The sequence below is a fragment of the Ignavibacteriota bacterium genome, assembly GCA_016708125.1.
Classification (GTDB): domain Bacteria; phylum Bacteroidota; class Ignavibacteria; order Ignavibacteriales; family Melioribacteraceae.
Window position 1 is genome coordinate 580,001 of record JADJGF010000001.1, and the last position, 230,686, is coordinate 810,686.

General features: G+C 29.4%; 207 protein-coding genes, 2 pseudogenes and 1 riboswitch (2 of these 210 cut by a window edge). Of the genes and pseudogenes, 91 read left to right on the forward strand and 118 right to left on the reverse strand.

Annotated elements, in window-relative coordinates; translation table 11 throughout:
* The 5 genes and pseudogenes from IPH62_02800 to dprA form a co-directional block, all read left to right on the forward strand.
* A pseudogene (locus IPH62_02800) lies at positions 1–304 on the forward strand (integrase) (it extends 837 nt beyond the left edge of the window).
* 334 nt (positions 305–638) lie between these two features.
* Positions 639–866 carry a hypothetical protein gene (locus tag IPH62_02805; GenBank protein MBK7104191.1) on the forward strand — a complete coding sequence of 76 codons (228 nt, stop codon included), beginning with the start codon at positions 639–641 and terminating at the stop codon, positions 864–866.
* Between the two features lie 131 nt (positions 867–997).
* Positions 998–1,267, forward strand: a complete 270-nt coding sequence (locus IPH62_02810; GenBank protein ID MBK7104192.1) for a hypothetical protein — start codon at positions 998–1,000, stop codon at positions 1,265–1,267.
* On the forward strand, positions 1,248–1,529 hold the full coding sequence (locus tag IPH62_02815; protein MBK7104193.1) for a EutN/CcmL family microcompartment protein: 282 nt from the start codon (positions 1,248–1,250) through the stop codon (positions 1,527–1,529). The genes IPH62_02810 and IPH62_02815 overlap by 20 nt, the downstream gene beginning before the upstream one ends.
* A gap of 5 nt (positions 1,530–1,534) precedes the next feature.
* The gene (gene dprA, locus IPH62_02820) at positions 1,535–2,653 is read left to right on the forward strand and encodes a DNA-protecting protein DprA (protein MBK7104194.1); all 1,119 of its coding nucleotides are present in this window, start codon (positions 1,535–1,537) and stop codon (positions 2,651–2,653) included.
* Here dprA and IPH62_02825 read toward each other — a convergent pair whose 3' ends face one another.
* The 6 genes from IPH62_02825 to IPH62_02850 all read right to left on the reverse strand — a co-directional run bounded on the left by IPH62_02825 (position 2,654) and on the right by IPH62_02850 (position 9,810).
* A complete protein-coding gene (locus tag IPH62_02825; GenBank protein ID MBK7104195.1) occupies positions 2,654–3,934 on the reverse strand; it encodes a replication-associated recombination protein A in 1,281 nt (426 codons plus the stop codon).
* A 19-nt stretch (positions 3,935–3,953) separates the two neighbouring features.
* Positions 3,954–4,265: a septum formation initiator family protein gene (locus tag IPH62_02830; protein ID MBK7104196.1), complete on the reverse strand. Its 312-nt coding sequence runs from the start codon at positions 4,263–4,265 to the stop codon at positions 3,954–3,956.
* Positions 4,262–5,260 (reverse strand): D-alanine--D-alanine ligase, encoded by a 999-nt coding sequence (locus IPH62_02835; protein ID MBK7104197.1) that lies wholly within the window; start codon positions 5,258–5,260, stop codon positions 4,262–4,264. Before IPH62_02835 ends, IPH62_02830 begins: the two co-directional genes overlap by 4 nt.
* A gap of 103 nt (positions 5,261–5,363) precedes the next feature.
* On the reverse strand, positions 5,364–6,380 hold the full coding sequence (locus tag IPH62_02840) for a Gfo/Idh/MocA family oxidoreductase (protein MBK7104198.1): 1,017 nt from the start codon (positions 6,378–6,380) through the stop codon (positions 5,364–5,366).
* 4 nt (positions 6,381–6,384) lie between these two features.
* Entirely contained in the window at positions 6,385–7,338 is a 954-nt protein-coding gene (locus IPH62_02845) for a methylenetetrahydrofolate reductase (protein ID MBK7104199.1), read from the reverse strand.
* 48 nt (positions 7,339–7,386) lie between these two features.
* On the reverse strand, positions 7,387–9,810 hold the full coding sequence (locus IPH62_02850; protein MBK7104200.1) for a penicillin acylase family protein: 2,424 nt from the start codon (positions 9,808–9,810) through the stop codon (positions 7,387–7,389).
* A gap of 85 nt (positions 9,811–9,895) precedes the next feature.
* Here IPH62_02850 and rmuC point away from each other — a divergent pair, with 85 nt between their 5' ends.
* The 5 genes from rmuC (at position 9,896) to IPH62_02875 (ending at position 14,724) form a co-directional block, all read left to right on the forward strand.
* A complete protein-coding gene (gene rmuC, locus IPH62_02855; protein MBK7104201.1) occupies positions 9,896–11,209 on the forward strand; it encodes a DNA recombination protein RmuC in 1,314 nt (437 codons plus the stop codon).
* 164 nt (positions 11,210–11,373) lie between these two features.
* Positions 11,374–12,093, forward strand: coding sequence for a hypothetical protein (locus IPH62_02860; GenBank protein MBK7104202.1), 720 nt, complete (start codon positions 11,374–11,376; stop codon positions 12,091–12,093).
* Between the two features lie 27 nt (positions 12,094–12,120).
* A complete protein-coding gene (locus IPH62_02865; protein MBK7104203.1) occupies positions 12,121–12,816 on the forward strand; it encodes a hypothetical protein in 696 nt (231 codons plus the stop codon).
* A 16-nt stretch (positions 12,817–12,832) separates the two neighbouring features.
* On the forward strand, positions 12,833–13,879 hold the full coding sequence (locus IPH62_02870; GenBank protein ID MBK7104204.1) for a histidine kinase: 1,047 nt from the start codon (positions 12,833–12,835) through the stop codon (positions 13,877–13,879).
* A 92-nt stretch (positions 13,880–13,971) separates the two neighbouring features.
* Positions 13,972–14,724 (forward strand): LytTR family transcriptional regulator DNA-binding domain-containing protein, encoded by a 753-nt coding sequence (locus IPH62_02875; protein MBK7104205.1) that lies wholly within the window; start codon positions 13,972–13,974, stop codon positions 14,722–14,724.
* A 1-nt stretch (position 14,725) separates the two neighbouring features.
* Here IPH62_02875 and IPH62_02880 read toward each other — a convergent pair whose 3' ends face one another.
* Genes IPH62_02880 through IPH62_02890 form a run of 3 tightly spaced genes read right to left on the reverse strand, consistent with a single transcriptional unit; the run spans position 14,726 to position 18,027 of the window.
* Positions 14,726–15,691 (reverse strand): PEGA domain-containing protein, encoded by a 966-nt coding sequence (locus IPH62_02880; GenBank protein ID MBK7104206.1) that lies wholly within the window; start codon positions 15,689–15,691, stop codon positions 14,726–14,728.
* Between the two features lie 26 nt (positions 15,692–15,717).
* The gene (locus tag IPH62_02885; protein ID MBK7104207.1) at positions 15,718–16,839 is read right to left on the reverse strand and encodes a hypothetical protein; all 1,122 of its coding nucleotides are present in this window, start codon (positions 16,837–16,839) and stop codon (positions 15,718–15,720) included.
* Positions 16,840–16,854: 15 nt separating this feature from the next.
* Positions 16,855–18,027, reverse strand: coding sequence for a hypothetical protein (locus IPH62_02890; protein ID MBK7104208.1), 1,173 nt, complete (start codon positions 18,025–18,027; stop codon positions 16,855–16,857).
* Between the two features lie 142 nt (positions 18,028–18,169).
* On the opposite strand from IPH62_02890, the gene IPH62_02895 reads away from it, so the two are divergent.
* The gene (locus IPH62_02895) at positions 18,170–19,762 is read left to right on the forward strand and encodes an aldehyde dehydrogenase family protein (protein MBK7104209.1); all 1,593 of its coding nucleotides are present in this window, start codon (positions 18,170–18,172) and stop codon (positions 19,760–19,762) included.
* Between the two features lie 32 nt (positions 19,763–19,794).
* On the opposite strand, the gene IPH62_02900 is transcribed toward IPH62_02895, so the two are convergent.
* From IPH62_02900 to IPH62_02970, 15 genes are all read right to left on the reverse strand, one after another.
* Entirely contained in the window at positions 19,795–20,613 is an 819-nt protein-coding gene (locus IPH62_02900; protein MBK7104210.1) for a T9SS type A sorting domain-containing protein, read from the reverse strand.
* 300 nt (positions 20,614–20,913) lie between these two features.
* A complete protein-coding gene (gene lptB / locus IPH62_02905) occupies positions 20,914–21,657 on the reverse strand; it encodes an LPS export ABC transporter ATP-binding protein (protein ID MBK7104211.1) in 744 nt (247 codons plus the stop codon).
* A 2-nt stretch (positions 21,658–21,659) separates the two neighbouring features.
* Complete coding sequence (gene lptC / locus IPH62_02910) at positions 21,660–23,027, reverse strand: LPS export ABC transporter periplasmic protein LptC (GenBank protein ID MBK7104212.1); 1,368 nt, start codon at positions 23,025–23,027, stop codon at positions 21,660–21,662.
* Positions 23,024–23,560: an LPS export ABC transporter periplasmic protein LptC gene (gene lptC, locus IPH62_02915; protein MBK7104213.1), complete on the reverse strand. Its 537-nt coding sequence runs from the start codon at positions 23,558–23,560 to the stop codon at positions 23,024–23,026. Before lptC (IPH62_02915) ends, lptC (IPH62_02910) begins: the two co-directional genes overlap by 4 nt.
* Positions 23,557–24,534 carry a KpsF/GutQ family sugar-phosphate isomerase gene (locus tag IPH62_02920; GenBank protein MBK7104214.1) on the reverse strand — a complete coding sequence of 326 codons (978 nt, stop codon included), beginning with the start codon at positions 24,532–24,534 and terminating at the stop codon, positions 23,557–23,559. Before IPH62_02920 ends, lptC (IPH62_02915) begins: the two co-directional genes overlap by 4 nt.
* On the reverse strand, positions 24,534–25,349 hold the full coding sequence (gene kdsA / locus IPH62_02925) for a 3-deoxy-8-phosphooctulonate synthase (GenBank protein MBK7104215.1): 816 nt from the start codon (positions 25,347–25,349) through the stop codon (positions 24,534–24,536). Before kdsA ends, IPH62_02920 begins: the two co-directional genes overlap by 1 nt.
* Complete coding sequence (ruvB, locus tag IPH62_02930; protein ID MBK7104216.1) at positions 25,346–26,380, reverse strand: Holliday junction branch migration DNA helicase RuvB; 1,035 nt, start codon at positions 26,378–26,380, stop codon at positions 25,346–25,348. Before ruvB ends, kdsA begins: the two co-directional genes overlap by 4 nt.
* Before the next feature lie 3 nt (positions 26,381–26,383).
* Positions 26,384–27,496 (reverse strand): DUF1624 domain-containing protein, encoded by a 1,113-nt coding sequence (locus IPH62_02935; protein MBK7104217.1) that lies wholly within the window; start codon positions 27,494–27,496, stop codon positions 26,384–26,386.
* 102 nt (positions 27,497–27,598) lie between these two features.
* The gene (locus tag IPH62_02940) at positions 27,599–28,012 is read right to left on the reverse strand and encodes a cobalamin B12-binding domain-containing protein (GenBank protein MBK7104218.1); all 414 of its coding nucleotides are present in this window, start codon (positions 28,010–28,012) and stop codon (positions 27,599–27,601) included.
* 17 nt (positions 28,013–28,029) lie between these two features.
* Entirely contained in the window at positions 28,030–28,983 is a 954-nt protein-coding gene (locus IPH62_02945; GenBank protein MBK7104219.1) for a pyridoxal-phosphate dependent enzyme, read from the reverse strand.
* Entirely contained in the window at positions 28,984–29,742 is a 759-nt protein-coding gene (kdsB, locus tag IPH62_02950; protein ID MBK7104220.1) for a 3-deoxy-manno-octulosonate cytidylyltransferase, read from the reverse strand.
* Between the two features lie 8 nt (positions 29,743–29,750).
* Complete coding sequence (gene gatC / locus IPH62_02955) at positions 29,751–30,047, reverse strand: Asp-tRNA(Asn)/Glu-tRNA(Gln) amidotransferase subunit GatC (GenBank protein ID MBK7104221.1); 297 nt, start codon at positions 30,045–30,047, stop codon at positions 29,751–29,753.
* A gap of 9 nt (positions 30,048–30,056) precedes the next feature.
* Complete coding sequence (locus IPH62_02960) at positions 30,057–31,148, reverse strand: M48 family metallopeptidase (GenBank protein MBK7104222.1); 1,092 nt, start codon at positions 31,146–31,148, stop codon at positions 30,057–30,059.
* Between the two features lie 190 nt (positions 31,149–31,338).
* A complete protein-coding gene (locus IPH62_02965) occupies positions 31,339–33,435 on the reverse strand; it encodes a sodium:solute symporter family protein (GenBank protein ID MBK7104223.1) in 2,097 nt (698 codons plus the stop codon).
* 35 nt (positions 33,436–33,470) lie between these two features.
* Positions 33,471–33,683 (reverse strand): hypothetical protein, encoded by a 213-nt coding sequence (locus IPH62_02970; protein MBK7104224.1) that lies wholly within the window; start codon positions 33,681–33,683, stop codon positions 33,471–33,473.
* A 223-nt stretch (positions 33,684–33,906) separates the two neighbouring features.
* Here IPH62_02970 and IPH62_02975 point away from each other — a divergent pair, with 223 nt between their 5' ends.
* Complete coding sequence (locus IPH62_02975) at positions 33,907–35,994, forward strand: peptidylprolyl isomerase (protein MBK7104225.1); 2,088 nt, start codon at positions 33,907–33,909, stop codon at positions 35,992–35,994.
* A gap of 145 nt (positions 35,995–36,139) precedes the next feature.
* Here the strand turns inward: IPH62_02975 and IPH62_02980 are convergent, their stop codons facing one another.
* Positions 36,140–37,129 carry an inorganic phosphate transporter gene (locus IPH62_02980; GenBank protein MBK7104226.1) on the reverse strand — a complete coding sequence of 330 codons (990 nt, stop codon included), beginning with the start codon at positions 37,127–37,129 and terminating at the stop codon, positions 36,140–36,142.
* Between the two features lie 8 nt (positions 37,130–37,137).
* Complete coding sequence (locus tag IPH62_02985; protein ID MBK7104227.1) at positions 37,138–37,746, reverse strand: DUF47 family protein; 609 nt, start codon at positions 37,744–37,746, stop codon at positions 37,138–37,140.
* A 255-nt stretch (positions 37,747–38,001) separates the two neighbouring features.
* On the opposite strand from IPH62_02985, the gene IPH62_02990 reads away from it, so the two are divergent.
* From IPH62_02990 to IPH62_03005, 4 genes are all read left to right on the forward strand, one after another.
* A complete protein-coding gene (locus tag IPH62_02990; protein ID MBK7104228.1) occupies positions 38,002–38,667 on the forward strand; it encodes an outer membrane beta-barrel protein in 666 nt (221 codons plus the stop codon).
* Positions 38,668–38,733: 66 nt separating this feature from the next.
* Positions 38,734–39,288 (forward strand): shikimate kinase, encoded by a 555-nt coding sequence (locus IPH62_02995; GenBank protein MBK7104229.1) that lies wholly within the window; start codon positions 38,734–38,736, stop codon positions 39,286–39,288.
* Complete coding sequence (gene aroB / locus IPH62_03000; protein ID MBK7104230.1) at positions 39,269–40,357, forward strand: 3-dehydroquinate synthase; 1,089 nt, start codon at positions 39,269–39,271, stop codon at positions 40,355–40,357. The genes IPH62_02995 and aroB overlap by 20 nt, the downstream gene beginning before the upstream one ends.
* Before the next feature lie 12 nt (positions 40,358–40,369).
* Positions 40,370–42,049 carry a family 10 glycosylhydrolase gene (locus IPH62_03005; protein MBK7104231.1) on the forward strand — a complete coding sequence of 560 codons (1,680 nt, stop codon included), beginning with the start codon at positions 40,370–40,372 and terminating at the stop codon, positions 42,047–42,049.
* Between the two features lie 37 nt (positions 42,050–42,086).
* Here IPH62_03005 and uvrA read toward each other — a convergent pair whose 3' ends face one another.
* The 22 genes from uvrA to IPH62_03115 form a co-directional block, all read right to left on the reverse strand.
* Positions 42,087–44,867, reverse strand: coding sequence for an excinuclease ABC subunit UvrA (uvrA, locus tag IPH62_03010; protein MBK7104232.1), 2,781 nt, complete (start codon positions 44,865–44,867; stop codon positions 42,087–42,089).
* Between the two features lie 124 nt (positions 44,868–44,991).
* Positions 44,992–46,032 carry an MCE family protein gene (locus IPH62_03015; GenBank protein MBK7104233.1) on the reverse strand — a complete coding sequence of 347 codons (1,041 nt, stop codon included), beginning with the start codon at positions 46,030–46,032 and terminating at the stop codon, positions 44,992–44,994.
* Positions 46,033–46,044: 12 nt separating this feature from the next.
* Positions 46,045–46,794, reverse strand: a complete 750-nt coding sequence (locus IPH62_03020; GenBank protein ID MBK7104234.1) for an ATP-binding cassette domain-containing protein — start codon at positions 46,792–46,794, stop codon at positions 46,045–46,047.
* Positions 46,782–47,585 carry an ABC transporter permease gene (locus tag IPH62_03025; GenBank protein MBK7104235.1) on the reverse strand — a complete coding sequence of 268 codons (804 nt, stop codon included), beginning with the start codon at positions 47,583–47,585 and terminating at the stop codon, positions 46,782–46,784. Before IPH62_03025 ends, IPH62_03020 begins: the two co-directional genes overlap by 13 nt.
* 58 nt (positions 47,586–47,643) lie before the next feature.
* The gene (locus IPH62_03030; protein ID MBK7104236.1) at positions 47,644–48,003 is read right to left on the reverse strand and encodes a YraN family protein; all 360 of its coding nucleotides are present in this window, start codon (positions 48,001–48,003) and stop codon (positions 47,644–47,646) included.
* Position 48,004: 1 nt separating this feature from the next.
* Positions 48,005–48,634 carry a ribonuclease HII gene (locus tag IPH62_03035; GenBank protein MBK7104237.1) on the reverse strand — a complete coding sequence of 210 codons (630 nt, stop codon included), beginning with the start codon at positions 48,632–48,634 and terminating at the stop codon, positions 48,005–48,007.
* Positions 48,631–49,464: a geranylgeranylglycerol-phosphate geranylgeranyltransferase gene (locus IPH62_03040; protein MBK7104238.1), complete on the reverse strand. Its 834-nt coding sequence runs from the start codon at positions 49,462–49,464 to the stop codon at positions 48,631–48,633. Before IPH62_03040 ends, IPH62_03035 begins: the two co-directional genes overlap by 4 nt.
* A gap of 47 nt (positions 49,465–49,511) precedes the next feature.
* Positions 49,512–51,062 carry a BamA/TamA family outer membrane protein gene (locus IPH62_03045; GenBank protein ID MBK7104239.1) on the reverse strand — a complete coding sequence of 517 codons (1,551 nt, stop codon included), beginning with the start codon at positions 51,060–51,062 and terminating at the stop codon, positions 49,512–49,514.
* The gene (locus IPH62_03050; GenBank protein ID MBK7104240.1) at positions 51,043–52,005 is read right to left on the reverse strand and encodes a 1-phosphofructokinase; all 963 of its coding nucleotides are present in this window, start codon (positions 52,003–52,005) and stop codon (positions 51,043–51,045) included. The genes IPH62_03045 and IPH62_03050 overlap by 20 nt, the downstream gene beginning before the upstream one ends.
* A 2-nt stretch (positions 52,006–52,007) precedes the next feature.
* Entirely contained in the window at positions 52,008–53,279 is a 1,272-nt protein-coding gene (locus IPH62_03055) for a GWxTD domain-containing protein (GenBank protein ID MBK7104241.1), read from the reverse strand.
* A gap of 15 nt (positions 53,280–53,294) precedes the next feature.
* The gene (rimO, locus tag IPH62_03060) at positions 53,295–54,590 is read right to left on the reverse strand and encodes a 30S ribosomal protein S12 methylthiotransferase RimO (protein MBK7104242.1); all 1,296 of its coding nucleotides are present in this window, start codon (positions 54,588–54,590) and stop codon (positions 53,295–53,297) included.
* A gap of 63 nt (positions 54,591–54,653) precedes the next feature.
* Positions 54,654–55,964, reverse strand: coding sequence for a T9SS type A sorting domain-containing protein (locus IPH62_03065; GenBank protein ID MBK7104243.1), 1,311 nt, complete (start codon positions 55,962–55,964; stop codon positions 54,654–54,656).
* A 3-nt stretch (positions 55,965–55,967) separates the two neighbouring features.
* Positions 55,968–56,768, reverse strand: coding sequence for a M48 family metallopeptidase (locus IPH62_03070; protein ID MBK7104244.1), 801 nt, complete (start codon positions 56,766–56,768; stop codon positions 55,968–55,970).
* A 34-nt stretch (positions 56,769–56,802) separates the two neighbouring features.
* Complete coding sequence (locus IPH62_03075) at positions 56,803–57,117, reverse strand: hypothetical protein (GenBank protein ID MBK7104245.1); 315 nt, start codon at positions 57,115–57,117, stop codon at positions 56,803–56,805.
* A 1-nt stretch (position 57,118) separates the two neighbouring features.
* Complete coding sequence (locus tag IPH62_03080; GenBank protein MBK7104246.1) at positions 57,119–57,565, reverse strand: hypothetical protein; 447 nt, start codon at positions 57,563–57,565, stop codon at positions 57,119–57,121.
* Positions 57,566–57,594: 29 nt separating this feature from the next.
* Positions 57,595–58,422, reverse strand: coding sequence for a phosphatidate cytidylyltransferase (locus IPH62_03085; GenBank protein MBK7104247.1), 828 nt, complete (start codon positions 58,420–58,422; stop codon positions 57,595–57,597).
* A gap of 3 nt (positions 58,423–58,425) precedes the next feature.
* A complete protein-coding gene (locus tag IPH62_03090) occupies positions 58,426–58,752 on the reverse strand; it encodes a DUF2007 domain-containing protein (GenBank protein MBK7104248.1) in 327 nt (108 codons plus the stop codon).
* Positions 58,733–59,707, reverse strand: coding sequence for a CPBP family intramembrane metalloprotease (locus tag IPH62_03095; GenBank protein ID MBK7104249.1), 975 nt, complete (start codon positions 59,705–59,707; stop codon positions 58,733–58,735). Before IPH62_03095 ends, IPH62_03090 begins: the two co-directional genes overlap by 20 nt.
* A 139-nt stretch (positions 59,708–59,846) precedes the next feature.
* Positions 59,847–61,541: a T9SS type A sorting domain-containing protein gene (locus IPH62_03100; GenBank protein ID MBK7104250.1), complete on the reverse strand. Its 1,695-nt coding sequence runs from the start codon at positions 61,539–61,541 to the stop codon at positions 59,847–59,849.
* A gap of 23 nt (positions 61,542–61,564) precedes the next feature.
* Positions 61,565–63,346 carry a T9SS type A sorting domain-containing protein gene (locus IPH62_03105; protein ID MBK7104251.1) on the reverse strand — a complete coding sequence of 594 codons (1,782 nt, stop codon included), beginning with the start codon at positions 63,344–63,346 and terminating at the stop codon, positions 61,565–61,567.
* Between the two features lie 281 nt (positions 63,347–63,627).
* Positions 63,628–64,407, reverse strand: coding sequence for a DUF3108 domain-containing protein (locus IPH62_03110; GenBank protein MBK7104252.1), 780 nt, complete (start codon positions 64,405–64,407; stop codon positions 63,628–63,630).
* Positions 64,408–64,528: 121 nt separating this feature from the next.
* A complete protein-coding gene (locus tag IPH62_03115; protein ID MBK7104253.1) occupies positions 64,529–65,134 on the reverse strand; it encodes a DNA-3-methyladenine glycosylase in 606 nt (201 codons plus the stop codon).
* 31 nt (positions 65,135–65,165) lie between these two features.
* Between IPH62_03115 and IPH62_03120 the strand changes: the two genes are divergently transcribed.
* Positions 65,166–67,295, forward strand: a complete 2,130-nt coding sequence (locus IPH62_03120; GenBank protein ID MBK7104254.1) for a S46 family peptidase — start codon at positions 65,166–65,168, stop codon at positions 67,293–67,295.
* 56 nt (positions 67,296–67,351) lie between these two features.
* Here the strand turns inward: IPH62_03120 and IPH62_03125 are convergent, their stop codons facing one another.
* From IPH62_03125 to IPH62_03155, 7 genes are read right to left on the reverse strand one after another with little or no spacing between them, the layout of a single operon-like run.
* On the reverse strand, positions 67,352–68,011 hold the full coding sequence (locus tag IPH62_03125; protein MBK7104255.1) for a heme exporter protein CcmB: 660 nt from the start codon (positions 68,009–68,011) through the stop codon (positions 67,352–67,354).
* 37 nt (positions 68,012–68,048) lie between these two features.
* Positions 68,049–68,678 carry an ABC transporter ATP-binding protein gene (locus IPH62_03130; GenBank protein ID MBK7104256.1) on the reverse strand — a complete coding sequence of 210 codons (630 nt, stop codon included), beginning with the start codon at positions 68,676–68,678 and terminating at the stop codon, positions 68,049–68,051.
* A 45-nt stretch (positions 68,679–68,723) separates the two neighbouring features.
* On the reverse strand, positions 68,724–70,382 hold the full coding sequence (locus IPH62_03135) for a hypothetical protein (GenBank protein ID MBK7104257.1): 1,659 nt from the start codon (positions 70,380–70,382) through the stop codon (positions 68,724–68,726).
* Positions 70,382–72,466 carry a hypothetical protein gene (locus IPH62_03140; GenBank protein MBK7104258.1) on the reverse strand — a complete coding sequence of 695 codons (2,085 nt, stop codon included), beginning with the start codon at positions 72,464–72,466 and terminating at the stop codon, positions 70,382–70,384. Before IPH62_03140 ends, IPH62_03135 begins: the two co-directional genes overlap by 1 nt.
* A complete protein-coding gene (locus tag IPH62_03145; GenBank protein ID MBK7104259.1) occupies positions 72,408–72,884 on the reverse strand; it encodes an acyl-CoA thioesterase in 477 nt (158 codons plus the stop codon). Before IPH62_03145 ends, IPH62_03140 begins: the two co-directional genes overlap by 59 nt.
* Complete coding sequence (bamD, locus tag IPH62_03150) at positions 72,885–73,628, reverse strand: outer membrane protein assembly factor BamD (GenBank protein ID MBK7104260.1); 744 nt, start codon at positions 73,626–73,628, stop codon at positions 72,885–72,887. It lies immediately after the preceding gene.
* A gap of 48 nt (positions 73,629–73,676) precedes the next feature.
* Positions 73,677–74,279, reverse strand: a complete 603-nt coding sequence (locus tag IPH62_03155; GenBank protein ID MBK7104261.1) for a hypothetical protein — start codon at positions 74,277–74,279, stop codon at positions 73,677–73,679.
* A 220-nt stretch (positions 74,280–74,499) separates the two neighbouring features.
* On the opposite strand from IPH62_03155, the gene porQ reads away from it, so the two are divergent.
* The 4 genes from porQ to IPH62_03175 all read left to right on the forward strand — a co-directional run bounded on the left by porQ (position 74,500) and on the right by IPH62_03175 (position 78,497).
* A complete protein-coding gene (gene porQ, locus IPH62_03160; GenBank protein MBK7104262.1) occupies positions 74,500–75,429 on the forward strand; it encodes a type IX secretion system protein PorQ in 930 nt (309 codons plus the stop codon).
* Between the two features lie 208 nt (positions 75,430–75,637).
* Positions 75,638–76,060: a MerR family transcriptional regulator gene (locus IPH62_03165; protein MBK7104263.1), complete on the forward strand. Its 423-nt coding sequence runs from the start codon at positions 75,638–75,640 to the stop codon at positions 76,058–76,060.
* Between the two features lie 23 nt (positions 76,061–76,083).
* On the forward strand, positions 76,084–77,187 hold the full coding sequence (locus IPH62_03170) for a hypothetical protein (GenBank protein MBK7104264.1): 1,104 nt from the start codon (positions 76,084–76,086) through the stop codon (positions 77,185–77,187).
* A gap of 53 nt (positions 77,188–77,240) precedes the next feature.
* Positions 77,241–78,497, forward strand: coding sequence for an outer membrane protein transport protein (locus IPH62_03175; protein ID MBK7104265.1), 1,257 nt, complete (start codon positions 77,241–77,243; stop codon positions 78,495–78,497).
* A gap of 50 nt (positions 78,498–78,547) precedes the next feature.
* On the opposite strand, the gene IPH62_03180 is transcribed toward IPH62_03175, so the two are convergent.
* A complete protein-coding gene (locus tag IPH62_03180; protein MBK7104266.1) occupies positions 78,548–79,696 on the reverse strand; it encodes a hypothetical protein in 1,149 nt (382 codons plus the stop codon).
* An 82-nt stretch (positions 79,697–79,778) separates the two neighbouring features.
* On the opposite strand from IPH62_03180, the gene IPH62_03185 reads away from it, so the two are divergent.
* Positions 79,779–80,114 (forward strand): ArsC family transcriptional regulator, encoded by a 336-nt coding sequence (locus IPH62_03185; GenBank protein MBK7104267.1) that lies wholly within the window; start codon positions 79,779–79,781, stop codon positions 80,112–80,114.
* Between the two features lie 120 nt (positions 80,115–80,234).
* Here the strand turns inward: IPH62_03185 and IPH62_03190 are convergent.
* From IPH62_03190 to IPH62_03225, 8 genes and pseudogenes are all read right to left on the reverse strand, one after another.
* Positions 80,235–80,851, reverse strand: a pseudogene (locus IPH62_03190) (HAD-IA family hydrolase).
* 139 nt (positions 80,852–80,990) lie between these two features.
* Positions 80,991–83,063 (reverse strand): insulinase family protein, encoded by a 2,073-nt coding sequence (locus IPH62_03195; GenBank protein MBK7104268.1) that lies wholly within the window; start codon positions 83,061–83,063, stop codon positions 80,991–80,993.
* Between the two features lie 29 nt (positions 83,064–83,092).
* Positions 83,093–84,412, reverse strand: a complete 1,320-nt coding sequence (locus IPH62_03200) for an insulinase family protein (GenBank protein ID MBK7104269.1) — start codon at positions 84,410–84,412, stop codon at positions 83,093–83,095.
* A gap of 157 nt (positions 84,413–84,569) precedes the next feature.
* Positions 84,570–86,018: a glycine--tRNA ligase gene (locus IPH62_03205; GenBank protein MBK7104270.1), complete on the reverse strand. Its 1,449-nt coding sequence runs from the start codon at positions 86,016–86,018 to the stop codon at positions 84,570–84,572.
* Positions 86,019–86,141: 123 nt separating this feature from the next.
* Positions 86,142–86,957, reverse strand: coding sequence for an AmmeMemoRadiSam system protein B (gene amrB, locus IPH62_03210; GenBank protein ID MBK7104271.1), 816 nt, complete (start codon positions 86,955–86,957; stop codon positions 86,142–86,144).
* Positions 86,957–87,514: an AmmeMemoRadiSam system protein A gene (amrA, locus tag IPH62_03215; protein ID MBK7104272.1), complete on the reverse strand. Its 558-nt coding sequence runs from the start codon at positions 87,512–87,514 to the stop codon at positions 86,957–86,959. The genes amrB and amrA overlap by 1 nt, the downstream gene beginning before the upstream one ends.
* Positions 87,515–87,531: 17 nt before the next feature.
* Positions 87,532–88,344, reverse strand: coding sequence for a DUF4905 domain-containing protein (locus IPH62_03220; GenBank protein ID MBK7104273.1), 813 nt, complete (start codon positions 88,342–88,344; stop codon positions 87,532–87,534).
* Positions 88,345–88,434: 90 nt separating this feature from the next.
* Positions 88,435–89,805 carry a tryptophanase gene (locus IPH62_03225; protein ID MBK7104274.1) on the reverse strand — a complete coding sequence of 457 codons (1,371 nt, stop codon included), beginning with the start codon at positions 89,803–89,805 and terminating at the stop codon, positions 88,435–88,437.
* A 169-nt stretch (positions 89,806–89,974) separates the two neighbouring features.
* On the opposite strand from IPH62_03225, the gene IPH62_03230 reads away from it, so the two are divergent.
* Positions 89,975–90,793 carry a YIP1 family protein gene (locus IPH62_03230; protein ID MBK7104275.1) on the forward strand — a complete coding sequence of 273 codons (819 nt, stop codon included), beginning with the start codon at positions 89,975–89,977 and terminating at the stop codon, positions 90,791–90,793.
* A gap of 141 nt (positions 90,794–90,934) precedes the next feature.
* On the opposite strand, the gene IPH62_03235 is transcribed toward IPH62_03230, so the two are convergent.
* The 3 genes from IPH62_03235 to IPH62_03245 are packed head-to-tail and all read right to left on the reverse strand — an operon-like array spanning position 90,935 to position 94,584.
* Complete coding sequence (locus tag IPH62_03235; protein ID MBK7104276.1) at positions 90,935–91,078, reverse strand: hypothetical protein; 144 nt, start codon at positions 91,076–91,078, stop codon at positions 90,935–90,937.
* Entirely contained in the window at positions 91,075–93,540 is a 2,466-nt protein-coding gene (priA, locus tag IPH62_03240; protein MBK7104277.1) for a primosomal protein N', read from the reverse strand. Before priA ends, IPH62_03235 begins: the two co-directional genes overlap by 4 nt.
* Positions 93,541–93,543: 3 nt before the next feature.
* Positions 93,544–94,584, reverse strand: a complete 1,041-nt coding sequence (locus IPH62_03245) for an LD-carboxypeptidase (GenBank protein MBK7104278.1) — start codon at positions 94,582–94,584, stop codon at positions 93,544–93,546.
* Between the two features lie 73 nt (positions 94,585–94,657).
* On the opposite strand from IPH62_03245, the gene IPH62_03250 reads away from it, so the two are divergent.
* The 4 genes from IPH62_03250 (at position 94,658) to IPH62_03265 (ending at position 99,241) form a co-directional block, all read left to right on the forward strand.
* Positions 94,658–95,119, forward strand: a complete 462-nt coding sequence (locus tag IPH62_03250; GenBank protein MBK7104279.1) for a DUF4920 domain-containing protein — start codon at positions 94,658–94,660, stop codon at positions 95,117–95,119.
* Between the two features lie 272 nt (positions 95,120–95,391).
* The gene (locus tag IPH62_03255; GenBank protein MBK7104280.1) at positions 95,392–95,655 is read left to right on the forward strand and encodes a tetratricopeptide repeat protein; all 264 of its coding nucleotides are present in this window, start codon (positions 95,392–95,394) and stop codon (positions 95,653–95,655) included.
* Between the two features lie 141 nt (positions 95,656–95,796).
* Positions 95,797–96,351 (forward strand): PepSY-associated TM helix domain-containing protein, encoded by a 555-nt coding sequence (locus IPH62_03260; GenBank protein MBK7104281.1) that lies wholly within the window; start codon positions 95,797–95,799, stop codon positions 96,349–96,351.
* A gap of 112 nt (positions 96,352–96,463) precedes the next feature.
* A complete protein-coding gene (locus IPH62_03265; GenBank protein ID MBK7104282.1) occupies positions 96,464–99,241 on the forward strand; it encodes an insulinase family protein in 2,778 nt (925 codons plus the stop codon).
* A gap of 78 nt (positions 99,242–99,319) precedes the next feature.
* On the opposite strand, the gene IPH62_03270 is transcribed toward IPH62_03265, so the two are convergent.
* The 13 genes from IPH62_03270 to IPH62_03330 form a co-directional block, all read right to left on the reverse strand.
* On the reverse strand, positions 99,320–100,024 hold the full coding sequence (locus IPH62_03270) for a hypothetical protein (GenBank protein ID MBK7104283.1): 705 nt from the start codon (positions 100,022–100,024) through the stop codon (positions 99,320–99,322).
* A gap of 47 nt (positions 100,025–100,071) precedes the next feature.
* Positions 100,072–100,875: an alpha/beta hydrolase gene (locus IPH62_03275; GenBank protein ID MBK7104284.1), complete on the reverse strand. Its 804-nt coding sequence runs from the start codon at positions 100,873–100,875 to the stop codon at positions 100,072–100,074.
* Between the two features lie 77 nt (positions 100,876–100,952).
* Positions 100,953–102,098 carry a saccharopine dehydrogenase NADP-binding domain-containing protein gene (locus IPH62_03280; protein MBK7104285.1) on the reverse strand — a complete coding sequence of 382 codons (1,146 nt, stop codon included), beginning with the start codon at positions 102,096–102,098 and terminating at the stop codon, positions 100,953–100,955.
* Positions 102,099–102,224: 126 nt separating this feature from the next.
* On the reverse strand, positions 102,225–103,757 hold the full coding sequence (locus IPH62_03285; protein MBK7104286.1) for a DUF2817 domain-containing protein: 1,533 nt from the start codon (positions 103,755–103,757) through the stop codon (positions 102,225–102,227).
* A complete protein-coding gene (locus IPH62_03290) occupies positions 103,754–105,796 on the reverse strand; it encodes a Type 1 glutamine amidotransferase-like domain-containing protein (protein MBK7104287.1) in 2,043 nt (680 codons plus the stop codon). Before IPH62_03290 ends, IPH62_03285 begins: the two co-directional genes overlap by 4 nt.
* Positions 105,797–105,798: 2 nt before the next feature.
* Complete coding sequence (locus IPH62_03295; GenBank protein MBK7104288.1) at positions 105,799–106,794, reverse strand: PorV/PorQ family protein; 996 nt, start codon at positions 106,792–106,794, stop codon at positions 105,799–105,801.
* A 17-nt stretch (positions 106,795–106,811) separates the two neighbouring features.
* On the reverse strand, positions 106,812–109,538 hold the full coding sequence (locus IPH62_03300; protein MBK7104289.1) for a hypothetical protein: 2,727 nt from the start codon (positions 109,536–109,538) through the stop codon (positions 106,812–106,814).
* Between the two features lie 23 nt (positions 109,539–109,561).
* Positions 109,562–112,021, reverse strand: a complete 2,460-nt coding sequence (locus tag IPH62_03305) for a TonB-dependent receptor (protein ID MBK7104290.1) — start codon at positions 112,019–112,021, stop codon at positions 109,562–109,564.
* Positions 112,018–112,887 carry a MurR/RpiR family transcriptional regulator gene (locus IPH62_03310; GenBank protein MBK7104291.1) on the reverse strand — a complete coding sequence of 290 codons (870 nt, stop codon included), beginning with the start codon at positions 112,885–112,887 and terminating at the stop codon, positions 112,018–112,020. The genes IPH62_03305 and IPH62_03310 overlap by 4 nt, the downstream gene beginning before the upstream one ends.
* A gap of 19 nt (positions 112,888–112,906) precedes the next feature.
* A complete protein-coding gene (locus IPH62_03315; protein MBK7104292.1) occupies positions 112,907–114,031 on the reverse strand; it encodes a T9SS type A sorting domain-containing protein in 1,125 nt (374 codons plus the stop codon).
* Between the two features lie 42 nt (positions 114,032–114,073).
* On the reverse strand, positions 114,074–115,483 hold the full coding sequence (gene yfcC / locus IPH62_03320; GenBank protein MBK7104293.1) for a putative basic amino acid antiporter YfcC: 1,410 nt from the start codon (positions 115,481–115,483) through the stop codon (positions 114,074–114,076).
* A complete protein-coding gene (locus tag IPH62_03325; protein MBK7104294.1) occupies positions 115,480–116,334 on the reverse strand; it encodes a cyanophycinase in 855 nt (284 codons plus the stop codon). Before IPH62_03325 ends, yfcC begins: the two co-directional genes overlap by 4 nt.
* A gap of 5 nt (positions 116,335–116,339) precedes the next feature.
* Positions 116,340–117,431, reverse strand: coding sequence for a M20/M25/M40 family metallo-hydrolase (locus tag IPH62_03330; protein MBK7104295.1), 1,092 nt, complete (start codon positions 117,429–117,431; stop codon positions 116,340–116,342).
* Positions 117,432–117,616: 185 nt separating this feature from the next.
* On the opposite strand from IPH62_03330, the gene menC reads away from it, so the two are divergent.
* The gene (menC, locus tag IPH62_03335) at positions 117,617–118,726 is read left to right on the forward strand and encodes an o-succinylbenzoate synthase (GenBank protein MBK7104296.1); all 1,110 of its coding nucleotides are present in this window, start codon (positions 117,617–117,619) and stop codon (positions 118,724–118,726) included.
* Positions 118,727–118,786: 60 nt separating this feature from the next.
* Positions 118,787–119,479, forward strand: coding sequence for a TIGR00730 family Rossman fold protein (locus IPH62_03340; GenBank protein MBK7104297.1), 693 nt, complete (start codon positions 118,787–118,789; stop codon positions 119,477–119,479).
* 314 nt (positions 119,480–119,793) lie between these two features.
* On the opposite strand, the gene IPH62_03345 is transcribed toward IPH62_03340, so the two are convergent.
* The 3 genes from IPH62_03345 to IPH62_03355 form a co-directional block, all read right to left on the reverse strand.
* Positions 119,794–120,255 carry a DUF1905 domain-containing protein gene (locus IPH62_03345; protein ID MBK7104298.1) on the reverse strand — a complete coding sequence of 154 codons (462 nt, stop codon included), beginning with the start codon at positions 120,253–120,255 and terminating at the stop codon, positions 119,794–119,796.
* An 8-nt stretch (positions 120,256–120,263) separates the two neighbouring features.
* Positions 120,264–121,202 (reverse strand): aspartate/glutamate racemase family protein, encoded by a 939-nt coding sequence (locus tag IPH62_03350; protein MBK7104299.1) that lies wholly within the window; start codon positions 121,200–121,202, stop codon positions 120,264–120,266.
* A 128-nt stretch (positions 121,203–121,330) separates the two neighbouring features.
* Positions 121,331–123,031, reverse strand: a complete 1,701-nt coding sequence (locus IPH62_03355) for a short-chain dehydrogenase (GenBank protein MBK7104300.1) — start codon at positions 123,029–123,031, stop codon at positions 121,331–121,333.
* A 173-nt stretch (positions 123,032–123,204) separates the two neighbouring features.
* Here IPH62_03355 and IPH62_03360 point away from each other — a divergent pair, with 173 nt between their 5' ends.
* The 4 genes from IPH62_03360 to IPH62_03375 all read left to right on the forward strand — a co-directional run bounded on the left by IPH62_03360 (position 123,205) and on the right by IPH62_03375 (position 126,196).
* Positions 123,205–123,669 (forward strand): PTS sugar transporter subunit IIA, encoded by a 465-nt coding sequence (locus tag IPH62_03360; protein ID MBK7104301.1) that lies wholly within the window; start codon positions 123,205–123,207, stop codon positions 123,667–123,669.
* A 20-nt stretch (positions 123,670–123,689) separates the two neighbouring features.
* Positions 123,690–124,949, forward strand: coding sequence for a histidine--tRNA ligase (locus tag IPH62_03365; protein ID MBK7104302.1), 1,260 nt, complete (start codon positions 123,690–123,692; stop codon positions 124,947–124,949).
* Positions 124,950–125,077: 128 nt separating this feature from the next.
* Positions 125,078–125,806 carry a 23S rRNA (guanosine(2251)-2'-O)-methyltransferase RlmB gene (rlmB, locus tag IPH62_03370; GenBank protein MBK7104303.1) on the forward strand — a complete coding sequence of 243 codons (729 nt, stop codon included), beginning with the start codon at positions 125,078–125,080 and terminating at the stop codon, positions 125,804–125,806.
* Positions 125,807–125,830: 24 nt separating this feature from the next.
* Complete coding sequence (locus IPH62_03375) at positions 125,831–126,196, forward strand: hypothetical protein (GenBank protein ID MBK7104304.1); 366 nt, start codon at positions 125,831–125,833, stop codon at positions 126,194–126,196.
* Between the two features lie 21 nt (positions 126,197–126,217).
* On the opposite strand, the gene IPH62_03380 is transcribed toward IPH62_03375, so the two are convergent.
* Entirely contained in the window at positions 126,218–127,228 is a 1,011-nt protein-coding gene (locus tag IPH62_03380) for a cytochrome-c peroxidase (protein MBK7104305.1), read from the reverse strand.
* A gap of 207 nt (positions 127,229–127,435) precedes the next feature.
* On the opposite strand from IPH62_03380, the gene sufB reads away from it, so the two are divergent.
* From sufB to IPH62_03415, 7 genes are all read left to right on the forward strand, one after another.
* The gene (gene sufB / locus IPH62_03385) at positions 127,436–128,893 is read left to right on the forward strand and encodes a Fe-S cluster assembly protein SufB (protein ID MBK7104306.1); all 1,458 of its coding nucleotides are present in this window, start codon (positions 127,436–127,438) and stop codon (positions 128,891–128,893) included.
* A gap of 182 nt (positions 128,894–129,075) precedes the next feature.
* Positions 129,076–129,834, forward strand: a complete 759-nt coding sequence (sufC, locus tag IPH62_03390) for a Fe-S cluster assembly ATPase SufC (protein ID MBK7104307.1) — start codon at positions 129,076–129,078, stop codon at positions 129,832–129,834.
* A gap of 9 nt (positions 129,835–129,843) precedes the next feature.
* Positions 129,844–131,157 carry a Fe-S cluster assembly protein SufD gene (gene sufD / locus IPH62_03395; protein ID MBK7104308.1) on the forward strand — a complete coding sequence of 438 codons (1,314 nt, stop codon included), beginning with the start codon at positions 129,844–129,846 and terminating at the stop codon, positions 131,155–131,157.
* A complete protein-coding gene (locus tag IPH62_03400) occupies positions 131,157–132,431 on the forward strand; it encodes a cysteine desulfurase (GenBank protein MBK7104309.1) in 1,275 nt (424 codons plus the stop codon). The genes sufD and IPH62_03400 overlap by 1 nt, the downstream gene beginning before the upstream one ends.
* Positions 132,432–132,442: 11 nt before the next feature.
* Positions 132,443–132,754, forward strand: coding sequence for an SUF system Fe-S cluster assembly protein (locus IPH62_03405; GenBank protein ID MBK7104310.1), 312 nt, complete (start codon positions 132,443–132,445; stop codon positions 132,752–132,754).
* A gap of 21 nt (positions 132,755–132,775) precedes the next feature.
* Positions 132,776–133,312, forward strand: a complete 537-nt coding sequence (locus tag IPH62_03410; protein ID MBK7104311.1) for a BrxA/BrxB family bacilliredoxin — start codon at positions 132,776–132,778, stop codon at positions 133,310–133,312.
* A 14-nt stretch (positions 133,313–133,326) separates the two neighbouring features.
* Positions 133,327–133,797: an Rrf2 family transcriptional regulator gene (locus IPH62_03415; protein MBK7104312.1), complete on the forward strand. Its 471-nt coding sequence runs from the start codon at positions 133,327–133,329 to the stop codon at positions 133,795–133,797.
* 4 nt (positions 133,798–133,801) lie between these two features.
* On the opposite strand, the gene IPH62_03420 is transcribed toward IPH62_03415, so the two are convergent.
* Both IPH62_03420 and IPH62_03425 read right to left on the reverse strand, forming a co-directional pair.
* The gene (locus tag IPH62_03420; GenBank protein MBK7104313.1) at positions 133,802–136,645 is read right to left on the reverse strand and encodes an FAD-binding oxidoreductase; all 2,844 of its coding nucleotides are present in this window, start codon (positions 136,643–136,645) and stop codon (positions 133,802–133,804) included.
* 81 nt (positions 136,646–136,726) lie between these two features.
* On the reverse strand, positions 136,727–138,115 hold the full coding sequence (locus tag IPH62_03425; protein MBK7104314.1) for an aminopeptidase P family protein: 1,389 nt from the start codon (positions 138,113–138,115) through the stop codon (positions 136,727–136,729).
* Positions 138,116–138,398: 283 nt separating this feature from the next.
* Between IPH62_03425 and IPH62_03430 the strand changes: the two genes are divergently transcribed.
* On the forward strand, positions 138,399–141,107 hold the full coding sequence (locus IPH62_03430; protein ID MBK7104315.1) for a T9SS type A sorting domain-containing protein: 2,709 nt from the start codon (positions 138,399–138,401) through the stop codon (positions 141,105–141,107).
* Between the two features lie 48 nt (positions 141,108–141,155).
* Here IPH62_03430 and IPH62_03435 read toward each other — a convergent pair whose 3' ends face one another.
* Positions 141,156–142,184 (reverse strand): deoxyhypusine synthase, encoded by a 1,029-nt coding sequence (locus tag IPH62_03435; protein ID MBK7104316.1) that lies wholly within the window; start codon positions 142,182–142,184, stop codon positions 141,156–141,158.
* Between the two features lie 157 nt (positions 142,185–142,341).
* On the opposite strand from IPH62_03435, the gene IPH62_03440 reads away from it, so the two are divergent.
* From IPH62_03440 to frr, 8 genes are all read left to right on the forward strand, one after another.
* On the forward strand, positions 142,342–143,034 hold the full coding sequence (locus IPH62_03440) for a DUF4412 domain-containing protein (protein ID MBK7104317.1): 693 nt from the start codon (positions 142,342–142,344) through the stop codon (positions 143,032–143,034).
* A gap of 106 nt (positions 143,035–143,140) precedes the next feature.
* The gene (locus IPH62_03445; GenBank protein MBK7104318.1) at positions 143,141–144,193 is read left to right on the forward strand and encodes a hypothetical protein; all 1,053 of its coding nucleotides are present in this window, start codon (positions 143,141–143,143) and stop codon (positions 144,191–144,193) included.
* Between the two features lie 96 nt (positions 144,194–144,289).
* Positions 144,290–144,730 carry a 50S ribosomal protein L13 gene (gene rplM / locus IPH62_03450; GenBank protein MBK7104319.1) on the forward strand — a complete coding sequence of 147 codons (441 nt, stop codon included), beginning with the start codon at positions 144,290–144,292 and terminating at the stop codon, positions 144,728–144,730.
* Positions 144,731–144,746: 16 nt separating this feature from the next.
* Positions 144,747–145,133: a 30S ribosomal protein S9 gene (gene rpsI / locus IPH62_03455; GenBank protein ID MBK7104320.1), complete on the forward strand. Its 387-nt coding sequence runs from the start codon at positions 144,747–144,749 to the stop codon at positions 145,131–145,133.
* Between the two features lie 134 nt (positions 145,134–145,267).
* Entirely contained in the window at positions 145,268–146,479 is a 1,212-nt protein-coding gene (rpsB, locus tag IPH62_03460; GenBank protein MBK7104321.1) for a 30S ribosomal protein S2, read from the forward strand.
* 36 nt (positions 146,480–146,515) lie between these two features.
* The gene (locus tag IPH62_03465) at positions 146,516–147,385 is read left to right on the forward strand and encodes an elongation factor Ts (protein ID MBK7104322.1); all 870 of its coding nucleotides are present in this window, start codon (positions 146,516–146,518) and stop codon (positions 147,383–147,385) included.
* 54 nt (positions 147,386–147,439) lie between these two features.
* Complete coding sequence (locus tag IPH62_03470) at positions 147,440–148,156, forward strand: UMP kinase (GenBank protein MBK7104323.1); 717 nt, start codon at positions 147,440–147,442, stop codon at positions 148,154–148,156.
* 26 nt (positions 148,157–148,182) lie between these two features.
* Positions 148,183–148,740 (forward strand): ribosome recycling factor, encoded by a 558-nt coding sequence (gene frr / locus IPH62_03475; GenBank protein MBK7104324.1) that lies wholly within the window; start codon positions 148,183–148,185, stop codon positions 148,738–148,740.
* Between the two features lie 13 nt (positions 148,741–148,753).
* Here the strand turns inward: frr and IPH62_03480 are convergent, their stop codons facing one another.
* Complete coding sequence (locus tag IPH62_03480; GenBank protein ID MBK7104325.1) at positions 148,754–149,536, reverse strand: hypothetical protein; 783 nt, start codon at positions 149,534–149,536, stop codon at positions 148,754–148,756.
* A 1-nt stretch (position 149,537) separates the two neighbouring features.
* The gene (locus tag IPH62_03485; GenBank protein ID MBK7104326.1) at positions 149,538–151,754 is read right to left on the reverse strand and encodes a TonB-dependent receptor; all 2,217 of its coding nucleotides are present in this window, start codon (positions 151,752–151,754) and stop codon (positions 149,538–149,540) included.
* A gap of 346 nt (positions 151,755–152,100) precedes the next feature.
* On the opposite strand from IPH62_03485, the gene IPH62_03490 reads away from it, so the two are divergent.
* From IPH62_03490 to IPH62_03530, 9 genes are all read left to right on the forward strand, one after another.
* Positions 152,101–152,727: a L,D-transpeptidase gene (locus tag IPH62_03490; protein ID MBK7104327.1), complete on the forward strand. Its 627-nt coding sequence runs from the start codon at positions 152,101–152,103 to the stop codon at positions 152,725–152,727.
* 4 nt (positions 152,728–152,731) lie between these two features.
* Positions 152,732–154,867, forward strand: a complete 2,136-nt coding sequence (locus tag IPH62_03495; protein MBK7104328.1) for a BamA/TamA family outer membrane protein — start codon at positions 152,732–152,734, stop codon at positions 154,865–154,867.
* A 78-nt stretch (positions 154,868–154,945) separates the two neighbouring features.
* On the forward strand, positions 154,946–155,821 hold the full coding sequence (locus tag IPH62_03500; GenBank protein MBK7104329.1) for a YicC family protein: 876 nt from the start codon (positions 154,946–154,948) through the stop codon (positions 155,819–155,821).
* A gap of 3 nt (positions 155,822–155,824) precedes the next feature.
* A complete protein-coding gene (gene gmk, locus IPH62_03505; protein MBK7104330.1) occupies positions 155,825–156,394 on the forward strand; it encodes a guanylate kinase in 570 nt (189 codons plus the stop codon).
* 10 nt (positions 156,395–156,404) lie between these two features.
* A complete protein-coding gene (locus IPH62_03510; GenBank protein MBK7104331.1) occupies positions 156,405–156,701 on the forward strand; it encodes a DNA-directed RNA polymerase subunit omega in 297 nt (98 codons plus the stop codon).
* A 112-nt stretch (positions 156,702–156,813) separates the two neighbouring features.
* Complete coding sequence (locus IPH62_03515) at positions 156,814–157,545, forward strand: uracil-DNA glycosylase (protein ID MBK7104332.1); 732 nt, start codon at positions 156,814–156,816, stop codon at positions 157,543–157,545.
* Between the two features lie 9 nt (positions 157,546–157,554).
* Entirely contained in the window at positions 157,555–158,970 is a 1,416-nt protein-coding gene (gene dnaB / locus IPH62_03520) for a replicative DNA helicase (GenBank protein ID MBK7104333.1), read from the forward strand.
* Positions 158,967–159,821 (forward strand): DUF1460 domain-containing protein, encoded by an 855-nt coding sequence (locus tag IPH62_03525; protein MBK7104334.1) that lies wholly within the window; start codon positions 158,967–158,969, stop codon positions 159,819–159,821. Before dnaB ends, IPH62_03525 begins: the two co-directional genes overlap by 4 nt.
* A 131-nt stretch (positions 159,822–159,952) precedes the next feature.
* Positions 159,953–161,140 carry an anhydro-N-acetylmuramic acid kinase gene (locus IPH62_03530; GenBank protein ID MBK7104335.1) on the forward strand — a complete coding sequence of 396 codons (1,188 nt, stop codon included), beginning with the start codon at positions 159,953–159,955 and terminating at the stop codon, positions 161,138–161,140.
* 3 nt (positions 161,141–161,143) lie between these two features.
* On the opposite strand, the gene gatB is transcribed toward IPH62_03530, so the two are convergent.
* A complete protein-coding gene (gatB, locus tag IPH62_03535) occupies positions 161,144–162,580 on the reverse strand; it encodes an Asp-tRNA(Asn)/Glu-tRNA(Gln) amidotransferase subunit GatB (protein ID MBK7104336.1) in 1,437 nt (478 codons plus the stop codon).
* Between the two features lie 109 nt (positions 162,581–162,689).
* On the opposite strand from gatB, the gene bshB1 reads away from it, so the two are divergent.
* Together bshB1 and IPH62_03545 are read left to right on the forward strand one after the other, a co-directional pair.
* Positions 162,690–163,409, forward strand: a complete 720-nt coding sequence (gene bshB1 / locus IPH62_03540; GenBank protein MBK7104337.1) for a bacillithiol biosynthesis deacetylase BshB1 — start codon at positions 162,690–162,692, stop codon at positions 163,407–163,409.
* A 2-nt stretch (positions 163,410–163,411) separates the two neighbouring features.
* Complete coding sequence (locus IPH62_03545; GenBank protein ID MBK7104338.1) at positions 163,412–164,272, forward strand: NAD(P)-dependent oxidoreductase; 861 nt, start codon at positions 163,412–163,414, stop codon at positions 164,270–164,272.
* Positions 164,273–164,343: 71 nt separating this feature from the next.
* Here the strand turns inward: IPH62_03545 and metX are convergent, their stop codons facing one another.
* From metX to thrA, 6 genes are all read right to left on the reverse strand, one after another.
* Entirely contained in the window at positions 164,344–165,462 is a 1,119-nt protein-coding gene (metX, locus tag IPH62_03550) for a homoserine O-acetyltransferase (protein MBK7104339.1), read from the reverse strand.
* Between the two features lie 55 nt (positions 165,463–165,517).
* The gene (locus IPH62_03555; protein MBK7104340.1) at positions 165,518–166,816 is read right to left on the reverse strand and encodes an O-acetylhomoserine aminocarboxypropyltransferase/cysteine synthase; all 1,299 of its coding nucleotides are present in this window, start codon (positions 166,814–166,816) and stop codon (positions 165,518–165,520) included.
* A gap of 186 nt (positions 166,817–167,002) precedes the next feature.
* A riboswitch (SAM riboswitch) is annotated at positions 167,003–167,106 on the reverse strand.
* A 72-nt stretch (positions 167,107–167,178) separates the two neighbouring features.
* The gene (gene thrC, locus IPH62_03560) at positions 167,179–168,477 is read right to left on the reverse strand and encodes a threonine synthase (protein ID MBK7104341.1); all 1,299 of its coding nucleotides are present in this window, start codon (positions 168,475–168,477) and stop codon (positions 167,179–167,181) included.
* A gap of 133 nt (positions 168,478–168,610) precedes the next feature.
* Positions 168,611–169,543 (reverse strand): homoserine kinase, encoded by a 933-nt coding sequence (locus tag IPH62_03565; GenBank protein ID MBK7104342.1) that lies wholly within the window; start codon positions 169,541–169,543, stop codon positions 168,611–168,613.
* Positions 169,536–170,582: an aspartate-semialdehyde dehydrogenase gene (gene asd / locus IPH62_03570; GenBank protein MBK7104343.1), complete on the reverse strand. Its 1,047-nt coding sequence runs from the start codon at positions 170,580–170,582 to the stop codon at positions 169,536–169,538. Before asd ends, IPH62_03565 begins: the two co-directional genes overlap by 8 nt.
* 3 nt (positions 170,583–170,585) lie before the next feature.
* On the reverse strand, positions 170,586–173,042 hold the full coding sequence (thrA, locus tag IPH62_03575) for a bifunctional aspartate kinase/homoserine dehydrogenase I (protein ID MBK7104344.1): 2,457 nt from the start codon (positions 173,040–173,042) through the stop codon (positions 170,586–170,588).
* 298 nt (positions 173,043–173,340) lie between these two features.
* Between thrA and IPH62_03580 the strand changes: the two genes are divergently transcribed.
* From IPH62_03580 to IPH62_03615, 8 genes are read left to right on the forward strand one after another with little or no spacing between them, the layout of a single operon-like run.
* Positions 173,341–174,324: a MoxR family ATPase gene (locus IPH62_03580; protein MBK7104345.1), complete on the forward strand. Its 984-nt coding sequence runs from the start codon at positions 173,341–173,343 to the stop codon at positions 174,322–174,324.
* 6 nt (positions 174,325–174,330) lie between these two features.
* Complete coding sequence (locus IPH62_03585; GenBank protein ID MBK7104346.1) at positions 174,331–175,206, forward strand: DUF58 domain-containing protein; 876 nt, start codon at positions 174,331–174,333, stop codon at positions 175,204–175,206.
* A complete protein-coding gene (locus IPH62_03590) occupies positions 175,200–176,141 on the forward strand; it encodes a hypothetical protein (protein MBK7104347.1) in 942 nt (313 codons plus the stop codon). The genes IPH62_03585 and IPH62_03590 overlap by 7 nt, the downstream gene beginning before the upstream one ends.
* Positions 176,131–177,126, forward strand: a complete 996-nt coding sequence (locus tag IPH62_03595) for a VWA domain-containing protein (protein MBK7104348.1) — start codon at positions 176,131–176,133, stop codon at positions 177,124–177,126. Before IPH62_03590 ends, IPH62_03595 begins: the two co-directional genes overlap by 11 nt.
* A gap of 4 nt (positions 177,127–177,130) precedes the next feature.
* Complete coding sequence (locus tag IPH62_03600) at positions 177,131–178,177, forward strand: VWA domain-containing protein (GenBank protein MBK7104349.1); 1,047 nt, start codon at positions 177,131–177,133, stop codon at positions 178,175–178,177.
* Positions 178,174–178,896, forward strand: coding sequence for a tetratricopeptide repeat protein (locus tag IPH62_03605; protein ID MBK7104350.1), 723 nt, complete (start codon positions 178,174–178,176; stop codon positions 178,894–178,896). The genes IPH62_03600 and IPH62_03605 overlap by 4 nt, the downstream gene beginning before the upstream one ends.
* Positions 178,897–178,905: 9 nt before the next feature.
* Positions 178,906–180,723, forward strand: coding sequence for a protein BatD (locus IPH62_03610; protein ID MBK7104351.1), 1,818 nt, complete (start codon positions 178,906–178,908; stop codon positions 180,721–180,723).
* Between the two features lie 8 nt (positions 180,724–180,731).
* On the forward strand, positions 180,732–181,487 hold the full coding sequence (locus IPH62_03615; GenBank protein ID MBK7104352.1) for a tetratricopeptide repeat protein: 756 nt from the start codon (positions 180,732–180,734) through the stop codon (positions 181,485–181,487).
* Between the two features lie 77 nt (positions 181,488–181,564).
* Here IPH62_03615 and IPH62_03620 read toward each other — a convergent pair whose 3' ends face one another.
* A complete protein-coding gene (locus IPH62_03620) occupies positions 181,565–181,819 on the reverse strand; it encodes a hypothetical protein (protein MBK7104353.1) in 255 nt (84 codons plus the stop codon).
* Between the two features lie 243 nt (positions 181,820–182,062).
* Between IPH62_03620 and IPH62_03625 the strand changes: the two genes are divergently transcribed.
* The 3 genes from IPH62_03625 (at position 182,063) to IPH62_03635 (ending at position 187,646) form a co-directional block, all read left to right on the forward strand.
* Positions 182,063–184,243 carry a carbohydrate binding family 9 domain-containing protein gene (locus tag IPH62_03625; GenBank protein MBK7104354.1) on the forward strand — a complete coding sequence of 727 codons (2,181 nt, stop codon included), beginning with the start codon at positions 182,063–182,065 and terminating at the stop codon, positions 184,241–184,243.
* 184 nt (positions 184,244–184,427) lie between these two features.
* Positions 184,428–186,845: a TonB-dependent receptor gene (locus tag IPH62_03630; GenBank protein MBK7104355.1), complete on the forward strand. Its 2,418-nt coding sequence runs from the start codon at positions 184,428–184,430 to the stop codon at positions 186,843–186,845.
* A 246-nt stretch (positions 186,846–187,091) separates the two neighbouring features.
* Positions 187,092–187,646 carry a hypothetical protein gene (locus IPH62_03635; GenBank protein ID MBK7104356.1) on the forward strand — a complete coding sequence of 185 codons (555 nt, stop codon included), beginning with the start codon at positions 187,092–187,094 and terminating at the stop codon, positions 187,644–187,646.
* Between the two features lie 23 nt (positions 187,647–187,669).
* On the opposite strand, the gene IPH62_03640 is transcribed toward IPH62_03635, so the two are convergent.
* Together IPH62_03640 and IPH62_03645 are read right to left on the reverse strand one after the other, a co-directional pair.
* Positions 187,670–188,527 carry a hypothetical protein gene (locus IPH62_03640; GenBank protein ID MBK7104357.1) on the reverse strand — a complete coding sequence of 286 codons (858 nt, stop codon included), beginning with the start codon at positions 188,525–188,527 and terminating at the stop codon, positions 187,670–187,672.
* 80 nt (positions 188,528–188,607) lie between these two features.
* On the reverse strand, positions 188,608–189,783 hold the full coding sequence (locus IPH62_03645; GenBank protein MBK7104358.1) for a thiolase family protein: 1,176 nt from the start codon (positions 189,781–189,783) through the stop codon (positions 188,608–188,610).
* A 205-nt stretch (positions 189,784–189,988) separates the two neighbouring features.
* Here IPH62_03645 and IPH62_03650 point away from each other — a divergent pair, with 205 nt between their 5' ends.
* Both IPH62_03650 and IPH62_03655 read left to right on the forward strand, forming a co-directional pair.
* A complete protein-coding gene (locus tag IPH62_03650; GenBank protein MBK7104359.1) occupies positions 189,989–192,361 on the forward strand; it encodes a T9SS type A sorting domain-containing protein in 2,373 nt (790 codons plus the stop codon).
* Positions 192,358–193,317 carry a PQQ-like beta-propeller repeat protein gene (locus tag IPH62_03655; protein MBK7104360.1) on the forward strand — a complete coding sequence of 320 codons (960 nt, stop codon included), beginning with the start codon at positions 192,358–192,360 and terminating at the stop codon, positions 193,315–193,317. Before IPH62_03650 ends, IPH62_03655 begins: the two co-directional genes overlap by 4 nt.
* Here the strand turns inward: IPH62_03655 and IPH62_03660 are convergent.
* Together IPH62_03660 and IPH62_03665 are read right to left on the reverse strand one after the other, a co-directional pair.
* Positions 193,310–194,617, reverse strand: coding sequence for a toxin-antitoxin system YwqK family antitoxin (locus tag IPH62_03660; protein ID MBK7104361.1), 1,308 nt, complete (start codon positions 194,615–194,617; stop codon positions 193,310–193,312). The two genes, IPH62_03655 and IPH62_03660, sit on opposite strands and share 8 nt — an antisense overlap.
* Positions 194,618–194,675: 58 nt before the next feature.
* Positions 194,676–195,077, reverse strand: a complete 402-nt coding sequence (locus IPH62_03665; GenBank protein ID MBK7104362.1) for a thioredoxin family protein — start codon at positions 195,075–195,077, stop codon at positions 194,676–194,678.
* A 93-nt stretch (positions 195,078–195,170) separates the two neighbouring features.
* Here IPH62_03665 and IPH62_03670 point away from each other — a divergent pair, with 93 nt between their 5' ends.
* Entirely contained in the window at positions 195,171–195,569 is a 399-nt protein-coding gene (locus IPH62_03670; GenBank protein ID MBK7104363.1) for an acyl-CoA thioesterase, read from the forward strand.
* Here the strand turns inward: IPH62_03670 and IPH62_03675 are convergent.
* The 6 genes from IPH62_03675 to IPH62_03700 all read right to left on the reverse strand — a co-directional run bounded on the left by IPH62_03675 (position 195,566) and on the right by IPH62_03700 (position 202,785).
* Positions 195,566–197,014 (reverse strand): acyl--CoA ligase, encoded by a 1,449-nt coding sequence (locus IPH62_03675; protein MBK7104364.1) that lies wholly within the window; start codon positions 197,012–197,014, stop codon positions 195,566–195,568. The two genes, IPH62_03670 and IPH62_03675, sit on opposite strands and share 4 nt — an antisense overlap.
* Before the next feature lie 75 nt (positions 197,015–197,089).
* Positions 197,090–197,986 (reverse strand): 1,4-dihydroxy-2-naphthoate polyprenyltransferase, encoded by an 897-nt coding sequence (locus IPH62_03680; protein MBK7104365.1) that lies wholly within the window; start codon positions 197,984–197,986, stop codon positions 197,090–197,092.
* A 3-nt stretch (positions 197,987–197,989) separates the two neighbouring features.
* The gene (gene menB, locus IPH62_03685; protein ID MBK7104366.1) at positions 197,990–198,823 is read right to left on the reverse strand and encodes a 1,4-dihydroxy-2-naphthoyl-CoA synthase; all 834 of its coding nucleotides are present in this window, start codon (positions 198,821–198,823) and stop codon (positions 197,990–197,992) included.
* The gene (menH, locus tag IPH62_03690; GenBank protein ID MBK7104367.1) at positions 198,824–199,651 is read right to left on the reverse strand and encodes a 2-succinyl-6-hydroxy-2,4-cyclohexadiene-1-carboxylate synthase; all 828 of its coding nucleotides are present in this window, start codon (positions 199,649–199,651) and stop codon (positions 198,824–198,826) included.
* A gap of 1 nt (position 199,652) precedes the next feature.
* Positions 199,653–201,386 carry a 2-succinyl-5-enolpyruvyl-6-hydroxy-3-cyclohexene-1-carboxylic-acid synthase gene (gene menD, locus IPH62_03695; GenBank protein MBK7104368.1) on the reverse strand — a complete coding sequence of 578 codons (1,734 nt, stop codon included), beginning with the start codon at positions 201,384–201,386 and terminating at the stop codon, positions 199,653–199,655.
* Entirely contained in the window at positions 201,364–202,785 is a 1,422-nt protein-coding gene (locus IPH62_03700) for an isochorismate synthase (GenBank protein ID MBK7104369.1), read from the reverse strand. Before IPH62_03700 ends, menD begins: the two co-directional genes overlap by 23 nt.
* Before the next feature lie 83 nt (positions 202,786–202,868).
* Here IPH62_03700 and IPH62_03705 point away from each other — a divergent pair, with 83 nt between their 5' ends.
* Together IPH62_03705 and IPH62_03710 are read left to right on the forward strand one after the other, a co-directional pair.
* Positions 202,869–203,543, forward strand: coding sequence for a M48 family metallopeptidase (locus IPH62_03705; protein MBK7104370.1), 675 nt, complete (start codon positions 202,869–202,871; stop codon positions 203,541–203,543).
* 17 nt (positions 203,544–203,560) lie between these two features.
* On the forward strand, positions 203,561–203,989 hold the full coding sequence (locus tag IPH62_03710) for a MarR family transcriptional regulator (protein MBK7104371.1): 429 nt from the start codon (positions 203,561–203,563) through the stop codon (positions 203,987–203,989).
* On the opposite strand, the gene prmA is transcribed toward IPH62_03710, so the two are convergent.
* The 4 genes from prmA to IPH62_03730 are packed head-to-tail and all read right to left on the reverse strand — an operon-like array spanning position 203,986 to position 208,639.
* The gene (gene prmA / locus IPH62_03715; GenBank protein MBK7104372.1) at positions 203,986–204,828 is read right to left on the reverse strand and encodes a 50S ribosomal protein L11 methyltransferase; all 843 of its coding nucleotides are present in this window, start codon (positions 204,826–204,828) and stop codon (positions 203,986–203,988) included. The genes IPH62_03710 and prmA overlap by 4 nt on opposite strands.
* A gap of 2 nt (positions 204,829–204,830) precedes the next feature.
* Positions 204,831–206,258, reverse strand: coding sequence for a D-alanyl-D-alanine carboxypeptidase/D-alanyl-D-alanine-endopeptidase (gene dacB / locus IPH62_03720; protein ID MBK7104373.1), 1,428 nt, complete (start codon positions 206,256–206,258; stop codon positions 204,831–204,833).
* Positions 206,258–207,616 (reverse strand): YchF/TatD family DNA exonuclease, encoded by a 1,359-nt coding sequence (locus IPH62_03725; protein MBK7104374.1) that lies wholly within the window; start codon positions 207,614–207,616, stop codon positions 206,258–206,260. Before IPH62_03725 ends, dacB begins: the two co-directional genes overlap by 1 nt.
* A 27-nt stretch (positions 207,617–207,643) precedes the next feature.
* Positions 207,644–208,639, reverse strand: a complete 996-nt coding sequence (locus tag IPH62_03730; protein MBK7104375.1) for a phosphoribosylformylglycinamidine cyclo-ligase — start codon at positions 208,637–208,639, stop codon at positions 207,644–207,646.
* 182 nt (positions 208,640–208,821) lie between these two features.
* Here IPH62_03730 and hrcA point away from each other — a divergent pair, with 182 nt between their 5' ends.
* Genes hrcA through coaD form a run of 8 tightly spaced genes read left to right on the forward strand, consistent with a single transcriptional unit; the run spans position 208,822 to position 214,784 of the window.
* Entirely contained in the window at positions 208,822–209,865 is a 1,044-nt protein-coding gene (gene hrcA, locus IPH62_03735) for a heat-inducible transcription repressor HrcA (GenBank protein MBK7104376.1), read from the forward strand.
* 23 nt (positions 209,866–209,888) lie between these two features.
* On the forward strand, positions 209,889–210,485 hold the full coding sequence (locus IPH62_03740) for a nucleotide exchange factor GrpE (protein MBK7104377.1): 597 nt from the start codon (positions 209,889–209,891) through the stop codon (positions 210,483–210,485).
* A 38-nt stretch (positions 210,486–210,523) separates the two neighbouring features.
* Positions 210,524–211,645 (forward strand): molecular chaperone DnaJ, encoded by a 1,122-nt coding sequence (dnaJ, locus tag IPH62_03745; protein ID MBK7104378.1) that lies wholly within the window; start codon positions 210,524–210,526, stop codon positions 211,643–211,645.
* Entirely contained in the window at positions 211,642–212,187 is a 546-nt protein-coding gene (locus IPH62_03750) for a helix-hairpin-helix domain-containing protein (protein ID MBK7104379.1), read from the forward strand. Before dnaJ ends, IPH62_03750 begins: the two co-directional genes overlap by 4 nt.
* Before the next feature lie 24 nt (positions 212,188–212,211).
* Positions 212,212–212,769, forward strand: coding sequence for a hypothetical protein (locus IPH62_03755; protein MBK7104380.1), 558 nt, complete (start codon positions 212,212–212,214; stop codon positions 212,767–212,769).
* Positions 212,770–212,776: 7 nt separating this feature from the next.
* Positions 212,777–213,691, forward strand: a complete 915-nt coding sequence (gene pilM / locus IPH62_03760) for a pilus assembly protein PilM (GenBank protein MBK7104381.1) — start codon at positions 212,777–212,779, stop codon at positions 213,689–213,691.
* Positions 213,688–214,233, forward strand: coding sequence for a 16S rRNA (guanine(966)-N(2))-methyltransferase RsmD (gene rsmD, locus IPH62_03765; protein ID MBK7104382.1), 546 nt, complete (start codon positions 213,688–213,690; stop codon positions 214,231–214,233). Before pilM ends, rsmD begins: the two co-directional genes overlap by 4 nt.
* Positions 214,234–214,271: 38 nt before the next feature.
* A complete protein-coding gene (coaD, locus tag IPH62_03770; GenBank protein ID MBK7104383.1) occupies positions 214,272–214,784 on the forward strand; it encodes a pantetheine-phosphate adenylyltransferase in 513 nt (170 codons plus the stop codon).
* A gap of 8 nt (positions 214,785–214,792) precedes the next feature.
* Here coaD and IPH62_03775 read toward each other — a convergent pair whose 3' ends face one another.
* From IPH62_03775 to IPH62_03785, 3 genes are all read right to left on the reverse strand, one after another.
* The gene (locus IPH62_03775; GenBank protein MBK7104384.1) at positions 214,793–216,889 is read right to left on the reverse strand and encodes a methyl-accepting chemotaxis protein; all 2,097 of its coding nucleotides are present in this window, start codon (positions 216,887–216,889) and stop codon (positions 214,793–214,795) included.
* Positions 216,890–216,902: 13 nt separating this feature from the next.
* The gene (locus IPH62_03780) at positions 216,903–217,292 is read right to left on the reverse strand and encodes an energy transducer TonB (GenBank protein ID MBK7104385.1); all 390 of its coding nucleotides are present in this window, start codon (positions 217,290–217,292) and stop codon (positions 216,903–216,905) included.
* A gap of 138 nt (positions 217,293–217,430) precedes the next feature.
* Entirely contained in the window at positions 217,431–218,192 is a 762-nt protein-coding gene (locus tag IPH62_03785) for an HAD hydrolase-like protein (GenBank protein MBK7104386.1), read from the reverse strand.
* Positions 218,193–218,348: 156 nt separating this feature from the next.
* Between IPH62_03785 and IPH62_03790 the strand changes: the two genes are divergently transcribed.
* Positions 218,349–218,570, forward strand: a complete 222-nt coding sequence (locus IPH62_03790) for a ferrous iron transport protein A (protein ID MBK7104387.1) — start codon at positions 218,349–218,351, stop codon at positions 218,568–218,570.
* Entirely contained in the window at positions 218,567–220,585 is a 2,019-nt protein-coding gene (feoB, locus tag IPH62_03795) for a ferrous iron transport protein B (protein MBK7104388.1), read from the forward strand. Before IPH62_03790 ends, feoB begins: the two co-directional genes overlap by 4 nt.
* 1 nt (position 220,586) lies before the next feature.
* Here feoB and IPH62_03800 read toward each other — a convergent pair whose 3' ends face one another.
* The gene (locus tag IPH62_03800; GenBank protein MBK7104389.1) at positions 220,587–222,746 is read right to left on the reverse strand and encodes a S46 family peptidase; all 2,160 of its coding nucleotides are present in this window, start codon (positions 222,744–222,746) and stop codon (positions 220,587–220,589) included.
* A 92-nt stretch (positions 222,747–222,838) separates the two neighbouring features.
* Here IPH62_03800 and IPH62_03805 point away from each other — a divergent pair, with 92 nt between their 5' ends.
* Positions 222,839–224,236 carry an aldehyde dehydrogenase family protein gene (locus IPH62_03805; GenBank protein ID MBK7104390.1) on the forward strand — a complete coding sequence of 466 codons (1,398 nt, stop codon included), beginning with the start codon at positions 222,839–222,841 and terminating at the stop codon, positions 224,234–224,236.
* Between the two features lie 44 nt (positions 224,237–224,280).
* Here the strand turns inward: IPH62_03805 and IPH62_03810 are convergent, their stop codons facing one another.
* Positions 224,281–226,410, reverse strand: a complete 2,130-nt coding sequence (locus IPH62_03810) for a S46 family peptidase (GenBank protein MBK7104391.1) — start codon at positions 226,408–226,410, stop codon at positions 224,281–224,283.
* A gap of 630 nt (positions 226,411–227,040) precedes the next feature.
* Here IPH62_03810 and IPH62_03815 point away from each other — a divergent pair.
* From IPH62_03815 to IPH62_03830, 4 genes are all read left to right on the forward strand, one after another.
* Positions 227,041–228,387: a phosphomannomutase gene (locus IPH62_03815; protein ID MBK7104392.1), complete on the forward strand. Its 1,347-nt coding sequence runs from the start codon at positions 227,041–227,043 to the stop codon at positions 228,385–228,387.
* Between the two features lie 33 nt (positions 228,388–228,420).
* Positions 228,421–228,720 (forward strand): nucleotidyltransferase domain-containing protein, encoded by a 300-nt coding sequence (locus tag IPH62_03820; protein ID MBK7104393.1) that lies wholly within the window; start codon positions 228,421–228,423, stop codon positions 228,718–228,720.
* On the forward strand, positions 228,704–229,090 hold the full coding sequence (locus IPH62_03825) for a HEPN domain-containing protein (GenBank protein MBK7104394.1): 387 nt from the start codon (positions 228,704–228,706) through the stop codon (positions 229,088–229,090). The genes IPH62_03820 and IPH62_03825 overlap by 17 nt, the downstream gene beginning before the upstream one ends.
* A gap of 93 nt (positions 229,091–229,183) precedes the next feature.
* Positions 229,184–229,399 (forward strand): hypothetical protein, encoded by a 216-nt coding sequence (locus IPH62_03830; protein ID MBK7104395.1) that lies wholly within the window; start codon positions 229,184–229,186, stop codon positions 229,397–229,399.
* 67 nt (positions 229,400–229,466) lie between these two features.
* Here IPH62_03830 and IPH62_03835 read toward each other — a convergent pair whose 3' ends face one another.
* Together IPH62_03835 and IPH62_03840 are read right to left on the reverse strand one after the other, a co-directional pair.
* On the reverse strand, positions 229,467–230,075 hold the full coding sequence (locus IPH62_03835; protein ID MBK7104396.1) for a hypothetical protein: 609 nt from the start codon (positions 230,073–230,075) through the stop codon (positions 229,467–229,469).
* 108 nt (positions 230,076–230,183) lie between these two features.
* Positions 230,184–230,686 carry the end of an aminotransferase class V-fold PLP-dependent enzyme gene (locus IPH62_03840; protein MBK7104397.1) on the reverse strand. Its footprint extends 640 nt past the window's final position, so the window shows 503 of its 1,143 coding nt (coding positions 641–1,143); its start codon lies off the right edge, out of view; the stop codon is at positions 230,184–230,186.

The window sequence follows — 230,686 nt, forward strand, 5'->3', positions numbered from 1 at the left end:
TGGTTATCATCGCTTCGATAATATTAAAATTGTTGAGCTGATGAATGATATTTTTACTAATGAATGGTCTTTGTTTTTTAACTTCTTTATTCCTTCTTCTAAAATTATTTCCAAAGTTCGCGATGGCTCTCAAGTTATCAAAAAACACGATCAGCCTAAAACCCCTTTTCAAAGAATTTTAGACTCTACGGTTGTCTCTAAGAAAACTAAAATCCTCTTGACAAATAAACACACAAAATTAAATCCCTTTTTGCTACAAAACTCAATCTCTCGTAAAATAAATGAAATCTTGAAGTTGATTTGACGTTATCAACATATTAACAAAGAAAGAAAAAAAGTAGCAAAAAAAGAAAGAAACAATTATTATTACTTTTTATTATCTATTTGGAATTTTTATGAACTCTTTTTTCAACATTTTTTCTTTACCATAGTTACCTTTTATTTTGAGGCAACTGGATTATGACCAATTTGAAATAAATTTCTAATTTTTAGTTACATATGATAGATTTATAGGTCATTATTTTTTTCATTGATTTTATTTTAGCAAATTATTTACTTGTACTTCAATTTTTTAGGAGTTGTATTAGAAAAACGGCTACTACTTTATTCAATACATTTGCGAGGTTGCCGTGTCAAATATTTCTAATAATCCACTTGCCGAATTTATAAGTGACGAAACCTTCTTTTTACTTTCAAGCAAAGGCCTTATTAATGAAAAAAGTCTGAGAGATTATCTAATTAGAAAAAGATTTAAAACTTTACGAAATTCAAATATTACGGCAAGTAATGCCATTGATATTATTAGAGAAGAACATCCATACTTACAATTTGATACCGTTAGAAAAATAGTCTATGATATTAAATAAATTATTTCTTGATTAAAACTTTAGGTTAATATATATTAGAACTCTTACTTGTAGGATCTTAGATCAGCAAGTTTGAATTCAGCCCAGTGTTTCCCCCAACACTGGGTTAATTAAATTTTATAAGGAAGAAGATGGCTAATCTAAAAAGCAAAAACAAAACTGAAAGTAAAAAATTTACATCACCTTTCAAAAATTATTGGAGTAAATCAAATTTTATAATCTTTAATATTGGAATGTTTGTTTTACTAATTGGTTTTTATTTAATGTCAATTGGTCCTTGGGATAATCCTTTATCTTTAACAATTTCACCGATAATTTTGTTGGTTGCTTATATTATAATTTTCCCACTATCGATTTTATCAAGTAAAAAGAAAACAGCCAATGTTTCTAGCAAAAATTAACGGTAATGTAGTTTCTACTCAAAAAAATGAATATCTAAAAGGACATAAACTTTTACTTGTTAGAAAAATTGATTTGGATGGAAATTATATTGGCAATAAAGATGAAATTGCCATAGATCTTGTTGATTCAGGAATTGGTGATACCGTCTTGGTAGTAAAAGAAGGTGCCGCTATTCAACAAATTTTAGGTCACTCAAAAGCTCCAATTAATACAATGGTGGTTGCCGTTGTTGATAACATCAGTATTGAAAATAATATTTGAACTAATTGAAAGAAGACTTAGAAACCTTTACTAAACTAAGAATTTTACTTGATGTTGACGGAATAGGTCCCGGAAAACTTTTTAATCTTCTCTCCAAATTTAATTCATTAGATAATCTGATTAACGCAAATTATAATCAACTATTATCTGTAGATGGAATTTCCCAAACCTTAGCAAATAAAATTTTAATAAAAATAGATGAATATTTTAGCTTTCAAAAAACAATTGAAATTGAGCTTAATCAATTAGAAAAAATTAATGCAGAATGGGTAACATTCTGGTCCGATAACTATCCTTCTAATTTAAAAAATATTTTCGCACCTCCAATTATTCTTTATTATAAAGGTACTTTACTAAAACAAGATGAAAATAGTGTGGCAATAGTTGGAACAAGAATGCCAACAAACTATGGAAAAAAATATGCATATGATTTTGCAAAAGAACTTTCAACACAAGGGATTACAATTGTAAGCGGCTTAGCAAGAGGTGTTGATTCTTCCGCTCATTGGGGATCAGCAGAAAATAATGGAAGAACAATCGCAATTATTGGTTCTGGACTTGACATTATTTATCCTTATGAAAATAAAAAACTATTCCATAAAATAATTGAAAACGGTGCTGTAATTTCTGAATATTCTTTGGGAACAAAACCCGATGCACCAAATTTTCCTAAAAGAAATAGAATAATAAGTGGAATTAGCTTAGGTACTTTAGTTATTGAAACAAAATCCACTGGCGGTGCACTTCAGACTGCTGCTTATGCATTAGAACAAAATAAAGAAGTTTTTGCAATTCCGGGAAACTTGGGGAATTTTCAAAGTGAAGGTACAAATACTTTAATACAAAAAGGTGAAGCGAAATTAGTAAGAAATATAAATGATATTCTAATCGAATTGAATTTAAAAATTGCTCCAAAAATTGGCGAGAACATTCCAAAACCCAATATTGATTTGAATATTTTTGAGCAGAAAATTTATGATTTACTTTCCGATAAACCAAAACACATTGATATTATTTCGTCAGAATCTAAAATAAATTCTTCTGAATGTTTAGTTAATTTATTATCCTTAGAATTTAGGGATATTGTAAAACAGCTTCCAGGTAAGGTTTTTGTAAAAGTATAGTTAATACTTTTTAAGTTTTTTCCACAAAAATTTTAATCTTTCTTTAATCTTAATTTCTTGTCCGTTTTCACTCGGAAAATAAAATTGCCTTCCTTTTAGAATGTCTGGAAAATAATTTTCTTCAATAAAATTATTATCAAAATCGTGTGCATATTTGTAATCTTTTCCATAATCTAAACTCTTCATAAGTTTTGTAGGAGCATTTCGTAAATGTAATGGAACAGATTCTTGATTTCCTTTTCTAACTTCTTCAAACGCCTTTTCAATTGCCTTATATGATGAATTACTTTTTGGCTGCGAAGCCAAATAAGTTGCACATTGGGCTAAAATTATTCTAGCTTCCGGCATTCCGATTTTATCAACAGCACCAAATGTTGCTTCGGCAATTACCAAAGAATTAGGCGAAGCATTTCCAATATCTTCCGACGCTAAAACCATCATTCTTCGTGCTATAAATTTTGGATCTTCACCGGCATCAAGCATTCGCGCCATCCAATATAAAGCGGCATCGGGATCACTTCCTCTTAAACTTTTAATAAAAGCAGAAATTATATTGTAATGTTCTTCACCATTTTTATCATACAAAATATTTTTTTGATGAAGTACGTTATCAATTAACTTTTTATTTATTCTTACAGATTCAGAATTTATTTCCTGAAGAAGTGCTGATTCCAAAATATTTAATAAAATTCTCGCATCACCGCCGCTAACATAGATTAAATAATTTTTATCAATTTCCTCTACATTAAAACTTTTAAGAAATTCATCTGCGGAAAATGAATAATCAATAATTTCCGTTAAATCTTCTTTTGTCAATTCATCAAGAACATAAACTCTTGCTCTTGATCTTAAAGCCGGAATTACTTCAAAAGAAGGATTTTCAGTTGTTGCTCCAATTAAAGTTAACAACCCAGATTCAACTGCAGAAAGTAAAGCATCTTGCTGTGATTTGTTAAATCTATGAATTTCATCTATAAATAAAATTGTACGTTTGTTAAAACTTTCTCTGTTAATTTTTGCAAGTGCAATTATTTCTCTAACTTCTTTAACTCCCGCAGATACAGCATTCAATTGATGAAATTCTGATTGCGTAGTTTCGGAAATTATTCTTGCAAGAGTTGTTTTTCCGGTTCCGGGAGGTCCCCATAAAATGAAAGAACTTAAAGCATCATTTTCAATCATTCTACTTATAGCTTTACCGGGACCAACTAACTTTTTTTGTCCTCTAAATTCATCAAGTGTTTTGGGTCTAATTCTTTCGGCAAGAGGAGTTTGTGGAATGTTCCTTTTCAAATTTAATTTACCTTAATGAATCTTTTTTATCTTCAAACTTAAAAACCTTTTCATTTTCTTTCTTCATCATAAATTTTTCACGAGCAACTTTTTCTAATTCTTTATCATTATTTTTTAATGAGTTTATATTTGAATCAAGATCTTTAATTTGGCTTTTCGATTTCTCAACTTGTTGTTCAATGGAATTTATTTCATTTTTTAATTCAAAATATTTCAACAACCCATATTTGTTGAAAAATAAAAAAAGTACTAAAAAAATTAGTATTACAAAATAAATCCATGTTAAAATTCTATCTTTTTTATTGCTTAAATTTTTCATAACGCCGAAGTAATTATAATATCAATTAATTCCTCAAATTCAATTCCATTTGCCTTTGCAATTTTGGGAACCAAACTATGTGATGTCATTCCCGGAAGCGTATTTATTTCTAAGCAATAAGGAATTCCATTTTCCGGCAACCGAAAATCAACTCTTGAATAAAGTTCGCACCCTAAAGAGTTAAACGCCAATAACGCTTGTCTTTGTAATTCAATTTCAATTTCTTTATCAATTTTAGCTGGAATAATATATTCGCTCATTCCGTCAGTGTATTTGCATTCGTAATCATAAAGTTCGTGTTTGGGAATAATTTCAAGAATCGGCAGCTTAAAATCTTTAACTATTGCAACAGCTAATTCTCTGCCCGGAATAAACTTTTCTAACAGTACTTTTTTTGAAAATTGTGAAGCTAAATTTACGGCAGATTCTAACCCTTCAAAATTATTACATTTTGTTAAACCAATTGTAGAGCCTTGATCATTTGGCTTTACAATGCATGGATATTTAATTGTGTTTTCTATTTTTTTATTTAGTTCAATAAAATCCGTAAATTTATTTGCTTCAATCCACTCCGGAGTTGAAACTCCAAAATGATTAAAAATAATTTTTGATTTAGCTTTATCCATAGAAAGTGAGCTTGCTAAAACTCCGGATCCTGCATATTTAATTCCTCTAAGTTCCAAAAGCGATTGAATTGCACCATCTTCTCCCCATTTTCCGTGAAGTGCAATTATTGCTAAATCAACATCATCAAAGAAAGGAGAATTTATTGCAGCAATCATATTTTCATTTGATATTTTTGCAAACTCACAATCGCAAAAATAATCTTCAATATTTTGCGGTTGATTTAATCCGTAAGCCGGATCGATAATTTTTGTATTATAACCCAAGGATTTTACTGCTTGGTAAACTGATTTTCCGGATTCTTTTGAAACTGCACGTTCCGGTGAAGTGCCGCCTAATAATACAGCAATAGTTAAATTTTGTTTATTCATAAATTTTTACATTTGGTGAAAGGGATATTTTTCAATTGTTTTATTGATTTGATTTTTTAGAATTTTTTTAATGTCATTTTCATTTGGAAATTCATTAAAATTTTTATTCTCTGCATTTACTTTCTAACATTTCCATAATCTGCATATTTACTAATCCATCAAAACCGGTAACTTCAGGTTGTGTTTCATTCAAGATTGATTTTTGCACTGATCTAAGTAAAATGAGAAGTTTATTTGCTCTTTTTCTAAAAGCTTTTTTTCCTTCACCGACAAGATCAATCGTAATTTTACCTGGTTGTTTTTTTCTTCCGATAATATTTTCAATACTTATTGATCCGTTAGAACCAACAATATCAATTTTATTAAATGCTTGTTTAGAATTATAAGAAACATTTAAAAATCCGTATCCACCTTTTTTATATTTTACTATTGCAGCAGCAAAATCATCAACTTGACTTTTATAAACAACGTTATCAATAAATCCTGTAATATCAATTATTTCTCCACCGAAAAATCTTAAAAGATCAATCATATGCGTTCCCAAATCTCTAAAAGCGCCGCCGCCGCTCTGCACAATATCAAATCTAAAATTATCATCCGGCTCATAATTTATATTAAATGAAGTTGAAACTGAGACTATTGTTCCAATCATTCCCTTTTCAATAATTTCCTTAGCTTTAATAGGTAGCGGATGAAATCTGTGGGGATAATTTACGGAGAGAAAAACTCCATTTTCTTTACAAACATCAACCATTTCTTGCGCTTGCTGAGAATTTAAAGCTAAAGGTTTTTCGCACAAAATATGTTTTCCGGCTTTTGCCGCTTCAATAACTTGCCAATAATGATCTTTATTTGCACTGCCGATATAAAGAATTTCAAAATCTTGTTGTAAGAATTCCGAATAATCATTAAAATAATTTTTAGCAAAATATTTATTTGCAATTTCTTTTGACCTATTAAGTTCTGAACTATAAACTGCAACTAAAGAACTTTTTTTTAATTGTAACAATGTTGGGATAAAAGAGGTTTCTGCAAATTTTCCGCATCCGGCAACTCCCCACTTTAATTTTCGCATTAAGTTTATTGGGGATTTTAATCTTCTATCAACATTTAAAATCATTTTATTACAAACCTAATTTCTTCATTAACTTTGTTATCGGCTGAGTATTTTGCATTACGTAAAAATGAATTGCCGGAACTTTAGCATTTATTAATCCTTCAACTTGTTTAAACGCCCATTCAACGCCTATATCTTGTACATGTTCGGATTTTGCTTTTGAAATTTCTTCTGCCAATTCATTTGGAATATCTACATGAAAATTTGCCGGTAAACTATTTAACTGATTTTTTGATGTTATAATTTTTAAACCCGGAATAATTGGAACATTTATTCCGCTTTTTTTACACATATCATTATAGGTAAAGAAATTTTCATTTTCATAAAACATTTGAGAAACTATATAATCTGCACCGGCTTCAATTTTTTCTTTTGTGTAATTTATATCGATTTGTAAATTTGGAGCTTCAAAATGTTTTTCGGGATATCCACCAATTCCAATTCCAAATTTCATCGGCTCTGCATCCAAAAGAGAATCTTCCAAATATTTTCCCTTATTCATATCCGAAATTTGTTTAACCAAATCAACTGCGTGAATATTTGCTGATCTTCCATATTTTATTGGCTTATTAAATCCGCTTTCATCACCACGAATGGCAAGAACGTTATCAATTCCTAAATAGTGAAGTTCAATTAAAAAATCTTCTGTTTCTTCTTTTGTAAAACCTTGACAAATTACATGGGGAACCGCATCAATATTATATTTATTTTGAATTAGTGCGCAAATTCCTAAAGTACCGGGGCGTTTTCTTTTTATCTTCATTCTAAAATCACCAGAAGGAGTTTCTTCATACATAACTTCTGCTGCGTGACTTGTAATATCAATAAACGGAGGTTTGTATTTTACTAATTCTTCCAAAGCAGAAAGTAAATTTGTAATATTTCCGCCTCTTTTGGGAGGTATAATTTCAAAACTGATTAATGTTTGTGTTGCTTTTTCTAAATGTTCAATAACTTTCATTATTTGCCTAAATTGTTTTGCAAAGTTATAAAATTTTCAATAATTATTTTAGTTGTTCATTGGAACCAATTGAAGTAAATCATATTCTGAATTTTTTACAATATTTTCTTCCGTATTTATTTTTATTGTTTCGCCGTTTAGCCACATTTTTGTCATATCATCATAATGATCACTAAAGAAATTTCCGGATTGTCCGGTTGGCAAAATTATTTGAAAATTATTTGGTTCAGCAAAATCATAAATATATCTCATAGATGGACCTAATTTATTTGTGTATGGCTCATTAAAAGAATATTCCGTATTAAAAACTGTTGTTCCGTCTCCGTCAATTTTATATGGACCAACATCTAAAATAAAATCCAACATTTTTGATTTACCATGAAAAAAATGTTTAAATGTTACAGTGTGCAATTTATTCCATTGCCATTCATCAATATCGCCAAATTCTTCACTCAAATATTTGATTGCATCCCACAAACTTTTCCTAACAATTTCATCTTTCCTTTCAATTCTTGTAGTTGATATATCATCGAACCAACTTGATGAATTATCTTCCAACATTTTTCTAACAACTCTATATGGAATATTTGCAATAAAAATATATTCGTTAAAAATGCTTTCGCCCATTTCATCAAGAAAAATATTCTTCATCAAATTTTGATAAAATACTGCATATATTGCTGGAACTTGACTTTCCGAAATAAAATTGAAATCCCATTTTCTAAGAAGACCTATAACTTCTTTAAGTTTATCATTTTCATATGCATGATTTTTAAACGCATTTAGAATTTGCGGAACAATTTCTTTTGCATAATCTGAATAAAAATCCATTTGATATTTTTTAAAATCATCCACATTATGTTTTTGTTTACTTTCCAATAATTCCGTAATTCTATTAATTCTTGAATTCGGTTCCCAAATATTTGAAATATGATATGGATAATTTTTAATTGTTTTATTATTTGCCGAAGCTATAAATCCGTTTGCGGGATTAAACAATTTCGGATTTTCAGAAAAAGGAACAAAACCGAGCCAATCATTTTCATCTGTTGTTCCATCATTAATAAAAGTCGGGGAATTATTTTTTCTTTGCGGAAGTTTAACTCCGGCTGTATAACCAATATTTCCTTTATCATCAGCAAAAACAAAATTTTGTCCCGGAGCTTCAAAATCTTTTAAACCTTCTGTAAATTCTTCCCAATTTTTTGAGGAATTAATTTTTGAATAAGCTTTCATTTCATTGCTTGATTCCAAAGCCGTCCATCGCATTGTTATATCAACATTATTTTGCTGATTATTCGGATACATTTTTTTATATGGATGAATATCCGAAATTATTGGTCCGCGATGATTTTTTTTGATCTGAAAAATTACATCCGATGAATCTTTAACTTTTATTGTGTCTTCAGAAATTGTAAGATTTTTCCATTCGTTATTGAAGAAATATTTAGTTTTTGAACTATCTAATTTTTCTATATAAAAATCAGCATCATCAGCCATAACATTTGTAAGAACCCAAGAAATATTTTGATTTTTACCAATTACAATTCCGGGAATTCCTGGAAGTGTAACGCCTTCTACATTTAAATCCGGCGAACGCAAAACTGCAACGTACCATTTGCCTGGAGCTGAAAAACTTAAATGCGGATCGTTTGCAATAATTGGTTTTCCGGATTCTGATCTTTCTCCGTTTACAACCCAATTATTTGAGCCGATGTGTGTTCCGACAAATCCAATAAATTTTCTGAAATTTCTATCAACTTGTACTAAATCTAAAGGAACATTTGAAATATTTTGTAAATTTTCCGGAATTATTGTCGGACCGTTTTCATCAAAAGTTGGCAAAATTTCTTTAGCTTTTTCAACACCTAATTTTTGAATAATGTGCGAAAGTGCAATATCGCTCCACCAAGAAATGTTTAATTCCCAAGCCATTAATTTTGCAATTAAAACAGAATGTTCGGGTTTCCATAAATTTGGTTTGTAACCTATAACATCAAACTCTATTGAGAGTTTTTCCGGTTCATTTTTAATAAATTCATTAACACCGTTTGAATAGGAAATTAATTTGGATTTTGTATCTGCATCAAAATTTTCAAAATGCAGTTTTGAGATTTTCGCCAATTCAAAAGTTCTAAACATTTTATCATAAGAAATTGCTTCGCTTCCTAAAATTTCACTTAATTTTCCTTCGCCGGCTCTTCGACTAATATCCATTTGGAATAATCTTTCTTGAGCGTGTAAATATCCGAGCGCAAAATATAAATCGTTTTTGGATTTTGCATAAACATACGGTATCGCAAAATTATCTCTATAAATTGAAACTTCATTATTAAGATTTTGCACAGACTTTTTCCCGGAATATTCCGGTAAAGTTTTATTTAACATGTAAATTGAACCAACAATAAAAACTATTAATAAAATAATTATTGTCGCAATTGCTCCAATTATAACTTTTATCCAATTATTCATTTTGTTTTATAAATATTATTTATTTTATGTGAATGATAAATTAAGAAGTTTTTTATAAAAAATTAGAATTATTAAAAGGTTTATAATGATTTGGTTAGAAATAATAATTGCTGTTTTATTGATAATAATTGTGGTTTTTCAAATTTTGAATTACATAAAAATGCGTAAACAAAATTTGGAAGAAACCGAATTAAAAATTTCGCAGAAAGTAGAATCGTTAAATAATGAATTGGATAACAATATAGAAAATGAATTTAAACGAAACCGCGAAGAAACTCTGCAAAATTCAAAATTGGTTAGAGAAGAAGTTGGAAATTCTGTTAGAAGTTTAGGCGATCAACTTTCAAATAGAATTAGAGATATTTCCGATAGGCAAAAAGATCAGCTTGAAATAGTTGAAAACAGATTGAAAAGTTTAACTCAAACCAACGAAGAAAAGTTTGATAAACTAAATGATCAAGTTTCAAAACAGCTTTCTGAAATTCAAGAAAAGAATGAAAAAAAATTAGAAGAAATGCGCGTAACGGTTGATGAGAAACTTCATTCAACTTTAGAAAAAAGATTAGGCGAATCTTTTAAACTTGTAAGCGATAGATTAGAATTGGTTCATAAAGGTTTGGGAGAAATGCAAACTTTAGCAATCGGCGTTGGCGATTTGAAAAAAGTTCTCACAAATGTAAAAGATCGTGGAACTTGGGGAGAAATTCAGCTTGGAACTTTGCTTGAACAAATTTTAACAAAAGAGCAATATGAGAAAAATGTTAAAACAAAAGAAGGAAGCAATGCTTTAGTAGAATATGCAATTAAATTGCCCGGAAAAAATCAAATTAAAAATGATATTGTCTGGCTGCCGATTGATGCAAAATTTCCGCTTGAAGATTATCAAAGACTTACATCTGCAAGAGAAAAAGCTGATTTGGTTTTGATTGATGAAAGTCTAAAAAAATTGGAACGAAGTATTAAAGAAGCCGCAAAAGATATTTCCACAAAATATTTAGATCCGCCGAATACAACGGATTTTGCATTTATGTTTTTACCGCTTGAAAGTTTATTTGCAGAAGTTTTAAGTATGCCCGGACTTTTTGATACAATTCAAAGAGAATATAAAGTTACAATTGCCGGTCCGGCAAATTTTATTGCAGTTTTAAACAGTTTACAAATGGGTTTTAGAACTTTAGTAATTGAAAAAAGATCAAGTGAAGTTTGGAAATTATTGAGTGTTGTAAAATCAGAGTTTTCTAAATTTGGTGATCTTTTAGACAGTACACAAAAAAAATTAGATTTAGCAAGTCAATCAATCGGTGATGCTTCGCGCAAATCTAGAACAATTGAAAGAAAATTGAGGGATGTGCATGAATTGCCATCCAGCGAAAATCAAATAGATTTATTGAATGATTGATTCGCAAAAAAATATTTTTTCACTATTCATTTGGAATAAGAAAATTTTTATATTCAAATTAATTACACTTACCGAAAAAAAACTTTCGTTCACCGATTAACATTTACCAAATTTATATTTTATAAATAAATTACTTTCAGCAATTTGAAAATGTGGAGTAAAACATGAATTCACAAGACAACAATACAAAAGCAAGAATAATTGCCGGATTACTTCTTGTTGCGCTTGGCACATTATTTTTATTAGATAATTACGGAATTATTTATTTCAGTCTTCCGGCTTTTCTTTTTCATTGGGAATATATTTTAATCGGAATCGGCGTATATATTTTATCAACAACTAAAAATAAAACTGCAGGAATAATTCTTGCGGCAATCGGATTTTTCAATTTGGTTCCGGATTTCTGGCCATTAATTCTTGTTGGTTTGGGAGTTTATATTATACTTAGAAGAAATCCTGTTAAACAAAATTTAAAAGTTGAAGTTGAATTAAATTCGGAAGGAAAAGAAATTCCATCAGACCAAAATTTTAATTCCGATATAAATAACAGTATTGATGATGTTTCAATTTTTGGCGGCGGAACAAAAAGAGTAAATTCAAATAATTTTACCGGCGGAAAACTTACAGCAATTTTTGGAGGTTCCGATATTCATTTAGAAAATTGTTTCTTGGCAAAAGGGAAAAATGATTTAGATATTTTTTCAATGTTCGGCGGATACACAATTTATGTTCCTCAAGATTGGAGTGTTGTTATTGATGTTGTTGCAATTTTTGGCGGATTTTCCGATAAACGAATAAAAGACCCAAACAGAGTTTATGAAGAAGATAAAGTACTTGTAATTAAAGGATTGGTTTTATTCGGCGGCGGCGAAGTAAAATTTTAATTTTCAATTAATTTTCTTGAGGTTTAGATGATAAAAAAAACAAATAATTCAAAAGGAAGAGTCGCAATTGGTGCTTTGCTTATTCTTTTTGGAATATTATTCTTTTTGAGAAACTTTCATTTCGAATTTTTTGACATAGATTTATTTTCTTGGCCGGTAATATTTTTTATAATCGGAATAATTATTATTCTAAATAACAAAAGTTCTTTTTTCGGATTAATTTTAGTGATAATTGGCGGTTCCGGAATTGCATCAAATTATTTCGGAATTTCCTTTGAATCTTTCTTCTACGAATATTGGCCGTTCATTTTAATTATTTTGGGAATTTATTTCATCTTTAAGAAATCAATCATCGCCGAAAATTCCGATAAAAGTTTTATTGAAGAAAATGAATACTTAGCTGATATTTTTACAATTTTTGGCGAGACAAAAAAAATTATTAAAACAAATAAATTTTTGGGTGGAAAAATAAGTTCAATAATGGGAGAATCCCAAATTGATTTAAGAAACTCTAATCTTGCAGATGGAAAAGTTGAATTAGATACTTTAACACTTATGGGCTCAACAGAAATTAATATTCCAATAGATTGGAAAGTAATTATTAAAACCACAACAATTTTTGGTGCTTTTGAAGATTTAAGAGGGAATGCAAATACGACAGAAAATACAAATGTTTTAGTAGTAAAAGGACTTGTTCTTTTTGGCGGTGGTGAAATTAGATAAATAATGAAAATTTGATATGATAAATCCCTTTGTAAAAAATGTAAAAAGTTTTTCTGTATATCTGATTATTTGGATATTTATTTTTCTTCTGCACACTAGCATTTTATACTTTGTTGTAAATCAGTCATTGCAAATTTGTTTAGCGGATAGTTTGATTTTTAATTTTCTATTTCTCGCATTAGGTTTATCACTTTGGTATCCAACAAAATTTATTTCTTTCGAAAGTTTTTCCGTTCTAAAAATAATTACAAATCATATTACAGCAGCTTTTTTCACAGCAGGCATTTGGATTTTTATTGGTTACTGGATTTTAAAACAACTTTTTACTAATAATTTAGAATATCAAAATTTTCTTACCAGTACTTTAGTTTGGCGGTTTTTCATCGGAATGTTTTACTATTTTATAATCGTTGCGTTAATTTACATTATTATTTACTACAATAATTTTCAAGAAAAAGTTTTAAAAGAAGCGGAACTGAAATCGCTTGTTAAAGAAGCGGAATTGAAAAGTTTGAAATATCAAATTAATCCTCATTTTATTTTTAACTCACTAAATTCAATAAGTGCTTTAACGATTTCAGAACCAGAACTTGCCCGTGAAATGACAATTAATCTTTCAACATTTCTGCGTAAAACATTGAGCAATAATGAAAATCAGAAAAGTAAATTAATTGATGAACTAAAAAATGCAAAGCTATATTTGGATATTGAAAAAATCAGATTCGGCGATAAATTTACATACACAGAAAATATTGGAAACGGATGTTTGGAAATGGAAGTTCCGAATATGATTCTTCAGCCGATATTCGAAAATGCAATTAAACATGGAGTTTATGAAAGTATCGAGCCTGTAAACATTCATTTTACTTGTGAAGAACAATTAGAATATATAAAGTTAACTATTACAAACAACTACGATCTTGAAGCAGTTTCTCATAAAGGTGAAGGAATTGGTATGAGTAATATTCAAAGTCGTTTGCGAATGATTTATAACCAAGAAAATTTATTAAAATTTTCCAAAAATGATGGAATTTTTACCGTAACTATTTTTATTCCATTGTAAATTTTAATTCTTGTCATTCCGGTATGCTTCTAACCGGAATCTAAAAAGTGTAATCATGAATTATAGCAAATTACTTTTAGGGATTATAAAATATGAATAACGAAATTTCTGTTTTAATAATTGACGATGAAAAACTTGCGCGAGATATTGTTAAAAAATATCTTCAGCAAAATGAAAAAGTAAAATTGCTCGGTGAATGTTCAAACGGATTTGAAGGAATAAAAAGTATAAATGAGCTAAAACCCGATTTGATTTTTCTTGATATTCAAATGCCGAAAATTACGGGATTTGAAATGCTGGAGTTGCTTGATGAAAAACCTCAAATAATTTTTACAACAGCTTTTGATCAATATGCAATTAAAGCGTTTGAAGTAAACGCAACCGATTATTTGCTAAAACCATTTTCTTTGGAAAGATTTAACGAAGCACTTAATAAAGCAATCGATAAAATTTATAGAAACGATAAAGAAAAAATTGATTACGAAAATTTAATTTCAAAAGTAAATGATTTTCCGAATGTGATAAATAGAATTGTTGTAAAAACAAATCAGAAAATAGTAATAATTCCAGTTGATAAAATTTATTATTTAGAAGCACAAGATGATTATGTTATGATTCACTCCGAATTAGGAAATCACCTAAAGCAACAGCGAATGAAATATTATGAAGAACATTTAAATATTGATGAATTTATCCGCGTTCATCGTTCATACATAGTAAATATAAATGAAGTAAAACAAGTCGATCTTTTTGAAAAAGAATCATACAAAGTTACATTAAAAAATGGAGAGAAAATTCCGGTAAGTAAAAGTGGTTATTCGCGATTAAAAGAATTGATGAAATAAATTATTTAGAAATTCCAACTTGCAAAACTTCTTTTGTTAATTCGTTTTGAATAAAAGAAATTACATATAAATTTTCTTTATTCCATCTTGGATCAACCAAAGTTAATTCAGCAAACTTAGCTCTTCCCTTTTCAGATATTGAAGAAAGTGAAATTCCTTTATAATCCGGAGAAAATTTTCTAAGTAAGAACTGAATTTTTTTATCAGAATTTTCTGAAGATAAATCGCTAAAAATAATTTCGTTTTCAATAACTGCGTTTCGCAAAATTAAATTGTTGAAATCAATTTCGTCTAAATCATAAACATCAACAAAAATATCTATTAACATTCCATTACCGTCAACAAGGCTATCCATAACTGTAATTGCAATTTTGGGCTTTTTATTTGTTTCGCTTTCAATAATTTCGGAAATTTCATTTGTTACAATTCCATTTATTACAAACAGCGGATTTTGGGAAATATTATAATAACTTTTTCTATTTGTAACACTTTCAAAAAAAGCAAAATAAAAAACATCATTTTTAAAAGGATAATCTGAAGGATAATTTATAACAAAAATTTTGTTAGTGTTTTCCAATTGAAATTTGGAAAATAATTTTTCAACATCGCAAGTATCGCAAAATGAATTTGTGAAAGCTTCAAGAATCATAAATTTGGTTAGATTATTTTTATTAAGAATAAAATCTTCATTTATTAATTTATTTTTTAGAATCGATATTTCTTTTTCTTCGGAAAAATAATTTTGCTTTCTAACTTTTATTAAATGTTTTACGGCTAAAAGTTCTAAAGTATCGGGAGTAAATTTTCCGCTGAAACTACCATCTAAAAAAATTTCACCATTTTGTACATTTGATTGTATAAAAACTTTTCCATTTCCAGTTTCAGTAATGGTTGGAGATTCAGAACTGCAAGATGAGATTACACAAGTTATAATTAAAACAAATATTATAATTTTTTGTGAACTCACAATTATTATTCAATTAGTTAAAATTATTATTGGGAAATTATAATTTCTTCTTTATCAGGAATTATTGAAATTTTTAATTGATTTGTTTCAGATACAATTTTTTCAAACTCCTGAGAATTCTTATGTAAGTTTAAAGGCTGATCAACCCAATTATTTGGCAGATCAACTAAAACAGTAAGTGGAACGTTATAAATTAAATCATTCAAATTATCTTCAATTTTTATTTTAATATTTTCTAACTCACCGGATTTAGAATAAATATTTGTAACATTTATTTTTGCAGAATTTCTTTCATAAGTATATAGCGTAATATCATCCATTGAAGCAACCCAAAAATCTCTTTTTTTAATTTCTTCCAAGTCATTTTTAAAATCTTCTAAATAATAATATCCGTATAAATCTTCCCTTCCAATTGGGTGATAAGTAATTATAAGCCACGCGTTAAGTTTAATTGTATTATCTAAAAAAGGAATCAACTCATCTGTATTATTAATGCAAATCGAACAATATTCATAATTATAAGCTTGCATAACTAAAGTAGGAAGTTGAAACCAATTTGAGGGCTGAGTTTCATTATTTGGCATTATATATGGGAAATCAAAATCTAATTTTTCAAACTTCCTTCCGCTTAAAAATCCCGATTTTTTTAATGCTTCTTGCGTACTAATATGATATCCAAAACCTCCGGGATAGGCATAAGAAACCGGCTTAAGTCCAAATTCTATCATCGTATGATAACACATTTTAAAGGAACGATACGCTTCGTCAAATGATAATAAATCATGATTTAAATGTTCATGACCATGACCAAAATATCCAAATCCCTTAGAGAGAAATTCATTCAAAAAATATTGAAGTCCCGCTGAATCAATAGAGTAAGCTGCTGAAACGAACTCATAAGAAATATTTAGACCAGCATCTTCTACAGCTTTTTGAACAACTTTTTCATTTTCCCATGCAACACTACCAGCATCGTTTGTTATTGATAAAGCTGCGGCATGATTGTCATACCATTTTGCAATGTTAACATTTACTTTAGCACTATCATTTGGATTCAATTTTGATTCAGCTTGCTCCAAGTCAGTTAATTCGCAAGAATTAATTAGAATGCTGATGGAAATAAATATTTTAATTAATTGACTTTTCATTTCATAATTAACTGTTTATCTCTTAATCAAATTTTTAATTTCATTACTATCACTTTTAATTCTTTCTTCAATCAAATTATTGTTATCAATAATTCTTTCTTGAATTGCTGGTAAAATTTCCGTGCTAACTAAAATTGCAACTTCTTTATGGATGATACTTTTTGAATCAAAACCTGTTAAATAACGTAAGCCTAAAACCCACCAAGGTAAATCTTTCAAAATGGGAATTCCTTCACGAATAATTAAATCCTCATCAACTAACAAACTTCCGATAATCATTTCTTCTTTATTTTTTAATAAAACTTCTGTATCAGTATAGGTCTTTTTAATTTCTGTGCTTAATTCATTTGGGAAAGGTAAACTTCTTTCAACATGAATTTTGAGCTTAACAAACTTTAGCGAATCTTGAATTAGAATTTTTGGTTCAACATTAATAATTGTTCCAGTTGGAAAGAATGCATCAGTAACATTTCCGGCAAAATCCAATTGCTTTATTGAAATATCAGAACCAACCTGCATTCTGCTTTTTTCCATATCATTTACTACAACACTCATTTTTGAAACTATATTGCCTAAATGTTCGGATTCCAAAAATCTAAATATTGCCGTAGTATAACCGGAAAACTTATATATATCTGAAGCAGTACGAAATTGAAAATTATAATCATTTTCAGAAATAGAATTATATTTCCCAATTCCTTCCATTCCGTTTTTTGAAAGAATAAAATCCCAATTAACACCTCTTTCTTTCATTTCATCCAAATTGGCTTCAAATAAAATAGCCGAAATTTTTATCTGTTTATTTTCATCTAAGTTTATAATTTCATTATGCAACTTAACTTTTTCATTTTTATTCGAAATATTAATTTCCGAATCTGTCTTGTAAAGAGATAAATTATTATGATCACAAATCTCTTGAATTGCATTTTTGTAGAAAACATTATTTATATCAACCCCAATGGGAAACTGACAATTTATGTTTACCGTCAATTTTATATTATCATATTTTTGATATAAAAATTCCACATAATCCACAATATCACAAAAAGATGTGTTTGAAGAATAAGTTAAAAATTTTCCCGAATTGGAGTTAAAAATGTAATTTTGGTTTTGTTGCGCAAATAAGTTTGTACTTTGAATAACAAAAACCAGTGTTAAAAGAAAATTAGAACTATTTAAATTTTTCATATAAATCAAATTTTATTAATGTGTGAAATTATTAAAAATAAATTGCAGTTCAAATACCTTAAATTCCAAATAATTTATGAATTTACTTCGTTGAAGTTGATTAGTTCTATTCTTATATTTCATAAAAAGTAAAATAGAAACTATGGAACTCGATAAAGATATTCGTTCAACTCAAGAAGTAAGAAATTTAGTAGCGAAAGCTAAAGCTGCGCAATTGGAATTTAAACATTTCAATCAAACTCAAGTTGATAAAATTGTAAAAGCAATGGCAGATGCCGGATTTGATGCAAGCGAACGACTTGCAAAAATGGCTCATCAAGAAACCGGATTTGGCAAATGGGAAGATAAAATTGTTAAAAATCAATTTGGATCAAGAGATGTTTATAATTCGATAAAGGATTTGAAAACTGTTGGAATAATTGACATCAGAGAAAACGGAAAAATTGTTAAAATTGCAGAACCAATGGGAGTTGTTGCCGCATTAATTCCATCGACAAATCCAACATCTACTGCATTTTTTAAAGCTTTAATTTCGCTCAAAACAAGAAATGCAATTGTTGCAAGTCCGCACCCAAAAGCTGTAATGTGTACTTCAGAAGCATTAAAAGTTATGAGCGATGCCGCAATTTCTGCCGGGGCGCCAAAAGATTTAATTCAATGCATGTCAATTCCAACATTGGAAGGTACAGATGCATTGATGAAACATAGAGATGTTGCTGTAATTTTAGCAACCGGAAGCACGCCAATGGTTAGAGCGGCATACAGTGCCGGAACTCCGGCTTATGGAGTTGGCTCAGGAAACGTTCCAGCATTTATTGAACGAAGCGCAAATTATGAAAAAGCTGTTTTAGATATTATTTACGGAACCACTTTTGATAACGGAACTTTATGTTCATCCGAACAAGCTATGATTGTTGATCGACCAATTGCAGAAAAAGTTAGAAAATTTGCAGAAGCAAACGGCGGATATTTTGTTAATAGTGATGAAAAATTAAAACTTGAAAAAGCAGTTTTAAAAGATGGAAGAATAAATCCGGATATTGTTGGAAAATCTGCTCAATTTATTTCTAAGTATGCTGGATTTTCAGTTTCAGATTCTGTAAAAGTTTTATTTGCAGATTGCTTAAAAGTAGGGAAAGAAGAACCGCTTTCCGTAGAAAAACTTTCTCCAATTTTAGCTTTTTATGTTGTGGATGGCTGGTTGGATGGATGTCATAAATGTATTGATTTATTGAACTTTGGCGGAATTGGTCATACGATGGCGATTCATTCAAATGATCAAGAAATTATTATGAAATTTGCAATGGAAAAACCGGCATTTAGAATTATTGTAAATTCTCCATCTTCACTTGGTGCGGTTGGTTATACTACTGCTTTAGATCCATCAATGACTTTAGGTGTTGGAACTTGGGGCGGATCAATAATTTCTGAAAATGTTACGGCAAAACATTTAATGAATATAAAAACTTTAGCTTTCGAAACAAATCCGATAAACAAAGGAAATTCTATAAATTCATTTGGAAGTTCTAAAATTAACAACACATTTTCACCAACCGGAAATTTTATAAATGAAATTGAAGAAAGATTACGGGCACGAGCTGGAAATCCGGTTGTAAATTTTCAAACTTCCCAAAATAAATTTTCAACTCAAAAAAATATTCCTGATAAAAAAAATTACGGAAGCGGAATAAGTGAAGAAGAAATAAATAAAATTATTAGAGAATTTAATTCGTAATCTTTTTTAAAGTTTAAAATTCTCTGCAAAAATTATTTCAAAAGAATCATTTTTTTTACTTGTGTAAAATTTCCCGCATCCAATTTATAAAAATATGCTCCACTCGCTAAATTCCTTGCATTAAAAATAATTTCATAATTTCCGGATTTTTGTTTTTCATTAATCAAAGTTTTAACTTCACGTCCTAAAATATCAAATACTACTAATTTTACATTCGTGGTAGAATTTTTCAAATTTGATTGAATTGTATATTTTATTTTAGTCGTAGGGTTAAATGGATTGGGATAATTTTGCTCCAAAGAATATTTTTCCGGAAGTACTTTCGAATCTTTAACATTTGTAATTGTGTTATCAAAATTAATATGATTTGTCGGTTCAGTAATATTTAAGAAATTAATGTCTGTCAAAATTGTATTTACTGCGCCCGTAAAATTCCATTTCAAATTTAAGGACTCCTCGGTAAATTCTTTTGTGGAACTAATTCTAAATTTTCCTATTAATTTTTCTTTTCCGGATATTATATCATTACCAATTCCAGAAATAAATATTAATTTGTTTTGCTGATCCGAAGTATCAAAACCAATAATGTAAACCGGAATATTTGCTAATTCCGAAGAATTTACAGAATATTCTAAAGAAATTGAATCACTATTATTAAAAGTTAAATCAAAAGTAAACGCGCATTGATAGGATGATAATATAAAATCCGGACCCGTGCTATTAATTGTAACATCAAATTCTAAGTTTTTATTATCAATCTGAATAGGATTTATGAGTTTGATTATATAATCGGATTGAGCAAAAAGTGAAATATTTAAAACTGTAAAAATTAAAAAAAAAGTCTTGAACATCGTACCCCCTAAAAAGTGTATATTTTATCTATTCATATTTTGTACTCCTTTCAAAATTTTGTTTGAATAAAATCAGTAATTATAAGATGTTTCTTTTTGGTACAATATGAATGTGATTTATGTCACAAATTTATACATATTGGTTTTGACAGTCAACCAATTCAGTTTGATAAAATTTATGACTATTATTTGTGGGGATATTTTATTATTGGGATATTATGTCTAATTATTGAATTATTTATTCAATAAATATTGAATTTAAGAAGTTTTAAAATTTTTCTCTATTAACAAAACTTAAATTTATTCATATCTTTCTAGCTTAAACTTTTCGCCAAGATAAAGCTTTTTAACTTCTTCATCTTCAGCTAAATTTTGAGCTTTCCCGTCTTTAAATATTTTTCCTTCAATGAGAATGTAAGCTCTATCAACAATACTTAATGTTTCATGAACATTGTGATCTGTAATTAATATTCCAATTCCTTTGTTTTTAAGATTTGCAACAATGCTCATAATATCTTCAACTGCAATTGGGTCAACTCCGGCAAAAGGTTCATCCAACAAAATAAAATCGGGATCAGTTGCCAAAGCTCGCGCAATTTCCGTTCTTCTTCTTTCGCCGCCGCTAAGCTGAAATCCTTTACTTTTTCTAATGTGCGCAATACTTAATTCTTCAAGCAATTTTTCTTGTTTTTCTTTTCTTTCAGTTTTCGATAATTTTGTCATTTCCAAAACAGCCATAATATTATCTTCCACACTTAATCTTCTAAAAACTGAAGCTTCTTGCGGGAGATATCCAATTCCCATTTTCGCTCTTTTATACATTGGCAATTCTGTAATATTTTCTTGATTCAAAAAAACTTTTCCTTCGTTCGGTTTAATCATTCCGACAATCATATAAAAAGTTGTGGTTTTTCCGGCACCGTTTGGACCAAGCAGACCAACGACTTCTCCTTGTGTAACATTTACGGAAACTTTATTTACAACCGTTCGTTTTTTGTAAACCTTAATTAAATTTTCACTTCGTAATGTTGAGTTTTCAGTCATAATTAATTTTTATTTAATTCAATAAACATTTTTTCAAATTTATTTTTATCCGGTTTATTTTCATATAAAATAAATGCCGGAAGCGTAAACGCTTTTTCATTTCCTTCAACTAAATTTTCCGGATGATATTCGCTTACCGGACTTCCATATAATTTTACATCGGTTACTTTATTTTCATCAATATATATTTTAAACTTTTCCGCACTTGATTTCAGCAATCCGTTCGGTTCGTCTTCCTCAAATAAATAATAGATGCTTAATACATTTCCGTAAACATTTGTTTGAACCAATTCCCCATTATTAAAATTGAGATAAATTGAATCTCCGGACATTTGATTAAATCTGAATTGATAAACGGAATCTTGAGAAATCATAATTGAATTATTCAATATTTCCACATTTTTAATTTTACTGCTATCCATTAAAATATAAATCGAGTCTCCGGTAACTTGATTTTTTTCATACCACAAAATCGGAACCGGTTTTTCATTTTGTTTAATTATTGTAATTTTGCCGGAAGCTTGATCATAAATTGTTGAATCATTAATCGATAAAAAATTTCCTTTTACAATTCTTACGGAATCAATCGCAATCAGAATTGAATTGCTGTCTCTTTTGGCTTCCATGTATTTTGATTGAATATACAAAGTATCGTAAGTACTATCACTAAGCTCTTCAATTTGAATCAGAAACGGATTGCCGAATATTTTTGAAATATTATTTGGTTTATCATCAAGAAGCTGATTGCCAACAATCGTAACATTATTTTCTTTGCTAAAAATTTTTACACTTCCGAATCCTTCAGTAAGTTTTGTAATTCTAAAATGAATTAAACTATCCGCCTTTATTTCTGAAAGTGAATCAGAAACCACAACTTTTTTTGTCGCAATAATTTTTTCTATATCTTTTTCATAAATTAATTTTTGAGAACGCAATGTTGAAACGGAATCGTAAAATAAAACATCACCTTTGAACTCTGCAATTTTTGTATTCAAATCATACTTACCGGAATTCGCAAATAAATTTGTCGATTTATTTTTTAACTGAACTAACGTATCTGAAGTTGTAATTTTTTCATTCCCAAAATAATTACCTTTCTCAGTTTTTATTACAACGCTGTCTTGAGTTAGTATAACGTTTCCAATTAGTATTGCAGAATTTTTATTAATATTTTGAATTGCTTTTCCGCAAGTTATTGTAACATCATCTTGAGTTATAACAACATTGCCAATTACTTCACGAATGTTTTCGCCTTCGATAAGTTTGCCTTTTAAACTATCGCCAATTATTATAATTTGGCTTTCTTTCTGTTGAGCATAAACTTGGTAAAATGAAAATACAATAATTATTATCAAAAATTTTTTTATCATTTTTTTTCAACATTTGTTACGTAAGTAATATCAAAAATTGTGTAATTTCTTAAACCTTGATCCGACTCAAATCCGTAACCTTCAATAATTTCTTTGTCACTTACAATTTTCACAAATTTATCCGTAACAATTTTTTTTGATTTATTTTTCCAAACTAATTCTTCTGTAGTTAAAGTTACACCGCTATCACTTTTTGCAATAACATTTTCAATAGCATACATATCTTGAGTAATATCATCAACTCTTCCTTTTTTGGAAGTTAGGCGAGACGTTTTCTGTTCTTTATCATTATAAAAATCAACAATTACGCCTTCAAGATATTTTTCATTTTTATTGCCAAGAACTTTTATTACATCTGAATAAAGTATGGCTTTCAATTTACCGCTTTCGGTAAATGTTATTTTTGCTTTTTTACTTTCTTGATCGGGAATTTCTTCGCTGTTAATTGAGTTATCTGTTTGTGGTTTTAATTTAGATTCTCCGCAAGAAAAATTTATAATTACGATGAAAATTACTAGAAGAAATTTTTTCATCTTCTCTGCAAACCTAATTTTACTAAATCATGTAAGTGAACAAGTCCGATAGGTTTTCCTAAATCGCTCACGGCAACCAAAGATGTGATATTATAATTTTCCATTTGCTGCAATGCAAAAGAAGCGAGTAAATTTGAATTTATAATTTTAGGATTTTTCGTCATAATATTTTTTGCTTTCAAATTTTTAAGATCAAGATTTTTTTCGAGTTGTCTTCTTAAATCTCCATCGGTAACTATTCCAACTAAATCTCCATCATTATTGATTACACAAGTTGCACCAAGTCTTTTTTTCGTCATTTCCAAAATTGTATCTTTTATAGATGTTTCCTCATTTACAGTTGGAAAATCAGAATCTTTATACATTATCTCAGAAATTTTTAATGATAATCTTTTTCCCAAACTTCCGGCGGGATGAAGCATTGCAAAATCTTCTTGGGTAAAACCTCTTAATTCCAAAACAGCAATTGCAATTGCATCGCCAATAACCAAAGCAGTTGTGGTTGATGAAGTTGGAGCCAAATCGTAAGGACACGCTTCTTCTTTTACACTTGCATCAATTACAACATCGCAATCTTTTGCAATTATTGAATTTGGCAAGCCCAAAATTCCTATAATTTTTACTTCCAATCTTTTAAACATTAAAATTAAATTTCTAAGTTCCTCTGTTGCGCCGCTTTTAGAAATTATAATTGCAACATCACCATTTCTTACCATTCCTAAATCGCCGTGAAGTGCGTCGGTCGGATGCAAATAAAAAGCGGCTGTTCCCGTTGAATTAAAAGTTGCAACAATTTTTCTTGCAATCAATCCGGATTTTCCCATTCCGGCAAAAATTATTCTTCCGCTTGAATTGTAGATTAGTTTTACTGCTTCAACAAATGAATTATTTAATCTTGAATTTAATTCCAAAATTGAATTAAGCTCAATTTCAATAACCTTTTTCCCTTTATCTAAAATATTTTGATCAGTCATTAATAACCTTTTACAACTTTATCAATTGCCAAAACTTTTTGCAATACCGATTCTAATTTATCAAGCTGTAATTGACTTCCGGCATCACTTAAAGCATTTTTCGGATCGGGATGAACTTCTAAAAATAATGCATCAATTCCAACTGCTGTAGCGGCTTTACTTAACGGTTCAATAAATTTCGGCTCTCCGCCCGTTACATTTGAATTGCTTGGCATTTGAACCGAGTGCGTTGCATCCATAACAATTGGGTATCCAAATTCTTTCATAATTATTAATGATCTCATATCAACAACTAAATTATGATATCCGAAAGTTGTTCCGCGTTCGGTCAATAAAATATTTTTGTTCCCCGTACTTTCTATTTTTTCGATTACATGCTTCATATCTTCCGGAGCAAGAAATTGCCCTTTTTTTACATTAACAATTTTTCCGCTTTTTCCCGCCGCAATTAATAAATCAGTTTGTCTGCACAGAAATGCCGGAATTTGTAAAACATCAACAATTTCAGAAACATTTGCAATATCATTTTCTGAATGAACATCCGTCAATATTGGAATGTTGAAATTCTTCTTAACTTCTTCTAAAATTTTAATTGATTCGTCAAAACCCAATCCGGTAAAGGAGTTCAAGCTTGTTCTGTTTGCTTTCTTAAAACTTGATTTAAAGATGAATGGAATATTTAATTTGTCAGAAATTTCTTTAATTTTTTCTGCAGTTAAAAAAGTAATTTCTTTATTTTCAATTACGCAAGGTCCGGCAATTAAAACTAAAGGTAAATTTTCACCAATTTTTATTTCACCAATTTCAATTGTCATTTTTCTTCTTCAAAAAAATTATTCTGCTGAATATTCTTTTTTGTCTTATTAAATCTAATATAAGCCAAATCTGTTGCTTCTCTTCCGCGCGGTGTGCGTTGAATAAAACCTTGCTGAATTAAAAAAGGTTCGTAAACTTCTTCAAGTGTTCCGGGATCTTCATTTACAGAAACGGCTAAAGTATTTAATCCAACCGGACCGCCTTTGAACTTTTCAATAATTGTAAGAATTATTGCTTTATCCATTTCATCAAGCCCGTAATTATCAACTTCCAAAGCCTTCAAAGCTTTTTTGGCAATTGATAAATCAATTTTATTTAAGTTTTCAAAATCGGCAAAATCTCGAGTTCTTCTAAGCAAACGATTTGCAATTCTCGGAGTTCCGCGTGACCTTCTTGAAATTTCATCCGCAGCATTTTCATCAATTGCAACATTTAATATTTTTGAGGAACGTTTTATAATTTCGGAAAGCAATTCACTTTCGTAATAATCCAATCTTGATTTAATTCCGAATCTATCACGCAAAGGAGCTGTAAGCAAGCCGGCTCTTGTTGTTGCGCCGACTAATGTATATTTAGGTAATTTAATTTGAACGGTTCGCGCACTTGGTCCGCTGTCAATCATAATATCAATTTTATAATCTTCCATAGCAGAATACAAATATTCTTCCACAACTGAGCTTAACCGATGAATTTCATCAATAAATAAAACAGAATTTTCTTCCAAATTTGTTAAAAGACCGGCAAGGTCCCCGGGTTTTTCAAGAACCGGTCCGGAAGTTGTTTTTAATTTTACACCTAATTCATTTGCAATAATATTTGCCAATGTTGTTTTCCCCAATCCGGGCGGACCAGTTAGCAAAACGTGATCTAAACTTTCACCTCGTTTTAATGCAGCGCCAATAAATACTTTCAGATTATCTGTAATTTTCTTTTGACCCGTAAAATCCGAAAATACTTTTGGTCTAATTGTTTTTTCAAAATTTATTTCATCTTCCGAAAGTATAGGATTTGTATTTTCTGATTCTCTCATTTTTTATATCGACTTTACTTTTCTAATTGTGAATTTATTTTTCCAATAATTACTAATTCTATCCGAATACAAAACTAACAAAAGCATTAGCGCTAACATAATAATTACAACAAAAATTGTTTGATAACTTGTAAGAGTTTTTCCCCAGAATTTATTAAATCCCGGAAACAAAGCACAGCCGTATAAAATAATAACATGAGCAACATAAAGCATTAAAGTTTTTTTTCCGGTATCAGAAATAATTTTGGGAATATGATTGAAATTTCTTGCTATAAACGCCATTAAACTATTTGCAATAATTACGTATCCTAATCTGACAATAATTAATGAGTTTGCATATAACCAATCTGAAATATTTTCCGGAAGCAAATGACTAAATGCATAAATAGCTAAATAAAGTCCCACAAGCGAACTACCAATTGTAAAAAGGAAAATTGAGAATCTTTTTTTGAAATAAATTCCTTCATTTTTACTAAGATAATTTCCCAACATTGCACCAGCTAAAACATAAATTACCCAAGGAAAGATTGGAAACAATGAACCGTTTTTTTCAAAAAAATAACCGGATAAAATTTGCGGCAAATAATTGTCCCAATTAATTTTTGCAACATATGGACTAACAATTAACGATATGAGAATTGTAAAACCTAATGTAATATTAAAATTTAGCTTAAGATTTTTAGAAATAAAAAGTACTGTAACAATTGATAGCAATCCAACGCCAATTAAATGTAATGCATCAACTGTTAAAAAAATATCCCATTGAGTTTTGCTTACCGATTCCAAATCAAATATTCTATGTGTCGGAAATCTTAATAAATAACCGATTCCAATAAGTGCAAATCCTCGTTTTATTCCTTTTGCAATTCTTGGATTCTGAAAAAAATCGAAATGATCAGCTTTTAGTAAATATGTAAATATTAATCCGGATGAAAACATAAAAATCGGCGCAGTAAATCCGCGCATCGTTAACCAAAAATTATATGCAACAGATTCGGTATTTCTATATTCATTGGAAAGAAACGTATCTGTAGTATGACCTTGAATCATCATAATTACAGCGAATGCGCGCATTAAATCAATAAATACAATTCTTCTTTTTTGATCGGATTTCATAAAAATAATTTATCAAAGATTAGTAAAAATAATCAAAATGAGAAGATTAAAAAAACCACTGTTCTTTCTTATAGATATGATAAAAAATGTTCATTTAAATTTTTAATAAATTTTTCTGGGATTTTCTTTTACCCATTTTTTGAGGAATGAAACAACTTCAATTGTTGAAGCACCGGGTGTAAATAATTCACCCACTCCCATTTTTTTTAAGGTTTGTAAATCTTCATCCGGAATAATTCCACCGCCAAAAAGTAAAACATCCTCTATTTCATTTTTTTTCATTTCATCCAAAATTCTTGGAAAGATTGTCATATGAGCCCCGGATAAAATACTAATTCCAATTGCGTCAACATCTTCTTGAATTGCAGCGCTTACAATCATTTCGGGAGTTTGGCGCAAACCCAAATATATAACTTCCATTCCCGCATCGCGCAAAGCAGCGGCAATTACTTTTGCACCTCTATCATGACCGTCTAATCCGGCTTTTGCAATTAAAACCCTAATTTTCTTTTCCATTAATTACCCAATAAATTTTAAGCTAAATAATTTTTAATTTTTGGAAAAACTCCAAATATTCCGCCGGTATGAAGAAATATAACTTTATTATTTTTTACATTTATGAAATTATCATTATATGCGTAAAATGCTTTTCCGGTATATGTTGGATCAAGAAGTATTCCCGTCTGCATAAAAAATTCTTTGAACAAATTAATTTTATTCTGTGAAATATTTTTGTAACCTTCTTCGGAATAATTATCCAAAATTTCCAAATTGTTAAAATTTGGTTTTAATTTCAAATCAAATACCTTAATATTTTCTTCAGTTAATTTTATTATATCTTCTTTCACAATTTCTTTTTTATCAATTACACTGATTCCGAAAATTTTAAAATTTAACCCAAGCAAAGCTTGACCAACCAATATTCCCGCAGCTGTTCCGCTGCTTCCGGTTGCCAATAAAATTCCAGTAAATTTTTTAAGATTTGTTTGTTCCGCAAGTTCGTTAACAAAATTTATATATCCCCAAATGCCCAAAGGAGAAGAACCACCGGAGGGAATTATATAAGTGTTTAATTTCTTTTTAGAAAGTTCCTTTTGATTTTCCAACATTACATCATCAACAAATTTATATTCACTTTTAGATAAAAATTTTATTTCCGCTCCAACGAATTTATCAAGGAATAAATTTCCATCCGGATTTTGATTTGAATTTCCCCAAAGAAAAAGTTTTGATTTCATTCCCAAAGAAGCCGCCGCAATGCAAGTTGCTCTTGCGTGGTTTGATTGATATCCGCCTCGTGTAAAAACATAATCAGCTTTTTTCATCTTTGCATCGTAAAGTAAATACTCTAATTTTCTAACTTTATTTCCGGTAAGTTCAACTCCGGTTAAGTCGTCTCGTTTTATAAAAAACTTATTTCCATTAAATTCAATTTGAGTAAACGGAGTTGGAATATTTGCGAGTGAAATTTTCTTTGGAATTTTCATTTATAAATTCTCTTGAATTCGTTGATAATGTAATTTTGCTAATTCCAAATCATCTTCAGTATCTACAGAAATACTTTCGTGATCGGTAACCACAACTTTTATTCTCATCTGATTTTCAAGCATTCGCAATTGTTCAAGTTTTTCAAACTTTTCTAAATCAGTTTGTTTTAAAGTTGTAAACTCCAACAATTTATCTTTCCGGTAAACGTAAAGTCCGATGTGTTTGTAAATATCCGCAACACGCAATTTTTGTTTATCAGAAATTTCTTCACGAACATAAGGAATTGGCGAACGAGAAAAATATAGAGCGTAATTATTATAATCGAAAACAACTTTTACAACGTTTGGGGAATTCAATTCATCAACAGTTATTATTCTTTTTGCCAAAGTTGAAACGGAAACAGTTTTATCAAACAGCAAAGGTTCAATAGCTTCATCAATCATTTTTCCCGGAATGAACGGTTCATCTCCTTGAATATTTACAATAATTTCTGCGGTAAATAATTTTTTTGCAACGTATGCAATTCTATCCGAGCCGGTTTCCATATCTTTTGGTGTCATTTCCACTTGGGCACCAAAATTTTTTGCAGCATTATAAACTCTTTCATCATCAACAGCAATTACAACATCAGAAAGCAATTTGGATTTTTTCGCACTTTCGTAAGTATGCTGCAGCATTGGCTTTCCGCCAATTAATTTTAACGGTTTTCCTTGAAGTCGTGTTGATGCAAATCTGGCTGGTATAATTCCTACTATCATTTTTATTTTTATTTATTCTGACTAATCACTTTTGGAACTTTGAAATGTTCATTTGTTTTATCGGGAGCATTTTTTAAAGCATCGTCTCTATTTGTACTTTCCTTCAAAATATCTTCTCTAAAAACATTAGAATTTTCAATTGGATGTGAAAGTGGTTTTACATTTTCTGTATCAAGTTCGTTTAACTTTTCCATATAATTCAGAATTTGATTCATCTCATTTGTATAATTTCCGATTTCTACTTCTGTAAATTCTAATCGAGCAAGCTCGGCAATTTTTTTTACATCTTGAATTGTAACTGACATTTTACACTCTTAAATTTTTATGGTTTCAATAAAAGCAATTCTTTTTTTAATTGATGGATGACTGTAAAAAAACCATTCCACAAAAGGATGAGGTTCTTTATCACCTAAATTTTGTTCTGTTAATTTATCTAAAGTTTTAATAAAAACATCTTTTTTATTTGTACTTCTAATCGCATATTCATCAGCTTCGTGTTCATATTTTCTTGATAATAAATTTGTAAGCGGAGTTTGAATTAACCCGATCAACATTCCCCAAAGTGATAAAATTGGAAGCGCCGCAATTTGAGTAATATTTGTAAATCCAAACCAGCTTAAAGAATTTGAATATAATACTGAAAGCAAATAAAGTGTTACAAAACTTGAAATTGTACCAATTGCAATATTTTTAATAATGTGTTTATGTTTGTAATGACCAAGTTCGTGTGCAATTACGGTTTCAATTTCATCGTTAGAAAATTCATTTGTTAAAGTATCCCCCAAAAGAATTTTTTTTGTTTTTCCTAATCCAGTAAATGCGGCATTGGCTTTTTTTGTGGTTTTACTCATGTTGAATTTAAAAATATTTTCAACCTTTAAATTTACATTTTCCGAAAGTTTGAAAATTCTATTTCGCAAATCTTCATCTTCAATCGGAGAGATTTTATAAAATATTGGAAGAATAATAATTGGAACAATTTTCGCTAAAATTACTGAAACAAAAAACAATAAAATTGCAAACGGCAGCCACCACATTTCTTGATAATAATTAAGAACATAGTAAAAAATTAATAATAACGGAATTCCAATTACTCCACCGACGATTGTACCTTTTGTATTTTCCCAAATCCAAGCAAAAAATGTTTGGTTTGATAATTTGTATTTATGTTCAAGAATAAAATCTGTGTACAAATTTATTGGAAAAAATAAAATTGAAACTGCTGCGCCGCTAATAATTACGTAAAAAATTAAATTAAGATATTTTGAATCGAAAAGTGAATCTCCAAAAATTTCTAATTTTTCACTTAATCCGGTAAGAAGAAAAACTAAAATTAGAATGAAAGTTAGAATTGATTTTGCAATTCCAAAACCGAGTTTAATATTATTGTATTTTTTTGAATCCATGAAAAGTATAATTTTTTATTGCGTTAAAATTACACTTTTTTTTTGATTTGTGCTTTTTGTGAAGTTAAACTTAAAATTATTTGAAGTCAATTGGTAAAAAGAAGATTAAGATTAAGAGTAAGATTAAGAATTTACAAAACAGATTATTCTAAATTCATTTTCATATTTCCTTAATCTTACTCTGTTTTTATCACATTTCCTTTTCGGCAGTTAAAATTTTGCCCTCAACAAACTGTCCTTGATCAATATGTTCTTGAGTAATGTAAACAATTCCATCTTCACTGTGCGGTTTACCCAAAGTACTATGTGCAGATTTTAATCCACCAAGAATTTTTCTTGCATCAGTAACGTAAACTAAATCCCCAGGATTTGCCGACATTTTTTTCATATCATTTTGTGAGAAGCACATCAAGTCATCCGAAGAATTAACCAATTTCCAATTGACTTTTATGGTTTCCCCATCAACATCGTTAACTTTACTTCCTTTAAACATTTCTTTGGCTTTTGCTAAACTCCAAACTGTTAATCCATCAGTGTGTGTTTCTTCAGAATATTTTGAATAATAATTTGCAGATAGAACAACAAAGACTAACATTAATATTGTTAAAAACATTAAAATTGGAAGAGATGCAACATTAAAAATAATCATTACAAAAATTGCTCCGGAAATAAATGTTAATCCGGAAAAAATTCCTTTATGATTTGGATTACTTTTAATTTTTTTAACTAAAGATATTTGCTGATTTCTTGTAAAAGTTGTAATTACTCCAACAAAAACACAAACAAATAAATTATATAAAGCTCCAATATAAGTATAAGGATGAGCCGGATCATAAGCGGTTCCGTGAGAAAATACTTCTATCAAAGGTTGAGGGTAATACATTCCCAAAACCATTAGCGCAACACCAACTACAAAAGTTGCAATTACTGCTGCGTTAGTAAATTTTTTCCAGAACACACCCAAAAATATTGCAACAACTAAAGGTGGTGTTAAAGTAGAATGAAAATATCCGTGTGCTTCATAAACAGTTGGAAATGCACTAAAAGGAATTACAGCTAAAACTCCAAGAACTGTAAACAATGCAGTTGCAATTCTTGCCGCAAATAATTCTTGTTTGTCTTCTTCCTTAACGCTTTTAACTTTTTTTGCTAACCATTTTTTTGCCGGTCTGTGAACATCATTAATATAGATAGCGGCAGTAGCATTTAGTAATGTATCGACTGTTGACATCAAAGCTGCAGTAAGCGCTGCCATAACAAATCCAAAAACTCCGGGTAAAGAAATAACATTTGCTACAACAACAAAAATATTATCGGGATTTGTATCGGGCGGAATTACAGATGGATTTACAATGGAAATAGCTTTTCCAATCCAACCGGCATTTCCCACAACAATTGCAGAAAGCGGAAGCATAAATAGGATATTAAAAGTTGCGGCTTTCCTTCCTTCATCTACGCTTTTGGTTGCCATAAAACGCATTACCAAACCCATGTTCATGAATAAAAATCCAACGGAACCAGCAATTCCGTCTTGCCAGAAAATTCCAACAAAATTAAATCCGGGAGGATTGTTAAAATTTGCTAACGGCAATTTCCAAGTAGTTGGAAGAAGTTCCCAAAATAATCCAAAACCGCCTATGTAATCAATTCCTAAAAAGAAAACCAACATTCCGGCAAAAATTAGTACAAATCCTTGTAAAAGATCAGTAAATATAACTGCAGTTTGTCCGCCGTAAGTTATATAAACTCCAACAATTAGGGCAATTACTACAATTAAACTCATTAAAGTAATTTCAATATGAATTCCAAAAAGTGTAAATTCCGGTGGAAGTAATGGTAAAATTGCCTTTCCCATTGTTAAAAATCCGATTCCAACATAACCAATCATATAAAGTAAGAGTAAAATTGTTGCAAGAAATCTTGTTGATGGCGAAAATCTTTTTTCAAAATATTCCGGAATAGATCTAATTTTTGTGTAAACAATTATTGGAAGCCAGCCGAAAATGAAAAACGGGACAAAAAACCAATCATTCATATAAGTCATAGTTGAAGAAAGCCCGGCTTCAAATCCTTTTGCGGAATATTTAATAAAACTATGACTTCCAACTCCGGTAGCAACAATGCTCATTGCAATTAACCACCAAGCAAACCTTCTTCCGCCAAAAAAGAAATCATTTGTTGTTCTATTATATTTACTGAAATATGACCCAAAAGCCATGATTGCCACAAAGTAAACAACCATCACTATCCAATCGGTCGATGTTCCAAGACTATGATGTACTTCCATAATTTTGATCTGATTTTGTTATGAAATTTTTGAATTTAAAAATAGAGAGCTGCAACTATGAAAAATGCATGAATTGCCATAAAATAAAAGAAACCAAATATTGAAACGTTCCACCAAAAACGGTGACTTTTTTTTGCAAAATTTACAGCTTTTGCTTTTTTAATAATTAGCATTCCGCTTAAGAAAAAAAGTCCGCCAACAACATATAAGTAAATAAACGGCATCCAAGTATCAAAAAATGTAGGCATTTTTATCTCAAATTTTATTTGTTGATTTTAGATTAACTAAACTTAATCAAGCATATTTTTACAAGCAAATTATTTTTGGATTAAATATTATGTGATTTTTTTTTGAAATTGATAGAAAATCTAATTTCGTGATTAAAATTAAAACGTTGCTTTTAAAAGTGAGTGTTTCTAACTTTGTTGGCTAAAAATTTTTATTTTTTTGAAATAAAAGGAGTTGTTAATTATGGGAATGATGGCAAGAATGAGAAGTCTTGCTCCATGGTTTATTATTACAGTTGGAGGACTTTTTGTATTATTTATGGTGCTTTCTGATTCAAGAGTTTCAGATATTATTGCAACAAGAAGTAATGATGTTGGTTCAATAAATGGAAATGCAATTTCTTATCAAGAATATTCAAATCTAATTGAACAATATAGAAAAGATCAAGTTCAAAGAACCGGTAGTGAAATTCCGGAAGCGCAAATGGATGCTTTCAGAGACCAAGTTTGGGAAAATTTGGTATCTCAAAAATTAATTGATGAAAAAATTAAAGAATTAGGAATTACTGTTACCGATCAAGAAATTTTGGATATAATTCAAGGACCAAATCCGCCGCAGATAATTACACAATATTTTGTTGATTCAACCGGTCAGTTTAACAGACAAGCTTATGATCAAGCAATTTATGATCCGCAAAATAAAGAAGCGATGGTTCAAACAGAAAATATTGTAAGACAGCAATTAATTCAGCAAAAATTAGCGAGTTACTTAAATGCTTCAATTGTTGTTAGCGATACAGACGTTAAGGATGCTTTTATTCAGCAAAATATGAAAATTTCTACAGAATATGCTTTTGTTGATATAAATACAATTGCTGATAATGAAATTTCCGTAAATGATTCTGAAATAGAAAAATATTATAATGAAAACACCGAAGAATTTAAAGTTGATGCACAAAGACAATTGAAATATGTACTTTTTAGCAATGCCCCAACAAAAGATGATTCAATTAGTGTTATGACTAATTTATCTGCAATTGTTAAAAAAATTGAAGGCGACACAACAACATTTAAATCCTACGTGGAAATTTATTCCGAAAAACCATACTCAAAAGATACACTCGCTTTAACAATGTTCGGAGGAGAAGCCGGTTTACAAATTTCAAAAGCTGCAAACGGAAGTTTAGTTGGTCCGGTTCTAACAAACGAAGGATATGTTGTTTATAAATTAGAAAATACAGTTCCCAGCAAAGAATCACTCGTAAAAGCTTCACACATTTTAGTAAAACATGGAACAGATGAAAATGCGGCAAAAGCTAAAATTGATGGAATTTATAATCAACTTTTAAAAGGTGCTAATTTTGAAGTTACTGCAAAACAAGCTTCAGAAGACGGAAGTGCAAGAAACGGCGGCGATTTAGGTTGGTTTGGTAAAGGTCAAATGGTTAAAGAATTTGAAAATGCTTCGTTTAATGGAAAAATTGGAGAAATTCAAAAACCGGTTAGAACTCAATTTGGTTTTCATATTATTAAAGTTACCGGAAAAAGCGATAAAAAATATATTGTAGAAAAAATTGTAAATGAAATAAAAGCATCGGCTACAACGGTTGATAAGGCTTACGATAAAGCAAATGATTTTGCATATATAGCTGAGAAAAATGATTTTATTACCGAAGCAGAATTATTAAAAATGGAAGTTAAAGAAACTCCTCAAATTACTGAAGAATCCAAAGTTGTTCCCGGAGTTGGATCAAGCGTAGCTTTAGTAAAATTTGCTTTTGAAAATGGATTAAATGATGTAAGTTCTGTTTTCAAAGTTCAAGCCGGATATGTTGTTGCAATGGTTTCAAAAATTGAAAATGCCGGAAAAAAACCTTTAGAAGAAGTAAAAGAAATTATCAAATCTAAAGTTTTACGAGAGAAAAAATTTGAAAAATCTAAATCAATTTGTACAGATATAAAAACTAAAATTGGCGGAACAAAAGATTTTGCAAAAGCTGCTGAAGTTTATAGTAAAGTTAAAGTTTCCGGAGTTGCAAATTTTGCTCCCAACGGAAATGTTCCAGGCGTTGGTCGTGATTTAGCATTTACTCAAGCTTCATTAGATTCAAAAATAAATGAAATAACAAATCCGGTAAAAGGCGCAAGGGGATATTATCTTTTAAAAGTAACTCAAAGAACACCAATTGATTCTACAATCTTTTCGATTCAGAAAAATTCAATTAGAGAAAATTTATTAGCTCAAAAGAAGAATATGGTTTTTGCAGAATGGATTGAAAGTCTAAAGAAAGAAGCAGATATTGAAGATAATAGATATCAATTTTTTAGATAATAATAATTTAGTTAAAAACTACAAGGCATCTTTGAGATGCCTTTTTTTTTGAATAGTTGAAATGGTTAAAATGAATTTTCAAAATTTAATTTTGAATAAACTTCTCAGCAAAAAATATAATATTGAAATCAAAAATATTTTTTTTCTACTTAAATATTCCAGTGGCAATTAAATAAGTTAACATTGCAAATAATGCTGATAAAGGAATTGTTAAAATCCAAGCCCATAAAATATTTCTTGCAACTCCCCAGCGTACAGCAGAAAAACCTTTTAAAGATCCAACCCCAATAATTGCACCAGTAATTGTATGAGTTGTGCTAACTGGTATTCCAGCTAAAGTTGCTCCAATTATAGTTAAACCAGCGGAAGATTCAGCACTAAAACCGCCGAATGGTGTAAGTTTTGTTACTCTCATTCCCAAAGTTCTGATTACTTTCCAGCCTCCAAACAATGTACCCAATGCAATAACAGAATGGCTTAGAATAATCACCCAAAAAGGAACATAAAATGTTTCGCCAAGTAAATTATTTGTAAATAATACAATTGTTATTATTCCAATTGTTTTTTGTGCATCATTTGAACCGTGACTAAGACTATAAACTGCTGCAGAAACTAATTGTAGCTTTCTGAAATATTTATCTACTTTACTTGGAGATTGATTTTTTACAATCCACAAAGTTATAATTGAAAAAAACGTAGCTCCAATAAATCCAATCAACGGAGCAAGAAAGATAAAAAGTACAACTTTTGTATATCCGGAAATAATTATAGCACCAATTCCGGCTTTTGTAATTGCGGCACCGCCATAACCTCCAATAATTGCATGCGAAACGCTAATTGGTAAACCAAAATGAGTAGCAGTAGCTGTTAAAATTATTGCTCCAACAATTCCGGAAAAAATCACAAAATTATCAACAACATTTACATCTACCAAACCTTTTCCAATTGTAGTTGCAACACTAACTCCAAATGCAAAAGCAGCCACAAAATTGAAAAAAGCTGCCCACGTAACTGCTTGTAATGGTGTTAAAACTCTTGTAGAAACTATTGTTGCAATTGAATTTGCAGCATCATTCATTCCATTATAAAAATCAAATACAAGTGCGAGGAGAATAATCAGTACAACAATATCCATATTTTTTCTTATGTGTTCTTTATAAAAATTGCTAAGATTACATTAGCTGTTGATTGGCATTTATCGCTGGTTCTTTCCAGAAGATCAATAATTTCTTTTTTCTTTATGAGTTCAATTGCATCTTTTTCATTTTCAAATAATTCCTTAATTGCCAGCTGATATACTTTGTCTGCTTCACCTTCAAGATCTTTCACCGCTTTCAATTCGTTTATTCGCTTAACTTTCAAATCTTGAATTGCAACTCCCAATTCTTTTACTTGTGCACGAATTATCAAAGCAAGTTTATCGGCATAATCAATTTTTTTATCAATATGAAATGTATCAACTCTAACTGTAGCTCCTAAAAGCATATCGCTGATGTCATCAAGTCTTTTTATAAGTGCAAAAATATCTTCGCGATCAAACGGAGTGACATAAGTTTTATTTAATCTTTTTGTAATTTTTTGCGCAGTTTCGTCACATCTTAATTCAAGCGGTTTCATTTTCAAAATATTTGCTTTTTGATCATCAAACGAGAATATTTTCTCCGTAATAACCGCCATTTCCTCAATTTGCGAAATCATCGTTTTGAAATCTTCAAAATATTTTTCTTCTTTTGGTAATAATTTTTTAAACATATAACACCAGAAAATTTTAAGAAATTTATGATATTTTATTTTTTGAATTGCTAAAGTTAAGTAAACTTGATTTATTCACCAATAAAAATATACTTTGAAGTATTATTATCTGATTATTTTAGTAATTAATAGAATTTTTCGGTGTATTCAAAAATTTTATATTTTAATATTAATAACTAAATTTTTCACTTTTCCTCAACAATATTTTTAGTTATTATCACTTCACTTATGAAAAATTTTTTAACATATTTTTTCTTGATAAATACAGGCTTTCTATTTGCTCAATATGATGAAAATAATTTCTCAATCGGAATTGGATATAATTATACAACATCATCTAAAATTTTTCTAAACCCAAATGCCGCTGATATTTTTGATCAAAATCAATATTTCGATATTGGTGATTTTCAAAATTATTCTTTTGATTTTAGATACAAACTGAATGATTTAATAATTCTTGGATTATCATCCGAATATTTAACAAATAGCGAAAGCGGAAGAAACTTAACTTCCCCAATTTTTATTGTTGAAGATGGTTTTGAAATTTATCCCATTGAACTTTCTATTTATTATTTTCTTCCTTTTTCTACCGAAAATTTTAAATTCTTTTTTGGCGGTGGTTTGGGAATTTATTTGGGAAATAGAACAAGAAATTTCGGCAATGTAGAATTTGAAAAAATTGATTCGGAAATCGGATACGGAATTCAAGTTAGCACCGGTATGGATTATATGGTTTTAGATAATATTTCTCTTCGCGGTGAAATTCGTTTTAGAGATCCGGATTTTAAAGTAACCAATAAATACAATGATAAAACCGTAATTTATGAAGGAACAACTTATACGGTTTCCGCGACAAACTTAATTTCAAGAATTAATGTTGATGGAATTACTTTCCGAATTGGTGCGGCGCTTCATTTCTAAATTTTAACAAAACTTCGTCTCTTAAAAATCATTTAATTATATTTGCTTTCAAAATTTACAGAATTTATGATTGAAAGAATTTATCTTACCGGATTTATGACAAGCGGAAAAAGTACGTTGGGAAGAATTTTAGCGAATTGTATTGGTTGGAATTTTTTCGATCTTGATGTTGAAATTTGCGTTGACGAAAAAAAAACTGTTACAGAAATTTTTGATACTAACGGTGAAAATTATTTTAGAAATATTGAAAGTTTAAAATTGAGAAATTTATCCGCACATAAAAATGTCGTAATCTCTCTTGGCGGCGGAACTTTGATAAGCGATGAAAATGTTAAATTTATTAAAGAGAACGGACATTTAATTTATTTGCGTGTTTCACCGGAAGTAATTTATACGAGGATAAAGAAAAAAACTGATCGTCCGTTGTTCAAAGAATTGGTAATTGCTGAAAATCCGAAAGAAGTTTTTCTAAATAAAATAAATAATATGTTAAGTGAAAGAGAACCGTATTATCAGCAAGCAAATCTAATTTTTGATGTTGATAATTCTCCAATTGGACAAACAGTTGATAGATTTGTTAAAATTATAAATAGAGTTATACTTGAAAAAAATAAAAATTAATATTCCGAATAATGAATACGAAGTTTTTCTTGGTAAAAATATTTTTCCAAATATTATAAATTTTTTAAAAGATAAAAATCTCTATCAAGATTATTTTTTAGTAATTGATAAAAATGTTAATAAATTTTACTCAAAAGTAATTGATGACGCATTTTCATCTTCAGAAAAAAAAGTAAAAAAAATAATTGTTGAATCAACCGAGAAAAATAAAAATTTTGATTCCGTTCAAAAAATTCATTCAGAACTAATTAAGAATAATTTTGGTAGAGATTCTATAATAATTGCAATTGGCGGCGGAATTATTGGCGATGTTGCCGGATTTGCTGCTTCAACGTATATGCGCGGAATTAATTATGTTCAAATTCCCACAACACTTCTTGCTTCAGTAGATAGTTCGGTCGGTGGAAAAACGGGAATAAATTTTGAGAGCACAAAAAACATTATCGGCACTTTTTATCAGCCAAAATTTGTTTTAATTGATACAAAATTTTTCAGCACATTGCCCAATGATGAAATAATTTGCGGTTTGGGTGAAATTGTAAAATATGCATTTTTGATCGATAAAAATTTCTACAAATTCGTAAAAGAAAATATTAATAAAATTATTTCTAATGATGATGAAATAATTAGTAAAGTAATTTTCACATCCGTAAAATTTAAAGGAAGCGTTGTTACCAACGATGAAAAAGAAAGCGGAATTAGAAAAATTTTAAATTTGGGTCACACTTTTGCACACGCTTTTGAAGTTCAGCAAAATCATAAATTAAAACACGGACAAGCCGTAATTGTTGGGATTACTTGCGCGTTATATCTTTCCAAAAAAATAAATCTAATTGAAGAAAAATATTTTTATGAATATTTAAATTTCCTTTTACAATTTTCCGATAAAATAAAACTTTCCAAAGTTGATAATGAAAAAATTTTTAGTGTGATGCAAAAAGATAAAAAGAATAGAGATAACAAAATAAAATTAGTATTGCTGAATAGTGTTGGAACAATCCTTACCGATATTAGTGTTGAGTCGCAATTAATTAACCAATCAATTTCAGAAGCAATTGTACATTTCTAAATTATGAATAAATTGAAAATTTTTTTAATTCTCCAAGTAATTATTTCAATAAATATATTTGCGCAAATACCAAGAGAAACCCGCGCAGTTTGGCTTACAACAAATCTTAAATTGGATTGGCCTCCAAACACAACAGATGAAGAATATCAGAAAAAAACTCTTCGCGATATGTTTAAAACTATAAAAGAAAAAAATTTCAATACAGTTTATTTCCAAGTGAGAAGTAATGGAACGGTAATGTATAATTCCGAAATCGAACCCTTCTCGCCGTATATAACCGGGACGGTCGGCAAAATTCCTTCATATGATCCGTTGCAATATGCAATAGAACTTGGTAAAGAATTTAATTTGGAAGTTCACGCTTGGGTAAATATGATAAGATGTTTCACCGGAAATGATGAAAAAATTTCTAAACATCCTAAGCATGTAAAAAGTGCACATCCAAATTGGGTTGTAAAATATTCTGAAAACGGATCAACATCTTATTGGCTAAATCCCGGAATTGAAGATGTTCAAAATTATCTTGTCGATATAATGATTGAGCTTACAACTAAATATGATATCGACGGAATTCATTTAGATTTTTTTAGATATCCGGGAAGTGATTTTTCTGATGAAAAATATTTTAAGCGAAACGGTTCTAATATTTCTAAAGATGATTGGCGAAGAAATAATTTAACAACTATTTTAAGAAAGTTTAAAGATGCGGCTAAACCAATAAATCCATATTTAAAAGTTGGAATTGCTCCAATTGGAATTAGAAAAAATTTAGTTGGTGCAACTGGTTGGGAAGGATATTCAAGTGTTTATCAAGATTCTGAAATTTGGCTAAAAGAAAATTTAGTTGATTATTTAGTTCCGCAAATTTATTGGGGATTTAATAAAAATCCCAAATTTGATGTTTTAGCAAAAGATTGGGTTGAGAAATCTTACAATAAAAATATTATTCTTGGATTGGGAGCGTACAAAGAAGATGTAATTCCGCAATTAAATAAAATGATTGAATACGCTAGAAATATTGGAGCAGCCGGAGTTTCATTTTTTAGATATGAACATATTGATAATACAAAAAAATATTATACTGATATTGCTTTTCCGGCTGAAATGCCGTGGAAAGTTTTGGATAATTCCGAGCCGATTGAAAATTTAATTTGTGAAGTTGAAGAAATTTCACCCAAAGAAATAGTTTTAAGCTGGGATAATAATCATGCTTTAAAAACTCCCAACCAAATTAGATTTTATGTTTTATACGATAATACTGATCAAAAAACTATTGCAAGAATTATTTCATTAGATAAGCGGCAAGCAAAATTAAAATTTTCAAATCCTACAAAATTATCATTCAATTATAATATTGGAAAAATTGATAGACTTTGGAACGAAGTTAATTTCTCTAATCCAGTATTGGTTAAAGTGCCGTTTTTAGAAAAGTTAAAAGAAGAATCTGCAATTAGTATTTCTCCAATTTTATTAAAACAAAATGAAGATGAATTTTTATTATCAGTTCACTCATTTGAAAAACAAAAAGCAAAAGTTGGAATTTTAACAAAAGAAAATATTTACAAGGAAATTGAGTTTGAATTTGAACTTGGTGAAAACATTATAAAATTAAGTGAAAATTTAGAAGAAATAGAATCAATTAAGATTATTTTTCTTAGTGATAAAAGGGAAGAAATTTTAAATACAATTTAAAATGAATTTTCTAATGAAATAGTTTTGGCTTGTTTTACTAATTCAAATAATGACGTAAATATTTTCCCGTAATTGATTTTTCATTCATCGCAATTTCTTCCGGAGTTCCAACGGCAACAACTTCTCCGCCTTTATCACCGGCATCCGGACCCAAATCTATAACGTAATCCGCACATTTTATTACGTCTAAATTATGTTCTATTATAATTACCGAATTTTTATTTTCAACAAGAACATTAAAACATTTTAATAATTTATCGATATCATCAAAATGCAAACCGGTTGTTGGTTCATCAAAAATAAAAAGTGTGTGATTATTTTTCTGCTGTGAAATCAAATGCTTTGCAAGTTTTATTCTTTGCGCTTCCCCGCCGGACAAAGTATTTGAAGGCTGTCCAAGATGGATATAACCCAAACCAACATCTTGCAGAGTTTTTAAATAAGTTAAAATCCTATCATTTCCGGAAAAAAATTCTACGGCTTCATCAACCGTAAAGTTTAAAACATCAACAATATTTTTTCCCTTATAAGTAACTTCTCTAAGTTCTTTTTTAAATCTTGTACCTTTGCAATCATCGCATTCAAGATAAAGATCCGCTAAAAACTGCATTTCAATTTTCACAAACCCATCACCTTTACATGTATCGCATCTTCCGCCATCAACATTGAATGAAAAAAATCCGGGTTTATAACCTCTTAATCTTGCTTGCGGAGTTGATGCAAAAATATCTCTAATAATTTCATAACCTTTTACATAACTAATTGGATTTGATCTTGGCGATTTTCCAATCGGCGATTGATCAACAATTTCAATTTCTTCAATTGATAAAATTCCCTCCAATGTTTTGTACTTACCAATTTTATCGGGATTTTTGCCTAACATTTTTGCAATTCCGCCATAAATTATATCATGCACCAAAGTGGATTTTCCCGAGCCGCTGACTCCGGTAATTGTTACAAATTTTTGCAAAGGAATTTCTACATCTAAATTTTTAAGATTATTTTCTGCGGCTCCGGTAATTTTAATTTTTATTGTTTCTTCCGAATTTCTTTTTTCCGGCAAGGGAATTTTTTTATTGCCGGAAAGATAAAGCCCGGTAAGCGATTTTTCATTTTCAATAATTTCTTGATAAGTTCCGTTTGCAATAATTTCACCGCCGTTTTTTCCGGCTTTTGGACCAATATCAAAAATATAATCTGCTTCTCTCATCATTTCTTCATCATGTTCAACAACTAAAACTGTATTACCAATATCACGTAAAGATTTTAAAATACTAATTAATTTTCCGTTATCTCTTGGATGAAGTCCAATGCTCGGTTCATCCAAAACGTATAAAGTTCCAATTAACGCAGAGCCGAGAGATGTTGCTAAATTTATTCTTTGTGTTTCACCACCGGAAAGTGTGCTGCTCAATCTGTCTAATGTTAAATAGCTCAATCCAACATCATTTAAAAATTTTAATCTTTTTTGAATTTCTTTTAATACGCTTCCCGCAATTTCATTTTCGTAATTCGTTAACTCTAATTCTTCAAAAAATTCATAAAGTTTATTTATTGGCATTTTCACAATATCCAGCATTGATTTAAACTTTATTTTTATTTGAAGCGCTTCTTTTCTTAATCTTGAACCTTTGCAAGATGAGCAAGTTGTATAGCCCCTATATTTGCTTAACAAAATTCTAATATGCATTTGATAAGTTTTCTGCTCAAGTTTTTTGAAAAATGGATCAATGCCAATAAATTTATCAAAACCGCTCATAATATTATTTAACTGAACTTCTGATAATTGTCGGAATGGAATACTTATTGGAATTTTATTTTCCTTAGCAACGCGAATTAAATCTCTTAAATATTTGCTGAATTTTGGAGTTCGCCATGGAGCGATTGCTCCTTCAAGAATTGTTAAATCGGGATTTGGAATTACTTTTTCCATATCGATGCCGATTGTCTTTCCAAAACCTTGGCAAACCGGACAAGCGCCATAAGGATTATTAAAAGAAAAAAATCTCGGTTCGGGTTCACTGTATTTTATTCCGCAGCATTCATATTGATTATTAAAATGCTTCAACTCATTTGTATCCGCATTTATAATTGTTAATTTGCCTTCACCTTCTTTTAACGTTATTTCTATTGATGAAGCGAGTAGCTCTCTAACTCTTCCTTGTTTAATTTTAAATCTTTCTATTACTACAAAAATATCGTCTTTCTTTTTGGGTAAAGTTTCAGAAGAATTTAAATCAATTAATTTATTTTTATTAAATATTCTGTAAAATCCTTTTTTAACTAAATGACTTAATTCTTCTGCAACATTTCTACCCTCGTGTTTATGCATTGGGAATGCAAGATAAAATTTTGTTTCTTCATCTTTTTCTTCAAGCCATTGTGTTATTGTTGCAACCGAATCTTTTTTTACAATATTTCCACATTCAAAACAATATGTAATTCCGATACGTGCAAAAAGCAAACGCAGATAATCATAAATTTCTGTTGAAGTTCCAACTGTTGATCTTGGATTTCTTGCGCCGGTTTTTTGTTCAATAGCAACTGCCGGAGAAATTCCATAAATAAAATCCAAATCGGGTTTGTTCATTCTTTCAAGAAACTGTCTTGCGTAAGAAGAAAGACTTTCAACAAATCTTCTTTGACCTTCGGCGTAAATTGTATCAAACACTAACGAAGATTTTCCGCTTCCGCTAACTCCGGTAAAAACAACCAACTGATTCTTTTGAATTTCCAGATTTATATTCTTAAGATTATGTTCTCTTGCACCTTTAAGAATAATTTTATTTATAATATTTGAATTATTTTTTTCTTCCATTTAATAAGGATTGGTTAATTGCAATTGAGTAAGATAGTAATTTTTGAAGTGAATTTTCCAGTTAAAAAATTCAGAAAATTTGTAATTGTTGAATTATAATTGTACTAAATATAATTCCGTTTAACTATAATTTCTTTGATGACAATTCTTCTTCTAATTCTCTTAGTTCTTTTATTTTTATATCTAACTTTTTATTTTGTTCTTCAATACTTTTTAATTGATTATTAATTTTTTCTTCAAATTCCGGGCGACTCCAATAACCTCTTTGTTCAAAATAATTTTTAAATAACCAATTGTGTTTTAGTGCTTCCATATTTTCCGCAAAAGCATCAGCACCAATTTTAGCATTTTGTGTTGTATTTGTTAAATTGGAAACAATTGTTTTTATCGAGTCATAAACACTTTCGTCGGATAATAATGCACCAAGCGCACCTTGACCTTTTTCAATTCTGCCAATTAAATTTCTTAAATCAATTGCAGCACTATCAACATTTCCAACAATATTTTCAACGTTGGTTCCAAGTCCGATTATAAATCCTGACATTTTTTCCAATCTATCAACCATAATGTTCAAAGCAACATCAGCAGATTTTACTATTGTTACTGTTTCGGTATAAAGTTCTTTATCATTAACTAATTTACCAATAGTTCCTTCACCGGCATTTACTTTACCCATTACTTCGGAAAGTTCTTTTGTTAAATCTTTCATAAAGCCCATTATACTTTGAGTTTCCGCAATTATTTGCGACATATTAACCGGAGCTTTTGAAAGTATAACTCCACCATTTTCAATTGTTGCATTTTCTTTTGATCCGGGCGTAATTATTACAATTTTACTTCCAATAATTCCTTCGGTTTCAATTCCGGCTTCACTATCTAATCTTATAAATTCTTTAACATCTTCGCTGATTCTCATAGTAACTTCAACACGGTATTGATTTACTTCCATCAACTTAACATCACTTACACTTCCAACGTTAAGTCCGTTTAATCTAACGGCTGCGCCGGTTCGCAATCCTTCAACATTATCAAAATAAGTTTTTACATAAATACTATCTGTAAATAATGATTCTTTGCTTCCAATAAGGAAAATTGCAATAACCAAAAGAACAGTTCCTAAGAAAATGAATAGTCCAAGTTTTGCACCTTCCAATTGCTTTAACATTTATTCCTCTCTTTACTCAACTATTTGATTACTAAAAAAATTTTTAAGGAATTTATCTTCCGAATGTGATAATTCTTCAATTTTTCCTTGATAAGCAATTTTGCCGTCTTTAAGAAATATATTTCTATCGGAAATAATATTTGCACAGTTTAAATCATGCGTAACTATTATTGATGTCATTTTTAACTGCTTCTGTAATTCCAAAATTAATTCACTTATTTCTTTAGATGAAATTGGATCTAATCCGGTTGTTGGTTCATCGTAAAACATAATTTCCGGATCAGTAATAATTGATCTTGCCAAACCAATTCTTTTTTTCATTCCGCCGGAAAGCTCTGATGGCATTTTATCAATTGCATCTACGAGCGAAACCATTTCTAAAGTTTTTATAATTTTTTTATCTGCATCTTGATTTGAAATTTCAACATTTCTTTGAAGTGAAAATTTTAAATTTTCCCGCACGGTCATTGAATCATAAAGAGCTGCACCTTGAAAAAGAAAACTTGTAAATTTTCTTACCTTATTCAATTCTTTTGAAGAAAGCGATGTGACTTCTTTATCCTTAATAAATATTTTTCCATTATCCGGTTTTAATAATCCAACTATGCATTTTAGTAAAACACTTTTCCCGGTTCCGCTTCTTCCAAATACAACAAGGTTTTCACTTTTTTCTACATTGAGCGAAATATTATCAAGAACAATTTTATCGCCAAATTTTTTGCTCAGATTTTCAATTCGGATAATATAATTTACATCGGCCATATCATTAAAGAAATTTTTACTAAAACAGTATCAAATAATAAAATAATTAATGACGCCAAAACTACTGCTGTTGTTGATGCTTTACCAACTCCTTCGGTTCCGCCATCTGCAATATAACCTTTGTAACATCCAACAATTCCGGTAATATAACCAAACACAAAAGTTTTAGAAATGCTTGGAATTAAATCACCGAATTTTACGCTATCCACAACTGCGTTTTTATAATATTCAAAATTCATTCCTTGCGAAAGTGTTAATGCAAAAAAGCCTCCGCCGATTGCAAGAAAAATAACATACACAGTTAATATTGGAAGAATCATTGTTGTTGCAATAACTCTTGTTACAACTAAATATTTAAATGGATTAATTGCTGAAACTTCCATTGCATCAATTTGTTCGGTTACACGCATTGAACCGAGCTCTGCACCAATTCCGGAGCTTACTCTTCCGGCAAAAATTAATGCCGTAATTACCGGAGCTAATTCCCGAACAATGGAAAGTGCTGAAGCGCCGGGAAGAAAATCGGATGCACCGAATCTGACAAATACCGGTTCACTTTGCATCACAATAACTAAACCGATTACAAATCCCGTAATACTTACAATTGGAAATGTTTTAATTCCCAATTCATTCATGTGTTTTTTTATTTCCGGAATTTCATACGGCGGAACAAATGCTTGCTTTAATATTTCCCAATTAAAAATTGTTAATCCGGTTACAGTAACAAAAAAATTATACAATAATTCGCGGAAATTTAAATCTTTTTTATTTATATGGTTCGGAAGATTCATTTTAAGTAAAGTGTTTTGGAATAATTAAAATAAAGAAATTTACTTACTAATAAATATACTAAAAAGCATTTTCAATATAAGTTATTTTAGGAGGAAGATTTTTATTAAGTAAAATTCCAATTACATCAATTCTGCAATCAGTATCTTTAATATTTTTTTCATACAAATATGCTTCGGCAATTTTTCTAATTTGTCTCTGTTTATTTTTTGTAACAGCTAATTCGGGTTCACCAAATTCCAAATTTTTACGAGTTTTAACTTCAACAAAAACCAAAATATTTTTATCCTTTGCAATAATATCAATTTCACCGTGACCGAAATGATAATTTTTTTCAATAATTTCAAAACCTTTTTCGGCAAGAAAATCAGTTGCTATATTTTCGCCTCTATCACCGGTTTCTTTTTTATTATTTTCCATTTTAAAGTAATGTTTCTTGATTATTTTGAATTATATTTTTTAAAAACGTAATTCTATGCAAAGGAGAATAACTATGTTTTTTAATTGCATCAATGTGCTGTTTTGTTCCATAACCTTTGTTTTTATCCCAATAATATTGCGGGAAACTAATTGCAGCATTTTTCATTATTTCATCTCTTTTAACTTTTGCCAAAATTGAAGCTGCCGCAATTGAGAAAGATTTTGCATCTCCTTTCACAATTGTTTTAGTTGGAATTTTAGAATTGAATGATTTGTTCCCATCAATGATAATTAAATTTGGTTTTGTTTTCAGATTTTCAACTGCAATTTTCATTGCCTTTAAAGTTGCTTGAAGAATATTAATTCTATCAATTTCTTTTTCATCAACAATTCCATACGCAAAACTGATTGCTTTTTCTTTTATTAATTTATCTAAACTTTCTCTCAAATTTTCTGAAAGTTGTTTTGAATCATTTACACCGGGAATAAAAACTTCTTTTTCAAAAATTACTGCTGCTGCAACTACCGGTCCAGCTAATGGTCCGCGACCAGCTTCATCAATTCCGGCAAGGAAATAATTCTTATCTAAAATAAATTGCAGATCAAATATTTTATTTTTTTCCAAAATCATCCAGCTAAAATTGCAATCAATCCAAACAACATGCTGAGTTTTAGTAAATGGCTTATTTGAGATATTTTATTTTCAAAATTATTTTTTAGTATAAGTTTTAATACATACGCCAAAATTAAATTAACAGAAAAAAGTACAATAATAAAATACTCAATTTTGTAAATGGAATTTACAAATGGATAAAATGTAAATAGAATTAAAACAATTATGAGAAATGACAAAAATATTTTAGTTGATTTCATTCCAAATTTTAATGGAAAAGTAATTATATTATTTTCCAAATCACCTTTTTGATCTTCAACATCTTTTACAATTTCTCGAATTAAATTTACTAAGAATGCAAACAATGCCGGAATAATTGCGGCTTGTAAATTATTAACCGCAATTCCGCCATAAATAAATGCCAATGCCGTACAAAAAGCGACTGTTAAATTTCCAAGGAGAATTATTCTTTTTAATAAATATGAATAAAGAAGTAAAATTAGACTTACCAAAATTGCAATAAAGAATAAATCCCATGAAACTGAATAAGATAAAAATAATCCACCAGCGGTAAATATTATATATAAAATAATTGCAAAGTTTATTGAGATTTCATTTGAAGGAAGCGGTCTCTCTGGACGATTAATTAAATCAATATTATAATCAAAGATATCATTAATTATATTTCCAGCTGCCGCAATTAATGATGCTGAAAAAGCCGCAAAAAAAATATTTTGAGAAACATAAAAATCTTCTGAAGAAATTATTGCGGATGAAATTACAACAATAAATGTTATGAGAAAATTTATTGGTCGAGAAATTTTTATTATTGCCAAAAATATTTTCATAAAAATAATTTACTTTGTTTTATCTGAATTTATAAATTTTACAAACTCTAAAAATCATTTACTAAGCCGAAATGAATAAATCCATTAAGCAAAGAAGTTCCTTCGGCAATTGCATAACTAACTTTCATAATTCCCAAACCGGTTTCTAAACTTAATCCAAATCCGTACCCATTTGCAAATCTTTCTTGTCGAATTGCTGAATTTTCTAAATTGTTTGTCTGCAAAAAATAACCGCTATCCCAAAATGCAAAAAGAAAACTTCTTTGCGAAAGTAAAAATCTATATTCAAGATTTGACCAAATTACTCTATTTCCAATAAAAGAGTTTTCTCTGTAACCTCTCAAAGAATTTGTTCCGCCAAATTGGAAATAATCACTTGCATCAAAATAATCACCAATAATTTCTTTTGCATCAATCTCCAGAGAAAGAACTTGCGATTTGAAAAATGAATAATATCCGCCGAACTCAAGCTCATAATTATGATAATTAATATTTCCGTTTAATTCAGAATTAGCCAAAGAATTTATTTTTTTTTGTCGGTATTTATATGTTGATCCAAAAACCAAACCCTTTGTTGGAGAAAAAATATCATCGCGATAATCAATTTTTACTTTCAATCCGCTGTTTAATGAAGAAGAATTCGGAATATTATTTATTGTCGTTTGAGTCAATGTGGGTATAACAAATTCACTTTCTAAAATTAATGCAGCGCTGATATTTTCCGTTGCGAGAAATTCCAAACTTCCGCCAAATAATCTTTTAACGTAAGAGCTGTCTTGCTTTCTCTGAAAAAATTCTAAATTAAGATTAAACGGATAATTAAAAATCCACGGTTCTAAATATTTTAAACTAAGCTCTTGAGTTGTGCTACTTTCTTGCTGCCATTTTATTGCGGTTCCGCGACCGGTTCCAAATAAATTTCTTAAAATAATATTTACAAAACCAGTTAAATAACCTTTCCCGATTTCAGTTTGTGCGGGAACGTAACCAATTATTCCATCAAATGAATTTGTATTTTTTTCTTTGATAGAAATTTTAAGAACTCCATTATTTTCATTATCAACAAAATATTTTGGAGTTTCAACCGATTCAAAAAAATTTAACTTATTAAGAAGAATTGGAATTCTATCAATTTTCTCTTGAGAATATTTTTCATCACTTGCAATTCTTAATTCATTAATAATTACATTATTATTTGTTTTAATATTTCCTTCAATTTCAACTTTGCTGATTTTTTGCAATTCACCTTTTTGAATTGAAATATAAATATCTGCAAATTTATTTTTGTTACTATCAGAACTTATTATAACTGATTGAATTTTAACTTCAGCAAAAGGATATCCATTATTTTCATAAAAATTTAAAACATTATTTATTTCAAACTCCAAATACTCCGGATTAAATTGAGCATCAACAAGTTTTTGAAAATATTTTTCGTAAATGAGTGAGTCTGAATTGTTCTCATTGATAACATTAATTTTTCGAATAATAATTATTTCATTTTCTGAAATTTTATTTAAATCATTTTGAGAATAAATTGTAAGTGAGAATAAAAACGAAATGACGAAAATAATTTTATTAAATGGTTGGCGAATCATCAATTAATTTTATTTTTTTTCCTATTTCTTGAATTGTAACTTGTGAAGTTAACTTTTGTGCATTTTCCAATTTTACTTTACAAACTTCTAAGGTTGAAGCATTCAAAGCGCCAAGCGCCGAGCCCAATTTAACAAAATCATTAAATATTAGTGATTTTTCCAAACCATAAATTATTCCGGCTAAAAATGCATCTCCGCTTCCGGTTGGATTTATTTCTTCAACAATCGGATTTTCTACTTTATAATTAAAATCAGCTTTCGACGTGTAGAAGGAATTTTTTCCGTTTGTGATAAATGATAAATTTATTCCGGATTTATAAAAATCATTTAAAATATTTTGATAATCTTTTTCGGAATCTAATTTTACTTTAAGATGTTTTTTTATTTCATCAGCATTATTGTGAATAACTGTTGGGCTTAATTTTATTAGCTTTTCGAGATTTTCACCGTAAGTATCAAGAACGGAAATTTTATCATATTGATTGCAAAACTCTAAACCTTTTTCAATAATTTGTGAACAATTTTCGCTCGGCACACTTCCGGAAAAAACTACGATTGAAGAATTTATAATTGCTTTTTCCATTTTGGAAATGAATTGAGAAATTTCTTCATTTGAAATTATTTGATTAACTCCAAAATATGTTTGAAGTTTTTTATTTGTTTCATCAAAAATTAAAGAAGCTTCTCGCGTTTCCGATTTTGTATTTATTGAGCTGAAATTAATATTTTCTTTTTCAAGAATTGATCTAATTATTTTGCCTTTGTTTCCGCCAAGAAAAGTTAATGAGTGATTTTGAATTCCTAAAAAATTTAGTTGGCGACTAATGTTAATTCCTTTTCCGCCGGCAGAATAATTTTCTTTGTATGCACGGTAATTTTGCGAAAGATCTTTAAAAAATAAATTTCTTTCTAATAACGGATTTAATGTAATTGATAATACCATTTTTAAGGTCTGTATCTAAACCAATCTCCGTAAGCCGGATTTTCTAATCTGTAATCGCCAAAATTTGTTTGGTCGACAAAAATAAAACTTCTATTCAATATGTAATAATCCCATATTTCATATGGCTTTGAGTCAATTTCATATGGTCGTCTTGTAACTTGATCCGGTGGACCAAGAGTTATATAAACCATTCCCATATCACTTCGCCAACCTTTAAAATATCCGTCAAAATTATCGTTCGCATATTCAACTCTTCTGTAATATTCATTCAATGTTTCATTCTCAATTGTATTTGGCGAAGGATCTAATCTCTTCCAATAATTTAAATATCGTTTTAATTTTTCATCATAATTTTCACCATCTTCAATAAAAGAAACATCATCTGAATTTGCTATGTACTGCATTTGTTTTATTGATTCATCTAAATCTTTAATTGATGTCGGATATCCAAATATTTTAGAGTAGATTTTTTTAGCAATCCCTTTTATAATTTTATGATTTTCATCATTAACTTTTACAACAATTTGGTAATCGCCTAAAGCAAATTTTATGTTTTCAAGAGTTTCATGAATTTCATTTTTGCCAATTTTAAGTTCTCGAACTACATCATTTTTAAAGAGTTGATTTCCTTCTTTATCAACAATATTATATGAAATATTTTGCATTCCATCTTTATTTGTATAAAGTTCGTAGAAGAACGAAAGTGCAGAATCATGCGAAGTTACCATATTTGAAATATTTGGAATTATTTTTGAACCTTCGTTTGTTTCAATAAATTCGGATACAATTATTATATCGCTTAAATCCAAAACTTTTGAAAATTCTCTCACTTTTATATTTTGTTCAAACGGATGATATTTTCGCGATTCCAAATCTTCAATTTTGCATACAAACTTATATTCACCCGGTACAAGTGTTAAAGATTTATAACTTATATTAAAACTTGAGTTAGATTCTGTCTGTTTAAAATTTTGAGTGTTAACTTTTTCATTCCATTGTTTTTCCAATTTCAAATTTTCATCTTCAACATCGTATAAAGAAATTGTAACTGCGTACTTTGCAGAATAGCCCAAGTTGGTTTTAATGAACTGAATATTTGAATATGGAATTTTTATGAAAACATCAATTTTGGATTTACCGGAATCTTGACTTGCATAATTTGCAATATCAATGAAAAATTTTGGTGTTTGTCCCGCAGTTCCGCCTTTTCTGGAATATTCAACTTGAGCAAAAATATTTGCTAAACAGAAAAACAAAATTAAAAGTGTTTTCATTTTAGTTCCCAAATTTTAAACTAATTTTCCATATAAATCATACTCATTACAATCAACAATTTCAATGAAATAAAATTCACCCAGTTTTAACATTTTTTGATCAGACTTAATTAAAACTTCACCGTCAACTTCCGGCGCATCCCATTCGGTTCTGCCTATAAAATATTCACCTTCAATATCATCAATTATAACTTTAATTTGCTTTCCAATTTTTTGTCTGTTTTTTGCATAAGAAATTTCTTTCTGAATTTCCATAATTTCAGATTTTCTTTCTTCTTTTAATTCTTCCGAAATTGGATTTCCTAAAATGAAACTCGGTGTATTTTCTTCAACCGAATAATTAAAAACTCCAACTTTATCAAACTTAAATTCTTGTATAAATTTTTTCAATTCGTCAAATTCAATTTCAGTTTCATTCGGATATCCAACAATAAACGTAGTACGCAACGCTAAATTAGGAATTTTCGATTTTAATTTTTGTAATAAATTTATTGTTGTATTTTTTGTAATTCCTCTTCGCATTGATTTTAAAACTGAATCTGAAATATGCTGAAGCGGAATATCAATATATTTACAAATTTTAGGATTCACTGCAATTTCATCAATTAGATCTTTCGGAAAATGCGATGGATATGCGTATAAAAGTTTTATCCATTCAACTCCATTTATTTCAGAAATTTTGTGTAAGAGTTCCGCAAGATTTCGTTTTCCATAAATATCTTTGCCGTAATCTGTTGTATCTTGTCCAATTATAATTAATTCTTTTACACCTTTTTTAACCAGCGAATTTACTTCATTTAACAAATCTTCAATCGGTTTTGATTTGTGCAAACCCCGCATTAATGGAATTGAACAAAACGAACAAGGATTATCACATCCTTCAGAAATTTTCAAATAAGCAAAATGTTTGGGAGTTGTTAATTCTCTTTCACCTAACAATTCTTTTTTAAGATTTCCGCCAAACTCTTTAACAATTCCTTCATAATCTTCTGTTCCGAAAAAAACATCTACATCCGGAATTTCTGATTTTAATTCATCTTTAAATCGCTCCGATAAACAGCCCGCAACGACAACTTTTTTAATTTTCCCTTGTTTCTTTAGTTCAATCGCCTCAAGAATTGTATTGATAGATTCTTCTTTTGCGGCATCAATAAATCCGCAAGTATTTATAATTATGCTATCCGAATTTTCTGAAGTGTTTGTAATTTCAAAATTATTAGCAATAAGTTGATTTGCCAAACGTTCCGAATCAACAATATTTTTTGAACAGCCTAAAGTAATAATTTCTATTCTATTTTTATTTTCTGACATTAAGAATTTTCTTAGAAGTTGATAAACAAATTTACTATTTAAAAGAATAATTTTGTGAAGTGTTTATTTGAGTAGAACCATTTTTTTTACTTTTCTAAAATTTCCATAAGTAAGTTCATAATAATAAATTCCGCTTGATAGTTTTGATCCGTCAAATTCAATTTCATAATTTCCTGGAGTTTTATGTTCGTTAACTAAAGTTTGCAATTCACTTCCAAGAAAATCATATACTTTTAAAGAAATTTTTATATTGTCATTTCGAGGAGTTTGCGACGAGAAATCTCTGAGATTTCTCACTTCGTTCGAAATGACAGTTTTTGGTTGCAACGCATATTTAATTTTTGTGGTTGGATTAAACGGATTTGGAAAATTTTGTTCAAGCGAAAATGAATTGGATATTTTCAAATCATTTATACGAGTAACTTCAGAAGTTCTTTTGTAATAATATAAACTTGCCGGAAAATTTAAAGTAGTTCCGTTATAATCAATTTTTTCTTCACTCAAAGTGTAATAACCCATATCGGCAAAGGGTTTCCAGCAAATTGCTTCGCATTGAGTTTCATCAAAAGAATTCTCAAATGGAAGGATTTCCGGCTGAGAAGAACTTACAGTTTCTGCAATTGTCTTTGAAGGATATCTATACCAATAAAAAATATTTGTGTAAGATTTTAATAGAATTTCAGTTCCATTGGGAGAAATATCTCCGGCGGTTAGATAGTTAAACGGTTTTTCATTTTCCGGATCAAACTCTAATTTAATTTCTGCGGAAATTTCTGCCTCAATATTTGATGTTGTTGATTGCGGAAATGGAAGTCGATAAAATCTGACTTTAGAATTTCTTTTACTTACAATGTATAAATCATTCGAGAGCGGATCTAGCATCAACGTTTCGGCATCTCGCGGATCATCCTGATAATAAAAAGTAATTTTTTCAACGTTACTAATGTTTGAAATTATCGGATTTTGATTTAACGAAACTGAAGGTTCTTCAAATCTATAAATATATTTTAGAGAAAATTGTGCATCATTATCGCCAATATCACCAATATAAATATATGATTTTGAAGCTTCTGGTCCGGGACCAACAGCAATATCTTCCCAATCTCTATTTTCAACTCCGGAAAGAAAATATTCGCCTAAATTTTTTCCAGTTGTATCAAATGCAAAAATTCTGTTTTCATCTCCCGAATCGTTGTGCGTCCAAATAACACCCGGATTTTTTGTACTTGCCGCAATTCCGGAAGCTTCATCAATTGCATCATTTTCTACTAAACCTAAATTTTCTCTTTCACCAATTGCTGGTGGGAAAGTTTGAGCAAAAATTTCAACAAAACTAAATAAGCAAATTAAAAATAATATTTTTCTCAAAAGCATCAACTAATTCTTGTAATACTGCATTGCTTTAGGAATTAATTTTTTCAGATCGCTAATTCTTGTATCATTTGATGGATGAGTGCTTAAAAATTCTGGAGGAGTACCCCCGCCTTGTGCCGCCATTCTCTGCCAAAAGCTAACTGCTTCATTTGGATTGTAACCAGCCATTGCCATAAAAATTAATCCCAAATGATCTGCTTCGCTTTCGTGCAGTCTGCTGAACGGCAATAAAACTCCAACTTGAGCACCAATTCCAAAAGCTGTCATTGCTAATTGCTGAGTTAATTGAGGTTCATTCTGTAAAGCAACTTGTAAACCCATTCCGCCTAATTCAACTAATAGTGATTGACTCATTCTTTCGCCTCCGTGTTCTGCAATTGCATGAGCAATTTCGTGTCCCATAACCGTTGCAATTCCCGCTTCATCTTGGCAGACTGGTAAAATACCGGTATAGAAAACCACTTTTCCACCGGGCATACACCAAGCATTTACTTGATCACTTTCAACTAAATTAAATTCCCAAGAATATCCATCAAGTTGATCTGCCATTTTTTGTTCTGTAAAATATTGTTCAACCGCTTTTTGAATTTTTGAACCGATTTTTTTTATGAGCGCAATATTTTTTGTATCATTACTTAATTTATTTGTTTTCAAAAAATCATCATATTGCTGAAAACTCATTGACATTAATTGCGATGCCGGAATTATATTTAACTGATTTCTTCCCGTAACCGGAACCGTACTACATGAATTCGTAAATATTGAAAAGGCTAACAAAACAATTAATAAAATTTTACTTTTCATTGTTACCTCAAGTTCTTAAAATTTATATGAAATATTATTTAATTTTTTGAATAAACTCAATTGGTGCGCCATTTTCTTCAATGAATGCAACAATATAATTTTCTGATGGTTTATTGGGTTGAATTAATATTTTTTTACCGTTAATTGCTTTATAAACGTCATCAACTTCAAATGCTACATGAGGAATTGTTTTTACAATTTCCGGTAATTTACATTCAGGTAGAAATCTCATCCATTCAATTTTAAATTCACTTGTTTCATATCCTGAAACATATAAATTATGTTTTTCTAAAAATTCTTCATTAGGTTTAATTTCATTTGTAGGAATTCCTAAATGATGGTATTTCAATTTATTTTTCACTTTTTTGTTCCCAACCAATCATTTCGCCGTTTTTAAAAAAATATGTAATTTCACCATAATACCATTGAGTAAACAATCCCCATTTTTCTTTATTCTTTGTAATTTTATCCGGTTTTCCCCAACTATCTTCGAGCATTTTTTCCTTCATTCCTTTCCAAACTTGACCTTTTGCAATTCTCGATCCATTCTCTTTACCATATTTTTTAATTAATTGTTTTATTCTTGCTGATTCAACGTTTTCGGTCAATTTGGTTATTGATTGTTTTAAACTATCAATCTGTTTTAATAAAGCTGATTTCTCATTTAACAAGTTTGATTTTTCATTTGTTAAACTATCCACTAAAAAATTATATCTTTCTTGTGAAATTTTTATTTCTGATTGACTAAAAATTATTGAATTAACAATCAAAAAAAGTGGAATAAAAATTCTTCGCATATTTAATTCTTAAAGTTTGAAAAAAGTTTTTAGTTCTTGACAAATAAAACCAGATAAACATAAACCGTTGGTGCGGTTAATAAAAGTGAATCGAATCTATCAAAAATTCCTCCGTGACCGGGAATTAAATTTGATGAATCTTTCACTCCGGCATCTCTTTTAAATAAGCTTTCAACCAAATCACCAAGTTGACCAATAAATCCAACAATAATTCCAATAATTATTGAATCTAACAATGTTAAGCTGCCTAAAACCAAAGCTTTTGCGGCAATCATTGCAAAAATGGAAAATACAAAACCCGCAATTGCGCCTTCCCAGCTTTTGTTTGGACTAACTCTTGGAAATAATTTGTGTTTTCCAAAGGCGGAACCAATAAAAAATGCTGCGGAATCACAAATCCAAATTGATGCTAAAATTGAAATTATTAAATATCCGCCTTCATCATATAATAATTCTGAAAAATTATAGAATTCTCTAATTCCTAAAATTGATGCGGAAAACATTCCTAAATATAAAATTCCTAAAAAAGTTGCGCTTATGTTTAAAATTGCAGAAGATTTATTTCTAAAAAGTTCATTGAGCAAAATTAAAATTGCTGAAATTAAAATTATAATTTCAACTTGCATGAAATCGTAATATTTATTTATTACAAAAATTGCAACTGATAAAAATCCTAAAACTAAATTTGGATAAATATTTTTTTTCTTAACTAATTCTGAAAATTCCCAAAATGAAATTAGTCCGATTCCCAAAACAAAAATTAAAAAAGGAATTCTTCCATAAAAACAAGCAGCAAGAATTAATGGAATTGCAACAACCGAAACTAAAATTCTAACAGAAGTATTTCCTAAAGCCAAAATTTATTCTTCCTTGTTAATATCAGAAATAATCTCTTTTGCATCAACCAAATCTTCTTTCTTTACCAAAATTTTTACAATTGATAAATCTCCCGGCGAAGGAAAACTTTTATCTTGCTGAGATAAAATTATTGATTCAATTCCGGCGCCTTCCAGATTGGCTTTTATCATTTCAGCTTCAATTGTATCCGAAGTTGTAAACACAATTTCCCAATCATCATAATTAATTAAATTGAGTTCAAAACTTTCATTTGTAATTAATTCCGTTCCGCATTCAACACAAACTTTAATTCCTTCAACATATTCAATTTCACAATTTGGACAAATCATTTTGCACCTCTTCGTTATTTACAATCTTATTATAATTTTTCTTTAGGAAAAACACAAATGCCGAAAATAAGATTAGCAAGAGAACAAATATTAAAATGTGAGTATTAATTCCTTCCGCATCAACAAAATTTGACTGCATTAATTCTTCTTCGCCAAAAACAAAAAATGCAATTATTGAAATAAAATTATTTAGAAAATGAAGTATGATTGGAACAATAATGGAATTGCTTAAATAAACTGAAAAACCAAAATACATTCCGAGCAAAACCAGCGGAACTAAACCGTATGGATTGAAATGATATATTCCGAAAAAGAAACTTGTTATAAAAATTGATGTTAACGGTTTAAGTTTATATTCAAAACTTTTTTGAACAAAACCCCGAAAGAAAAATTCCTCGCAAATTGCCGGAGTTACGGAAACTGTAATTATTATTAAAATTATTTCAAAAACATTATTTCCGGTTAGCAATTGCAAATATGATTCTTCGACAAGTTTATCAAGTTCATCAAAGAAATTTTTTATTCCTTCAACTAAAGAATTAGATTTTGCAATTTCGTTTATCAAATAATTTTGAACGTGAAGATATTCTTGAAGAAGCGGCATAATTATTACCAATCCCAATACAAAAATTCCCACTTCTTTTGGATTCGGCATTCTGAAACGAACGATGGAAGTTACATCTATAAAAACTAATTTACTGAAAAGTATTGCGGGAAAAAGTATAAATAAAATTTGAGAGCCGATTGTTAACAAACGCATCAAATTCATATCTGCATTTTTAATATCAAACCCAAAAATACCTAATGCTAAAAGTCCGCCGCCAAATTGAAAAATAAAAAAGACAGCTATTAAACCTAAAACTGCCGCTTTAGTGGGAGACATTGTCGGTACATTTTGAAATTGATTTGGATTATTTTCCGGCTGATTTTGAGTATCAATATTGTTATTATTCATACCGCTAAGATAAATAAAAGGTTTAAGTAATTCTACTATTCTTAATTGCTTAAATTTGAACTGAACTTATTTAGCGAAGATAAGTGCCAGTACCCCCTTAACTGGCAAATAAAAAAGATTACGATTACGGCATTTGATGCTATTTTATTAGTATCATTTTTTTCAAATCAGAGAAGTTACTTGTTTGAAGTCTATAAAAATAAACTCCACTTGCCAAATTTCCAGCATTAAATGGCACACTATATAGACCTGCTTCTTTTATATCATCAATCAGAACTGAAACCTCCCGACCTAAGTTATCATATACTTTTAATGATACATAGCTTTTATCTGAAAGTTGAAAACTTATTTTTGTTTCGGGATTAAAAGGATTAGGATAATTCGAAAATAATTTTGTAATTGAAGGAATATTATCATATTCTGCAAAATCAATTGAAAATTTATTCAAACCAATTATTTCTGTTGAAACTTCATTACTAAAATTTGACAAATTACCCGTTAAGTCTTCTGCTTTAATTTTATAAAAGGCATCTTGTCCTACTCCGCCATATAAATTTAATGTTACACTTTGATCGGTATAAGTCGTATTTGTGGTTGTTGCTAATTGTATCCAATTTCCAAATTCAAGTTTTCTGAAAATCACATATCTTTTAAGGTCAGGTTCATTATTTGCTGCCCAATCTAATTTGGGTTTGTTATTATATGTTCCACCGGCAGATATTGTCAAATTTTGTGGGTTTAATGGAACAGCATCACACTGTCTGTATTTTATATAACCTGAATTATCACTATAATATACAACATATAAATCATTTGAAACACTATAAATAGCCGGATAATAACCATCTGTTTCAATTGAACTTTCTGAACTCCAGTAGCTACCATTATAATTACGGTATAAAACACTTTCGTAATCTACGTATACAATGTGTGTTTTGTTATCATAAGAATTAGAAATTGAAACAACTGGGTTTACAGCTGAGAAAGACTTTATTAGTGTACCTGACGACCAAGAAGTCCCTCCCAATGATCTTTCTTTTACATATAAATCAGAATGATATTGGCCCATACCTGCTACGAATTCACAATAAAAATCGAATAATTTTGAGGAACTATTTCCAATTTTTTCAACCATTGAACCCTGACTAAAAACTGTTTGCGGAGTTTGCCAATTTGAATTGTATTTGTCTCTTTCCATTGCTATACCGCTATTACTAGTTGGGTCCTCACTTTGCCCAGTATTAACAGAAACATGTACTCTGTTTTCTGAAACGCTGACTGTCGGGAAACCACCATATTGTAAAGAACTATGATCTGTAACATTTTTGTAATCTACCCATTGGTTACTTGAGTTAATTCTATAATAATGCGTTTCATAATCTGGGTAACTGTCTTGAGTGGCATAAACTAGGTGCAACCCCGTATAATCATAAACAATATCAACAGCGTTACAATAATTAGCACCTATAGCTTTATCTACAATTGGAGTCCAGCTTTGACCCGCATTTGTTGAGTATTTGGCTTTTAAATTGTTACCAAGTTTATAAACAACATAAACTTTATCATTATTACCGGCAACATTTGGGAATTCTGCATTACCAGCTGTTTCAATTGTAGAACTTCTTACAACAGAGCCGGTGCTATTTAATAAATAATATTTAATTGAATTTGAAGAGTTTGAATTTTGAACAATTATATGATTACCGGCTTTATTTGTATATAAATCCATCTTTTGCAAATTGGGTTCATTAATTGTTGTTGTAACTATATTATTCCAGCTTTGAGAATAATTTATTGAACAGAGCAATAAAAAAGATAAAATTATTTTTTTCATACTTTGTTTTCCTTAATTAAATTCTATTTTAATAAAATTGATTTAACTGTTGCGGAATAATTATTAGTAGTAAGTCGAATTAAATAAATTCCGGAAGGGACTAATTTTCCATTATAATCCCTTGCTTCCCAGCTTAAAGAATAGTTACCGGGAGCTGTTACTTTTTCTAGTAAGGTAATTATTTCTTCCCCAATAATATTATATATTTTTACCGAGACTTTTGATGATTCAGTAATGTCAAATTTAATGGTTGTTTGTGGATTGAAGGGATTGGGATAAACCGGATACAGTTTAAAATCAACCGGAATAGTGTTACTTTCTTCTTTTATATCAACTAGAAAATTTGGTTTGTATATTCGGTTGAACCATTTTATTCCCACATTTGATTTAATATCCCACATATTAATAAGCAGTTCTTGTCTTTCATCATCTCTCTCATCATCAACCATATTATAAAGATTAGCACCATAATAACCCATATAGTTATTTTCCCAATTATGCCGTTTATAATAGAAAACTTCATATTTTTGTTGCTCTAAACTTCCTACAAATTTCAGAATTATAACAGTCATATCAAGTCCAAATAAAACTTCTTCTTTACCATCCTTATCAACATCAATAACTTGAATATTTCCTGCATCTGTAGAAAATATCCCTTTAAGATCAATTTTTCCAACGGCATGATAACTATTATTTCCGTTTGCTTCAAAAATTGTTATTCTTGTAATTGCCACACCATCAAAAAAAGCATCGCCGCCAATCCAAATTTCTTTTTTACCATTACCATCAAGATCATTTGTTGATGCGCATAAGTAAGCATTATATGTCTCAACCATTCCCTTATAATTAGGTGCATAACAATCATTTCCGCAATTTTCAATTGAGAGAATTTTACCATGAATACTCCCGCAAAAAAATTCCGTTTTACCGTCTTGGTCAAAATCTCCGATTGAAAAACCGCTATAGAAAAGATCGAGGTGATAATAATCATATTCAAAGATTTTGATAAAATTGTTTTGTTGATGATTATACTCATAAATATTAATTAACAGAGGATTTGAAGGAAGTATAAAAATTTGGTCAGTATCATCGTCCCCATCCCAATGTCCAAATAGATTATCATTCTGTTGATTATTTGAATCTTTTGGTTGAAAACTGAATGACAATTCTGTGGCAAGGGATAAATCTGAACTTTTTTTGTAATATAAAAATTGGTTTACATTCCAGTTTATAATGGTATCATTAAAATTCTTTAATAGAACTAATTCATTATTTGTATCGCCATCCACATCAAATATGGATCTTGCAATAACTGTATTAATATCATATTTATGGGCAAAATTAAAGTTGCCTTGTGCATTCATCTCATATGAAACAATATCAGTGTGTGGTGTAGTATAATCTTTCATTTGTCCATAAAGTTCTGCAAAACCATTGTTGTTAATATCGCCAACAAGCAAAGTTCTAAAATTCCCAATCGGTACTTCCTGCCAAAAACTGTACATATTCGAATAAAGAGAAGTATCAATAGCGTTCAAATCAATAACTGTGCTATCAAAGTTTGGTGAATATGTTGTTTTGTGTAATGCTTTATATTCTTTCTTATAATCACCAATATTTTTGTAGAGTAATTTTCCATTTGGGTATTGCAGTTTCAGTATATCTTTTTCAATTTCCGTTGCTTTTACATCCACTTTTGATTGTAATTTTTCTACTATAATATTTCGGTTTTGTGTTTCTTTTTGTGCAAATAAAAGATTAGTAAAAAACATAAAAATTAAAATTGCCCAAAGTATTTTTGCCATCTTAATATCCTTTTAATTGGGAAGAAATAATATTCATTTTTACTAATTACCAAAGTTAAACAAAACCAACAGGGTAAAAATTATAATCGGATATTATGTCTTGGGGGGGGTATTAAAATTAAATATGTAATTTCTAAGCGACATATTTTAAATTATTTTAATGAACTATGTAATTAAATTTATTATTATTGTCAATACTTATAATAAGAAATATATCATTTATTTAGATTTAAAACATTATGAAGTATATTTTTGATATATAATTTCGGTCGGTCTTAAAATTATTTTGTTGAAGCCAATTTTGGTTTTATTCCTTCGTAGCTTGTAAGTTCTGCATCAATTGAACCAATTAGAATTTTGGATTTAACTTTTACCGGCATTTTTACATCATCATCTGTCAGCCAAACAATAATGCTTCCTTCATTTTTAAATAAACCGCCTTCAACAACTAACGGTTCAATCATTATACAATTAAAAGTTCCGGCATCAACTTTTACTTTTTCTTTGCCACGATAAACAACATCAAGCGGATAAACTTTATCTTTGAAAAAATTTTCCAAATGAAAACTTTCGCCTTCTTTTAAAGATTCAAAATCAAAAGTTCTTGCAAGATAAAAAGCAGAAACTATATCATTTACGTAATCCGGAATTTCATAAGTCCCTTTACTTGTTTTTGCGGAATTTTTTCTTTGATCAAAAAAAGCGGAAAAATCTCTCGAAAAATTTCCTTCACGAATATGCTGTTCAAATCTCCAAGGAAATAATCCTTTTACATCAAAATAAGTTTCATAACGATCGCGGACTTTGAAAAACGAATCAAAACTTTCAACAGAATTTACATTAAATCTTACATGATAAACATCGCGTTTTGCAATTTTTTTTATAGATGGAATTTCCATAACTGCAACGCCGGCGGTGACAAAACCGTATTTTACATCAAATGTTAATCTTTCTCCAACAGAAAATGCATTATTTTCAAGTTCTCTAAATTCTTTTTTTTGAGCAAATAAACTTGATATGCTAAAAATTATGAATAAAATTATTAACGATTTATTTTTCAAAATTTTCTCCAGTTTCGGAAAATGTTAATTATCATACAATAAAAAATGTTCAAGGTTTCACTTACAAATTTTAATTTATAATTCATTTTCGAAAGAATAGAAATTTGATTGAATTGTAAACTCATTTCTTGGAAATATACAGATTATCTTTTATGTAAAATCTCCACATCAAATCTTTCGATTTTTTTATCCCAATTCTTTTTGTTGTTACAATTTGGCTTTCTGAAATTTTTTTGGAATTTAATAAATAAATTTCATCGTTGGTTAAGTCAATTCCATATTGATTTTTTGTAATATTGAAAGCTTTACAAATTTTTCCAGGTCCGTTTAGTAATTTAATTTTTTCAGATTTATTCAAATCAATTTTACCAAATCTATTATTTGCAAAATTTTCAATTCCATCAATTGGTTCCATTGCTCTAAGTAAAATTGCCGTTCCGTGATTTTTTTCTCCGGTTACAATATTTGCACAAAAGTGTTTTCCATAAGTGAAGTAAACATAAAGAAATCCGCCTTCTTCAAACATAATTTTATTGCGTTCCGTTTTTCCAATAAATGTGTGAGCGGCTTCGTCAATGTTTCCGTCATAAGCTTCAACTTCTACAATTTTTGCCAAAAGTTTTTTGCCGATTCTTTTATCATTAAAAACAAAAATTTTTCCTAATAATTCTTTTGCAACAATTAGAACATCTCTTTTGTAAAAAACTTTTTTTAACTTTTGATTCATAATTATGTTTTGAATAAAAAATTGGATTACAATGAAAACTAAAAAATATTCAACTGTCTTACTAATTTCATTTTTGTTTTTATTTTTAACCGGAATGTTCACACCGGTTCCGGAAGAAGGAATGTTTCCGTTAAGTGAAATTCACAAAATTGATTTGGTGAAAGCCGGATTAAAAATTGATCCGCTTGAAGTTTACAATCCAAACGGAATAAGTTTGATAGACGCTTTAGTAAAAGTCGGCGGATGTTCCGGTTCATTTATTTCCGAAGAAGGATTAATTTTAACAAATCACCATTGTGCATTTGGTGCAATAAGCAAAGCAAGTTCACCGGAAAATAATTATTTAGAAAACGGATTTTTAGCTAAAACAAAATTGGAAGAAATTCCAGCAAAAGGCACAACAGTCAGAATTACAGAATCTTACGAAGATGTTTCGGAAGTAATTTTAAACTCCGTAATAGGAATTGAAGATTTAGCAGAGCGAGCAAAAATAATTGAAGACAAAATGAAAGAACTTGCTGATTCTACGGAAGATAAAACTAATTCAATTGTTGGTGAAGTATCTGAAATGTTTAAAGGAAAAACTTATGTTCTTTTCAAATATAGAATTATAAAAGATGTGCGTTTGGTTTATGCTCCGCCGAGATCAATCGGTGAGTTTGGCGGCGAAACAGATAATTGGGTTTGGCCAAGACACACCGGCGATTTTACGTTTATGCGCGCTTATGTTGCTCCGGATGGAAGTGCAGCAGAATTTGCAGAAAAGAATATTCCGTATTCTCCAAAGAAATATTTAAGAATAAATCCAAATGGAGTTGAAGAAAATGATTTTGTTTTTATTCTTGGTTATCCCGGAACTACGTTTCGCCATCTTCCATCGTACTTTTTAGAATATCAACAGAATTATAATTTACCTTACATTTCAGAAACTTACGAATGGATGATAAATGAGTTAGAAGTAATAAGCAAAAATGATGTTGAACTTCAGTTAAAGTTTGCATCTAACATTAAGCGTTTGGGTAACACAATGAAAAATTTTAAAGGAAAATTGAAAGGATTTAAACGACTTGAACTTGTTGAGAAAAAGCAAAATGAAGAAAAAGAATTATTGGAATTTATTAATGAAAACAATGAACTGAAAAATAATTATGGAAATTTATTTTCAGAGTATAAAAGTAATTATGATAAATTATTTTCAATAGCCGATAAATATTTGTGGTTAAATATGTTTAAAAGATTTTCAACCGGATATAAAATTTCAAATAAAATTTTAGAATATTGTACTGAAATGCAAAAACCGGAAAATGAAAGAAAGGATAATTATAAAAGTGATAAAATTGAAAAAAGCAAAGAACAATTTGTAGAACTTTTAAAGGATTATAATTCGCAGTTTGAAAAATCTTTTTTAAACAAAATGTTTACCGATGCTGAAAAATTGCAGAATAAAATTCAATCTCTGGAAAACGTAAATAATCTAAATGAATTTGTTGAAAACACTTTGATGAACTCAAAAATATTTGAACAAAATAATATTGATGAACTACTTTTAAATTGTCCAGATGAGTTTGAAGATTCATTTATAAATTTAGTAAAAAATCTTGAAAGTGAATTTGAACAAATTGATGAACAGTACGAATCAATTAATAACAGAAATACAAAACTTGCCGCAGAACTTTATGAAGTAAAAAAATTGTGGAAAAAATCTAATTTTATTCCGGATGCTAATTCAACTTTGCGTTTAACTTATGGTTATGTAAAAGGTTATTCTCCTTCAGATGCAGTTTATATGTCGCCGCTTACAACTTTAAGTGGAGTAATTGATAAAAGTTATTTGGGAAGTGAATATGCAATTCCGGATAAACTAAAAACATTGTACAATGATAAGGATTTTGGACAATTTTATGATGAAGAACTTGGTGATGTTCCCGTTGCACTTTTATACAATACAGATACTACCGGCGGAAATTCGGGAAGTCCGATTATGAATGCAAAAGGTGAAATGATTGGAATTAATTTTGATCGAGCCTACGAAGCAACAATAAATGATTTTGCTTGGGATGAATCTTACAGCCGATCAATTGGCGTTGATATTAGATACGTTTTATTTATTACACAAAAACTTGGCGGCGCTGATTATTTATTGGATGAAATTGGAATTTAAATTTTAATTTATGTAGAGACGCATCCTTCAGCTATCGGATTTGCGCCTCTACAAAATTAATCTTTCCAAATAAAATCAAACAACATATATCCGGCAGTTATCATTATAACATCGTAAGAAATTAAAACCATCAATTCTGCGTAAGATTGAACAATTGTATCACCATCCATTGCAAATTTTGTTAATTCCATTAGAGTTAAAATCAGCGGTAATAAAATTGGAAATGATAAAACCGGGTAAAGTGTTCCCTTAGTATTTGCTTTTGAAATAATTGCCGCAATAATTGTTGAAGAAATTGCAATTCCAATACTTCCAAAAAATAATGAAATTAAAAAAAGTGAAAAATTTAGAATTACAAATGATTCGAAAAGTAAGTAGTAAAGAATTACAATTGAAATATTCATAATAAAAACTAAAACAAGATTGAAAAATAATTTGCCAAAATAAATTGTTGATGGTGAAGCAATTAATTGAAGTGTAAGTGTTGTTCCTCGTTCTTCTTCAGAAACAAATGCACGAGATAATCCGGACATTGCAGAAAAGAAAATTACAACCCAAAATAATCCGCCGGTTAAGTGAATGCTTACTTTTTCTTGTCCGATGGAAAATAAAATAACACTGATTGTTACAAGAATAAACATCGCTAAAGCATTTATTGCATAACGTGTTCTTAGTTCCGATTCCCAATCTTTTTTAAATACCGAAATTATTTTCATTCTCTTGATACTATATACTTGATTCTTGATACTTCATTTACTTAAAATTCTCTATTTCCAAAATTTCATTACAAAGTTCTAAATCACTTTCTTCATTTGAAGCGATAATTACTAAATTATTTTTACTTTCTTTTTCAATTATTTCATATACTTTTTCTTTGCCGGAACTATCCAAGTTTGAAGTCGGTTCATCAAAAAATAAAACTTTGGGTGAATGTAAAAGTGCAAATATAAATTTCATTCTCTGTTTCATTCCGCTTGAATATCCTTTTAACAAATCTTTTTTTCGCGGAAGCAATTCAAATTCGTTCAATAAATAATCTGCTCTTTCTTTATCAAATTTAATTCCGCGAATTTTTGCAAAATGATAAAGATTTTCTTCGGCATTAAATTCATCATATAAAACTAAATAAGGTGAAACAAAGCCAATGTGATTGTGAAGTTTTTCCGGTATAATTTCTTTTACAGAATCTTTGTGAATAACTTTCCCATTTGTCGGCGAAATCAATCCGGCAGCAATTTTGACCAATGTGGATTTGCCCGAACCGTTTCTTCCGGAAAATCCATAAATTTTTCCGCTAACAAAATCATAATTAATTTCTTTAAATATTAATCTTCGCCCAAAAGTTTTTGTAATATTCTGAAATGAAAGAGAACTATTATTCATAAAATTTTATTGAGTGAAATTGAGTTTGTTAAATTCTTAAAACAATTAATTTAGAATTACAAATTTTCCTTTTTTAATTTTTCCGTTAGTTTTTGTAACATAAATGTAAACACCGCTTGCTAATTTATTCATGTTATTATCCAAACCATTCCAAGTTACAATCATTTTTCCAGAAACTGAAATCGGTAATGAATGATTATAAATCAAATTCATGTCGGAAGAATAAATATATAATTCTGAATTTCCGCTTTCATCCGCAAATGTTGGAAAACAAATATTTGAAAATTCATTATAATTAAACGGCTGCGGATAAACAAAATCAACATGCATTCTTTCCATATAATTTGATGCAAGCTCGTTATTTATAATGTAACTATGACCAATATAACTGCTATTATTTCCATCAATTTTTGCAAAGTAATTTTCACCGACAGGAAACGAACCGTTAAATGTACTCGTTTCGATTGTAAAATCTATATCAATATTATTTCCCGTGGTTAAAGTTCCTTTAACATCAGAGTTACTAAATATTGCAAAAATAGAATCCGGCATTCCTTGTGAATTATCTTTTACCAATAAATAATTTAACGAAGTTGGCTCGCAGCTTATCATTATTGGCATTTGAGAAGGATTTAAATCCATTTCCAAAGTTCGTTTAATTAGCGGATAAAATTCTGCTTCCGAAAAATATTTACTTTCTTTAGATCTATAGTTTGTAAAAAATAACCAAATTCCAAATTCATTAAATAAATCGGTAAAAGAATAACCAAATTCACTTATAGAGTTTTGTAAAGCAATTATTGCTCTTTGATTTTTTTCGCTCATTAATTCCCAGCTTCTTTTAATAATTTCATCACCCGTATTTGGAGTTTGAGAAGCAAATTTTTCCCGTAAAAAAATATTCCAAATTGAAACATCATAGCCGTCATTACTGAAATCAAATCTTGTAAATCTTCTGTTTGGTTTATTGAAATAACTTTTCATGTAATTGTAATAATCATTCACATGATCGTAAACAAATTCTTCCATTGATGTTGAAGTAAGTTCAAAATAAAATCTATCGGAATCCCGATAAATATAATTTCCAACTTGAATTGCATGATGAAATTCGTGTGCGGCTGTTACTCTTGCGGCTTCAATTCCTTTTGTATAAAATGATCCAATAAACGAATTATGAATTTTGATAAAACTTAAATATTTGTTTTCACCAATTTCATCTTCCATATTTGTTGAGCCGTAACCGCCTGCATATATTGTAACATAAACATCATATTTGTCATCGCCGCCGTAAGTTCCGTCTTTGGGCGGAGCCGGATAACCTAAAATTTCAACTTCATAAGTGTAAGCCGAATCAAAAGCAATTGCTAATTCTTGAATATCATAACCGGGAACATTTACGCCGGTTGTATCAAAATGAATTCTAAAAAATCCGGAAGGACTTACAATACTTTTCTGCATTTCCGGTCTTTCTAAAATTTCTTCTATCTTTTGTAATTGGTCAGATGAAAATTCCGATAAATGAGTTTTTACAGATGCGGAAAGTCCAAATCCGCATTTAATATTTTCATCATTTGTAATTTGAAATTGTGAGGAAATATTTGATTGTGAATTTCGTAAAATAAATTCTTGGTAAAGTGAATCTAAATTTTGCGCAAAAGTAAATTCAACAAATATGAATAAAATCAACAATAATTTTCTTAACATCAAATTCTCTGAAATTTAATAAAATTCTCTTTTGATGAATAAACTAAATAAAGTTTACCGCCAAAATTTTCAATAAAATAATCAATAATATTTTCAGTCGAGAAATCCGCAAGATGTTTTATTGTTCGCGTTGTAAAATCCATTTTAAACTTTTGCACTTTATTATTCTTCCTAAAATATAAAATATAATTTTTTCTTTTATCTTGAGAATACCAAAAATTATTTTCATCAACAGTTGAATTTCCGAACAATGAATATTTTGTTTTAATCTGCTTTGTATTTTTACCGTCAAATAAAATAATTTGGTCGCTGTTTTTTTGATGAAAAATTGTAAGAACCGATTCCTTATTATTTTTTCTCAATCTATCAATTATTGTAACTTTCGGTTTTTCATTTTCGGCAAATTTAATATTGAAAAGTTCTCTTTTTTTGCCATTCTTAAAATTCTTGAATGAAAGATAACCATTTAAATTCTGCCAATAAAAAATTTCGTTAATTGAATTTATCATTTGATCAATTACATTTGCTTCAATAAAAACAGAAGATTTTATTTTATATTGATCTTTTTCAAACTCCATTTTTCTTAAATATAATTTATCCAAATCTTTCTGCAGAGTGTAAATATTATCGGATGAATCAATTATAACTTGCTGAATTGGATTTGTCGTATAAATAAAATTTTGCGGCGAATTATTTTTAGATTTTCTTTCAGCTGAACGAATTTCTATAAGTCTTTCATTTTGGGAAAACGCAGTTATTAATTTTGTTTTGGGCGACCAAGAAATTTCTGAAAAATCGTTTACAAATTTTTCCAAATTTTGATTAGAAAATATTCCATTTTTTGTCGATGAAAGATTTGTTACATAACTATTTTCTTTATCCGTAATTAAAAAATTACTCTCAAAACTGTTGCCGGATTTTTTATAATAAATTTTATTTGGCATTCCGCTAATTGAATAATTAAATGACTTTCCCCATTTTCTCTGCGAATCAATTTGTTTGATTAAACCTTTTTTGCTTAAAAGTAAGATTGCGTTTACATATTTATTTTTCAAATATTTTAAATCTGTAATTCCATCAAAACTATAATTTATTATATTGTAATTGATGTCATTCAACTTTACATATGCTTTATTTTCATCGCTATTTACAGCGGCAATATCTTTAAATCCATTTTTATTAAAATCATCTATTTCATAAATAGTTGGAACAAAATCAAAATTAAATTTTAAATTTTGGGAAAACGAATAAACTGAATCTCCCATAAGAATTTTTATTCCGTTTACATCTGTAATTGCGAGATCCGTAAAATCATCATTATTATAATGAACTTTTTTCAGCGATAAAAGTAATTCTGTAAATGGAATTTCTCTCGACTCGGTGAAATTAAAATTAGAATAATTCTCTAAAAATTTTAATGAATTGTTTAAAATATCAATCCCTATCAAATCACTATTTCCATCTTGATTAAAATCCAGCGGAATAATTTCGCGTAAAATATTTTCTTCAAGAGCTGATTGCTGCGTAAGAGTAAAACCTTTTGCAACAAGTATTTCAAATCCGTTAAAATTTGGACCAAAAACTATAGCTTCATTTTTTGAATCATTGTTAATATCAATAATATCAATTGATGAAGGATAAGAATTAAATTCAATTTTACTTAATAACCGCAACGAATTATTTGAATTGAAGGAAACGAGTCCGGCTAATCTTTTATTCCGCGAAACAAATAAATAATAATTTTCACCTTTTTTTGAAGTAGTTAGCCATTTAAAATCATCAATTGGAAAGAAGAAAGATTTCTTTTCCGGCGGAGCAAAAGATGAATCAGGCAAGCCTTTATGAAGTACAAAACTTTTAGATTGACCGCCGTACAAAATTATATCGTCAATTCCGTCATTATTGAAATCAATAAATGAAAATTTTGTAAAACCGGGATAAGTTTTGATAATTTCAGAAATTCCAAAATTATTCAAAATAGTTTGAGCAGAGACATTTGCTGAAATAAACAATAAAAAAATATACTTAACTATTGTTTTTCCTTTCGGTAAGTCTTTGTTTTCTTCTTTGAAGAGCTTCGTCAAATCTCCTCTTTTCATCTTCGGTTTCCGGAATAATCTCAAATGCTTTAGCGGGTTTGCCATTTTTATCTACACCAACAAATGTAAGATATGCAGAGTTTGTGTGCAAATTTTTTCTTGAAATATAATTTTCTGTAATTACTTTTACACCAACTTCCATCGATGTATTAAATGCTCTATTTACCGAAGCAATTAAAGTTACAACATAACCTAATTTTATTGGATGATGGAAATCTATTTTATCAACAGATGCAGTTACACAAACTTTTTCTGCGTGTTTGCTTGCGGCCAATGCGGCACAAATATCAATCCAATGCATTAATTGTCCGCCCAACAAATTTCCCAGCTGATTTGTATGCTGAGGCAAAACCAATTCAGTCATAGTTACAATTGAATCTTTTACAACTTTCCTTTTTGCCATTTAGGAATTCTCTAATTCGGTATTAAGTTCTTTTAGTTCTTCAATATTTTCATCGCCGGGATATTTAGTAATGTATTCCGCAATATTTCTTAAAGCTTCATCTTTTCTATTTTTTAAGACTAATAAATTTATTAGTCTGTAATGAGCCAAAGGCGCAAATTTCGAATCAAAATAAGTGTTCTTAACATTTTCAAAATATTGAATTGCAGCATTGAAATATTCCATTTTCTCGTAAATCAATGCGCTTTCATATTCCTTCTCAGCAAATTTTGAATATAATTCGGCAATCTTTTTTTCGGCTTCTTCAACTTTGGGATGCGTTGGGAAAAATTCTATAAATGCTTGAAATTCCTCAATTGCTTTTTTAGAAAAACTTTGTTCTAACTGGTAACTTGGCGATAATTGAAAATAAGATTCAGCCAACATAAATTGTGAATCTTGAACAAAATCGCTTGCCGGTGTATCTCTAATTAATTTGCTGAACTCATAAGCTGATAATAAATATTGTTCTCTTTTAAAGTATGTGAAAGCCAAAGAATATTGAGCATCATCATTTATTGAACTTCCTGTATATTGAAGTAAAATTGATTGAAATTCTCTTACTGCTTCTTCATAATCTTCATCAAGCATTAACTTTTTTGCATATTCCAAATGCTGCTCGGCTGTTAAAGTTGTTGTATCAACTGATGATGAACAATTCCAAATTAAAATTGCAGTAAGAAATAAAATTGAAAATTTTTTCATTTGATATTTTTCCTAAATCACATTTTAAAAACTATTATATTAAAATTATTATTTGCTTCTTACATTAAAAAATAAATAAACCGCAACCGCTGCGGTTCCAATTGCAATTGTTGGTTCAACTAAACTTGAGAAAAACGGTTCACTCGGTATTTCCGGCGAAGTAAATCCGTAAGCAATATTTTGAACAGAATTTAATTCGCTTAATGCTAAAGTATCCGAAAAAATAAAATCAAAATTTGTAACTTTCCCTAAATTTCCGTTTGAACTAAAATAAAAAGAACCTTCCAATTTGATTTTTCTATTAACTAAGTAATCACCAAAAATTCCGTCTCTAAACATTTCCGGATATTCAACCAAAATATTTTTGATCGAATAATTCAGAATTTCATTATTATTTTCCGAGGAATTCAACTTAATTCGCACATTTTGCAGTTTTTCAATAACTGAATTTGATAAAGCATTATAATCTTGCGGTGAATTAAATTTAAATTCGTAATTAATATTTTTGTTCGGATTTGCAGAATTAATTTTCAAAACCGAAACTCCGAGTAAAGAATCTACAACTTCTAAATTTGTTTTTATTTGCGCAGATAAAAAAGAATTTAGTAAAAAAATTATAATAATTATTGATTTCGAAAATTGCATTAACATAAATTCTAAATTTTGAATTGCAAAATACCCAATTAAAAATCAAAATAAAATGTACATTCTATTGACCGTTTTACTTAAAATTGATTGAAATATTTGTTTGTACACTTTTTTCAGATTTTCAGTTCCTTTTATTTTTAAGATTTAATCAAAGGGCAAAAATATATCATCTTGCCTTTATAATAATTTATCTTTAAAATCCCTTTGTAAATTTTAAGTAATTATGAAAAAAATCCTCATTTTTGTTTTAATAACAATTTTTAATTTTTCTGTTTTCGGACAAGAAACATTTAAATTTTTGATGTTGGATCAAAGTCCGCGCGCTTCCGCATTAGCCGGAAGTTTTGTTTCAAATAATGATGATCCAAACGTAATTTTTTATAATCCTGCCGGAATTAGTTACTTAAAAGAATCTCCGATTTCATTTTCATTTGTAAAACATTTGCTTGATATAAATTCCGCAGCACTTTCATATTCGCAAGAATTTGAAGGAATTGGAAGATTTGGAGCAGCTATTCAATATATTAATTATGGTACTTTTGATGGAAGAACAATTAAAGGAGAAGAAACCGGTGAATTTGGCGCCGGAGAATTTGCTGCGTTAATTGGTTATTCAAATTTACTTGGAAATAATTTTTATTACGGCGCAAATATTAAATTTATCTTTTCGGGAATTGCAGATCGTTCATCAACCGGAATTGCAGCAGATTTGGGTTTACATTATTCAATTCCAGAAGAAAGATGGAATTTTGGATTTTCAATATTAAATCTCGGTTCGCAAATTTCCCAATATTATTCTTATGATGAAAAACTTCCGCTTGATATTCGTTTTGGATTTTCAAAAACTCTACTTCATCTTCCGTTTACTTTTTTTGCTTCATTAAACAAACTAAATGGAAATTATGATTCTTTTGGCGAAAGGTTTCAGCAGTTTACTTTTGGCGGCGAATTTAAATTAAGCAGCGTTATTAAACTTAGATTAGGTTACGATAACGAAAAACGTAAAGAATTTAAAATCGGCGGAACCGCCGGTTTAGCCGGAATTAATTTAGGGGTAGGAATTTTAGTTTCGAAATATAATTTTGATTATTCATTCTCATCATTTGGAGAAGTTGGCGCAATTCACAGAATCGGAATTTCAACAAATCTTTAAATCCAAAAGTTTACTTTCAAATTATTTTATTTCCTCAATTTTCAATAATTTCATTTAAAATTTATACATAGAAATATTTTAAAAATTCAATTCCGTTATTAAGATATTTTTGTATGAATAAATTCTTTTTTTATTTAATTTATCATTAGTTGATGTTAAGAAAGTTGATATTACTCAATCATAACTTTCAATAAAAATGAATGATAATATAAATTCCCCAATCTACACAATAAGTAATGCCGCAAAAATTTTAGAAATTTCTGTTCATACTTTAAGAATGTATGAACGAGAAGGTTTAATAATTCCATTCAGAAAAAGTAGTAATCAGAGATTATTTTCCGATAAAGATCTTGAAAGAATAAGATGTATAAAAAATACAATTAGCGATATAAAAATTAATATTGAAGGAATTAGAAGAATTCTGGCTCTTTTACCTTGCTGGTCAATAATTAATTGCTCGCAAAAAGATAGAAACAATTGTGATTTTTACCAAAATTATGATAAGCCATGCTGGATGATCAACCATAAAAATAATATTTGTAAAGATAGAGATTGCAGAGAATGTGAAGTTTATAAAAGTTTTGGTAATTGTGCATCAATAAAACAAAAGCTTAAGGAATTATTGCCGTAAATTTTTCAAAATTAGAGGAATAAATGAAATCAAAATTACTAACAATTATTTTATTATCTTCAATCTTAACTTATGCTTCAGAACACGGAATTTATTTGTTGACTAACAAATCAGTTAGCGGAAGCATTTCAGAAATTCAAAAAACCATTGTTGATAACGCAGCAAAAAATGGTTTCAAAGTACTAAATTCAATTCCAATACACACTCCGGATTATATTAAAAAGGATTCAAAAGATTTATGTGGTTTTAAAGCACATTTAATAATTTTAACTTCTCAAGAATATTTAAATACGCTTACATCTTACGGCTCAAAATATTTAATTGCAGGATTTTTAAGAGTTGGAATTTATGAAACGCCTCAAGGAACAAACGTAATTATCACAGATCCGGAAACAATTAATAGAATTGTTTTTAATGATTTATATGAAAACGATAAACAGAATTTATATAATGAAGTAATAGCAAAAACAAAAATTCTAAAAGTTAAATTAGTCGGATTTTTACATAATTCAGTTGCGGGCGAAAAAGTTCAAAAAAATATGGAACCAATTAGGGATAATGATGATTTAGCTGAATCATCAAAAGATATGTTTATGATGGTTGGACCTTTAACATTATTTAATGATGAAGATCAATTTCCTAAAATTTACAGCGAAGAGAATAAAAATGGTTTAGAGGGATTAAAAAATTTGAAATCTGAATTTGTAAAAAATTTAGAAACATTTCAGCCAAGTGAAGATGATAAAAATTACAGATATTACAAAAATGAAGATGATCTAAAGTGGAAAATTGTTTCGGAAATTGAATCACCAAAAAAAGATGCAATTTTGTTGGGTATTACAAGACCCCAAACAGAAAGTGTTTCGTTCAATATTTCCGGAAGTGCGAGAGAAAAGAAAGGAGATTTGTGCCCCGGGATTGATCACCTTACCGCTTATCCAATTGAAATTCTTCTGATACAAGAAGGCAATAATTTAAATGTTTATACACAAAAAGAAATGCATAGAATGGATATGTATTTCTGGGATGCTGGAATGTCGGCGTTTATGAATCATATGAGCATGCCCGCAATTTTAGATGAATCAATAAAAAAAGCATTACTCGGTAAAAAATTTATTGAGGAATAAAATACCTAATTATATTATATTTAATATTACATACCAATCATTATGGAGGAAACATGAAAAAAATCTCAAAACTTACTTTGAGTATAATTATTACAATTGCAATAAGTTCAAACATTTTTGCTAATGGATTGAGTTTAAATAGTTTGGGTTCGCGAGCTTTAGGAATGGGCGGTGCATTTGTTGCACTTTCTAATGACGCTACTGCAATTTACTGGAACCCAGCAGGTTTAGCTGATCAAAAATCTTCTGTATTAGCTTACTTTACTGGAGTTATGCCAATTGGTTCTTACCAGTATGAATTTCCACTTGCTGGAATAAATATTGACACCAAAACTGAAAGTAAAATTTACCCTACTGGTGGACTATTAGGAGTTTATAATTTAGGAAAAATTTCTGTTGGGCTTGGTGTTTATGTACCAGCTGGATTAGGTGCAACATGGGATGGGGCAGATTTAGCTGCTTTCTCTGGAACACAAGCTTTTGAATGGGAATCTCAAATAGGTGTTGTCTCAATTTCTCCAGCTGTTGCTTACCAAGTAAATGATCAATTTTCTGTCGGTTTGGCATTAAATTTTAACTATGCGATGTTTGATTTATTAAGACCAGATGCTGCTGATTTGAATAGAGATGGAGTTGCTGAAACTCCAGTACAATATACTGAAGAATCAACTGGTTTAGGTATAAGTGCAACATTAGGTCTAAAATATGAAATTTGTCAACAAATAGCTGTGGGAGCAACTTTTAGAACAGCTTCTTCTGTTGCAATGGATGGAACAGCTGATATTGACTCAAAAACATTAGGCAATATAATTAATACTGATTTTAGCAGAGAAGTTACCTGGCCTATGTGGATTGGTGGTGGAGTTGCTTATAAACCAACAAAATGTTTAACAGTAGCATTAGATGCACAATATAGTAATTGGGGAAAACTTGATAAATTAGTTGCAGAATATGATAAAATGCCAGAGGGTGAGTTTCTATTAGATTGGGCAGATGCTATACAAATTCGTTTGGGCGGTGAATATATGGTTTCTCCAGCTACAGCAATTAGATTAGGTTATTATTATGATCCGGCTCCGGCTCCGGATGAAACTTTAAATATTTTATTCCCATCTTCTACAAATCATGTTTTCACTGGTGGAGTAGGTTACAGCTTTGGAAATTATACTGTTGAAGCAGCTGCAGAATATTTATATGGCGCTGATAGAGATGTTGAAGCCTATCCAAATTTATTACAAGCTGAAAATATGCCTGGTTTACATCATTTAGATGTATTTGCTTTCAGTGTTGGTTTTAGTATGGGGTTATAATTTTTTATAAGATGCGATCTTTTAAAGATCGCATCTTTTTAATTCTATTTTCAAACTTTAATTCTTTTCAACGCCATTTTTGCTTTATCGTGTGACCCATTATAATCTCTCAATTTTAATAATTCCTTATTAATTTTTACTGCACTGTTTTTATCACCTTGCTGCTCATGTATTTTTGCTAAATAAACCAATGCACTAATTAAAAACCCGGAATCTTCATCTTCATTTTTATCTAAAGTGCGCGATATTTCCTCACAAGTTTTAAAATTCTTTTTTGCCAAATCAATTTGGTTTCTTTTCATTTGCTCAACTGCAACATAATAGCTTGCTTCTCTTAAAACTTTATTATTATATCCAACTAATTTTTGCGAATTCTTATCCATTAAACTTTTGAATATTTTACTCGCTTTAGTGTAATCATTTTTCTTAATAAAAATTCTTCCCAAATATTTTTCAAAGATCGGATTGTTGGGAAACATTTTTGTCAATTCTTCGGCATAAATTTGTGCTTTATCAAAATCTTCTTCAAATTGATAAAATGAAGTGAGTAAAAAAAACTTCGATTCTATTGCCGCATATTTTGCTTTTTGCGCTGCAGTTGTTAATTGCTCAATTCCCTTTTTCTTATCCCCTTTCGGAATAAACATCATCGCCGGTTTTATAAAAGGATATTTTTCCGGAATTGCTTCCGCATAATAATTGTAAATTCCGAAACCAAGTTTTACGTCTTCATTTTTCGGATCAATTTCATAAGCTTCGTAAACTAACGGAAGCGCATCTTTCCCATCTAAAGCGGCATCAAACCATTCTTTACGAATTGAATATAATCTTCCTCTAAATCCGAGTGAACCGCCTTTGAAAAATATTGCATCAACATTTTCATCATTTTCATCAAGCAAATCATCACAAAAATCAATTACGTTTTCTAATTTTTCTTCAAATATTTCATCATATTCTTCGTTGTCTTGGTCAATCATTATTTTCCACCAAACAATCATTGCATCAAAAAATTTTCCGGCGGGATGTTTTGGAAAATCTTTCTGAACATGTGAAAAAGTTTTTTCGGCTTCATCAAATTTTATGTTATAAATTTGGTTAATTCCCAAATTCAACAATGAATCAAATTTTGCAGTTTGCGCATTTACAATGTTTGAAATTATAAAAATTGCCGCAAGTTTAGATAAAATTTTTGTGTTCATATAAAATTTGTAATTTGTTTTAAGATTTCTATTTTTAACTAAACATTAATTAAATTGTTCCCATATCAAAATAGTAAATATTATGAACATTCAGATATTCGGCACAAAAAAATGTAACGACACAAAAAAAGCAGAGCGTTTTTTTAAGGAACGGAATATTCAAATTCACTTTAGGGATTTAGCGGAAAAAGGAATTAGCCCAGGCGAATTGGAGAATATTCTTCACAAAATTGATGAAGAGAATTTGATTGATAAAAATTCTAAACAGTTTGAGAAACGCGGTTTGAAGTATATGATTTTTAATTTAAAGGAAGAACTTCTTTCCGATCCGCTGCTAATAAAAACTCCAATTGTTAGAAATGGAAAAAATGTTACTGTTGGATACGAACCGGAAGTTTGGAAGGAATGGATGAAGTAAAATTGAAAGATGATTGACTTCTGTATTTTTTCTTACTCTTATTCTTAATCCTAATCTTACTCTATTATTTAATTAGCAAAAAGATTAAGAGTAAGATTAAGAAAACAAACTGAAAAAATGCTAAAACAAAATTTCTCTCTTGTTAAATTCTTCAACTAAATTTTCGTAACCGATAAATTGAATTCCATCCCAGTTTATTTTTTTGCTGCGTTTACATAATCCAAAATATCATCAATAAAAATGTGGGTTTCACTTGGTTCTTTTGTAAAATTTTCAACGGCTTTATAAATTTTTTCTTCCGGTTTTACAGCCCCAACTTCATGTGAAAGAATTAATTTATCGAAATTTTCTAAAAACTTATTTTGTTCCCATCCAAATTTTTTGTGAATATGATTTGTGTTTGAAAGTAAAACTAATTTATAATTTTTTTTGAGTTTCGGAAGTAATTCAATTACATTCAAATTCATTGTAAATATTTCGGAAAATATTTTACAAAATTCATCTTCGGAAATTTTATTTTCCAGCCATTCCAAATTTATTTTAATAAAATCTTCGTTAGAAATTTTCCCCGATTCATAATCTCTATGAATTGTGTAATTCTCAAGATATTTTTTAAAATATTTATCACCTAATCCGTTTTGAATTAAATTATAATTTTTCACCCATTTTTGATGATCAAATGGTAAAAGCACATTTCCCAAATCGAAAACAATTGTGGAGTATTTTTGTTTATTCATATTATTCTAACTTTCTCATTTGCCAAGTTTGTCATTTTGATTTCGATGTATTTTCTATTAATAAAAATTTCATTTTTACAAAAGATCCGGTCTTTTAAAAAGATCGGATCTTTATTGATTTAATTATTTTTCAATAGTTTTATTTTACTTCAAACATTGAATCACTCAATCCGGAATTGGTCTTTACCGATGTTACTTCCAAATTAATTGATTGCGGTCCTAATGTCTGTGCAAGTTTAAAAGGATGTTTCATTCCATCAACATCTCTATAATCATCCAAATCAATTGTTTGTGTAAAAGTTCCTTGCGGCGAAGTTACACTGTTTACTTCACGAATTTTCAAACTTGTTTCCTTATCATAATATTGTGTGGATTTTTTTCCGGATGGAATTGTTGAAATTATTTTGTAAGCATCTTTTCCGTTTATTGTTTCAATTCCGTCAAGTTCAATTTTAACATTATTTTTTGCATAATCTAAAAACGAATTTAAGATTGCTTGGAATTTCAGTTCGTCAAGCATTTCGCCTTCCAAATTTTGCACTTGTCCCATTCCTTCTACTTTTCCTTTTTCTCCATCAAAAACTGTTGTTTGTTTTCCGACAGAAAAATCCAATTCTTGAAAAAGTTTATTCGGTGCTTTTTGAGCCATTGTCAATTTTATGTTCATTCCTTGAACAACGCCTTTGTATTCAACTATTTTATCCGTAACGGCAGAAATTTTTTCTCTTCCGCCGGTTGCTTCAATAAATTTTTCAATTATATTTTCGGCAGTAATTCCTTCTTCAACTTTCTTAACATTTGGATCATATTCTTTTCCATAAATATCATAATACTGAACTTTTCCGCTTACGCTGAATTTCTTTAAATTTTCTGCAACTTCTTTTGCGTTTCCAACAACAATTATTTGCGCATTACTTGGTTTCAAATATTTTTTTGCCATTTCCTGAACATCATCAGCAGTTACTAAGCTTAAATTTTTAAGATAATTTTTATAATAATCTTTTGGAAGATTATACATTGCAATATTTAATGCAAATCGCGCAATGGTTTGCGGATTTTCAAGTGATCGAGAAAAACTTCCATTTAAATAACTTTTAATTCTTTCAAGTTCTAATTCCGGAACTTTCTCATTTCTCAACCTTTTCAATTCATTAAAAATTTCTGTAATTGCGCTATCCGTTACTGAGTTTCTAACTGTCGCCGAAGCATTAAAATTACCAATAACTTTATCGGAATTTAAAGAACTTCCGGCTCCATAAGTGTAACCGTGTTTTTCTCGCAAATTTTGATTTAATCTTGCAGAAAATGTTCCGCCTAAAACTGCACTCATTACGGATGCTTTTATTAAATCCGGACTATTTTTTTCTAACTCAACGGGATAAGTTACATTCACAACAGATTGAACCGAAGCATCACGATTTGAAATTCCAACTTTTGTAACTAACGGAGCTTTTGGAGTTGGAAAAGTTAGATTTTCAATTTCTCCCTTTTCCCATTTACTTAAAAACTTTTCACTAATTTTTTTTGCTTCTTTTAAATTTATATCACCGACAAATACTAAATATCCAATATTTGGTTTAAAGAATTTCTTATAATAATTTTTGCACATATCTAAAGAAATTGAATTAACTGATTGTTCCGTCATTACTTCTCCGTATGGATGATCGGCACCATAAGTTAAAACACTTCTAAGATTAGAAGCAATTGCATCCGGTTCTTCTTTTGCAGCAGCTAAACCGGAAAGCATTTGCTTTTTAAGTTTATCTAATTCCTCTTGCTTGAAATCGGAATTTAAAAGTACATCGGAAAATATTTCCATCAACTTATCAAAATGTTTTGTAAGCGATGAACCGGAAATACTTATACCGGAAGTATTTAGATTTGCTCCAATAAAATCAATCTCTTCATCAATTTTTTCTTTTGATCGAGTTAATGTTCCTCTTCTTAAAAGTTGTCCGGCTAATTCAATATAACCGGTATTTTCTTTTTCTAAAATAGGATCTCGATCAATAATTAAATTGAAATTTATTTTGGGAAGTTTGTGATTTTCGATTACAAATACTTTTAAACCATTATCTAAAGTGAATGATTCATATTCACCCATATTTATTTCTGGTGCAGGTCCCGGTTTGGGTTGAACTGTTCTATCAACTTGTGCAACCAAGCTTAACACTCCAAAAAGAATAAATAAAATTACAATTTTAAATTTCATCTTAATTTCTCCAATTCATTAAAAACTTTTTATTGTTGAGCTGATTTTGGCAAATAATAAAGTACAACTCTATTTTCTTTTGTTAAATATTTTTGTGCAACATTTTGGATATCATCAATCGTAACCTTCATATATTTATCAATTTCGGAATTTATTAAATCAGTATTTCCATAAAGAACATTATAAGTTGCTAAATTATTTGCAATTCCCGCAACTGTAGAATTTCCGCTAACAAAATCATTTTCAATTTGGTTTCGCAATTTTTGAAATTCACTTTCGCTAATTTTTTCATTTATCGATTTATTTAATTCTTCTTGCATTGCAGTTTCTAAATCATCTGCTGTAATTCCCATATTGCTTATTCCGTATGTTATGAATAGCCCAGAATCTTCTAATGAAAATGGGAAAGCTCCAACATTTACTGCTTTTTGTTTTTGATCAACAACAGCTTTTTGCAGACGTGAACTTTCTCCGGAAGCTAAAAGTGTTGTTAGCATTGTAAGTGAATAAAAATCTTCCGTACCTAACGCTGGAATTCTATATGCTTGAAGCACAAGAGGAAGCTGAATATTATCATAAACCGTATCTCTAACTTCAGCAGTTAATGGTGGTTCGATAACATTTGGTCTGGGAATAATTTTTTTAGATTTTTGGATATCTGCAAAATATTTTTTAATTAATTCTTTTGTTTTTTCAATTTCAATATCACCGGCAATTACTAAAGTTGCATTTTCTGGGACATAAAAAGTTTTGTAAAAATCTCTAAATTCTTGAATTGTTGCTTGGTCAATATATTGAACTGACCCAATCGGCAGCCATGTATATGGATGTACTTTGTAAGCTCTTTTAAAAGTTTCTTCAATTACAGAACCATACGGTTGATTTTCATAGCGTTGTTTTTTTTCTTCCTTTACAACTTTTCTTTGTGTTTCTACTCCAACCGTATCAATCTTAGCATGCAACAATCTTTCAGATTCAATCCACAATCCTAATTCCAATTGGTTTGATGGAAGAATTTCATAATAATAAGTTCTGTCTTGAGAAGTGTTTGCATTATTTGTTCCTCCGGCACTTTCCATAATCTTATCAAACTGACCGCGCGGAATATTTTCGGAACCTTCAAACATTAAGTGTTCAAAAAAATGTGCAAATCCGGTTCTTTCGGGATCTTCATTTTTTGATCCGACATGATACATAATTGAAACAGCTACAATTGGCGTAGTTTTATCTTGATGTAAAATTATATGCAATCCATTATCAAGATCATATTCGGTAAATTCAATTTTTCTTGCTTGAGCAAAAATTAAAGTTACGGAAAGCAAAAACATTAAAATTAATTTTGATTTCATTTTTCTCCTAAAGCAGTTTTAGTTTAAATTATTTTTTTGTTGAAGTAATTTACTTAATCCAAATTACAAAAAAAAAGGAAGAATACTTCTCCCTTCTTTCTTCAAAATGTTTATCAACACAACTTCTTACTCTTACTCTTACTCTTAATCTTTTTCTTTACCTTAACTTTTCAAGAAAATATTTTAACAACTCTTTTTTATCCAATCTAATTTGTTCCATAGAATCTCTATCTCGCACTGTAACAGTTCCATCTTCCAAAGTTTGTGTATCTACAGTAACGCAGAAAGGCGTTCCGGCTTCATCTTGTCTTCTGTATCTTCTTCCAACTGCACCTTTATCATCATAGAAAACTTTCATAAACGGACGTAAATCATTTTCAATTTCGCGAGCAATTTCCGGCATTCCATCTTTATTTACCAGAGGTAAAATTGCAGCTTTAATTGGTGCAAGTTTTGGATGAAATTTTAATACAACTCTGGTTTCTCCGTTTACTTCTTCTTCATTATATGCATCAACCAAAAACGCCATAAATGATCTTGAAGCTCCGGCGGAAGTTTCAATAATAAATGGAATATATTTTTTCTTTAATTCTTCATCAAAATATTTTTGAGATTTTCCGGAAAATTCTTCGTGTCTTCCCAAATCAAAATTTGTTCGGTTATGAATTCCTTCAATTTCTCCCCAACCAAACGGAAACTGATATTCAATATCCGTTGCTTCTTTTGCATAATGAGCAAGCTTGTTTGCCGGATGATCATGATATCTTAATTTTTCCGGAGTCATACCCAATTTTTTAAACCATTCCAATCTAGTTGCTTTCCACGAATCATAATTTTTCTTGTCTTCACTGGGTTTTACAAAATACTGCATTTCCATTTGTTCAAACTCGCGTGTACGGAAAAGGAAATTTTTTGTATTAATTTCATTACGGAAAGCTTTGCCAATTTGCGCAATTCCGAACGGAAGTTTTTGTCGACTTGCACTTTGCACATTTAAGAAGTTTACAAAAATTCCTTGCGCAGTTTCGGGTCGCAAATAAATTGCGTTTTCTAATTTTTCGACTGGTCCAAGAAAAGTTTTAAACATTAAATTAAAATTTCGTGGAGTTGTAAAAGTTCCTTTATTTCCACATTGTGGACAATTTATTTCTTCCAAAAAAGAATCAGCGAAATCTTTATTTGATAACAGCAATTCAAATTTTTCATCTAAAGTTTTATCTGAATTAAGAATTGATTTTAAATTTTCATCATTTACTTTTTCTAAAAATGTTTCAAACAATTTTTCTTTCTTTTTGTCTGCAATCGCTTCTCCCAAAGTATCCAATCTGAATCTTGCTTTACATTGTTTGCAGTCAATCATTGGATCTGTAAAATTTTCAACGTGACCGCTTGCTTCCCAAACTTTTGGGTGCATTAAAATTGATGCATCTAAACCTTCTACATCTTCACGGTAAGTCATGGCTTTCCACCATTCGGATTTTATATTATTCAAAAGTTCAACACCTAACGGACCGTAATCCCAACAGCCGTTTAATCCGCCGTATATTTCACTTGATTGGAAAACAAAACCTCTTCTTTTTGCAAGAGATACAATTTTTTCAATTATATCATTTCTATTATTCTGTGCTATGGTAAACCTCACTTTGTTAAAAAGGATTTGCAAATATAATATTTTTTGAGAATTTGTGGAGTGTAGTAATTTGTGAAAGACGAATAATTCAATAAAATTTTAATTAAATATTATTGCCGATAAATAACCCACAACTTCAGAAGTATCTCCGGTTATATCTCCGGAATCTGTTTGCATCAATACTTTAGAATTTTTATAATTTTTATTTTTGAGTGCTTTCATTACTGCCACAATTGCTCCGCCGCCGCAAGCTTCACAATTTTTTGTTTCTAAATCTGATTGAAGTTTTTCAAATTCAAATTTATTTATGTGTTCAATAATTTTTCCATCTTTAATCTGGGCTTTTTCTCTAATATAAAAGTGCGATAAATCCGAACTTGCAATAAGTAAATTTTCATCATCAATAAAATTTGATAAAACTTCAGCTAATTCATCTACGAACATTTTGCTTTGATCACCAATGACAATAGGTATAAGTTTAAATTCTCCAATAGCAATTTGTAAAAACGGAAGTTGAACTTCCAAAGCATGCTCGTTTCTATGACCTTCTTCGCCGGAAAAAAATAAATTACTCTTATCTAAAATTTGATTTCTTAAATCAGAATTTATTTTAATTTGACCAAGAGGAGTTTTATATGCATCTCCATCATAAACTGAAATTCCCGGAAAATATTCTCTGTGACTTGGCGAAATAACAATTACGTTCTTAAATTTTTTCCCAATAATTGTTTTGTAACCAAACGTAGCAGTTTGTCCGGAATAAACATATCCGGCATGCGGAGAAATTATTCCGCCGACATTTTCATATTTATTTATTAAATCAACTTTATCAAAAAAATTATTTATCATTTTCTCAAGTTCAATTTTGGAGTTTGGATAAAACATTCCCGCAACTTTTGGTTCTCTAATTTTCATTACGATATTTCCTCTTCAGAAAATATAGTTGCAGTAAATGCTTTTAATTTTAGATTTTTCGTTTTCCAATATTCTTCATAAAGTCCCGCTTTTTTGCAAAGTGCCGATAAATATTGATCTTTATCAAGTTTGTGTTCTATTGGAACTTGAGGTAACAACAGCGCTTTCCTTCTATTCTCTTCTAAAATCAATCCGTGTTTACCCAAAATAATTTCGTCATAATTATTTAACGGAAAGGCTTCGGATAAAATTGAAATTTCCAATTTAATTTTAGCAAATTCACTTTCGCTTAATGGCTCAAATCGCGGATCATGAAAAGCCGCTTGAAATGCCGCATCCATAACGGTTTTGCTTAATTCGTCATCCGATTGAATATATCCGATGCATCCACGCAATTTTTTATTAATTGTAATTGTAACAAATGCTCCGGAATTAGTTTTTAGAATTGGAAATTCTTCAGATGTGGGAAGATTTATATGACTTGGACGAAATCCGGATTCTATTGAAAAATGCGCAAAAGAAAGAAGCATTTTTTTTTCTTGTGGAGTAAGTTCCATAAATCCGCCTAAAATAATTAAACAATTTTATACGAAATTAATTCTATTTTATTTTTGAGAACAATCAAATTGTTTTTATAAATGAAAAATGAATCCGGTGAATAAGAATTTATATTTTTATTTAAAACTTCTGTAATAAGTTTTTTCTTTTTATCAATATTGTAAACGGCAAACATATTATCAAGAAAATTATTTTCTTTTTTAAGATGATAATTGAACATTAATAAATCGCCGAATTTTATTAAGTCAATATTGCTTACACCACTTTTATGCTGAGTTTCTTTTTCAACTATTGCAGATAAATCTTTGTCATCATTATAAAAAGTTTCTGGATAAATATAATTTGCAAAATCTTCAGAATTAATATTTCCCAAAACTGATTTTAGTTTCTCATCTTCATTTTCTATTTTTTCAATTATTTCCCCGGAATGAAAATCCAGAACAATAATTTCTCTGCCTTCAAACTTTTTTTTGTAACCGTAAATTTTTGAATCAAGAATAGTTAGAAAAATTAAATCATCATTTTGCCATAAAACTTTTTTTTGTTGAATATCATAAACAATAATTTTTTTATGTTCCGGCATATTTGGTTTTGCATATTGATGAAATATAATTTTTTCATCGTAAATTTTTTCTACCCCAATCCAAAATTTTTCTTCCATTTGAAAATTTTTTAAAATTGATTTTCCACTTGTCAAATCAATATAATGATAGAAAACTTCTTTGTTTTCCAAATCTCTTGTTTCAATTAAAATTTTATCAGATTCAGAAATTAACAAACGCCAAATTTGGTTTTTATCTGTAAAGGAAAATGTTTTTTTAAGTTTCATAAAACCCAATAGAAATTGATGAAAATAATTGTTAAATGGCTAAATTGTTTTATGTTAGCAAAACAAAACAGCAAATAGTGATTTTTTAATTTATATTTTTTCAAACCTCGCTGTAAAATGTCTTAACATTGGAGCTTCATAAGTAAATTTATAACCTTTTAAATTTTCACGATTCTTGAAAACTTCAATTATTACTTCGGCAACATAATCAATATGACTTTGTGTATAAACTCTGCGAGGAATTGCCAAACGCACTAATTCCATTGGCGGAGAAACGGTTTTTCCATTTTCATCATATTTGCCGAACATTACACTTCCGATTTCAACTCCGCGAACGCCGCCTTCAATAAAAATTTCGCAAACTATTGATTGTCCCGGAAATTCTTGCGGGGGAATTTGCGGCAGAAATCTTTTTGCATCAAGATAAATTGCATGTCCGCCCGGTGGCTCTATTATTGGAATTCCGGCGTTCACCAATTTTTCGCCCAAATATTCAATACTTCTAATTCTATATTGAAGATAATTTTCATCAACAATTTCTTCCAATCCGTGCGCAACTGCTTCCAAATCTCGTCCAGCTAAACCGCCGTATGTTGGAAATCCTTCCGTAACAATTAACAAATTTCTGCACTTCATTGCTAAATCTTCATTGTTGATTGAAAGAAATCCACCAATATTTACAAGCGCATCTTTTTTCGCACTCATTGTTGCGCCATCAGAATACGAAAATATTTCTTGCGAAATTTCCAGCACACTTATATTCTCATAACCTTTTTCTCTTTTTTTGATAAAATATGCATTTTCTGCAAATCGACACGCATCAATAAAAAGCGGCAAATTATATTTTACACAAACTGATTTTACATCTTTAATATTCTGCATAGAAACCGGCTGACCGCCGCCGGAATTGTTTGTAATCGTAATCATAACGAGCGGAATATTTTCACTTCCTACTTTTTTAATAAATTCTTCCAATTTTTCGACATCCATATTTCCTTTAAAATCTGCTTTAATTTCCGGATGTTTTCCAATTTCGTTAAGTAAATCAACTGCTTCAGCACCGCTAAACTCAACATTGGCGCGGGTTGTATCAAAATGTGTGTTGTTGGGAATATATTTTCCTTTTCCGCCAATAATAGAAAATAGAATTTTTTCCGCAGCTCTTCCTTGATGTGTCGGAATTATAAAATTATGTCCCGTAATTTTTTTTACGGATTTTTCGAATCTGTAAAAACTTTTTGAACCGGCGTAAGATTCGTCACCTTCCATAATTCCAGCCCATTGTTTTGCGCTCATTGCGGATGTTCCGCTATCCGTAAGCAAATCAATAATTACGTCATCAGCTTTAATTAAAAAAGGATTGTATCCGGCATTTTCTAAAATTTTAATTCGTTCTTCCTTTGATGTAAATTTTATCGGCTCAACTGATTTTATTCTGAATGGCTCAATAATTGTTTTCATAATTCCTCAAAATTTTAATGTATTAACTTACGGCTTTTGGTTTTATTGAAAAAATATAAAAATGAAAAATTATTAATTCTTAAAATAGACTTAATTGTATTTTATTCTTATTTTATAATCAGCAAATAACAAATTTCCTCTTTATATAAATAAAATAAGGAATACATTTATGGATGAACTTAACAAACAAGATGATCAAATTGACGAAATAATTGAAGATGAAGAACTTGGAATTACGGATAAAATGATTGGAGTTTTATCTGAGCCTTCAAATTTATTTCAAAAATTATCAAACTTACCATACAAAACTATGGATTGGTTAATTCCAATTCTTTTGGTGATAATTATAGCGGTGGCTTCAAATTTTATTTTGATGAATAATCCGGAAGTGAAAGCTGATATTGTTGAAAAACAAATGGCACAATTTGAAAAGAATTTTCAAGAAGCAATTGATAAGGGACAAATGACGCAAGAGCAAGCTGATCAACAGCTTGATGCAATTCAAGAACAAATGGAAAAAGGCGGAAGTACACAATTAATATTTTCATCAATTGGAATAACAATAATTACATTTCTTTCATTTTTTATTATTGCGGGTGTATTTTTATTATTAGTTAAATTTGGTTTAAAAGGTGAAGGTGATTATAAATCTTCAATGCTGGCTTATGGTTTGCCTCATTATATAATTGTTTTACAAGTTATTGTTATGATAATTGTTGCAATTGCAATGGGAAAAATGTTTATGGATACGAGTGTGGGAAGCTTTATGAATGTTGAAAAAGATACAATACTTGGCTGGGTTTTACACAAACTTGATATTTTCTCAATTTGGTTTTATGCTGTTTTAAGTATTGCATATGCTAAGATGTTTAAATCTGAATCCACCACAAATTATTTTATTGCAATTTTTGGATTGTGGATTGGCTTTAGTTTATTGATGTATTTCGTAGTTCAAGCTGTTCCATTCTTAAAATTCTTCGGATTATAATATTTCTAAAACATCCTAAGTTTTCTGACTTGGGATGTTTACTATTTAAAATACTGGATAAAACAGTCACAATAAAAAAGTTTGATTACCGAAATTGTCTCCCAAAATTCTGTTTACTTAAGAATTAATCATGCAACTAAGCTATTTATTTTTAGATTCCGGCTTAAAACATGCCGGAATGACAAACTTTAAAATTTCTGGCAAATCACAACTTCTGTAAAAATAATGTCTGCAATTTCGTTCTTGAATTATAACTTTTAATTTTTCATTTTTAATTTTCTTCATATCACGCTTTGTGGATCAATATCAAAATATAATTTTACATCTCTAAATCTTGATCTTTGATTATAATCAACAAAAGCATTCATCAAAGCATTTCGCAAAATTTTTCCATTGGGATCTGATTTACGCAAACTTTTTATCATAATTTGATATCTAAAAATTCCTTTGATTTTTGCAATTACTGCTTCATTCGGCGGAAGTATAATTAATTTATCACTAAACTTCATTAGTCGTTTATTAAAATCATATGCGGCTTGTTTAGCTTTTTGTTCATCCTCATTTTTAATTTCAACAATTGCAATTCTAGAAAACGGCGGATAAAAATTTTGTTGTCGCAACAAAATTTCATTTTCATAAAATGATTTGTAATTGTTTTCCAAAACTTTTTGAAGAACAAAATTTTTGTAATTCTGAGTTTGAATTATTACTTCGCCTTCTTCTTTGCTTCTTCCAGATCTTCCGGCAACTTGTGTAAGTAGTTGGAATGTTCTTTCATCAGCTCTAAAATCCGGAAGCCATAAAGATGTTTCAGCGGAAATTACTCCGACTAAAGTTACATTCGAAAAATCCATTCCTTTAGAAACTATTTGCGTTCCGACTAAAATATCAATTTCACCTTTTCTAAAATTGTTTAAAATAATTCCCAACTTTCCTTTTTGCGCAATTGTATCTGAATCAATTCTCTCAATTTTTGCATTTGGAAAATGATAAGAAATTTCGTCTTCAACTCTTTGAGTTCCGGTTCCAAAATATTTCATATTAATTGAACCGCAAAATCTACAAGCTTTAGGAGATTGTTTTACTGCGCCGCAGTAATGGCATTTCATAACATTTTTATTTATGTGATAAACCATTGAGACCGAACAATTATCGCACATTTCAATTGTTCCGCAATCATCGCAATAAGCTTGAGTTGCAAATCCTCTTCTATTTTGCAGAATAATTATTTGCTCTTTTTTCTTTAATCGTGTATCAACAGCTTCCAAAAGTGTTTTGGAAAAAACTCCAACAACTCTATTTTTTTTCTTTTCGAGAATAATATCAACTAATTTAATTTTAGGAAGTTTTGCATTATCAACTCTTTCCGGCAATTCTAATAATTCATATTTTCCATTTTTTGAATTAAACATACTTTCAATCGATGGAGTTGCCGAGCCCAATAAAACCGGCACATTTACGAACATGCTTCTTATAATTGCCGCATCTCTTCCGTTATATTTTGGAATTAAATCATACTGCTTATAACTTTGATCATGTTCTTCATCGACAATTATCAATCCAATATTTTCTAACGGAGCAAAAACTGCAGAACGCGCACCAATTATAATTTTATATTTTCCTTTAATAATTCCGCGCCACGAATCATATCTTTCTCCAAGTGACATTCGACTGTGCATTACAGTAATTTCATTTCCAAAAGTATTATAAAAGCGAGAAGTAATTTGCGGAGTTAAAGAAATTTCGGGAACAAGAATTAAAATATTTTTTCCAATTTTTCTAGTTTGCTTTGCCAACTCAATATAAACTTGAGTTTTGCCGGAACCGGTTACTCCGTGCAATAAATATGTTTTAAATTTTTGCTGAATAATATCAACAGAAACTTTTTCTATAATATTTTTTTGATTTTCAGTTAATTCAAAATTTGGTTTTTCTTCGGAATAGTTTTCCGAATAAACTCTTTCAATTTCTTTATCGAAAATTTTAATAATTCCTTTTTTCTCAAGTGAATTTATTGACGATTGATTTGAATTTGTTTTCTTTAGCAATTCACTTTGCTGAATTTCATTTTCATTATTATTCAATAATTCGAGAAGAATTACAATTTGTTTTTCAGATTTTTTTTCTAACACTGGAATAATTTCATAAACTTCATCAACACTTTTCTGGAGTTTTATGAATTTCACTTTTTTAATTTTTACTTTAGATCCTTCAATTTCATCTATAATTGTAACTGCTCCGTTTTTCTCCAAAGTTTTGAGCAGTGAATAAATATTTTTTTTCTTCACTAATTTTTGAAGATATCCAATTTTATAAGATTCTTTTTCGGAAAGTAATTTCAACAAAATTGCTTTTGTACTTTTTTGATTTTTTTCTTTTGTAAACAATTCTTCACAAAATTCCCTATCAGAAATAATTGTTTTTTTCGATTCAACTTCTAATCCATACGGAACTGAGTTTTTTAGCGCTTCTCCAAGCGAGCATAAATAATAATCTGCAATCCATTCATAAAATTTTAAAGAATTTTCACTGAAGATTGGTTGATTATCTAAAACATCTTTTATTGGTTTTATTTTTTCTTTAACATCGGAAGTACTTTTAATTTTAATAACAAATCCGGTTAAAGTTCGTTTACCAAAAGACGCAACTATTCTTACTCCAACTTGAATATTTTCTTCAAATTCTTCGGGAATTGAATAAGTGAATGAATTTCTGAATGGCAAAGGAAAAACTACTTCTGCAAACAAATTTTACTCGACTGATTTTTCTAACAATGTTAAACTTTTATCGAAAGTATTTAAACTGGCTTTTACTCCAAAAGGTAAAGTAAATTTATTCTCAATGTGACCAAAAGATAAACCATAAATTACGGGAATTTTCAAATCACCTAAAACATCTTTAAATACTTGTTGAAGTGTTAACGAATTTTCAAATTCGGGATCTTCTTTTTTTACATCACAATTTTTAAAAACACCTAAAGCAATTCCCGCACAATTTTTAAATTTTCCACTTTGTTTCATTTGAGTCAACATTCTATCAATTCTGTAAGGTTCTTCGCCAATTTCTTCCAAAAAAATAATTTTACCTTTTGTGTCAATATCATATTCGGTTCCAATCATTGAAACTACAATTGATAAATTTCCGCCAACTAATTCTCCTTCGCAAATTCCATTATTTATAATTTCGATTTGATTTTCATCGGAATAAGAATTTTTCATTTTATAATTTTCTTTTGGCTCAAGAAAAATATTCTTTAAATGTTCCAATGAATAATCATTAAAAGTAGATGTTCCAACCGGTCCGTGAAAACAAACTAATCCGGTTTTTTTATAAATTGCATAAAGCAGAGAAGTAATATCGCTATATCCAATAATTATTTTGGGATTTTTTTTAATCGCTTCATAATCAATAAATTTCAACATTCTCGCACATCCGTAACCTCCGCGAACGGCAACAATTGCTTTAACTTCATCTTCCAAAATCATTTTATTAAAATCTTCCGCGCGGGCAGAATCACTTCCTGCTAAATATCCATATTTATCTTTTACCGCTGGATTGTATTTTATTTTAAATCCAAGATTTTCCAAATTATAAATTGCTTCGTTCAACTGCTTATCATTTATATAACTTGCGGGAGAAATTAGTCCAATTGTATCACCAAAATTTAATTTATTTGCTTTTAACTTTTGATGAAAAAAGTTTTCGGAATTTGGTGTTTCAAGTGATTTACATCCGCCGAAAAATAAAATTGCAGATAAAAAGATTTGCAGTGAACTTTTAAAAAATTGCATAATAACCTTGAATTTTACTTTTGTCAAAACTAAGTTACATAATAAATTTTTCAAAATTAACGGGAATGTAAAAATGAAGAAAATTATTGTATTGATTACGGTTTTTGTTCTATCAACTTTAACAATTAATGCAGATGATGCAAAAAAATATGGAAAAGAAATTACATTAAAAGATAAAACTCAAATTTCCAAAATTGTTGAAAATCCGGAAAGTTTTATTGGTAAAAAAGTTTTAGTTGAAGGAAATGTTGTTGAAGTTTGTGAGAAAAGAGGCTGCTGGATAAATTTGAGCAGCGATAAAGAATTTGAAACAATTCGTGTAAAAGTTAACGACGGCGAAATTGTTTTTCCGATGGAAGCAAAAGGAAAAAAAGCTTTGGTTGAAGGTGAAGTTTATTCAATAGTTGTTGAAGGTGAAGGTTGCGGCGGAGATTGTGCCGATGAGAAAAAAGAAGATAAAAATCACAAATGTGAGCATGAAAAAACCACAAAAAAAGTTTACCAAATCAAAGGTTTAGGCGCAGAAATAAAATAACATTTCTCATAAATCCCCAAATGATACTCTTTATTTTTTGGGGATTTAATTAAATAGAATGCTGGGTCTTTTTTTATTTTTTTAATTTATAAAACTTTAACAAGATACCATATCATTATTTTTAACTTATTTTAATTTAATAAATTATAGCATTTCTTTAAAATTTCTCTTGATTTGATTGCAATATTTCATTATTATATATCAGATTTGAAATTCTTTCTTTTACTGTTTCTGGTTTTACTCTTTTTATCACTAAACTAAAAGGAGAAAACATGAAAAAGAGATCATCCTTAAACACCTTAAAAATTGATAATTTTGGCTATAATGTAGATGGAGTTTACAAAGCCGATTTAGGAAACTACCAAGAAGCCCTAAACTATTTTAACAAAGCTATTGAAATCGACCCAAAGAATTTTATATCCTATTTTAATCGCGCAAGCATTAAAATGAATTTGGGCGATATTGAAGGAGCAAAAATGGATTTTCATAAATCTGAAAATCTGGCTTCGGATAAAGTAAATTATAATTTGGTATAATTTCTTAAATCAGAAATTTCAAACACAGTTTCTAATTTACAGAAATAAGAAAAAATACTTAGTTATTTCTCAGAAATATTCTTAAGATTATCATATCATTTCTTTATCTTTTCCCCTAAAATTTTACAATTATTTATAATTATGAAAATTCGGAAAGTAATTAGAAGTTTACACAGAGATATTGGTTACGTTGCATTTGGGTTAATAATTATTTATTCAATTTCCGGAATAGCAGTTAATCATGTTAGTGATTGGAATCCGAATTACAGTATTTCAAAAGATACATTGGTAATTTCCTCAAAAATTGATTCGACGATTTCGACTGAAAAACTTACAAAAAATTTAACCGAATATTTTTCGATAAAAGACAGCATAAAAAGTTCATTTCGCTCAAGCCCAAATTCAATTGATATTTTTTATCAGAATAAAACTCTTTCCGCAAATATCAAAACAAAAATTGCAGTTTTAGAAAAAGTGGAAAGCCGAACAATAATTCGCGAGACAAACTTTCTTCATTTGAATCATCCAAAAAAATTATGGACTTGGATCGCAGATATTTTTGCGGTTGCGTTAATTTTTCTTGCGGTAACCGGTTTGTTGATGATTAAAGGGAAATTGGGCTTTTCCGGAAGAGGAAAATGGTTTGCACTTTTAGGAATTGCAATTCCAATTTTATTTTTACTTTTGTACTTTTAGCTCAAATTGTATGAAACTTTAACCAAAATTTTCCGTCCAATTATTGCCTATCAATAAAAAATATTTATTACTAACTTTAAATAATTGCAGTAAATAAAAAAAAAGAGGAACTATGAAGAAACAAAATTTAATTGTTGTTTTCTTACTACTTTTTACGGCTATAATATCTGCCCAAAAAGTTGAAGATATTGATATCAAATATGAAAAATTTGTGCTGGATAATGGTCTCACACTTATTGTTCATGAAGATCATAAAGCTCCAATTGTTGCAGTAAATGTTTGGTATCATGTTGGATCAAAAAATGAAAAAGACGGAAAAACTGGTTTTGCACATTTGTTTGAACATTTGATGTTCAACGGAAGTGAAAATTTTGATGACGATTATTTTCAAGCTCTGGAAAGAGTCGGTGCAACAGATTTAAACGGAACAACAAATGAAGACCGCACAAATTATTTTCAAAATGTTCCAACTTCCGCAGTTGATTTAGCGCTTTGGATGGAATCCGACAGAATGGGACATTTACTTGGAGCCATTACTCAAGCCAAACTTGATGAACAGCGCGGAGTAGTTCAAAATGAAAAACGCCAAGGTGAAAATCAGCCTTACGCAATTGCTTTTGAAATGATCCAACATAATACATTTCCCAAAGGTCATCCATATTCTTGGACAGTAATCGGATCGATGGAAGATTTGGATGCCGCAAGTTTGGAAGATGTTCACGAGTGGTTCAAAACTTATTATGGTGCAGCTAATGCAGTTTTAGTTGTTGCCGGAGATATTTCAGCCGCAGATGCAAAAGCTAAAGTTGAAAAATATTTTGGTGATATTCCTTCCGGACCGCCAATTAAAAAACATGAAGCTTGGGTTGCAAAAATGGAAGGAACAAAAAGACAAACTGCTCAAGATAGAGTTCCGCAATCAAGAATTTATAAAACTTGGAATATTCCCGAATGGAAAAATAAAGAATTGGTTTATTTGGATTTGGTAAGCGATGTTCTTGCCTCCGGAAAAGTTTCAAGATTATTTAAAAGATTAGTTTATGATGAACAAATTGCAACTGAAGTAAACGCAAGTTATAGTCCGGGAGAAATTGCAAGTCAATTTAATATTACTGCAACTGCAAAACCCGGTGTTGAATTATCACTTTTAGAAAAAGCAATTAATGAAGAATTGGCAAAATTTTTAGCTGAAGGTCCAACTCAAAAAGAATTGGAAAGAGTTAAAACTCAGCACATTGCAAATTTTGTTAGAGGAATTGAAAGAATTGGCGGATTCGGTGGAAAGTCTGATATTCTTGCGCAGTCTCAAGTTTTTGGCGGCTCACCGGATTTTTACAAAGAAAAATTAAAATTGGCTTCATCGGCAACAGTTAAAGATTTACAAAATTCTGCTGTAAAATGGCTTTCTGACGGAGTAAATATTTTAGAAGTTCATCCTTTCCCGCAATATGCAGAAGCTCCAATTGGTGCCGATAGATCAAAATTGCCGGAAACCGGAACTCCGCCGGCTGCAAAATTTCCGGAAATTCAGAAAGCAACATTATCAAACGGATTACATATAATGCTAGCACAAAGTGATGCAATTCCGGTTGTAAATTTTAGAATGATTGTTGATGCCGGTTATTCTTCCGATCAATTTGCATTGCCGGGAACAGCTTCTCTCGCACTATCAATGATGCAGGAAGGAACAAAATCAAAATCTTCCTTGCAAATTAGTGAAGAGCTTGCAATGTTGGGAGCAAACTTAAATACATTTTCAAATTTGGATATTTCAACAATTTCGTTGTCATCACTAAAATCAAATTTGGATAAATCATTAAATCTTTTTGCAGATGTTTTATTAAATCCTTCCTTTCCGGAAAATGAATTAGATAGACTGAAAAAAGAAACATTCTCAAGAATTCAGAGAGAAAAAGCAACACCAATACAAATGGCATTGCGAGTTTTCCCGCAATATATTTATGGAAAAGATCATGCTTACGGTTTGCCGTTTACCGGTTCTGGATATGAAGAATCCGTTGCTAAAATATCCAAAGCTGATTTAGAAAAATTTCATCAAACTTGGATAAGACCAAATAATTCTACTTTGGTTGTTGTTGGTGATATAACAATGGATGAAGTTAGAAATAAATTAGAAGATCTTTTTGAAAATTGGGAAAAGGCTGAAGTTCCAAAAAAGAATATTTCTCAAGTTGGATTAAAAGAAAAATCAACTATTTATTTAATGGATAGACCGGGTTCACAACAATCAATTATTTTAGCGGGACATGCGGCTCCTCCAAAATCAGATAAAGATAATATCGCACTTGAAGCAATGAATACAATACTCGGCGGATCTTTCACTTCAAGAATTAATATGAATTTACGCGAAGATAAACATTGGTCATATGGATCACAAAGTATTTTGCTTGGTGCAAAAGGTCAGCGCCCATTTTTAGTTTTTGCAATGGTTCAGTCAGATAAAACCAAAGAATCTGTTGTTGAAGTTAAAAAAGAATTGAGTGGAATTCTTGGCGTAAAACCAGCAACCGAAGATGAACTTAATAAAATAAAACTTAACGAAACTTTAAGTTTGCCGGGAAGCTGGGAAACCGGAAATTCTATTGCCGGATCATTGAGTGAGATGATTCAATATGGATATCCGGAAGATTATTTTTCAACTTATGCCGATAAAATGAATGCTTTGAATTTGAATGACATTAACAAAGCAGCAGAAAAAGTTATAAATCCCGAAAAGATTGATTGGGTAGTTGTGGGTGATAAAGCTCAAGTTGAAGAAAATTTAAAGCAATTAGGTATGGAAATAAAACTTATTGATACTGATGGAAATGTTATTGAACAAGAATTGAAAAAACCAGAAAAAACAGAAACATCAAAAATTAATAATTAAATCCATAATATGTAGAGACGCAAAATTTTGCGTCTCTATTTTTTTTGTTAATTAATTTTCTGAATGAACAGCTTTATTCTACAACACTTTCCAATAAATTATAATTGGCTCAATTTGTAGTCCATTAAAAACCAATTTATAATCTTCGTTTAAATCTTTAGATTCAAAAATTCTTTTATCATTTTCTGAAAAAGGTGAAAAAGTAATTATTGCATTTAAATATCCATCAAGTTGGAAATAATCTTCTACAAATAATCCTTTAACATTTATTACTCTGCTAAAATCTCCATTCATATTTTCAAGAAAAAAATATGAATATCCGTCTTCTAAAAATATTGGTTCAAAAGGATCACTTATATTTTCAAAATATATTTTAAAAGAATATCCTTTTGTAAAGTTAGAATCAGATTCAACAATTTTATTCAATTTTTCGTCGAAAGTAAAATTTGTAAAATCATCCAAATAACTTTTCAATATTTGAAAATATGCCTTTTCTCCAAGCCTCTTTTCAATCATTTCCTTTTTTGCAATTGCTTGAATACTTATCGTATTCAATAACATTGCCTTTATAACTACTTTTTGATTTATCGGTCCAACATTTAAAAGTAGATTTGAAATATTACTAATGGTATAAAAATTTAATACTTTATTGCATTCTTCCAATGTCCAGCTCTCGGCATTTTTAATTAGTATTTTAGAAATACTGTCTTTGTTTACATATTTTAAAGTTGCGCAAGATGATATTATAAGAATTAAGAAAAATGAAATGGGTATTTTTTTCATATTGAAAATCTATTTTTAAGAAATTTAATTATTATTGAATGTTGATATCAAGGTAAATTAATAGTTGTTTTCCCAAATAAAAATTGCAACGGAATGTGTAGTCTTTTCGCCCAATCACTTTCAGTGTGTTTACTTCCTTCATCTAAAAGCATTTTAAAATTTGCTAAATCATTAAAATTATTTTGCATCAATAATTCAGACATTCTTATAAAATCTCCGACTAATTCCTTTTCTTCACTTCCGCAATCAATATATAATTTTGTTTTTTCATTAATATTTGGAGTAATATTTTTCACCATATTAAAAACTTCTCCGTTGTCAATCCAAAATGAATTTGATAAACATGCGGCGTTGCCAAATATTTTTGGGAAATTCCAAAAAAGTTGAAATGAAATTAATCCGCCTAAAGATGAGCCCATTATTGCAGTTTTAGATGCAAGCGGAATTGTACGATAATTTTCATCAATAAATGATTTTAATTCTTTGATTAAAAAACTTGCGTACTTTTTTCCTTTTTCGGTAAAGTAATTATATTCTTCCAATCTATCTTTGTGATTATAAATTCCTACAACAATAATTTCTTCAATAATTTTTTGCGAAATTAATTTTGTTAGAATCTCGTCGACTTTCCAATCGTAACCAATGTAAGAAGTTTTTGGATCAAATAAATTTTGTCCGTCTTGCATATACAAAACGGGATATTTTTTTATACTTGAATGATATGATGGAGGTAGCCAGATTAAAATATCGCGTTCATTTTTTAAATGAACGCTGTAAAATTCATGAAGATATTCAATATCGCCAATGATTTCATCAGAATTTATTATATATGAATTGAGGTTTTCCAACATCACATTTTTACGATTGTTCTATTTCTAGTTGTTTAAAGTTAATAACTCAATTCAAAATAAATAAATTTTGAAAAAAATTATTTTAATTCTTCAATTTGTTGTTTAAAAATTACGCCTCTTTCTTTTAATCCGTTTAACATAAAATCTACACACTTATGGTTTTGACCAATAAATTCGGGTGGACAAACACCTTTTTTATCAAATAATCCTTTTGCAAGCATTCTAATTGCAGTGGTTGCAGTATAACCTGTTGTCCTTGCCATTGAATGAGTATTTGTTTTTTCATCGTATCTATCAAGCAAATCATAAGTATATCTTAGATTTTTATTTTCCTTTTTTCCTTCAATTATTACTTTCATTAATGTAAATTCTAAATCATTATTTTTTAATTCCCACATTGGAAATAAAAGTTTTGAAGTAAAATCAATCGGTCGAATTTTCATCCCTTTAACTTCAATTTCATCATAATTAAAAAATCCGGCTTCACGAAATATTTTCATTTTTTCTATATGTCCCAAATATCTTAAAGTTTTCTCTTTCATATTCGGAACTTTTAGAGTGAATGCTAAAGACCTTAATCCATCGCTGTTAAAAGCTTCAAGTGTTCCGATCTCCGGAAAATGAATTATTTCCGGATCAGAAAGTGCTGGACGAATTACAAGTTTTCCATTTTCAACATATCTTGCTGGGCGAGTATATTCTTCAATAACATCGATTGGAGAAAATGGTGCTTTATATTCAAAAGGATAATCTCGAATTACCGGCAAACCGCCGACATAAATTAGGATTGTTTCTGTTTCATCCAAAATTGAATTTACATAACCAGCCAATAAATTACTCATTCCCGGAGCAACACCGCAATCAACAATTGCAGTTACATTATTTTCTTTTGCTAATTTATCAAGTTCAGAAGTATCTTCCGGTGAAAATGCAATATCCACAACATTTTTACCGGATTTTATAATTTCTTTTAAAGTTTCAAATCCCATAAAACCGGGAACAGCATTTAAAACAATATCAGAATTTTCGAGAAGAATTTTAAGTTTATTTTTATCAGATATGTCAATTTCTTTTTTCTCAATTGCAATTTCACTTGGAATTCTATCAAGATTGTTTTTATTTATATCAGCAATCGTCACTTCAAATTCTTTATCTTTTGAAAGATCAATTGCCATTGGTCTGCCGACTAATCCACTTCCTAATACTAACACTTTCATATTAATTTCTCCGAGAATAATTTTGATTAAATTGTTTAATAAATTTTAAAATATCTCAGAATGGATTAGAGTCCACTGAAGCGATTGAGAAATGCTATTGCAGAAAAATAATTTTTGAATCCAAAAAATATTTTATTCATTGTGATTTAAATTTGTACAATTATTTTTAGTTTTTCTAATTACTCGTAAAATAGGAAAAGTGTTTTTCCTTTTCAACAAATGTTCAAATTTCTTATAAGTAACTAATCCCAGCATTGATTTCGGTTCCAATGCAGTAACTATCAAATTACCAAGCAATTGATTTGTAGGAATAAAATAATAATTTTCCTGTACAATTTTTCTGCTTATAAAACCTCCATCAACAATTGGATTTACAATTATATCTCCTTCAAAGTCAATAGAATCAATATCTTGAATTAAATATTCTTCAATTAAATCATCATTCATTATTTCATAAATTTTATGAGTTATTTTATGCCGATTTAACCAAGCAACTAATTCAACGGAATCTTTATGTATTAAATAACCTTGTGGTTTTTCAATTTCATAAATTGATCTAACTTCGGGCTTAAAATTATTTACATAAAAAGTTGTATCAGTATTTGTCTTAAGCGAAAGCAAATGAAGTTCCAGTTTACTTCCATTATTAAAATGATCTAACTGAATTGCAATTTTTTCATCTTCTTTTGGATTAAGTAATTTCAATCTTTCATTTTTTACTAATTCAATTACTTGCGAATTATTATTATATAAATATTTAAGCAAGCCTAACATGCCTTGCATTTGTCCTTCTGATCTTCTCTGAATATTACTAACCGTATAATCAATTCCGTTTATTCCTTCAAGAATAAATGAAAATGTATTTTGAATTCCAAATGATTGACGACCATCGTTAATATCGAAAGTACTATAACGAATATAATCTTTTTCCGGAGGTCCGCCGGGAGAATAAATGTTAAATGAAAAATTCCTTTCATTTAAATAATTTTTAATAAATGGAATAAAAGAATTATTTGACATATATCTAATTTCTTTAGAAATATTAATATTCGTATTGCTTCCATATTGTTCATCAATATTTCTTCTGTAACCAAAATCATCCCCAGCTTCAACAAACGGATAATATTCGTGAACATCAAGCGTAGCATCAAATAAATATTCATTGAATAAATTGTGTAATGCAAAAGTTTCCGGTTCTGTTAGAATTAAATGATTTCTATTAAGATCAGCATTGTTTCCATTTCGCCTTTTATTTTGTTCAGAACCATCGGGATTTACTTGCGGAATAAGCGCTAAATCAATTCTTTCAAAAAGAAAATTATTTTCCGGTTTTAATAATTCCTTAATTAGTAATAAAGAACCTTCCTTACCGGATTGTTCATTGCCATGTTGTTGAGCAAAGAACATGACTTTAAGTTTTGATTTGTCCACGCCAAATTTGTCTTTGGAAAAAAACAAACAATATAAGTCGCGTTTTTCAACCGATTGACCAATTATTTTTGCTTCAACCAAATCACTTGAATTGTCAACTTCTCTAATAAAATCAACAAGTTCAGAATAACTTGTAAATTTTTCAAACTTTGCTTTTTCCAATGGCGTTAAGATTTCTTGAGAAAATATAATTGTTGAAGCAATTAAAAAAATTATTCCAATATGTAATTTCATTTTAGCAAAACCATTGATTTTGTTATCGAAAAATTATTTGTGTGTAACGTATAAAAATATATACCGCTTGGAAGATTTCTTCCATCAAATTGAATTTTATAATTTCCGGGATTTTGTTTTTGGTTTACTAATTCTGCAACTTCTCTTCCTAAAATATCATAAACTTTTAGTGTTGCATTGCTCAGACTAAAGTCTGAACCTACATTTGGAATTGAATAATTTATTGTTGTGTTTGGATTAAACGGATTAGGATAATTTTGTTCCAAAGTAAAAATATTTTTTTTTAGAATCTCATCATTAACATTTATCGAATTAATTATCCCGAAGTTTCTATTTATCAATGAATATTGAAAATTAGAATTATTTGTTAATGATATTCTCAAATTATTCAATGCAACAATTTGCCGAGTTCCAGAATTAGATGAAGCTTTATATTTTGAAGAATCAATATGTGTCGTTTCAGTCGCATCAATTATAATAAATGGAGTTTTGCAATTCCCTGATAAATTGGAATTCTCAAAATCTAAAGTAACTTTATCGTTTCCATCAACATAAATTCCATACTTTTTTTTATTCCGCATTTGATTGTAAAACACCGCGCTCATATTATTTTCAAAATAATCACTATTAACAAAGATTGAAGGTTGGTAAACAAAATCATTTGTTAAATTTAATCCTTGTTTCAAATTCATTCTTCCATAATACGAAGCATAAATATCATCTATTTCATAATCAACAAATTTTTCTGAAATAATTTTTCCGCAATCGCCAATAAACATAAGGGTTTTGTTTTGTTTCACTGAATTTTGAAATGCTTCAGAAACAATAAATTCCGGATTTCCTAATTTACTTAATAAGTCAAGTGAATCTCCGTAAAAAATAAAAACCTGAGCTTCATTAATTTTGTTAGCAAATACATTTGAATTTAATTCATCTTCTGAAATGTAAATTGTAGTTGATGTAAATCCGCACGAATCTAAAAAATTATTTACTATCTCCGAATTTTCTGAAAATCCGTTATTTGAAATAATTAAAATATTTTTATTTAATAATTCTTGAGATTCAGCTAAAATATTTTTTTTAGCATTTTGATTAATTTCATTTCCGCTAATTAATATTATTTTATTTTTAATAATATCCGAATCACTTTGCATCGATATTTCTTTTGCAGAATTTGGAATAGTTTCGATTCTACGCCGATCAATATTGTACTTCCAGCCATCAATAAGTAAATCAGCACGCAAATTATCGATTGTTAATGTGCTATCGTATTGAAAATATTTTGATTGTTCATCCTTTGTAACAAAGAGAACTGAACCGCTTCCAAAAACTTCTGTTATTCCATCGGGAGAAATACCAAGTGCAGTGCGATCATCAATTCCAATTCCCAACAAATCTTTACCGCTGAAAAAATTATTAAATAGAAATGTGAATAATCTTCCTTGCCTTGCTCTTTCAGTTAAGTGAGAATCGAAAATTACATTTTGGGCAAAATTTAAAAATGATGCTTCAAACTGCATATAATTATTAAAAGGATCCTGCAAAGCTTCATCAGAATAAACTGTTCCATTTTTTGCACTAAAATCAGATTCTCCAAGCACAGCAGCTCCGGCGCTTGTTCCTGCTATTACTCCTCCATTTTGAAAGACATAATTTATTGCAGAATCAACTTTAGTACCTTTCCAAAAACGAACATAATCCCATTGATCCCCGCCCTTAATAAAAATTGCTTTTGCGGAAATAATTTCGTCATAATTCGATTGGAGATTTGCTTTGCTTTTAGAATTTATCATAAGATTGTAAGAAGTATCTGCACCAAAGGAAATAAAGTAATTTGGAATCCAGTTTGTTTCAGAATTTACTGATAGAACTAAAACTTTTCCAAAATTTGATTTTTCAACAATCCACGAATATGGTTTGTCGCTCCAATCATTATAATCTTCCGAGCCTCCGCCAATTGCACAAATATATCCTTGAGAATAAATCGAATTATAAAATATGAAGAATATTAGAATTGTTTTAAAAATGTTGGTAGACAATTTTAAAAACCAAGTCCAATTGAAATTCTATGTACACTTGGAAGAATATCATAAAGTGAATATGCATAATCAAAATTTACAGATGTATTTTCAAAAATTATATTTGCACCGGCACCAAATGTAAAATCTTGATCACTATAATTATACTTATACCCGCCGCGAATAAAAAATCTATCAAAGAATGAAAGTTCAGTTCCAAAATGTGCACGTTCCTTATTATCATTGGGATGTGTTACATCAATTGCGCCAATCATTTTAACGAAATCATATTTTAAAATATCAAAACCAATTCCTATTTGAAAATTTAATGGTAATGGAAATTCATCTGTCGATAGTCTGCTTGGCACTAATCTGCTTAATGGATAATCATCATCTTTTTTATAAGTAAAATCAAGATCGGTTCCGTCAAATTTAGTATCCGGACCGAAATTTGTCATACTCATTGCAATTGTTAAATTTTGAAAATCCAATAAATATTGTGTACCAATATCAAATGCAAATGCATCGGCAGTTTCATTCCAAATTCGTTGAGAAATATATTTTACTGATAAACCAACTGTAAAACGATCTGTTAAATTTCTTGCGTATGATAAAGAAAGTGCAACATCGCCGCCATCAAAAAATCTTCCGGTTCCATTCGGTTCTTCTTCAGTTGTAATTTCCATTTTATCCGTACTGAAAACAATTATCGACGCGCCAAAAGTTCCAACATTTTCTATACTCGAAATTAATGAAGCCGCATTAAAATCAAAAAGATCAAACCAATTCATATATGAAAAATGAGCTTGAACATTATTGATTTTTGCAATTCCGGCGGGATTCCAAAATACAGATGAAGCATCATTTGTAATTCCGATAATCGCTCCCCCCATTGCTTCAGCTCTTGCTCCAACCGGTATTTGCAGAAATTGTGCTCCAGATGTTCCGAGGTTTGGATTTTGCGCAAACACAAAATTTGCAGTAATTAAAGAGCTAATAATCAGAAGCAGTTTTTTCATTTTTTCTCCAACCCCAATTATTTAATTACTGCAAATCTTTCTTTGAACTCAGTTAATTTTGTTTTCACAACGTACATATAAATTCCCGCTGCAATTTCTCTGCCTCCTTCGGATCTTAAATCCCAAACTTCTGTTCCATTTGGTGCATTATGATTTATGGTTTTAACCAAATCTGCATCAACTGTGAAAATATAAATTGTACATTCTTGAGGAAGATTTATAAATTGAATTTGTCGTAATGGTTCTTTTCTAAGTTCACCATATTCAATTTCATAAAGTGATGAAGCGACGTAAGGATTTGGAACAACTCGAATTTTTGAAATATTTTCTTCAATAATTTTTGTGTTAACTTCCGAACCTTTAACTTTAAACGAAAATGAATCTCTAATATTCGGAAGAATTGGCTTTATAATCTCAACAGAAAATTTATTATTATTTGATGGTAGTCCATCAAAAGTTATTGTTCCGGTAATTCCTTCAAAATAAAATTCTTCCTCATTAAAAAGTGTATCCGAAATAATTTTCGTATCACTGACAGAAATCAGAATGAAATTTTCTCCGGATTTTGTACCGCTTCCATCGATTGAGATTACATAAATTTTATCTAAAACAGAATCCGGATATTCAACAGTAAAAGTTATTTCAATGTTATCATCACCGCCAATTCTTGAAATACTTTTAATTGAATTTGGAGGATTCAATTTTAGTGAAACTCCATCGGGAGTTGTTTGTGTTTGATTTAAATTATGAGGACGATTATTTATTAATTTATCAACATTATTTCTTGTAACATTCATTGCATAATTTATTGTAATTACATCGCCATCTTCCGGTAAATATTTAGATTCGGTTGTTGAATTATCTCGCATACTAATTCTTAAACCATCTCCGGAAATATTTAATACTCTTCCGCCAGCCGGGTAATTATAGCCGGTTCTTATATCTTCGTTTAAAGTAACATTTCTTAAATCGAAAGTATTTGAAGAAGTAAATGTGATGGAATATTTATAAGGCTTTGTATCAATAGAATCGGTAATTTCAATTGATACTTCAGTTGTAAGATCACCCTTTTCAATTCGCGGAATGAAATTAAATGTGGTTTTATATTCATTATTTTTCAGTTCATCATTATCAATCACATAAGCACTTAACTCATAATTTGTATTGCCCGTATTAAGATTTGAAATATTATTGATTTCAACCATTTCTCTACCTAACGCTTCAGAACGCGGAGTTACCGAAACCGTATTAATTGCATCAAGTGTGTTACCTATTGGGCTTTCAAGACTTTCTATCACATCATTTCCTTGGTCGTACGCAGTAATAGAATACCAATATTCAAAACCATTTACTATTGTTGAATCAATGTAGCTATATTGCAATCCGGTATTTTTACCAATTGAATTTATTTGATCAAAATCTGCAATCAGTTTCCAATTAATTCCTTTATCGTTACTTCTATATAATTTGTAGCCTTCAAAATCATAACCGGAAAATTCATCAAAGCTCAATTCACTTTCATCATTCCAATATAAAGTTGTTTTAAAATCTCCTTCAGAAGCATAAAGTTTTGGGCGTGTTGGTGGTTTGGGTAAATTAAAATTTACTTCAACGGCATTTTTGGCAACATCCGTATATTTAATTAATTCTTCATAATCATCGCCGGCTACAAAAGCTGTATAAAAAACAAGTGTATCATTTACATCTAAATTATATGGACCGGAAGATAAATATCCCACTAAATCTAATCCAGAAACTGGAATTGTAGATGGATCATCATAATGTAAATTTGAATTGCTGCTAAGATGAAAATATTTGTTTCCCAAAGATGAATTATATAAACTTTCACTTGAAGATAAAATTCCATATTGCACTGTATCAATATCCAAATCATCATCATACAAACTATAATGCATATCTGTTATTCCTAATTCAACTCCATTTACTTCGGGAGTTTTAAGAAGTGTTATACCAAAGAAACCGGTTTTCCCATCAGCCCATTCTGTTGTTGCTCCATCATCATAAAAATAAAGTAGATTTTTATCTTTAATAAAATCAAGTTTATCATCTTTATATTCTGCAATTCCACCGCTTGCATCACCAATATCAATATCATTATAAAGTCCGAAATAAAGATTTTCAAGTTTCTTGTTACTTGTGTTGGTCAATTCATATTTAAAGAATAAAATATTTTTCGCAAACTTGGTTCCAAAAGCATAACCGGTTTGCGCCATTTGAATTCCAATAATTCCAACCGTATTGTTGCTATCGTTAAAAACACAATAACTGTCTTGATCCGAAAGAATAATATTTTCACCATTTGAATTTTTTACGGGCCAACCTAGGTTTTGATTCCACGAATTCGGATCATCGCTAAATGCAACTCTTGCCGTATCACTATTATGATATCCATTAGCAGCTTCCCACTCTTCATCATCGGTATATCTTGCTTGAACAACATTTCCGGGAATTCCTACAAATTGATTTACTCTATAGATATAATGTTTTGCACTATTGATTGGAAATTCTCCGGATGGACCTTGAGTAATACTTCTTGGATAAAGTTTTCCTCTATTCTCAAAAAATAAACCAATGTTGCTTGCATTATGAATACCGGCAGCTCTATCTTCAATCCGAGATGTTTTCTGAATTAACTCAACATTATTTAACTTTTCGTTTTTATCTTGAGAAATAATCATTGTTGTTAAACACAGAAAGTAAAAAATGAATTGCGTTTTTCTCATGTAAATTTTTCCTATTGAAGATTTTAATTAAATCTAAAAGTAAATCCTAATCTCACTGATCTTGGCGGACCAAAATTCGATGGATCTTTCATATACTCAATTGAGTAGTCACCTTGAAGTGTAATTTCGGGATCGCCGGTATCTGAATAAACGTATAGAATATTTCTATGGTCTGTTAAATTTAATATTTCTGCAAAAACTCTTAATGAAATGTCATCATAAATATTAAATTCTTTGCCGAACATTAAATCTAAATTATAAACACCCGGTTGACGTAGAGAATTTTTTTCAACAAACCCAACGTCTCTTCCTCCCGGTGTATATGGAGCTCCGGAGCTAGCTTTGAAGATTAAACTAAAATCCATATTCTCAAAAATATTTGCACCAAATAAATTTAGACCTTCATCCTCCGGAATAATGTAAGTTAGGCTTGCATTGAAAACATGCGGTCTATCGAAATCTAAAAAGTATAGCTGAGTTGATTCTTCCGTTCCCGGATATTGTTCGGTTTCAGAAGATGCACTTCCTTTTGCAACTGAATATGTATAAGTCAATCCTCCGGAGAAATATTTATCCGGACGAATGTCTAATGTTAATTCAAAACCTTTTACGTTTGCATAATCTTCATTAACGTAAAGTGTATATCCGGTATATCTTCCATCAACAAATGGAAAATAATATCTCGTCCCAATCAATCCGGTTATATCTCTGTAATATGAAGTTAAATTTAGCGCAATTCTATCTGTGAATTGATGAGCAATCCCTACTTCGTATGAGATTGTTCTTTGTGCATCTAAATCTGGCTGACCAAAAAGTGGTTCACGTACATTTAAATCATATTGTTTGTTTTCAAATAAATATTGGAAATCCGGATTTTGGAAAAAATGTCCGTATGAAAAATGTAATTTTGTTTTATCGGAAATCGGATGAGCAATTCCAAACCTTGGAGAAAATTGTGAACGTGATTTTACTTTTACTACAGAATTAGGTTTTAATGCATCATCTCTAAACTCTGCATTGGCATTGATATAATCAAATCGTAAACCCAAATTTATAACTAAATATGGAAGTTCAATTTTATCTTGAATATAAGCTGCGCCTTCAAACGGTTTGACATAATAATTATCTATGTAAGGAAAATTTCTTTTGGGATCATAAATTTCATACAATTTTACCCAATGTTTTTTAAATGCTAATCCTAATTTTACTTCATTAACTGAACCTATCTGCCAAACCGCATCAGTTTTAAAATCAGCAGTTGCTGTTCTAGCATCTACCAATTCCAATGGATTTGCCAAACTATAAAATTCAAAACCATCGCCATAATCTTCAAAATATTGGAAATCACTTGTGCCTAAATATTCTGAAGTATCTTTTCCAACACCGGAATAATAACCTTGATTGAAATATGAAAATTTTACATCATAGAAAAAATTATTTGCAATAGTATGAGTTAGAGCCAATGTACTTTGCCAGCTATCCGAATTTGTTACAAGATATTGATCCGGCACATATTTATAAGAATGACTGTAATTTTGATTTTTACCTAAACTTCCTCTATTTGTTAATGAAATTTTAATATTGGAAATTGCAGTTGTAGAAATTTTTGCAAAGAAGGATTTATTATCATCAAAACCGAACGGAAGATAACTTCCTCTTTTATCAATTTCTCCCGTTATGAAAAAATTAAATTCCGGCGAAAATATTGGTCCGCTTAAACTTCCGTTAATTCTATTTTCATGTAAATCAGAATATCTTTCAATTCCGAATTCACTTGTTCTAGCTTCTAATTTACCGGAATATTTATCTGCTCCATCACGTGTAACTATATTCACAACACCGCTTAAAGCATTTCCATATTCCGCATTGAATGTTCCGCTTAATAAACTCATTTCTTGAATTGCATCATTATTAATTTGAGTTGCAAGTCCGCCAAGCAAAGGATCAACAACCAAAGTTCCGTCAATCATATAAGCAACTTCGTTTGATCTTCCGCCTCTTATATGAAGGTTAGAACCGCTTCCAACAACGCCGGCTTGAAGAGAAAGCAATTCAGTAAATGTTTGAACCGGTAAAGATTCAATTTCCTCACGAGTTACAACTGAGATACTGCTTGTAACATCTTTCTGTATCAATGGAGTTTTTGCAGTAACAACAATGTCCTGCACTTGAATTGATTGAGGATTTAATTCAATATTAAGTTGTGTTGTTTGATCTACAACTATTGAAACATCTTTTATTATTGTTGTTTCGTAGCCGATGAAACTTATTTTAACATTATATTTTTTGGGGGGAATATTTAAAATTACGAATTCACCATCAATGTTTGTAGCTGCGCCAATATTCATTCCTTCAATTAAAATATTTGCACCAATTAATGGTTCGCCTGTTTGAGCATCTTTTATTGATCCGGAAATTTTTCCGGTAACACCGCCAAAAAGAATAAATGGTAAAAGCAAAAGCAGAAAAAATAATTTTTTCATTTTGAACTCTTAAAAATTGTTAGATTTTGTGAAACCATTATTGCTTCAGATTCTTTAAGAATTTTCTTTGCGCGCGATTTATCCTTAATAGCACACGCAGTTGCAATAGCATTAATCAAAACTGAAATTGCAGCAAATGAATTTGTGAATAACATATTTTCGCTGTTCACAATCAAACTTGATTTTGAAAAAAATGTAACCGGAGAAGCTGCTTCATTCGTAATTGAAATTACATCAATTTTTTTTTCATGAGCAAATTGTGCAACTTCAATTGTTTCCTTTGAGTATGGTGGAAAAGAAAATACAATAAGCAAATCTTTTGAGTCCATAAACAATATCTGCTCATGAAATAATGTATGAGTGTGTTTTAGAACTGATGAATTAACTCCAATTTGATTAAGCTGATATGCCAGTATCTCCGCCAACAAATATGAAATCCCTAATCCGGCAGTGTTTACAATTTTAGCATTTAAAATTCGTTCAATTGTATAATTAAAATTTTTTCGTTCAATTAAATTTAAAGTATCATTAATATTTTTTATATCCATACTTGCAACTTCAGTAAGTAAATCTTCCTCTATTCGGTGTTTTTCAAATAGAGGAAAGATTTCTTTGTTTTGCAATTCTTTCTGAAGTGATAAAGCTATTTCATCTCTTAATTCACTAAAACCTTTAAACCCAATTCGTTGTGCAAATCTAACAATAGAAGCAACACTTGCATCTGTACTTTTAGATAAATCTTGAACATTTAGAAAAGGAATTTTATCAAAGTTATTAATTACATAATCCGCAATGTTCTTATGATTCTTAGGTAATTCTTTATAACTATGCTGAATTTTTTCTTTTATTTGTTTGTATCGATCCATCTAAAACCACAACAAATATTTATTTTATCAATGACATTTTCTTAGTTAAAAATTGTTTATTTGTCTGCAAACTATAAACGTACATTCCAGATGAAAGCATACTTGCATCAAAATTAACTGAATGATTTCCAGCATCTAAAGTTTGATTCAAAATTTGGGCAACTTCTTCACCAAGCATATTATAAATTTTTAGAGTAACTTCTGATTTCTCCGGCAATCCAAAAGAAATTGTTGTTGATGGATTAAATGGATTAGGATAATTTTGATTTAACGAATATGATGACGGAATATTTTTTATATCAGATTTTACATCGGTCAACATATCATATTTTTCTTGAGCTTGGGCCAAACTTGCCAACATTGCTTCTTCTGTTTCTCCATACGCAATTGCAAGATAAATAACTACCGAATCACCGGAAGAAATAGTTCTTGAATTGTAAGCTGGAATTAAAACCGGAGCATCAACAATCGGATCAGTTGCATTAATTACGAATGGACTATCATAAGAATTATAATTTAACCAATTGTTATAAGATGAATCAACTTGATAATCTTCATACCAAACAAAAGATTTTAAAGATTTAAAATCATTATTCAGCGATTTGAATCCAACCGCTTCTGTTTTCTTTACTGTAAGAATTTTGGAATCGCTATCATACTTAACTGTATCTCCGCCGGCATATGTTCCTTCAACTTCTGTAATAATATCAAGCCCAACTATTGCATCAATTGCATTTGTCTCTCTACTAATGAGTGTGTATTTTGCTATTATATAGTTTTGATCTTGCCAGCAATAAACATTTTGTTTTTGAAATATACTTGGGGGTAATCCGGAGTAATCATTATTGAAACTTCCATAAATTTCAAAATCGCCAAAAGTTGGATTTGTAAGTAATTGTGTATCTTCTTCAATTTCAACATCATTATCATAATCGAAAACCGCATCTTCTCCAGTTCCAACTAAAGTTGTGACTCTATAAATTTGACGAATTGTATCCGGCATTGTATAAATTGCTATTCTGCCATATTCAGTTACATAAACATTTAATTTACCAATGTACAAATCAACTTGAGCATTTGTCTTTGGATTAAAGCTTATGATATTTAAAAGAAAAAAGGTAAATAAAAGTATCGCCTTTTTCATGTGACCCTCTTTTTATTGATTAGAAATAATTAATTAACAAAATTATTGCCACCCAATTAAATTGGGCGGAATTAATAAAAGAAATCCCAATAACATTAAAATTATTTGAAGCGGTAAAACCCACTTTGCCCATTTCTCCCAAGGAACCTTTGCCATTGAGAGAGCGCCCATAGTAACTGCAGAAGTTGGAATAATAATATTTGTATATTCACCAAATTGAAATGCAAGAATTGCAGTTTGTCTTGATACTCCGGCTAAATCAGCAAGCGTAGCCATAATCGGCATGGTTAAAGCTGCTTGTCCGCTTCCGGAATGTACAAAGAAATTTATAATTGCCTGAACAAAAAACATTTTCTGCGATGCAAAAATTGGTGACGATGATTGAATATATGGCGACAATTCAAAAAGTACAGTATCAATAATTTGTCCGTCTCTTGAAATTACCAAAGTAGCTCTCGCCAATGCTACAATTAGAGCTGTGCCAACCAAATCTTTTGCTCCTTCAACAAAACTTTTAATTATTGTATCTCCAGATAATCCTCCGATAATTCCAACAAAAATTCCCATAATAAAAAACATTCCGGCAATTTCTTCAATATACCAGCCAAACTGAATTACTCCAATTACAAGCATTACAAGTGATAAAAGAAATGTTAACAAAACTAATTTATGTTTTTTTGAAAATACAGAATTGCTATTATTTTGATTAAAATTTTCATTTTGCTTTCTTGCTAAATCTTCATTGTACATCGGACTAATCGAAGGATTTTTGGAAAGTCGTTTTACGTAATACAATAAAAAAAGTATTGCAACAGTTGTTGAAATTGCCCAGCTTATAACTCTGTAGCCAATTCCGGAAAACAATGGAACATCTGCAATTCCTTGTGCAATACCAACATTAAACGGATTTAAGAATGCGCTTGCAAAACCAATGTGTGCACCAACAAGCGGAATTGCAACTCCAACTATTGAATCATATCCCAATGCAATTGCAACCGGAACTAAAATTAGTACAAATGGAATTATTTCTTCATTCATTCCAAATGTTGCTCCGCCTAAAGAGAACATTAGCAAAAGTAAAGGAATAAAAAAAGTTCGCAATAATTGCGATTTATTGTGCGCCGCAACTAATTTATTTATAAACGAATTTATAGCATCGGTTTTGGCAAGAACATTAAAAGCTCCGCCAACAATTAGAATAAAACCAATAATTAAAGCAGCCTCAACAAATCCTTTTAATGGAGCAATAAATACAGCAAAAAATCCTTGAGGATTATTATCAATAAATTTAAAAGAATTTTGGACAACTACTTCACGTCCGTCCTTTACAATTCTTTCATATTGTCCGCCGGGAATTATCCAAGTAAGAACTGCAATGAATACAAGAATGAGAAATATAAGAAGATAAGTATTCGGAACTTTAAATTTATATTTCTTTTTTACTACACTCATTTTATAACTTTATTTGTATTAAGGTCAAATTTATCCCCACTTATTAAAACGTGAAGTTTCATATTTGAAATGCCGAGATTTCCTTTTTTATCTTCACGGATATTTTCTGAATTTGTAGGATCATAAACTAAAACTTGGTTTTCTCCAAAAACTTCAAAAGTGCTATCCGGATTAACAATTATTGATGTCGATTCATCAATAGCAACGCCAGTTAAAGTTGGATGTTCAATTAATGATGCAATAGTTCTATTATGTCTTTTTCGTTTTAGAAAATGCTGATCAATTATTACTGTTTTTAGAAATCCAAACCCTCTAATAGTTTCAACGTTTCCTTTTTCAATCGTAAGGAAAATTCCGGTTGTATCATTTCTAATTAATTCATTTCCGGTAATCATAACTTCGCTCATTATTGCAGCACCGGCACTGGTTCCGCCGATAGTCCCGCCATTGTTATGAATTTCAAAAACTTTGTCTAAAAGTTTTGTCCCAAGCATATCTCTTGCTAAATCACTTTGATCACCGCCTAAGAAAAATACAGAATTTGCCCAATCCATTTTTTTTAGATTTGCTTCGTCGTCAGCAGTCTCTTTTGTGAAAAGTAAATATTCAGCAGAAGCTCCAAGATCTTGTAATTCCTTTACTTGAATTTCACTATTTAAAACCGGTTCAGATCCGGCATTGGGAATTACAATAATTTTCGCGTCGCTTCCGCCGGCAAGCTCTACAAACTTTGCTATAATTTCATTAGTCTGCACACCGCCAATTATTACAAGATGACCTTTAGATTTCGAATAAATTTGATTTGTACTGATTAGTACAATACTTAACAAAATGTAAAAAAGTTTTTTCATAGTATTTATTTTTTAATTAATTCAAGTGCAATTTCTGCAGTTTTAACAAAATCTTCTATAAAAATAAACTCATCATTTGAATGTGGATTTTGTGCACCAATGCCCAAGTTAATTGATTCAATTCCTCTTTCATTCAAAGAATTTGCATCGCTGCCGCCAAGAGAAATTTTGGGAACAGCAGATAAATTTACTTTTTCAATTGCACGTTTTGTTTCTTGATAAACATGCGAATTTTCAAAAATTGTAAAAGGTTTAAAATCCCAGAAAGATTCATATTCAATTTTAGCGTTAAATTTTTCAGCTTCATTTCTAAATATTTCTAAAACTTTATCAAATTGTTTTTGAACTTTTTCTATATCGAATGATCTAATTTCACCTTCTAATTCTGTTAATTCCGGAATTACATTAACAGCAGATCCGCTTTTCAGTAAGCCAATATTCATTGTACTGTCTTCATCAATTCTTCCAAGCGGAAGTTTACTAATTGCATTTGCCGCAATAAGTAAAGAGTTTATTCCCATTTCCGGTGCAATTCCGGAATGAGAAGCTTTTCCAAAAATTTTAATTCTGAATCCTAATTCCCCGCAAGATGAATAAATAAAATTTCCCGGGCGATAACCCGAATCAAAAATAAATGCATGATTAATTTTTTCATCAATTCCCAAATATTTTGATCCGAATAAAGTTGTTTCTTCACAAGTTGTAAATCCAACTGTAAAATTTTTTGTAGAAATTTTTTCTTTAGAGATTTTTTCTAAAGTAAATAATAAAACAGCAATTCCAGCTCTGTTATCAACGCCCAAAACAGTATCACCAGAAGATACTATTTTATCTTCCAAAATAATTGGTCTTAAATTTTTTGTTGGTCTTGCAGTATCCATATGAGAAAGCATAATAAAATTGCCGCCATCACCAATTTTGCAAATTAAATTGTTAGTGTTACTTTTTGTAAATTCTGATGCTGAATCTTCTTCAACCGAATAGCCAAGATTGATTAAAAAATTCTTAATATAGTTCGCAACGCCTTTCTCATTGCCTGAAACGCCATCTATACTTGCAAGTTCTAAAAACAGTTCTATTAGTCTGAATGAATTCATAGTGTAATTACTTTTTCATTTAATATTTGTTGTGTAATGGATATTACAGATTACAAAAAAATAATTTGTATGTCAAGAATATTTTTTATCGCCATTTAAATTTTTCGAATAAAAATTTTATTTCGATAGATAAAAATTCAGTTAAGATTTATAGTTTTCCATAATCATTTTTTGGGAGTGGAATTATGTTGATCGAAAACATTGAACTATATCATATCAAAATGGAATTAGTTTCTCCATTTACAACTTCAATGGGAACTGAATATGATGAAGAGCATATAATTGTAAAAGTTAATTCGGAAGGAATTTCCGGATTCGGCGAAAGTGTTGCCGAAGGAACTCCTTTTTATTCTTATGAAACTGTTACTACAGCTTGGCATATTTTAAAAGAATTTTTAATTCCGGAAATATTAAATAAAAATTTGGAAAGTGTTGATCAAGCAATTTTATTTTGGGAAAAAGTGCGCGGACACAGAATGGCCAAAGCCGGACTGGAAGCTGCGTTATGGGATTTATTTGCAAAATCGAAAAATATTTCTTTATCAAAAATGTTAGGCGGAACAAGAGAAAAAATTGATGTCGGTGTTAGCATTGGAATTCAAAAAAGCGAAATTGAATTAATAAAAAAAGTTAAAAGTTATTTGGAAGAAGGTTATCAGCGAATAAAAATTAAAATTGCTCCCGGCGAAGATATACAATATGTAAAAGCCATAAGAAAAGAATTTCCAAATATACTTTTTCAAGTTGATGCAAATTCCGCTTATGGTTTAGAGCATTTAGATTTATTTAAAGAAATGGATCGATACAATTTGCTATTGATTGAACAGCCTTTGGCTTATGATGATATTTATGAACATTCAAAATTGCAAAGTGAATTAAAAACTCCTATTTGTCTTGATGAAAGTATTCATTCGCTTGCAGATACAAAAGCCGCAATTGAATTAAACAGTTGTAAAATAATTAATATAAAACCCGGAAGAGTTGGCGGATTTACAGAATCAAAATTAATTCACGATTATTGTATGGAAAAAAATATTCCCGTTTGGCATGGCGGAATGTTGGAATCCGGAATTGGCAGAGCCGGAAATGTTGCTTTAGCATCATTACCAAATTTTACTTTGCCTGGAGATATTTCAGCAAGTAAAAGATATTACAAACAAGATATTGTTGAACCTGAATTTTTGGTTAATAAAAACGGAACAATGAATGTTCCTACAAAACCTGGAATTGGAGTTGAGGTAAATCAAACAATGTTAGAAAAAGTTTCTGTTAGAAAGGAAGTATTTTCAAAGTAAATTTCGATAATCAATTAACAATACAAAAAAAAATATTCATTCACAAAATTTTGGTTTACTATGGAAAACAATAATCATTCACAGATTGAACAGCAATTGCAAAATTCTCAAGAAGATTTATGGCGAGTTTTCAGAATAATGTCGGAGTTTGTCGAAGGTTTTGAAACAATGGGAAAAATAAAACCAAGTGTAATAATTTTTGGTTCAGCGCGAACAAAACCTGAAGACAAATTTTATAAATTAGCGGAAAATGTTGCAAAGGAAATTGTTAAAAAAGGATTTGGTATAATTACTGGCGGCGGTCCGGGAATTATGGAAGCCGGAAACAAAGGAGCAAAAGAAGCCGGTGGAAGTTCAACCGGAATAAATATTGAATTGCCCTTTGAACAATCGGCAAATCCTTATATTGATCAAGATAAACTTTTAAATTTCCGTTATTTCTTTATTCGCAAAACGATGTTTTTCAAATATGCTCAAGGTTATGTTTTAATGCCCGGCGGATTTGGGACCGTTGATGAAGGATTCGAAGTTTTAACACTTATTCAAACCGGAAAAACAACACGATTCCCAATTGTTTTTATGGGGAAAGAATTTTGGGGTGGGTTAATTGATTGGGTGAAAGAATTTCAGCTAAAAGCCGGTTATATAAATAAAGAAGATTTAAATTTATTTTCAGTTACAGATGATCCCAAAGAAGCAGCTCAAATAATTTATAATTTCCATAAAGGAAAAAAGTTAACAACTAATTTTTAGGAAAAAAAGTAGATTATGATTAAGGGTAAGATTTAAAATTGAAAAGTACTTTTTCATTTTATTTGATTCATACTCATAATCTTAAACTATTACTAATTTTTAAAGTTTGATAAAGATGGGATCTCTTATACTATTTTCCGTACATGAGATCACATCTTTATAAAAAAGATTAAGATTATGTTTAAGAGTAAGATTAAGAAAAGTAATTTGCAAAAAATTTTCCTAGTGTAATTTTATTCCAATTCTTTTTAGTTCTTAAACTTATTCTTAATCTTATTCTTACTCTAAATTAAAATTCTTTAACTAAAATACTATCAAGAAAATTTCTTGCCGGCAGAAATCATTTCTATAGCTTTTGTAATTCGCTTATTTCTTGTTTCTTCTTTTTTAGCTTCTTCAATCCAGCGAACATATTCTTTCCAGTGAGTATAGGCAAATTTTTCAAAAATTTCCTTTGCCAAATTATTTTTATTTAACGCTACTTGAAAATCTTTTGGTACTTCAACAATTCTTGGTTCTAAATCTTGCTCAACCGTAACTTCTATAAAATCTCCAATTTCTTTTTTAATTGTATCTCGAATCTCTTTTCTAATTCCAAACAAATGGAATTCCATTCCCATTGGAGTTAAAGATCCGCGATATTCAAAACCATTGAATTTAACTTTTACTTTAACTTGACCTTTGGTCCCAAATTCTTTTTTAACGTCATAAGGAAAATAAACAAATGCTCCATTTCCCTTTGCCATTATTTCTGCACTAAATTTATACTTTTTCATAAATAAAATTAATTTTGATTTATCGAATTTTCATCAAATGTAAATAAATTCGGAATAAATTCTGCATTTTCCAAAGTTTTTACAAGATAAATTGAATCCAATTTTAAAAGATTTCTAAGATTTTCTATTTGCTCTTCACGAATTTTAACACGTGAGAGAATTCTGTTTTTTATGATATTTTCCGTAATTCCAATATCGGATTTTAATTCGTTAAATATTTCTGCCATTTTTTCATTTGGATTTAAAACTTCAAAATTATTTCCACAAAATTCAGTTAAAACTTTTTCAAAAATTTCTTTACTATATCCATAATGAGTACAACCCAATAATAATAAAGTTTGCAATTTAGGATTTCGTATCTTTTGAACTGCTTTGAATAAATATTCTCTAATTAGCTTTTCCACAATATTGCTATTTGGATTAATTTGAATTTCACTCTCTAAATTTTCACAAGCTTGGCTTACAATTTTATTTTCATCAATTCCAGAATTAACCAACTTTGTTTTATGTTGATTTGAATTTATTGTGGTTTCTGTTCCAACAATTACAATATTATAATCGGATACGGTATTTATTTTGTCTAAAATCATTTCGATTCCATTATCAACAATTCCAATAACTGGAATTTCAATTTCCTTAAACATTTTTGTTTGATTAAACAAAACTGAAAGTGTGTTACAAGCAATTAAAATAATATCGGGATTTAGCTTCATCATTCCCTTTAGAGCAGAATCAAAAATCAAAAGTTTGTCGTTTACGTTTTTTAAGCTATTGTATCCGAAATTTCCACCGGCAAATGAATTGAAATAAATTAACTCAATTTGTTTATCATTAATAATTCTCAACTTTTTGTCAATTAATGCGTGTACAGAAAGTCCGCCCAATCCGGAATCAGTTATAATTATTCTGATATGCTTTTTTTCAAATACATGTTGGATATTCTGCATAATTTTAATTAAGTATTTATTTTCAATAAGTTTATGAATGACGGTAATTTTTAATAATTCTGTCACAGAATGGTCTGTGACAGCAAATATTTGTTTTTTTTGCTCAAATCTTGAATCTCATATCTTTTTTAAGACTTCATTCGCTTACCTTTTTCTTCATGAATGAAAATCCAGCTTACGACTTTTCCAATATTAATTTGTTCAAAATTGTTCCAATATCTCTTATTTCTTACGTGCATTGAACTTGTGTCATCAAACGGAATTGAAGATGCTTCATCCATAATTCCCTTTATTCTATTCTGCCAAACTTCCATATTTTCAATTCTTAAATCAACCCAGCCATCATTAGACCAAAGTTCGATATTTTCATTCGTAATTTTTAGATTATTTTCTCCTCGGAAAGGTGGAATTTTCATCTCATTTCCGCGTAAAAGAGATTTTCCATCCGGTAATAAAATTGGAATTCCAATAGAAATTATTTCACTTCTTAATTTTTCATTTGATTTGATAAGTTCTAAGATTTTTTCCGATAAATAATTTGGAGAAAAATTTAGAATTTCAATCATTTTCCCAGAAACTAATCTTATCAAATTCAACTCGTGTAATAATTTAGATAATCTAGGCGGACCCAATAACTCAAATGCTACACTATTTACATTATGAATTTCCTCAAGTTCTTGCAATTTTTCAACTGCTGCATGCTGCAAATAACCTGCTCTATAAGTTGGTTCTAAAGTTGCATTATCAAGTGCATTAATTATATCGTGTCCGGTATTTCCTCCTTTAATTTCAAAAATTGCATCTTCAGCAATTTCTTCGGGAGTAACATATTCCATTTGTCCTTGAGCAGAAATAGCTTCAAATTCCCCGCGAGAAAAAGTTCCGTTTTCGCCGGTATCTATAAAAACCGATTTTAATTTTTCGCCGGTTAATTTAAATGGTTTATCCAAATTTAATTTCAATTCATTTTCAAGATTAATTACATTTTCCAATGAAGCATCAACTAATTCAATCGATTTTCCTCTTTTTTTAATTTCATCAAAAGCAATTCTTTTCCAAGCAATTGCTCCGGTTGGTTTAATTTCTTTTGTAATTGCTCCACCGGGAGTCCTTCCCATTAAAAATAAAAGCAATGTATGGGCTCCGGCAACTGAAGATTTACTTAATAATACACGAGACGGTTTTTCTTCACTGTGTGTATATGGAATATTAAGTCCCATTCCGCCGGTTCCGCTTGTACCAATTTTAACATAAATTTTTGTCTGAACTTTATTCATCGAATTATATAAAATTTGTATATGTCTAATTAATTGAGGAACATATTGCGTGCACAACAATTTTTCGGTTTCTTCAATTATTGCTTCTGTAGTTGGGTTATTTTGAATTGTTGTACTTATTCTGTGATAAGTTGTATATAAATCTTGATATGCAATTCCCGTTGCGGAATTTATACTATCAATTATTATATCCGGTTTATGAAGCGTAAGAAGTTGATAAATAGAAGATTGGTGCAAAATTTCATCTGTTAATTCTTCCATAATATCTTTCATTAAAACTTTTCTTCTTACCGGATCATTTAAAATTTCAAATCGATCAGTATCTTTAAAATCATTCCTTACAAAAATATTTCCCCACCAAGGAATAAAATAATCTTCCGGTAAATTTGGGAATTCATTTTTTAACTGAACAACGTGAGATTCCGCTTCTTCCTTTCTTAAAGAAGTAACAATAATTTTTGCGGGTTTTTCCGAAACTAATTTTCTTGTAACGGCGTTTCCAACCAATCCCCAGCCGCCTAAAACTAAAACTGTTTTGTTTTCAATATCCATAATTTCCTCAAAAACTTTTAAATTTTCTAATAATAAAACTTAGCTTAATGAAAATACCATTGCAAGCATTTTATCAATGTTGTATAAATTATAAAAATTGTTTCGATTGTAAATACAGAGTTCCTTTGTTAAATTTGTATTCACAATTTTTAAAATAATATAAGTTGAATTAAATGAGAATTTGCGAAGTTTTAGCACCAGAAAATATAATTCCCGAACTAAAGGGAACAACAAAAGAAGAAGTAATTAATGAGCTGATTGATTTATTTAAAAAAGATGAAAGAATTCTTGATATAAAAGAAGTTAAAGAAAGCGTTCACGAAAGAGAAAAAATTATGTCCACCGGTATTGGTCATGGATTTGGAATTCCACATTGCAAAACAAATAAAGTTACAGAAATTTTAGCGGCGTTTGGTAAAACAAAATCTCCAATCGATTTTGAATCGTTAGACGGTTCTCCGGTAAATTTAATTTTTTTATTAATCGGAAAAGATAATTTAGTTGCTCCTCATATTAAACTTTTAAGTAGAATTTCTTTGCTGATGAACAAAAAAGATTTCAGAGAAAAATTACTTTCTGCCAATTCAGTTTCAGAGATTTACAATATCTTTGAAGATGAAGAAAAAAACATTTCATAATAATTTCCTTTTCTTAAATTATGATTAAAGCAATTGCCGGAACTAAAGATATTCTTCCAGATGAAATACAATATTGGAATCACCTTACCAGTATTGTGTTAAATCAGATGAAGCATTTTAATTACAAAGAAATCAGAACTCCAATTTTTGAATTAACCGAACTTTTTGCAAGAGGAATTGGAGACAGCACAGATATTGTTAGTAAAGAAATGTATTCGTTTTTTGATAGAAGTGAAAATAATTTAACACTAAAACCGGAAATGACTGCATCGGTTGTTCGCGCGTTTATTGAACATTCTTTGGGAAAACAAACCGGATTGAATAAATTATTTTATATTTCTCCGATGTTTCGTCAAGAACGACCGCAAGCCGGAAGATTAAGACAATTTCATCAATTTGGAATTGAAGCTTTGGGAAGCCACAATCCCGCATTGGATGCTGAAGTAATTCAAGTTGCATTTAATATTTTAGAAAAATTAGGATTGAAAAATATTGAAGTAAATTTGAATTCTCTTGGCGTTCCGGAAGAAAGAAATAAATTTGCCGAAGCTTTGAAAGAATTTATTGCAAATAAAAAAAATGAATTATCCGAAGACAGTAAAAATAGATTTGATACAAATGTTCTTAGAATTTTAGACAGCAAAAATGATCAAGATCAAAAATTATTAATTGGTTCACCCAAACTTATTGATTTTCTTGGCGAAGAGAGTTTATCACATTTTAATAAAGTAAAAGAATTTTTAACAATTGCTAAAATTCCATTTAAAGAAAATCATAAATTGGTTCGCGGTTTGGATTATTACACTCACACAACTTTTGAAATTCTTAGTTCAAGCGTAGGTTCACAAAGTGCTTTGTGCGGCGGCGGAAGATACAATTTATTGATTGAACAACTTGGCGGTGATTCAACTCCGGCAGTTGGATTTGCAGCTGGAATTGAAAGAATTTTACTCGCATGCAAATCTGAAAATTCATTTCAACCGGATAATGAAAATATTGATATTTACATTCTCAGATTGAATAACGAACTTGAGACGAAAATTTTTGAAATCGCAAGTGAGTTAAGAAAAAATAATTTAAATGTTGAATTTGATTATTTATCAAGAAGTGTAAAAGCACAAATGCGCGAAGCAAATAAATTGAATTCAAAATATGTTTTATTTCTCGGCGGCGATGAATATTCAAAAGGTGAAGTGCAATTAAAAAATATGCAAAGCGGCGAGCAGAGTTTATTAAATTTAACCGAATTAGAAAAGGTTGAAATAATTCTTAGTAAATAAATATTTTATTTTCAGTCATTCCCGAATGTTTCAATCGGGAATCTACAAAGTCGAACCATGGATTCCCACTCCTGCCTGCCGCAGGCAAGTTCGTGGGAATGACAAGACCTAAAAAATTAATAATCATAATGCAAAAAATATTTGGAAGAAAACCGGTTCTTGAAGCTTTAAATTCAAATGCTGAAATTGATCAAATCTATATCCAGTATGGCTTAAACGGCTCTATTGTTGATCAAATTAAAAATCTCGCAAATAAATCCAACGTAAAAGTTACTCAGCTTTCACCGCAAAAATTTGAGCAAATTGCGGAAGATAAAAACACTCAAGGAATTATCGCCATAAAAAGTGATTTCAGTTATTCTGAAATTGATGAAATATTAATCGATGCTGAAAATTCTAAATTTCCGTTATTACTGCTTTTGGATTCAATTCAAGATCCGCATAATTTGGGAGCAATAATTAGAACAGCAGAATGTGCCGGTGTAAACGGAATTATCACCACAATTAAAAATAGCGTTTCGGTAAACAATACTGTTGAAAAAACTTCTGCCGGTGCAACAAATCATATAAAAATTGCGCGGGTAAATAATCTAGTAAACACAATTGAAATTCTTAAACAAAATGGATATTGGATTGTTGGATCAAAACTTGGCAATTCTCAAAATTATACTTCAATAGATTATAAACAGCCAATCGCGTTAATTATTGGAAATGAAGAAAAAGGAATCCGACATTTAATTTCTGAGAAGTGTGATTTTCTTGCTGAAATTCCAATGCAAGGAAAAATTCAAAGTCTTAATGTTTCTGTTGCAACCGGTGTTTTACTTTTCGAAATTTTACGATCGAGAAATAATTAAACCTTTTTCTAAAATTAAAAATCCATGATAATTTTTATAGTTGCAATTTCAGTCTTTTTAATAAATTTACCATTTGGATATTGGCGATCAAAAGTTAAAAAATTTTCACCGCAATGGTTTTTAGCAATTCACCTTCCGGTTCCATTCGTAATTTTACTAAGAATTTATTCTAATATTGGGTTTGAATTTTATACTTATCCAATTTTGATTGGAAGTTTTTTTCTCGGACAATTTTTTGGGAAAAACATTAATTCCAAAATTTTTAAAATTTTCAAATTGAAAAAGAGATTTTTAAAAGATTCGATCTTCCAAAAGATCTTATCTTCGGAGTACGTAATAAAAAACCTCGAAAGTTTTGTAACTTCCGAGGTTTCTGTTTTTTACTCCTAAATTCTAACTTCTTTTTACTAACTACTTTTTATTTGCTTTCGCTAATTCAATATCCGTCAACGCACCAAAAAATGTTACAACTTTTTTAACTTCTTCCGGAGTAAGCGGATTTACTAATTGCATATTTGACATTTGTGTAACTGCATCTTCCAAAGTTGCCGAAGCACCATCATGGAAATATGGAGCGGTTAAAGCAATATTTCTTAAAGTCGGAACTTTAAACATAAATTTTTCTGCTTCATTTTTTGTAATATCAAATCTGCCCATATCTTTTGTATCTGAATAAGGTTTGTACAATCCCATTTTTTGATACATGTTTCCGCCCAAAAGTGGACCGGTATGACAAGTGGTACAACCTTTGTTCATAAAAATTTCCAAACCTTGAGCTTCTTCATCAGTCAATGCATTTGGATTTCCGCCTAAAAAGAAATCGAATCTATCTTTTGTAATTAATGTTCTTTCAAATGCGGCAACAGCTTCACCTAAATTATCCCAAGAAATTTTTGGATTTGATGGAAATGCTTTTGCAAACATTTCGACATATTCCGGCATTGCAGTTAATTTATCTTCAACTTCTTTTGGATTATCCATTCCCATTTCGAGAGGATTTAAAATTGGACCCAATGCTTGTTCTTTTAAATCTTTTGCTCTTCCATCCCAAAATTGTACAAATTGAAAACCCGCATTTAAAACTGTTGGAGAATTTCTTGTACCAATTGTTCCGGTTTTTGCTCCCGGTGAAGTTGGTTTATTATCAACTCCGGCTTTTCCGGGATCAATTGAATGACAAGTATTACAAGATTGAGTATTTGTTTTAGATAACTTTTCTTCAAAATACAATTTTTTTCCTAATGCAATTTTTTCCGGTGTATCGGTTTCAGCTCCCGGCATTGAAGCTGGTAATTTCATAAAAATACCGTTCGCTTTTGCTTGCAATGCAATTTTATCAATTTCCGGTTTAGATTCACCGCAAGAGACAATTATTGCCAACGCAATTGTGCCTAACAAAAAAATACTTATTACTTTTCTCATTTTTACCTCATTTTATTTGGAATTCTATTTATGAATTCTGGAATAATTTATACACTAAAATAAAAAAATAGATAATCATTAAAAATTTTCTTGTTAAGTTTTTTCTGTTTTTTAACATTTGGAAAAAGAAAAAAAGGAATTTTTCTAATCTTGATTTTTTTTGCAAGATTACGTACTTTTACTTCAGAAATAAAAAAGGTTATTTAAATGAGTGAAGATTTGCGTGAAGATATTAAAATAATTGAAGAGCATACCAATACAGAATATAAATGGGGATTTGTAACCGAAATTGAAGAAGATGAATTTCCCAAAGGATTAAATGAAGGTATAATTAGGTTGCTTTCTCAAAAGAAAAATGAACCTGAATGGATGACCGAATGGCGGTTAAAGGCTTACAGGCATTGGCTAACAATGGAAGAACCAAATTGGGCAAAAATTAAAAAAGATAAATTTGATTACCAAAATCTCAAATATTATTCTGCTCCGAAGAAAAAACCGGAGTTGGAAAGTCTGGATCAAGTTGATCCCGAATTATTAGCAACATTTGAAAAATTAGGAATCCCTTTAGAAGAACAAAAGATTTTAAGCGGTGTGGCAGTTGATGCAGTTTTTGATTCGGTTTCCGTAGCTACAACTTTCAAAGAAACACTTGCAGAAAAAGGAATTATTTTTTGTTCGATTTCTGAAGCAATTAGAGAACATTCAGATTTGGTAAAAAAATATTTGGGATCTGTTGTTCCTCAAACAGATAATTATTTTGCGACTTTAAATTCTGCTGTATTTAGTGATGGCTCATTCGTCTATATTCCTAAAGGTGTTAGATGTCCTATGGAACTTTCAACTTATTTTAGAATTAATGCAATGGATACTGGACAGTTTGAACGAACATTAATAATTGCTGATGAAAATAGTTACGTTAGTTATTTAGAAGGTTGCACAGCTCCCTTGAGAGATACAAATCAACTTCACGCTGCAATTGTTGAATTAGTTGCTCTAGAGAATGCAGAAATTAAATATTCAACAGTTCAGAATTGGTTCCCGGGAGATAAAGAAGGTAAAGGTGGAATTTATAATTTTGTTACAAAACGCGGAATTTGTAAAGGTAATAATTCTAAAATTTCGTGGACGCAAGTCGAAACCGGCTCCGCAATTACTTGGAAATATCCAAGCTGTATTTTGCAAGGAGATAATTCAGTTGGAGAATTTTACTCCGTTGCAGTAACAAATAATTATCAGCAAGCTGATACCGGAACAAAAATGATTCACTTGGGAAAAAATACAAGCAGTACAATTGTATCAAAAGGAATTTCTGCCGGAAATAGTAATAATTCATACAGAGGTTTGGTTAAAGTTGGGAAAAATGCAACTAACGCAAGAAATTTTTCACAGTGTGATTCAATGCTAATGGGAAATAATTGCGGTGCACATACTTTTCCATATTTAGAAATAAGTAACAATACTGCTACTGTTGAGCACGAAGCAACAACTTCAAAAGTTGGAGAAGATCAAATATTTTATTTGAACCAGAGAGGAATTTCAACCGAAGATGCAGTGAATATGATTGTCAACGGTTTTTGTAAAGAAGTTTTTAACGAACTTCCGATGGAATTTGCAGTTGAAGCACAAAAACTACTTGCAATCAGTCTAGAAGGAAGTGTAGGGTAAGAAAATTAAAATTCAAAAATGATAAATCAAAATTAGATGGAATTGTCATTCGGAAAATTTCGTAAGAAATTGTCAGAAATCTGAGAATTTGAAGAACTAAAAAATACAATTAAATATAAAAGTTGTCATTCCCGAATGTTTTAGTCGGGAATTCAGAAATTGAAAAAGTAAAGGAAAATTAAATGATCAAGATTAAAAATCTTCATGCAAATGTTGAAGGTACTGAAATATTAAAAGGAATCGATTTAGATGTAAATGCCGGAGAAATACATGCTATTATGGGTCCAAACGGTTCCGGAAAAAGTACTTTGGCAAATGTTTTAGCCGGAAACGAAGCTTACGAAGTTACCGAAGGTGAAATTATTTTTAACGAAAAAAATATTGTTGAAATGGAACCGGATGTTAGAGCCCGCGAAGGATTATTTCTAGCCTTCCAATATCCAATTGAAATTCCGGGTGTTAGTAATTCCGTATTTTTAAAAACTGCAATAAATGAAATTAGAAAGCATAACAATCAAGAAGAAATTTCCGCAAAAGATTTCTTAATTCTTATAAAGGAAAAAGCAAATATCTTAGGAATGGATAGCGCATTAATTAGTCGTTCGGTAAATCAAGGATTTTCCGGCGGTGAGAAAAAACGCAATGAAATTTTACAACTTTTAACTCTAAATCCAAAGCTTGCAGTACTTGATGAAACTGATTCCGGTCTTGATATTGATGCACTCAAAATTGTTGCGCATGGTGTAAATAAATTCAAAAGTAAAGAAAATGCTGTAATTCTTGTAACTCATTATCAAAGACTGCTTGATTATATCGTTCCGGATTTTGTTCATGTTTTATATAAAGGAAAAATTGTAAAATCCGGTGATAAAAATTTAGCATTAGAATTAGAAGCACGCGGTTATGATTGGATCATTAAAGAACAAACTGAACTTGTTTAAGGCAAAATAATGAACAAAGAAAAAAATATAAAAAATTGGTATTTAGAAAATTTTCAAAAGTTTGATAAAGTAAATAATGATAATTTTAAAAAGTTAAGAGCTGATGCAGCAAATGATTTTGAGAAATCAGAATTTCCGACAAAGAAAAATGAGGAATGGAAATACACTAATATTTCTCCAATACTAAATAATGAATTCTTCCCCTCCCCATTGGTTAAGCAAGATTTTGAAAATATTTCAATAGATCAATATAAAATTCAAAATTTGGATACCCATCTTGTTGTTTTCATAAATGGAATATTTAACAAAGAATTATCTGAATTAAACGACATAGAAAATAATGTAATTATTGACAGTTTTTTTTCACAATCAACTTTAAATCATGAATTAATTTCAAAATATTCTTCAAAGTTAGAAAGTGGTTTAAATTCATTCACATTATTAAATCATACTTTTACTTATGATGGTTGTTTTATTTATATTCCAAAAAATAAAATTGTAGAAAAGCCAATACATATTCTTAACATTTCTATTGATAACCCGAATAAACAACTAATTCAACCAAGAAATTTAATAATTGCAGAGGCAAATACTCAGGCAAATATTATTTACGATTTTGTTGGCAAAGACGGATTAGAATATTTTACAAATACAATTACTGATATTTCTGTTGGAGAAAATGCAAATTTGAGTTTTATTAAAATACAAAATGAATCTAACTTGGCTTTCCATATTGATAAAACCGATATTCATCAAAATAATTCAAGCATTCTTAATCACTTTTCGCTTTCATTCGGAAGTAAAATTGCAAGAAACGATATTAACACAAAATTAGATGGAGAAAATATTGAATGCCATCTTTTTGGGTTATACTTAGGAAATGATGAACAGCATATTGATAACCATACTTTTATAAATCATGCAAAACCAAATTGTATGAGCAATGAATTATATAAAGGTATTTTGGATGATAAAGCTAAAGGAGTGTTTTCCGGGAAAATATTAGTTGATCGAATTGCTCAGAAAACAAATGCGTTTCAGTCAAATAAATCAGTACTGCTTTCAAATGAAGCCAGCATTGATGCAAAACCGCAACTGGAAATTTATGCAGATGATGTAAAATGCTCGCACGGAGCAACAGTTGGAAAACTTGATGAACAAGCATATTTTTATATTCGATCAAGAGGTGTTTCTGCAGAAGCTGCAAGATCAATGCTCATAAGAGCATTTATCGATGATGTAGTAAGTGAGATTAAAATAGAACAATTAAAAGATAAAGTAAATCACATAATATTTGAGCATTTACATAGAGAAGCATTCTAATGAATTTTGATGTTGATATTAAGCACAGTACAAAGCAAACAAAAACTTTTAGAAAATTTTTTGTTGATGATGTTAGAAACGATTTTCCAATTCTAAAAAGATTTGTTAATGGAAAGCCATTAGTTTATTTGGATAATGCCGCAACTTCACAAAAACCTCAATCTGTAATTGATGCTATTACAAATTATTACACTTACGAAAATGCCAATATTCATAGGGGTTTGCATTTCTTAAGTGAACTGGCGACTGAATCTTATGAAAGTGCTCGTTTAAAAATAAAAGAGTTTTTAAATGCAATGAGTGTTTCGGAAATAATTTTTGTTCGAGGAGCAACGGAAGGAATAAATTTAGTATCTAATTCACTTTGCAGAGCAAATTATTTTTCCGAAGGTGACGAAATTATAATTTCGTATATGGAACATCATTCTAATATTGTCCCTTGGCAATTACTTTGTGAAAGAAAAAATTTAATTCTAAAAGTGGTTCCAGTTAATGATAGCGGTGAATTTATATTTGAAGAATTTGAAAAATTAATATCACCTAAAACAAAACTTGTTTCGGTTGTTCATATTTCAAATGCATTGGGTACAATAAATCCGGTTAAAGAAATTGTAAAGAAAGCTCACGAATTTAATATCCCAGTTTTGTTAGATGGAGCCCAAGCAGTTTCTCATGTTAAGGTTGATGTTCAAGATTTGGATTGTGATTTTTATGTTTTTTCCGGACATAAAGTTTTTGGTCCTACCGGCATTGGAGTTCTTTATGGTAAGACAGAATTTTTAGATAAAATGCCTCCATTTCAAGGTGGCGGCGATATGATTAGAGAAGTTACGTTTGAAGGGACAACTTATGATGATCTCCCGCAAAAATTTGAAGCTGGAACTCCGAATATTGTTGGAGGAATTGCTCTGGGAACAGCTATTGATTATTTAACCTCATTCAACTCCGAAGATATTGCTCTACATGAAGATAAATTATTAAAGTATGCAACCGATAGACTGCTTCAGATTGAAGGATTGAAAATTATTGGAACTGCAAAAGAAAAAGCTTCAGTTGTGTCATTCGTTATTAAAGGAATTCACCCTTATGATATTGGGACAATAATTGATACGGACGGAATTGCAATAAGAACCGGACACCATTGCACAATGCCACTTATTAAGAGATTTGGTCAACCGGCGACTGCAAGAGCATCATTTTCAATGTACAATAAAATTGAAGAAATTGATCAATTGTATTCTGCACTTTTAAAAGTTAAAAAAATGTTTTCTTAGGTACTTCAATGATTGATAAAGGATATTTAGAGCAAAAAATAATTTCTGTTTTAGAAACTGTTTATGATCCGGAAATTCCCGTAAACATTTACGAACTTGGTATGATTTACAATATTAAAATAGATGATGGTGCTAATGTTGAAATCATGATGACACTAACTTCACCAGCATGCCCGGTTGCTGAAAGTTTACCCGGAGAAGTAAGGCAACGAATTAAAGAAATTGAAAATGTTAATGATGTAAAAATTAATTTAGTCTGGGAACCTCCATGGAATAAGGATATGATGAGTGATGAAGCAAAATTAAATTTAGGATTTTTATAATAGTTTTTAGAAAGGAAAAAAATGTTTGAAATAAATAATCTTTCTCCAACCTATGATCCGCGTGCGGTTCAACCAATGCGAGATGAGTTAATATATATTGGATTTAAAGAATTGACAACATCAGAACAAGTTGATGAAATTTTGTCAAAAAATAATGATGAAACAACTCTTGTGTTTATTAATTCGGTGTGCGGATGTGCCGCCGGAAGTGCAAGACCAGGAGTTTCATTGGCATTACAAAATAATTTAATTCCAGATAATATTGTGACTGTATTTGCAGGGCAAGATAAATTAGCAGTAACAACTGTACGCGAAAAATATTTGGCAAAATTTCCTCCTTCATCTCCTTCAGCTGCATTGATAAAAAATGGAGAAGTAATATTCATGCTGCCTCGTCATCATATTGAAGGAAGATCACCGGAACAAATTGCCGAAGTTCTTCAAAATATTTTTTCTAATTATTGTACAAAACAAGGTCCCTCAATCCCAAAGGTAAAATATGATAAATTGGTTCATGCTAAAATGTGCGGTTCAAGAATTCCTTTGAATGACGAATAAATTTCTGCTAAACAATGAAATTTACAACACAAGAAGAATATGGCTTAAGATGTTTAGTTAGATTAGGAAACTCTTATACAAAAGGAGGGGGCTTAACAATTCCGGATATCAGCAGTAATGAAAGGATTTCAGAAGATAATGTGGCCAAAACATTAAGACTTCTTAGATTGAACGGATATTTAGAAAGCGAAAGAGGAAGAATTGGGGGCTATTCTTTAACAAAGCATCCAAAAGACATATTAATTGGCGATGTGATGGGTATTTTAGGCGGTAAATTTTTTGAATCATCATATTGCCAATTACATAATTCCGAATCAATTACTTGCACTCATTCAACTGATTGTTCAATTAGATCATTCTGGCAGTTGATTCAAAAATCAATTGATCAAGTTATGAATAATCTTACTTTACAAGATTTGCTAAATTCGGAAAAAATATTTTTTGAGGAAACAAATAAAAAAATTGAAGTTCAAGAATCTACTTAAATACTCAATTCTTTGCCTTACTGCATTCATCAACTAAATAAATAATTGATTGATAATTAATTCCACTGTGTTTTGTTAAACCAATTTCGCAAGTTTTGCTTGTTGAGTAACCATTTTTACAATTATGATCGGATACAAATTCACTTAAATTTTTTAGAGCTGATTCATTGAGTTCGGGATGTGTAAATCCTCTATCACCGGCAAAACCGCAGCAATTAATTTCTTCCGGAATGAAAACATTATTACAACATTTTTTTGCAATAGTAATAAGTTTGTTTTTCAAATCCATTTTCTCGGCACTGCACGTTGTATGAATTGTTATAGAATCTTCAATTGTATTAAAAACTAATTCATCTAATAGAAAATCATGAATGAATTCAATTGAATCATATATTTTCAATTGTGGATTGTTCAGTTTTTGTAAATCATCTTTAATAGTTTTAACACATGGACTCGTATCAAAAATAATTTTTATTTGTCCATTGTTGCTTGCTTTAGTTAAACTTGAAATCAGTTGCTTACTTTTTTGTTCGGCTGCATCAAAAAATCCTTTACTCGAAAAAGGCATACCACAGCAAAGCGAATTTAAATTATCTGGATAAATAATATGATAATCAGCTTTCCTTAATAAATTTTCCATAGCTGAATTTAATTCTTCATTATACTTTGATTTTTTTTGATTTCCAAAAGTGCGGCTTATACAGCTTGGAAAATAAATTACAGTTTTTTCTGATTGCTGAATTGTTTGTTTTTGAATATTAAATTTTGCTCCTTTCGTCAAAGCTTCATTCCACATTGGAGTTTTATTTTTAAATATTCTTCTAGTTAAATTTGATGAACTTTTTAAAAATTTATCCCCAAAAATTTGCTGAAGAATTATTACGAAGTTTAATCCAAATTTTATAAAACTTACTATTGCTGAAAAATGTTTTGAAATAAATAACGCAAAAGATTTTTCACTTTTTGTGTGCAATGAACTTCTAATTTGCTTTATTAATTTTCCAGTATCAATATTTACCGGACAACTTAATTCGCATAAACCATCAGTTGCACAAGTCTGTTCTCCATAATATTGGTATGAATTTTCAAGTTTTGTGATTAAATCAATATTCATACTTTCAGATTTCATTTTATTAATTTCTCGCCAAACTGTAATTCTTTGTCGAGGTGTTAATGTTAAATTTTTTGAAGGACAATTATTTTCGCAAAATCCGCAATCAATACATTTATCAATTAATTCATTTACAATTGGTGTTGGTTTTAAATTTTTTATATGAATTGACTCATCATTATTTATTAATACTCCTGGATTTAAAATTCCATTCGGGTCAAATAATTTTTTGATTCTGATCATAATTTCATAAATCTCATTCCCCCATTCATATTTTACAAACGGAGCCATATTTCTTCCGGTTCCGTGTTCTGCCTTAAGCGAGCCATCATATTTATTTATAACTAATTCAACAACTTCATTCATAAATTTTTTATATCGATCGACTTCTTTTTCATCGTTAAAATCTTGCGCAAAAACAAAATGTATATTTCCCGAAAGCGCATGTCCCCAAATAATATTTTCCGAATAATTATATTTTGCAAAAATTGATTTAAGATCTTCAACGGCATTTGCTAAATCTTTTGTATTAAAATTTAGATCCTCAATTATAACGGTTGTTCCTTCTTTTCTTGATTTACTTACCGATGGGAACAATCCCTTTCTTACATTCCATAATTTCAAATATTCATTTTTATCCTTTGTAAATTCAACTGGTCTTACAGTTTTTACTAAACTCAACGCATTTTTTATTCTATTGATATTAAAATCTAAAACAATTTCATCGGGAGCTGAAGTTTCAATTAAAAGTGCAGCAGATTCTTGCGAAAGATTTTTTAAGTAAACGGGCATTCCATTTTTATCTTCAACAGATTTTAAAGCTGCTCTATCCATTAATTCTGCGGCATCAATTGGGAGTTCATTAAGAATTGGAATTGTTGAGCAAGCTTTTTTCACATTTGGAAAAATTATTAGTGAAGTTCCTTTATAGGGAAAAGAATTCACAGTATTTAAAGTAATTTCTGAAATAAATCCTAACGTGCCTTCTGAACCAATCATTAAATGTTTAATTATTTCTATGGGATCTTTAAAATCAATAAGTGAGTTTACGCTATATCCCATAGTGTTTTTAATCTGATATTTCTTTTTAATCTTATTTCTACAAATTTCATTTTGATTTAATTCTATTGAAAGATTTAATAATTCAACAATTAATTTTCTATTTTCTTCTATAAATTTTAATTTCTGATCGGCGTTTGAAGTATCAAGAATTTTTCCGTTTGGAAAAACAATACGCATTTCTGAAACTGTATTGTATGCATTATTTTTTATACCACTCGTCATTCCGCTTGCATTATTTGATGCAATGCCGCAAACCGTTGCAGCATTTATTGAAGCAGGATCTGGTCCAATTTTTTTGTTGAATTTACTAAGTTCAAGATTTGCTCTTCCGCCTAAAACAGCTGGTTCCAAAGTAATTTTAGTTTTGCATTCGGAAATTTTAATTTTATTCCATGACCTATCGGCAACAAGTAAAACAGAATCTGAAATTGATTGACCGGACAAGCTTGTGCCGGATGCACGAAATGTAATTGGGATTTTAAATTTGTTACATGAATTTATTATAAAAATAATTTCTTCTTCTGAAATTACTTTTACAACAATTTTAGGAATCAACCTATAAAAACTTGCATCGGTCCCGTAAGCTAAAGTATTTAGTTCATCTTCGAAAATTCTATTTTGGGGGATTACAATTTTTAATTCGTTAATTAATCTTTGATAATTTTCTTTTAACATTTTGAAGATTTTTAGAAGTATTGATAAGTTAAATTTAGAAAAATAAAAATGGAATATCTAAATGATATTCCACTCTATAAATTATTTTGAACAAGCAGATTCAACTTCTTTAATTGTTTTAGGTATTGGTTTTCCTAAAACTCTATTTCCATCTTTCGTTATTAGAACATTATCTTCAATTCTAATTCCGCCAAAATTTCTGTACTCATCTAATTTTTTATAATTGATATACTTAATAAATTTTTTCTCACTTTTCCATTTATCAATTAATGCGGGAATAAAATAACATCCCGGTTCAACTGTTACGACAAATCCCGTTTCTAATTTTTTTGCTAATCTTAAATATGCTAAACCAAATTGATTACTTCTTTTTACAGTTTTATCATAACCAATATAATTTTCGCCTAAACTTTCAAGATCGTGAACATCCAAGCCCAGCATGTGCCCAAGCCCGTGCGGGAAAAATAAAGCATGCGCTCCTTCTTCAACGGCTTTATCAATATTACCTTTCATAATTCCATATTTTTTCAAACCGTTTGCAATTATTTTTGCTGCATTCAAATGAACATCTTTATATTTAATTCCGGGTTTCATCATTTTAATTGATTCAAGTTGTGATTCCAAAACAATATTATAAATTTCTTTTTGTTTTTGAGTGAACTTTCCACTTACCGGAATTGTTCTTGTTGTATCGCTTGCATAACCTAACATTGTTTCTGAACCCGAATCCAGAACTGCAATTTGTCCATCTTGCATAATATTTTCATGCGAGTGGTTATGGAGAATTTCCCCGTTAACTGAAAATATAATTGGAAACGAAACTCCATTTCCTTTTGAAATTGCAATACCTTCAACTTTTCCGCAAACTTCTCTTTCTGTAATACCAACTTTAATTTCTTTCATTGCTGTAATATTCATATAATAACTTACTTCAAGAGCTTTTTCAATTTCAGTAATTTCTTCTTCAGATTTTATTGACCTTTGTTGAATGACAGATTTAATTAATTTTACTGAAGAATTGTTATTAATTTCACCAGCTTTTATATCCAAAATTTCTTGAAGTAATAATAAATTATCTGATCGATATTGCGGTAAATAGTGAATTTTATTTCCATGAGAAATTTTCTTTCTTATAAAACTTTCTAATTTGGAAAAAGGTTTTGTATTTTCAACACCAACTTTTGCTGATTTATTTTCAATTGTATCGTCAAAGCCCATCCAAACTACGTCATCCAAACTTCTGTTATCACCAAAAATAATTTCTTTGTTTTTCGAAATATCAATAACTGCAGCTAAGTTTGCTTCATTAATTCCCCAATAATATAAAAAGGAACTATCTTGTCTGAAGCGATATGTGTTTCCTAAATAATTCATTGGCATTTCATTATTTCCAAGGAATAAAAGAATTCCGTCTTTGAACTTTTTCTTTAATTCATCTCTTCTATTTTTATAAGTTTCTGTTTTAAACATAACATCTCCAAAAATTTTAACAATTCAACTTTACTAATTATTAAATTAGCATTAAGATTTATTTTAAGAAAGATTTTATTTTTGATTTTTTACTTCTTATTACATATTATGAAAATCAACTTTTTAAAGAATAAACTATAATTTTATTGTGAATAAATATTTAAATGATTTTTTCTAACATAAATTTGAGCATATTATGAAAAACCTTTTGAGTACTAATTTCCTAGTATTTTCTATCTTTTTCCTACTATCATATTTCTCGTTTAGCATTTTGTTTGATAACTTGAAAATAGATCGTAATGAATTGCAAATTAAAAAGTTAAGTAAAAAGGAAAGAAAAAAAGCAAGAACTGATTATTTTTTTAATATTATCCGTGATCCAAAAACAAATTCAATTCCGGAAAATATTAGACGAAGAGAATTAGAGTTTGCAAAAAAATTACCGAAAAAAAATAGTACTGATTTATACAAAAATAGTTCAACTGGATTTGTATGGACAGAAGTTGGACCAAACGATGTCGGCGGAAGAACAAGAGCTTTAGCAATTGATGTAACTAATTCAAATACAATTATTGCCGGTGGAGTTTCCGGAGGAATTTGGAAATCAGTTGATAATGGCGAAACTTGGCAGCAAAAGAGTGGTAATAATGAAGCATTCAGTATTACATCAATTGTACAAGATCCAAGAAACGGATTTACAAATACTTGGTATGCTTGTGGTGGTGAAATAAATGGAAACAGTGCATCAGATAGAGGATTTACCGCTCGTTATTACGGAAACGGATTGTTTAAATCTATTGACAATGGAGAAACTTGGACTGCTGTTGAAAATTCAAAAAGTAATCCAACCAAATGGGATTCAAATTTTGATTATATGTCAAAATTATTAATTCATCCAACAACTGGATCTTTATTTGCAGTTGCTAATGGTTTGGGAATTATTAAGTCAACCGATGGTGGTGTAAACTTTAATATTTCATTGGGTGCTTTGAATGACCATTATTATAGCGATATAATTGTAAAATCTGATGGAACTTTAATAGGAGTAATTTCAGATTATGGATTTAATGAAACAAAAACGAATACACCGGGAATTTATAAATCAACAAATAATGGATTTAGTTGGACAAATATTACTCCGGTGGATTTCCCTTCTGATCATCATAGAAGTGTTTTAGGAACTTCAAAATTATCTACACCAATTTTTTACATACTCACATTTACCGGTAATAATTTAACTGACGGAAATGAAGATGTGAAATTATTCAAATTGAGTTTGGATAATTCAGTTACAGAAAATTTAACAGCTAAATTACCAAAATTCGATTCTGAATCTTTCGAATATCAAGGTCATTTATATACTCAAAGTAGTTATAATTTAGCAATTGCAGTAAAACCTGATGATGATAATTTTGTTTTAATTGCCGGTACTAGTTTATTTAGATCAACTGATGGATTTTCTACAGCAATTACTAATCCTAAATTAGGATGGATCGGTGGATATCATTCAAGTGAATTTTTCTATCCAAATTTACATCCCGATATTCATAACATAACATTTGATCCTAATAATTCAAATCAAGTTTGGGTTGGGCATGATGGGGGTTTAAGTTTTTCTAATAACATTTCTGACGTTTCATATTCTCAATTTTTTCCTTGGGTAAACAAAAATAATGGATATAATGTAACCCAATTTTACACCGTAAGTATTCCAAGTAAAGCTGATGATTTTAGAATAATGGGTGGAACACAAGATAATGGAACACCGTTTTTTATATGGAATAACTCAAATGAAGCAACTTCTGACTTAAGTTCTGGCGATGGTAGTTATTCTCATTTTACTTCCGGGAAATTCGCATATTCCTCAATTTACGATGGACAGATTTATAGACTTAATTATGATAATTCTGGTATTCCAAGTTTTGATGCTGGTTGGACAGAAATTACTCCTTTAAATGCAACCGGGCAACTTTTTATTAACCCATTTGTAATTGATGCAAATAAAGAAAATATTATGTATTATCCAGCAGGAAATTCAGTATGGAAAAATGCTGCAATCACTTTAATTTCTCCTTATTTGCAAGGAGGAACAGAAAGCGGATGGATTGAACTTGCCAATATGAAAATGCCCGATGAATATTCAATAACTGCAATTAATGTTTCAACATCAAATCCATTAAACTTATTGTATTATGCCGGATATAAATCTGATGAATCGCCAAAAATTTACAAACTTGCCAATGCAAATAGTGCAATAACTGGAAATATTGATATTTCAATTCCAGATGCCAGTTTGGGAGGTTATATTCACAACATAGCCATTAATCCAGATAATGGGAATGAAATAATTGTTGTACTTTCTAATTACAATATCGCAAGTTTATTTCACTCAACTGATGGAGGACAAAATTACACAGAAATTGAAGGTAATTTAACGGGAGATGAATCTAATCCGGGACCTTCAATTCGATCAGCAATTATTCATCCTTATAATAATTCAACATACTATTTTGTTGGAACAAGTACAGGTTTGTATTCAACGACAAATTTAAATGGAACAAGTACAATTTGGGAACAAGAAAGTTCGAATGAAATTGGAAATGTTGTTGTAGAATTTCTTGATGCAAGAACTTCAGATGGAACAATTGCTGTTGCAACACATGGAAGAGGATTATTTATCGGTAAACCAAACGGTGCCGTAAATATTGAAGATAATGTAAAAATTGAAAATGAATTTGTATTAAATCAGAATTATCCTAATCCATTTAATCCAACAACAAAAATAAATTTTACAATTCCCAAATCGCAATATGTTAAGTTAAATGTTTTTAACGGTAACGGTGAATTAGTTAAAACATTGATTAATAAAAATCTTGTTAACGGAAATTATTCGGTTGATTTTGATGGAGGAAATTTCGCTTCGGGAATTTATTACTATAGATTAGAAGGTGAAAATTTTAATTCAACTAAAAAAATGATTTTATTAAAATAGTTTTTATTAAACCTCAGAGGTTTTTAAAACCTCTGAGGTTTTAGTTAATCATTTTAAAAACAATTTTTGAAACTCTCTTTTCTCTCTACTTTTCCAAGCGCTTTTGTGATAAGCATATCCGGCAACTAAAGGCATTGCAATTGTTGCTTCAGAATAAACCATTTGCTCATATGTTGTTTCAACTTTTCCCCAAGAACTTGCTTCTTTTAACGTAGAACCGGAAAGTGCGCCGTCTCTTTCATCCGCAACAGTAATTTGAACTGCGTATTTATGCATTGGTGCATCTTCCATCAAAATATCCGCAGCAACAACTATATCTTGAGTAAAATTTTTCGGAACTCCGCCGCCAATCATAAATATTCCAGTCTCTTTTGTATTCATTTTAATTTTTGTTAATTCAAGAAAATCTTTCCCGGAATCAAACGAAACATGTTTTTCCGGATTATTATATTGATGTACAACAATTCCAAATCCCGCTGAACAATCTGAAAATGCCGGAACAAATATCGGAACATTTTTTTTGTACGCAGCATAAATTACACTGTCATCAACTTTTGGTCCGCCGTTTTCATCTAAATATTTTCCAAAATTCCATAACAATTCTCTGGAAGAATATGGTCTCGGTTCCAAACTATTAAATATTTTTTCAGTTGTTTCATCGCAAATTCTTAATTCATCTTCATCAATATAAGTATCATAAATTCTATCAATGTGTAAATCGCGCAATTGATTATCATCGCTAAACGGAGTTCCTAAATAATGTTTAAATCCTAATGCTTCAAAAAAATCTTGATCAACCATAATTGCTCCTGTAGAAACAATTGCATCAACCATATTATTATTTACCAAATCAAAAACAACTTTTTTCAATCCGGCACTGAATAAACTTCCGGCTAAAGTTAAAATTACCGAGCAATTTTTATCTTCCAACATCATGTTGTAAATTTTTGCGGCACGATTCAAATCTCTTGCAGAAAATGCCATTTTTTCCATCGAATCAACTAACTTAATTACGTTATGTTCTTTTATATCAATATGTTCAATTACATCTTTTAAAAAATCTTTTTTTTCTTGCATTTATTTTCTCCTTTTAATTACAGCGCAAAGATAAATCATTTTTACATTTTATAAAATTAAAAAGTCAATTATAATTCCAATTTAGTTTTTACACAAAAATATTTATATTGAGTTAGTTTAGTTTTGTAAAGAATTTTTAAATTGATAAGGAGAAAATATGCTTAGAAAAATTTTAAATCTCGCAATTCTAATTATTATTTCAACAGCAATTTTTGTTAACGCTCAAAATAATTTTGAGGGAAAAGTTAAATTTAAAATTACAAATGATGATGACGAATCAAACTTAATGGAATATTTTTTAAAAGATGGAAATTTTAGAATTTCTCTCTTTGATGATGAAGATGTTTCTGCAATTTTTCTTTATGCAAAAGAAAATTCTTTTATTCTGATGCCGGAAGATAAAATGTATATGAATTTAAATAATTCACTTTTTACAAAACTTGGCGATATGATAAAAGATAAATCGGATGATGATGACGAAAAAGATAAGAAAGAATTTAATTTTGAGAATTACAAAACCGGAAAAACAAAAACATTTTTAGGATATGAATGCGAACAATGGATTCATAAAAATGAAATGGATGATGATAGTTATGAAGTTGAAGCATGGATTACTGATGAATTAGGAAATTTTATGTTGATGGAAAACCCAATGGGAGCCGGATATTCACCAACTTGGGGAAGTTCATTAAAAGATAAAGGATATTTTCCGCTTCAAGTAATTACAAAAAATTCAGATGGTGAAGTAGTTTCAACTTTTGAAGCCGTTGAAATAAATAAACAATCTTTAAATAATGATTTGTTCGAAGTTCCTTCTGACTATAATGAAATGAAAATTCCGGGAATGTAAAATTTTAAAAGGTTGTAACAAAATATTTTAGAATTTTAAAGACTGCGGAAATCAGTTTTTTCAGTGTAATCTGTGTTCTATTTTTTTACAACCTTTTTCCTTAATTATGAAGAAAAACTTTTCACTTTACATAATTTTATTTTCAATTCTTATAATATTTTCTTGTACAACAATTCAAGAAAATTCTAATTTTGATAAAAATAAATTTAAAATAATTGATGAAGTTGAACCGGAGATTATTCATTTAACTGGAGAAATTTCCGGTAGAAATTCTGAAATTTCCGGAATGTGCTGGTATAACGATTTTCTACTTTTAGTTCCGCAATATCCAAACTTTATTTCTCAGAATGAAAATGGAATAATTTATTTCATCAAAAAAAGTGAGGTATTAGATTATCTTTTCGCAAAAATAACAAATGAAATTTCTCCCAAAACTTTTAAAATAAATCTTTCCAATTTAGGTGAATTTCTAAACAGCGGTTCCGGATTTGAAGCAATTTCTGTAATTAATGATATAATATATCTTTCTATTGAAAGTATGAATGATGGAAAAATGAGGTCTTTAATAATTTCCGGTGAAATTGATACAACAAATTTTACAATTTCATTGGATAAAAATTCCGTATCTGAAATTCCAACTTCCGTAGAAATTTACAATTTAAGCTGCGAAGCAATTGCGTCAAAAAATGATACGATAATTCCGATTTATGAAGCAAACGGAAAAAATGTAAATCCAAAAACATTTGTAAATATTTTTAACAATAAATTAGAAATATTGGAAAAAGTAAAATTTCCTAATTTAGAATATAGAATAACCGATGCAACCGAAATTGATGAAAACGGAAATTTTTGGACAATAAATTATTTTTTCCCAAAAGATGAAAAAAAATTAAATCCCGCAAATGATGAAATTTTTAGCAAATTTGGAATTGGAGAAACTCATCAAAACGCTAAAGTTATAGAAAGAATAGTTGAATTTGAGATTAAAAATGAAAGAATTTCAATTTCTGATAAAAATCCTATTTATCTAAAATTGTTGGAAAATGATAGCAGAAATTGGGAAGGATTAGCAAAATTAGATGAAAAAGGATTTCTATTAATTACCGATACTTTTCCCAAAACAATTTTTGCTTTTATCCCCTATAATTTTTCAAAATAATGTGAAAAATAAATTAATATTCAATTTCTTGACATTTCTTATCCATTAAGATATATTTACAAGCTCTAAAAAAATCTCTTTAAACGGAGGAAATAGTTGAAACAAGAAAGAATAACACGATTTATTAAAACAGAAGATGCCGATCAGAAATGGTATGTAATTGATGCTAATGATTTGATTTTAGGCAGATTAGCGGCAAGAGCTGCGTCAGTAATTCGTGGAAAGCATAAACCGATATTTACACCAAATACAGATACTGGTGATTTTGTAATTGTTGTAAATGCAGAAAAAGTGAAATTAACTGGTAAAAGAGAACTAATGAAAACTTATTTTACTCACTCAATGTATCCGGGTGGAGGCAAAACAAAGTCTTTTTCTGAAGTTAGAACAAAAAAACCAGATTATATTATTACAGAAGCCGTAAAAGGAATGCTTCCAAAAAATAGATTAGGAAGACAATTATTAAAAAAATTAAAAGTATATGCTGGAGCTCAACATCCTCATTCAGCTCAAAAACCTGAAGCTTTAAGTTTATAAATTAATAGGAAATTAAATGGCAGATAAAATTTTTGTAGGAAGAAGAAAAAATGCTGTTGCGCGTGTAATTTTAAGAAACGGCTCCGGAAAAGTTACAGTAAATAAACGAGAATTTGATAATTTCTTCCCAATTGCAGATAATAGAGATGATGTAATTACACCATTTAAATTTACAGAAACTTTAGGCAAATATGATGTTCTTGCAACAGTTGAAGGCGGAGGAGTTCGCGGACAAGCTGAAGCAATTCGTTTGGGAATTTCAAGAGCTTTAATAAGTATTAACCCAGAATTAAGAAAATTATTAAAACCTGAAGGTTTATTAAGAAGAGACCCTAGAATGGTTGAACGTAAAAAACCGGGCAGACCAAAAGCAAGAAAGAAATTTCAATTCTCTAAAAGATAGTATTATAGAGATATTAAATTATATAATCAATTATTCACAAACATTCATATTCTCTGATTTACCGCCTGTGTCCTACCAAAAAATAGGGATCTAAGGTAAAGTTGAAGAGAATAGAAGATTAAACAGGAGTAAAAATGGCAAAGATAGAACTTACCAAACTCATCGAAGCAGGTGCTCACTTCGGTCACCTTACACGTCGTTGGAATCCAAAAATGAGACCATATATTTTTATGGAGAAAAATGGAATCCACATTATTGATCTTAAAAAAACCCAAATTGCTATTGAAGAAGCTGTAGATAAAATTAGAGAAATTGCTTCCGATGGCGGAACCGTACTTTTTGTTGGGACAAAAAAACAATCAAAAGGTGTAATTGCGCAAGAAGCTAAAAGATGCGGAATGAACTGGGTTAGTGAAAGATGGTTAGGCGGAATGTTAACCAATTTTTCTACAATTCGTAAAAGTATCGGCAGAATGCAGAAAATTGATAAAATGGAAACAGACGGTACTTTTGAAAAATTAACAAAAAAAGAGCAACTATTTAAATCAAGAGAAAGAGATAAATTAAGAAAAATTCTTGACGGCGTTGAAACAATGAAAAAAATGCCAAATGCAATTTTTATTGTTGATATTAAAAAAGAATCAATTGCTATTAATGAAGCTCTAAGATTAAATATTCCTTTATTTGCTATTGTTGATACAAATTGTAATCCGGATCCAATTGATTACGTAATTCCTTCAAATGATGATGCAGTTCGTGCAATAGAAATTATTACAAAAGCATTTTCAGATGCAATTATTGAAGGCGGTTTGAAATATGATGAAGTTAAAGCAGAAAGAGCTGCAGAAAAAGAAAAATTGAAAAAACAAGATGAAGAAGTTAGCGATGATAAAAAAATTTCCAAACCTAAAATCAGAAAAGTAAAATTTAATGAAAAAGGTGAAAGAAAAGATTTTAAAGTTGCCGATAAAAAAGATGGATCAGTTGATGAATATCTTCCTTGCCAATCTTACAAAGGTGAAAGCGGATTTCATAAATTTACAAGTGAGAAAAATGAATTCTATTTTGGATTTAACGGAACTGACGGAAAAACTTATCTAAGATCCGAAGGATATACTACTGAACAAGCTATGTTAAATGGAATTGATGCTGTTGGTAAAAATGCTGGAAATGAAAAAAGATGGTCAACTGGATTATTGGAAGATAAAAAGTATTACTTTAATCTAAAAGCTGCTAATGGTCAAGAAATTGCCAGAAGTTGTTACTATGAATCACAAGAAGCGATGGAAAAAGATTTCGCATGGATTAAAAGCAAAGAAGCCGGTTTAGCGAAAGAAGAAAATTAATTTAGAAATTGTTTAAAAAAATAGGATAGAGAAATTATGGAAATTACGGCACAACAAGTAAAAGAATTAAGAGAAAAAACTGGTGCTGGAATGATGGACTGCAAAAAAGCACTTACCGAAGCAAACGGTGACTTTGAAAAAGCTATTGAAGTTCTTAGAAAAAAAGGTGCGGCAGTTGCAGCAAAAAGAGCAGAAAGAAGCGCAAACGAAGGAATTATTCTAACAAAATCTTTAGAGGATGGCTCAAAAGCTGTAATTGTTGAAGTTAATTGTGAAACTGATTTTGTTGCTAAAAGTGATGATTTTACAAATTTTGCAAATTTTGTTTTGGATACAATTGTTAAAAATCAGCCGAAAAATGTTGAAGAATTACTAACTTTAAACTCTGATGGAAAATCTGTTCAAGAAGAATTAACTGCAATAATTGGAAAAATTGGAGAAAAAATTGAAGTATCCAGATTCTTAATTGAAAATGCAGAAAATGGTGTTGTTGTAGATTACATTCACCACGGTTCAAAATTAGCGGTTTTAATTAGAGTTGATAATGTTAAAGATTCTGGAAAATCAGAAATTATAAATTTAGCAAAAGATTTTGCAATGCAAGTTGCGGCTATGAAACCTTATTATGTAAATAGAAAAGAAGTTTCTGAAGAAGTATTAAACAAGGAAAAAGAAATCTATAAAGAAGTTGCAAGAAAAGAAGGAAAACCGGAACAAATTCTTGATAAAATTGCAGAAGGTAAGCTTAACAAATATTACCAAGAAAATTGTTTAATTGAGCAAACTTCGATAAAAGAAAACACTAAATCTGTCGGCGATATTCTTGGGGAATACAATAAGAAAAATTCATCCGAAGCAGTAATAAAGCTGTTTCGCCGATTTCATTTAAGTGATGAAAAAAAATAATTTATATTATAAAGGTCTTTTTAAAGACCTTTTTTTTTACTTATAGAGGTATAAATGATAAAATATAAAAGAATTTTACTTAAACTTAGCGGCGAATCCCTTATGGGAAATTTAGGTTATGGAATTGATCCAAATATTTTAATTTTCTTTGCACAAGAAGTAAAAAAAGTAAGAGATCTTGGAGTTGAAGTAGGAATTGTAATTGGCGGCGGAAATATTTACAGAGGATTAAATGCCGGTAAACAAGGAATTGATAGAGTAACCGGCGATCAAATGGGAATGCTCGCAACTGTAATTAATGCACTTGCTTTGCAAAATGCATTTGAAACTTCCGGAATGTACACGCGATTAATGACTTCAATTAGAATGGATGAAATGGCTGAACCTTATATTAGAAGACGAGCAATCCGCCATTTAGAAAAAGGAAGAGTAGTAATTTTTGGAGCCGGGACCGGACATCCATATTTTAGCACAGATACTGCGGCATCTTTGCGTGCGGTAGAAATTGAAGCCGATGTAATTTTAAAGGGAACCAGAGTTGACGGAGTTTATGACTCAGATCCAGAAAAAAATCCTAATGCTTCAATGTTTTCGGAAATTTCTTATCTTGAGGTTATGAATAAAAATCTTCGTGTAATGGATTTAACAGCAATAAGTTTATGTCAAGAAAATGAACTTCCGATTGTTGTATTTAATATGAACAAGGAAGATAATTTATTAAAAGTTGTTACTGGCGAAAATCTTGGTACACAAGTCAATAATAAAAATTAGTAAGTTAAAGAATTTGCGAGGTCAATATGAATAATCAAATTATTAAAGAAGCTAAATCAAAAATGGATAAAACTATCGAAGCTTTTCGTAATGAAATTGCAAAAATTAGAACCGGTAAAGCAACAACCGCACTTTTAGATGGAATAAAAGTCAATTATTACGGAACTCACACTCCTTTAAATCAATTGGGAAATGTTTCGGTGTTGGATTCTCATACTTTATCAATAACTCCTTGGGATAGAAGTGTAGTAAACGATATTGATAAAGCCATTCTTTCCGCAGATTTAGGATTAAACCCAATTAGCGATGGAACAAATATTAAAGTTCCAATTCCGGCTTTAAATGAAGAAAGAAGAAGAGATTTAGTAAAACTTGTTAAAAGATTTGGCGAAGAATCAAAAGTTGCGATTAGAAATGTTAGAAGAGACGCAAATGATCATTTAAAAAAAGCAGAAAAAGAAAAGCATTTTTCTGAGGATTTACGACACGATGCTGAACACGAAGTTCAAAAATATACGGATGAGCATATTAAAAAGATTGATGAAATAATTAAACACAAAGAAGCAGAAATAATGGAAGTTTAGTTGAAATTTTCAACTATTCAATATTAATTTTTATTGATTTTTTAACCGAGGATACAAAATAACCATAACCACCTTCAACCCCGGTGGGTTCTATTTTCTCTATAAAATGGTTATGATAATTTTCGTCATAAGCAAAAATATTAATTTCCATTGTGCCCGTAGAGTTTATAAAATCAGTATATATAAAAGTTGTGTCTTGAATAATAAATTCAAAATTCTCTAAGGCTTCATAAGTAGTATCTTGCCATTCCCTATAAAAATGCTGCGAAATTTGACCAATATAACCTTTTGCAGTTAAGCTTTTCTGCCATTTTATAATTATACTTCCTTCATTTTGCAAATCAGTCAATTTTATAGTTGAGTTGTTAGCTGGTGAAATAATATTAAAATCAGCCGGTGTTTTTGTATTACCTGTAATAATAATATCATTTACAGAAACATTTATTTTATAATTTGTACTCGGTTTCAATATTAATTCATTTGAGTTTGTGTAGGACAAAGTTCTCGAGAAAATACTATTATTTGGAATTTTCTTAACAATAAAAGAATTAAATGATAATTCGTCATTATTAAGTAAAATGTTCGCACTTCTTTCAAAATATCTGTCTGGAGAGCCCGATTCAAATTCGAGTTCATCATCAACTAACCTATAAATATAAAATTCTTGATTTTCTTGGTTTACAGTTAAATTAAATATTAAACTATATTGAAATTTTTTATTCAGATATTCATTTGGGATTTCACATCCAAATGTAAATAACAGCAAGAATAATAATAATTTTAGTAAATAATTCATTTTAAAAATCCACAGTTATTCCAATTGTTGGTATTATTGATGAACCTCTTTCAGTATCAGAATCACTACTATCGCTTTTTTTATATGGAGTTTCATTGGGACTATTATAAACATTTAATATTTGAAGATAAGGTTTAATAAATAGAGTTCCCCAGAAAAAAGAACCATTAATTCCTAAATCTAATCTATGGTAAGCATTTGCTCTACGCGTGTTTTTGCCTCCCATTATTGGATATAGATTAAACTCGTCTTCAAGAAAATATGAGCCCTGACTTGGCTCGCTTTCTCCAATATATTGTCCCAAAGTAGGTGTATATGGGGTTCCGGTTGCATAAGTCCAAAAAGAAGTTAAAAACCAAGATTCAGATAAATCTAGATTAAAAAGAAATTTTATTGTATTTGTCCTATCAATTCTATTAAAATAATCATAATTGATATTCGATTTAATTGATCTGGAGAATGAATAACTCAACCACCCTGACATATTTCCAATATTTTTTTTGAGTAAAAATTCCAAGCCGGTTGAATATCCGTCCTCAAAATTATAATGAATTTTTTGGTGTGGATAAGATGAGGCTAAATTTTTCCGTAAATTATAATAACTACTTATTTCTAATATACTTCCAAAAATAAAATCGGATAAAATCATATTTATACTAAAATTATTTGAGTTTGCTAATTGTTCTTTATTTTTTGGTAAAAAATAAACTGAGAAGGGATCGAGTAAAATTGAATTTTGGTCTTTTATTACAAATAAGTTTTGGAAATATTTACCGTAACCAAATATTAAATCCAAATTCTCACCAACTTGATAATTTATATTTATTGAAGGACTGATTAAATTCATGCCTAATTTTGCATAATTGCAGTTTCTCAATCCAACTGTAAAATTAAATGATTGTGATAAAATAATTTTATCATGCAAATAGATATTATAGAACATTTCATTCTGTTTTTCTGCAAATATTTTTGGTGCATAATCAAAAAAGGTGTCTTCTAGTTCAAAGCCAAAAGACGTCAATTCACTTTCACCTATTATCCAATCGTAGTTTAAATTAATCTTTTTAAATTCAATACCTGCTTGTAAATAATGACCGGTAAATGAATAATTTAAATTTAATGAGGCAGAGATATCTTGAATTTTATTGTTAACTTCCGTTTGTGTTGGAATTGAATTATAAATACTTTCTCCTTTTGCATTAAATAGCGAAGAAGAATAATATATTTGTCCATCAATAGAAACTTGGCTGTTTATTAAATGGGAAAACTCAAAATTGTATAAATTATTTCCCCAAGTTGGTTCTTGAGACACATTAATATTCTGTTGATACAATGAATCAAACATCTTAAAATTATCTCGTGAATGAAGCACACTTATGCTAAGATGATTTTGTTCATCAATCGGATAGTTATATTTTCCATAAACGTCATAGAAATAATATGGAAATAAATTTTCATCAATTATGGAAGCGAGTAAATCAAGATATGTTCTTCTTGCAGATAGAATTAAGGAACCTTTAGATAATGGAGTTTCAATAAATGCTTTTGATGAAATTACTCCAACAGAAATAGATGCATTCGTTTTTTCAAAATTACCTGCTTTTGTTTGAATATCTAATACCCCTGAAAGATAACCTCCATATTTATTGGGATAATTTGAAGGATATAAAATTTGTTTATCAATAATATCCGCATTGAACATACTGAAGAAACTGCCTAAATGATATGGATTATAAACGGGAACATTATCAATTGAAATTAAAGTTTCAGCAAAATTTCCTCCTCTTAAAAATAATTGCGTAGAAAAATCATTTAATGAAACTAAACTGGGCAATGCTTGTAAAGCTCTTAATGCATCTGCCTCACCAAATTGTGGAATACGTCTTAAATCACCTTGCTGCAATTCATAAGTTTTATATTTTACCTTTTCATAAAATTTATCTCCGTTAACAGTTACTTGTGGAATTTCAATTAAATATGGTTCCAGTCTAAAAAATATGTTAACTTCATCATCAGTGCTTTGTACAGGAATTATTTTTGTTTGTTTTTTATAACCAACCATTGATGCAGATATTTCATAACTTCCTGGAGAAACATTAAATGAAAAAAAGCCTTTATTATTTGTTATTGCAACACCACTATCTGAAAGAAAAATATTTGTACCAATAAGTTTTTCATTCGTTTTATCCTCAAAAACTATTCCTTGAATTTTGATCATACTTGATTGTGCTGTTAATAAAATGTTTAATAAAAACCAACATATAAAAACTTGTAACAGAGTTTTACTATTCATATATAGTGTCATATTATCAGAATAATTTAAATAGTCTTACAATTTTGATTACATCAAGTTATTATTAATAAAATTGAAAATATATTTTTTCTAATTAAATTGATACAGCAAAAATTAATAGAAAATTCAATAAAATATTTTTATATAAATTTTTATTTGCAAAAATTTTCATTTCAACCTTTATTCGCATATTTTATTCCACATTTTTTGAAATCCCTATTTATTATATTTAGTTACTAAATCAAATTTATCTTTTGCATAAAAAACCAATATGCTTAGAAATATTTTTTATATAATAAGCAGTATGCTGTTTTTCTTTTTTGGAATTGTTGTTTATGGCGTAATTCTTAATCTAAGGGAACATTCTTTAAATGAAATTTTACAAACAAAGAATCTTAATGAATTAAAAAATGTTACAATCTTGGTGGATAGAAAAAATTACAAATTAAATTTATACTCTGATTCAACAATTGTAAAATCGTATAATGCGGTTTTCGGGAGAAACAGTAATTCAAATAAAATTTCTAATAATGATTATGCAACTCCAGCCGGAACATATTTTATTTGTAAAATTGATACTGACCATGTTTACTATAAAAAATTGTTTATAAATTATCCGAATTTAAAAGATGCGGCAGAAGCATTAAAGGAAAATATAATTTCACAGAAAGAGTTTAAAAATATTGCAAATAAGCTGAATGAAAATGATTGTCCATTTGAAAATACGATTTTAGGTTCCGATATCGGAATTCAAGGAACCGGCGAATACAATATTATATTTAAAAATTTACCTTTTGTTTTTAATTGGACGAACGGTTCTATTGCGCTGAGCAATGAAAATATTGATGAACTTTTAACTGTTGTAAAGGTTGGAACAAAAGTTACTATTAAAAATTAATTTCATGAAATTAACAAGATTTCCTTCATACATATTTGTTTTAATTTCGTTTGCGTTTACAATTCAAATTTTTCCGCAAAGTGAAAATAAAATTGAGTTAGCAGAAATTAATTTTGTTGGAAATGATTTTTTCACTTCATCAGAATTAGAAGAAATAATTATTTCTAAAGAAAGTCCAAATTGGTTATCCCAATTTTTGGCAAGTTTTTCAAGTTTTGGAAACAGTGCAACTTATTTCGATTCGCTGACTATTCCGAACGATATAAATATTTTGAAAAACTATTATTTCTCCCACGGATTTTTTAGAACAAACGTGAATGCAAAATATTCAATCGATAAAAACGGTAAAGAAATTGCGTCTTTAACTTTTATCATTAATGAAAATGAACCGACAAATTTTAACAAATTGATTATCACAGGTTTAGAAAACATTTCATCTACATTTTCACAAAAAATTAATTCAATAATTTCAATTGATAGTACCGTTCAATATTCTGATTTAAAAGTTGAACAAAACAGAGACGGAATTTTAAGTTATCTGCAGGATAACGGATATATGTTGGCTCAAGCAGACCAACCAATTGTAGAAATTGATACAATTTATACAAACTCTGTAAATGTAAAAATGAATTTTAAAATCGGAACCCGATATAAAATAAGTAATATATCGGTTGAAAAAAGCGGACCAGGGAAAAATTTAGTTAGCGATGAATTAATAAAAGAAATCGTAAATATTGAACCAGAAAATTATTTTAGTTATCATAATTTAAAACTTGCACAAGTTAGGCTTTATAGAACTAATCTTTTCTCTTCAGCTTTAATTACCGGAAATAATTTAGATACAAATAAAAATTATGTTCCAATACGAATTGTAACTTCTGTTGGATTATTGAATGAACTTGCCCCGGAAATAATTGTAGTTAATGATAGAACCGAAAGTACAAATTTTAAATTCGGTTTAGGATTAAGCTGGATAAATAAAAATTTTTTCGGCGATGCAAGGAAATTGACAATAGGCAGTTCCATTTCCGCGGAAAATATTACGGAATTTTTAAAAGCCGGTAATCTTGCAGATAATATTTATGGATTAGCAGATTTGCGCGCAACAATCGAGCAGCCATTTTTATTCGGGAAACCGATAAACACAACACTAGAAACTTTTTATACTTTAGAAAAAAAACGAGATGAGTGGAACGCAAGCATTTATGGTACAAAGCTAAATTTAAGTTTTGAGCTTTCACCATATATTTATTTGACCGGTTTAAGCAGCCATTTTACTTTGCAGAGAACTGAGTATATTTTTAAAGAAAAATATATTCAAGATATTCTATTTGATTATTATAGAAAAAGAAATACGCCAAGTGTTACAGATGAACAAATAGAAAATAAAGTTGACTCACTTTATACCGGTAATGGAGAAAGTTATGGAACAAATGCAATTCTTGGAGTTAATTTAGTCGCAAATAAAACTGATGATCTACTTTTCCCAACAAAAGGATACTCACTTTCAATATTGTTGGAAGATGGGAATTCACTTCCGTATTTAGCAAGTAAAATTGGAAATTATAATTTTAATCAATCAGCATATTATAAATTTGTTTTAACATCAACATTTTATCTGCCAATTTTAACTAACTATTTTGATGCATTCGGAACAAAATTAAGAATCGGAAATATTCAATCATATTACGGAAATAAAAAAAATATTCTTTTTAACCAAAGATTTACAGCCGGCGGAAGCAACTCAATAAGAGCTTGGGGAGCAAGTGATTTACCGGTTACTCAAATTGATTTACCGGAGAATCCAACTCAGAATGAAATTCAAAATATTGTAAGAAATATTACTCCCGGTGGATTTTTTCTTCTTGAAGGCTCATTTGAATTACGAGAACATTTAGCTGAAAGAATTGGAACTGCAATATTTTTAGATTACGGAAATGTTTGGCAAAATATTTCCGATTTTAGATTTGATTATTTTGCCGTTGCTGCCGGTTTTGGTTTTAGATATTATTCAGATTACGCACCTTTCCGTTTGGATTTTGGATTTAAAATTTACGACCCAAATGTGAAAACCCTATTCTATAAAAGAAAATTGTTTAATATTTTAGAAATTCAAATTGGAATTGGCGAAGCTTTCTAATTTTCCAAAAACCAACTTATTTTTGAATAAAATCAATATTTTAGGTAAATTTAAGGTTCATTTTTTAAAGGTAATTTGATGTTGAAAAGTATGACCGGTTTTGGCTCAGATGTTTTTTCCAATGATAATTTTATTTTAGAAACAGAAATAAAAAGTTTAAACAGCCGATTTTTAGATCTTTCAATAAAACTTCCTAAAGAAATTTATAAACACGAATTTGCAATTAGGGATTTAATTAAAAACAAAATTGGAAGAGGAAAAGTTTCGTTAAATATTAATTTAACATATAACAAGTTGACAAACGGAAATTCTCCAATAAATTCAAGTGCTTTACAAAATGCAGTAGAAATTTTGAAACAAATTAATAGATTCACAAATTCAGATTCCAAAATTGAATTAATTCAAATTCTAATGCTAAAAGATTTATTTCTAAATGAAAATCAAGAATCTAACGGAATTGATTTTGAGATAATTGCAAACTCAATAAACTCTGCAATAACAAAATTTGTTGAGATGAAAAATTATGAAGGCTTGGAACTTAAAAAAGATCTTGATTATAGAATTAATAATATTTTAGAAGAATTAATTAAAATTGAAGGAATTTCGAAAAATTCAACAAAAGAATATTTTGAAAAATTTAAAGAGCGAGCTAAAAAATTGGTCGATGAATTTTCAGATGATAAAGATAGATTTTTAATGGAATTAGCAATTCTTTCTGAAAAACATGATATTACCGAAGAATGTATTAGATTAAGAAGTCATATTAAATTATTTAGCGAAACTCTTGAAAATGATGAAGATGCCGGTAGAAAATTAAATTTTATAAGTCAGGAAATGAATCGTGAAATAAACACAATAAACAGTAAATCAATTTCATCAGAAATTGCTCATGCTGGAATTGTAATAAAGGAAGAATTAGAAAAAATCCGTGAACAAATACAAAATATTGAGTAGAATTTGGGAGACAAAAAAGGAAAATTATTTGTATTTTCCGCTCCAAGCGGAACCGGAAAAACGACAATTATAAAAAATGTTCTCAATAATTATAAAGAACTTTCGTTTTCCATTTCTGCAACAACAAGAGCAAAACGGCAAAATGAAATGGACGGAATTGATTATTTTTTTCTTGATGAGGAATCTTTCAAAAAAAAAATTGAGAATGATGAATTTATTGAATGGGGAAAATTTTTCGGATATTATTACGGAACTTTAAAGAATTTCGTTTTTGATAAAATAAATAACGGAATTTCAATGGTTCTTGAAGTTGATGTAAAAGGTGCAATTAATATAAAAAATGCTTATAAAGATTCAGTTTTAATATTTATTTCTCCGCCGAGTATTGAAGAATTAAAGACAAGACTTTATAACAGAAAAACCGAATCTGATTCCGATTTTGCAAAAAGAATTGAAAGAGCGGAAATGGAATTAAATTATAGAGAAAAATTCGATTATAATGTATTTAATTATAATCTTGAAGACGCAAATAAAGAAGTAAATAAAATTATAGAAAAAGAATTAAGTAAATAAGGAGAACAAAATGAGCATAAAACCAGTCGATTTAAGAATATTAAAAGCGAAAGCAAATAATTTGTATGAAGCTGTTATTGTTTCTGCAAAAGAAGCAAGAAGAATAAACGAAGAAAACAAAACAGAATTTACAAATTTAATTAGCACGTTTGCTCCGGCTACAGATGATGATTTTGATGAAAGAGATAATCAAGAACAAGAAAAAATTTCTTTAGAATTCGAAAAAAGAAATAAACCGCATGTTGTTGCCGTTAACAAAATGGTTGATGATAAAATAGATTATCGTTTCAAAAACAAAGAAGAATAGATTCATAATATTATTATTAAAAGGAAGTCAAACGACTTCCTTTTTTTATTTTATGATTTATTTTCTTTAACTTTTATTCGGCAAATTTTCCCAAATAACATTTCAAATTTTAATGAATAAAAAAGAAAAAATTTTGGAATTGATAAAAGATCAAAAAGAAATATTTGGTGATGAACTTTTTGAAAATATTAAATTAGAAATAAAACTTCCTTATCAACAAGAACCTAAAGTAAAAGAAAAAACTGAATTTTATATGCCTACTAATTCCCTATTTGAAAATTTCTCAGAATGTAATTCAGTGCAAAGTTTATACGATTCAATTCATAATTGTCAAAAATGTTCTTTAGGAAAAACAAGAACTAATTTTGTGTTCGGTTCTGGAAATCCCAATGCAGGTGTTATGATTATTGGCGAAGCTCCGGGAGCAGATGAAGATAAACAAGGTCTTCCATTTGTCGGCAGAGCCGGAAAATTATTAACAGATATTCTTAAAGCAATAAATTTTGAAAGAGAAGAAGTTTATATAGCAAATATTTTAAAATGCAGGCCTCCAAATAATAGAAATCCGCTTCCAGCAGAAATGACGGAATGTACGCCGTATTTATATAAACAAATTGATTTGGTAAAACCTAAAGCAATTCTGTTATTAGGATTAATTTCTGCAGGAAGTTTGTTAAACTCTAAAGAAAGTTTAACCAAATTACGCGGAAATGTTTATGATATTAATGGAATAAAAACAATGGTAACTTATCATCCAGCAGCTTTATTGAGAAATCCAAATTGGAAACGAGGATGCTGGGAAGATGTTCAAAAATTTAGAAAACTTTATGATAGTTTAAAATAGAATTTTATTATGGAAGAATTACAAAATCAAAAAAATACCGTTAATCAACCGCCGCAAGCTGTTGAAGTTGAAAGAGCTGTATTGTGCGCTATAATGCTTGAGCGCGATGCAATTGACAAAGTCGCTTCTACTATCAAACCAGAATGTTTTTATGATAAAAAAAATCTAATTATTTATGAAGCAATGCTCTCGCTTTATGAATCAAAAGAACCAATTGATTCCGTTTCACTTTATGAAGAATTAAAAAAAAATAATAAAATTGATCAAGCCGGCGGCGCAGTTTATATCAGCAAACTAGCACAAAATATTTCTTCCGCAGCAAATGTTGAATATCATTCAAAAATAATTTTAGAAAAATGGATTCTAAGAAAACTTATTAATTCATCAATGGAAATTGCCACTAGTGCGTATAATGGAACAGAAGATGTTTTTGATATTTTAGATTCCGCAGAAACAAAAATATTTGAAATTACCGAAGCGGGTTTGAAAGAATCATATAAATCAATGGATCGTGCAGTCCGCGAAGCTATTGAACATATTGAAGCCATTCACTCAAAAAATATTTCATCTTTCTCCGTTCCAACCGGTTTTTTTGGTTTAGATGATATGCTTGGCGGTTTTCAAAAATCTGATTTAATTATTGTAGCTGCTCGTCCTTCAATGGGAAAAACAGCTTTTGCACTTTCGGCTGCAAGAAATGCCGCTGTTGATAATCAAGTTCCAATTGCAGTTTTCAGTTTAGAAATGGCAACAATTCAACTTGTAATAAGATTAATTTGTGCCGAAGCAAGAATAAATGCGCACAGTGTTAGAACAGGAAAGTTTAAAGCCGAAGATGGCCCGAGAATTAGCAGAACCGCACATAAACTTTCGCAAGCTCCTATTTATATTGATGACACGCCCAGCCAGACAGTTTTAGAAATTCGAGCAAAAGCAAGAAGATTAAAAGCTGAAAAAAATATTGGTTTAATTGTAATTGATTATTTACAATTGATGTCGTCCAGTTCAAGAATGGATAGTCGTGAAAGAGAAATTTCAACAATTTCAAGATCTCTAAAAGCTCTTGCAAAAGAATTAAATGTTCCAGTAATTGCACTTTCCCAATTGAACAGAGCCGTTGAATCAAGAAGCGATAAAAGACCTCAGCTTTCTGATTTAAGAGAATCCGGCTCAATTGAACAAGATGCGGATGTTGTAATTTTCTTAAACCGTCCGGAATATTATGGAATTACTCAATTTGCCGATGGTGAATCTACAGAAGGAATTGCAGAAATTATTATCGGCAAGCAGCGTAATGGCCCAACTGGGGATGTACGACTTAAATTCGTAAAAGATTTTGCACGATTTGAAAATTTAGATATGTTCCACTCAAGTTTTGAAGAAGATAATTTTTCATCAAATCCAGAGGATGATTTACCAATATGAAAAATTTACTCACATTTATTTTTTTGATTGTGTTTAATTCTTCATTCTTTTCACAAGCAATTTATACAGATGAAGATGTAAAAATTTGCAATTCAAAATTTGAATTTGCAGTTTCAAATAATTTAATGCAGCTTCCAATAAATGATATTTTTGTAGAAATTGGCAAATCATTTTTGGGTTTGGATTATGAAGCTAATACTTTAGAAAAAGGTGAAAAGGAAAATCTTGTTATTCATCTTTCCGGTTTAGATTGTTATACTTTTTTTGAAAGTTCGTTAGTTTTTGCAAGATGTATAAAAAATAATAAAATAACTTTTGAAGATTATCAAAAAGAGTTAACAAATATTCGATATCGAAATGGAGCGATCGACCAATATCCATCGAGGCTTCATTATGCTTCTGATTGGCTTTACGATAACGCAAAACGTGGAATTGTAAAAGATATAACAAAAGAAATCGGTGGAATTTTGTATGATAAAAAAATTGATTTTATGAGCACACATGCAGATTCTTATAAACAATTAAAGAATAATCTTAAGTTTATTGAAGAGATGAAATCAATAGAAGACTCAATCAATTCAAGAAAATATTATTATATCCCGGAAAATTTTATTGAATGTGTTGAAAGCAAAATTCAAAATGGAGATGTAATTTTGTTAACTACTGGAATTGATGGACTTGATATTTCACACACCGGAATTGCTGTAAAAATGGATGACGGAAGAATTCATTTTATGCACGCTCCTTTAAAAGATAAAAAAATTGAAATCACAAAATTGCCACTCTCAGATTATGCAAAATCTGTTGAAAGGCATACTGGTATTATGGTTGGAAGAGTAATCGAGCCGTAGTTTTTATCGACTTAGAAATTTATTTTACTTCGCATAATTTTATTCTCAGAATATCTGCAAATTTAAATTCGTAAGTATTTTAATTTTTTTGCATTTTTAATTAGAGAATTATTAATATATCTAAAATAATTATGCAAAAACTTTTTGAGGTTTCTAAAAAAGAAAAGAAATATGTAGTTGGAATTATGTCCGGAACTTCTTTAGATGGAGTTGATGTTGCACTCGTTGAAGTTGAAGGAAACAGCATCTTTACAAAAATTAATTTAATTGGATTCTTAGAATATCCTTTTCCAATTGGATTGAAAGATAAACTTCTTAAAAACTCAATTAAAGAATCCAGCAATGTTGAAGATATTTCCCAGCTAAATTTTCTTATTCCAAATATTTATTTTAAAGCAATTCAATCTTTGTGCAATAATATTAATTTCCCAATTTCTAAAATTGATTTAATTGGAACACACGGACAAACAATTCAACATCTTCCTCAAAAACAGAATTATTTTGGATATAACATTTCTTCAACTTTCCAAATTGGAGATCCGGCAGTACTGGCAAAGATTTCCGGTATTGTAACTATTGGAGATTTCAGAACCGGCGATATGGCTTTAGGCGGAGAAGGCGCTCCACTTATTCCCTATTTTGATTTTATTCTTTTTCATTCCAAACAAAAAAACCGCGCATTATTAAATATTGGCGGAATTTCAAATTTCACAATTCTGAATAAAGAAAAAGGATTGGAGGATGTTTTAGCTTATGATGTTGGTCCGGGCAATATGCTGATTGATACGTTAACAAAGAAATTATTTAATTTGGAATTTGATAAAGACGGAGAAATTGCAAAATCCGGAAAATTAAATAATAAATTATTTAAAGCACTAAAACTGAATGATAATTTTATTGAAAGAAAACCTCCAAAATCTACCGGCAGAGAATATTACGGTGAAAATTTTCTTTCAATTTTATTTAATGAATTTGAAGATGTTAAAAGTGAAGATTGGCTTCACACAATTACAAAGTTTACCTCTTACGGCATTTATAGAAATTACCAAAAGTTTATTGAGGAAGAAACAAAAATTGATGAGTTAATAATCAGCGGCGGCGGTGCGAAAAATAAATTTCTTTATGAATGTTTAATAAATGATTTTGGTGAAAAAGTAGAAATTAAAATTATTGATGATATAGGAATTTCATCGGATGCGAAAGAAGCCGTATGTTTTGCTATTTTAGCAAACGAAACTATTTCCGGAAATCCTACAAATATTCCGCGAACAACCGGTGCATCTCGACCAACAATATTAGGCAAAATTTGTTTGCCGTAATTTTTACTTATAAATAATTTTCTTCAACTTCTCTCTTAAAATTTCATTCACCAATTGCGGATTAGCTTTCCCTTTTGTTTCTTTCATAATTTGTCCAACAAAAAATCCTAAAACTTTTTCTTTGCCGGATTTAAATTCTTCAACTTGTGCGGGATTATTTTTAATTACATTTTCAATTGCCGATTCAATAGCAGAAGTATCTGTAATTTGAAGTAAATTTTTCTCATCAACAATTATGTTTGGATCTTTATTTTCTTCCAACATAATTGGAAAGACATCTTTTGCAATTTTACTACTTATTTTATTGGTCATAATTAAATTTATTAATTTACCCAAATTTTGCGAAGAGATAGGAAATTTATCGAAAGTTAATTTTTGTTCGTTAATTATTTTTAAAACATCACCCATAACCCAATTTGCTGCTATTTTTTTATCATTCGTTTCATTCAAAACTTCTTCAAAATAATCTGCAATTTCTTTTTGAGATGTTAAAACTTCAGCATCATATTCAGGTAATTGTAATTCTTTAACAAATCTTTCTTTCCTTTTTTTAGGAAGCTCCGGCATTGATTTTAATATTTCTTTTTTCCAATCTTCACTAACAACAACCGGCATCAAATCGGGATCCGGAAAATATCTATAATCATGAGCTTCTTCTTTTCCGCGCATTGAAGTTGCTTTATTTTGCTCGGCATTCCACAATAAAGTTTGCTGAATAACTTTTCCGCCGTCTTCAACTAAATTTATTTGTCTATCAATTTCATAATCAATTGCGCGCTGAACATTTCTAAACGAATTCATATTTTTAACTTCAGTTCTTGTTCCCAATTTTTTTGCACCTTGGGGACGAATTGAAATATTAGCATCACATCTAAGAGAGCCTTCCTCCATATTTCCATCACAAATTCCCAAATATGTAATAATCTGTTTTAAATTAGATAAATACTGATAAGCCTCTTCCCCACTATGCAAATCCGGTTCACTTACAATTTCAATTAATGGTGTACCGCATCTGTTTACATCAACTAAAGTTTCCTGCCCTTGATCATGAATTGATTTTCCGGCATCTTCTTCCATGTGAATTCGTTTAATTCTGATTTTTTTTTCTTCATGTGTTTTAATATTAATAAATCCATTTTCACAAATCGGGACTTCAAACTGAGAAATTTGATAACCTTTTGGTAAATCGGGATAAAAATAATTTTTTCTTTCAAATGTAGAAGTTTCATTTATTGTGCAGTTTGTTGCCATTCCCATTAATGTTGTGAACTCAACAACCTTTTTATTCAATACCGGTAATACTCCGGGATGACCTAAGCAAACCGGACACACATTTGTGTTTGCCGGATTTCCAAATTTTGTTGAACATCCACAAAATATTTTTGTATTTGTTAAAAGCTGCGCATGAACTTCTAAACCAATTACTGCTTCAAATTCCAATTTACATCCTTATTAAAATTTATTGCGTAAATATAATTATTAAAAGAAAGAAAATTTTATTTTCCATGATATTTTTATAATATTCATTGTAAAATTTTTGAGGTAAAAATTGAAATTAGATATAGTTGTTTTTGCTGCTCATCCGGATGATGCTGAATTATCAATGGGCGGAACAATTGCCAAATTAACCAATGTTGGATTTAAAATTGGAATTGTTGATTTAACCGGCGGTGAACTTGGAACGAGAGGCTCAAAACTAATTCGTAAAATAGAATCTCAAAATGCTGATAAAATTTTAAATATAACCGTTAGAGATAATTTAAATATTAAAGACGGTCATATTTTTGTTGATAAAGAAAATACATTGAAAATAATTAAAGCAATTAGAAAATATCAACCAAAAATAATTTTTGCACCATATTTTAAAGATCGTCATCCCGATCATATTGAAGCAAGTAAATTGATAAAACGTGCAATGTTTTTTGCTGGATTACCGAAAATTAAAACTTCACTTAATTCAAAATTGCAAAATGCATTCAGACCTAAGAGAATTTTTTATTTTATGCAGACTTACGAATTTCAGCCATCATTTATTGTTGATATTTCAGAAACGTTTGAAACAAAAATGAAAGCGGTATTTGCTTATCAGACGCAATTTTACAATGAAAAATCAAAGGAACCGGAAACTTTTATAAGCACTCCGGAATTTATAAATTTTTTGGAAGCGCGTGCAAAAACATTTGGTTTTAAAATTGGCAAAAAATATGGTGAAGCCTTTTATTCAGAAGAATTAATTGAATTAGATTTAATAAATATTTTAAAGGGTTAATAATGAAATTGGGATTGATTGGAACCGGTTTGATGGGGAAACCAATTGCTCAAAAATTGCTTGAAGCAAAATATGAATTGAACGTTTTTAACAGAACAAAAAGTAAAACAGATTCACTTATTCAATTAGGTGCAAAAACATTTTCTGATATTCGTGAATTCGTGACTGATACAGATGTAATAATTTTGATGCTTTCAAATTATGATGCAATTGATGAAGTTTTATTCGCAAGCAACATTGGAAATTTTGAAAACAAAACTGTAATTCAAATGAGCACTATTGCTCCATCGGAAAGTATTGAGTTATATAAACGCATCACAAAATTAAGAGGAGAATATTTTGAAGCTCCCGTTCTTGGAAGCATTCAGCAAATTTTAAATTGTGAACTTATTGTATTAGTTGGATCTGACAAGTCTCAATTCACTAAGTATCAAAATTTATTTAAATCTTTTAGCAATAAGATTTTGCACATTGATGAAGTTGGACAAGCTGCATCGATGAAGCTGGCATTGAATCAATTAATAATTTCTGAAACGGTAGCTTTCTCAATTAGTTTGGGATTTGTAAGAGAAAATAATTTAGATATCGAAATGTTTATGGATATCCTTAGGAGCAGTGTGCTTTATGCCCCAACTTTCGATAAAAAACTAACAAACTACGTAAACAGAAATTTTAATAATCCAAATTTTCCGGTTAAACATTTACTTAAAGATTTAGATTTAATGTTGAACTCATTTGCCGAAAAAAATATAAATACAGATTCATTAAAATCGATTAGGAAAATTTTAATTGATTCAATTCAAAAAGGTAATGCTGATAAAGATTATTCAGCGTTGTATAATTCAGTTCATCCTTTGAAATAATTCATGAAAGTTCAATTACTAAAATGTTGATTAGTAAAAATGATTTAATAATGTAATAATTTTCTCAGACTTTATTCATTTAGAAAATTTCGTATTATTCTATCTAGCTGATCAAACTCAATTAGAAAAGCATCATGACCATGAATTGAATAAATTTCAGAGTATTTTGCATTAGGTATTTTATATTGTATTTCCTTTTGCTCTTCAACGGGATAAAGAATATCCGAGTCGATTCCTACGCACATTGTTTTAGATATTATCGAAGAAAGTGCTTTATCAATTCCGCCTCTTCCTTTTCCAACATCATGTAAATCCATTGCATTACTTAAATAAAGATATGTATTTGCATCAAATCGTTTAGTAAGTTTTTCACCTTGATAATTCAAATAACTTTCTATTTCAAAAATGTTTTCCTTCTCATTATAAGTTCTATCAAATTTTTTGTTAAAAGAATTGTAACTTCTATAACTAATCATTGCAATTTTTCGTGCGAGACTAATTCCCTTTTCCGGTTGAATTTTATAATTACCATTTTCCCAATCGGGATCATTAATAATTGCATTTCTAGATGCCTCGTTTAATCCAATTGCCCAAGCTGAATGGGCTGAAGAAGTAGCAATCGGCATAATTTTATTTATTAATTTTGGATACATAATTGCCCATTCCAATACTTGCATTCCTCCTAAAGAACCACCAACAATTAATTCTATTTTTGAGATGCCAAGTTTATCAAGTAATTCTTTTTGAACTTTAATCATATCCCTAACGGTAATTTGAGGAAAATTCATACCATAAGATTGATTTGTATTTTGATTTAAACTTGTTGGTCCGGTGGTTCCGTAACAGCTTCCAAGAATATTTGGACAAATTACAAAATATTTATCTGTGTCGAGTGCTTTGCCTTTTCCAATTAATTGCGACCACCAACCTTCTTTGCTTAAAAACATTTTGTTATATGAATTTAATCTTTCATGCGATTCAGAATTTTTAATTTCTAGATCATCAACAATTCCGGCAGCATGCGAATTCCCGGTTAGTGCATGATTTACAATAATCACATTATTTTTTTCTGAATTTAATTCTCCATAAGATTGATATGCAACATTTACAGAATTTAACTTTTCTCCACAATCTAAATGAAGAGGATTTAATTGGGAAAAGAAATTTTCAAATTTTGTATTAGCAATCATTTCCTCTCCAAAAATATTTCATAAATAATTCTATAATTTTTATACGAAATATATATTATTTTCCATTTAGAGCTTGTTCAAAATCATTTATAATATCATCGATATGTTCAATTCCGACCGATACTCTAATAGCTTCCGGTGTAACTCCGGATGATTTTTGTTCTTCATCAGAAAGTTGTTGATGAGTTGTTGATGCCGGATGAATAACAAGTGTTTTTGCATCACCAACATTTGCTAATAAACTTGAAAGTTTAACTTTATTGATGAATTTCTTTCCAGCCTCTAATCCGCCCTTAATTCCGAATGACAGAATTGATCCGTAAAATCCTTGTCGCAAATATTTCTTTGCATTTTCATGTGATGGATAATCTTTAAAACCCGGATACCAAACCCATTCAACTTCTTTATGATTTTTCAACCAATTTGCCAAAGTTAACGCATTGCTATTATGTCTTTCAACTCTGAGCGATAAAGTTTCCAAGCCTTGCAAAAATAAAAATGAATTAAACGGACTTAAGCACGGACCCAAATCCCGTAAGCCTTCAACTCTTGCTCTAATAATAAATGCAATATTTCCAAATTGAGAACCTTTCCCAAAAACTTCATTAAAATTTAATCCATGATATCCGGGTGATGGTTCTGTAAACAAAGGAAATTTTCCATTGCCCCAATCAAAGTTTCCGGAATCAACAATTACTCCCCCAATTGAAGTTCCATGTCCGCCAATCCATTTTGTTGCTGAAGCTACAACAATATCAGCACCATAATCTATTGGACGAACTAAATATCCAGCCGCTCCAAAAGTATTATCAACAATTAACGGAATTCCATTTCGATGTGCAACATCTGCAATTTTTTCAAAATCCGGAATATTTAATTTTGGGTTTCCAATTGATTCAATATAAATCGCTTTTGTTTTTTCATCTATTAATTTTTCAAAATTCTCCGGTTCATCGCCATCAACAAATTTTACATTTATACCAAGTCTTGGCAGAGTTACTTTAAATAAATTATAAGTTCCCCCATAAAGAAAACTCGTAGAAACAATATTATCACCAGCTTGAGCAATATTTGTAATTGTCAAATGCTCAGCAGCTTGTCCCGATGAAGTAGCAAGCGCAGCTATTCCACCTTCTAAAGCTGCAACTCTTTTTTCAAATACATCAGAAGTTGGATTCATAATTCTTGTATAAATATTTCCAAATTGTTTTAGAGCGAAAAGATTTGCCGCATGTTCAGAATCATTAAATGTATAAGATGTTGTTTGGTAAATAGGTACAGCTCTTGAATTTGTTGCGGAATCTGGTTCTTGTCCCGCATGTAACTGTAAAGTTTCATATTTATATGTGCTCATTTTATTCTCCTTTGTTAGAATGATTTGTTAATTATTTTCTTAATCTTAATCTTATTCTTAATCATAATCTCAAAAAATTATATTATAAAATTGATTAAAAATAAGATTAAGATTATGATCAAGAAAAACATCTGGGCAAAAAAAAACCTCCTAAGGAAAGATTCCAAAGGAGGTTTAAAATTCCGATATTTATCTTTCCCCAATAAATTAGGGCAGGATTTGGCACCTTTCATTTCTGACGGTTGCCAAGGCTTCACAGGGCCTGATCCCTCTGCCTTTCTTGATAAAACAATTTTCAAAAGAACAAATATTTTTATTGAGGGTGAAGATATTAAAATCTAGTTCTCAATGCAAGTAATATTTTAGCTTCGTAAAATTTCTTTTAAAACATCGTATTTTGATGAAACTTTAATTGTACTTCCATTTTTATTCAAACACTTTAAAAGTTTTTCAGGTACATCAGGACTAAAACTTAAATTATTTTCAAAAACATTTAAGAATTTTGCCGGATGTGCAGTTTCTAACACAACGCAAAAAATATTTTCATTAACTTCATTTTTATATTGATCAAAAGCTAAACATCCAACTGCACCATGCGGATCAATAATATAATTATTATCATCGTGCAATTCTTGAATTTTATTTAATGTTTCCCCATCACTAAAACTTTTTGAGAAAATAATATCCGAAATTAATGAGTGATTATTTTTATATAAATCCAAAATCCTTACAAAATTACTTGGATCGCCAACATCCATTGCATTTGATAAAGTTTCAATTGATGATTGCGGATTAAAATTTCCATCTTTTACATACTTTGTAAAAACATCATTTTTATTTGTTGCTGCAATAAATTTTGAAATTGGCAAACCCATTTCTTTTGCAAAAAGTCCGGCAGTTAAATTTCCTAAATTTCCGCTAGGAACTGAATATACAATTTTCTGATTTTTATTTTTAATTTGCTTGAAACTTTCAAAATAGTAAAATGATTGCGGAATTAATCTTCCAATATTTATTGAGTTTGCAGAACTTAAATTAATTTTGTTTTTTAATTCATCATCCACAAATGCTGTTTTAACCAAGCGCTGACAATCATCAAAAGTTCCCTCAACCTCAATTGCGGTAATGTTATTTCCTAAAGTTGTAATTTGTTTTTCTTGTATTTTACTAATTTTTCCGCTGGGAAATAAAACTAAAACTTTTATCCCATCAACATTTAAAAAACCATTTGCAACAGCGCTTCCCGTATCACCCGATGTGGCAACAAGAATTGTAATTTTTTTATTCATTCCTTTGAGAAAATATTCCATTGTTCTTGCCATAAATCGTGCGCCAAAATCTTTAAATGCTAAGGTTGGTCCATGGAATAATTCTAATATTGATAAGTTTTCATTTAAACTAACTAAAGGTGCTTCGAACGAAATCGAATTTTCAATTATTGATTGTAAGTCATTTTCCGAAATTTCATCTTCGACAAAATTTTTAGCAATTTCAAATGATATTTCTTGTAAACTAAATTTAGTAAGATTTGATATGAAATTTTTTGATAACGGATTTATACTTTCCGGCATGAACAATCCCTTATCATTTGCCAAACCTTGAAGAATTGCTTCTCTAAAATTTACTTTATTGTTTTTATTATTTGTGCTGTAGTATTGCATTTATAATATTTTTTAAGAATCCTTTATTTACGGTTGATCAAAACATTGCTGGATGTTGAGTTCTCCGAATTAAATTCAGAAATTATCGAAACATCAGCAATACTCAGCAACCTATATTTTCCAACAGAAAAGATTAAATTATTTTTGGTCCTTGAGGATTTATTTTGGAAATATAAAGTGTTGATTTAATTCCAATTTTATTAACAACATTTTTCATAGCTGAGCCAATTTTTTTTGCATCTATTTCGGATTTCGAAAATGCAAATATTGATGGTCCGCTTCCGGAAATTGAACACCCGTAAGCTCCGGCTTTCAATGCAGCATTTTTAATTTCATAAAAATTTGGAATTAATGAAGCTCTCGCCGGTTCAGAAATTTCATCTTCAATTGATTTTCCGATTTTATTTAAATCATTTTCATACAATCCTGAAACCAAAGTTCCGATATTTCCAAAATGTTTGCGAGCTTTTTTTAACGGAATATTTTTCTTAATTAATTTTCTTGCTTGCTTTGTTTCAATTACGATTTGAGAATATAAAACTGTGCAAAATAAATTTTGAGGAACGGGAAGTTTAATAGAATCAATGGGATTATAATCTCTAATTAAAACAAATCCACCAAATAAAGATGGCGCAACATTATCCGCATGAATTGCTCCGCTTGCAATTGATTCACCTTTTACTGCAAAATTTAGAACATCTGCTTCGGGAAAATAATTATCCAATAATTTATTCATTCCGTAAACAGCCGCAACCGAACTTGCCGCACTTGAGCCAAGTCCGCTACCAATAGGCATTTTCTTATGTATCTCAACATCAACGCCAATATTTTTATCTGGAAAATTTTTTAATAATTCTAAAATTCCAACCGTAGCAGTATTTTTTTCAATTTCATACGGAAGTACTCCGCCGTCTCCGGTAATTTTATTTATTTTAACAATTCCATCATTTCTTAAATTTAGACTTACAATATCACCGGGTTTTTCTATTGCAAAACCGATAGTATCAAATCCACATCCAACATTTGAAATTGTTGCCGGAGCAAAAACTTTTATTTTTTTATTCATCAATAATTCCGTTTAAATATCCTTGAGCTTTCATCAATTCAGCTATTAACAAAGTGCCGCCGGCTGCTCCGCGGATTGTATTGTGAGAAAGTACTGCAAACTTATAATCAAAAATTTCGCATTCTCTTAAACGACCAACAGCAGCAGCCATGCCGTTTTCCAAATTTCTGTTTAATCTTGGCTGAGGCAAATGATTTTCTTCAAAATAATAAATTGGAATTTTGGGAGCTGAAGGTAAATTTAAATTTTGCGGAAGCGATTTAAAATTTTTCCAAACATTTAAAATTTCTTCTTTTGTTGGTTTCTTAGAAAATTTTATTTGAACATTTTCCAAATGTCCATCAATTACAGAAACACGATTGCACTGAGCACTAATTTTAATTTCTGCATTTTGAATTAAACCATTTAAAAACTTTCCCAAAATTTTATTTGGCTCAGTTTTCATTTTTTCTTCTTCACCGCTTATGTATGGAATTACGTTATCGATAATATCCATACTTGGAACGCCGGGATAACCGCCACCCGAAACAGCTTGCATTGTTACAACATTTATGGTTTCAATTCCAAAAGCATCATGCAAAGGTTTTAATGCTAAAACCATTCCAATAGTTGAGCAATTTGGATTTGTAACAATTGCTCCGATTTTATTTTTAATTAATTCTAAATGCTCGGGATTTACTTCCGGAATTAACAACGGAACATCATTATCAAATCTATGATTTCTGGAATTTGAAATAACGAAGTAACCAGTGTTCGCAAAATCAGTTTCAATTTCTCCCGCAACCGAAGAATCCAATGCGCTGAAAACCAATTTGGATTTTAAATTTGGCACACAATTTTTTACTTCAAGATTTCCAATTTCCTCTTTTAGAATATTTGGCATAACCCATTTTGTTGCATCTTTATATTTTTTCCCGGCTGATTTTTCTGATGCTGCAAGTTCCGTAATTTCAAACCAAGGATGATTTGACAAAAGCTCAATAAATTTTTGTCCTACACTTCCCGTAGCGCCTAAAATTGCGACTGGAATTTTCTTCATTTTTTAACCTAAGTAATTTGTGATTCTTAAAATGTCTGCAAAGATTCCCGAAGCCGTAAAATTAGCTCCGGCGCCTCTTCCTCTTATAATTAACGGCTGTTCAAAATAATTTTGAGATGTAATTGAAACGATATTATCATTTCCTTTTAGATTGTAAAAAGGATGTGAACTATCAACTTCCAAAAGTTTTACGGTTGATTTGTTATTTTCAAATTTTGCAATGTATCTTAAAACAGAATTATTTTTTTGCGCAAGAATTTTTCTTTCTTCAAAAACATTATCTGCACTTTCCAAAATTTTGAAGAAGTTTTCAATGGATTTTACATTTCTTGCTTTTTGCGGAACAAGGTTTTCAACTTCAATATCTTTTAGTTCCAAATCAATTCCGATTTCACGAATCATAATTAAAAGTTTGCGAGCAACATCCAATCCATTTAAATCATCTCTTGGATCCGGCTCAGTGTAGCCATTTTCCATTGCCGATTTTACAATTTGAGAAAATTTTGTATCGCCCAAAAATGAATTAAATAAATAACTCAATGTTCCGGAAAGTATTCCTTCAATTTTTATAATTTTATCACCGCTGTTTACTAATTCTTTTAAAGTTGATATTATTGGCAAACCAGCACCGACATTTGTACTATAAAGAAATTTAACATTTTTCTTTTGTGATGTTTGTCGTAACTTTTTGTAAAATTCTAAGTCTTTTGTATTTGCAATTTTATTTGGAGTCGTAATTGAAATATTTGATTTCAAAATTTCTTCGTAAAAAGGAATTGCGGTTTCATTTGCTGTGCAATCGACAAATATCGAATTTGCCAAATTTAAATTCTGCATTTCCGAAACAAACTTTTTTATATCAGATTTACTTTTTGATTTTTCTAATGATTCAATCCAATTTTCTGCATCAATTCCATTTTTATCAAAATACATTTTTTTACTATTTGCAATTCCAACAACTCTAATTTCAATTGATCTATCGTTTTTAAGAAAATCTTTTTTTCCAATTAGGTATTTTAGAAAAGCTTTTCCAACCAAACCAATTCCGACTAAGAAAATATTGTAAACTTTTCTTTCCGCAAGAAATAAAGAATCGTGAAGTACGTTTAGCGCTTTGGAAATATCTTCATTTTTAATTACGCAAGAAATATTCAACTCGGATGAACCTTGCGCAATTGCTATAATGTTAACTCCATTTTTGCCCAATGCATTAAAAACTTTTCCGGAAATCCCCGGAGTGTGCCGCATATCTTCGCCAACAACTGCAATTATTGAAAGATTTTTTTCGGCATTAATTTCTCTAACTCTTCCATCAAAAATTTCCAAACGCAGAGCTTTTTCAATTGCAGTTTTCGCCTTTATTCCATCATCTGGAAGAACCGCAATACAAATACTTAATCCGGAAGAACCTTGAGTTAACAAAAGTGTTTTCACTTTTTCTTCTGCTAAAGCATCAAAAATTCTTGCTGTAATTCCTTCGTTGCCGAAAAGCCCGCTTCCGCTTACTCGAATTAAAGTAATATTATCAACCGAAGAAATTCCTTTTGCACTGAATTTTATTTTCGGCTGTTTTTCTAAAATTATAGTTCCTTTAAAACTTGGATTAAAAGTATTTCTAATTCTGATTTTTATATTATTATCAAAAGCCGGCTGCATTGTTGGAGGATAAATTACTTTTGCACCAAAATACGACATTTCCATTGCTTCTTGATAAGTTACAGCTTTAAGCGGAATTGCTTCTTTTACTTTTCGCGGATCGGCGGTTAAAATTCCGTTTACGTCTGTCCAAATTTCAATTTCTTCGGCTTTTAATGCTGCGCCAATTATTGATGCTGTAAAATCAGATCCGCCCCTTCCTAAAGTTGTAATTTCTCCGGTTTCGTTTGAGCCAATAAATCCGGTAACAATCTGCATTATTTGATGAGATTTAAAATATTTTACAATATTGGAATTTGTCGATTCATAATTAACGTGAGCATTCCCAAAGTTGCTATCTGTTTTTATAATTTTTGTTGAATTTAAATATTCGCAATCAATTTTTTTACTTTTTATTGCTTCGGCAATTATAAAATTTGAAAGTCTTTCACCGTAACTTAAAATATTATCTAAAATTCTTGGGGTAAGTTCACGTAATAAATACAAACCTTTTAGAATATCGCTAAGTTCATCAAAATGATCTGTAATATGTTTTTGAGCGGAACTTTTTTTTGCATGATTTACTAAAACATCGAAAGCTTCAAGATGTTTTAAACGCAATGATTGAAATAATCCTAAATACGAATCATCACGTTTTAAGGCTTTGTTACTTAAATCAATTAATTGATCCGTAACTCCGCCAAAAGCAGAAAACACAACGGCAATTTTTACATTTTGCGAATTGTAATCTTCAATTATTTTAATTACTTGGGAAATTCGTTCTGCATTGCCAACCGAAGTTCCGCCAAATTTTAGTACTTTCATAATTTTGCATAAATTTTCATAAACGAACGGTTATAATATAAATTAACAAACTTAAGAACAATAATTTAATTTTCATTTTGATGCAAAAATTGAGTTTCTATGAATAATTATAACTTTGAATTTGTTCAATATTCCAAAAAATTTATAGACTTTGTTAAAATCCGTTTAATCGATTTCTAACAATTTTTACTATATTTATGTTTTGTATAAAATGATAAATTATAAATCTTGCTGAAACTTATTCAAAGTTAAAATTGTAGAAAATGTCAATTCTTAAAATAATTTGAGGAAATTTATTTTGGAGATCACAGAATTAAACGAAAAAATCAATAAAGAAAGTGAATTTATTGATGTTCTTTTAGCTGAAATTGGAAAAGTTATTGTCGGTCAAAAAGAAATGGTTGAGCGATTAGTAATCGGACTTCTTGGAAACGGACATATTTTATTAGAAGGTGTTCCGGGTTTAGCAAAAACTTTAGCGATAAATTCATTAGCCAGCGCAATGGATGCAAAATTTCAGAGAATTCAGTTTACTCCCGATTTACTTCCCGCTGATTTAATTGGAACGATGATTTTCAATCAGAAAGAGGGAAATTTTTCAATCAAAAAAGGTCCAATTTTTTCAAACTTTATTCTTGCCGATGAAATAAATAGAGCTCCCGCAAAAGTTCAAAGTGCTTTGCTTGAAGCAATGCAAGAACGACAAGTTACAATCGGGCAAAATACTTTTAAACTTCAAGAACCTTTTTTAGTTTTGGCAACGCAAAATCCAATTGAGCAAGAAGGAACTTATCCTTTGCCGGAAGCTCAAGTTGATAGATTTATGTTGAAAGTTAAAATAACTTATCCAACGCGTGATGAAGAAATGAAAATTCTTCATAGAAATGTTGGATCAAAACCGGCAGCAATAAATCCAATAATAAAAATCGAAAACATTCTTAAAGCCAGAAATTTAATTCATGATATTTATGTTGATGAAAAAATTGAGAAATATATTCTAGATATTGTTTTTGCAACAAGAAAACCCAATGATTACGGATTAACAAAATTAGCCGATTTAATTAGTTACGGAGCTTCACCAAGAGCAACATTAAATTTAGCATTAGGTGCAAGAGCAAACGCATTCTTAAAACGCAGAGGTTATGTTGTTCCGGAAGATGTAAGATCAATATGTATGGATGTTTTGAGACATAGAATTGCCGTAACTTACGAAGCAGAAGCTGAAGAAATAACATCGGAAAATATTATTGAAGAAATTTTAAATAAAGTTGAAGTTCCGTAGTAGAAAATGCTGACAAAAGAAATTTTAAAACAAGTTCGCCAAATTGAAATTAAAACCCGCGGCGTTGTAAATGAAGTTTTTTCCGGAGAATACCATTCCGTATTTAAAGGAAGAGGAATGGAATTTTCCGAGGTTCGCGAATATCAATTTGGTGATGATATTAGAAGTATTGATTGGAACGTTAGTGCGCGTTTTGGACATCCATACATAAAAATATTTGAAGAGGAACGTGAACTAACTTTAATGTTATTGGTTGATTTAAGTGGTTCGTTGGTTTTTGGAAGTGTTGATAAAACAAAACAGCAAATTGCCGCAGAGTTAACAGCTATTCTTGCTTTTTCCGCTTTGAAAAATAATGATAAAGTTGGCTTAATACTTTTTACCGATGAAATTGAAAAATTCGTTCCGCCAAAAAAAGGTAAAAGTCACATTTTAAGAATTGTTAGAGAAATTCTTTCATTTGAACCTCAAGGAAATAAAACAAATATTAAAGGTGCTTTGGAATATTTTAATCATTCAATAAAAAAGAAAACAATTGCGTTTTTAATTTCGGATTTTATTGATAAAGATTATGATAACATTTTGAAAATCATAAGCAAAAAACACGATTTGATTAGTATTATTCTTGAAGATCCGAGAGAATTAAATTTGCTGGAAGCTGGCTTAATAAAATTCAGAGATTCAGAAACCGAAGAAATCAGATATTTGGATACGAGCAGTAAAAAAGTTCAAGAGCATTTTAAAAATAAAATGAAAGCAAGAAAGGAATTTCAAAATAACCTTTTCTTAAAAAGCAGAGTTGATACAATTCCAATTAACATTTCTACATCTTATGTAAAACCACTTATTGATTTTTTTAAATTGCGTGAGAAAAGATGGTAAAGATTTTTAGGATTTTACTTTTATACATTTTATTTTTTTCAATAAATAATTTTGCACAAACAATAAATGTTTCTGCATCAACGGATACTTCAGATTATCTTATTGGCGATTATATATATTTTAAAATTACAGTTGAATTTGGCGAAGGAATTAGAATTGCTCCGCCAAAATTAACAGATCAGCTTGCGCCTTTGGAAGTTATAAAATCACTTCCGGCAACTCAAGAAGAAGACAAAAATGTTCAAACATTTAATTATATACTTTCCGGTTATGATTCATCGGCAGTTACAATTCCGCCAATTCCAATAACATATTTTTCCGGAAATAACACAGAACCTCAAATAATAAATTCAAATGAAGTTCAAATTTTTATTCACACTTTAGAAGTAAATCCCGCCGGAGAAATTAAAGATGTAAAAGCTCCTATCAGAATTCCATTTGATTGGCTGTTTTGGTCAATTGTAATTTTGATTTTATTATTGCTTGCTGCAGTTGGATATTTCCTTTATAGAAAGTACAGAAAATCAAAAGAAGAAGTTAGAGAAATTAGAAGAGTTCCGGCTTTGCCATTGCATATTTTAACACTTCAAAAATTAGATAAGTTAAAAGAAAAAAAATTGTGGCAGCAAGGTTTAGTAAAAGAATTTCATTCGGAAATTACAGAAATTATTAGAAGATATTTTGAAGATAGATATAATTTTAATTCGTTAGAAATGACAACTTCTCAAACAGTTCAAATTTTAAATCGAGTTATGGATAACCAAAAAATGATTGAAACTTCGCAAAGTTTTTTGGAAAATGCCGATATGGTAAAATTTGCAAAATTTGTCCCGCTTCCTTCAGTAAACGATGAAATGATGAATCAAGCTTATGATATTGTACAAAAGACAAAGAAAGAAGAAGATTTTCAAATGGGAGTAAGCCGTGTTCAATAATATTATTTTTGCTTATCCATATTTGCTTTATCTTCTTGCAATAATTCCGTTAATTTTATTTTGGTATTGGAAGCAAAACAGAAAAAGATCGGCGGCAATTACTTATTCTAATTTAGAAATTTTTGGTGATCTAAATAAAACTATAAAAGAACGATTGCGACATTTGCCAATGCTGATGAGATTAATTGGACTTTCACTTTTAATTGTTGCGCTTGCACGACCTCAAACTTTTTCATCCGGCGAAAATGTTTATACCGAAGGAATTGATATTACAATGCTTTTGGATATTTCCGGAAGTATGCTTGCGGAAGATTTTAAACCAAATAGATTAGATGCAGCAAAAAATGTAATTGATGAATTTGTTGCCGGAAGAACAACGGATAAAATTGGTCTTGTAATTTTTGCAAGTGAAAGTTTCACTCAATGTCCGCTCACAATTGATTATCCGGTTTTACGCGGATTGTTAAAAGATATAAAAAGCGGAATGATTGAAGACGGAACTGCAATCGGAACTGCTATTGCAAACGGTGTTAATCGTTTAAAAGACAGTGAAGCAAAAAGTAAAATTATGATTTTGCTGACTGACGGCGTAAACAACAGCGGAGAAATTGATCCAATTACTGCCGCACAAATTGCAAAGAAATTTGGAATTAGAGTTTACACAGTCGGCGTTGGAACAATGGGAGAAGCACCTTATCCGTTTCAAACTCCATTTGGAAAAAGATATCAAATGGTTCCGGTAGAAATTGATGAAAATGTTTTGGGTGAAGTTTCCAAAATTACCGACGGAAAATATTTTAGAGCAACCAACAATAAAAAACTTGAAGAAATATATAAAGTAATTGATACTCTTGAAAAAACAAGAATAGAAGTTACAAGTTATAGAAAAGCCAAAGAACTTTTTTACAGCTGGTTAGGATTTGGTTTGTTATTTATTTTAGCTGAATTATTAATTTCAAAACTTTACTTAAAAAAATTACCATAAAATTATGTTTAGATTTGCACATAGCGAATATCTTTACGCATTATATTTAATACCAATTTTAATTGCATTGGTTTGGTATGTAATTAAAAATCAAAATAAATTACTTGATAAATTTGCAAGTGCAAAACTTCATAAAATACTTTTTCCTCTTAGAAGTAAATTCAAAATAATTTTAAAAAATGGATTGATAATTCTTTCGATAATTTTATTGATTTTTGCTTTAGCAAATCCGCAAATAGGTTCTAAGATTGAAGAAGTTAAACAAGTTGGAATAGATGTTTACATTCTTTTAGATGTTTCGTTAAGCATGAAAGCCGAAGATATTAAACCAAGCCGATTGGAAAAAGCCAAACACGATATTGCAAAATTAATTCAAAAATTAAAAGGTGATAGAATTGGATTAATTGTTTTTTCAGGAAAAGCATTTATTCAATTTCCGTTAACAACAGATTATTCTGCAGCAAATTTATTTCTTTCAGCAGTAAGTGTAAACTCAGTTCCTCAGCCGGGAACTGCAATTGGTCCGGCTTTAAAACTTGCACTAAATTCTTTTAAGAAAGATGAAGAAACTCAAAAAGCAATTGTTGTAATTACCGATGGCGAGGATCATGAAGGTGAATTAGAAACTCCAATTGAAGAAGCAAATAATTCCAATATTAAAATTTATGCAATAGGATTAGGTTCGCCGCAAGGTGCGCCAATTCCGATTTACAATAATAACGGCGCTCAAGTCGGATATAAAAAAGATGGTTCCGGAAATGTAGTTTTAACTAAACTTGATGAAACAACGCTCCAAGAAATTACAAGTAAAGCAAATGGAAAATATTATCAAGGTTCAAATACGGACGATGAATTAGGAATGATTTACGATGATCTTGCAAGTTTGGAAGGCTCCGAATATGGTGCAACAAAAATTACTGAGTATGAAGATAGATATTATTATTTTTTAATTCCGGCTTTATTAATTCTTATTGCGGAAATTTTTATTAAAGAAAAAAAATCTAAGTTATTTGCAAAATTTGAAAAACAAGCTGAAGCAGTTCAAAAATGAAAATTAAACATTTTTTTATATTAGGAATTAGTTTAAGTATTTCAACAATTTTTGCTCAATCAACGCGAGGATTAGTGAATGACGGAGTTGATGCTTATGAAGAAAATAAATTTGCCGATGCAGAAACAAACTTCAAAAAAGGTATTGAATCAAATGTAGAAAGTTTTGAATCACGTTTTAACTTGGGTGATGCAATTTATAAACAAGGGCGTTTTGAAGAATCCATAGAAGAATTTAAAAATTCATTTGCGCTCGCAAAAACTGATGAAGATAAAGCTAAAATTTTTCATAACATCGGTAATTCTTTGTTGAAAGCTAAAAAGTTGAAAGAAAGTATTGGTGCGTATCGAGAATCTTTAAAACTCAATCCAAATGATTTGGAAACGAAATACAATCTTTCTTATGCAATTAAACAAATGCAAAACCAGAAGAATAATCAGCAAAATCAAAATGATCAAAATCAAGATCAGCAGAATAAAGATCAACAGCAAAACCAAGATCAGCAGGATCAAAATAAGGATCAACAAGATCAGAAAAAAAATGAAGATCAGAAAAAAGAAGAGCAGCAAAATCAACAGCAAAAACCAGAACCGAAAGATGAGATTTCGAAAGATGAGGCTCAGAGAATTTTAGATGCATTAAAAAATAACGAAGCTGAATTACAGAAAAAAATGAGAGAGCAGAAAGTTAAAAAGTCGAATGTTGAAAAAGACTGGTAATAAATGATTATGAAAAATTTAAAATTTTTACCATTAATATTGATTTTTATAACAGTCAATTTATTTGCACAAGAATTTGCAGTTAGTGTTGATAAATCAACTGTGGGACAAAATGAAAGATTCCAAATTTATTTTATTTTTGAAAACGGTGATCTTAATAAATTAGCCAGTTTCAAAACTCCAAGTTTTAAAGGATTGAAAATTTTAAGCGGTCCTAATGAATCGAGAAGTATGCAGATTATTAACGGTCAAGTTTCCGGATCTTTAACTTATTCTTTTATTGCCGTTGCTTCGGATATTGGGACTTCCGAAATTGGTTCGGCTTCAATTGTTTATGCCGGAACAACTTTAAATACAAATCCAATTTCTATAAATGTTGTAAAAGGAAATTCTACAAGTCAAAATGTTGATAAGCAATTAGGTACAAGCAAAGCCGAACTTGATAAAAATGTTTTCATCCGCGCAATTCCAAATAAAACAAATGTAAAGCAAGGCGAGCAAGTTACTGTCTCTTATAAACTTTATACAAAATTAAATATTTCTTCTCCGCAAATTTCAAAACTTCCAACTTATAACGGATTTTGGACCGAAGATTTAGAAACCTCGAACAATATTCAGTTTGAAATTGAAATGTACAACGGAGAAAGATATAGAGCGGCGGTAATTAAAAAGGCTGCACTATTTCCAACAAAAAGTGGGAAATTAATTCTTACTCCATTTGAATTAAAAGTTCCCGTTATCGTAAAAAGTAAAAGAAGCAGAAATGATATTTTTGATGATTTTTTTAATGATTCATTTTTTGGCAGAACCGAAACAATTGAACATCTTGCAAAATCAAACAGTATTACTGTAAATGTTGAACCTTTACCGGATAATGCGCCAAACTCATTTTCGGGAGCAGTTGGCAAATTTGATTTTGATGTAGAATTAGATAAAACTTCTGTTGATTTGAATGAAGCAATTACCGTAAAAGCAAAAATTTCGGGAACCGGAAATATTGCACTTTTAAAATTACCGGAGATAAATTTTCCAGCCGGATTTGAAAAATATGAACCAAAAACGAGCGAGAAAATTTTTAGATCAAATTTGGTTTCCGGAAGAAAGGATATAGAATTTTTAATTGTTCCAAGAATTCCAGGCGTAAAAGAAATTCAACCTTTAGAATTTACATATTTCGATTTGGATAAAAATGAATATGTTACTTTGCAATCTTCTCCTTTTACTGTAAATATTAAAGAAGGAACCGGCGCAAATTCACAAATCGCAACGGGCTATTCAAAAGAAGATGTAAAACTTTTAAATGAAGACATAAGATATATTGTAACATCATCTTCGGATTTTATTAAAAAAGAAGAAATTGCAAAAATAAGTTTTCTGTTTTGGATTGGTTTAATTTTGCCTTTGGGAATTTTAGTCGGATTAATATTTTTCAATAATCAGCAAAATAAATTAGCCGGAAATTACTCTTTAATGCGTTATCAAAAAGCTGTAAAAAATGCAAAACTTAAACTTAAAGACGCAAATTTATCATTAGAGAAAAATGATTTAGGCGGATATTATAATAATTTATCTTCGGCATTATTTGGATATTTAGGTGATAAATTAGGAATTCAGCAAGCTGAATTTACTTTAGATAGAGCAATCGATAAGTTAAGAAATTTTAATTTGGATGATGATTTTATAAATCATCTAAAGAAAATTTCTGAGAAATGTGAGTTTGCCAGATTTGCGCCAAATGCCGTTGGAAGTGATAACGATAAATCTTTATATAAAGGTGTTGAGGAAATTATCGAAAAATTAGAAAGTTCTGTCTCAACCAAAAAATAACTATAAATATGAAAAATTTACTATCCGCAATTATTTTATTCATTTGGGTTTCAATTATTTACGCGCAAGATTTAGAAACAATTATGAAAAACGGAAATGATTTTTACCAAAACAAGCAATACAACGAAGCAATCACAAGTTATGAATCAATTTTAAAACAAGGTTACATTAGCGGAGAATTGTTTTACAATTTAGGAAATTCTTATTTTAGAATTGGTCATTTGGGCAAATCAATTTTATATTTTGAAAAAACGTTAAAAATTTCTCCATCGAACGAAGATGCCGCATATAACTTAAAAATTGCAAACTCAAGAACAGTTGATAAAATTCAAGAAATTCCGCCTATATTTTTCGTTCATTGGTGGAATATTTTACTCTCTCAATTTACTTCAACAACTTGGCAGATAATTATTTTTATTTTTTATTTACTTTTATTAATCTGCATTGGAATTTTCTTTTTGGTTAGAAATCTTCAGCTTCAAAAATTTGCGTTAATTTTTGGAACTTTAAGCACTTTTTTGCTGATTATTTCAATAATTTTATTCATTTCCAGTATAAATCGTGAAGTAACAAACAACAACGGAATTTTATTACAATCCGTAATTTCCGCAAAAATTTCACCGGATATTCAAGCAAACGATGCTTTTGTAATTCACGAAGGAATAAAGTTTGAGATTGAAGATAAAGTTGGAAATTGGACGAAAATTAAACTTTCCGATGGAAAAGTAGGCTGGCTGCCAAATCAAAGTTTCGAAGAGATATAAAAAAAGGATCTTCTAAATTTTAGAAAGATCCTTTGTAAAAATTTTCCAAAAGGAGTTAATTTGTTACATCTGCAAAATTAAGAAGCCTTTTGATACTCTTTAGTTAACCAGCTGCGTGATTGTAAATAATATTTTTTAATTTCTGATTCCTCAAATTCTAATGCCCAAATTACATCCGGGTTAACTTGCGAAATGATTTCTTCATCAGAATTGTTAAATTTAATTCTATGATAATAAATATTTCCTTGAGGAGTTCTGTATAAGTTATGGTTTAATTTATTGCTTCCTCTATTATCAATTGTCCAATCAAATTTTTCTGCTTCGTAAATCATTTTTGGCTCCTTTTAAGTATTCCATTTTGATATTTGTCTTTATTATCCAACTATAATGCCAATATCAAAAAGTGGAAAATTAGCTCAATAATGAACTTTTTCACTAAAATTAAATCGTCTTAAAATGAATATTTTAAAATTTGTGTTTCAATTTGAATCACATTGGAATTTCCAAAATATTGATTTTCAAAATTGAACAATTTAATTCTTGTTGCGTCAAAAAAAGTGCAAATTAGGAATACTATGAAAATTTTATACACTCTTATTTTTGTTACAATTTTTGTTAAAAATATAAATGCACAAAATTCCGAAAAGGAATTGAATCTTAATTTTATTGATAAAGAAATTTTAATAGATGGATTTATCGATGATTCTTGGAACAAAGCTGATTCCGTATCTGATTTTATACAATTCCAACCTTATAATGCAGTTGAACCAAAACGTAAGACAATTTCCAAAGTTTTAACAAATGAAAGCTCAATTTATTGTTTAATGATTAATTATGATGAAATTGGAAATATTGAAAGTAACACCGGAAAATTAGATGAATTTACCGGAGATATAGTATCTTTTATGATTGATACATTTGGCGATAAGAGGACCGCTTATAAATTTGCAGTTTCAGCAAGCGGAGTTAGAAGTGATTGCAGATTATTAGATGATGCCCGAAACAGAGATTATAATTGGGATGGAATTTGGTTTGCTGATGCAAAAATCTATAATTGGGGATATGTAGTTGAGATGGAAATTCCATATAAATCAATTCAGTATGGAAAATCCTTAAATATATGGGGTTTGGATTTTGATAGATGGCGACCAATTGATACGGAAGATATTTATTGGTGTAAATATGAAGAAAATGAAGGTCAGCGTGTTTCAAAATTTGGCAACTTAAATCTTAACGGTTTCATACCAAAAGTTGATGGTTTGAATTTAGAAATTTATCCGGTTGGAATTTCTAAAGCAACTTTTACAAAAAATGAAAAGTATGATGTTGATTTAAACGCCGGAATTGATATCTTTTATAATCCTTCTCAAGCATTAACATTTCAACTTACTGCAAATCCGGATTTTGCACAAATTGAAGCTGATCCGTTTGATTTTAATATTTCGAGATACGAATCATATTTTGAAGAAAAGAGACCATTTTTCACAGAAGGAAACGAGGTTTTTTCTCCTTCCGGAAGACAAAGAAACACCGGATTTTACCGACCTCTTGAACTTTTTTATTCGCGAAGAATTGGAAAACTTTTACCGGATGGAACAGAAGTTCCGCTTCAAGTCGGAACTCGCGCATTTGGTAGATATGATGATATAGAATATGGAGGATTTTTTGCATTAACCGGAAAAACCGATTATAATAATGACGGTGAAAATTTAACCGAAGAAAGCGCAATATTCGGTTCAGCAAGAATTAAAAAACAAATTTTTGAAAATTCCTCAATTGGATTATTATTCGTAGGAAAACATTTTAATAATGAAGATCATGGAGTTTTAGATTTAGACGGCGCATTTAGAGGATCAAATTGGCAATTAGCTTATCAATTGGCAAGGTCTTTCAAAAATAATGAAGGAGATTATGCAGCTTCTTCGGGTTATACGCAATTTATGGATAATTGGATGCATCTTTTTAGAAGCAGATATATAGGAAATGAATTTGATATTGATGAAATTGGATATGTACCTTGGCGCGGAACTTCTAATTCGGTAGCACTAACTGGTCCAAGATGGCAATTTGATGAAGGTCCGATTAGAGCAATTCTTTTATATTTTGGCGGATATTTAAATTGGGAAAAATTCGATAATTATACAGATTACGGCGGTGTTCTTGGTTATAATATGAACTTCAGAAATAATTGGGGTTTTGAAATAAATTTAGATGCGGGAAAATCAAAAGATCAAAATATTTATTACTCATCTTATAGTGCAAATTTAAGTTCTTGGTTTAATATTTCTCCTAAATGGTCTGCAAATTTTTATGGGGGTTATTCAAATACATATAATTTTGCTAGAGAATTTCTTGCATTTTATTCATGGGCGGGAACTAATTTTAGCTGGAATGTAATAAGTATTTTAAATTTGGGAACTTCGTTTGATCTATTTATCGAAGGAAATCCGCAAAATGAAATTGAAGATATTACATTGAATGCAAGACCATATTTTTCTCTAACACCAATAAATGATTTAAATATCAAAATGTACATAGATAATGTTTTTGTAAAATCTTCAGATAAATTAGAACAGATAATTTTAGGATTTTTATTCGCTTATAATTTTTCTCCCAAAAGCTGGATTTACTTAGCATTAAATGAAGTTCAAGATAGAAGCGATCAATATGATTTAAACAATAATTTACTTGATAGAAAATTGCACGTAAAAAATAGAGCCGGAGTTTTTAAGATAAAATATTTATATTACTTTTAGTTTTTATTCCCCCAAGTGAATATTTGTATAAGTTGTTTATAAGTAATTTTTTGAAATCTAATTTTTAGCAAGCAGAGATATTATTTATAAGTTATTTTTACAAATCATTTTAATTGACTAAACTTTTTTTTATTTAGTTTGTCTAACAACAAAAGATTTTTCAAAATTCTAGAAAGAAATCCGCATGAAAAAATTTTCACTACTACTTTTAGTTTTCCTAAACTTACATTCATTAATTTTTGCTCAAAGAAATTTAGATAATTCAATTACCGGAAAAGTACTTGATAAAGATGCAAAAGTTCCTTTGGAATATTCAAACATTATTTTATTTAGCCAGCGTGATAGTTCACAATCAAATGGAACCGTAACAAATGCAGAGGGAATTTTTAATATTACTTCAATTCGTCCGGGAGAATATTATATAAAAGTAAGCTTTATTGGCTATGAATCTTCAGTAATAAAAGATATAAAAATTACGCCGACTACAAATTTGGATTTGGGAGAAATTTTAATAAAAGCGGAAGGATTTAATACTGAGGATGTAATTGTAAGTGGTGAACGCTCTGCAATTTCTTACCAAATTGATAAAAAAGTTATTAACGTAAGTGAACAATTAACTTCAATTTCCGGTAACGCAGTTGATGTTTTAGAAAATGTTCCATCGGTAACTGTTGATATAGAAGGAAATGTAAGTCTCCGCGGAAGTTCAAATTTTACTGTTTTAATTGATGGAAAACCAACAATTCTTGAATCGAATGAAGCGCTTCAAAATATTCCAGCATCCACAATTGAAAATATAGAAATAATTACAAATCCTAGCGCTAAATATAATCCGGAGGGAACGGCTGGAATTATCAACATTTTAACAAAGAAAAATTCTTTAGAAGGAATTAGCGGAATTGCAAATTTAAACGGCGGAAGCGGAACAAGATACGGCGCAGATGCAGTTTTTGAATTAAAAAATGATCCAATAAATTTTAGTTTGGGTTTGGATTATAGTAAACATTTAATGGAAGGTGAAAGTATTTCGGATAGTTGGACTCTCTTCAATCAGAATAAATATTATAATTCATCAAACGGAAATGGCAATCATGGAAGAGAAAATTACGGTATTAAAAGTTCGTTAGCTTATAGTCTTTCAGATAATGATGTAATTACACTAAACGGAAGATTTGGATATCGAGACGGAACAAATAAATCAACACTTTCTTATTCCCAGTGGAATGATATAAATCCCTCTGAATTTAATTATACAACAATCAGCGATAGAGCAAGGAATGGATATTTTTACAGTACAGGTTTGAACTACAGCCGCAACTTTGATAGTAAAAATCATACTCTTAGCGCTGATTTAATTTTCCAAAAAAATAATTCGGATGAATTTACTTCTTATAAACAATTTGATATAAATAAATTTATTGTTCAAGGGCAGGAACAAACGGAAAAGGGACCTTCATCATCGGTTGAAATTAAAGTTGATTATTCTTACCCAATTACTGCCGAATCAAAATTTGAAGCCGGGTATAATTCCGAATTTGACATTTCCGATGAAATGAACGAATACTTTCTTTTTGATTCTCTAAGTTCAAGTTTCAAGCTGGAAAACTTATTCAGCAAAGATGTAAGTTATGATAACAATGTTCATGCTCTTTATTCAATGTATTCAAATCAATTTGATAATCTAGGATTTCAATTTGGTTTACGAGGTGAATTTACAGACAGATTAATTAAACTCAACAACACAGATGAATCATTTGCAATAAATCGTTGGGACTTTTTTCCATCATTGCATTTATCATATAAGTTAAATGAAAAAAATCAATTTATGACAAGTTATACACGAAGGATCCAACGACCTAGAGGATGGGAACTTGAACCATTTTTAACTTGGATGGATTCTTATAATGTTCGTCAGGGAAACCCTGCATTGGAACCCGAAAATATTGATTCATATGAATTGGGCTATCAACGGATGTTTGATAAAAGTCTTTTCTCTGCGGAATTGTATTATAGAGTAAATAATAACAAAATTGAATCTTACCAAACTGCATATTCAGAAAATGTAACTTTACGTTCCATGGATAATGTTGGAAAGGATTATTCTTTCGGAAGTGAGCTTATGTTAAATTTTGATCCTATTAAAATTTGGAATGTTAATTTAATGGGAAATTTATATAACTATAAAATTGTAGGTCAATTAAATGAAACAGATTTCGATAGAGAAAGTTTTAATTGGAATACCAGATTAAATAATAGTTTAAATATTTCACAAAATTCTCAACTTCAGTTTAATTTATTCTATAATAGCCCAACCGTTTCTGCACAAGGAAAGAACGAAGATTTTATTATGGCAAGTGCAGCATTCCGACAAATGTTTATGGATAAACAAATTGCTCTTACTTTACAAGTGCGAGATATTTTTGCAACCGGTAAAAGAGAATTCACTTCAGAATCTTTCGATTTTTATAGATACAATAAATTTGTAATGGAATCTCCCGTAGTAATGTTAAACTTGAGATTTAATTTTAATAATTACAAATCACAAAATAGATCTGAAAGAGAAGGCTCCGGAATGGAAGTGGAAGGCGGAGATGATTTTTAATTAGCACAAATATTTAAGAAACTGCGTTTAGATTTTCTTCATTATTAAATTATAATTATACCTTTGTAAATTTTAGGAAGATTATAATTTCAAACTTTTTCCAGAAATGGACAATAAAATTTTAATTTTGTTTTTTGTCCACAAATAATTTAGTGTACTTTATATCATAGCATTATTATTTTATTATCTATATTTTCATACGGTTACAAGTATTTCTTAAATCATACACATTAAAAGGGGTAAATTATGAATAACATCAACCAAAAATTTCTAAAATTATTGCAAATATTATTATTATCAACCTTATTAATTTTTATGATCTCAGCTTGCGGTGATGACAGTAATCCTACAGATAACGACGATGACGATAATGTCTCAAGCACAACTCTTACAATAAATGGAGATGGCTGGTCGAATAAATCTCTTACAGTAAATACAAGTGTTGGAACTTATGCAACAATGTCTAAAATGACAGTTATAAGTGTATCTTTTGACGAAGATATCCAAATGATAATTTATGTAAACGGTGGGGCAACTGGTACTTACAACTTTAAGGAAGTAGAAACTGGTCAAGGAAACGGAATTACTCTTACTACCGGAAGCGGAGATTTATCAAAGTTTTATTTCTGGAAAGATAATTCCGGATCTGCAACAATATCAAGTTATGGTGCAGTTGGTTCAAAAATTTCGGGTACTTTTACCGGGAAATTATATAATGCCGCAACAGATGCAGAGATTACTATTTCCGGGACTTTTAATGCTCTTAGAACTGTTGATGTTCCAACAAGTGCTTTAAACTAAATCTTTTAAGTTGATTTTATTTCTTAATTTTTTGAAGCCAATAAAATTGTAATTTCTAATTCTATTGGCTTCATTAAATCTGATACATTTCTATCATCTTTTCTAGCACCCATTCCACCACCTTTTCTGCCTTTAGCTCCCATCTTTCCCTCATTACTGCCATCCGGTGTTTGCATTCCCCCTTTGCTATTATTACTTCCAGGTCCGTCATTAAATCCCGGTTTTTCAATTTCACCGGTTTCAAATCTTAAATTCATTTCTTCATTCGGAAAAGCATCTACATAAACTTTTTTCAATTTATTTTCTGCAAATGGAATTTTTAATTCATATACAAATTGATTTTGTTCGATATTAATAAAAACTTCTAAACCAGAGTCATTCTGTAATTTATAAACATTTAAAGGATATTTATCTTCATTTAAAATTAAGATTTCATTTTGCTCAGATTTAAACTTTTCAATCATTCTATTGGGAAAATTCTCATTCGGTTTTACTCTATTATTTTTTTCATCAAAATCTTTTTTTCCATTTATGTCAGGCAACATATTCATTTCATCATTAAATTCTTTTTTTATTGGAAATTGAATTCCGAATATTTCATCTTCACTTTTTTGAGGATCAACCCAAAGAGTAAAACCATTATTCATAATTTTCATCGCTTTTGATCTATCCGAAGTTGTGAGACATAAATAAATATTTTCCGAATCATTCATAATTCCAATCGCAATTTTTTCATCTTCTAAATAATTTAAACTTCCTTCCCAATCTTTTTTATTTCCATCAATTGTAATAATATTATCACGCCATTTACTTTTAATTTCAAATTCTGAGCAGCTTAGAAGAAGCAAAAGAACGAATAAAATTTTTAATTTAGAATTCATACGCAGTTATAATCTTTAATTTATTTTTATAGTTTGACAAACAAATTTTTAATTGGGTTTAAAATATTATTTAAATAATATTAAATATTTTCAACAATAAGTGCAGATGCTTCTCCACCGCCGATGCAAAGTGAAGCAAGTCCATATTTGCAATTTTTTTCTTTCATTGAATGAAGTAAAGTTGTTAAAATTCTGGCTCCACTTGCACCAATAGGATGACCAAGAGCAACTGCACCTCCTTTTATATTTACTTTCAGAGGATCTAATCCTAACTCCCTATTTACAACAAGTGATACAACTGCAAAAGCTTCATTAATTTCAAAAAGATCTATATCATTAATTTCTAAATTTGCTTTGCTTAAAACTTTTTTAATTGCATCAATCGGAGCAGTTGTAAACCATTTGGGATCTTTTGCCGCAGATGCTTGCGCAATTATTTTTGCCATTGGTTTCAGATTTAAAGATTCAACTTTTTCTTTACTCATTAATAATATTGCCGAAGCTCCTTCATTTATTGAGGAAGCATTTGCCGCCGTTACCGTTCCATCTTTTTGAAAAACGGTACGAAGAGATTTTAATTTATCAAAATTTACATTTTTAGGTTCTTCATCTGTATCAATAATTTTTATACCTTTTTTATCAGAAATTTCAACCGGAATAATTTCATTTACAAACTTTTTTTCTTCTATTGATTTCAATGCTCTACTATAACTTTCAATTGCAAAATTATCTTGATCTTCTCTTGAAATCTTAAATTCGGCAGCACAAATTTCTGCAATGTTTCCCATATGAATATTATCGTAAGCATCTACTAATCCATCATCAAGCATTCCATCAATTAATTTTTGATCGCCCATTTTGTAGCCGCTGCGAATATTTTTTGCGTAATATGGAATTTGCGACATATTTTCCATTCCGCCGGCAATTACAATTTCCGCATCGCCCAGCATTATTGCTTGTGCACCAAGCATTACAGATTTTAATCCGGAACCGCAAACTTTATTAATTGTCATACATTGAGTTGATTTTTCAAGTCCGGCGCCCAAAGCCGCTTGTCTTGCCGGAGCTTGACCTTCACCAGCTTGAATAACGTTTCCCATTATCACTTCATCAATTACATCACTTGGAATTTTATTTCTATCGATTAAACCTTTAATTGCAATACTGCCTAACTTTGTTGCGGGAACTGAACTTAAATATCCCATAAAAGAACCAATTGGTGTGCGAACCGCATCAATTATATAAACTTCTTTTATCTCTTTCATTTTATCCTCTTTACAAATTTTGATTAATTAAATATTAATCTTTACAAAAAGAATTTACAAGTTTATTTTATAAAAATTAGTTGATGAAATTTTATGTTTTTTAGATCTCAAATAATTTAAAATTCTTGATAATAATATTGCAATTTTATTATGAATAATATTTTTATATTGAAATACAAATTCTAACATTTCTAAAATGAAATTCTTTTTATTTACATTTTTAATTTTTGTTGGCAATCTATTTGCTCAGTATGATTCAACGAAATACCAATGGCCAGTTTCACCATTAAATTCAAGTCAAGGAATAACCGGCGCATTTGCCGAATACAGAAATACAGGAAGCTCAGATCATTTTCATAATGCGGTTGATATTGCCGAACCAGATGGAAATCCGGTTTATCCTTGCTTAAACGGAACTATTTTTTCGTTAGTTAATAATGGATATGATTCGTATATAAATGTTAAAACAATTATAAATGGAAAGAAGAAACATTTTACTTATTACCACGTTGTTCCAAATCCGAATTTAATTGTTGATCAGCAAGTTTATTTGGGTTTAACAGTTTTGGGAACAATTTATGAAGGTGCCGGACATGTTCATTTAATTGAGCGCGAATTTATTGATGCTTTATCAAATAGTTTGGGTACGGAAATAAATCCAATTAGACCGGAAGGCGGACTAACTCCATTTTCAGATTCTTATCCGCCGGTGATTGAAACAAATACTATAAAATTTTTCAAAGATAAATCAAATATTGAAATTCCTTCAACTCAGTTAAATGGAAATATTGATATTAGAATTAAAGTTAGGGATTTGAATGGCGTAAATTCATCAAACGTAAATAATGGAACTTATATTTTAGGTTATAGAATTTTATCGGATGATGGAAATCAAATTGTCTATGAACCAAATGATAATGGAGTAAAATATAGATTTTATTATTTGCCAAATGATAATTATGTACATAGTGTTTTTGCTGATAATGTTGCAACACTTTCCGATCCGGTTTATTGGCTTACAAACGGAAACGGCGAGAGTCAAATAAATTCAACGCTAACTGTGCCTAATAATTTTTTAAATACCGATTTATTAGATGGAGGAAATTATTTACTTGAAATATTTTCTGAAGATACAAGAGGAAGTTCAACATCCAAAAGAGTTCCAATTTCAATTCAAAAATTACCGCCAAAATTAAAATCAGTTTTATCAAAGAATAATTCTATTGAAATTAAATGGGAAAAATATAATATCAATAATCTTATAGGATACAGAATTTTTTATTCTGATGATGGAACGCTTGATAATTGGAAATTAGCTGCGGATGAACAAAAATTAAATTCTCAAACTGATAGTATTATATTTTATGATCCGCAGAATTTTTTAATTTCTTCAAACAAACATGAATTTTATTTTTACTTGACTGCAATTGATTCTTCCGGAAATGAATCTTTGAAGAGTGATATTTATTCACTTTCAGTATTCGCAAATTCACAAAAATATTTAATTGTTGATGGCTTTACTCGTTACGGTGCCGAAGGAAGATGGAACGAACCTCAACACAATATTAATATAATTTATTTTAATTCACTTTTAAATAATTCTTCATACAATATTTCATCTTGCTCAAATGAAACAATAAAAAATGAAGAAATCGATTTAACAAATTATGATTTTGTTTTTTGGTTTGTGGGTGATAATACTTTTAGCAACAACACATTTGATAATTTGGAACAATATAAAATTGCTCTGTATTTAGAACATGGCGGAAATGTTTTAATTTCAGGGAGTAATGTTGGACAAGATTTAGATACTCAGCATTCTTTTTCTGAATTTTCCGATACATTATTTTATCACCAATATTTAAAATCAAAATTAATGCATGATGGATTGGATATTCTTAATGAATTACACGGCGAAGGATTTTTTAACGATTTCAATTCAACTTTTTATGATATTGTGCCGGATGATATTGAGCCAATAAATGGTGCTTCAACAATTTTAAATTATAATTACGAATTCGAAAGAGATAGTTTGTATAGAAAAGGCGGAATTGCTTATTCCGGAAATTTTGGTGAAAGTTCTAATATTGGGCAGCTGGTTTATCTTTCTTTTCCATTTGAAGCAATTGGAATTGAAGAAGATCGAAACAAATTAATGAATTTAATTCTACAATATTTTAACGAAACAATAATAAATATTGATGAGCCAAATCCGATTGTAAATCAATTTCAGCTTTATCAAAATTACCCGAATCCATTTAACCCAACTACAACCATAAAATATTCTGTTTCTTCTGCTTCTGTCATTTCGAATGATGTGAGAAATCTCAAAGATTTCTCGTCTCAAGTTTACCCGCTGGGGCAGACTCCTCAAAATGACAATGAACAAATAACGTTAAAGGTTTTTGATATTTTGGGAAGAGAAATTAAAACTTTAATAAATGAAAAACAAAAACCGGGATATTATGAAATTGAATTCGATGCTAAAGATTTGGCAAGCGGAGTTTATTATTATCAATTAAAAATTGGATCTTTTCTTCAAACAAAAAAAATGATTTTACTCAAATGAAAAATATTATAAATAAAATTTTACTATTCATTTTTCTTAGTCAAAATTTTGCTTTAGCTCAGAATAATTTTTCTTTTAAAAAGTTATTAGATAAAAATAATTATTCAGAAAAACGCGAGTTACAAATCAATATTTATAAAGATGGGATTGAGCAATATCAATTCAAAAAAGTATTAGTTGCTTATCAATCAATTCCGCAAATATTAATTTTAGATAGTAACAAATTTTGTTTAACTTTTTCTCAAGAAGGTTTAGTAGAATTTTACGAAAATAATCAAATTCAAAATCTGCATTATTTTTATAAATCACATCAGCAAAATGAGCAAAGTATAATTTCTGCAAATAACAAAAGTAGTTTGGCAATTCTCGTTTCAGAAAATCATCAGAATAAAATTTATTTATTTAATCACAATGGAGAATCCCAAGATTCTTTTGATGTTGAAGGTGGAATTGTTTCCGGATTGTCAATCTCAAACTATAGTGAATTAATCGCAGCATCGTATTACAAATGGGAAAACGATAATCTTAAAAACCAAACATTAATTTTAAATAGAACAAATGGAAATTCTTTTTTTATAAATGATAAATTTTCAACCGGGAAATTTAAAGATGATGGAAAATTATTTTTAGGATTCACAAATAAAAATTCATTTTGCTTTGATTTAGAAAATAATAAATTACTTTGGAACGAAACTTTATTGGATAATGAAATTTATTTAGACGGAATTTGGGCTAATGAAAATTCAATTTTGATAAAATCGAAAAATGCTGAATTCCTAAATGGTAGTTGGGTTTATCATGATGCGGAAATTTTTTCTAAAACTAAATCCGGTGAAAAAAGAATATTAAATAAATTGAATTCGTCTTTCCGAAAATTAACTTTTAAAAATACTAATTATACACTAAAGCTAAATATCGATGGTAACTTAATTGAATTAGATAGACAAACTAATTAATTATTTTAAGACCTTTTTCATTATAGTTTGTTTGAGTTTTTAATATATCCTCTGAATAGATTTTCTCAAATTTTAAAAGACCATTTTCATAATATTCATAAAATTTACCATCCATTTTTCCGTCTTTAAACATTCCGTAATTTCTTACTTTTCCATTACAAAAATATTTTGTACTCATACCATTTAATAAATTATTTTTATAATAAAATTCAGCTTCCACTTCTCCAACACCAAAATAAATTAATTGTTTACCTTCTAATTTCCCTCGTACATAATTTAATTTAAATTCAACGCTTCCATTTTTATAATAAAATATTGATTCGCCGTTTAATTCATCTTGATAATAATTTAGTTTCGATTTTAAAATTCCCAAACTATCATATTCATATGTGATACCATCTTTTAGTCCATACGAATAAGTAATTTCTTTATTAATAATTCCGCTATCGTAAAAGTAATTACAAACTGAATCAAGTTTTTCATCATTATAATTTAGGACAGCTTTAATTAATCCGCCGGGATAATAATATTTATTTATTCCGCTGATTTTTCCTTCTTTAAAATTAAGCTCGGATTTTATTGTTCCATCACCATAATAATCTGTAAAATTTTCTTCCACTTTTTCAAAATTGCCAACAATATCATATCGAACTCTTTTAACTATTTGCCCGTTATTATATGTATCAATTACTTTAATAGATTTATCCGGGTGATAAAAATATGATGTTCCATCAAGTTCACCGTTTTTATAATTTGCTTCAAGAGCAACACCGTTATAATTATTATAAACTTTACTAATTCCTTCAAGTTTTCCATTTACATAATTTCGTTCAACTTCAAGTTTCCCATTTTCAAAAAACAATTTTGAAATACCGTTTAACTTGCCGTTTTCATATTGCCAAATTCCTTGAATTGCACCGCTTTTATAAAATGTTTTTGTAAATCCTTGCTGAATGTCATTTTCATAATGCGGGATTGACCAAATCTCACCGGACTCATAATACCAAGTTGCATCGCCTTCGAGTTTTCCATTTACGTAATTCCAAATCATACTTAAAGTGCCGTCTAAAAAATACCAATTGGAAATTCCTTCTTCTTTACCATTAATAAATTTCCACTCTTTCCAAAGAATTCCGTTATCATAAAATTCTTTATAAGTTCCATGCTTTTGTCCATTAACATATTCGCCTTCAGTTTCAAGTTTCCCATTTGAAAAAAAAGTTTTTTTTATTTCCACTTGTTGCGCAGTAGAAATTGAAACAATTATTAAATATAAAATTGGAATGATTTTTTTTAGCATAAATTATTTTCGAAGATTAACATTTAGAATATCAAACTTATTTTGAATCATTTTACTTTTAAGATAAACTTTGAAGTTTTTCGTGAATAAATTTTTCATTTTTAACGCCAACATAAAAACCTTCAATAGTTTTTGTTCCTAAAAATAAAAGTGAAGGCGTGCCCATTATACCAAATGCTTTTGCAGTTTGTAAGTCTTTGCTTACATCGATAGAAAATATTGAGTTAAAATCACTTTTTAGTTTTTCAACAATAGGAGTTTGCGTTTTGCAATTGTGGCAAGTCGGTGAATGAAAATATAATACACTTTTTTTATTTTTAATTTTATCTGTAATTTCAAAATTAATATTTTCGTAAGGAATTTGATTTCCAACTGTTCTCTTAGATTTTATGTAAAAGAATAATTGTAAAAAAATTATAATCACTATAAATATTAATGCCGCTGTAAATAATAAATCCACAAAAATCCCTTTCTATGCTTATAAATAAATACTAATTTTGAATTGAAATATAACTAATATTTTTTTTGATAAATAGAGATTTAGGATTGCAAAATGTTTAGCACTGAATATAAAATTATGTTCTCTGATACTGATCCAGGCGGAATAGTATTTTTTGCAAACTTTTTTAAAATTGCACATTTTGCTTATGAACAATTTTTTACAAGTTTTAATCTTAAACGAAATTATTTTCTGGATGACGAATTTGTAGTTCCTATTGTAAATTCAAATGCGGATTTTAAATCTCCCGTAAAATTTGGGGATGTAATTATTTGCGGAGTTTACGTTGAAAAAGTTGGAACAACTTCATTTACTTTAAAATATGATATGCTTGTAAATAATAAAATTGTTGCTGAAGTTAAAACAAATCATGTGTTTGTTAAAAAAAGTAATTTTGTTAAAACAGAATTACCAAATGATTTAAAACAAATTCTTAAAGAAAATGTAATTTAAGATATTTTTGCTAAATCACTTTTTTTAATTTTTCCCAAATCTGTTTTTGGAAATTTTTTTACAAATAATATTTCTTTTGGAAGTTTAAACGAAGCGATATTTTCTCTTAAATATTGAGTTATTTCATTTTTTATTTTTATTGATTTTTTAGCTTCAATAATTATGAAATAAGATTCTCCCCAATTTTCATCGGCAATTTTTATTGTTTCAAATTCATATTTAAATTTTTCTAAAAGTAAATTTCTAATTTCATTTAATGAAATATTTTCTCCGCCGGAAATTACAATATCATCTTTTCTTCCAAAAATTTGGAGATTTCCATTTTCATCAATTTTCCCTAAATCGTTTGTGAAGAATTTTCCATTTTTTAAATTATTAATCTTTTCATTCTTATAGTAAGATGAAGCAATAGAATCCGAAATAATTACAATTTCACCAACTTTTCCAACTTTTATTTTCCTTCCATTTTTATCAATAATTTTTAATTCAACTTTTTGAAAAGTCATTCCAGCGGAAATTCCATTTACTTTTAAATTTTTAAAATCAGCAAAAGTTACCATTGATGAAGTTTCAGTGGAACCGTAAACTGTACAAATTGGAAAATTATTTTTTATTGAATCAGAAATTAATTTTTGCGTTGATGGACCTCCGCCAATAAATGCAATTCTAATACTTTCTAATTTTCGCTTTTGATTTTCTAAAATTCGTTTAAGCATTGTTGGAACTAATGAAATTAAAGTCGGTTTGTAATTTTTAATAGAGTTTAACAAATAATTTTCTTTTAGTGATTTTGGAATTGCCAAAATTGAGCCGGATAAAATTGCGCGTGTAAAAATTGAAAATCCGCCGATGTGAAAAAAAGGAAGGGAAGCAAGCCAAATATCATTTGGAAAATGTTTAATAAATTTATCGGCAGAAGTAAAACTTGAAAATAAATTTTTAAATGTGAGTTGAACCAATTTCGGATTTCCGGTTGAACCGGATGAGTAAATCATTACAGCAATTTTATTTTCATCAAATTTAGAAAAAGTATGAAATTCATTTTTTGATTTTAATTTCTTTAAGTCAAAATTTATTTTTAACCTTTCTGTATTTTCTAATGAGTTATATTTTTTTTCAATATTTATTAGAAAATCTGAATCTGAATGTTTCAATAAATTTATTATTTCATTTTCTTTAAGTCTATTATTTATCAAAACTGGAATTGCCCCGATAAACCAAAGCGCATTTATGGTAATAATAAATTCAAAATTATTTTCAGAAATTAGTGAAACGTGATTCCCCTTTTTAATTCCTTTCTCAACAAAATATTGTGAAGTCATTTTTGATAAATCAAAAACTTGAGAAAAAGTAAATTCATTGGAGTTATTTTTAATAAAAATTTTCTGAGGATTTTTTTTAAACTGTTGAACTAACCAAAAATTATTTTGTGATTTTATTTTCATGAATTTAAAATTTTTTACAAAGTGAAAAGTAACAAAATCAGATGAATTACTTTTAAAGTTAAATGCGAAAATAATTTATAAAAGTATTCCAATTGCGAAAAGAAATCCGTAAAATGCAGAAAGTTTTGCAGTTAACTCAAGAGTTTTATTAAGCTCTTTTCCGGTGTAAGAAAAAATCATTCTAATTAATTTTATTGATAATGGTAAAGTTAGTAATGGAAGAAAAACAAATAATCTTTGATTGTAAGTGAAATACACAACAAACAAAATTAAGTAAGATAAAATCATGAAAACCAAATACTGGTATTGAGTAAAACGTCTTCCCATTTTTACTGCAAGTGTGTTTTTCCCGACTTCTTTATCTTCATCAATATCTCTATAATTATTTACAACAAGAATATTTGTAATTAAAGCTCCAACCGGAATTGAAGCCCAAATTGCCAAAGTTGAAACTTCAACAACTTGTACATAATAAGTTCCAACTGTACCAACAACTCCAAAAAATAGAAAAACAAAAACGTCGCCCAAACCATTGTAAGCAAGCGGATATGGACCGGCAGTGTATGCAATTCCGGCAAATATTGAAAGCAGTCCAATTAGCAATGTAATCCAAGTTGAAATATATACAAGATATAATCCAAGAAAAAAAGTAACTGAAAAAACCAAAATTATTGCAAATTTCATTTCACTGACTGTAATTAAACCAGAAGCTAAAACTCTTAGCGGACCTTTTCTAGTTTCATTGTCAGCGCCGGATAAATAATCATACAAATCATTTACAAAGTTTGTACCTATTTGAATTAGTACAGCACAAATTAATGCAACTGCCGAAGCAAGAAAATTTACTTTCGTTTCAAACGAAACTATTGAGGTTCCAATTAAGACTGGTACAACAGCAGCCGGTAAAGTCTTTGGTCTGCTTGCCAAAATCCATGTATCAAATTTTGCTAAAACTTTTACTGATTCAGTCATATACTAAGGCACTCTCGGAAATTTTTTAAAATCCGGTTTTCTTTTTTCGTTATAAGCTTTTTTACCTTCTTTAGCTTCTTCGCTCATATAATAAAGCAGTGTTGCATTTCCAGCTAATTCTTGAATTCCGGTTTGTCCATCAAGTTCAGCATTGAACGCTGATTTTAATAACCTAATTGCAAGCGGACTATGTTCTAAAATTTGCTTAGCCCAAGCAATTCCTTCCTCTTCTAATTTTTCAACTGGAACAACTTTATTTACCAGTCCCATTTTTTCGGCTTCATCGGCATTATATTGTCGACACAAATACCAAATTTCTCTGGCTTTTTTTTGTCCAACAATTCTTGCTAAATAACTTGAGCCAAATCCTCCATCAAAACTTCCAACCTTGGGACCAGTTTGACCAAATACAGCATTGTCAGCGGCAATTGTTAAATCGCAAACAACATGCAAAACATGACCGCCGCCAATTGCATATCCGGCAACTAAAGCTATAACCGGTTTAGGAATACTTCTAATTAATTTTTGTAAGTCCAAAACATTTAATCTTGGAATTCCATCTCCGCCAACATAACCTTGATCGCCGCGAATTTTTTGATCTCCGCCGGAACAAAATGCATATTTTCCATCTTTTGCTGGACCGTAACCGGTTAATAATATTACACCGATTTCTGGATCTTCGCGGGAATCTATAAATGCATCATACATTTCTTGAACAGTTTCGGGTCGGAACGCATTTCTCTTTTCCGGACGGTTAATTGTAATTTTAGCAATGCCTTCATTTTTTTCGTAAATAATATCTTTATATTCTTTAACTTTTTTCCAATCTAAATTCATTTATTTCTCAATATTTAGTAAAAATGTGTTTATTAATTTAAGAAATTCTTCCGGCTTTTCTAAATGCGTATTGTGTCCGGCGTCATTAATAACTTCCAATTTTCCGTTTAATAAATTCGGCAAAATTGATTTTCCAATTTGTGTAAATTTTTTATCAAGTTGTCCGGTTATTAATAAAATATTCAATGTAAAATTATTTCCAAGTTGAAAATAATTTTTCATTTTCCCGGTACTAAATCCAATTAAAGAATTTCTCAATCCGGTTTTACTATTTTGAGCTCTACTAATTTTACTTTTCTCAATTCCATCTTTTGGTAATTTTTTTAATGATTGAAACAACGGAAGACTAAACCAATAATTTATAAATTCTTCGATTGTTGAATTTTTTATTTGTTCAGAAAGCTTAAAATCATTAGCTAATCTTTCTTTTCTTTCAATCTCGTCTTCAATTCCAAAAGATGTGCTTTCTAAAATCAAGGCAATTATATTTTTAGGAAATTCAAAAGCAAAGTCTAATGCCAATCTTCCGCCCATTGAATATCCGCAAATAATAATTTTAGTCAAATCAAGTTCATCAATTATTTTTTTTAGAAATGCAACTTGCGATTTTGATGAATAAAATTTGGCATTTCCCGGCGAAGAAGTTTTTCCATGTCCAATTAAATCAATGAAAATAGGAGAATAATTTTGCGGGATTTTATTTTCTAAAAATTTCCAGTCATTTATATTTCCGGTAAATCCATGCAAAAATATAATTGGAATTTTGGATTGAATATTTCTTTCATTAAAATCTAAATTGAATTCAAGATTATCAATTTTTAAAATCATATTAAAATTTTAATTCTACTTTTATTTGATTCCAATATTTTTTTCTTAATTCAACTGACTTTTTTGTATCGGTTTTTAATTCAATTACTGTAAAAATTTTTGAAGAAATTGCTGCTGCTAAATTTTTATGAAACCCTATATAAGATTTTAGATTTGAATAATTTCCGCCAAAACTTTTTACAATTTTTGAAAAGTTTAAATTTAACGGAGTATTAAAATATTCATCAAAATGATTTTTTGTGTTTGCAATCGGAAGCATGCTGAAAATTCCACCGCCATTATTATTTACCAAAATAATTATTAAAGGGATTTTCAAATCAGTTAAAGTTGATAATGCGGAAATGTTATGATAAAATGCTAAATCACCAATAACCAAAAATGTTTTCTCTTTTGATTGTGATGCAATTCCGGAAGCTGTTGAAATAATCCCGTCAATTCCGCTTGCGCCGCGATTTGTAAATATTTTTATATTATTTTTTTTCTTCGATGTAAAAAAATCAAATTCTCTAATCGGTAAACTATTGCTGATAAATAAATTTGAATTGTTTGGAATTATATTTAATAATTCATTTGGCCAATAAGGTTCTAAATTTATTTTTGAATTTTGCAAAATTGTATTCTTAATTTTCTCCGATTTTCTATCAAGATTAATAATTTTCTTTTTCCACTCAATTTTGTTTTGTGAATTTAGATTTTGTGAATTTAGAAATTCTAAAAATTCTTGCGAATCATTTTCAATAATTAAAGGTTTATTTTGTGATGGATCTTTTATGTCACCAAAACTATTTATTAAGATTTTTTTCGCTTTTGTGTTTTCCAAATATTTAAGAACACTTTGCGAAGTCGGCGCATTTCCAAATTGAATAATTAATTCTTCATTTAGATCTTGGTTTTGCAAAAACGCTGAATGATTTACAATAATGTTTTCATTTTTCGATTTCGTAAATCTTAAATCACTTGTGCCATCGACAAAAATTGGAATATTATTTTTAACGGAAAACTTTACTAATTCATTGTAAAATTTTTTATTAAAATTATCCCAACTACAGAAAATTGCAACTTTATTTGATTCTTTAATTTTTTCAGAAACATAAATAAATTGATTTGAAATTGATACTGATTCTATTGGGAAATATTTATTTTCTTGAACAAAATCGGAAACGCTGAAAATTATTTCATCACTAAAAGTTTCCGGTACTAAAGGTTTTTTAAACGGAAAATTAAAATGAATTGGTCCAATATTATTTTTACTTCCGGTTAAAATTCCTTCATCAATTTTTGAACAATAATTTTCAATTTCATTTTTATCTAAACTCGGTAAACCAAAATCACAAAAAAATCTTATATGATTTTTATAAATATCATCTTGATTTATTGTTTGGTTTGCGCCGGTATTTCTCAAATATTCCGGGCGATCGGCAGTACAAATTATTAAAGGAATTCTTTGATTGTAAGCTTCAATTATTGCCGGATAAAGTTCGACAACAGCGGTTCCGGAAGTAGTAACAATTGCAACCGGTTTATTTATTTTTTTAGAAATTCCAAGTGCAAAAAATCCCGAAGATCTTTCATCTACGTGAATATATTTTTTAAATTTTTTATGATTTGCAAAAGCTAATGTTAGTGGAGTATTACGAGAACCGGGAGAAACGCAAACATTCTGAATTCCGAATTGGGAAAGTTTTTCAACAAATAAACTTGACCAAAAATAATTACGATTGATAAATTTTTTCATCAACAAAAAGTGATAATATTGGTTTAAGTTTGATTTCTGATTCTTCAAATTCAGACTGTGGTTCCGAACCTTCAACTATTCCGCAGCCGGAATAGGCAAAAAGATTTTTATCTTTTATCAATGCTGAACGAATTGCAACAGCAAATTCTCCGTTTCCATTTAAATTAAACCAGCCAATATTTCCGGTGTATAATCCGCGATCATGTTTTTCAACTTTTAAAATATAATTTTGAGCAATTTCCCAAGGAGTTCCGCAAATTGCCGGCGTTGGATGTAAAATTAACAATACATCGAAAAGTTTAAAATCTTTTTTTAGCTTGGCTCTAATCGGAGTCCATAAATGTTGAATATTAGGAAGTTTTCTTATAATTGGTTTTTCATTAAAATAAATTTCATCAGAAATATTTTCAATTAAATTTGTAATAAAATTTACAACCGATTGTTGTTCATTTATATTTTTTTCACTTGTCAACAAAAATTGCTCAAAATTAAAATCCTCTTCAAGATTTTTCCCTCTTGGTGCAGAACCGGCAAGCGCATCAATTTCAATCCAACCTTCCGAAAACTTTGCTAATTTTTCCGGTGAAGCACCAATAAAAATTGAATTTTCTTTTTTGTAAGTAAATGTGTAACATCTTGGATATTTTGAACTTAATTCATCCAATAAAAATGAAATTTCTGGTGAGTTACTTAATGTAAAATTGACTTCTCTAGAAAGAACAACTTTACTAAAATTTCCAGCGGAAATATTTTGTAAAGCATCTTCAATTTGTGATTTCCACGTATTATATGAATTTGTATGAATTGGATCTTCAATTATTGCTTGAGAAAATTCATCAATTTCTTCAGAAAATAAATTTTGTAAAAGTTCAATTGATTTTGTTATTTCATTTTTTACTGTACTTTCATCATTTAATGAGTTACAAAAATTATAAATAATAAAATTTCCTTTTGAGTTTTTTAAAAATAATATTCTTGGAATAAACCAATCAGAATCATCAAAATCATTCCATTTTTCACTTTTTTGATTTGGCGCAAATTTAATTCCGCCCATAAAAATTGGAATGTTTTGAAATTCTTGCTGATTCCAATTTGTTATTAGATTGCAATCAAATTTTTTAATTTGATCATTTGTTTCGTTTAATCGGCTATTTCCATTTGCGGAAATTGTATAGATTGGATCAAATCCTAAAAATTCTTCATCCTCTGATAAAATTCGCCAATAGAAAAATATTTTATCTGCTATAAATTTGGAATCAGTAAATTTTGATATTTCAAGATTATCTAAATTAAATAAAAAGCTAAAAAGTTTATTTTTATCGCTATTTTTAAATAAATCTTTTGAAGAATTAAAAAAATTTATTAATTCTTTCTCGAATAATTTTATATTTTGCCGCACAATAATTTTTATGAATATTTATAGTAATGAACAAGTAATATAATTTTAATTTACGGAGCTTTCAACAAATTTTAAATTATTATATGAGAGAAGAAGAAATAGAAATTAATGGCATTTCGTACAAATACGAAATGCGAAAGTATGAATCCGCACGCAATATCAAGATAAAAATTAATAAAGATGGAATTATTAAAGTTTCTCTCCCAAATTACATACCATATTTAATGGCAAGAAAGTTTGTAAAAAACAATAACGATTGGATAACAAAAAAAATTGATGCTTTAAAATTTCAGAAAAACAAATATTATTATTTAGGTAATAATATTGATTTAATAAAAAAAGATAATATCAATAATAAAAACTTGAATTATATTTTTAAAAATGATAAATTAATAATCCAGAAAAATCCTAATGATAATTTTTCTGATAGTGACTTGTTCTTTAAATGGCTGAAAATACAAGCTGAGGATTACATTCCAAATAGAGTTCAAAAATTAGCTAAACTGCATAATTTTGATTATAAAAAATTGCAGTTGAAAAATTTGAATTCTCGTTGGGGTAGTTGTTCAATTAAAAAAATATTGTCTTTTAACGTAAAACTAATGTATTTTAATTACAAAGTTATTGATTATGTAATTGTTCACGAACTTTGTCATCTTAAAGAAATGAATCATTCGGCAAAATTCTGGAAATTAGTTAAAAGTATTATTCCAGATTACAATATATATAGGAAAGAATTAAATAAAATAATCCTATAATCTATAAAGGGGGTTCTATGGCAAAATCAACAAAAGAGCAACAGATTGTGGAGCTCTATAACTTAGTGGGCAAAGCTCATGATAAGTTAAAAAAAGTACAATCAAAACACCTTGGTGCTGAAAAATTAACTTCTCCTCAATTTGGCGTTTTAGATGTTTTGATGAAAAATGGTTCAATTCCTTTGAAGAAAATTAGCGACGAACTTATGGTTACAGGCGCTAATATTACTTGCGTTATGGATAACTTAGAAAAAGAAGATCTTGTTAAAAGAGTTCACTCTAAAACAGATCGTCGAGTTATCAACGCTGAGTTAACTCCAAAAGGAAAACAAAAACTAGATAAAATTTATCCCGAACATGTTAAAAGTCTCAACGAAGTTTCCAAAAAATTATCCGAAGTTGAGATGAAACAATTAACTGCTTTATTGGATAAATTAGCTTCTTAGTTTTTAAATACTATTCCAATCCACTCATCTTTTTGAAGGAATTCTAAGGCAGTATATCCAATTTGGGTGTACTGCTTTTTTATTTGTTCGTAATCCGTTTCTAATAAACCGCTTAAAATTAAAATTCCATTTTCCCGATTTACTTTTTTGAGGTCTTTATAAATTTCAATCAATATATGTTTATTAATATTTGCCAAAATTAAATCGAATTTTAAATGTTGTACTTTTTCAATTTCACCATTTATAATTTCTACATTTGCAACATTATTTTTTTCAATATTCTCTTTTGCATTTTCGTAACACAATTCATCATTATCAATACATATAACTTTTTCAGCGCCAAATTTTGATGCCGCAATTCCTAAAATTCCGGTTCCGCTTCCCAAATCCAAAACACTCTTTGCATTTGATATATATTTTTCCAACAACGTAAGCATTATTTTTGTTGTTTGATGTTCGCCGGTTCCAAAAGACATTTTGGGATCAATAGTTAAAATAATTTGATTTGGTTTTTCGGAATATTCTTTAAACGATGGTTTGATTACAAGTTTGTCCGAAACTTCAATAACATTAATTTTACTTTCCCATTCTTCATTCCAATTTTTCCATGCAAGATTTTCAAATTCAACAGAAAATGAATTTATTAATTTTTGATTTTTCAAATCAATTAATGATTTTTCAATTTCTTCAATATTCAAATCAGAATCTTCATAAACAAAAATTGTCAAATAATCATCATATTCATTAATTCCGAGAATGTCTAAATTCCATAAATTCCCAGAAAGTAAATCAACATTAAATGGCTCAGACTTAATCGTAAATTGTTTATAATTTTTCATCGCTAAAGTTTTATTTTACTTAAAAGAATACAAATTTTGTCTTGAAAATTTCTTGCAGTTTTTGAACTTCCAATAAAATTTTGAATCATAATTGAAAATGTAATTTCATGATTATTTGCAGTTTGAAGATATCCGGATAAAGCACTTACCCCGTTTAAAGTTCCGGTTTTTGCAAAAACATTTTTAAATGCTTTAGTATTTTTCATTCTATTAGATAAAGTTCCATCAACTCCGGCAATTGGAAAAGAGTTTTTTAAAATCTCATAATTCTTTTTTGAATTTTGATACATATATTTCAGCATTGAAATTAATAATTCCGCTGAAATTAAATTATAACGGGAAATTCCCGAGCCATCGGCTAAATTATAATCTTTTGAGTTTAAACCTATTTTATTAATTAAACTATCAATTAATTTTATTCCATTTTCTGATGAAGCCGGTTTACCGAAATTCTTTAAAGCCAATGCGCGTAAGGTCATTTCCGCACTTAGATTATCACTTTCTTTATTAAGATTTACAATTACGTCTTTGAATTTTCGTTCGTGAGTATAAATATGTTTAGCAAATTCCGGAACTGTTGCTGTATCAATTTTACCAAGAAATTCTATTTTCTGATTTTCTAATTTTTCTTTCAGCAGATATAAAAAAAATAATTCGGGATTAACAATATTAATTTTAGCAGTATCTTTTTTTGCACTTGTTGATAAACTACCTTTAACAATTATTTCATTTCCGCGACTTTGCCAATCGCGTGTAATTTCAAATTTTTCTGTTTCATTATTTGTTGTAACTGAAGTATTTGAAATATCAAAAAAATCTGTTTCGGGAATAATTTTAATTTTAGCTTCTTTATTTAATTCTCCGGGTTCAAATTCTATCTGCACGCAAGCATCATTTATAATTAGCGGAGTTAAATACGGAAAATCAGATGAAGGATCATCATCCCACATCCAGCCGCTTCCCCAAAATAATGAATCCATATTTGAAACATCGCCGTAAATATTTCCGCGAATTTCTTTAATTCCATAACCAATAATTTTGGAAACCAATGTATCTAAATCATCTGTTGAAAATTCTGGATCAAATCCGCCTTTAACAAAAATATCTCCGTAGCAAATTGAATCCATAATAATTCCGCTATGAAATACGGAAGTTTGAAAGGAATAATCCGCGCCTAAAAATTCTAACGCTGAAGTAGTTGTTAAAATTTTCATATTTGATGCGGGCGTTAAAAGTAGCTTTTCATTTTTTTGATAAAGTAATTTATCATCTGTTAAATCATAAATTGAAACAGCCAACATGGAAGATTTAAAGAAATCATCTTCAAATATTTTGTCGATTTCTTCTTCAATTTCTTTGTTAAATTCTTGAGCAAAAATTGGTAAAGAAAAAATCAAAAATGCGAAAAGAAATTCAGTTATTTTTTTCATTAAAAATACTCTCGTTCTCTAAATTCAACACCTATTTTATTTAGTACAAAATCCTTTGCTTTTTCTTTATCTACTTCATCCAAACCAACAATTGATAAAACCACTCTTGTATAATTTTTTGCTTTTTGTGCAAAATCAATCATCTCTTTGTGCATTTCCGGAGAAACTCTCATTAGTTCGGCATATTGATTTGGATCTGTAGAATTAAGGCTTATCGAAACAACATCTATAGTTCCGGCAAACTCCGGAGTAATATCTTTTTTATTAATGTAATTTCCATGACCATCAGTATTTATTCTTGTGCTTCCTCCATTTTCTTTAACATATTTTGCAATTTGTTTTACAACATCCCATCTAATTGTAGGTTCGCCGTAACCGCAGAAAACAATTTCTTTATATTTTTTTGGATCACCAATTTCATTTATGTAAACTTCTGCTTCCGGTTCTTCCGATTTTTTCATTTTCAGATTATAACCTTTCATCACGGCTTCACCTTTTCTATCGCAAAAAACACAATCGGCATTACATCTATTTGTAACATTTATGTAAAGTGAATTTCCAATTTTATATGTGAAACTAACTTTAGCTTTTTCTCCAATACCATAAAGGCGATAAACGTTATAATTAGTAATTCGCGAAACATCAACAATAGAAACATTTTGCACTTCCGCAATTGTTTCTGCAATTAAAGGGATATAAGAAGGTTCATTTCTTTGTCCACGATAAGGAACCGGCGTCATAAAAGGTGAATCTGTTTCCAATAATAAATTTTCTAACGCAACACTTTTTAAAATTTCTCTAAGTTGATCAGCTTTCTTAAAAGTAACATTTCCGGTGAAAGATAAGTAATGTCCCATTGCAGTAAGCTCTGCGGCATCTTCTTTGCTTCCGGCAAAACAGTGAAAATGACATTTTAAATTTGTATTCAAATAAGATCTAATAATTGTCATAATATCTTCATTGGATTCTCTGTTATGAACAATTATTGGTTTGTTAACTTTTAAAGCCAAATCAATTTGTGCTTTGAATGCTTTGATCTGAATTTCTTTTGGTGAAAAATCATAATAATAATCCAAACCAATTTCACCGATTGCAACAACTTTAGGATGTTTAGAAAATTCTTCCAAAATTTCCAAATCTGAATCTTTCCATTCTTTTGTATCATGAGGATGAACACCAACCGCAGCATAAACTTCATCAAATTGTTCTGCCAATTCAATAGCTTTTTTCGATGTTCCCAAATCAGTTCCCGGAACTAAAATATAATTTACACCGGCAAGTTTTGCTCTTTCAATAATCTGCTCAATTTCGCCATCAAAATTTGGATAAAATAAATGGGCATGTGTATCTACAAACATTTTTACTCCAATCTAAATCCGAAAAGTTTAAAAAATTTCACCAATTACAATTGGGTTTTCATTTAAACTTTTACACAGATTTTGAATTTCATTTAAATCACTTTTATTAATAATTGCAATTAACCCAATTCCCATATTAAAAACCATTCGCATTTCTTCATCATCAATATTTCCGGTATTCTGAATAAGATTAAATATTGCGGGAATTTTCCACGAGTTCCAATCAATTTTAATATTCAAATTTTTGGGAACAACACGTTTTGTATTTCCGATTATTCCCCCGCCGGTTATGTGCGAAAATCCTTTTATATCAAAATTTTGAATTAAGTTTTGAATAATATTTAAATATGATTTATGAACTTTCAGTAATTCAGATTTTAAATTTGAATTTATTTGTGGAATATTTTCATCAAGATTAAATTTTGAAAATAGAACTTTTCTTGCAAGCGAATATCCGTTTGTATGCAATCCGTTTGATTCAAATCCAATTAGCAGATTTCCTTTTTCAATATTCTTTCCATCAATAATTTTAGATTTATCAACAATTCCTACAATTGTTCCCGAAAGATCATAATCTTTTTCATTATAAAGTCCGGGCATTTCTGCGGTTTCGCCGCCGATTAAAGCAACATTATTTTCTTTACAAGCATTTGCAAAACCACTCACAATTTCAGCGGCAACTTCAGAATTTAATTTTCCGAAAGCCATATAATCCATAAAATATTTTGGCTTGGCTCCGCAAACCGCAATATCATTTACACAATGATTTACCAAATCTTGCCCAACTGTATTATGTATTCCCGAATCTATTGCAACTTTAAGTTTTGTTCCAACTCCATCAACACTTGAAACTAAAACCGGATTTTTACATTCGTTCAAATCAATTTCATAAAACGCACCAAAATGCCCAATTCCCGAAAGAACATTTTTGTTAAAAGTTGAATTTACAAGAGTTTTAATTTTTTCAACGGTTTCATCACCAGCTTTAATATCAACACCGGAATCTTTATAGCTATTTTTCAATCTAATAATTTCCTTATTTATTTAAGAATTTTGCGTAAAAATTTTTTGAAACATCAATTATAATTATAAAGTAAAATGATGCAAAAAGATAAATTTTTATGCTTCTAATTTAACGTAAATAAGTGAATTTTTTTTAGGATTTTGGTAAATTTATAGGTTTATTTTATCAACTTATTATTGCTATGAATGTGGATTTATTAAAAGAACGCGAAAAATCAATTTTAACATATGTGATTCAGCAATTTATTCTAACTGCAAATCCGGTTGGATCAAGAAATCTTGCCAAAAAATTTGGAATCGGATTTTCTCCGGCAACTGTAAGAAATATTATGTCAGATTTGGAAGAATCCGGACTTTTAGGTCATCCGCATACTTCGGCTGGAAGAATTCCTACTGATTTGGGTTACAGATATTATGTAAATTCATTAATGGATTCTCCGCAATTGCCAAAATCCGATGTTGATTTTATTGAATCACAGCTTGAGCAATTAAATTTTGATACAAATGAAATTTTAAAAGTAACTTCATCAATCTTGAGCAGTTTAACAAATCAGCTTGCTTATGTAAGTTATCCAAAATTTGGGAATGCAATTTTAGAAAGATTGCGTTTGGTAGAAGTTTCAAGTTCCAGAATTCTTGTTGTAATCACAATAAATTCCGGAATGATAAGAACAATTACTTTGGAAATAAATAGCGGATTTGATAGAAAAAGTTTAAAGACAATTGAAAGATTATTAAATGAAAGACTTTCCGGATTAACATTTTCGGAAATTAGAGAAACCGTAACCGAAAGAATTAAAAATATTTCGTCATCGGAATTCAAACCGGTAATTAGAGTTTTTTTAGATTCAGTTGCGGAAATTTTTACGGATGTTCGTTCAAATGAAGATTCAATAATTACGGGAACAAAAAATTTATTAACCCAGCCGGAATTTATTGATCATAAAAAATTAAGCAGCATAATTGAATTAATTGAAGATAAAGATATTATAATTCATTTTATGGATGAAAACGTTAATAGAAATTCCGGAGAAGTTTCTATAACAATCGGAAGCGAAAGTAAAGAAGAAAAACTTAATGATTACAGCATTATTATAAAAGAATATAATATTGGACAAGTAGCCGGAAGTATTGGAATTATTGGTCCAAAACGAATGAGATATTCTCACACAATTGCATCAGTTGTAGAAATGGCGGAAGTATTATCAAAAATTTTTAATAAATAAAATTTAAAAACTTGAGGAAATTAATGAGCGAAACACAAAAAGAAAATAATGAAGAATTAGAAAATAAAGTTGAACAAAATGAAGAAGTAAATGAAGAAATTATTGATTCAAAAGAAGAAATAAATTCCGAAAAAATTGAAGAAAAAGCTGAAGAAATTGTAGAAAATAAAATTGCAGAATATGAAGAAAAAAATAAATCGCTTCAAGATTTACTTTTACGAAAAGCTGCCGAATTTGAAAATTACAAGCGTCGGACAGAAAACGATCAATTAAATTTGATGAAATATGCAGCGGAATCTTTCATTATAAAAATTCTTCCAATTTATGATGATCTTCAAAGATCGGTTCAACATTTAGGTGAAGATAGTTTTGAATCCGTTAAAAATGGATTAAAATTAGTTTTAGATAAATTTACAAAAACGTTGGATGATCAAGGAATTAAAAAAATTGAAGCGAAAGGTCAAGAATTTAATGTGGATTTTCACGAAGCTTTGCTGCAACAGCCATCAAAAGAAGTTCCGCCAAATACGGTAATTGAAGAAGTTGATCCGGGATATTTTTATAAAGATAGAGTTATAAAGCATGCAAAAGTTATTGTAAGTAAAGAGGTTGAAGAATAGTATATTTCAGAATTGATTTTGTTAAATAAAGGAATTAAATGAGTAAAAGAGATTATTATGAAATTTTAGGTGTTTCCAAAGATGCATCTAACGATGAAATAAAAAAAGCTTATAGAAAATTGGCAATGCAATATCACCCGGATAAAAATCCGGATGATAAAGCCTCTGAAGAAAAATTTAAAGAAGCCGCTGAAGCTTATGAAGTTTTAAGCAATTCTGAAAAAAGATCAAAATATGATAGATTCGGTCATAATGGATTACGAGGCGGACAAGATTTTCATAGTTACCAAAATGTTAATGATATATTCAGCCATTTTTCTGATATATTTGGCGGAGGTTTTGGCGGTTCATCAATTTTTGATGATTTATTTAATACCGGAAGATCCGGCAGAGGAAGACAAAGCTCAACCGGAACGCCCGGTTCTGATTTAAAAGTTTCACTAAAATTAACTTTAGAAGAAATTGCTTCCGGAGTTTCGAAAACAATTAAGATTAAAAAACATACGCAATGTTCAAACTGTAATGGAACTGGAGCAAATAGTAGTTCCGGATTTAAAACTTGTTCAGTTTGTAACGGAGCCGGCGAAGTTAGGGAAGTTTCCAGATCAATATTTGGACAATTTGTAAATATTTCTGTTTGCCATAATTGCAAAGGAACCGGAAAAATTATTTCAGATCCTTGTAGAACTTGTTCCGGAGATGGAAGAGTTCATGAGGAATCAAAAATAAAAGTCAACGTTCCCGCCGGAGTTACAAACAATAGTTATATGACAATGCGCGGCGAAGGAAATGCCGGAAAAAATGGCGGTCCGGCTGGTGATATTATTGTTGTTTTTCAAGAAATTGAACATGAATATTTCCTTAGAGACGGTGATGATTTAATTTATGATCTTTTCCTAAGCTTCCCGGATATTGTTATGGGAACTTCAATTGAAATTCCTACAATTAACGGAAGAGCAAGTTTAAAAATTGAACCCGGAACTCAGCCCGGAAAATTTCTAAAAATGCGCGGCAAAGGAATTCCGCATTTAAATCAGCATGGATCGGGCGATCAATTGGTTAGAATTAATATTCATGTTCCCGAAAAGATTAATTCTAAAGAAAAAGAACTGCTTAAAGAATTAGGCAAATTGCCAAATATAATTAGCGCAAATAGATAATACTTTTTCAAATTGTTGAGCTTATTTTGAAAGATTTATCAAAATATATTTCTCGTAAGCTAAGTTTAACAACGCAAGAAATTAAATCTGGTGCGTTTATTTTAATTATTTTGGTTTTAGGATTTTCAATAAAGTTTACAAATCTGAAAATTTCGGAAGAACCATCTAAAAAATATAATTTTATTTTTTTTGATAGTTTAAGCAAAGCAATAGAACTTGAACAAAAATCAATACAATATGATCATAAAATTGTTGAAAAAAGAGTTGATTCTGACCAAGAACTTTCAGATTTTAGTGTAAAGAAATTAGATTCAAATAAGAAAATCAGCAATAATTTAAAGAAGAATAGTATTAATATAAATACTGCTTCCATTATTGAATTAACGAAATTACCGGGAATTGGTCCAAAAACAGCCGAAAAAATTATTGAGTTAAGAAATAAAAGAAGTGGTTTTAAAAAAAATGAAGAATTGTTGGATGTAAAAGGAATTGGTCAAAAAAAATTTAATGCAATTGCAAATTATTTATACATCGAAAAATAAGAAATTCTATTATCCGGAGGAAAAATGAATCAAAAGAGTGAACCATGGTATATACATGCTGCGTTATATGTAGTTATCGCTATTCTGGTTTTAATACTTATCAAGGTGGCAATTATTGATCCTACAGATTACATTGACAAGGAAAAATATTATTCTGAAGAATCACATTTAAGAATGAGCAATATTAGACAAGCACAAATCTTATGGGAAAAAAAGAATAAAAATTTTACTGATGATTTAAGTGCGTTAATCAACTTTGTTAAAAATGACAATGATGTTGTTAATTTAATTAATGGTGTTGATTCTTTAACAAATAAATCTACAAACCCATTTGCAATTTTAACAGTTGGTTCTTTTGTTCCGGAATCTTTAATGTATTCACCAAAATCTCATCAACCTTTTGTTCTCAAAATTGATACTACAATGACCATTGATACTGTAATAAATGTCCGTGGACAAATTTTAAAAGTTGATTCAACAACTATTATTGGCTCAAATTATTTTCTTGAAAGCCCTGATGGATATGGAACAATTGGCGAATTAGATAATCCAAAGAAAAAACACTCAGCTTCTTGGGAATAAATATTGGATGACTGACTTAACTAATCAAGTTGGTATTAATATTTCTAATACCTCAATTCAATTAGTTGAGATTAGTAATAAAAAAAACAAAGTTTATTTGGAGAATGTTGATGAAGAATTTTTTGAGGAAAACTTAGAACCGAACCTTAAAGAACCAAAATTCATCCACATTCTTCAAAATGCATTTAACGAAATTCTTTTACGTAAACCTCTTGTCACTTCAAAAGTTTTAATTTCATTACCTCTAAATTTTTTCAAAATTTTCGAAATTCCGGTTGATAAAAATCTTACCAAAAATGATTTAACAGAATATTGTAATTGGGAATTTTCTAAACTTTTTCCGACGGAAAATATTAAAGATTATAGCCTCCAAAAAATAAATTTGGAAACTCCAACTTATCAGCCGTTTCTTAGGTTTATGATTTATGCGATTAAGAAAGACTTGTTAAAACGAATTTTTAAATTTTGCGTAAGAAATAATCTCACTCTTAAATCAATAGATATTTCTCATATTTCCGCTAATTCTTTATTGGCGTATAATAATCCGCAATTAAATTGCTTTTCGTTGTGGATTGATGAAAAAAATATTTCTTCAATTTATATTGTGAACAGTAATATTGTTTTTTCAAAATCAAAAAATTATTTAAATATTTCGGAAGTGATGCTTTATATAAAAGATATTTTTTCAGAGATTGAAAATAGAAATCTTATGAAAAGTAAAATTACAGAAATATTTTTCCTCGGTTCAACAATCAGCAATGAGCTTATTAATAATTTAAAAAATTCATGTGAGTGTAATCTAAAAATAATAAATCCCTTTGATGAACTAAATCTTGATGTTACACATCTTAAAAATTCGATAAACGTAAACTCAACAAAATTCAATGCTGCATTAGGAATGGCGCTTAGATTAATATCATGAGGATAATCGCTGGAAGTTTGAAAGGCAGAATAATTAAATTTCCCAAATCAAATTTGGTTAGACCAACAACAGATAAAAATAAGGAATCAATATTTAATTATCTAAATAACATTATTGATTTTGAAAATATTATTGCTTGTGATTTATATGCCGGAACCGGTTCGCTAGGATTAGAAATTATTAGCCGAGGAGCAAAAGAAGTTCATTTTGTTGAAAATAATTTTGTTGTTTACAAAAATATTTTAGCAAATATTGAAATATTAAAGGTTGAAGAATTTTGTAAAACTTTTAAAATGACATCATTAAAATTTACGAGTAATGGAAATCATCAAAAGTATGATTTAATAATTGCTGATCCTCCGTTTTTTAAAGATGATGTTTACTTGGTCTATAAAAATATTATTGAAAATAATTTATTAAATGAAGACGGAATTCTAATTATTGAAAGATCGATTCAAACAGAAACTGAAGATGTGAGAAATTTTAACTTAACTCCAATTAAAAAATTAGGAGACAGTTTAATTTATCAATTCACGAAATAATATTTTTTATAATTTTAATTAACAAAGAAGAAATAAATATGAAAATTGTAATTTATCCCGGTACATTTGATCCCGTTACAAACGGACACATAGATGTTATAAAAAGAGCAATTGATTTGTTTGATAAAGTTGTGGTAACTGTTGCGAGAAACCCAATCAAATCACCTATGTTTACAGTAGAAGAAAGATTGGTAATGCTTAAAGAAAGTCTTAAAGAATTTAAAAATGTTCAGGTTGATTCGTTTGAAGGTTTAGTTGTTGATCACGCAAAAGAAGTTGGCGCAATTGGAATTATAAGAGGTTTGAGAGCTATCAGCGATTTTGAATATGAATTTCAAATGGCATTGATGAATAGAAAATTAGATGAAAATTTACGAACCGTTTTTCTTATGCCGCACGAAAAATACACATATCTTAACTCAACAATTGTAAGAAATTTAGCGCAATTTAATAGTGATATTTCTGATTTCGTTCCGCCGATTGTTAGCAAAATGTTACAGAATAAAAGTCAAAAAAGTGAAATTCCCAAACAAGATATAAGAGATCAATAAATTAAATTTTATACGTATTGATATTTAGATTTAGGTTTTGAATATTCTCTTTTCTCAAATTCATTTGGAATTTCATCAGAGTAGTCAAGCTGAAATTTATTAACTATTGCTTGTAAATTTTCCGTCAATTTATTTAAGTTTTCCGCAGCTTCACTTATTTGTCCGGTGCTTTCTGTCGCTTGCTGAGTTACAGTTTGAATTAGTTCAACGTTCTGTGCTATTTGCTGACTTGTAGCGTTTTGTTCTTCACTTGCCGCTGCAAGCTGGTTTATTAGTGATGTAACTTCATCCGTATTCATAATAATTTCTTTAAGCGCATTTCCTGCATCGACAGCTAAAGTTTTTCCTTTTTCAACTTCTTGTTTTCCTTTATCGATTGCTTCAACTGCACCTGTTGTATCTTCCTGAATTCGTTTTATCATTTGTTTAATTTCATTTGTAGCACTCGTTGTACGTTCAGCTAATTTTCTAACTTCATCGGCAACAACAGCAAATCCTCTTCCGTGTTCACCAGCGCGTGCTGCTTCAATAGCCGCATTTAGTGCCAATAAATTTGTTTGATCTGCAATTTCATTAATTACTTGGATAATTGCACCAATTTGGTTGCTTGATTTTCCAAGTTCTTCAATTGTAATAGCTGACTTTATTACAACATCTGCAATTCTATTAATTCCTTCAACGGTTTCTTTCACAACTCTTCCGCCGTTTCTAGCTTTGTTACCAGCTTGTTCTGCAGTCTTTGCAGCTTCGCTTGCATTTTTTGTGCTGTCTGTAATTGTTCTTGTCATTTCATCAATAGATGATACAACTTCACTTGTTTGTGAATTTTGTTCACCCGCTCCAGCAGCCATTTCTATCGTCTTTGATTGAATTTGATTTGCCGATGATGCTAATTCTTCTGTACTTAATTTAACTCTGCCAATTATTTCACTTAATGATACAGCAACTTTATTTACATCATTTTTAATATTCTCATAATCACCTTTATAATTTCCAATCATTTTTGTTCTAAAATCTCCATTAGCCATTAAAGCTAAAACTTTTCTTGCCTCATCAATTGGTTCTATTGTAGATTTTCTAATTTTGTTAAATCCTTCTAATATTCTTGCCCAGCCGCCATCAAAACTTTCTGATCGCATTTTAAATTGTAAGTCGCCTTTTTCATTTGCGTCTAACATTTTGTCAATTTCATCTAACATATTTTCAATTGTAATAACTTCACTATTAAATGCTTTTGCTAAACTATCTTTTTGCGAGGCTTCATTTACTTTTTCTAAACTTCCTTCGGCAATTTTCTTAGCTGCATTTATCTTCTCAATCTGAGTTTCTTTAAACTGATCCGCAATTTCCATGAGTTTTCCAAACTCATCTTTGGAACGACTTTTTATTTCAAATTCAAAATTACCTAATGAGAATTCTTTAAATATATTTACAAATTCACTTATTGGTTTACTTAATTTTGGCGCAAGCATAAATACGCTGAACATCAATACAATTGTTCCGGCAATCATTCCAGTAATTAAAAATCTTAAAGCATTTTCTTCAGCTTGCGAAAATTGTTGGTTAAGTTTTGTTGATTGAATTTCAAGCTCACTTACTACTTTATCAAAATGATTAACTAACTTTGATCCGTATTCTTCGCCGGAGGTTGTAGAAATTACAGCTGCCATATCATACATTCCGGAAGCAGATGCACTAATAATAGCATCGGCAACTATATTTTTGTATTCACTCCAAGTAGCTTTAATGATTCCAAATTGTTTCTTAAAATCTTCGCTGGTAATTTCATTTTGAAGTGTATCTAAATACTCATCAATTTTTATTTTGTGTGAATTATATTCTGCAATATTTTTTGTAAACTCCGTTGAAAATTCAGCAATAGAAAGTTTCAGCATAATAAATTGCGTTTTCTGAAATTCGCTGTATAAATCATCAATATGTCCTTTTGGAGTAATAAAATCGGTGTATAATGCTGCTTTAGAATTTTTCATTTTATTTATTTGATACATATCGCTTAAAGCAATAAGTGTCGAAATTGTACCAAGTAATAAAAACCCAAGTTGAATTTTTCGGACAAATTTTAAATTTTTTATAAAGCTTAACATGTTTACCTTCTTTTTAGGAAATTTTAAATTGAATTTGTAAAGACATTTTCACTTTAACATTTTTACCGCCGGATTTACCCGGAGCGAATTTACTTTTTTTAACAGCTTCAACCGTAGCTTCATCACAGCCGGCACCAATTCCCTTAACAACTTTAACATCATCAACTGTCCCATTTTCATCAATAAATGCTAAAACATAAACTTTACCTTGCACTCCGGCTTTTTGAGCTAACTCGGGATATTTTATTAGTTTATAAACTGATTCAAGTCCGCCAACAGGTTCCGGCATTTGTTCAGCAAAAGCTAAATATTCATCATTTTGTTGTATTCCATAATAATTTGAATTTTCAGCAAACGTGTTAATTATTGTTAACAGAATAATTAATAATAATTTTTTGTACATATTTTCCCTCTATATTTTTCAACAAGGAATTATCGAGGATATTGAATTGAAGTTTAAATTGGAGTTTTAATTTGTTGCGAACGGTAATATTTTGTTGTAAGTGGTAAGTTGAATGAAATAATTTAAAATTTACTTAAATCATTTTTCAATTATTTTTATCACGTCATTTAAATTTTCTGCAATATGATCAATATATAAATTAAAATTTTCTGGAATCGGAATTTTTGTTTTTCCAGTAAGAATTAAAATTGTTTCAGCATTTAACTCTTTTGCTCCTTTCATATCTGTTTCTAAATCATCCCCTAACATTATAAATTTTGAATTTTCATCAAATCCATTTTTTTTTAACGCTGATTTGAAATATAACTTTGAAGGCTTACCAATTAAAGTTGCATTTGTTGAAGTTGCAAATTCAATTCCATGAATAAAAGGTCCTGCATCTAACTGAATTCCTATTCCCGGAACATTCCAAAATTTATTTTTATGAACTGCAATTAATTCTGCTCCATTTCTGATATATTCAAAAATTGTTTGCATTAATTTGTAATTCCAATTTGCGCCAATATCGCCAAGTAAAACCGCTTCGGGATTTTCATATTCCAAAAACTCGGAAAATTTACCAATTACATTTTCAGAAGTATAAATTGCGGCTTTTTTATATTTTCCTTTTATATAATCATAAGCGGCATCAATTGCGGTAATTATGGGAATTTTAATTTCAATTTTATTCGAATAAAAAAAATTTCTAATTTGATCTGAAGTATATAAAGACGAATTGCTTAAAATACACGAAGGAATTTTATTTGTTTCAATAAAATTTATAAATTCTTTGCAATGTTCAGCTAATGAATTTCCAACTCGTAAAACTCCATCCAAATCTATTAATATTGGTTTTTGCATATTTTAATCTACAAACAAATTCTAAAACTCAAAAGAATCATTTAAAGTTAAATTGGATGTTTTTCTCTTTCTTTTAGCTTGACAAAATATATTATACTGACTAAGTTTATGTAGATTCAATCTAAATAATATTCAATCTTCATCGATAATTTTATTATGAAAACTGCTGCAAAACTTAAATTCGGAGAAAAAGCATTTATTAATTATATAGATGAAAGTCATCCTTCTTTTAGACGAATAATTGAAATTGGATTTACTCCCGGACAAGAAATAGAATTAATTAGTTCTTCAATTTTTAACGATCCTTTAGCTTTTTCATTGCGCGGAACTATGATTGCAATTAGGAAAAATGAAGCGGAATCAATTATCTTATCATGAAAGAAACATTAATTGCAACACAACCTTTAATTACTTTAGTTGGACCGCCAAATTCTGGAAAAACTACTTTATTCAATTTGTTAAGCGGAAAGAATTTCAAAACCGTTAATTATCCGGGTTCAACAATTGAATATAATTCTTCAAGTTTTTTAACAAAATTTAATGTTGATGCAAATCTTTTAGATTCACCTGGAATTATTAGCCTTATTCCAAATTCTCCGGATGAAGAAATTACCGTTAATTCTCTTTATGAACATCCGAAATTTGGAATTCCGAATATTGTTATTGTAACTGTTGATTCAAGTCAGCTTTCAAGACATTTATTGCTTGTTAAACAGCTTTTAACTTCAAATTTTAGAGTAATAATTGTTTTAACAATGACTGATATTTTACAGAAAAAAGGATTTACAATTTCTCCAATAAAATTAGAAGAAAAAATTGGTTGTAAAGTTGTAAAGATTGACGGAAGAAGCGGAAATGGAATTGAAAATTTAATTTCAGTTGTTGTTCACATTTTAAAAACATCAAACAATGAAAAGAATAATTTAAATAAATTAGTCCCAAGCTCACACGCAGAAAGAATAATTAACTTTTACAAAGAAATTGAAAAAATTGAAGATGAAGTTATTACTCCTTTGGCAAATGAAAAAAATCTCAAAAATGCAAATGAGCAGTTAAATAAATTATCAACTAATTTTAAAAATAAACCAGATAGTTTTTCACTTAAATTAGATAAAGTTCTTTTACATAAATATTGGGGAATTATTTTTTTCCTTTTAATTACCGGCGCAACTTTTACTTCAATATTTTGGCTCGCACTTCCACTTATGGAATTTGTAGATGAATTATTTGCTACGTTTGCAAATTTAACTTCATCATATCTTGGAAGCAATTGGTACAGTGATTTAATTTCCGATGGAATTATTAGCAGTGTTGGAGCTGTAATTGTATTTGTTCCGCAAATTGTAATTCTTTTTTTAATTCTGGGATTTCTTGAAGATACTGGATATTTAGCACGCGGCGCAATGTTAATTGATAAACCTTTATCAAAAATTGGATTGAACGGCAGATCATTCGTTCCTATGCTTTCCGGCTTTGCTTGCGCAATTCCCGCAATGCTTGCTGCCAGAACAATTTCAAATAGAAAAGAAAGATTATTAACAATTTTTATTATTCCTTTAATGAGCTGTAGCGCAAGACTTCCGGTTTATGCATTACTTATTGCTTTCTTAATTCCAAAAGAAAATTTTTTAATCGGCGGATTTATTTTTTCATTTATTTATTTATTCAGTATAATTAGTTCGGTTGTAATTGCCGGAATAATAAATAAATTTAGTAAAACAATAATTAGAGAAGAAGACAGCTCTTCATTTATTTTAGAATTGCCATCTTATAAAATTCCAAAATTTAAATCTGTTTTCTTGAACACTTTATCAAGCACTAAACAATATATTAAAGAAGCTGGTCCGGTAATTATTGTTTTTTCAATTATATTATGGATGCTTACATATTTTCCAAATACAAATCCCAAAATTGATACAACAAATTTATCAGAAATTGAAATTGCTGATGCATTACAAATGGAAAGAATTTCAACTTCTTATGCTGCACAAATTGGTAAAATAGTTGAACCAATTATGCAGCCTATTGGAATGGATTGGAGAATTGGAGTTTCATTAATTTCTGCGTTTGTTGCACGTGAAGTTTTTGTAAGCTCACTTGCATTAATTTTCAAAGTTACAAGTAATGAAGAAACTTTACGAGATTCAATTCTTCATGCAATGCGAAATGCAAAAATTAATGGTACAAATAAAAACTTATTTACTCCGGCAACAATTCTTGGTTTGATTGTATTTTTTGTTTTTGCAATGCAGTGTTTATCAACAATAGCCGTGGCAAAAAAAGAAACCGGTCATTGGCGAATTCCAATTTTTCAAATTTTAATTTTTTCCGGTTTTGCGTACATTGCAACATTTATTACAGTAAACGGTTTGAGATTGTTTGGAATTGACTAATTTATTCCCTTCTTCCAGTTAATAGTTCTTCAACCAATCTTTCAGTTTTGTAAATATATTTTAATGCTTCAATTAATCCTTTTGAATCTGTTGCAACTGTTCTGTTATTTTCTTCTAAGAAAATTGTATCGCCGGCAAGACTTTCAATATTTCCATCGTGAACTAAGCCAACAACTTCTTGATTTTTATTTATTACCGAACTTCCGGAATTTCCACCAACAATATCATTTGTTGATGCAAATCCAATTGCCGTAGAAAGATCCAAATCTTCTGGAATATTTTTCCATCTTTCATGCAATCCCCAAGGATATGTTTTTTTATTAAATGATTCGTAACGATCCCACAAACCGTAATATGTAGTTTTTCCGGGAGCAATTGTTCCGTTATATTCATAACCTTTTATTACGCCATCTGAAATTCGTAAAGTAGATGTTGCATCCGGAGGAATCTTATCTCCAAAAATATTTGAAATTACTTCTCCTAAAGATTGATTTAAAACTTCCCGTGTATTATTTAGTTCTGTTATTTTGGGTTTTATTTCATCACTAATTTTTTTTACTGCAAGAATATATTTGATAAACGGATCATTACTATTTATAATTTCATTAGAATTTAATTCTGCTAATTTTAAAAAACTTTCCCTTTTTGTTAACATTGAATTTTGTAATAATTCATCAATTGTAAAATTTGAATAAAGAATTTTATACAAATTATTTTCTTCACCAAGTAATTTTGTTATAAAACTTTTATGGGCTTTCAGAAAATTATTTTCCAATTTTAGATTGATTGAATCCGGAAATATTTTCTCATTTGTTTCAGCTAATTTTTCATCTTTAAATTTTTCTAATCTTTTATCATTTGGAAGATTTTTTTGTTCGGTTAATTCTATGAGATCTTCTGCAATTTTAAAATATACCGGGCGAATAATTCTGCTAAATCTTAAAACTGTATTTTGTGCTGAATAATTTTTTAATTCATCCAAAACAATTTTTATTGAGTTCCAAATATTTCCATATTTTTCATTTAGTTCAGAATTTGATTTAACTTTTTCAATAAGTTCATTTTCAAAATCCAATTTCTTCTTCATGATAAATTCATTCTTTAAACCACTTAATCTTCCTGCGTATGATTTCCTTGCGTTTCCAAAACCCATAACTCTATTTAGCAGTTCATCATTTTCTAAATCATTTTCATATAGATTAAAGTATGCATCGTAAATAGAATTAAATCCAATTAAACTTTCTCTAAAAGTATAATCTCTTAAAAATTCCAATTCGGCATAAGAAAGTAATCTTTCTGTCTTGCCTGGTCGACCAACAACAAAAATTGGTTCGTTTTCTTCAGCACCATTTTTACTCCACTTGAAATAATTTTCAGTTTTTATTGGTTTGCCATTTTCATATGCTCTGTAAAACATAAAATCCAATTCATACCTTGGATAAGTAAAATTATCCCAATCCCATCCGGTTGCTGCAATTTGAAAATCCGGTGCCATTACCAAACGAATATCATTATATCTTTTGTATCCATAAAGTGAATATTTTCCGCCAATATAAAGTGTAACAATTTTGCAATTCAATCCGGTTTCAGCATTAAATTTACTAACAAGCGAATCTTTCATTTCTTCACGCAATTTAATTTTTTCTTCATCTGTTTTGCCGGAATTCATATAATTTTTTATTTCATTTGTAACATCATTTATCAAAATTAATTGATCAACAAAAAGTCCTTCGATTTTTCTTTCATCCTCAAGTTCTTCTGCATAAAAACCATTTTTTAATAAATTTTCTCCTTCTTTTTGAACCGTAAATAATTCATTTCTTCCGCAATGGTGATTTGTCATTATTAATCCATTTTCCGAAACAAAAGCTGCAGAACATCCTCCTTCAAATTGAAGTGCAGATTTTTGTACATCATTTAGCCATTCTTCAGATGGCTTAAATCCATACGCAGATTCAAATTTATCAATCGGAACTTTATCGAACGTCCACATTTTTCCAAAATCATCAATCGACCATTTCACATCATTTATATCAATTGGTTCATAAAAATTTGATTGAGCAAAATTTATTTCTGCAACAAATAGAATTATTAAAATCTCGAATATTAGTTTTCTTAAAATCATCGCTTCACCATTTTTGGGAAATATTTTTATGTTCAAAATTTACAAATATTAATTCAATCAATTTGCAGAAATAAGTTTTATTTTACTTGTGTTGATTACAATTTTTATTCAAAAACTTTTAGCGATAAATGAGAAAGGAAATATTTCAACTTCAGTTTGAAAATAAAACAAACATAAAAAATACTTTTGAAAAAGAGAGAATTCAAAAATTAATTAAAATTCAAAAATGGATTTTAACTAATAGAGATAGGATCAAAACTGCACTCCACAATGATTTTAAAAAGAATTTTGATGAAACTGATTTAACAGAAATTTATCCGGTTCTTTCCGAATTAAAACATGCAAAAAGAAATCTAAAAAAATGGATGAATCCGAAAAGCGTAAGAAGAACGCTAACTTTATTAACTCACAAAGTATTTATTAAATATGAAGCAAAAGGAAATGTATTAATAATTTCTCCGTGGAATTATCCCTTTTTGCTAACAATTGGTCCATTGATTTCTGCAATTGCAGCGGGAAATTCTGTAATTATTAAACCAAGTGAATTTTCTGAAAATACCGGGAAATTAATTGAAGAAATGATTTCAGAATTATTTCCACAAAATGAAATTGCTGTAATTAGAGGAAACAGAAATGTTTCTTCCGAATTATTGGAACTGAATTTTGATCATATATTTTTTACCGGAAGCACCGAAGTTGGAAAAATTATTGCAAAATCTGCCGCGATAAATCTTACTTCAATAACTTTAGAACTTGGCGGAAAATCGCCCGTAATTATTGATGAAACTGCCGATTTAAAATCTGCTGCGGAAAAAATAGTTTGGGGAAAATTTTTAAATAAAGGTCAAACTTGTATTGCGCCGGATTATGTATTAGTTGATAAAAAAATAATTTCGCAATTTTCAAAATTGCTAATTGAATCAATTGACAAATTCTATAAAAGTTCGGGAAATAACATTCAAGAAAATGGAGATTATGCAAGAATTATTTCTGAAAAACATCACAATAAATTAACGGAAATGATTGAAAATGCTTTAGTGAATGGAAGTAAAATTATTTACGGCGGAAATCATAATTTAGAAAATAGATTTATTGAACCAACGTTAATTTTAACAAATTGTAAAAATTGTAAAATTACAGAAGAAGAAATTTTTGGTCCAATTTTACCAATAATTGAATACGAAAAAACCGATGATGCAATTGAGTGGATAAATAATCTTTGCGCTCCGTTAACAATATATATTTTTAGCAAAAATAAAAAAGTTATAGATAAAATTACCTCGCAAACAGAATCCGGTGGAGTTGGAATAAATGATTTGGTTGTTCAATTTAGTCATTATCATTTACCTTTTGGCGGAGTTAAAAATAGTGGAATGGGAAGGTCACATGGTTTTGCGGGATTTAAAACTTTTTCAAATGAAAGATCATATATTAAAAGCGGAAGGTTTAATTTATTAAAAATTATTTATCCGCCTTACACAAATTTTAAGAAAAAAATTATTGATTTATTAGTGAGATATTTTTAAAAAAAATTGCTTCAGTAATTATTTAAACTACTGAAGCAAAAAATTTAATCCGCGATTTTTCCGGTTTTTAATTCTTCAACAATTCTATCAGCTTTATAAACTTTATCCAAAACTTCAATAATTGCTTGCGACGCAACGGAAACCATTCTATTATCTTCCGGTAAATAAATAAAATTGCCGATAATACTTGCAACGTTTCCATCAAAAGCAAGACCAACTATTTCTGCATCTTTATTTATTACAGCGCTTCCGGAACTTCCGCCAACTATATCATTTGTAGAAATAAAATTAAATGTTGTTGATAAATCAAAATCTGCCGGTGGTACAGTCCATCTTGCCGGTAAATTCCAGGGATAAGTTTTTTCACTTCCATAATATCTATCATACATTCCGTAAAAAGTAGTTTTTTCAATTGCTTTTGTACCGTTATAATCAAAACTTTCTAAAACGCCGTCACTTAATCTTAATGTAAAATTTGCATCCGGCGGAATTTCAGTTCCGTAAATTTCATAAAGAACTTTACCAAGCATATTTTCCAAAATACTTTCCGTATCAGTAATTTCTTTGGATTTTTTTGTTAATTCATCAATTTTATTTTTTGTGTTTTTTACAAAATAGATTAAGGGGTCATTTGAATTCAAAATATCGTTTGGTGAATTTTGAAGAAATTGTAATGCCTTTTCTCTATTTCCAAGTGAAGATTTGCTTAGCAAATATTCAACTGCTTCACTTCCTTGATAACTTCCGCAAAGTTTTTGAACTAAATTATTATCGTTGCCTAAATTCATTCTAATGTAATCAAGCTGAACTTCCAACTTTGCATTTTCTAAAATTGAATCAAATGATTCGGGGAAAAGTAAATTTTTTAATGAATCTATATTTTTCACATTAAACTTTGGATTTCTTTCGGATTCCGGCAAATTCATTTGTTCGGCAAATTCAATAATATTTTTCGCAATATCAAAATATTGAGAACCTAAAAATCTTGTTTGTCGGTATGCACTTAGCTGACTTTCAATAGGTTTCATTTCTTCACGCAATTTACTTATTGCATCCCAAATGTGATTATACTTTGCGCGCAAATCATCATTTGCTTCAACTTCTGCTCGAATTTTATTCTCAAAATCTCTTTTTCTTGCAATAATATATGGATCCAACAATCCAGCTTGCGTATAATGAAATACTTTTTGACCATTGCCAATTCTTCTTCTAATTTCCTCAAATTCATTAGCTCTATCAGGATATTGATATTTTAAATCTTCCAACAAATTGTAATAAGTATCCAATAAAAATGCTCTGTTTCTATAAGTAATATCACGGTTATACTCAATTTGTGAAACAGTTTTTAATCTGTTTGTTGAACCGGGATTTCCAACAGAAAAAATTACTTGATCTTTTTGAACTCCGTCTTTGCTGAATTTGAAAAAATTATTTGAAGTTACCGGATTTCCGGATTCATCATAAACTCTAAAAAATGCACAATCTAAATCATGTCTGGGATAAGTAAAATTATCCAAATCGCCTCCGAAAGAAGCAATTGATTCTTCCGGAATAAAAACTAATCTAACATCGTTATGTCTTTTATATCCGTAAATTGAATGTTTCCCGCCGTTAAATAATGAAACTAATTGACATTCCAATCCGGTTTCCTTATTGTAATATTCAACCAATTCTTTGCTTTTATTATTTTTGTTTGTAATTTTTTCTTCATCAGTTGAACCCGTTTCAATAGCTTCATTAATTGCGTCTGTTACATCTACCATAAAAGCTAATTGTTCGGCAAACATATTTGGTACTTTTCTTTCAGCCTCTAAATTTTCTGCATAGAAACCGGTTTCTTCTAAATTTTCCCCGTCTTTTTCAACAGCATCTCTGTGCCAAGTTGAGCAATGATTATTGGTCATAATTAATCCATCTTCCGAAATAAAAGAAGCCGTGCAGCTTGGAATTCGCAAAGCGGATAATCTTACATCTTCAAACCATTCATCGGTAGGTGTAAATCCATAAGTTTCGCTGATATATTGAATTGGCGGATAATCAAATGTCCACATTTTCCCCGTATCAAAAATATCAGATTCTGCAATCGGTTCATCATTTTGCTGCGCTAAGTTTAATTGAACAAAAAATATTAGTATTATAATTGATGTAAAAATTCTGGAATAGTAGCTTTTCATCATTCTCCTTTAAGATTTGTAAACATTGTGTAAACTTAAAAATTAGCTATGCATTTTACAAATTTGATAGTCTAAAATAAAATTATCAATATTCATAATTTATAGAAATGCTTAGTATTTTTGATTTGTAGAAATTTTTGGGGATAACTGTAATTCACTATTTAAAATTTGCATTGAAGGTTTATCGATTTTATGCGTATAATTTAGATAAATGATTCCGGAAAATAATTTGGCATAAGTTGTTTTTCATCTTTAATTGTTCCAAAACAATTTGAACATTTTTTCACATAAAAAACAATTGCATTTTCGTTTTTCATTAAAGGAATAAAATTAATTATTGATTGGCAATTTTCGCATTGAACTAAATGAGAATGCAGTGCCTCAGCTTTGCAAAAGCTGCATAATTGGTCTTGTTCTGAAAAACTTTGGCTTGCTTGAATTGGAAAATAAATTGAACAATTTAGATTGCTGCATTTCGCTATTTTGGAGTTTTTGATTTTTAGATTCCTAAAATTACAATTGAAAAATAGAGTTGTAAAAGCAATTTTGCTATGTAAAAATTTATCCTAAATAAATTATGTTTTTGTATTTTTAGAATATTAGAAATTCAATTTAATAATTGAGGTAAAAATGACTCAAATTCCCGGTTTTAAAGCTTACGATATTAGAGGAAAAGTTCCATCTGAATTAAATACAGATTTAGCTTATAAAGTTGGAAGAGCTTTTGTAAAACATCAAAATGCAAAAAAAGTTTTAATTGGAAGAGATGTAAGAGAATCTTCGCCGGAAATTTCTAAAGCGCTTGCTCAAGGATTATCGGATGCCGGCTGTAATGTAATTGATTTAGAACTTTGCGGAACTGAAATGATTTATTTTGGAACTCCTTATCTAAATGCAGATGGCGGAGTTATGATTACCGCAAGTCACAATCCTCCGGAATATAACGGATTGAAATTTGTAAAACATGGCTCAAAACCAATGGGATATGATTCCGGATTAAATGAAATTGAGCAAATGATTTTAAATAATGATTTAGGTGAAATTGCATCCGAAAGAGGTAAAATTGAAACTCTTGTTATTATGGAAGAATTTATAAAAAGTTTAACAAAATTTTATGATGCAAAAAAAATTAACAAATATAAAGTTGTTGTAAATGCCGGAAACGGCTGCGTTGGTCCGGCTTTAGATTCTTTGGAAAAATATTTGCCGATTGAAATGATAAAAGTTCATCACAATCCGGATTCAACTTTTCCAAATGGAGTGCCAAATCCGCTTTTGCCGGAAAACAGACAATCAACAATTGATGCAATGAAAAAATCAAATGCAGATTTAGGAGTTGCTTGGGATGGAGATTATGACAGATGTTTCTTCTTCGATGAAAAAGGAAATTTTATAGAAGGATATTACATCGTTGGATTATTGGCAAAATCATTATTGAAAAAATTTCCCGGTGAAAAAATTGTTCATGATCCGAGATTAATTTGGAATACTCTTGAAGAAGTTAAAAATGCAAATGGAATTGCCGTTGAATCGGTAAGCGGTCATGCATTTATTAAGCAAAAAATGCGCGAAGTAAATGCAATATACGGCGGAGAAATGTCGGCTCATCATTATTTTAGAGATAATTATTATTCGGATAGCGGATTGATTCCGTTCCTTTTAATTTTAGAATTGTTAAGTGTAGAAAATAAAACACTTTCTCAATTGGTTGGAGAAATGATAGAAAATTTTCCATGCTCCGGAGAAATAAATTCAAAAGTTGAAAATCCAAAAGAAAAATTATCGCAGCTAAAATCTAAATATTCCGATGGAAAATTGGATGCAGTTGACGGAATCAGTATTGAATATCCAACTTGGAGATTTAATGTAAGAATGAGTAACACTGAACCATTGTTGAGATTAAATGTAGAATCACGAAATGATATAAAACTAATGGAAGAAAAAACGAAAGAAATTTTGGATTTTATAAGAAGTTAAAATTTAACAAATATCCAAAATGAAATATTTGAAATGAAAAAATCACTAATAAAAAATAAAATTGTTGAACTGCTGAAAAATCAGATTGAAATAGAAAAAATAGTAATTTTTGGTTCTTTCAATTCTGCAAAATCTCCTAATGATATTGATATTGCGATTGTTCAAAATAGTTCAGAAAATTATCTTTCGCTTGCACTAAAGTATAGAAAGCTTTTGCGTAATATATCAAAAGAAATTCCTATTGATATTTTTCCAATTTTAAAAAAGAATGAAAATGTTTTTTTTGAAAGCATTTTTGTTTCCGGAGAAGTAATTTATGCAAAAGGAAACTAAATTATGGTTGCAGTATTCACAAGATAATTTAGATGCCGCAAAAGTACTTCTTATAAGTCAACTTTATAATCCATGTCTTCATAATATTCAACAATCAGTTGAAAAAGCTTTAAAATCTTTATTGATTGAAAAAAATATTCTTTTTAAGAAAACACATAGTATTTTAGAGTTGAAAATAATTCTTGAAAAAAATAATCAACCAATTGAAATAAGCGAAGATGAATGCGATTTTCTTGATAGTATTTATCTTCCGTCAAAATATCCAATTGGAAGTGCGCTTCCCGATTTTAATCCAGATGAAAATATTTGCAAAAATTCAATAATTATAGCTGAGCGAATTTTATTTGAAATAAATGATTTATTAAAATAATTTTGATAATAAAGAATATTTACGGAAATAATATAAATAGAACAAATTTTTTATTAGTTCGTCTAAAAATTAAAGTTTAAAAAGGAGTTCAAAATGTCAGAAGAAAAAATGCAAATTGATGTAGATAAATTATTAAAAAATAAATTGAAAAATTTAAGTGTTGGTGAATTAGAAAAAGTAATCTCAAATTCAGTTTCAAATTTAATTGGCGAAGATTATAAATGTACAATTGATGAAGTAAAATATACTTTATTCAGCGGCGCAGATTTTCACATAAAAATTGAGCTGAGTTATAATTCAGAGAAATAAAATTTTTCTGTAACAAATTTTTTTTGAATGTTCCATATAAAATGCCGAATTATATTGCGGCATTTTTTCATTCATACAAAAAAAGTGATAAATTAATTCTGATTTTGTTTTCGTAATCTCCATTTATAAAATACTTGTATCCAAATCCCAATCCGACAAAATCGTAAATAAAATATATTTCCGGATTAAAATAAATTCCACCGTTTACATTTAATTCCTCTTCATCGCAATCAACACAACCATTAATTGAACGCAATTCACCAAATGCCCACATATTTCCCAAAGTTAAAAATCCGGTAAAAAATAAATTGCTTTTTTCAGATAGTGATAATTTTGGCGAAATCAAGCCACCATAAACTGAAAACTGCATTAACTGAACATTCGATTCCTTTTCTCCTTGAGTTGTATTATTTAAAAATGGTTTTTTATCTTCTGGAACTTCGCCGTTAAAATTTAGTCCGCCGAGAAAAAATTCATGGAAAATTCCAAGTCCCATAGAAAATCCGTAAAAATTACTTGGAAATCCTTGTTCTTTTGCTACATTACTTTTCACTGAAGAATTTTGCATTCCCAGATTGAAAAATCCACCAAAGGTTGAAGTTGTATCTAATTGCGATAAAATTGATTTTGAAAATAAAATTGAAACAATAAAAAAGTACAAAACTAGTTTTTTCATTTGTTCAATCTCCCTTAAAATAAAACTTATTTGTCTTAATTTATATTATAATTTGGATTTTCAAAATCAAAAAAATCTACAACTGTAATAAATTAAAAATATTGAAATTTACGATTGAGAATTTATATGAGTTAATTCATCAACAAAAAAATTAATCTCTTCCTTTGTATTATAGAAATGCGGTGAAAGTCTTATCAATCCTTCTCGTAAGGAACATAATATTTTTCTTTCCTTCAAACTCTTAAAAATAAATTCCGCATTATCATGTTTGAATGAAACAATTCCAGCAATATTTTTTTTATCAGAATTTTTAAGAATAGGATTAAATCCTTTTTCTGATAATTTCTCAATTAAGTAAATTGAATTCTCTAAAATTTTATTTTCAATTTCAGCATAACCAATTTCTTCAAATAAATTTAATGAAGCATCAATTGCAATCATTCCAATTCTTGAATTTGTACCGTTTTGAAATCGCTCAGCATTATCAAGCAGTTCAAGTTTATAATCCAAGAAATTCCACGCGTTTTTTACTGAGGTCCAGCCAATATATTTAGGAGAAATTTTTTCAAATAATTTTGGTGAAATATAAAAGTACGATAATCCTTGCAAAC

What these genes read in the sequence shown, in the direction of transcription:
- IPH62_02810 (MBK7104192.1), top strand. Translation starts at nt 998, where the DNA reads ATGGCTAATCTAAAAAGCAAAAACAAAACTGAAAGTAAAAAATTTACA.
- IPH62_02815 (MBK7104193.1), top strand. Translation starts at nt 1,248, where the DNA reads ATGTTTCTAGCAAAAATTAACGGTAATGTAGTTTCTACTCAAAAAAAT.
- IPH62_02830 (MBK7104196.1), bottom strand. Translation starts at nt 4,265, where the DNA reads ATGAAAAATTTAAGCAATAAAAAAGATAGAATTTTAACATGGATTTAT.
- IPH62_02835 (MBK7104197.1), bottom strand. Translation starts at nt 5,260, where the DNA reads ATGAATAAACAAAATTTAACTATTGCTGTATTATTAGGCGGCACTTCA.
- IPH62_02840 (MBK7104198.1), bottom strand. Translation starts at nt 6,380, where the DNA reads ATGATTTTAAATGTTGATAGAAGATTAAAATCCCCAATAAACTTAATG.
- IPH62_02845 (MBK7104199.1), bottom strand. Translation starts at nt 7,338, where the DNA reads ATGAAAGTTATTGAACATTTAGAAAAAGCAACACAAACATTAATCAGT.
- IPH62_02850 (MBK7104200.1), bottom strand. Translation starts at nt 9,810, where the DNA reads ATGAATAATTGGATAAAAGTTATAATTGGAGCAATTGCGACAATAATT.
- rmuC (MBK7104201.1), top strand. Translation starts at nt 9,896, where the DNA reads ATGATTTGGTTAGAAATAATAATTGCTGTTTTATTGATAATAATTGTG.
- IPH62_02860 (MBK7104202.1), top strand. Translation starts at nt 11,374, where the DNA reads ATGAATTCACAAGACAACAATACAAAAGCAAGAATAATTGCCGGATTA.
- IPH62_02865 (MBK7104203.1), top strand. Translation starts at nt 12,121, where the DNA reads ATGATAAAAAAAACAAATAATTCAAAAGGAAGAGTCGCAATTGGTGCT.
- IPH62_02870 (MBK7104204.1), top strand. Translation starts at nt 12,833, where the DNA reads ATGATAAATCCCTTTGTAAAAAATGTAAAAAGTTTTTCTGTATATCTG.
- IPH62_02875 (MBK7104205.1), top strand. Translation starts at nt 13,972, where the DNA reads ATGAATAACGAAATTTCTGTTTTAATAATTGACGATGAAAAACTTGCG.
- IPH62_02885 (MBK7104207.1), bottom strand. Translation starts at nt 16,839, where the DNA reads ATGAAAAGTCAATTAATTAAAATATTTATTTCCATCAGCATTCTAATT.
- IPH62_02890 (MBK7104208.1), bottom strand. Translation starts at nt 18,027, where the DNA reads ATGAAAAATTTAAATAGTTCTAATTTTCTTTTAACACTGGTTTTTGTT.
- IPH62_02895 (MBK7104209.1), top strand. Translation starts at nt 18,170, where the DNA reads ATGGAACTCGATAAAGATATTCGTTCAACTCAAGAAGTAAGAAATTTA.
- IPH62_02900 (MBK7104210.1), bottom strand. Translation starts at nt 20,613, where the DNA reads ATGTTCAAGACTTTTTTTTTAATTTTTACAGTTTTAAATATTTCACTT.
- lptB (MBK7104211.1), bottom strand. Translation starts at nt 21,657, where the DNA reads ATGACTGAAAACTCAACATTACGAAGTGAAAATTTAATTAAGGTTTAC.
- lptC (MBK7104212.1), bottom strand. Translation starts at nt 23,027, where the DNA reads ATGATAAAAAAATTTTTGATAATAATTATTGTATTTTCATTTTACCAA.
- lptC (MBK7104213.1), bottom strand. Translation starts at nt 23,560, where the DNA reads ATGAAAAAATTTCTTCTAGTAATTTTCATCGTAATTATAAATTTTTCT.
- IPH62_02920 (MBK7104214.1), bottom strand. Translation starts at nt 24,534, where the DNA reads ATGACTGATCAAAATATTTTAGATAAAGGGAAAAAGGTTATTGAAATT.
- kdsA (MBK7104215.1), bottom strand. Translation starts at nt 25,349, where the DNA reads ATGACAATTGAAATTGGTGAAATAAAAATTGGTGAAAATTTACCTTTA.
- ruvB (MBK7104216.1), bottom strand. Translation starts at nt 26,380, where the DNA reads ATGAGAGAATCAGAAAATACAAATCCTATACTTTCGGAAGATGAAATA.
- IPH62_02935 (MBK7104217.1), bottom strand. Translation starts at nt 27,496, where the DNA reads ATGAAATCCGATCAAAAAAGAAGAATTGTATTTATTGATTTAATGCGC.
- IPH62_02940 (MBK7104218.1), bottom strand. Translation starts at nt 28,012, where the DNA reads ATGGAAAAGAAAATTAGGGTTTTAATTGCAAAAGCCGGATTAGACGGT.
- IPH62_02945 (MBK7104219.1), bottom strand. Translation starts at nt 28,983, where the DNA reads ATGAAAATTCCAAAGAAAATTTCACTCGCAAATATTCCAACTCCGTTT.
- kdsB (MBK7104220.1), bottom strand. Translation starts at nt 29,742, where the DNA reads ATGATAGTAGGAATTATACCAGCCAGATTTGCATCAACACGACTTCAA.
- gatC (MBK7104221.1), bottom strand. Translation starts at nt 30,047, where the DNA reads ATGTCAGTTACAATTCAAGATGTAAAAAAAATTGCCGAGCTTGCTCGA.
- IPH62_02960 (MBK7104222.1), bottom strand. Translation starts at nt 31,148, where the DNA reads ATGGATTCAAAAAAATACAATAATATTAAACTCGGTTTTGGAATTGCA.
- IPH62_02965 (MBK7104223.1), bottom strand. Translation starts at nt 33,435, where the DNA reads ATGGAAGTACATCATAGTCTTGGAACATCGACCGATTGGATAGTGATG.
- IPH62_02970 (MBK7104224.1), bottom strand. Translation starts at nt 33,683, where the DNA reads ATGCCTACATTTTTTGATACTTGGATGCCGTTTATTTACTTATATGTT.
- IPH62_02975 (MBK7104225.1), top strand. Translation starts at nt 33,907, where the DNA reads ATGGGAATGATGGCAAGAATGAGAAGTCTTGCTCCATGGTTTATTATT.
- IPH62_02980 (MBK7104226.1), bottom strand. Translation starts at nt 37,129, where the DNA reads ATGGATATTGTTGTACTGATTATTCTCCTCGCACTTGTATTTGATTTT.
- IPH62_02985 (MBK7104227.1), bottom strand. Translation starts at nt 37,746, where the DNA reads ATGTTTAAAAAATTATTACCAAAAGAAGAAAAATATTTTGAAGATTTC.
- IPH62_02995 (MBK7104229.1), top strand. Translation starts at nt 38,734, where the DNA reads ATGATTGAAAGAATTTATCTTACCGGATTTATGACAAGCGGAAAAAGT.
- uvrA (MBK7104232.1), bottom strand. Translation starts at nt 44,867, where the DNA reads ATGGAAGAAAAAAATAATTCAAATATTATAAATAAAATTATTCTTAAA.
- IPH62_03015 (MBK7104233.1), bottom strand. Translation starts at nt 46,032, where the DNA reads ATGTTAAAGCAATTGGAAGGTGCAAAACTTGGACTATTCATTTTCTTA.
- IPH62_03020 (MBK7104234.1), bottom strand. Translation starts at nt 46,794, where the DNA reads ATGGCCGATGTAAATTATATTATCCGAATTGAAAATCTGAGCAAAAAA.
- IPH62_03025 (MBK7104235.1), bottom strand. Translation starts at nt 47,585, where the DNA reads ATGAATCTTCCGAACCATATAAATAAAAAAGATTTAAATTTCCGCGAA.
- IPH62_03030 (MBK7104236.1), bottom strand. Translation starts at nt 48,003, where the DNA reads ATGGAAAATAATAAAAAAGAAACCGGTGATAGAGGCGAAAATATAGCA.
- IPH62_03035 (MBK7104237.1), bottom strand. Translation starts at nt 48,634, where the DNA reads ATGATTTTGGAAAAAAATAAAATATTTGATCTGCAATTTATTTTAGAT.
- IPH62_03040 (MBK7104238.1), bottom strand. Translation starts at nt 49,464, where the DNA reads ATGAAAATATTTTTGGCAATAATAAAAATTTCTCGACCAATAAATTTT.
- IPH62_03045 (MBK7104239.1), bottom strand. Translation starts at nt 51,062, where the DNA reads ATGATTCGCCAACCATTTAATAAAATTATTTTCGTCATTTCGTTTTTA.
- IPH62_03050 (MBK7104240.1), bottom strand. Translation starts at nt 52,005, where the DNA reads ATGGTATTATCAATTACATTAAATCCGTTATTAGAAAGAAATTTATTT.
- IPH62_03055 (MBK7104241.1), bottom strand. Translation starts at nt 53,279, where the DNA reads ATGAAAACACTTTTAATTTTGTTTTTCTGTTTAGCAAATATTTTTGCT.
- rimO (MBK7104242.1), bottom strand. Translation starts at nt 54,590, where the DNA reads ATGTCAGAAAATAAAAATAGAATAGAAATTATTACTTTAGGCTGTTCA.
- IPH62_03065 (MBK7104243.1), bottom strand. Translation starts at nt 55,964, where the DNA reads ATGCTTTTGAGAAAAATATTATTTTTAATTTGCTTATTTAGTTTTGTT.
- IPH62_03070 (MBK7104244.1), bottom strand. Translation starts at nt 56,768, where the DNA reads ATGAAAAGTAAAATTTTATTAATTGTTTTGTTAGCCTTTTCAATATTT.
- IPH62_03080 (MBK7104246.1), bottom strand. Translation starts at nt 57,565, where the DNA reads ATGCGAAGAATTTTTATTCCACTTTTTTTGATTGTTAATTCAATAATT.
- IPH62_03090 (MBK7104248.1), bottom strand. Translation starts at nt 58,752, where the DNA reads ATGATTTGTCCAAATTGTGAAATTGAATATGTTGAAGGAATTAAAGTT.
- IPH62_03095 (MBK7104249.1), bottom strand. Translation starts at nt 59,707, where the DNA reads ATGAATAATAACAATATTGATACTCAAAATCAGCCGGAAAATAATCCA.
- IPH62_03100 (MBK7104250.1), bottom strand. Translation starts at nt 61,541, where the DNA reads ATGAAAAAAATAATTTTATCTTTTTTATTGCTCTGTTCAATAAATTAT.
- IPH62_03105 (MBK7104251.1), bottom strand. Translation starts at nt 63,346, where the DNA reads ATGGCAAAAATACTTTGGGCAATTTTAATTTTTATGTTTTTTACTAAT.
- IPH62_03115 (MBK7104253.1), bottom strand. Translation starts at nt 65,134, where the DNA reads ATGAATCAAAAGTTAAAAAAAGTTTTTTACAAAAGAGATGTTCTAATT.
- IPH62_03120 (MBK7104254.1), top strand. Translation starts at nt 65,166, where the DNA reads ATGAAAACTAAAAAATATTCAACTGTCTTACTAATTTCATTTTTGTTT.
- IPH62_03125 (MBK7104255.1), bottom strand. Translation starts at nt 68,011, where the DNA reads ATGAAAATAATTTCGGTATTTAAAAAAGATTGGGAATCGGAACTAAGA.
- IPH62_03130 (MBK7104256.1), bottom strand. Translation starts at nt 68,678, where the DNA reads ATGAATAATAGTTCTCTTTCATTTCAGAATATTACAAAAACTTTTGGG.
- IPH62_03135 (MBK7104257.1), bottom strand. Translation starts at nt 70,382, where the DNA reads ATGTTAAGAAAATTATTGTTGATTTTATTCATATTTGTTGAATTTACT.
- IPH62_03145 (MBK7104259.1), bottom strand. Translation starts at nt 72,884, where the DNA reads ATGGCAAAAAGGAAAGTTGTAAAAGATTCAATTGTAACTATGACTGAA.
- bamD (MBK7104260.1), bottom strand. Translation starts at nt 73,628, where the DNA reads ATGAAAAAATTTTCAATTTTATTTCTTACTGCAATTTTAATTTGGAAT.
- IPH62_03155 (MBK7104261.1), bottom strand. Translation starts at nt 74,279, where the DNA reads ATGTTAATGCAATTTTCGAAATCAATAATTATTATAATTTTTTTACTA.
- porQ (MBK7104262.1), top strand. Translation starts at nt 74,500, where the DNA reads ATGAAAAAAATCCTCATTTTTGTTTTAATAACAATTTTTAATTTTTCT.
- IPH62_03170 (MBK7104264.1), top strand. Translation starts at nt 76,084, where the DNA reads ATGAAATCAAAATTACTAACAATTATTTTATTATCTTCAATCTTAACT.
- IPH62_03175 (MBK7104265.1), top strand. Translation starts at nt 77,241, where the DNA reads ATGAAAAAAATCTCAAAACTTACTTTGAGTATAATTATTACAATTGCA.
- IPH62_03180 (MBK7104266.1), bottom strand. Translation starts at nt 79,696, where the DNA reads ATGAACACAAAAATTTTATCTAAACTTGCGGCAATTTTTATAATTTCA.
- IPH62_03185 (MBK7104267.1), top strand. Translation starts at nt 79,779, where the DNA reads ATGAACATTCAGATATTCGGCACAAAAAAATGTAACGACACAAAAAAA.
- IPH62_03195 (MBK7104268.1), bottom strand. Translation starts at nt 83,063, where the DNA reads ATGAAATTTAAAATTGTAATTTTATTTATTCTTTTTGGAGTGTTAAGC.
- IPH62_03200 (MBK7104269.1), bottom strand. Translation starts at nt 84,412, where the DNA reads ATGAAATCAAAATTAATTTTAATGTTTTTGCTTTCCGTAACTTTAATT.
- amrB (MBK7104271.1), bottom strand. Translation starts at nt 86,957, where the DNA reads ATGAAAATTAGAGAACCAAAAGTTGCGGGAATGTTTTATCCAAACTCC.
- amrA (MBK7104272.1), bottom strand. Translation starts at nt 87,514, where the DNA reads ATGGAACTTACTCCACAAGAAAAAAAAATGCTTCTTTCTTTTGCGCAT.
- IPH62_03220 (MBK7104273.1), bottom strand. Translation starts at nt 88,344, where the DNA reads ATGAAACTTAAAAAAACATTTTCCTTTACAGATAAAAACCAAATTTGG.
- IPH62_03225 (MBK7104274.1), bottom strand. Translation starts at nt 89,805, where the DNA reads ATGAAAACAATTATTGAGCCATTCAGAATAAAATCAGTTGAGCCGATA.
- IPH62_03230 (MBK7104275.1), top strand. Translation starts at nt 89,975, where the DNA reads ATGGATGAACTTAACAAACAAGATGATCAAATTGACGAAATAATTGAA.
- IPH62_03235 (MBK7104276.1), bottom strand. Translation starts at nt 91,078, where the DNA reads ATGAAGAAAATTAAAAATGAAAAATTAAAAGTTATAATTCAAGAACGA.
- IPH62_03245 (MBK7104278.1), bottom strand. Translation starts at nt 94,584, where the DNA reads ATGCAATTTTTTAAAAGTTCACTGCAAATCTTTTTATCTGCAATTTTA.
- IPH62_03250 (MBK7104279.1), top strand. Translation starts at nt 94,658, where the DNA reads ATGAAGAAAATTATTGTATTGATTACGGTTTTTGTTCTATCAACTTTA.
- IPH62_03255 (MBK7104280.1), top strand. Translation starts at nt 95,392, where the DNA reads ATGAAAAAGAGATCATCCTTAAACACCTTAAAAATTGATAATTTTGGC.
- IPH62_03260 (MBK7104281.1), top strand. Translation starts at nt 95,797, where the DNA reads ATGAAAATTCGGAAAGTAATTAGAAGTTTACACAGAGATATTGGTTAC.
- IPH62_03265 (MBK7104282.1), top strand. Translation starts at nt 96,464, where the DNA reads ATGAAGAAACAAAATTTAATTGTTGTTTTCTTACTACTTTTTACGGCT.
- IPH62_03270 (MBK7104283.1), bottom strand. Translation starts at nt 100,024, where the DNA reads ATGAAAAAAATACCCATTTCATTTTTCTTAATTCTTATAATATCATCT.
- IPH62_03275 (MBK7104284.1), bottom strand. Translation starts at nt 100,875, where the DNA reads ATGTTGGAAAACCTCAATTCATATATAATAAATTCTGATGAAATCATT.
- IPH62_03285 (MBK7104286.1), bottom strand. Translation starts at nt 103,757, where the DNA reads ATGAAATTACATATTGGAATAATTTTTTTAATTGCTTCAACAATTATA.
- IPH62_03295 (MBK7104288.1), bottom strand. Translation starts at nt 106,794, where the DNA reads ATGAAAAAACTGCTTCTGATTATTAGCTCTTTAATTACTGCAAATTTT.
- IPH62_03300 (MBK7104289.1), bottom strand. Translation starts at nt 109,538, where the DNA reads ATGAGAAAAACGCAATTCATTTTTTACTTTCTGTGTTTAACAACAATG.
- IPH62_03305 (MBK7104290.1), bottom strand. Translation starts at nt 112,021, where the DNA reads ATGAAAAAATTATTTTTTCTGCTTTTGCTTTTACCATTTATTCTTTTT.
- IPH62_03310 (MBK7104291.1), bottom strand. Translation starts at nt 112,887, where the DNA reads ATGGATCGATACAAACAAATAAAAGAAAAAATTCAGCATAGTTATAAA.
- IPH62_03315 (MBK7104292.1), bottom strand. Translation starts at nt 114,031, where the DNA reads ATGAAAAAGGCGATACTTTTATTTACCTTTTTTCTTTTAAATATCATA.
- yfcC (MBK7104293.1), bottom strand. Translation starts at nt 115,483, where the DNA reads ATGAGTGTAGTAAAAAAGAAATATAAATTTAAAGTTCCGAATACTTAT.
- IPH62_03325 (MBK7104294.1), bottom strand. Translation starts at nt 116,334, where the DNA reads ATGAAAAAACTTTTTTACATTTTGTTAAGTATTGTACTAATCAGTACA.
- IPH62_03330 (MBK7104295.1), bottom strand. Translation starts at nt 117,431, where the DNA reads ATGAATTCATTCAGACTAATAGAACTGTTTTTAGAACTTGCAAGTATA.
- menC (MBK7104296.1), top strand. Translation starts at nt 117,617, where the DNA reads ATGTTGATCGAAAACATTGAACTATATCATATCAAAATGGAATTAGTT.
- IPH62_03340 (MBK7104297.1), top strand. Translation starts at nt 118,787, where the DNA reads ATGGAAAACAATAATCATTCACAGATTGAACAGCAATTGCAAAATTCT.
- IPH62_03345 (MBK7104298.1), bottom strand. Translation starts at nt 120,255, where the DNA reads ATGAAAAAGTATAAATTTAGTGCAGAAATAATGGCAAAGGGAAATGGA.
- IPH62_03350 (MBK7104299.1), bottom strand. Translation starts at nt 121,202, where the DNA reads ATGCAGAATATCCAACATGTATTTGAAAAAAAGCATATCAGAATAATT.
- IPH62_03355 (MBK7104300.1), bottom strand. Translation starts at nt 123,031, where the DNA reads ATGGATATTGAAAACAAAACAGTTTTAGTTTTAGGCGGCTGGGGATTG.
- IPH62_03360 (MBK7104301.1), top strand. Translation starts at nt 123,205, where the DNA reads ATGAGAATTTGCGAAGTTTTAGCACCAGAAAATATAATTCCCGAACTA.
- IPH62_03365 (MBK7104302.1), top strand. Translation starts at nt 123,690, where the DNA reads ATGATTAAAGCAATTGCCGGAACTAAAGATATTCTTCCAGATGAAATA.
- rlmB (MBK7104303.1), top strand. Translation starts at nt 125,078, where the DNA reads ATGCAAAAAATATTTGGAAGAAAACCGGTTCTTGAAGCTTTAAATTCA.
- IPH62_03375 (MBK7104304.1), top strand. Translation starts at nt 125,831, where the DNA reads ATGATAATTTTTATAGTTGCAATTTCAGTCTTTTTAATAAATTTACCA.
- IPH62_03380 (MBK7104305.1), bottom strand. Translation starts at nt 127,228, where the DNA reads ATGAGAAAAGTAATAAGTATTTTTTTGTTAGGCACAATTGCGTTGGCA.
- sufB (MBK7104306.1), top strand. Translation starts at nt 127,436, where the DNA reads ATGAGTGAAGATTTGCGTGAAGATATTAAAATAATTGAAGAGCATACC.
- sufC (MBK7104307.1), top strand. Translation starts at nt 129,076, where the DNA reads ATGATCAAGATTAAAAATCTTCATGCAAATGTTGAAGGTACTGAAATA.
- sufD (MBK7104308.1), top strand. Translation starts at nt 129,844, where the DNA reads ATGAACAAAGAAAAAAATATAAAAAATTGGTATTTAGAAAATTTTCAA.
- IPH62_03400 (MBK7104309.1), top strand. Translation starts at nt 131,157, where the DNA reads ATGAATTTTGATGTTGATATTAAGCACAGTACAAAGCAAACAAAAACT.
- IPH62_03410 (MBK7104311.1), top strand. Translation starts at nt 132,776, where the DNA reads ATGTTTGAAATAAATAATCTTTCTCCAACCTATGATCCGCGTGCGGTT.
- IPH62_03415 (MBK7104312.1), top strand. Translation starts at nt 133,327, where the DNA reads ATGAAATTTACAACACAAGAAGAATATGGCTTAAGATGTTTAGTTAGA.
- IPH62_03420 (MBK7104313.1), bottom strand. Translation starts at nt 136,645, where the DNA reads ATGTTAAAAGAAAATTATCAAAGATTAATTAACGAATTAAAAATTGTA.
- IPH62_03425 (MBK7104314.1), bottom strand. Translation starts at nt 138,115, where the DNA reads ATGTTTAAAACAGAAACTTATAAAAATAGAAGAGATGAATTAAAGAAA.
- IPH62_03435 (MBK7104316.1), bottom strand. Translation starts at nt 142,184, where the DNA reads ATGCAAGAAAAAAAAGATTTTTTAAAAGATGTAATTGAACATATTGAT.
- IPH62_03440 (MBK7104317.1), top strand. Translation starts at nt 142,342, where the DNA reads ATGCTTAGAAAAATTTTAAATCTCGCAATTCTAATTATTATTTCAACA.
- IPH62_03445 (MBK7104318.1), top strand. Translation starts at nt 143,141, where the DNA reads ATGAAGAAAAACTTTTCACTTTACATAATTTTATTTTCAATTCTTATA.
- rpsI (MBK7104320.1), top strand. Translation starts at nt 144,747, where the DNA reads ATGGCAGATAAAATTTTTGTAGGAAGAAGAAAAAATGCTGTTGCGCGT.
- rpsB (MBK7104321.1), top strand. Translation starts at nt 145,268, where the DNA reads ATGGCAAAGATAGAACTTACCAAACTCATCGAAGCAGGTGCTCACTTC.
- IPH62_03465 (MBK7104322.1), top strand. Translation starts at nt 146,516, where the DNA reads ATGGAAATTACGGCACAACAAGTAAAAGAATTAAGAGAAAAAACTGGT.
- IPH62_03470 (MBK7104323.1), top strand. Translation starts at nt 147,440, where the DNA reads ATGATAAAATATAAAAGAATTTTACTTAAACTTAGCGGCGAATCCCTT.
- frr (MBK7104324.1), top strand. Translation starts at nt 148,183, where the DNA reads ATGAATAATCAAATTATTAAAGAAGCTAAATCAAAAATGGATAAAACT.
- IPH62_03480 (MBK7104325.1), bottom strand. Translation starts at nt 149,536, where the DNA reads ATGAATTATTTACTAAAATTATTATTATTCTTGCTGTTATTTACATTT.
- IPH62_03485 (MBK7104326.1), bottom strand. Translation starts at nt 151,754, where the DNA reads ATGATCAAAATTCAAGGAATAGTTTTTGAGGATAAAACGAATGAAAAA.
- IPH62_03490 (MBK7104327.1), top strand. Translation starts at nt 152,101, where the DNA reads ATGCTTAGAAATATTTTTTATATAATAAGCAGTATGCTGTTTTTCTTT.
- IPH62_03495 (MBK7104328.1), top strand. Translation starts at nt 152,732, where the DNA reads ATGAAATTAACAAGATTTCCTTCATACATATTTGTTTTAATTTCGTTT.
- IPH62_03500 (MBK7104329.1), top strand. Translation starts at nt 154,946, where the DNA reads ATGTTGAAAAGTATGACCGGTTTTGGCTCAGATGTTTTTTCCAATGAT.
- IPH62_03510 (MBK7104331.1), top strand. Translation starts at nt 156,405, where the DNA reads ATGAGCATAAAACCAGTCGATTTAAGAATATTAAAAGCGAAAGCAAAT.
- IPH62_03515 (MBK7104332.1), top strand. Translation starts at nt 156,814, where the DNA reads ATGAATAAAAAAGAAAAAATTTTGGAATTGATAAAAGATCAAAAAGAA.
- dnaB (MBK7104333.1), top strand. Translation starts at nt 157,555, where the DNA reads ATGGAAGAATTACAAAATCAAAAAAATACCGTTAATCAACCGCCGCAA.
- IPH62_03525 (MBK7104334.1), top strand. Translation starts at nt 158,967, where the DNA reads ATGAAAAATTTACTCACATTTATTTTTTTGATTGTGTTTAATTCTTCA.
- IPH62_03530 (MBK7104335.1), top strand. Translation starts at nt 159,953, where the DNA reads ATGCAAAAACTTTTTGAGGTTTCTAAAAAAGAAAAGAAATATGTAGTT.
- IPH62_03545 (MBK7104338.1), top strand. Translation starts at nt 163,412, where the DNA reads ATGAAATTGGGATTGATTGGAACCGGTTTGATGGGGAAACCAATTGCT.
- metX (MBK7104339.1), bottom strand. Translation starts at nt 165,462, where the DNA reads ATGATTGCTAATACAAAATTTGAAAATTTCTTTTCCCAATTAAATCCT.
- IPH62_03555 (MBK7104340.1), bottom strand. Translation starts at nt 166,816, where the DNA reads ATGAGCACATATAAATATGAAACTTTACAGTTACATGCGGGACAAGAA.
- thrC (MBK7104341.1), bottom strand. Translation starts at nt 168,477, where the DNA reads ATGCAATACTACAGCACAAATAATAAAAACAATAAAGTAAATTTTAGA.
- IPH62_03565 (MBK7104342.1), bottom strand. Translation starts at nt 169,543, where the DNA reads ATGAATAAAAAAATAAAAGTTTTTGCTCCGGCAACAATTTCAAATGTT.
- asd (MBK7104343.1), bottom strand. Translation starts at nt 170,582, where the DNA reads ATGAAGAAAATTCCAGTCGCAATTTTAGGCGCTACGGGAAGTGTAGGA.
- thrA (MBK7104344.1), bottom strand. Translation starts at nt 173,042, where the DNA reads ATGAAAGTACTAAAATTTGGCGGAACTTCGGTTGGCAATGCAGAACGA.
- IPH62_03585 (MBK7104346.1), top strand. Translation starts at nt 174,331, where the DNA reads ATGCTGACAAAAGAAATTTTAAAACAAGTTCGCCAAATTGAAATTAAA.
- IPH62_03590 (MBK7104347.1), top strand. Translation starts at nt 175,200, where the DNA reads ATGGTAAAGATTTTTAGGATTTTACTTTTATACATTTTATTTTTTTCA.
- IPH62_03600 (MBK7104349.1), top strand. Translation starts at nt 177,131, where the DNA reads ATGTTTAGATTTGCACATAGCGAATATCTTTACGCATTATATTTAATA.
- IPH62_03605 (MBK7104350.1), top strand. Translation starts at nt 178,174, where the DNA reads ATGAAAATTAAACATTTTTTTATATTAGGAATTAGTTTAAGTATTTCA.
- IPH62_03610 (MBK7104351.1), top strand. Translation starts at nt 178,906, where the DNA reads ATGAAAAATTTAAAATTTTTACCATTAATATTGATTTTTATAACAGTC.
- IPH62_03615 (MBK7104352.1), top strand. Translation starts at nt 180,732, where the DNA reads ATGAAAAATTTACTATCCGCAATTATTTTATTCATTTGGGTTTCAATT.
- IPH62_03620 (MBK7104353.1), bottom strand. Translation starts at nt 181,819, where the DNA reads ATGATTTACGAAGCAGAAAAATTTGATTGGACAATTGATAATAGAGGA.
- IPH62_03625 (MBK7104354.1), top strand. Translation starts at nt 182,063, where the DNA reads ATGAAAATTTTATACACTCTTATTTTTGTTACAATTTTTGTTAAAAAT.
- IPH62_03630 (MBK7104355.1), top strand. Translation starts at nt 184,428, where the DNA reads ATGAAAAAATTTTCACTACTACTTTTAGTTTTCCTAAACTTACATTCA.
- IPH62_03635 (MBK7104356.1), top strand. Translation starts at nt 187,092, where the DNA reads ATGAATAACATCAACCAAAAATTTCTAAAATTATTGCAAATATTATTA.
- IPH62_03640 (MBK7104357.1), bottom strand. Translation starts at nt 188,527, where the DNA reads ATGAATTCTAAATTAAAAATTTTATTCGTTCTTTTGCTTCTTCTAAGC.
- IPH62_03650 (MBK7104359.1), top strand. Translation starts at nt 189,989, where the DNA reads ATGAAATTCTTTTTATTTACATTTTTAATTTTTGTTGGCAATCTATTT.
- IPH62_03655 (MBK7104360.1), top strand. Translation starts at nt 192,358, where the DNA reads ATGAAAAATATTATAAATAAAATTTTACTATTCATTTTTCTTAGTCAA.
- IPH62_03660 (MBK7104361.1), bottom strand. Translation starts at nt 194,617, where the DNA reads ATGCTAAAAAAAATCATTCCAATTTTATATTTAATAATTGTTTCAATT.
- IPH62_03670 (MBK7104363.1), top strand. Translation starts at nt 195,171, where the DNA reads ATGTTTAGCACTGAATATAAAATTATGTTCTCTGATACTGATCCAGGC.
- IPH62_03675 (MBK7104364.1), bottom strand. Translation starts at nt 197,014, where the DNA reads ATGAAAATAAAATCACAAAATAATTTTTGGTTAGTTCAACAGTTTAAA.
- IPH62_03680 (MBK7104365.1), bottom strand. Translation starts at nt 197,986, where the DNA reads ATGACTGAATCAGTAAAAGTTTTAGCAAAATTTGATACATGGATTTTG.
- menB (MBK7104366.1), bottom strand. Translation starts at nt 198,823, where the DNA reads ATGAATTTAGATTGGAAAAAAGTTAAAGAATATAAAGATATTATTTAC.
- menH (MBK7104367.1), bottom strand. Translation starts at nt 199,651, where the DNA reads ATGATTTTAAAAATTGATAATCTTGAATTCAATTTAGATTTTAATGAA.
- menD (MBK7104368.1), bottom strand. Translation starts at nt 201,386, where the DNA reads ATGAAAAAATTTATCAATCGTAATTATTTTTGGTCAAGTTTATTTGTT.
- IPH62_03705 (MBK7104370.1), top strand. Translation starts at nt 202,869, where the DNA reads ATGAGAGAAGAAGAAATAGAAATTAATGGCATTTCGTACAAATACGAA.
- IPH62_03710 (MBK7104371.1), top strand. Translation starts at nt 203,561, where the DNA reads ATGGCAAAATCAACAAAAGAGCAACAGATTGTGGAGCTCTATAACTTA.
- prmA (MBK7104372.1), bottom strand. Translation starts at nt 204,828, where the DNA reads ATGAAAAATTATAAACAATTTACGATTAAGTCTGAGCCATTTAATGTT.
- dacB (MBK7104373.1), bottom strand. Translation starts at nt 206,258, where the DNA reads ATGAAAAAAATAACTGAATTTCTTTTCGCATTTTTGATTTTTTCTTTA.
- IPH62_03725 (MBK7104374.1), bottom strand. Translation starts at nt 207,616, where the DNA reads ATGTTTGTAGATACACATGCCCATTTATTTTATCCAAATTTTGATGGC.
- hrcA (MBK7104376.1), top strand. Translation starts at nt 208,822, where the DNA reads ATGAATGTGGATTTATTAAAAGAACGCGAAAAATCAATTTTAACATAT.
- IPH62_03740 (MBK7104377.1), top strand. Translation starts at nt 209,889, where the DNA reads ATGAGCGAAACACAAAAAGAAAATAATGAAGAATTAGAAAATAAAGTT.
- dnaJ (MBK7104378.1), top strand. Translation starts at nt 210,524, where the DNA reads ATGAGTAAAAGAGATTATTATGAAATTTTAGGTGTTTCCAAAGATGCA.
- IPH62_03755 (MBK7104380.1), top strand. Translation starts at nt 212,212, where the DNA reads ATGAATCAAAAGAGTGAACCATGGTATATACATGCTGCGTTATATGTA.
- pilM (MBK7104381.1), top strand. Translation starts at nt 212,777, where the DNA reads ATGACTGACTTAACTAATCAAGTTGGTATTAATATTTCTAATACCTCA.
- rsmD (MBK7104382.1), top strand. Translation starts at nt 213,688, where the DNA reads ATGAGGATAATCGCTGGAAGTTTGAAAGGCAGAATAATTAAATTTCCC.
- coaD (MBK7104383.1), top strand. Translation starts at nt 214,272, where the DNA reads ATGAAAATTGTAATTTATCCCGGTACATTTGATCCCGTTACAAACGGA.
- IPH62_03775 (MBK7104384.1), bottom strand. Translation starts at nt 216,889, where the DNA reads ATGTTAAGCTTTATAAAAAATTTAAAATTTGTCCGAAAAATTCAACTT.
- IPH62_03780 (MBK7104385.1), bottom strand. Translation starts at nt 217,292, where the DNA reads ATGTACAAAAAATTATTATTAATTATTCTGTTAACAATAATTAACACG.
- IPH62_03785 (MBK7104386.1), bottom strand. Translation starts at nt 218,192, where the DNA reads ATGCAAAAACCAATATTAATAGATTTGGATGGAGTTTTACGAGTTGGA.
- IPH62_03790 (MBK7104387.1), top strand. Translation starts at nt 218,349, where the DNA reads ATGAAAACTGCTGCAAAACTTAAATTCGGAGAAAAAGCATTTATTAAT.
- feoB (MBK7104388.1), top strand. Translation starts at nt 218,567, where the DNA reads ATGAAAGAAACATTAATTGCAACACAACCTTTAATTACTTTAGTTGGA.
- IPH62_03805 (MBK7104390.1), top strand. Translation starts at nt 222,839, where the DNA reads ATGAGAAAGGAAATATTTCAACTTCAGTTTGAAAATAAAACAAACATA.
- IPH62_03810 (MBK7104391.1), bottom strand. Translation starts at nt 226,410, where the DNA reads ATGAAAAGCTACTATTCCAGAATTTTTACATCAATTATAATACTAATA.
- IPH62_03815 (MBK7104392.1), top strand. Translation starts at nt 227,041, where the DNA reads ATGACTCAAATTCCCGGTTTTAAAGCTTACGATATTAGAGGAAAAGTT.
- IPH62_03820 (MBK7104393.1), top strand. Translation starts at nt 228,421, where the DNA reads ATGAAAAAATCACTAATAAAAAATAAAATTGTTGAACTGCTGAAAAAT.
- IPH62_03825 (MBK7104394.1), top strand. Translation starts at nt 228,704, where the DNA reads ATGCAAAAGGAAACTAAATTATGGTTGCAGTATTCACAAGATAATTTA.
- IPH62_03830 (MBK7104395.1), top strand. Translation starts at nt 229,184, where the DNA reads ATGTCAGAAGAAAAAATGCAAATTGATGTAGATAAATTATTAAAAAAT.
- IPH62_03835 (MBK7104396.1), bottom strand. Translation starts at nt 230,075, where the DNA reads ATGAAAAAACTAGTTTTGTACTTTTTTATTGTTTCAATTTTATTTTCA.